Annotated in this window: 205 protein-coding genes, 1 tRNA gene and 2 pseudogenes (1 of these 208 running past the window's edge); 100 read left to right on the forward strand and 108 right to left on the reverse strand. The window is 60.5% G+C overall.

The window, feature by feature from the left end; all coding sequences use genetic code 11:
• Window positions 1-238: 238 nt before the first annotated feature.
• The 3 genes from NLY42_RS06400 to NLY42_RS06410 all read right to left on the reverse strand — a co-directional run bounded on the left by NLY42_RS06400 (window position 239) and on the right by NLY42_RS06410 (window position 1,901).
• Entirely contained in the window at window positions 239-694 is a 456-nt protein-coding gene (locus NLY42_RS06400) for a VOC family protein (RefSeq protein ID WP_023744399.1), read from the reverse strand.
• Window positions 695-930: 236 nt separating this feature from the next.
• Entirely contained in the window at window positions 931-1,167 is a 237-nt protein-coding gene (locus NLY42_RS06405; protein WP_023737317.1) for a tautomerase family protein, read from the reverse strand.
• Between the two features lie 23 nt (window positions 1,168-1,190).
• Complete coding sequence (locus tag NLY42_RS06410; RefSeq protein ID WP_023755497.1) at window positions 1,191-1,901, reverse strand: SDR family NAD(P)-dependent oxidoreductase; 711 nt, start codon at window positions 1,899-1,901, stop codon at window positions 1,191-1,193.
• Window positions 1,902-2,265: 364 nt separating this feature from the next.
• On the opposite strand from NLY42_RS06410, the gene NLY42_RS31775 reads away from it, so the two are divergent.
• Window positions 2,266-2,892 (forward strand): sensor histidine kinase, encoded by a 627-nt coding sequence (locus NLY42_RS31775; protein WP_352806718.1) that lies wholly within the window; start codon window positions 2,266-2,268, stop codon window positions 2,890-2,892.
• A gap of 189 nt (window positions 2,893-3,081) precedes the next feature.
• On the opposite strand, the gene NLY42_RS06415 is transcribed toward NLY42_RS31775, so the two are convergent.
• Window positions 3,082-3,597, reverse strand: coding sequence for a Dps family protein (locus NLY42_RS06415; RefSeq protein ID WP_023737320.1), 516 nt, complete (start codon window positions 3,595-3,597; stop codon window positions 3,082-3,084).
• A 513-nt stretch (window positions 3,598-4,110) separates the two neighbouring features.
• On the opposite strand from NLY42_RS06415, the gene NLY42_RS06420 reads away from it, so the two are divergent.
• The 3 genes from NLY42_RS06420 to NLY42_RS06430 all read left to right on the forward strand — a co-directional run bounded on the left by NLY42_RS06420 (window position 4,111) and on the right by NLY42_RS06430 (window position 7,509).
• Complete coding sequence (locus NLY42_RS06420) at window positions 4,111-5,931, forward strand: ABC transporter ATP-binding protein/permease (protein WP_286489097.1); 1,821 nt, start codon at window positions 4,111-4,113, stop codon at window positions 5,929-5,931.
• A 298-nt stretch (window positions 5,932-6,229) separates the two neighbouring features.
• Window positions 6,230-7,069, forward strand: coding sequence for an enoyl-CoA hydratase/isomerase family protein (locus NLY42_RS06425; protein WP_031199880.1), 840 nt, complete (start codon window positions 6,230-6,232; stop codon window positions 7,067-7,069).
• A gap of 47 nt (window positions 7,070-7,116) precedes the next feature.
• Entirely contained in the window at window positions 7,117-7,509 is a 393-nt protein-coding gene (locus tag NLY42_RS06430; RefSeq protein ID WP_023734859.1) for a GlcG/HbpS family heme-binding protein, read from the forward strand.
• 1,104 nt (window positions 7,510-8,613) lie between these two features.
• Here the strand turns inward: NLY42_RS06430 and NLY42_RS06435 are convergent.
• Window positions 8,614-9,525 (reverse strand): SLAC1 family transporter, encoded by a 912-nt coding sequence (locus NLY42_RS06435; RefSeq protein WP_050591137.1) that lies wholly within the window; start codon window positions 9,523-9,525, stop codon window positions 8,614-8,616.
• Window positions 9,526-9,788: 263 nt separating this feature from the next.
• Window positions 9,789-10,514, reverse strand: a complete 726-nt coding sequence (locus NLY42_RS06440; protein WP_023755426.1) for a sensor histidine kinase — start codon at window positions 10,512-10,514, stop codon at window positions 9,789-9,791.
• A gap of 468 nt (window positions 10,515-10,982) precedes the next feature.
• Between NLY42_RS06440 and NLY42_RS06445 the strand changes: the two genes are divergently transcribed.
• Entirely contained in the window at window positions 10,983-12,746 is a 1,764-nt protein-coding gene (locus NLY42_RS06445) for an MOSC and FAD-binding oxidoreductase domain-containing protein (RefSeq protein ID WP_023755425.1), read from the forward strand.
• Between the two features lie 27 nt (window positions 12,747-12,773).
• Here the strand turns inward: NLY42_RS06445 and NLY42_RS06450 are convergent, their stop codons facing one another.
• The 3 genes from NLY42_RS06450 to NLY42_RS06460 form a co-directional block, all read right to left on the reverse strand.
• Window positions 12,774-13,826 carry an alpha/beta fold hydrolase gene (locus NLY42_RS06450; protein ID WP_023755424.1) on the reverse strand — a complete coding sequence of 351 codons (1,053 nt, stop codon included), beginning with the start codon at window positions 13,824-13,826 and terminating at the stop codon, window positions 12,774-12,776.
• Window positions 13,827-13,964: 138 nt separating this feature from the next.
• Entirely contained in the window at window positions 13,965-15,257 is a 1,293-nt protein-coding gene (locus NLY42_RS06455) for an epoxide hydrolase family protein (protein WP_023734865.1), read from the reverse strand.
• A gap of 409 nt (window positions 15,258-15,666) precedes the next feature.
• On the reverse strand, window positions 15,667-16,323 hold the full coding sequence (locus NLY42_RS06460; protein ID WP_050591143.1) for a VOC family protein: 657 nt from the start codon (window positions 16,321-16,323) through the stop codon (window positions 15,667-15,669).
• A gap of 713 nt (window positions 16,324-17,036) precedes the next feature.
• On the opposite strand from NLY42_RS06460, the gene NLY42_RS06465 reads away from it, so the two are divergent.
• The 4 genes from NLY42_RS06465 to NLY42_RS06480 all read left to right on the forward strand — a co-directional run bounded on the left by NLY42_RS06465 (window position 17,037) and on the right by NLY42_RS06480 (window position 21,628).
• Window positions 17,037-17,336, forward strand: a complete 300-nt coding sequence (locus NLY42_RS06465) for a hypothetical protein (protein ID WP_023734867.1) — start codon at window positions 17,037-17,039, stop codon at window positions 17,334-17,336.
• A 238-nt stretch (window positions 17,337-17,574) separates the two neighbouring features.
• Window positions 17,575-18,648, forward strand: a complete 1,074-nt coding sequence (locus NLY42_RS06470) for an MBL fold metallo-hydrolase (RefSeq protein WP_023734868.1) — start codon at window positions 17,575-17,577, stop codon at window positions 18,646-18,648.
• Between the two features lie 329 nt (window positions 18,649-18,977).
• Window positions 18,978-20,054: an HlyD family secretion protein gene (locus tag NLY42_RS06475; RefSeq protein WP_460221877.1), complete on the forward strand. Its 1,077-nt coding sequence runs from the start codon at window positions 18,978-18,980 to the stop codon at window positions 20,052-20,054.
• Complete coding sequence (locus tag NLY42_RS06480; protein WP_023755422.1) at window positions 20,051-21,628, forward strand: MFS transporter; 1,578 nt, start codon at window positions 20,051-20,053, stop codon at window positions 21,626-21,628. The genes NLY42_RS06475 and NLY42_RS06480 overlap by 4 nt, the downstream gene beginning before the upstream one ends.
• A gap of 88 nt (window positions 21,629-21,716) precedes the next feature.
• Here NLY42_RS06480 and NLY42_RS06485 read toward each other — a convergent pair whose 3' ends face one another.
• From NLY42_RS06485 to NLY42_RS06510, 6 genes are all read right to left on the reverse strand, one after another.
• Entirely contained in the window at window positions 21,717-22,520 is an 804-nt protein-coding gene (locus NLY42_RS06485) for an MIP/aquaporin family protein (RefSeq protein WP_023734871.1), read from the reverse strand.
• Window positions 22,521-22,612: 92 nt separating this feature from the next.
• Complete coding sequence (gene fumC / locus NLY42_RS06490; RefSeq protein ID WP_031199887.1) at window positions 22,613-24,010, reverse strand: class II fumarate hydratase; 1,398 nt, start codon at window positions 24,008-24,010, stop codon at window positions 22,613-22,615.
• Between the two features lie 66 nt (window positions 24,011-24,076).
• Window positions 24,077-25,033 (reverse strand): enoyl-CoA hydratase/isomerase family protein, encoded by a 957-nt coding sequence (locus NLY42_RS06495; protein WP_023755421.1) that lies wholly within the window; start codon window positions 25,031-25,033, stop codon window positions 24,077-24,079.
• A gap of 293 nt (window positions 25,034-25,326) precedes the next feature.
• On the reverse strand, window positions 25,327-25,986 hold the full coding sequence (locus NLY42_RS06500; RefSeq protein WP_023755420.1) for a response regulator transcription factor: 660 nt from the start codon (window positions 25,984-25,986) through the stop codon (window positions 25,327-25,329).
• Between the two features lie 41 nt (window positions 25,987-26,027).
• Complete coding sequence (locus NLY42_RS06505; RefSeq protein ID WP_023734875.1) at window positions 26,028-26,402, reverse strand: response regulator; 375 nt, start codon at window positions 26,400-26,402, stop codon at window positions 26,028-26,030.
• Complete coding sequence (locus NLY42_RS06510; protein ID WP_156933820.1) at window positions 26,399-29,020, reverse strand: PAS domain-containing protein; 2,622 nt, start codon at window positions 29,018-29,020, stop codon at window positions 26,399-26,401. The genes NLY42_RS06505 and NLY42_RS06510 overlap by 4 nt, the downstream gene beginning before the upstream one ends.
• A 575-nt stretch (window positions 29,021-29,595) precedes the next feature.
• Here NLY42_RS06510 and NLY42_RS06515 point away from each other — a divergent pair.
• A complete protein-coding gene (locus NLY42_RS06515) occupies window positions 29,596-30,192 on the forward strand; it encodes a redoxin domain-containing protein (protein WP_023755418.1) in 597 nt (198 codons plus the stop codon).
• A gap of 666 nt (window positions 30,193-30,858) precedes the next feature.
• Here NLY42_RS06515 and NLY42_RS06525 read toward each other — a convergent pair.
• The 3 genes from NLY42_RS06525 to NLY42_RS06535 all read right to left on the reverse strand — a co-directional run bounded on the left by NLY42_RS06525 (window position 30,859) and on the right by NLY42_RS06535 (window position 36,672).
• Window positions 30,859-31,224 carry a response regulator transcription factor gene (locus NLY42_RS06525; protein WP_023734879.1) on the reverse strand — a complete coding sequence of 122 codons (366 nt, stop codon included), beginning with the start codon at window positions 31,222-31,224 and terminating at the stop codon, window positions 30,859-30,861.
• Window positions 31,224-34,052: a PAS domain-containing protein gene (locus NLY42_RS06530; RefSeq protein ID WP_050591136.1), complete on the reverse strand. Its 2,829-nt coding sequence runs from the start codon at window positions 34,050-34,052 to the stop codon at window positions 31,224-31,226. The genes NLY42_RS06525 and NLY42_RS06530 overlap by 1 nt, the downstream gene beginning before the upstream one ends.
• Before the next feature lie 1,324 nt (window positions 34,053-35,376).
• Window positions 35,377-36,672 (reverse strand): epoxide hydrolase family protein, encoded by a 1,296-nt coding sequence (locus tag NLY42_RS06535; protein WP_023734883.1) that lies wholly within the window; start codon window positions 36,670-36,672, stop codon window positions 35,377-35,379.
• A 593-nt stretch (window positions 36,673-37,265) separates the two neighbouring features.
• Here NLY42_RS06535 and NLY42_RS06540 point away from each other — a divergent pair.
• From NLY42_RS06540 to NLY42_RS06580, 9 genes are all read left to right on the forward strand, one after another.
• Window positions 37,266-38,810: an FAD-dependent oxidoreductase gene (locus tag NLY42_RS06540; RefSeq protein WP_023755416.1), complete on the forward strand. Its 1,545-nt coding sequence runs from the start codon at window positions 37,266-37,268 to the stop codon at window positions 38,808-38,810.
• A 421-nt stretch (window positions 38,811-39,231) separates the two neighbouring features.
• Window positions 39,232-40,014, forward strand: a complete 783-nt coding sequence (locus NLY42_RS06545) for an alpha/beta fold hydrolase (protein ID WP_023755415.1) — start codon at window positions 39,232-39,234, stop codon at window positions 40,012-40,014.
• Between the two features lie 404 nt (window positions 40,015-40,418).
• Window positions 40,419-41,426 (forward strand): LacI family DNA-binding transcriptional regulator, encoded by a 1,008-nt coding sequence (locus NLY42_RS06550; RefSeq protein WP_023755414.1) that lies wholly within the window; start codon window positions 40,419-40,421, stop codon window positions 41,424-41,426.
• Between the two features lie 33 nt (window positions 41,427-41,459).
• Window positions 41,460-42,779: an ABC transporter substrate-binding protein gene (locus NLY42_RS06555; RefSeq protein WP_023755413.1), complete on the forward strand. Its 1,320-nt coding sequence runs from the start codon at window positions 41,460-41,462 to the stop codon at window positions 42,777-42,779.
• Window positions 42,780-42,910: 131 nt separating this feature from the next.
• A complete protein-coding gene (locus tag NLY42_RS06560) occupies window positions 42,911-43,756 on the forward strand; it encodes a carbohydrate ABC transporter permease (RefSeq protein ID WP_023755412.1) in 846 nt (281 codons plus the stop codon).
• A complete protein-coding gene (locus tag NLY42_RS06565) occupies window positions 43,753-44,586 on the forward strand; it encodes a carbohydrate ABC transporter permease (protein WP_023744386.1) in 834 nt (277 codons plus the stop codon). Before NLY42_RS06560 ends, NLY42_RS06565 begins: the two co-directional genes overlap by 4 nt.
• 38 nt (window positions 44,587-44,624) lie before the next feature.
• The gene (locus NLY42_RS06570) at window positions 44,625-46,733 is read left to right on the forward strand and encodes an ADP-ribosylglycohydrolase family protein (RefSeq protein ID WP_023755411.1); all 2,109 of its coding nucleotides are present in this window, start codon (window positions 44,625-44,627) and stop codon (window positions 46,731-46,733) included.
• 34 nt (window positions 46,734-46,767) lie between these two features.
• The gene (locus NLY42_RS06575; protein WP_023734891.1) at window positions 46,768-47,847 is read left to right on the forward strand and encodes an ABC transporter ATP-binding protein; all 1,080 of its coding nucleotides are present in this window, start codon (window positions 46,768-46,770) and stop codon (window positions 47,845-47,847) included.
• 545 nt (window positions 47,848-48,392) lie between these two features.
• Window positions 48,393-53,858, forward strand: coding sequence for an ATP-binding sensor histidine kinase (locus NLY42_RS06580; RefSeq protein WP_023755410.1), 5,466 nt, complete (start codon window positions 48,393-48,395; stop codon window positions 53,856-53,858).
• 178 nt (window positions 53,859-54,036) lie between these two features.
• On the opposite strand, the gene NLY42_RS06585 is transcribed toward NLY42_RS06580, so the two are convergent.
• The gene (locus tag NLY42_RS06585; RefSeq protein WP_023755409.1) at window positions 54,037-59,607 is read right to left on the reverse strand and encodes a trifunctional serine/threonine-protein kinase/ATP-binding protein/sensor histidine kinase; all 5,571 of its coding nucleotides are present in this window, start codon (window positions 59,605-59,607) and stop codon (window positions 54,037-54,039) included.
• Window positions 59,608-60,011: 404 nt separating this feature from the next.
• On the opposite strand from NLY42_RS06585, the gene NLY42_RS06590 reads away from it, so the two are divergent.
• Genes NLY42_RS06590 through NLY42_RS06600 form a run of 3 tightly spaced genes read left to right on the forward strand, consistent with a single transcriptional unit; the run spans window position 60,012 to window position 62,809 of the window.
• Entirely contained in the window at window positions 60,012-60,959 is a 948-nt protein-coding gene (locus NLY42_RS06590) for a sugar ABC transporter substrate-binding protein (RefSeq protein ID WP_198022213.1), read from the forward strand.
• A gap of 58 nt (window positions 60,960-61,017) precedes the next feature.
• Window positions 61,018-62,040, forward strand: a complete 1,023-nt coding sequence (locus tag NLY42_RS06595) for an ABC transporter permease (protein ID WP_031244728.1) — start codon at window positions 61,018-61,020, stop codon at window positions 62,038-62,040.
• A complete protein-coding gene (locus NLY42_RS06600) occupies window positions 62,030-62,809 on the forward strand; it encodes an ATP-binding cassette domain-containing protein (RefSeq protein WP_050591140.1) in 780 nt (259 codons plus the stop codon). Before NLY42_RS06595 ends, NLY42_RS06600 begins: the two co-directional genes overlap by 11 nt.
• 111 nt (window positions 62,810-62,920) lie before the next feature.
• Here NLY42_RS06600 and NLY42_RS06605 read toward each other — a convergent pair whose 3' ends face one another.
• The 5 genes from NLY42_RS06605 to NLY42_RS06620 all read right to left on the reverse strand — a co-directional run bounded on the left by NLY42_RS06605 (window position 62,921) and on the right by NLY42_RS06620 (window position 67,159).
• The gene (locus NLY42_RS06605) at window positions 62,921-63,334 is read right to left on the reverse strand and encodes a response regulator transcription factor (RefSeq protein ID WP_050591135.1); all 414 of its coding nucleotides are present in this window, start codon (window positions 63,332-63,334) and stop codon (window positions 62,921-62,923) included.
• Window positions 63,335-63,926: 592 nt separating this feature from the next.
• On the reverse strand, window positions 63,927-64,811 hold the full coding sequence (locus NLY42_RS31780; RefSeq protein WP_023755403.1) for a DUF4198 domain-containing protein: 885 nt from the start codon (window positions 64,809-64,811) through the stop codon (window positions 63,927-63,929).
• 8 nt (window positions 64,812-64,819) lie between these two features.
• Window positions 64,820-65,215, reverse strand: coding sequence for a hypothetical protein (locus tag NLY42_RS06610; RefSeq protein ID WP_156933821.1), 396 nt, complete (start codon window positions 65,213-65,215; stop codon window positions 64,820-64,822).
• A gap of 86 nt (window positions 65,216-65,301) precedes the next feature.
• Window positions 65,302-65,883, reverse strand: coding sequence for a HupE/UreJ family protein (locus NLY42_RS06615; protein ID WP_023755401.1), 582 nt, complete (start codon window positions 65,881-65,883; stop codon window positions 65,302-65,304).
• A 34-nt stretch (window positions 65,884-65,917) separates the two neighbouring features.
• Window positions 65,918-67,159 carry a hypothetical protein gene (locus tag NLY42_RS06620; RefSeq protein ID WP_023755400.1) on the reverse strand — a complete coding sequence of 414 codons (1,242 nt, stop codon included), beginning with the start codon at window positions 67,157-67,159 and terminating at the stop codon, window positions 65,918-65,920.
• A gap of 163 nt (window positions 67,160-67,322) precedes the next feature.
• Between NLY42_RS06620 and NLY42_RS06625 the strand changes: the two genes are divergently transcribed.
• Both NLY42_RS06625 and NLY42_RS06630 read left to right on the forward strand, forming a co-directional pair.
• On the forward strand, window positions 67,323-67,706 hold the full coding sequence (locus NLY42_RS06625) for a hypothetical protein (protein WP_156933822.1): 384 nt from the start codon (window positions 67,323-67,325) through the stop codon (window positions 67,704-67,706).
• A 388-nt stretch (window positions 67,707-68,094) separates the two neighbouring features.
• Window positions 68,095-68,463, forward strand: a complete 369-nt coding sequence (locus NLY42_RS06630; RefSeq protein ID WP_023755399.1) for a DUF488 domain-containing protein — start codon at window positions 68,095-68,097, stop codon at window positions 68,461-68,463.
• 84 nt (window positions 68,464-68,547) lie between these two features.
• Here the strand turns inward: NLY42_RS06630 and NLY42_RS06635 are convergent, their stop codons facing one another.
• On the reverse strand, window positions 68,548-68,724 hold the full coding sequence (locus NLY42_RS06635) for a hypothetical protein (RefSeq protein ID WP_155923335.1): 177 nt from the start codon (window positions 68,722-68,724) through the stop codon (window positions 68,548-68,550).
• Between the two features lie 158 nt (window positions 68,725-68,882).
• Between NLY42_RS06635 and NLY42_RS06640 the strand changes: the two genes are divergently transcribed.
• The 3 genes and pseudogenes from NLY42_RS06640 to NLY42_RS06650 all read left to right on the forward strand — a co-directional run bounded on the left by NLY42_RS06640 (window position 68,883) and on the right by NLY42_RS06650 (window position 70,131).
• Window positions 68,883-69,020 (forward strand): hypothetical protein, encoded by a 138-nt coding sequence (locus NLY42_RS06640; RefSeq protein WP_245263576.1) that lies wholly within the window; start codon window positions 68,883-68,885, stop codon window positions 69,018-69,020.
• A gap of 98 nt (window positions 69,021-69,118) precedes the next feature.
• Window positions 69,119-69,578, forward strand: a pseudogene (locus NLY42_RS06645) (Ros/MucR family transcriptional regulator).
• Window positions 69,579-69,927: 349 nt separating this feature from the next.
• Window positions 69,928-70,131, forward strand: a complete 204-nt coding sequence (locus NLY42_RS06650) for a hypothetical protein (RefSeq protein WP_023755398.1) — start codon at window positions 69,928-69,930, stop codon at window positions 70,129-70,131.
• 613 nt (window positions 70,132-70,744) lie between these two features.
• Here the strand turns inward: NLY42_RS06650 and NLY42_RS06655 are convergent.
• From NLY42_RS06655 to NLY42_RS06665, 3 genes are all read right to left on the reverse strand, one after another.
• Complete coding sequence (locus NLY42_RS06655; RefSeq protein WP_031244733.1) at window positions 70,745-70,957, reverse strand: DUF768 domain-containing protein; 213 nt, start codon at window positions 70,955-70,957, stop codon at window positions 70,745-70,747.
• A 438-nt stretch (window positions 70,958-71,395) separates the two neighbouring features.
• The gene (locus tag NLY42_RS06660) at window positions 71,396-73,552 is read right to left on the reverse strand and encodes an exonuclease domain-containing protein (RefSeq protein WP_023755396.1); all 2,157 of its coding nucleotides are present in this window, start codon (window positions 73,550-73,552) and stop codon (window positions 71,396-71,398) included.
• Between the two features lie 486 nt (window positions 73,553-74,038).
• Window positions 74,039-74,239 carry a hypothetical protein gene (locus NLY42_RS06665; protein WP_031244734.1) on the reverse strand — a complete coding sequence of 67 codons (201 nt, stop codon included), beginning with the start codon at window positions 74,237-74,239 and terminating at the stop codon, window positions 74,039-74,041.
• A gap of 141 nt (window positions 74,240-74,380) precedes the next feature.
• Between NLY42_RS06665 and NLY42_RS06670 the strand changes: the two genes are divergently transcribed.
• Entirely contained in the window at window positions 74,381-75,982 is a 1,602-nt protein-coding gene (locus tag NLY42_RS06670; RefSeq protein WP_023755395.1) for a winged helix-turn-helix domain-containing tetratricopeptide repeat protein, read from the forward strand.
• 261 nt (window positions 75,983-76,243) lie between these two features.
• On the opposite strand, the gene NLY42_RS06675 is transcribed toward NLY42_RS06670, so the two are convergent.
• Genes NLY42_RS06675 through NLY42_RS06685 form a run of 3 tightly spaced genes read right to left on the reverse strand, consistent with a single transcriptional unit; the run spans window position 76,244 to window position 83,579 of the window.
• The gene (locus NLY42_RS06675) at window positions 76,244-77,497 is read right to left on the reverse strand and encodes an adenylate/guanylate cyclase domain-containing protein (RefSeq protein ID WP_023755394.1); all 1,254 of its coding nucleotides are present in this window, start codon (window positions 77,495-77,497) and stop codon (window positions 76,244-76,246) included.
• On the reverse strand, window positions 77,494-77,883 hold the full coding sequence (locus NLY42_RS06680; protein WP_023716288.1) for a response regulator: 390 nt from the start codon (window positions 77,881-77,883) through the stop codon (window positions 77,494-77,496). Before NLY42_RS06680 ends, NLY42_RS06675 begins: the two co-directional genes overlap by 4 nt.
• Window positions 77,880-83,579 carry a GAF domain-containing protein gene (locus NLY42_RS06685; RefSeq protein ID WP_023755393.1) on the reverse strand — a complete coding sequence of 1,900 codons (5,700 nt, stop codon included), beginning with the start codon at window positions 83,577-83,579 and terminating at the stop codon, window positions 77,880-77,882. Before NLY42_RS06685 ends, NLY42_RS06680 begins: the two co-directional genes overlap by 4 nt.
• A 524-nt stretch (window positions 83,580-84,103) precedes the next feature.
• Between NLY42_RS06685 and NLY42_RS06690 the strand changes: the two genes are divergently transcribed.
• The 4 genes from NLY42_RS06690 to NLY42_RS06705 all read left to right on the forward strand — a co-directional run bounded on the left by NLY42_RS06690 (window position 84,104) and on the right by NLY42_RS06705 (window position 91,070).
• On the forward strand, window positions 84,104-87,946 hold the full coding sequence (locus NLY42_RS06690) for a GAF domain-containing protein (protein ID WP_198022212.1): 3,843 nt from the start codon (window positions 84,104-84,106) through the stop codon (window positions 87,944-87,946).
• 16 nt (window positions 87,947-87,962) lie between these two features.
• Window positions 87,963-88,358: an Hpt domain-containing protein gene (locus tag NLY42_RS06695; protein ID WP_023755391.1), complete on the forward strand. Its 396-nt coding sequence runs from the start codon at window positions 87,963-87,965 to the stop codon at window positions 88,356-88,358.
• Complete coding sequence (locus NLY42_RS06700; protein WP_084779828.1) at window positions 88,327-89,919, forward strand: response regulator; 1,593 nt, start codon at window positions 88,327-88,329, stop codon at window positions 89,917-89,919. The genes NLY42_RS06695 and NLY42_RS06700 overlap by 32 nt, the downstream gene beginning before the upstream one ends.
• A 245-nt stretch (window positions 89,920-90,164) precedes the next feature.
• Complete coding sequence (locus tag NLY42_RS06705) at window positions 90,165-91,070, forward strand: hydroxyacid dehydrogenase (protein WP_245263575.1); 906 nt, start codon at window positions 90,165-90,167, stop codon at window positions 91,068-91,070.
• A gap of 104 nt (window positions 91,071-91,174) precedes the next feature.
• Here the strand turns inward: NLY42_RS06705 and NLY42_RS06710 are convergent, their stop codons facing one another.
• Window positions 91,175-92,233, reverse strand: coding sequence for an alpha-hydroxy acid oxidase (locus NLY42_RS06710; protein ID WP_023755388.1), 1,059 nt, complete (start codon window positions 92,231-92,233; stop codon window positions 91,175-91,177).
• Window positions 92,234-92,754: 521 nt separating this feature from the next.
• Window positions 92,755-94,260, reverse strand: a complete 1,506-nt coding sequence (gene tolA / locus NLY42_RS06715; protein ID WP_023755387.1) for a cell envelope integrity protein TolA — start codon at window positions 94,258-94,260, stop codon at window positions 92,755-92,757.
• A 153-nt stretch (window positions 94,261-94,413) separates the two neighbouring features.
• On the opposite strand from tolA, the gene NLY42_RS06720 reads away from it, so the two are divergent.
• Window positions 94,414-94,635, forward strand: a complete 222-nt coding sequence (locus NLY42_RS06720; RefSeq protein WP_023734908.1) for a helix-turn-helix domain-containing protein — start codon at window positions 94,414-94,416, stop codon at window positions 94,633-94,635.
• 4 nt (window positions 94,636-94,639) lie between these two features.
• Here NLY42_RS06720 and NLY42_RS06725 read toward each other — a convergent pair whose 3' ends face one another.
• The 7 genes from NLY42_RS06725 to NLY42_RS06755 all read right to left on the reverse strand — a co-directional run bounded on the left by NLY42_RS06725 (window position 94,640) and on the right by NLY42_RS06755 (window position 99,062).
• Complete coding sequence (locus tag NLY42_RS06725) at window positions 94,640-95,239, reverse strand: hypothetical protein (RefSeq protein ID WP_031244738.1); 600 nt, start codon at window positions 95,237-95,239, stop codon at window positions 94,640-94,642.
• Window positions 95,239-96,261: a hypothetical protein gene (locus tag NLY42_RS06730; protein ID WP_050591133.1), complete on the reverse strand. Its 1,023-nt coding sequence runs from the start codon at window positions 96,259-96,261 to the stop codon at window positions 95,239-95,241. Before NLY42_RS06730 ends, NLY42_RS06725 begins: the two co-directional genes overlap by 1 nt.
• Window positions 96,262-96,268: 7 nt before the next feature.
• Window positions 96,269-96,655, reverse strand: a complete 387-nt coding sequence (locus NLY42_RS06735) for a DUF3768 domain-containing protein (RefSeq protein WP_245263574.1) — start codon at window positions 96,653-96,655, stop codon at window positions 96,269-96,271.
• Window positions 96,656-96,899: 244 nt separating this feature from the next.
• A complete protein-coding gene (locus tag NLY42_RS06740) occupies window positions 96,900-97,517 on the reverse strand; it encodes a hypothetical protein (RefSeq protein ID WP_031244741.1) in 618 nt (205 codons plus the stop codon).
• A 497-nt stretch (window positions 97,518-98,014) separates the two neighbouring features.
• Window positions 98,015-98,257: a DUF3768 domain-containing protein gene (locus NLY42_RS06745; RefSeq protein ID WP_245271311.1), complete on the reverse strand. Its 243-nt coding sequence runs from the start codon at window positions 98,255-98,257 to the stop codon at window positions 98,015-98,017.
• Entirely contained in the window at window positions 98,160-98,405 is a 246-nt protein-coding gene (locus NLY42_RS06750; protein WP_050591132.1) for a hypothetical protein, read from the reverse strand. The genes NLY42_RS06745 and NLY42_RS06750 overlap by 98 nt, the downstream gene beginning before the upstream one ends.
• 81 nt (window positions 98,406-98,486) lie before the next feature.
• Entirely contained in the window at window positions 98,487-99,062 is a 576-nt protein-coding gene (locus tag NLY42_RS06755; protein ID WP_023755382.1) for a tyrosine-type recombinase/integrase, read from the reverse strand.
• Between the two features lie 695 nt (window positions 99,063-99,757).
• Between NLY42_RS06755 and NLY42_RS06760 the strand changes: the two genes are divergently transcribed.
• Window positions 99,758-100,318 (forward strand): hypothetical protein, encoded by a 561-nt coding sequence (locus NLY42_RS06760; protein WP_031244743.1) that lies wholly within the window; start codon window positions 99,758-99,760, stop codon window positions 100,316-100,318.
• Here NLY42_RS06760 and NLY42_RS06765 read toward each other — a convergent pair.
• The 4 genes from NLY42_RS06765 to NLY42_RS06780 form a co-directional block, all read right to left on the reverse strand.
• Window positions 100,296-100,865 carry a hypothetical protein gene (locus tag NLY42_RS06765; protein ID WP_156933823.1) on the reverse strand — a complete coding sequence of 190 codons (570 nt, stop codon included), beginning with the start codon at window positions 100,863-100,865 and terminating at the stop codon, window positions 100,296-100,298. The two genes, NLY42_RS06760 and NLY42_RS06765, sit on opposite strands and share 23 nt — an antisense overlap.
• 22 nt (window positions 100,866-100,887) lie before the next feature.
• Window positions 100,888-106,167, reverse strand: coding sequence for a sacsin N-terminal ATP-binding-like domain-containing protein (locus NLY42_RS06770; protein ID WP_023755379.1), 5,280 nt, complete (start codon window positions 106,165-106,167; stop codon window positions 100,888-100,890).
• Window positions 106,168-106,775: 608 nt separating this feature from the next.
• Window positions 106,776-108,629, reverse strand: coding sequence for a UvrD-helicase domain-containing protein (locus NLY42_RS06775; protein WP_023755377.1), 1,854 nt, complete (start codon window positions 108,627-108,629; stop codon window positions 106,776-106,778).
• Window positions 108,626-110,593, reverse strand: coding sequence for an ATP-dependent nuclease (locus tag NLY42_RS06780; protein ID WP_023755376.1), 1,968 nt, complete (start codon window positions 110,591-110,593; stop codon window positions 108,626-108,628). Before NLY42_RS06780 ends, NLY42_RS06775 begins: the two co-directional genes overlap by 4 nt.
• Before the next feature lie 387 nt (window positions 110,594-110,980).
• On the opposite strand from NLY42_RS06780, the gene NLY42_RS06785 reads away from it, so the two are divergent.
• Both NLY42_RS06785 and NLY42_RS06790 read left to right on the forward strand, forming a co-directional pair.
• Complete coding sequence (locus NLY42_RS06785; RefSeq protein ID WP_023755375.1) at window positions 110,981-112,861, forward strand: SIR2 family NAD-dependent protein deacylase; 1,881 nt, start codon at window positions 110,981-110,983, stop codon at window positions 112,859-112,861.
• Entirely contained in the window at window positions 112,861-114,312 is a 1,452-nt protein-coding gene (locus tag NLY42_RS06790; RefSeq protein ID WP_023755374.1) for an argonaute/piwi family protein, read from the forward strand. The genes NLY42_RS06785 and NLY42_RS06790 overlap by 1 nt, the downstream gene beginning before the upstream one ends.
• 162 nt (window positions 114,313-114,474) lie before the next feature.
• Here NLY42_RS06790 and NLY42_RS06795 read toward each other — a convergent pair whose 3' ends face one another.
• The 3 genes from NLY42_RS06795 to NLY42_RS06805 all read right to left on the reverse strand — a co-directional run bounded on the left by NLY42_RS06795 (window position 114,475) and on the right by NLY42_RS06805 (window position 118,158).
• Window positions 114,475-116,256: a site-specific integrase gene (locus tag NLY42_RS06795; RefSeq protein ID WP_023755373.1), complete on the reverse strand. Its 1,782-nt coding sequence runs from the start codon at window positions 116,254-116,256 to the stop codon at window positions 114,475-114,477.
• A gap of 97 nt (window positions 116,257-116,353) precedes the next feature.
• Window positions 116,354-116,430 (reverse strand) — tRNA-Arg (locus tag NLY42_RS06800).
• Window positions 116,431-116,625: 195 nt separating this feature from the next.
• Complete coding sequence (locus NLY42_RS06805) at window positions 116,626-118,158, reverse strand: ATP-binding protein (RefSeq protein WP_023755372.1); 1,533 nt, start codon at window positions 118,156-118,158, stop codon at window positions 116,626-116,628.
• 367 nt (window positions 118,159-118,525) lie between these two features.
• Here NLY42_RS06805 and rpmH point away from each other — a divergent pair, with 367 nt between their 5' ends.
• The 6 genes from rpmH to yihA all read left to right on the forward strand — a co-directional run bounded on the left by rpmH (window position 118,526) and on the right by yihA (window position 123,384).
• Window positions 118,526-118,660, forward strand: coding sequence for a 50S ribosomal protein L34 (gene rpmH, locus NLY42_RS06810; RefSeq protein WP_008833937.1), 135 nt, complete (start codon window positions 118,526-118,528; stop codon window positions 118,658-118,660).
• Window positions 118,661-118,676: 16 nt separating this feature from the next.
• The gene (gene rnpA, locus NLY42_RS06815) at window positions 118,677-119,030 is read left to right on the forward strand and encodes a ribonuclease P protein component (RefSeq protein ID WP_023672264.1); all 354 of its coding nucleotides are present in this window, start codon (window positions 118,677-118,679) and stop codon (window positions 119,028-119,030) included.
• A 14-nt stretch (window positions 119,031-119,044) separates the two neighbouring features.
• On the forward strand, window positions 119,045-120,859 hold the full coding sequence (gene yidC / locus NLY42_RS06820) for a membrane protein insertase YidC (RefSeq protein ID WP_023709266.1): 1,815 nt from the start codon (window positions 119,045-119,047) through the stop codon (window positions 120,857-120,859).
• Window positions 120,860-121,204: 345 nt separating this feature from the next.
• Complete coding sequence (locus tag NLY42_RS06825; protein WP_023755371.1) at window positions 121,205-121,771, forward strand: fasciclin domain-containing protein; 567 nt, start codon at window positions 121,205-121,207, stop codon at window positions 121,769-121,771.
• A 318-nt stretch (window positions 121,772-122,089) separates the two neighbouring features.
• The gene (locus tag NLY42_RS06830; RefSeq protein ID WP_023681358.1) at window positions 122,090-122,728 is read left to right on the forward strand and encodes a CatB-related O-acetyltransferase; all 639 of its coding nucleotides are present in this window, start codon (window positions 122,090-122,092) and stop codon (window positions 122,726-122,728) included.
• Window positions 122,725-123,384: a ribosome biogenesis GTP-binding protein YihA/YsxC gene (yihA, locus tag NLY42_RS06835; RefSeq protein WP_023673242.1), complete on the forward strand. Its 660-nt coding sequence runs from the start codon at window positions 122,725-122,727 to the stop codon at window positions 123,382-123,384. Before NLY42_RS06830 ends, yihA begins: the two co-directional genes overlap by 4 nt.
• 66 nt (window positions 123,385-123,450) lie before the next feature.
• Here the strand turns inward: yihA and NLY42_RS06840 are convergent, their stop codons facing one another.
• A complete protein-coding gene (locus tag NLY42_RS06840) occupies window positions 123,451-124,194 on the reverse strand; it encodes a TetR/AcrR family transcriptional regulator (protein WP_023710413.1) in 744 nt (247 codons plus the stop codon).
• A gap of 146 nt (window positions 124,195-124,340) precedes the next feature.
• Here NLY42_RS06840 and NLY42_RS06845 point away from each other — a divergent pair, with 146 nt between their 5' ends.
• Both NLY42_RS06845 and NLY42_RS06850 read left to right on the forward strand, forming a co-directional pair.
• The gene (locus NLY42_RS06845; protein ID WP_023755370.1) at window positions 124,341-125,522 is read left to right on the forward strand and encodes an HlyD family secretion protein; all 1,182 of its coding nucleotides are present in this window, start codon (window positions 124,341-124,343) and stop codon (window positions 125,520-125,522) included.
• A 21-nt stretch (window positions 125,523-125,543) separates the two neighbouring features.
• A complete protein-coding gene (locus tag NLY42_RS06850) occupies window positions 125,544-127,145 on the forward strand; it encodes a DHA2 family efflux MFS transporter permease subunit (protein WP_023755369.1) in 1,602 nt (533 codons plus the stop codon).
• Between the two features lie 116 nt (window positions 127,146-127,261).
• Here NLY42_RS06850 and NLY42_RS06855 read toward each other — a convergent pair whose 3' ends face one another.
• The 5 genes from NLY42_RS06855 to NLY42_RS06875 form a co-directional block, all read right to left on the reverse strand.
• Window positions 127,262-128,809, reverse strand: a complete 1,548-nt coding sequence (locus NLY42_RS06855) for an FAD-dependent monooxygenase (protein WP_032896152.1) — start codon at window positions 128,807-128,809, stop codon at window positions 127,262-127,264.
• Window positions 128,810-128,961: 152 nt separating this feature from the next.
• The gene (gene msrB, locus NLY42_RS06860) at window positions 128,962-129,462 is read right to left on the reverse strand and encodes a peptide-methionine (R)-S-oxide reductase MsrB (protein ID WP_023755367.1); all 501 of its coding nucleotides are present in this window, start codon (window positions 129,460-129,462) and stop codon (window positions 128,962-128,964) included.
• Window positions 129,463-129,672: 210 nt separating this feature from the next.
• Window positions 129,673-130,230, reverse strand: coding sequence for a fasciclin domain-containing protein (locus tag NLY42_RS06865; RefSeq protein WP_023755366.1), 558 nt, complete (start codon window positions 130,228-130,230; stop codon window positions 129,673-129,675).
• A 222-nt stretch (window positions 130,231-130,452) separates the two neighbouring features.
• The gene (locus tag NLY42_RS06870) at window positions 130,453-131,175 is read right to left on the reverse strand and encodes an anti-sigma factor (RefSeq protein WP_023755365.1); all 723 of its coding nucleotides are present in this window, start codon (window positions 131,173-131,175) and stop codon (window positions 130,453-130,455) included.
• Window positions 131,172-131,711 carry a sigma-70 family RNA polymerase sigma factor gene (locus NLY42_RS06875; RefSeq protein ID WP_023673234.1) on the reverse strand — a complete coding sequence of 180 codons (540 nt, stop codon included), beginning with the start codon at window positions 131,709-131,711 and terminating at the stop codon, window positions 131,172-131,174. The genes NLY42_RS06870 and NLY42_RS06875 overlap by 4 nt, the downstream gene beginning before the upstream one ends.
• A 411-nt stretch (window positions 131,712-132,122) precedes the next feature.
• Between NLY42_RS06875 and NLY42_RS06880 the strand changes: the two genes are divergently transcribed.
• Both NLY42_RS06880 and argB read left to right on the forward strand, forming a co-directional pair.
• Window positions 132,123-132,281 (forward strand): hypothetical protein, encoded by a 159-nt coding sequence (locus NLY42_RS06880; protein WP_023755364.1) that lies wholly within the window; start codon window positions 132,123-132,125, stop codon window positions 132,279-132,281.
• A 100-nt stretch (window positions 132,282-132,381) separates the two neighbouring features.
• Window positions 132,382-133,275, forward strand: coding sequence for an acetylglutamate kinase (argB, locus tag NLY42_RS06885; RefSeq protein ID WP_013528489.1), 894 nt, complete (start codon window positions 132,382-132,384; stop codon window positions 133,273-133,275).
• 41 nt (window positions 133,276-133,316) lie between these two features.
• On the opposite strand, the gene NLY42_RS06890 is transcribed toward argB, so the two are convergent.
• From NLY42_RS06890 to NLY42_RS06900, 3 genes are all read right to left on the reverse strand, one after another.
• Window positions 133,317-133,715: a RidA family protein gene (locus tag NLY42_RS06890; RefSeq protein ID WP_023687463.1), complete on the reverse strand. Its 399-nt coding sequence runs from the start codon at window positions 133,713-133,715 to the stop codon at window positions 133,317-133,319.
• Between the two features lie 112 nt (window positions 133,716-133,827).
• Window positions 133,828-135,375: a magnesium-protoporphyrin IX monomethyl ester anaerobic oxidative cyclase gene (bchE, locus tag NLY42_RS06895; RefSeq protein WP_023744897.1), complete on the reverse strand. Its 1,548-nt coding sequence runs from the start codon at window positions 135,373-135,375 to the stop codon at window positions 133,828-133,830.
• Window positions 135,376-135,486: 111 nt separating this feature from the next.
• Window positions 135,487-135,963, reverse strand: a complete 477-nt coding sequence (locus NLY42_RS06900; protein WP_023687465.1) for an Lrp/AsnC family transcriptional regulator — start codon at window positions 135,961-135,963, stop codon at window positions 135,487-135,489.
• Between the two features lie 139 nt (window positions 135,964-136,102).
• Between NLY42_RS06900 and phhA the strand changes: the two genes are divergently transcribed.
• Window positions 136,103-136,939 (forward strand): phenylalanine 4-monooxygenase, encoded by an 837-nt coding sequence (phhA, locus tag NLY42_RS06905; RefSeq protein ID WP_023687466.1) that lies wholly within the window; start codon window positions 136,103-136,105, stop codon window positions 136,937-136,939.
• A gap of 196 nt (window positions 136,940-137,135) precedes the next feature.
• Here phhA and NLY42_RS06910 read toward each other — a convergent pair whose 3' ends face one another.
• The 3 genes from NLY42_RS06910 to NLY42_RS06920 all read right to left on the reverse strand — a co-directional run bounded on the left by NLY42_RS06910 (window position 137,136) and on the right by NLY42_RS06920 (window position 139,681).
• Window positions 137,136-138,575: a GMC oxidoreductase gene (locus NLY42_RS06910; protein WP_023755363.1), complete on the reverse strand. Its 1,440-nt coding sequence runs from the start codon at window positions 138,573-138,575 to the stop codon at window positions 137,136-137,138.
• A gap of 16 nt (window positions 138,576-138,591) precedes the next feature.
• Window positions 138,592-138,741, reverse strand: coding sequence for a hypothetical protein (locus tag NLY42_RS06915; protein WP_286497561.1), 150 nt, complete (start codon window positions 138,739-138,741; stop codon window positions 138,592-138,594).
• A gap of 178 nt (window positions 138,742-138,919) precedes the next feature.
• Window positions 138,920-139,681, reverse strand: coding sequence for a GGDEF domain-containing protein (locus NLY42_RS06920; RefSeq protein WP_023681345.1), 762 nt, complete (start codon window positions 139,679-139,681; stop codon window positions 138,920-138,922).
• 176 nt (window positions 139,682-139,857) lie between these two features.
• Here NLY42_RS06920 and NLY42_RS06925 point away from each other — a divergent pair, with 176 nt between their 5' ends.
• Entirely contained in the window at window positions 139,858-140,577 is a 720-nt protein-coding gene (locus NLY42_RS06925; RefSeq protein ID WP_023687469.1) for a pyrimidine 5'-nucleotidase, read from the forward strand.
• Between the two features lie 80 nt (window positions 140,578-140,657).
• Here NLY42_RS06925 and NLY42_RS06930 read toward each other — a convergent pair whose 3' ends face one another.
• The gene (locus NLY42_RS06930; protein WP_023681343.1) at window positions 140,658-141,503 is read right to left on the reverse strand and encodes an LOG family protein; all 846 of its coding nucleotides are present in this window, start codon (window positions 141,501-141,503) and stop codon (window positions 140,658-140,660) included.
• Window positions 141,504-141,651: 148 nt separating this feature from the next.
• Between NLY42_RS06930 and dapD the strand changes: the two genes are divergently transcribed.
• From dapD to NLY42_RS06945, 3 genes are read left to right on the forward strand one after another with little or no spacing between them, the layout of a single operon-like run.
• Entirely contained in the window at window positions 141,652-142,506 is an 855-nt protein-coding gene (dapD, locus tag NLY42_RS06935; protein ID WP_023673222.1) for a 2,3,4,5-tetrahydropyridine-2,6-dicarboxylate N-succinyltransferase, read from the forward strand.
• Window positions 142,503-142,907, forward strand: coding sequence for a DUF805 domain-containing protein (locus tag NLY42_RS06940; protein WP_084633802.1), 405 nt, complete (start codon window positions 142,503-142,505; stop codon window positions 142,905-142,907). The genes dapD and NLY42_RS06940 overlap by 4 nt, the downstream gene beginning before the upstream one ends.
• A 21-nt stretch (window positions 142,908-142,928) precedes the next feature.
• The gene (locus NLY42_RS06945) at window positions 142,929-143,699 is read left to right on the forward strand and encodes a hypothetical protein (protein WP_023673220.1); all 771 of its coding nucleotides are present in this window, start codon (window positions 142,929-142,931) and stop codon (window positions 143,697-143,699) included.
• Between the two features lie 64 nt (window positions 143,700-143,763).
• Here the strand turns inward: NLY42_RS06945 and NLY42_RS06950 are convergent, their stop codons facing one another.
• Window positions 143,764-144,777 (reverse strand): 2-dehydropantoate 2-reductase, encoded by a 1,014-nt coding sequence (locus tag NLY42_RS06950; RefSeq protein WP_023755362.1) that lies wholly within the window; start codon window positions 144,775-144,777, stop codon window positions 143,764-143,766.
• A 115-nt stretch (window positions 144,778-144,892) separates the two neighbouring features.
• Between NLY42_RS06950 and dapE the strand changes: the two genes are divergently transcribed.
• Both dapE and NLY42_RS06960 read left to right on the forward strand, forming a co-directional pair.
• Window positions 144,893-146,083, forward strand: coding sequence for a succinyl-diaminopimelate desuccinylase (gene dapE / locus NLY42_RS06955; protein ID WP_023681340.1), 1,191 nt, complete (start codon window positions 144,893-144,895; stop codon window positions 146,081-146,083).
• Between the two features lie 2 nt (window positions 146,084-146,085).
• Complete coding sequence (locus NLY42_RS06960; protein ID WP_023755361.1) at window positions 146,086-146,691, forward strand: hypothetical protein; 606 nt, start codon at window positions 146,086-146,088, stop codon at window positions 146,689-146,691.
• On the opposite strand, the gene truA is transcribed toward NLY42_RS06960, so the two are convergent.
• The 6 genes from truA to def form a co-directional block, all read right to left on the reverse strand.
• A complete protein-coding gene (gene truA / locus NLY42_RS06965) occupies window positions 146,688-147,443 on the reverse strand; it encodes a tRNA pseudouridine(38-40) synthase TruA (RefSeq protein ID WP_023755360.1) in 756 nt (251 codons plus the stop codon). The genes NLY42_RS06960 and truA overlap by 4 nt on opposite strands.
• 11 nt (window positions 147,444-147,454) lie before the next feature.
• The gene (locus NLY42_RS06970; RefSeq protein WP_023748255.1) at window positions 147,455-147,961 is read right to left on the reverse strand and encodes a GNAT family N-acetyltransferase; all 507 of its coding nucleotides are present in this window, start codon (window positions 147,959-147,961) and stop codon (window positions 147,455-147,457) included.
• A complete protein-coding gene (fmt, locus tag NLY42_RS06975) occupies window positions 147,958-148,908 on the reverse strand; it encodes a methionyl-tRNA formyltransferase (protein WP_023755359.1) in 951 nt (316 codons plus the stop codon). The genes NLY42_RS06970 and fmt overlap by 4 nt, the downstream gene beginning before the upstream one ends.
• A 38-nt stretch (window positions 148,909-148,946) precedes the next feature.
• Entirely contained in the window at window positions 148,947-149,372 is a 426-nt protein-coding gene (locus tag NLY42_RS06980; RefSeq protein ID WP_023732763.1) for a type II toxin-antitoxin system VapC family toxin, read from the reverse strand.
• The gene (locus NLY42_RS06985; RefSeq protein ID WP_023696043.1) at window positions 149,369-149,656 is read right to left on the reverse strand and encodes a hypothetical protein; all 288 of its coding nucleotides are present in this window, start codon (window positions 149,654-149,656) and stop codon (window positions 149,369-149,371) included. Before NLY42_RS06985 ends, NLY42_RS06980 begins: the two co-directional genes overlap by 4 nt.
• A gap of 99 nt (window positions 149,657-149,755) precedes the next feature.
• Window positions 149,756-150,286 (reverse strand): peptide deformylase, encoded by a 531-nt coding sequence (def, locus tag NLY42_RS06990; RefSeq protein WP_023673213.1) that lies wholly within the window; start codon window positions 150,284-150,286, stop codon window positions 149,756-149,758.
• A gap of 103 nt (window positions 150,287-150,389) precedes the next feature.
• Here def and NLY42_RS06995 point away from each other — a divergent pair, with 103 nt between their 5' ends.
• A complete protein-coding gene (locus NLY42_RS06995) occupies window positions 150,390-151,643 on the forward strand; it encodes a DNA recombination protein RmuC (RefSeq protein WP_023755358.1) in 1,254 nt (417 codons plus the stop codon).
• Between the two features lie 101 nt (window positions 151,644-151,744).
• Here the strand turns inward: NLY42_RS06995 and NLY42_RS07000 are convergent, their stop codons facing one another.
• The 4 genes from NLY42_RS07000 to NLY42_RS07015 all read right to left on the reverse strand — a co-directional run bounded on the left by NLY42_RS07000 (window position 151,745) and on the right by NLY42_RS07015 (window position 154,990).
• On the reverse strand, window positions 151,745-152,551 hold the full coding sequence (locus NLY42_RS07000; protein ID WP_023703801.1) for a class I SAM-dependent methyltransferase: 807 nt from the start codon (window positions 152,549-152,551) through the stop codon (window positions 151,745-151,747).
• A gap of 81 nt (window positions 152,552-152,632) precedes the next feature.
• Window positions 152,633-153,037, reverse strand: a complete 405-nt coding sequence (locus tag NLY42_RS07005; RefSeq protein ID WP_023673210.1) for a GFA family protein — start codon at window positions 153,035-153,037, stop codon at window positions 152,633-152,635.
• Between the two features lie 77 nt (window positions 153,038-153,114).
• On the reverse strand, window positions 153,115-154,068 hold the full coding sequence (locus NLY42_RS07010) for a cation diffusion facilitator family transporter (RefSeq protein ID WP_023687479.1): 954 nt from the start codon (window positions 154,066-154,068) through the stop codon (window positions 153,115-153,117).
• 112 nt (window positions 154,069-154,180) lie between these two features.
• Window positions 154,181-154,990 carry a transglutaminase-like domain-containing protein gene (locus NLY42_RS07015; protein WP_023739792.1) on the reverse strand — a complete coding sequence of 270 codons (810 nt, stop codon included), beginning with the start codon at window positions 154,988-154,990 and terminating at the stop codon, window positions 154,181-154,183.
• 213 nt (window positions 154,991-155,203) lie between these two features.
• Here NLY42_RS07015 and NLY42_RS07020 point away from each other — a divergent pair, with 213 nt between their 5' ends.
• Window positions 155,204-155,329, forward strand: a complete 126-nt coding sequence (locus tag NLY42_RS07020) for a hypothetical protein (protein WP_006200611.1) — start codon at window positions 155,204-155,206, stop codon at window positions 155,327-155,329.
• Between the two features lie 213 nt (window positions 155,330-155,542).
• Window positions 155,543-155,857 (forward strand): quaternary ammonium compound efflux SMR transporter SugE, encoded by a 315-nt coding sequence (gene sugE, locus NLY42_RS07025; RefSeq protein WP_023755357.1) that lies wholly within the window; start codon window positions 155,543-155,545, stop codon window positions 155,855-155,857.
• 84 nt (window positions 155,858-155,941) lie between these two features.
• Here sugE and NLY42_RS07030 read toward each other — a convergent pair whose 3' ends face one another.
• Window positions 155,942-156,370 (reverse strand): DUF6481 family protein, encoded by a 429-nt coding sequence (locus NLY42_RS07030; RefSeq protein ID WP_023673205.1) that lies wholly within the window; start codon window positions 156,368-156,370, stop codon window positions 155,942-155,944.
• Window positions 156,371-156,604: 234 nt separating this feature from the next.
• Here NLY42_RS07030 and NLY42_RS07035 point away from each other — a divergent pair, with 234 nt between their 5' ends.
• The 7 genes from NLY42_RS07035 to pmtA all read left to right on the forward strand — a co-directional run bounded on the left by NLY42_RS07035 (window position 156,605) and on the right by pmtA (window position 164,611).
• Window positions 156,605-157,666: an LLM class flavin-dependent oxidoreductase gene (locus tag NLY42_RS07035; RefSeq protein WP_023755356.1), complete on the forward strand. Its 1,062-nt coding sequence runs from the start codon at window positions 156,605-156,607 to the stop codon at window positions 157,664-157,666.
• 109 nt (window positions 157,667-157,775) lie between these two features.
• Window positions 157,776-158,945: an AI-2E family transporter gene (locus NLY42_RS07040; protein WP_023755355.1), complete on the forward strand. Its 1,170-nt coding sequence runs from the start codon at window positions 157,776-157,778 to the stop codon at window positions 158,943-158,945.
• An 82-nt stretch (window positions 158,946-159,027) separates the two neighbouring features.
• A complete protein-coding gene (locus NLY42_RS07045; protein WP_023696045.1) occupies window positions 159,028-159,246 on the forward strand; it encodes a hypothetical protein in 219 nt (72 codons plus the stop codon).
• A 5-nt stretch (window positions 159,247-159,251) separates the two neighbouring features.
• Entirely contained in the window at window positions 159,252-160,250 is a 999-nt protein-coding gene (locus NLY42_RS07050) for an LLM class flavin-dependent oxidoreductase (protein ID WP_023696046.1), read from the forward strand.
• 371 nt (window positions 160,251-160,621) lie between these two features.
• Entirely contained in the window at window positions 160,622-162,538 is a 1,917-nt protein-coding gene (gene dnaK, locus NLY42_RS07055; protein ID WP_023673200.1) for a molecular chaperone DnaK, read from the forward strand.
• Between the two features lie 219 nt (window positions 162,539-162,757).
• A complete protein-coding gene (gene dnaJ, locus NLY42_RS07060) occupies window positions 162,758-163,888 on the forward strand; it encodes a molecular chaperone DnaJ (RefSeq protein WP_023681322.1) in 1,131 nt (376 codons plus the stop codon).
• A 117-nt stretch (window positions 163,889-164,005) separates the two neighbouring features.
• Window positions 164,006-164,611 (forward strand): phospholipid N-methyltransferase PmtA, encoded by a 606-nt coding sequence (gene pmtA / locus NLY42_RS07065; RefSeq protein ID WP_023687484.1) that lies wholly within the window; start codon window positions 164,006-164,008, stop codon window positions 164,609-164,611.
• A 95-nt stretch (window positions 164,612-164,706) separates the two neighbouring features.
• Here pmtA and NLY42_RS07070 read toward each other — a convergent pair whose 3' ends face one another.
• Complete coding sequence (locus NLY42_RS07070) at window positions 164,707-165,615, reverse strand: LysR family transcriptional regulator (protein WP_023681320.1); 909 nt, start codon at window positions 165,613-165,615, stop codon at window positions 164,707-164,709.
• 122 nt (window positions 165,616-165,737) lie between these two features.
• Between NLY42_RS07070 and NLY42_RS07075 the strand changes: the two genes are divergently transcribed.
• The 4 genes from NLY42_RS07075 to NLY42_RS07090 all read left to right on the forward strand — a co-directional run bounded on the left by NLY42_RS07075 (window position 165,738) and on the right by NLY42_RS07090 (window position 168,077).
• The gene (locus tag NLY42_RS07075; protein WP_023744887.1) at window positions 165,738-166,349 is read left to right on the forward strand and encodes a LysE family translocator; all 612 of its coding nucleotides are present in this window, start codon (window positions 165,738-165,740) and stop codon (window positions 166,347-166,349) included.
• A gap of 120 nt (window positions 166,350-166,469) precedes the next feature.
• On the forward strand, window positions 166,470-167,066 hold the full coding sequence (locus NLY42_RS07080; protein WP_023673195.1) for an NADPH-dependent FMN reductase: 597 nt from the start codon (window positions 166,470-166,472) through the stop codon (window positions 167,064-167,066).
• Window positions 167,063-167,776 (forward strand): orotidine-5'-phosphate decarboxylase, encoded by a 714-nt coding sequence (gene pyrF, locus NLY42_RS07085; protein ID WP_023755354.1) that lies wholly within the window; start codon window positions 167,063-167,065, stop codon window positions 167,774-167,776. The genes NLY42_RS07080 and pyrF overlap by 4 nt, the downstream gene beginning before the upstream one ends.
• 13 nt (window positions 167,777-167,789) lie before the next feature.
• Window positions 167,790-168,077, forward strand: a complete 288-nt coding sequence (locus NLY42_RS07090; RefSeq protein WP_023681317.1) for a DUF1330 domain-containing protein — start codon at window positions 167,790-167,792, stop codon at window positions 168,075-168,077.
• 18 nt (window positions 168,078-168,095) lie between these two features.
• Here the strand turns inward: NLY42_RS07090 and NLY42_RS07095 are convergent, their stop codons facing one another.
• From NLY42_RS07095 to NLY42_RS07130, 8 genes are all read right to left on the reverse strand, one after another.
• Window positions 168,096-169,349, reverse strand: coding sequence for a low temperature requirement protein A (locus NLY42_RS07095; RefSeq protein ID WP_031244750.1), 1,254 nt, complete (start codon window positions 169,347-169,349; stop codon window positions 168,096-168,098).
• Window positions 169,350-169,440: 91 nt separating this feature from the next.
• On the reverse strand, window positions 169,441-170,502 hold the full coding sequence (locus NLY42_RS07100) for a D-alanine--D-alanine ligase family protein (RefSeq protein ID WP_023755352.1): 1,062 nt from the start codon (window positions 170,500-170,502) through the stop codon (window positions 169,441-169,443).
• 103 nt (window positions 170,503-170,605) lie between these two features.
• The gene (locus tag NLY42_RS07105; protein ID WP_196814867.1) at window positions 170,606-171,481 is read right to left on the reverse strand and encodes an SMP-30/gluconolactonase/LRE family protein; all 876 of its coding nucleotides are present in this window, start codon (window positions 171,479-171,481) and stop codon (window positions 170,606-170,608) included.
• Window positions 171,481-172,122, reverse strand: a complete 642-nt coding sequence (locus NLY42_RS07110) for a 2-dehydro-3-deoxy-6-phosphogalactonate aldolase (RefSeq protein WP_023755350.1) — start codon at window positions 172,120-172,122, stop codon at window positions 171,481-171,483. The genes NLY42_RS07105 and NLY42_RS07110 overlap by 1 nt, the downstream gene beginning before the upstream one ends.
• 22 nt (window positions 172,123-172,144) lie before the next feature.
• A complete protein-coding gene (locus NLY42_RS07115; protein ID WP_027049049.1) occupies window positions 172,145-173,089 on the reverse strand; it encodes a 2-dehydro-3-deoxygalactonokinase in 945 nt (314 codons plus the stop codon).
• A 5-nt stretch (window positions 173,090-173,094) separates the two neighbouring features.
• On the reverse strand, window positions 173,095-173,862 hold the full coding sequence (locus tag NLY42_RS07120) for an SDR family NAD(P)-dependent oxidoreductase (protein ID WP_023755348.1): 768 nt from the start codon (window positions 173,860-173,862) through the stop codon (window positions 173,095-173,097).
• Window positions 173,863-174,031: 169 nt separating this feature from the next.
• Window positions 174,032-175,381, reverse strand: coding sequence for a putative bifunctional diguanylate cyclase/phosphodiesterase (locus tag NLY42_RS07125; RefSeq protein ID WP_023673185.1), 1,350 nt, complete (start codon window positions 175,379-175,381; stop codon window positions 174,032-174,034).
• Window positions 175,382-175,481: 100 nt separating this feature from the next.
• The gene (locus NLY42_RS07130) at window positions 175,482-177,281 is read right to left on the reverse strand and encodes a hypothetical protein (RefSeq protein WP_023755347.1); all 1,800 of its coding nucleotides are present in this window, start codon (window positions 177,279-177,281) and stop codon (window positions 175,482-175,484) included.
• A 124-nt stretch (window positions 177,282-177,405) separates the two neighbouring features.
• Between NLY42_RS07130 and NLY42_RS07135 the strand changes: the two genes are divergently transcribed.
• The 3 genes from NLY42_RS07135 (at window position 177,406) to gshB (ending at window position 179,823) form a co-directional block, all read left to right on the forward strand.
• Complete coding sequence (locus NLY42_RS07135; RefSeq protein ID WP_023755346.1) at window positions 177,406-178,410, forward strand: glycosyltransferase; 1,005 nt, start codon at window positions 177,406-177,408, stop codon at window positions 178,408-178,410.
• 4 nt (window positions 178,411-178,414) lie between these two features.
• Window positions 178,415-178,789 (forward strand): GtrA family protein, encoded by a 375-nt coding sequence (locus NLY42_RS07140; protein ID WP_023755345.1) that lies wholly within the window; start codon window positions 178,415-178,417, stop codon window positions 178,787-178,789.
• A gap of 80 nt (window positions 178,790-178,869) precedes the next feature.
• On the forward strand, window positions 178,870-179,823 hold the full coding sequence (gene gshB / locus NLY42_RS07145) for a glutathione synthase (protein WP_023755344.1): 954 nt from the start codon (window positions 178,870-178,872) through the stop codon (window positions 179,821-179,823).
• A gap of 92 nt (window positions 179,824-179,915) precedes the next feature.
• On the opposite strand, the gene NLY42_RS07150 is transcribed toward gshB, so the two are convergent.
• A complete protein-coding gene (locus NLY42_RS07150; protein ID WP_050590942.1) occupies window positions 179,916-180,989 on the reverse strand; it encodes a glycosyltransferase family 2 protein in 1,074 nt (357 codons plus the stop codon).
• 184 nt (window positions 180,990-181,173) lie between these two features.
• Between NLY42_RS07150 and NLY42_RS07155 the strand changes: the two genes are divergently transcribed.
• Window positions 181,174-182,238: a glycosyltransferase gene (locus tag NLY42_RS07155; protein ID WP_155923791.1), complete on the forward strand. Its 1,065-nt coding sequence runs from the start codon at window positions 181,174-181,176 to the stop codon at window positions 182,236-182,238.
• Window positions 182,239-182,429: 191 nt separating this feature from the next.
• Window positions 182,430-183,962 (forward strand): YifB family Mg chelatase-like AAA ATPase, encoded by a 1,533-nt coding sequence (locus NLY42_RS07160; protein WP_023755341.1) that lies wholly within the window; start codon window positions 182,430-182,432, stop codon window positions 183,960-183,962.
• 205 nt (window positions 183,963-184,167) lie between these two features.
• Here the strand turns inward: NLY42_RS07160 and NLY42_RS07165 are convergent, their stop codons facing one another.
• Both NLY42_RS07165 and NLY42_RS07170 read right to left on the reverse strand, forming a co-directional pair.
• Window positions 184,168-186,339 carry a malate synthase G gene (locus NLY42_RS07165; protein WP_023755340.1) on the reverse strand — a complete coding sequence of 724 codons (2,172 nt, stop codon included), beginning with the start codon at window positions 186,337-186,339 and terminating at the stop codon, window positions 184,168-184,170.
• A gap of 123 nt (window positions 186,340-186,462) precedes the next feature.
• Window positions 186,463-188,484 (reverse strand): hydantoinase/oxoprolinase N-terminal domain-containing protein, encoded by a 2,022-nt coding sequence (locus tag NLY42_RS07170; RefSeq protein ID WP_023755339.1) that lies wholly within the window; start codon window positions 188,482-188,484, stop codon window positions 186,463-186,465.
• A gap of 195 nt (window positions 188,485-188,679) precedes the next feature.
• On the opposite strand from NLY42_RS07170, the gene NLY42_RS07175 reads away from it, so the two are divergent.
• The 3 genes and pseudogenes from NLY42_RS07175 to NLY42_RS07185 all read left to right on the forward strand — a co-directional run bounded on the left by NLY42_RS07175 (window position 188,680) and on the right by NLY42_RS07185 (window position 190,663).
• On the forward strand, window positions 188,680-189,657 hold the full coding sequence (locus NLY42_RS07175; RefSeq protein WP_023673293.1) for a threonine ammonia-lyase: 978 nt from the start codon (window positions 188,680-188,682) through the stop codon (window positions 189,655-189,657).
• Between the two features lie 8 nt (window positions 189,658-189,665).
• Window positions 189,666-190,046: pseudogene (locus NLY42_RS07180) on the forward strand (nuclear transport factor 2 family protein).
• Between the two features lie 17 nt (window positions 190,047-190,063).
• Window positions 190,064-190,663, forward strand: a complete 600-nt coding sequence (locus NLY42_RS07185; protein ID WP_023739817.1) for a DNA-3-methyladenine glycosylase — start codon at window positions 190,064-190,066, stop codon at window positions 190,661-190,663.
• A 4-nt stretch (window positions 190,664-190,667) separates the two neighbouring features.
• On the opposite strand, the gene NLY42_RS07190 is transcribed toward NLY42_RS07185, so the two are convergent.
• The 4 genes from NLY42_RS07190 to NLY42_RS07205 are packed head-to-tail and all read right to left on the reverse strand — an operon-like array spanning window position 190,668 to window position 194,372.
• The gene (locus NLY42_RS07190) at window positions 190,668-191,804 is read right to left on the reverse strand and encodes an ABC transporter permease (protein WP_023755338.1); all 1,137 of its coding nucleotides are present in this window, start codon (window positions 191,802-191,804) and stop codon (window positions 190,668-190,670) included.
• Complete coding sequence (locus NLY42_RS07195) at window positions 191,801-192,721, reverse strand: ABC transporter ATP-binding protein (RefSeq protein WP_023673289.1); 921 nt, start codon at window positions 192,719-192,721, stop codon at window positions 191,801-191,803. The genes NLY42_RS07190 and NLY42_RS07195 overlap by 4 nt, the downstream gene beginning before the upstream one ends.
• The gene (locus tag NLY42_RS07200) at window positions 192,718-193,671 is read right to left on the reverse strand and encodes an HlyD family secretion protein (RefSeq protein WP_023681280.1); all 954 of its coding nucleotides are present in this window, start codon (window positions 193,669-193,671) and stop codon (window positions 192,718-192,720) included. Before NLY42_RS07200 ends, NLY42_RS07195 begins: the two co-directional genes overlap by 4 nt.
• Window positions 193,668-194,372: a CerR family C-terminal domain-containing protein gene (locus NLY42_RS07205; protein ID WP_023755337.1), complete on the reverse strand. Its 705-nt coding sequence runs from the start codon at window positions 194,370-194,372 to the stop codon at window positions 193,668-193,670. The genes NLY42_RS07200 and NLY42_RS07205 overlap by 4 nt, the downstream gene beginning before the upstream one ends.
• Window positions 194,373-194,465: 93 nt before the next feature.
• Here NLY42_RS07205 and NLY42_RS07210 point away from each other — a divergent pair, with 93 nt between their 5' ends.
• The 3 genes from NLY42_RS07210 (at window position 194,466) to NLY42_RS07220 (ending at window position 196,830) form a co-directional block, all read left to right on the forward strand.
• Window positions 194,466-194,963, forward strand: coding sequence for a CYTH domain-containing protein (locus NLY42_RS07210; protein ID WP_023728787.1), 498 nt, complete (start codon window positions 194,466-194,468; stop codon window positions 194,961-194,963).
• A gap of 86 nt (window positions 194,964-195,049) precedes the next feature.
• Window positions 195,050-195,988: a CHAD domain-containing protein gene (locus NLY42_RS07215; RefSeq protein WP_023755336.1), complete on the forward strand. Its 939-nt coding sequence runs from the start codon at window positions 195,050-195,052 to the stop codon at window positions 195,986-195,988.
• A gap of 41 nt (window positions 195,989-196,029) precedes the next feature.
• Window positions 196,030-196,830: a C40 family peptidase gene (locus NLY42_RS07220; RefSeq protein WP_023755335.1), complete on the forward strand. Its 801-nt coding sequence runs from the start codon at window positions 196,030-196,032 to the stop codon at window positions 196,828-196,830.
• A 7-nt stretch (window positions 196,831-196,837) separates the two neighbouring features.
• Here the strand turns inward: NLY42_RS07220 and NLY42_RS07225 are convergent, their stop codons facing one another.
• The gene (locus tag NLY42_RS07225; protein ID WP_023755334.1) at window positions 196,838-197,428 is read right to left on the reverse strand and encodes a TetR/AcrR family transcriptional regulator; all 591 of its coding nucleotides are present in this window, start codon (window positions 197,426-197,428) and stop codon (window positions 196,838-196,840) included.
• A gap of 123 nt (window positions 197,429-197,551) precedes the next feature.
• Here NLY42_RS07225 and NLY42_RS07230 point away from each other — a divergent pair, with 123 nt between their 5' ends.
• Complete coding sequence (locus NLY42_RS07230; RefSeq protein ID WP_031244752.1) at window positions 197,552-198,379, forward strand: oxidoreductase; 828 nt, start codon at window positions 197,552-197,554, stop codon at window positions 198,377-198,379.
• Between the two features lie 64 nt (window positions 198,380-198,443).
• Window positions 198,444-198,740 carry a YciI family protein gene (locus tag NLY42_RS07235; RefSeq protein ID WP_023703852.1) on the forward strand — a complete coding sequence of 99 codons (297 nt, stop codon included), beginning with the start codon at window positions 198,444-198,446 and terminating at the stop codon, window positions 198,738-198,740.
• 142 nt (window positions 198,741-198,882) lie between these two features.
• On the opposite strand, the gene NLY42_RS07240 is transcribed toward NLY42_RS07235, so the two are convergent.
• Entirely contained in the window at window positions 198,883-200,259 is a 1,377-nt protein-coding gene (locus NLY42_RS07240; protein ID WP_023755333.1) for an adenylate/guanylate cyclase domain-containing protein, read from the reverse strand.
• Between the two features lie 116 nt (window positions 200,260-200,375).
• On the reverse strand, window positions 200,376-201,176 hold the full coding sequence (locus NLY42_RS07245; protein ID WP_023739823.1) for a helix-turn-helix domain-containing protein: 801 nt from the start codon (window positions 201,174-201,176) through the stop codon (window positions 200,376-200,378).
• Between the two features lie 115 nt (window positions 201,177-201,291).
• On the opposite strand from NLY42_RS07245, the gene NLY42_RS07250 reads away from it, so the two are divergent.
• Complete coding sequence (locus NLY42_RS07250; protein WP_023755332.1) at window positions 201,292-202,149, forward strand: NHL repeat-containing protein; 858 nt, start codon at window positions 201,292-201,294, stop codon at window positions 202,147-202,149.
• Between the two features lie 18 nt (window positions 202,150-202,167).
• Here the strand turns inward: NLY42_RS07250 and NLY42_RS07255 are convergent, their stop codons facing one another.
• Window positions 202,168-203,889, reverse strand: coding sequence for a SulP family inorganic anion transporter (locus NLY42_RS07255; RefSeq protein ID WP_023755331.1), 1,722 nt, complete (start codon window positions 203,887-203,889; stop codon window positions 202,168-202,170).
• A gap of 79 nt (window positions 203,890-203,968) precedes the next feature.
• Window positions 203,969-204,238 (reverse strand): helix-turn-helix domain-containing protein, encoded by a 270-nt coding sequence (locus NLY42_RS07260; RefSeq protein WP_023673276.1) that lies wholly within the window; start codon window positions 204,236-204,238, stop codon window positions 203,969-203,971.
• Window positions 204,239-204,317: 79 nt separating this feature from the next.
• On the opposite strand from NLY42_RS07260, the gene NLY42_RS07265 reads away from it, so the two are divergent.
• Window positions 204,318-204,509: a hypothetical protein gene (locus NLY42_RS07265; RefSeq protein ID WP_023755330.1), complete on the forward strand. Its 192-nt coding sequence runs from the start codon at window positions 204,318-204,320 to the stop codon at window positions 204,507-204,509.
• 16 nt (window positions 204,510-204,525) lie between these two features.
• On the opposite strand, the gene NLY42_RS07270 is transcribed toward NLY42_RS07265, so the two are convergent.
• Entirely contained in the window at window positions 204,526-205,236 is a 711-nt protein-coding gene (locus NLY42_RS07270; RefSeq protein WP_023687516.1) for a phosphatase PAP2 family protein, read from the reverse strand.
• Window positions 205,237-205,240: 4 nt separating this feature from the next.
• On the reverse strand, window positions 205,241-205,582 hold the full coding sequence (locus tag NLY42_RS07275; RefSeq protein WP_023673273.1) for a hypothetical protein: 342 nt from the start codon (window positions 205,580-205,582) through the stop codon (window positions 205,241-205,243).
• A 230-nt stretch (window positions 205,583-205,812) separates the two neighbouring features.
• Here NLY42_RS07275 and NLY42_RS07280 point away from each other — a divergent pair, with 230 nt between their 5' ends.
• Window positions 205,813-206,037, forward strand: coding sequence for a hypothetical protein (locus NLY42_RS07280; RefSeq protein ID WP_023687518.1), 225 nt, complete (start codon window positions 205,813-205,815; stop codon window positions 206,035-206,037).
• 79 nt (window positions 206,038-206,116) lie between these two features.
• Here the strand turns inward: NLY42_RS07280 and NLY42_RS07285 are convergent, their stop codons facing one another.
• From NLY42_RS07285 to NLY42_RS07295, 3 genes are all read right to left on the reverse strand, one after another.
• Window positions 206,117-206,797, reverse strand: a complete 681-nt coding sequence (locus NLY42_RS07285; protein WP_023755329.1) for a GNAT family N-acetyltransferase — start codon at window positions 206,795-206,797, stop codon at window positions 206,117-206,119.
• Window positions 206,794-207,279: a MarR family winged helix-turn-helix transcriptional regulator gene (locus tag NLY42_RS07290; RefSeq protein WP_023755328.1), complete on the reverse strand. Its 486-nt coding sequence runs from the start codon at window positions 207,277-207,279 to the stop codon at window positions 206,794-206,796. Before NLY42_RS07290 ends, NLY42_RS07285 begins: the two co-directional genes overlap by 4 nt.
• A gap of 393 nt (window positions 207,280-207,672) precedes the next feature.
• Window positions 207,673-208,707 (reverse strand): flavin-containing monooxygenase, encoded by a 1,035-nt coding sequence (locus NLY42_RS07295; RefSeq protein ID WP_245263573.1) that lies wholly within the window; start codon window positions 208,705-208,707, stop codon window positions 207,673-207,675.
• A 288-nt stretch (window positions 208,708-208,995) separates the two neighbouring features.
• On the opposite strand from NLY42_RS07295, the gene NLY42_RS07300 reads away from it, so the two are divergent.
• Window positions 208,996-210,027: a phosphatidylglycerol lysyltransferase domain-containing protein gene (locus tag NLY42_RS07300; RefSeq protein WP_023748240.1), complete on the forward strand. Its 1,032-nt coding sequence runs from the start codon at window positions 208,996-208,998 to the stop codon at window positions 210,025-210,027.
• A 94-nt stretch (window positions 210,028-210,121) separates the two neighbouring features.
• Here NLY42_RS07300 and NLY42_RS07305 read toward each other — a convergent pair whose 3' ends face one another.
• Both NLY42_RS07305 and NLY42_RS07310 read right to left on the reverse strand, forming a co-directional pair.
• Entirely contained in the window at window positions 210,122-210,883 is a 762-nt protein-coding gene (locus NLY42_RS07305) for an ABC transporter permease (RefSeq protein ID WP_023736973.1), read from the reverse strand.
• Window positions 210,880-211,806, reverse strand: coding sequence for an ABC transporter ATP-binding protein (locus NLY42_RS07310; RefSeq protein WP_023748239.1), 927 nt, complete (start codon window positions 211,804-211,806; stop codon window positions 210,880-210,882). The genes NLY42_RS07305 and NLY42_RS07310 overlap by 4 nt, the downstream gene beginning before the upstream one ends.
• 270 nt (window positions 211,807-212,076) lie before the next feature.
• On the opposite strand from NLY42_RS07310, the gene NLY42_RS07315 reads away from it, so the two are divergent.
• Window positions 212,077-213,438 carry a cytochrome ubiquinol oxidase subunit I gene (locus NLY42_RS07315; protein WP_023755327.1) on the forward strand — a complete coding sequence of 454 codons (1,362 nt, stop codon included), beginning with the start codon at window positions 212,077-212,079 and terminating at the stop codon, window positions 213,436-213,438.
• A 108-nt stretch (window positions 213,439-213,546) separates the two neighbouring features.
• The gene (locus NLY42_RS07320) at window positions 213,547-214,551 is read left to right on the forward strand and encodes a cytochrome d ubiquinol oxidase subunit II (RefSeq protein ID WP_023755326.1); all 1,005 of its coding nucleotides are present in this window, start codon (window positions 213,547-213,549) and stop codon (window positions 214,549-214,551) included.
• 246 nt (window positions 214,552-214,797) lie between these two features.
• Here the strand turns inward: NLY42_RS07320 and msrA are convergent, their stop codons facing one another.
• The 3 genes from msrA to NLY42_RS07335 all read right to left on the reverse strand — a co-directional run bounded on the left by msrA (window position 214,798) and on the right by NLY42_RS07335 (window position 216,700).
• Entirely contained in the window at window positions 214,798-215,523 is a 726-nt protein-coding gene (gene msrA / locus NLY42_RS07325; RefSeq protein ID WP_023710365.1) for a peptide-methionine (S)-S-oxide reductase MsrA, read from the reverse strand.
• Between the two features lie 111 nt (window positions 215,524-215,634).
• On the reverse strand, window positions 215,635-215,919 hold the full coding sequence (locus tag NLY42_RS07330; protein WP_023755325.1) for a hypothetical protein: 285 nt from the start codon (window positions 215,917-215,919) through the stop codon (window positions 215,635-215,637).
• A 79-nt stretch (window positions 215,920-215,998) separates the two neighbouring features.
• Window positions 215,999-216,700, reverse strand: coding sequence for a DUF1223 domain-containing protein (locus NLY42_RS07335; protein ID WP_023755324.1), 702 nt, complete (start codon window positions 216,698-216,700; stop codon window positions 215,999-216,001).
• 194 nt (window positions 216,701-216,894) lie between these two features.
• Between NLY42_RS07335 and NLY42_RS31785 the strand changes: the two genes are divergently transcribed.
• From NLY42_RS31785 to NLY42_RS07385, 12 genes are all read left to right on the forward strand, one after another.
• Window positions 216,895-217,071, forward strand: coding sequence for an endonuclease domain-containing protein (locus NLY42_RS31785; protein WP_348528088.1), 177 nt, complete (start codon window positions 216,895-216,897; stop codon window positions 217,069-217,071).
• The gene (locus tag NLY42_RS07340) at window positions 216,992-217,267 is read left to right on the forward strand and encodes an endonuclease domain-containing protein (RefSeq protein WP_348528089.1); all 276 of its coding nucleotides are present in this window, start codon (window positions 216,992-216,994) and stop codon (window positions 217,265-217,267) included. The genes NLY42_RS31785 and NLY42_RS07340 overlap by 80 nt, the downstream gene beginning before the upstream one ends.
• Before the next feature lie 139 nt (window positions 217,268-217,406).
• Window positions 217,407-219,212, forward strand: a complete 1,806-nt coding sequence (gene lepA / locus NLY42_RS07345; RefSeq protein ID WP_023673259.1) for a translation elongation factor 4 — start codon at window positions 217,407-217,409, stop codon at window positions 219,210-219,212.
• Window positions 219,213-219,385: 173 nt separating this feature from the next.
• Window positions 219,386-219,634, forward strand: a complete 249-nt coding sequence (locus tag NLY42_RS07350) for a hypothetical protein (RefSeq protein WP_156933824.1) — start codon at window positions 219,386-219,388, stop codon at window positions 219,632-219,634.
• Between the two features lie 120 nt (window positions 219,635-219,754).
• Window positions 219,755-220,747, forward strand: a complete 993-nt coding sequence (locus tag NLY42_RS07355) for a hypothetical protein (protein ID WP_023755322.1) — start codon at window positions 219,755-219,757, stop codon at window positions 220,745-220,747.
• A gap of 12 nt (window positions 220,748-220,759) precedes the next feature.
• On the forward strand, window positions 220,760-221,467 hold the full coding sequence (locus tag NLY42_RS07360; protein ID WP_023756475.1) for an 8-oxoguanine DNA glycosylase: 708 nt from the start codon (window positions 220,760-220,762) through the stop codon (window positions 221,465-221,467).
• Window positions 221,431-222,018, forward strand: a complete 588-nt coding sequence (locus tag NLY42_RS31790; RefSeq protein WP_023755320.1) for a 7-cyano-7-deazaguanine synthase — start codon at window positions 221,431-221,433, stop codon at window positions 222,016-222,018. The genes NLY42_RS07360 and NLY42_RS31790 overlap by 37 nt, the downstream gene beginning before the upstream one ends.
• A 1-nt stretch (window position 222,019) precedes the next feature.
• A complete protein-coding gene (locus NLY42_RS07365) occupies window positions 222,020-222,448 on the forward strand; it encodes a hypothetical protein (RefSeq protein ID WP_031244753.1) in 429 nt (142 codons plus the stop codon).
• Window positions 222,449-222,572: 124 nt separating this feature from the next.
• Window positions 222,573-223,085 (forward strand): hypothetical protein, encoded by a 513-nt coding sequence (locus tag NLY42_RS07370; protein WP_023755318.1) that lies wholly within the window; start codon window positions 222,573-222,575, stop codon window positions 223,083-223,085.
• A gap of 275 nt (window positions 223,086-223,360) precedes the next feature.
• On the forward strand, window positions 223,361-223,708 hold the full coding sequence (locus NLY42_RS07375; RefSeq protein WP_023755317.1) for a hypothetical protein: 348 nt from the start codon (window positions 223,361-223,363) through the stop codon (window positions 223,706-223,708).
• A 319-nt stretch (window positions 223,709-224,027) separates the two neighbouring features.
• A complete protein-coding gene (locus NLY42_RS07380) occupies window positions 224,028-224,399 on the forward strand; it encodes a hypothetical protein (RefSeq protein WP_023681251.1) in 372 nt (123 codons plus the stop codon).
• 96 nt (window positions 224,400-224,495) lie between these two features.
• Window positions 224,496-224,867, forward strand: a complete 372-nt coding sequence (locus NLY42_RS07385; protein ID WP_023755316.1) for an endonuclease domain-containing protein — start codon at window positions 224,496-224,498, stop codon at window positions 224,865-224,867.
• 112 nt (window positions 224,868-224,979) lie between these two features.
• Here NLY42_RS07385 and NLY42_RS07390 read toward each other — a convergent pair whose 3' ends face one another.
• On the reverse strand, window positions 224,980-225,300 hold the full coding sequence (locus tag NLY42_RS07390) for a hypothetical protein (protein WP_023681249.1): 321 nt from the start codon (window positions 225,298-225,300) through the stop codon (window positions 224,980-224,982).
• A gap of 163 nt (window positions 225,301-225,463) precedes the next feature.
• Here NLY42_RS07390 and mbfA point away from each other — a divergent pair, with 163 nt between their 5' ends.
• Entirely contained in the window at window positions 225,464-226,447 is a 984-nt protein-coding gene (gene mbfA / locus NLY42_RS07395; protein WP_023728761.1) for an iron exporter MbfA, read from the forward strand.
• Between the two features lie 160 nt (window positions 226,448-226,607).
• On the opposite strand, the gene NLY42_RS07400 is transcribed toward mbfA, so the two are convergent.
• From NLY42_RS07400 to NLY42_RS07410, 3 genes are all read right to left on the reverse strand, one after another.
• Window positions 226,608-226,952 carry an antibiotic biosynthesis monooxygenase family protein gene (locus NLY42_RS07400; protein WP_023755315.1) on the reverse strand — a complete coding sequence of 115 codons (345 nt, stop codon included), beginning with the start codon at window positions 226,950-226,952 and terminating at the stop codon, window positions 226,608-226,610.
• Complete coding sequence (locus tag NLY42_RS07405) at window positions 226,949-227,305, reverse strand: NIPSNAP family protein (RefSeq protein WP_023692959.1); 357 nt, start codon at window positions 227,303-227,305, stop codon at window positions 226,949-226,951. The genes NLY42_RS07400 and NLY42_RS07405 overlap by 4 nt, the downstream gene beginning before the upstream one ends.
• A gap of 85 nt (window positions 227,306-227,390) precedes the next feature.
• Window positions 227,391-227,621: a DUF1127 domain-containing protein gene (locus NLY42_RS07410; RefSeq protein WP_023755314.1), complete on the reverse strand. Its 231-nt coding sequence runs from the start codon at window positions 227,619-227,621 to the stop codon at window positions 227,391-227,393.
• A gap of 41 nt (window positions 227,622-227,662) precedes the next feature.
• Here NLY42_RS07410 and NLY42_RS07415 point away from each other — a divergent pair, with 41 nt between their 5' ends.
• A complete protein-coding gene (locus NLY42_RS07415) occupies window positions 227,663-228,382 on the forward strand; it encodes an ArsR/SmtB family transcription factor (protein ID WP_023755313.1) in 720 nt (239 codons plus the stop codon).
• Window positions 228,383-228,601: 219 nt separating this feature from the next.
• Here the strand turns inward: NLY42_RS07415 and ligD are convergent, their stop codons facing one another.
• Window positions 228,602-230,686, reverse strand: partial view of a DNA ligase D gene (gene ligD, locus NLY42_RS07420; RefSeq protein WP_023687542.1) — the 3' portion only. 426 nt of this gene lie beyond the right edge of the window; the window shows 2,085 of its 2,511 coding nt (coding positions 427-2,511); its start codon lies beyond the right edge, outside the window — the gene reads right to left on this strand; the stop codon is at window positions 228,602-228,604.

The raw sequence follows: 230,686 nt of genomic DNA on the forward strand, positions 1-230,686 counted from the left end.
TCACGCGCACGGCCGACATCGGGAAGCTCGCTGTGCGCAGACCGATCCCCGGCGTCTCCGACCTATCATGTCGGCCGACCTATGGAACTTCTTGTGCGAGCATAGCCCGAAACCTTCCAGGCGATCTCCCGAAAATATCTACCGAACGGCGCTCGTCCAGATTTCCGGCATGACCCGCTCAGCATCTTAGCGGAGACCGAGGCCTGGCTCGAGTAGAAGGTATACGTCCTTCTAGGGCTTAACCGTAAACGACATGCGGCTTACTCTGACCCACTTCGATGATGTAGCCGTCTGGATCGCGAATGTAACAGCGAGTTTCGCCGTACTTTTCCATCGGTTCCGTGATGAACTCAGCGCCCCGACCTTGCCAACGTCGATAGCAGTAATGAATATCAGCAACGCGGATGTTCATGAAGCTGCTGAGTGAATCGGGATCTGGGGGAACGCCGAGCGTCACCGACGGTTTGTCAGGTGTGGGGCCGCCGCCGATGTTGACGATGAGCCAGGTATTGGCGATGCGGATATATCCCGGCGCGCCGCTGCTATCGCCCAGGCTAAGAATGCGTCCTCCGAAGACCATCTCATAGAATCGAGCTGAGCGTTCGATGTCGGCGACGGTCAGAAAATGCGCGACGGTGAAGCCATGCTGCGGGGGCATTGCATAGATTTCATCCTCAACTCGTACTTCCGTCATCCGCGACTCCTATTTCGAGGTCTTCGCGATCCGCCATGGCCCGCGAGAACAGATTTCAATAGCGCTCCGCCGACACGGGTTTTAGTTGGCCTTTTGTATGATCCGTCTCTTAGCCGACGCCGGCGACGTACACGGCATTCCACCTCCACGGCGTCACACAGCATGGCTGCTTACGTCGAAAACGAAACTATCCCACCTGAACCCCCAGCATGTTTTTCAGGAAAGGCTATCAGGGCTCAAACGCCCTTCGCGGCCAGCAACTTGCGGTATTCCGCGACGGGCATCCCGCCCCAACCCCAATTCTCCATCTCCACTTCCTCAAACACTACCCAGGTCCAGTCCAGCGGCTTCCCGAGGACGTCGAGCAGCACCTCGCTCACGCCCTTGTAGATGGCTGCTTTCTGCTCCACAGTTACATGATCCACACCAGGCTCGATGCCTTCGCGGGTGAGCTGGACGGTGACAATAGGCATAAGAACCTCCCTTGACTGATGGCTCAGTGGCCAGCGCTCTGGCCGCCGTCGACATGAAGCGTTTCTCCGGTCACGAAAGCGGCATCCTCCAGGTAGAGGACCGCTCCGACGATATCGGAAATCTCACCCAGCCGACCCAGTGGATGCAAGGCCGCCAGCCTCTCGTACGTCTCTGGCGCATGCATCGGCGTCCTGATGACGCCCGGAGACACGGCGTTCACCCGGATTCCGCTGCGGGCATATTCGATCGCCAAACTACGGGTCGCGGCGTCAGCTCCGCCCTTGGTCAGCGAAGCAAGCACCGATGGCACCTTCGAACTGGCCTGCTTCACCAAGCTGGTTGTGATGTTGACGACATGGCCGCCCGCTTGACGTTCCATTGCGGCGATCGCGGCCTGGGTGGCGAAAAAGAAACCGGTCAGATTGGTAGCAACGGCGCGGACATAATCCTCCGCGGTGTAATGCGTGAAACTGCTGGCAAGGAAAACTCCGGCGTTGTTTATCAGCGTGTCGACCCGCCCGAAACGCTGCAGTGTTTCCTCGATCACCCTCGGTCCCGTCGCCGGGTTGCCGATGTCACCCGAGATCGTGAGCAAGTCCGAGCTATCGGAAGATTTGATAGATCGAGAGGTAGCGACAACGCGGTAATTTCGGCCGAGATACGCCTCAACCAACGCCGCGCCAATGCCCTGCGACCCGCCGGTGATGACAACGACTTTACGACCAGTTTCCATGACAGACCTCGGCGATACTGACCACTAACAACCAGACTGCGTCCCGTCATTTTCCAGGTAACACGTATTTGCAGTATGGCCCGGCAACCATCGTCCAATGGTATCGCATATACTTAGGTATCGGGGTTTATACAGCGACCTACCCGCTTTGCGGGCGGGTGGCGTCTCCAAAGCGCCGGGCATTTTTGACTGGGACGAGCACTGCTCGCCAATACTCCGATGCCCATCCACAGGGGGGTGTGTCCGTCTTAAGTATTGCCGACACCTTGGCCCAATAGAATGTTTCGGCGCGGTCTGCTGTCATTTTCCGAAACATCGCGAACGGTGCTTCCGAGGTGCGGCGATGTTAGCGGAGGATCTGGTCATGCTAACAGGACGTGCGAATCCATCATCGGCATCGTGCCAGCCGCTGGCGTGGCATCTTGTCGAAGAGATTAGCCATCGGGTAATCAACGAATATGGCGAAGCGATAGCGATTCTGTCGCTGGCCTCGTCCAGCGGAGAGGCTACGCTGGCGTTAAGGCGCGCAGCGGATCGTCTGCGGGCGATGGCAGAGGCGCATCAATCGCTTCTCGTGCCCATCACTGAGGGATACATCGACCTCGGTGATCATGTTGGGAAGCTGTGTCACAGCCTTTCACGTGCCTCCCTTGGCGAGCGGAGCATTCAGCTGACTGTTGCAACGGACGAAATCCGGCTTGACGCCGCGCGGTGCTGGCCGGTCGGTCTGATCGTCTCCGAGTTGGTCCGGAACGCAGCACGGCACGGCCTAGGGGATAGCCCTGGTTCAATCCGTGTCTCACTGAACAGGAGTGGCAACAGTGTCTGTTGTGTTGTCTGCGACGACGGATGCGCGGCCTATCATCGGCCAGAAGAAAGAGGGCGGTGGTTGATACACGCGCTGACGGCGGAAATTGGGGGCTCGGTGCAATGGAAATTCACCCCGCGTGGATCGATCGTGGGTGTGCGTTTCCCTCTGATAGCGCCCTAGCTTCTGCACCCGAGACTGCTATCGCGCGGTCTGGGTCCCCTATCGGAGTCAAGCAGAGGGCGAGCCGGTTTCACGCGGCAGAGTCGATACGGATCCATGCTACCCGACCGGCGGAACGGAGTGCGCGATCCTTGCCGGTGCTTTTTTCGGGCGTGCAGGATCTCATCCGCCACCTTGCCCACGTTCCGCTCACGCGCGGCAAACCTCGTAGAGAAACCAGCTGCGCCGTTCGCTTTCGTCGATCCATCCTTCGATCAGGCTCGCGGTGGCAATGTCCGAATAGCTATCGCACAGCTCATGGACACGACGCAGCTCCGCAACCAACTGCTTGTTGTCGCCATGAAGCTCTGAGAGCATGTCCTGGGGATCAACATAGTCGGCGTTGTTGTCGAGGATCCGTTGGCGTCCCGCGATATCGGAGATCGAACGGATCGTGGTTCCGCCGATCTTACGCGCACGCTCCGCGATCGCGTCGGTCATCGCGAAAATCTGGTCGCCATGCTCGTCGAGCAAGAGATGATAGTCCCGGAAATTCGGACCACTCATGTGCCAGTGGAAATTCTTGGTCTTAAGATACAAGGCGAACACGTCAGCAAGCAGACCGGCCAGGCCGGCAGCGATGTCGCGGGTTGCCTCGGAACCAAGGTCTGTCGGAGTGCGAAGGAAGCGATCCGAACCGGCTGTCTTGCTCAACTGTTGCGTCATTTTTCAACTTCCCTCTATAGGCCGCGCACCGGCGCCGTTTCGACAAACCACATAGGAAATGCCGTGTTCTGATCCAATCAGACGAAGGTGTCGGACGATCGTAGGGACGCTACGCATCGTACTTTGGGCTTCAAGCGTGAATTGGCGCAAGGAGGATTTGGCCGCCTTCACCGTCAAACCCCGTAAAAAACTACCGTATTGAAATGGTTAAGCTCAAGCTGCTTGCCGACACCTAGGTGCTATGGACGGTGTCGGACAGTACCGGCATCGTGTACGCGTCGTTAAACCGATGTCCAAATGACGAAGACCTGTCGCCGATACCGCTTGGGCCAAGCACGACGCGTCGTAGCATCGCGTCGCTCGATGAAGTCCTCGTCGTCATGATGGAAACTGGGGTTGCGCCCGTTCCCGGCCTCTCTGCGGCGAGTGTATTCGCGGTCCGTTTGAGCGGCGGATGCCTTCAGGTATCTCCATCTGGTTTCAGCAACGCTTCTGAACGCAAGGACCTCGTGCATGGCTGATCAACCGGACAAGTCCGCCACCGCTCAGCCGGTAACCGTCGAATCCAGCAGCCTGCGCGATCAGGTGGCGACGATCAAACGGGCGCTGATCGGCTCACCGGTGCGCAAGTGGCTGGTCTGGACGTCGGTCGGCATCATGGCGGTCATCGTCGCGACGTCGATCGGCCAGGTTCTGCTCAACCGCTGGAACCAGCCTTTCTACGATGCGCTGGCGCGTCGCGACATGGCGGCCTTCCTGCATCAGCTGATGATCTTTGCCGTGATTGCCGGCACGCTGCTCCTGCTCAACATCGCTCAGACCTGGCTCAACCAGATGATCCGGCTGAAGCTGCGCGAGGCGCTGACGCTCGACCTGATCGACCAATGGATGCGGCCGGCGCGGGCCTTCCGGCTCGCCAATGCCGGCGCCATCGGCGTCAATCCCGACCAGCGCATGCAGCAGGATGCCGCGCATCTGTCCGATCTGTCGACGGACCTCGGCGTCGGCCTGCTGCAATCCTTCATCCTGCTGGTGTCGTTCGTCGGCGTGCTTTGGCAACTCTCGTCGGGCTTCGTCTTCCACATCAACGGCTGGTCGCTGGCGATACCGGGCTACATGGTCTGGGCCGCGTTCCTCTATGCCGGCATCGCCTCCTGGCTGAGCTGGCTGGTCGGGCGGCCGCTGATCCGCCTCAACAGCGACCGCTACACCCGCGAGGCCGAGCTGCGTTCCGGGATGGTGCGCGTCAACGAGAATGTCGACGCCATCGCGCTCTATCACGGCGAAGCCGATGCCAAGAGACGGCTCGAAATCGACCTTGGCACGGTGCTGGGCGCGATGCGAAACATCTACAAAGCGCAGATCAACCTTTCCTGGGTGACCGATACCTATGGCTGGATCACCGTGGTGGCGCCGATCCTTGTGGCATCGCCGGTCTATTTTTCAGGCGATATCAGCTTTGGCGGGTTGATGATGGCGGTCGGCGCCTTCAACCAGGTGCACTCGTCGCTGCGCTGGTTCATCAACAATATCGGCGGCATCGCCGACTGGCGCGCCACGCTGATGCGCGTTGCCGACTTCCGCATTGCGCTCGATGAAACCGATGTGTTGCACGACAAGGAAAAGCGCATCGAATTCGGCGATAACGCCAATGGCAGCCTGACCTTCGAGAAGCTCCAAGTGGCCTCGCCGGAGGGCTGCACCAAACTTTCAGACAGCCATGTCGAGATCCATCCCGGTGAGCGCGTCATGATCACCGGCGACCCAGGCGCCGGCAAGACATTGTTCTTCCGCGCCATTGCCGGCCTTTGGCCCTGGGGCAGCGGGAAAATCGGCCTGCCGGCTGGAGAAACTCTCATCTTCGTGCCGCGTGTTCCGTATTTGCCGGCCGGCACGTTGCGAGAGGTGCTCAATCACGCGAATGGGCATGCGCCCGCCAGCGATGCCGACATTTCGGCCGTGCTGACCGAGGTTGGTCTTGAACGGCTGTCATCGTCACTCGACCGCGTGGGACGCTGGGACCATGAGTTGGCCGATGACGAACAGCGCCTGCTGGGCGTGACCAGGCTCGCGTTGCGGCAGCCGAAGTGGGTGATCATCGACGAAGCGATGGATGCGTTCGACGGACCCTCGCTGAGGCGCGTGCTGACGATGCTGGAAAAGCATCTGAAGGGAGCCGCGATCATCAATATCGGGCGCGGCCAGCATCACAACCGGTTCTTTCCGCGTGGCCTGACAATCGTCAACGACACCGGTGCCAAGCCGCTGAAACCTGTTCGTGTCAGGGCCGGCGCCATTGATCCGGAGCCGGCTGCCGTCCGCCGCGAGCAATAGATCGATATTCAGATCGCATCGGGTGGTACCATCGCCTGTCCGGTTGGACAGCGTCCCTCACGTCCATATTTTGCGCGATGACTACGCAGTTCACTTGATGCAGCGCTTATCCTGCAGGGGACCTGCAGATCAGAGGTTCGCAGCGCGATTGAGGGTCGTGCCCGTTTGATCACCGAGCGATGGGCCCGCCCTGCCAGACCGACACCATGGTCTTGGCGACACGTTCGTCCAATCGCGGGCCAGCACCCAATGCATCATCTTCGAGGCACCGAGCAGGTAAACATCCAAGGAGCTTCCAGTGGACACCACGACAACCACCCCGCAGATTCGCCTGACACGCCGGACGCCCACCTATTGGCGAGTCACATTCGACAATGCCCCGCTCAACGTCATGGGTCCACAGATGGTGAAAGAGTTCACCCATCTGATTGACGCCATTGAGGCTGACGAAGATCTTCGGGTGGTGGTGTTCGACAGTAGCGTCGAGGGATACTTCCTCAACCATTCAGACTTCAAGGCGCGGATCGAGGATATGCTCGCGCTGCCGCCGGGACCGACGGGCCTGCCGCCCTGGCCGGATTTTCTTGTGCGGCTGACGCGCGCGCCGGTGGCCTCGATCGCCCTCATCCGCGGCCGCGCTACGGGCAACGGGAGCGAAATCACCCTTTCCTGCGATATGGCTTTCGCCAGCAAGGAAAAGGCCATCATTTCACAGTGGGAGGTTGGCGTGGGTATGGTCGCCGGCGGCGGACCGATGGCTCGCCTGCCTCACCTGATCGGTCGCAATCGCGCCATGGAGGTTCTGTTGACCTCCGAGGACATCCGTGGAGAACAGGCTGAGGCGTATGGCTACGTGAACAAAGCCCTGCCGGACGCGGAGCTCGACGCGTACGTTGATGCGCTCGCCACTCGGATTTCGAGGTTCGACAAATGGGCCATCGGGCAAACCAAGCGTTTGGTCAATACCAGTCTTCCGTCGGATGTAGAGCTGGGCGCAGGATGGGAAGCCTGCATAGCTTCGCTAAGCCGACCCGCCGCTCAGGAAGGCATCAAGTCGCTGACCGCCAAGGGCTTCCAGTCGCCGGGAGATGTCGAGAATCGGCTGGCTTTTCACCTGGGCGAGCTGCCTCAGCGATAGACCGCAGTCGATGGCGACGGCGTCCCCTCAACGATAAGGATCATTCCATGGATCTGCTCACGAAAGCGAAGTCGGTTGCCGAACGTGTGGAGGCAGAAGCGACAAAGGTCAACGTCCCTGTCGCAGTATGTATTATCGATGTTCACGGCAATCTGGTTCTCCAACACCGGATGAACGGCGCGCCTGTCTTCGCGCTCGAGATTTCCGAGCGCAAGGCGTATACTTCGGCACTGGTACGCCTTCGCACGGCGGACATCCTGCCGCTCGTACAGCCGGGCCAATCGCTATACGCGTTGCCCACGGTCGGCGGGGGGCGCTTTTGCCCTATGGGTGGAGGTGTTCCGCTGCTCGACGAGCATGGAAATGTGTATGCAGGTGTCGGCGTTAGCGGCGGCACTGCAGAAGAGGATGTTTGGATTGTGGAAGCTAGTGTCCGCTAACTGCGCTTCGGCCAAATTCGCCAGAACCCTCGGCTAGGGGCGACGGGATCACCTTGGAGCCCAACCGAACATCGGTGTGGGGGGAGAGCAGTAGCCGAGATTTCCATAGCGGTCCTGCGTCCTGTCACAAAATATTGGTCGGAGCGGTCTTGTGGCTAACGTCATGATCGACAAGCGCACCAGGCCATGCACTTTGACCGAGGTACACAGCGTCTCTCGGACACGTACGACGGCGAGTTCATGGGTTGCTCGCCAGCAGTCTGCTGCGGAAGATTTGCTGAACCTTGCTTTGAGAAACATCCCCGGGGCACGATTGTTATCGACCGGCGGGCCGTCCACTACATATGCTTTTTTGAATATGATGATTGCCGGGAACATGGCGTTTTCGACGACGCGGCCCAGCTTACAAAGGCGTAGAACAAGGCGGGCTGCGGACGCCTTTTCCGCTCCGCCGTTGGGTGGCTAGCAGACCGAGTTGCTATAAGTCGAGGCAATCACGACGCTGGCTCAGGCTGCGGCGATAAATAGCGGTTTTGTTGAGCTTGTTGCTCGGCGCAGGCATTCTGCTGCAACCAAAAAGCATTTTCGTTGCCGAGTTCACCAAGTCGCCTTCGAAGTTCTACGGAGAATTAGCTCGGACGACGGCAACGCCGGACTGTCCTCAGTTCAACAGGTCAGGCTGACGCCGCTCGTTTCAATGAACTAGCATCGGCAGAGGCTCGAGCATCTCGCCATCGCTCCGGTAGCTCAGCAGATCGAGGATTTGCGCCTGGATCGTGCGTCGAGCATAACGGCTCGCTCATCAGGGACAAGCAAAGACAACTTCACAAGCGCAATGGGTATCATAACGCGCTGACGCATATATCGCCTGCTATCTGGTGCATATAGCTGTCGACGCGGGATCAGCGTCGGAAGTCTGGTACATGTTGCAACATACCAGACGCCCGCTTGCGCGCCTCGCGGCGGCCGACCGGATCGTGCAGCGCGACCATCTCTCGGCGAAGGTTGGCAGCCGGGTGCCCCTGGTCCTTGGCTCCCGGAAGATCACGGCGATCAAGGCTGCACATCCTGCTGGAACTGCTTTTCGCTGGAAGTAGCCTCCCTTCAGCGAGATGCAGGATGCTGTACTTGCCCGTCCGGAAGTGACGGCAATAATGAGCCTGTCATGGCTAAAATTATTGTCCTAACAACCAGCCATATAATCAGCAGGTTTGCGGCCGTAAAAATGGGAACAGCCAGAATGCCAGCCAAACCAGCGTCGCCACGAACGGCCAATTTTTCAATCGTTGTCGCCAACGCCGTGGCGCCGAAGCTGACGCTCCATAGACCGGCGGAAAAGCGGTCCATGATCCGTGGAAGCAAGCCGGCAAGAAGAATGGCCTGCAGGATTGCGTAACCGATGAGACAGTGAACAAAGACATCTCCGGATGTAGCCGACGAGTTGACATAAGCTAGCGAACAAACCGCTGGAGGGGCGAGCTGTACGCCAAGGGTCGGCCTAATGTGATGTCCGAGCGGTTCGCCAAAATAGAGACGACGGAACAAGACGGAATCGATTGTAAGCCACGAGAAGAGCCCAGCGCCTAAAGCCAGTTGGGCCCACTCAAATTGCCCAAATGCCGACAGGCCAATGCTAAGGACGAACGACGCTGCGGCTACAGGCAGATATAAGGCGGGTGTCGCGTCCGATAGAGCAATTGCGTGTTTCCAGATCCTTTGCGAGTGCCAAAACCCAAATCCAATCGCGAGCACTCCACCGATGCATATCAGAATGGTGGCTACCGTCGCGTCGAACGGCAACACGCTTACCGCAGTTAGCATCATCCCGACACCCACCAGACCAGGGAAGCAACTCTGAACAGGATCCGCGAGCTCAGCTCGTACGGCCAATGGGGCCAACCACAACTTAAAAGCGTAAAGCGTCAAAAGAGCTGTCCATATGCACATGGCCAATACCACGGACGCCACAGCAATTCCTTTGGGGACCGCCCACAGTTGATGCGCGACCTGCCACATTATGGAGAACGAACTTGTCCCGAGGCCGATAGAAAAAAACGAGGCGGGAAACCGAGCTATTGGAGATCGCTCCGTCGGGAGATGAATCAAGGCCTGGTGCTCTAGCGCCACCTTTCCCTTGGAATGCGGTCCAGTCACTTTCGCAACGCCTTCCGATTCGAACCACTCTTTAAAATTGCATCCTCACGAGCCTGCCCCAAAATCGCAGAGCCATCCAATCAAAGGACATGGGCAGCTGAATGCACACCCTACGCCTTAGGTCGCTAACGCATCGCCGGCAATTTCAGCGTCACGACTGTGCCTGACCCGAGGATGCTTGCTAGATCGATGCTTCCACCCGAATCTTCAACGAAACGTTTGACCATCGGCAATCCAACTCCACCCAACCCCTCGCCTTTGGTCGTGAAGAAGAGATCAAATGCTCGCACCATCGTCTCGCTCGTCATCCCAATTCCTCGGTCTTCAACCCGAACATTCACCTCCCTGGGATTTCCCGACACCATGGCGTGAACTGATATCAAGCCGCCGTCGGGCATCGCATCGCGCGCATTGAGCAGAAGATTCAGGACGGCATTTTGCAGCCCGGCTCGATCGCACCTTACCAAAGGAAGGTCGGGGTCGATGCAAACCTCCACACGGAGGTTTTCATCCCACGCGCTACGTACAAGAGCTTCGACGTCGGCCAAGCAGATGCCCACATTCGCATGGGATACTATCTCTTCAATCTCTCTAGCTGTCCTAATGGTCTGCCTGACGAGACAACCCGCCTTTTCGAGAGCGGTCTTGGCGCCAGCAATCACCATCCCTGCGCCTGGAGCCGTTGCGATGTTAGGGTCTCTGCCCAGGTGGTTTAACGCGGATGACGCGACTTGAATGAGATTACCGAGGTCATGGACGACGCCGGCGGTGGACATCTGCAGGGCCAGGCGCCCTTGCGGAATGTTCCGATGCCCTTCAAATATACTATTATCTACTTGCAGGCTCGACATCCGACTTCTCCGCTTGTTCGATTCAACATTCGCTTACGTTCAGAAACCAAGCATAATCACTGCGTATCGTGATCGAGGACAAACCAACTGAATCCCAGGAGCGCTCTCCTCGCCGTTTGTTTCACACAGCTCCCGCATACAATCCCGCGCCAGCAGCCAGACAGATGATGACATCGTTACGTCAGTGGAGGATTGATGGAACCGGTTGAGAACTCGAGATGACAGTCCCTTGCGTCGTCCGATCTCGATACCTGTACATATGCCAATCAAAAGCGTTCAACTAATAGATTACTGACAGCGGTCAAAGTCCGGATATATTGAACGATGGTATTCCCGATACTTTGGTGTCGATCGATTCGGTGGCCCGACGTGCTAGTTTCCATTGGTGGGCGCTGGCGCTAAGTATCCCCCGATCAGGGCTTACCCGAGCGCAACTGGCTGGTGGTGGCTGGCAGAAAGGACGCAGGGATGGCTCGCTTGCTGTCGGTCAATGTGGGTTTGCCGCGTGGCGTTCCTTGGAGCGGAAGGACAGTTGATACTGCAGTCTGGAAAACATCCGTTCAGGGCCCACGCCAGGTACGACGGCTCAACGTCGATGGCGACAAGCAGGGAGACATGGTGGGGCACGGCGGCGAACAGCGGGCCGTTTTGGTCTACCAATCCGAATCCTATCAGTATTGGCAACGCGAGCTGGGCCGCAATAATTTTTCCTACGGACAGTTTGGCGAGAACTTCACAGTCGATGGCCTGCCGGACCATGATGTGTGCATTGGCGATCGCTACCGGATTGGGAGCGCCTTGTTCGAAGTGACCCAACCGCGCGTCACTTGCTACCGGATCGGTATTCGCATGAATGAGCCGCGTATGGCTGCGCTGCTGGTTGCGCGAGCCAGGCCCGGCTTCTATCTGCGCGTCCTGGAAGAAGGCCAGGTCGAGGCTGGAGACGAGATCGTCCAGGTCGCGAGCGGCCCTGAGCAAATGACCGTATCGGAGGTCAATGCCTTGCTATATTTGCCCAGTCACCCTCGCAGCCAAATCGAGCGAGCATTGCGCATCCCCGCGCTAAGCGAAGGCTGGCAGGGATCCTTCCGGGCGTTGCTCGCACAAAGCAAGGACCGTGATGCCACGAGACGCAATGCCGGGCTTGATCCCATGTCGGAATCACCTCCTGCGTGGACGGGATTTCGCCCGGTGCGCGTGATGCACAAGATCCGCGAGAGCATCAGTGTGATGTCACTGGTCTTAGAGCCCGTTGATGGACCTCGCCTCGCAGCGGCGCTTCCTGGGCAGTTTGTCGTACTGCGCCTGCAAATGACGCCCGACGCCCCGGCCATTATGCGCAGTTATTCTTTGTCGGGTGAACCCGGTGAGCCCTACTACCGAATAAGCGTAAAGCGGGAAATACAAGGTGTGGCGAGTGCCTACATTGATGACCGGGTTGAAATCGGAGACGTGCTGGAGATCAGCGCACCACGCGGCAGCTTCACTCTACGCCCAGGCAACGGTCCAATCGTGCTTCTAAGTGCCGGGGTGGGTTCGACGCCCGTGATTGCGATGCTCCATGCGTTGGCGGCAACGGGTTCGACAAGGGAAGTCTGGTGGCTCCACGGAGCTCGATGTGGCCACGAACATGCTTTTGCCCAAGAGGTTCGAGACTTGCTGAAAGACCTGCCCCGCAGCCACAGCCATGTAAGCTACAGCACGCCTGATCGCGAGGACAGGCAAGGTTTGGATTTTGATTCCGCCGGACACTTGAACATCGAGGTGCTTCAACAACTCGATGTTCCGCGCCATGGCACCTTCTATCTCTGCGGGCCATCTGCGTTTATGGGCGACCTCGGCGCAGCGCTTGCAGACTGGGGTGTCGCCGCAGATGCAATCCATACGGAGCTGTTCGGCCCGCGTCCTTCGAGTACACCAGGTATTACTACATCCCCAGGGCGGCAGCCCCATCCACCTGCGGAATCCGCCGGCACGGGCCCTCTAGTTTCGTTCGCACGCAGTGGCTTGAGCGTCCATTGGGGGTCAGGATTCAAGAGTCTGCTTGAACTTGCTGAAGCGTGCGACGTCCCCACGCGATGGTCGTGCCGCACGGGGGTTTGTCACATTTGTCAGACCGGGCTCGTGGCTGGAACAGTCGCTTTTCAGCCTGATCCAATTGAGCCGCCGACAAGCAGCACCACCTTGATCTGCTGTTCCCAGCCTACTGGGGACGTCGTCCTTGATCTCTAAGGTAGTCAGACAGGACTTGTCGGACCGTCATGTGCCTGCACTGACCTGGATTACTGCATCGGCGAAAGCCCGCGGCGCTTCCTGCGGTAAATTGTGCCCTATGCCGCCCGTGATCAGGCGGTGAGAGTACCTTCCTGAGAACATCTTCGCGTAGGCGCTGGCTTCAGGGTGAGGCGCGCCATTAGCGTCGCCCTCCAGCGTGATTGTAGGAACGGTGATGACGGGCGCCTGCGCAAGCCGCTTCTCCAGGTTATCATATTGAGGTTCGCCCTCGGCGAGGCCTAGACGCCAACGGTAATTATGTATCACAATCGCCACATGATCGGGATTGTCAAAGGCGACCGCGCTACGGTCGAAAGTCGCATCGTCGAAATCCCATCGCGGCGAGGCGAGACGCCAGATCAGCTTTGCGAAATCGCGGGTAAATTTCCGATAGCCAGCCTGCCCGCGATCGGTCGCAAAGTAGTACTGATACCACCATTGCAATTCCGCGCTCGGTGGCAACGGCTGCCTGCCGGCCTGTTGACTGCCGATCAGATAGCCACTCACCGAGACCATAGCCTTGCACCGTTCCGGCCATAGGGCTGCCATTATATTTGCCGTTCGGGCGCCCCAGTCACAGCCGGCAATAGTTGCCCGTTCAATACCGAGCGCATCCATCAGTGCAACGACGTCCAGGGCAACTGCCGACTGCTGACCGTTGCGCATCGTACTGTCCGAAAGGAACCGCGTTGTGCCGTATCCGCGCAGATACGGAACGATCACGCGATACCCCTCGGCAGCCAACAAAGGCGCCACACCGGCATAAGTCTGGATGTCGTATGGCCAGCCATGGAGGAGGACCACCGGCGCGCCGGTTCGCGATCCCATATCCGCGTATCCCATGTTAAGCATTCCGGCGTCGATCTGCCTCAAAGAATCCAGCAACTGTTGTGTCGCTTTGGTCGCGAGACCCTTGCTTGTGTGATCGACAGAGGATCTCGCCGCGGCGGGACTACCTGTCCCGAGCTCTAACGCAGTCATAGCCGCAACAGCCGTCCCGAGTAGGCGACGGCGATTGTGGTCAATTTGTTGGGGCACGTCATTCATTTTTAGCCTCCTTCAGGGAAATGATCCGTGTCTTCTTGCCCCCTGCAACTCAAACGCGCGGCCGGGTGGAGGGGCGACCCGGCCGCGCTACTGGGCGAAGGCGATGGGGGGAGGATCGCCTCTTTCGCCTCAGATTGATCGGCGTAACGATCTGAACGCCTCTCTGAGCTCGGCAGTGAAGACGTAAGGCTGCTCCCACGCCGCGAAATGGCCCCCTCTGTCCACTTCATTCCAATAAATGAGGTTGCGGAAGCTTCTCTCGCCCCAACTCCGTGGTGCGCGGTAGATCTCGGCCGGATACACGGTGACCGCCACAGGGACCTTTGGGATGTCAAACGCGTCAAACGGGCCACCGCCTGCTTGCGAGCTTTCCCAATACGTTCGCGATGATGAAGCTCCCGAGTTGGTAAACCAATAGAAAGAGATGGCATCCAGCATCTCGTTGTGGGTGAAGATCCGTTCTGGCTCTCCGTCGCTATCCGTCCACTCAGAGAACTTGTCGTAAAAGTAAGCTGCCATTGCGACGGGAGAATCGGAGAGGGCATAGCCGATGGTTTGGGGGCTCTGATTCATTATCGCCGCGTAGCCAAAGCCATCGCGATAGAAGTGCAGCAGCCGATCGTAGGCGTTCTTCTCCCGATCCGACAATTCGGCCGGCGCCGGGTCGAAATTGCGGAGATGCCGAAGAATGCCCGGCGGTACAGTACTTGGCATATTAACGTGAATGCCGAGAAGACCTTTCGGAGCCTGAACAGCCAACAACTGCGAGACAATCGCACCCCAATCGCCTCCCTGCGACACGTACTCGGTGTATTCCAGCCGGAGCATCAACTCATGAAACGCGGCAGCCGTCCGCGCCGGAGCCCAACCAGTGGCAGTTGGCTTACCCGAGAAGCCGTACCCCGGCATGGTTGGAAGAACGAGGTGAAAAGCATCTTCGATCCTCCCCCCGTGCGCAGTAGGATTAGTCAGCGGACCGATGACCTTCAAGAGCTCTATAATCGAGCCAGGCCAGCCGTGCGTCATAAGCAGGGGTAGTGCCCCGTCATGCTGTGAGCGAATGTGCGCAAATTGGATATCCACTCCGTCCACGCTGGTGATGAATTGCGGCAACTTGTTCAGTTTTGCCTCCACCCTGCGCCAGTCATAACGGCTGCCCCAATACTCAACGAGGGCCTGAAGCTTCGCCAGTTGGACGCCCTGCGAACGATCATCGACGGTCTCCCGTTCCGGCCACCTTACGGCTTTGATACGCCTGCGAAGATCTGCAAGCGCCCATGTCGGAACGTGGATATTGAACGGACGGATGGATTCTTCGCTAGCAGCTGCCCGCAACACTCTTGGCGCCAGATTGACAGCTCCAACCGCAGCGACCGCAACAACGACATCGCGACGAGTTGGTGATAACGACGTCGCTGACATTAAATCCTCCTGGTTCACGTCTATCCACACAATAATTACAAGGTCTATATCCAAGGTGCAAAAATCTATAGAACGATGGTATCGGCAATACTTTCGCTGGTTGGATCAAGCGCCAAATACGCGCTGTCACGTCATCCAGAATCGTCAGGTACTGCGTGGTTAGAAAGCGCACCTGCTGGACATCGGCCGAAATCCTCCAATGGCCGTCAAGCCGTTGTCGAACAATCCTCGGGCTGGGTGTGCTTGTCGACGAATTTTGCGTTGTGCTTCACCTGCTCGAACAACGCCGCGCACCGCACTAATTACTACCCTGATACCCACGAACTTCGACGATTCCCACAACACAAACTCGTCCGATGCACCGTGGGCGTTATCCTTCTCGCGCCGGCGTGTACGAGTATGGCAGCACTCAGGCCGGCAGCGGTTTGCCGGTCTGCTCCGCTACAATGTACTCGGCGTACCAATCGGGCCAGCTGTCGTCCCTCTGTCCGCCCCTCCGCTTCTCATGCTCCCCATGGGCTTCTGCCGCGCGTCGGAGCGCAGCTGCAAGCTTGGCTGGCGAGGCAAACGTCGTGTCGCCATCGACGCGTCCCGGGAGTCTTGTGGTGATTTCCTGTAACAGCCACCCATTGCCGTCGGGATCCTTGAACGAAGTAAAGGAGTTGTAGGTTCGCCGCTCAGGATCCCTGCCTTTGATCGTCGGCTGTCCAGGCCCTGTACGATATGACACTTCGCTCGCATCGACCCCGCGAGCCGCGAGTTCGGCGTGCGCCGCTTCGATATCGGAGACGACGAGATAGAGCCCCTGTACGGAACCGGGCACGGCGGACGTGAGGCCGATACCGAAGTGGATCGAACTTGGCGAGCCGGGAGGCGTGAACTGGACAACCCGAAATGCGTCACCGACGGCAAGGTCGGCATCGAGCCTCCAACCCAGGTCGCCGTAAAACCGCTTAGCCCGGTCGACATCCGAAACAGGAATGACAACGACCTCAAGCTTCATATCGACCGCCGGCAATTCCTGGCGCTTCTTGACTGCATCGGTGCGCTCTACATCATCGCTCATATCAAGCTCCATCGGTTCGGCGGCAACACTCCCCCCAGTGCCAACACGAGAGCAGAGCAACGCGACCCCATCAATTACCCGATGGTATCGGTGGTTGGCGTTCCACTGTACACAATGACTGGATCGAGCAGACACCTCGCCACGGCCCTCGCCCGCTCGCTGAGAATCGTCTTGGATCCACGCCTTCAGCGTTCCGGGAGGGGCGCCGACGATCCCCACCGTCGCCAACGCCGCCAGGAACTCGCGCTCTGCAGGCAACAATGATCTCCTTGGCATAAGCTTCGGCCTCATTTGCTCCCGATGGAAAATCAAGGACCTATCTCCGGACACGTGCGCCACCTACTGAATGCAATTATCGTGCAAACCGAAATTGTGGGCCGCTTAAAGTATGGGATCCATGACGCTTTGGTATCAGGTGGAGCATTTGGCATCGCGCCAAGGACTACCTGCACACGGCGGGAAGCCATCGGAGAGCTGAGCAACAAGCCCCGATCGCACCGAATTCCTTCCTTGGCGTCCGACAGACGCACTTCAGGTCAGCATTTCTCGACGATCAATGCCAAAGTATCGGCGATACCATCGAACAATAGATTTGCGACGGTCTACAGGTACACTCCAATTCGTCCCGTTATAGCGTGATCGGGAGAAGTATCGGTAGTTCATCGTGGCGATTGTCAGCTCGGCGGTTGCTCAGTGAGGAAAAGGAATACGTCATGGACGTTAGAGCTAAATGTCTCGTCACCGCATTTGCACTCTCAGTAATCGGGGGAAGCGCGTTTGCCGGCGCACTTGATGTCATCGACCCGATCAACCAGCTGTCGTTTAGCCATACCAGTTCCATTAAGAGGCAGACCCATACGGATCCGGTTATGAGGAGCAGGTTTAGGGCAGCCCTTGGAACCCTCCCAATGGGCAAGCGCAAGGCGATGATAAGAGAATGTCAGGACGCGGGGATGACCAAACCTTACGCTGAATTCTGTGCTGATCTGAATGCTCTTGGCCAGGGGCATTGAAGCTGTTCCGATCGAACAGGGGATCACCTATCCGTCAGTATTGTTCGAGGTGCCAGGTGATTCGGTCTATCGCTATCGGTTCGGGTGATTGCCGGGTCATGAGGTGTGCATTCTAAGAATCGCAGTCAGGGCGTTACTTTAACACCAGGTTATTGGCGCTATCTACGATCATCAAATGATTTTCAGACTTATCGACAAACCGTTAGTGTTAAATACTATTCGATGATAGGAGATTGTTATGCTTCTATACCGCTTCGCTATTTCGAGGGCAGCAGCAAGCGCCGGTTGTCTTATTCTCACTATTGGCTTCGGGTTGGCGCCAATCGGCGGTGCCCGCGCGGACACGTTGCCCGGACAGGCTGGTGCCCCTTACCAGAGTATGCCGTCGTTGGCGCCGATAGGCGCGCGCGTCGATCAGTACCTTCCGATTCCCAAGGAGGACGTAACCCCCGCCATCGACTGGAAGAAGGGATACCGGAGCCAAAAGCTGGGTCGCGGCCTCTACATGGTCACCGACAACGGGTACCAGTCGATGTTCCTGGTGTATGAAAAAGGTGTGGTTGTGATCGACGCCCCTCCGGGGTACTCGGCTCACATACGCCAGGCGATCGCTGAGGTGACGGATCGGCCTATCACATATCTCGTCTACAGCCATGCGCACGTGGATCATATTGGCGGCGCGAACGACCTCGGCGGCCGTCCAATTATCATCGCCCAGGAAGAAACCTTGAGGCTGCTCGATCGGGCCAAAGATCCCAGGCGCCCCCTACCGAGCGTCACATTCAAGGACCATTACACCTTGAACGTCGGTAGTCAGGTTCTTGAACTGACCTATCCCGGCAGCAGTCCACATGAGCCGGGCAACATCTTCATCTATGCTCCAGAACAGAAGGTCCTGATGGTGGTGGACGTGATCTTTCCTGGCTGGATGCCTTGGCGTCGCTTCGCACTTGCCAAGGACATCCCCGGCTACTTCGACCAAGTGGCCTATATCGATACATTGCCGTTCGAAACGCTTGTTGGGGGTCATGTCAATCGCGTAGGCACGCATTCCGACGTCCGTACTCAGCTCGAATTCATGAATGACCTGAAGGCCGCCGCAGCTGCTGCGCTGAAGTCAACGCCGCCCGGCGAAGAAATGGAAGCAGAAGACACGGCCAACCTCTGGGCTGTCTATGACAATTATATCGACCGCGTCGTCGTGCAATGCGTCAATGCGGTCACGCCCAAGTGGCAGTCCCGACTGGCCGGGTATGACGTGTTCATCTGGGACCAGTGCTACGCGATGGAGCAGAGCCTTCGTATCGATTGAAGGCCTACAATCCGAGGGTTTCAGACTGGGTTGTCCCTCTGGGCGATCTCGCCGAGGGGCGGTGCGGGGGCGTTCAATGGGTTTGCCGGACTAGCAGCCAATACGGCGACTGATCCGCGATCCGGCCACACCGAGCCAACTCGCAAGTTGACTAGCCACATGTTGGAGATTGGATCGTTGAAATGCTCCGAGCTGAAGGCTTTGAAGGACCCGCGCAACCGCCGTTTGAGAGTGATGACCAATCGCAACCAGCGGCATCTCCCGCAATCGGTTCTGTGGCTTCGTCTGCATCAACGCGAGCACCAATAGGTCAGGCTCGGAAGGTAGCTATCGTGGTGGTGGCGACTGTAACGATTTCGCTCTCGGGAGCCTGGGCCTGGCAATGGTATTTTCACGGCCGTTTCGAGGAGACCACGGACAACGCTTATCTGCGCGGCGATATAACGAGCATCGCGCCCAAGCTCTCCGGCTATGTGGTGGAAGTCCCGGTTGGAGACAACGCCAACGTTCGCAAGGGGAGTTTGCTGTTTCGCATCGACGATAGTGACTACCGGGCGAAACTCGACCAAGCCATTGCCACCCTGTCCACGCGACAAGCCGATATCGCAAACATTGGAGCAACGCAGAATCTGCAAGATGCCTTGATAGAACAAGCGGCAGCACAGGAGCGGTCGGTCTCAGCGGATCTGCTGTTCGCAAGAGCCAATCTTGACCGCTACACCGCTCTCCAGAAGAGCGGAACAGCCAGCGAACAAAAACTCCAGGATGCACAGACCGGGTTCACAAAAGCCGAGGCTGCGGATAAAGCCGCGGCGGCCAATACTCTGGCGCAGAGGCTCAAGCTTGGCGTGCTAAGTGCCCAACTCGCCGGCGCCCAAGCAGCGATGGCTCAGGCGAAAGCGTCAGTCAGCCTGGCCAGGATGGATCTTGCCAATACCCTCATACAGTCGCCAATCGACGGTGTCGTAGGCAACCGGCAAGTTCGCGTCGGGCGGTACGTCACTCCCGGCACCCCGGGTATGGACATCGTTCCGGTACAAGATGTGTGGGTCGTGGCCAATTTCAAGGAAACCCAGCTAAATCGAATGGAAATCGGGCAATCAGTTCGGGTGATGATTGACGAGTACCCTGGTGTTCAGATTGATGGTGTCGTTGACAGCTTTGCCCCGGGTAGCGGGGCTGCCTTCAGCGTGCTGCCACCGGACAATGCGACTGGTAACTTCATCCGCGTCGTTCAGCGCGTTCCAGTCAAGATAAGACTTACACACAATCCGTTGCCAGGCCGGCTGCTTCCCGGACTTTCAGCCCGCATTGCTGTCCGGGTGAGCCGAGAGACCGATCCCGCAACCACCTCTTCGAACCCGGTTGGCGAGCTTGCCGGAAATCGGCCTGGTGCGGCGAAATGAGCCGTCAGATCGGACCGCGACACTCAGTGGCGAAGCCCGAAGCGCTGGGCGACGTGTTGGTCTTGATCGGAGTTGTACTGACCGCCGTCATGGATTCGATCGCCAGCACGGCGCTCTCTATCGGGCGCCTGGATATGCTGGGCGACATACATGCCACGAGCGACGAATTCGCGACTTTAGACATCGCATTTCTCGCGGCCAAAATGACCGGCTTCTTGGTCGCGCCGCTGTTTGTTGCAGCGCTGAAGCCTACACCCTGTTTGCGCGCCGGCGCGGTCGCGCTTCTCCTGGCGTCTGCTGCAATGATCACTTCCGCCGATATTGCCTGGATTGACTTCTGCCGCATCGTTCAGGGTCTTGCCGGCGCGACTGTGCTCGTGGCAGGCCAGACGCTGCTGTTCTTGCGTTTCTCAAGCCCTCAGCAACCGGTAGTGCAAGCTGTTTTAGCCCTGGGCTCGGTGATGGCCCCGACGACCGTGACGCCAGCCCTGCAAGGCTGGCTTGTCGACCACCGGTCATGGGACTGGATATTCCTGAGCAACGTGCCGGTGGGCATTGTCGCCCTGGTCATGCTGGCGGCGGACCGGAGGCAAGCGTTCCGCGACAAGATCCGCCTCCCCTATCCCCAGGTCGTGCTGGTTGGAATCGCCGCTGCATCTTTGACGTATGTGTCGCAGCAAGGCAGCAGGTTCAATTGGTTCGATGACGGGCCCATCACTCTTTTCGCCCTGAGCGGCTTGCTGGCGGTCATCCTCCTGCCGCTGTGGGAACTTGGATTTGCATCGGACCGTTCGATCCTCCCCACGTCGCCTTTGGGTGATCCCGACTTTCGCTTCGCATTTGTCGTCAGTCTGGTAGCCGGATTCGCGTTGTCCGGCAGCGCCTTTCTCATCCCGGCCTTTGCCCTAAACGTTCTCAGTTTCACGGCTACGGATGCTGGAACACTCCTTTTGCCGAGTGGAGTAATCTTGGGGTGCACCCTGCTGCTGGCGGGGGTCGGGGTACAGAAAAGCAGAATAAATCCGCTTGCTTTGGCTCCTGTCGGTGTCGTGTGTTTCGCCTCGTCAATGTGGTTCCTGTCGGGTTCGACAAGCGACAGCGGAACTGTGGATCTGGAGTTTCCACTGCTCCTGCGCGGCTTTGGGCTGGGTCTCCTGTTCATCAGCCTGACGCTGTCTGCCTTCATGCGGCTTCCCGTCAAGGCCTTGCCATTCGGGATCGGTCTTTTCGGTCTTGGTAAACAGATTGGTGGTCTGACCGGTACTTCTCTGCTGCAAACTTATCTCGATCGACAACTTACTTATAATAGGACCATCCTGGCGTCCCACTTGGCCGTTGGCGATGTCTCGCTCGAGGAGCGTCTGAAAGCGGTGGCAGGCCAACTTGCGGGCAGGGGCCTCGAAAGTGTTGTCTCTGGTAGGGCCGCGCTATCGCTTCTGCGGCAGGCTGTCGACAGGCAGGCGATCGCCATTTCCTTCAATGGGGCCTTCTTCGCGCTTGTGCTGTTGTTCTTGATCGCGGGGCCTTGCCTAGTCGTCTGCAAGAGGGTTCTTGGCCGTCGATCCTCGGGCTAATAAGTTTACCGAGGATCTAGGCTGCTATTGTCGGAAACGCCGGGGAAACATCTGTACTCAACAGATGACGAAACATAGTCGACCTAACTCAGGACTCGTCCTGGGGCGTTCCCATCGCCGCCTGTGCCTCTTGAGCATTGGCTGGGCCTCGGAGAATCTTGGCAGCGAATGCGGCAATAATCGCGCCTACGACCGGTCCCACGACGTAGACCCACCACGTTGACAGATCGCCTCGCGCCAGGTCGGGTCCGAAAGCACGGGCAGGGTTCATCGCTGCTCCTTCGTAGGGGCCCCCCAGGGTCCCCAGCGACATCACGTAGGCACCCACGGCGATAGGGATAAACTGGCCATTGAGCTTCGGGCCGTTTGCCATCGAGATCACCATCAAAACCATGCCAAATGTCAGGATGGCCTCGAAGAACACTGCTTGGATGAGTTGCTCAGGTTGCGGAATCGTGGCCGCGAGATTGCCTTCGATACCGAAGAACGAACGGGCAAGAAGTGATCCCGCCGCCGCGGCAATCAACTGCACAATGACGTAGGCCATGCACATCGGCCAACCCATATCGCCGCGCAAGGCAAACGCAAATGTCATGGCAGGATTGAAGTGCGAACTAATGTCGCCGAGAAAATAGATCGCCGCGACCAGCCACAATGCAGAAATCGCCGACAGGATGAACGCAGCGATGATGGGCTCAACCTTTATCCCGCCGTGCAAAACCAGAATGGCTGCACCGGCTGATAATACGAAAGTCAATCCTGCAGTGCCGATAAACTCTGACAATAGGCGCCTGAACCGATGTCGGGGACTTTTCCAGTTTGCGTTGAAACGAGACTCGCCGATCTGCAGTGCGAGAGCGGCCTCGCCGAAGCCAACAGGATGGGTGCTCATGGATATCCTCCTGGGAATAGCTAGTTGAAGGTGATGACCGCCTTGCCCAGGACGGCAGCAGCGGCCGCCGGCTTGGACGAGCTAACGCTCACCTAGGCGGATGTTGCGACGTACGGTCTCACCATCTTTTCTGGTTTAACCACGCGGTCGAACACTGCTTCGGAAACGAGGCCCAGCTTCAGAGCAGCTGCTTTCAGCGTGAGATCGTTGTCCATCGCATAGTGCGCAATCTTCGAAGCTTTATCATAACCAACGACAGGCGAGAGTGCGGTGACGAGCATCAGCGAATCGCGGACATCCCGGGCAATCTTCTTCGTGTTGGGCTTCGTACCCTCGATCAGGAACCGACGAAAGTTCGTGCAGCTGTCGGTGATGATCGTGATCGAGTGGGTGATGTTGTGGATGATCAGGGGCTTGTAGACGTTCATCTCAAGATATCCGCCGGCCCCGCCGAACCCCACTGCAACATCATTGGCCATCACTTGCACGGCAGCCATGGTTAGCGCTTCGGCCTGGGTGGGATTCACCTTGCCGGGCATAATGGAGGAACCCGGCTCGTTCTCCGGTATTATCAGTTCGGCGAAGCCTGTTCGGGGTCCGCACGACATGAGACGAATGTCGTTGCCAATCTTGTAAAGTGAAGTTGCCAGAGTGCGCATCGTGCCAGAAAACTGTACCAAGGCGTCGTGTGCGCCCTGGACGGCAAACTTGTTGGGCGCGGTTACAAATGGGAGCTGGGTCAGCCTCGCGATTTCGGCCGCGGCTGCTTCTGCGAAACCTGGTGCGGAATTGATCCCGGTGCCAACCGCCGTCCCGCCGAGGGCGAGACGATAGACGCCGCCTAATGAACTCTCGAGCCGATCAAGGTTGTCGGTCAGCATTTCAGCATATCCAGACCATTCCTGGCCCAAAGTCAGCGGCGTTGCATCCTGCATATGAGTACGGCCGATCTTGATGATGTCGTTCCACTCCTCGGACTTGGACCGGATGGCTTCCTCGAGCTGCTTGACCGCCGGAATCAGGCGCCGTTTAGCGTTGGTTGACGTCGCGATGTTCATCGCGGAAGGAAATGAATCGTTTGACGATTGCGCCATATTAACATGGTCGTTTGGATGAACTGGCGTCTTACTCCCAAGGACGGTCCCGGTCAGCTGACAGCACCGGTTGGAAATCACCTCATTAACGTTCATGTTGAACTGAGTACCGCTGCCCGTCATCCACACGTGGAGCGGAAACATGTCCTGATGCTGCCCCGCCAATATCTCGTCACATGCCTGCACAATCAGTCGATGGACTTGAGCATCGAGCCGTCCGCCTGCCTGATTGGCGTTGGCAGCGCCTTTCTTGAGCACCGCATAAGCTGTGATCATTTCCCGCGGAATCAAATCTCTCCCGATGGAAAAATGATCGAGAGACCTCTGCGTCTGAGCCCCCCACAGCTTGCGGGCTGGGACGTTCACCACACCCAGACTGTCGGTCTCCTTGCGCATGCGAGTCACGGTCCGTCCTCTTCACAACCCTTGATATTGCTCGTTGATTCGAGTCTCCGTAGACCGCTACCGATACTTGGCTGTATATTCGTTTAGGTTTCTCTCTACCTTTCCGGGCCGCTGTAGTCCTTCGTTGACGAGTACCTTTAGACGCGCCTGGGCCGCAGGCCGTTGTACGGAAGTGATGAACGCATCCCACCCCGGCTGCATCTCAGAGTCCGGTGGCAGGCTAGCTTGGTTGATCAAGGTCTTAGCGTCAGCGATCGCCTGCCCGTCGAACGACGCAATTCGCGTCGCCAAGGCGTCGACAAAACTGTCCAATTGTGAATCGGGCAGCGCCCGATTCACATAACCGTAGCGCTCGGCTAATTCGCCATCAAAGCCCTCGGCACCGATCAACATCTCGATAGCGCGGCCGCGGCCGACCAGCCGAGGCAGCCGCGCCATAGGGCCGCCCCCAGGGACGAAGCCGGCGCCAACTTCAAACTGCGACACAACCGCTTTCTCTCGACTGGCAAACCGCATATCCGCGGCGAGCGCAAGCTCACTGCCTATACCACTCGCCCGCCCACGAATTGAAACGATCGTCGCAGCCTTCAGCCGACTGATGCGTACCATGACATCAGGCACGGGATGCATACCTGTTGGCCCCGGCTCCATGCCTGTGGAATCCTTGAGGGGACCTAACAGGTCGTAGTGGGCGATGAAATAACCAGGGACCGCGCTGTCAAACACTACTACCTTGACCCTCCCATCAGCTTCGATCTGCCCAACAATTTTTGCAAGCTCGCGGACCTCGGACGGGCCAATGATATTGAGTGGAGGATTATTGAAAGTGACTTCCCAGTAGGCCTCGCTCTTGCGTGTCAGGCGGATCTTTTCGGTCGTTTTGCTCAGTATCGCTGCAAGCGGCGCGCTAGCAACACTGGGCAACGTTGTTTCCTGTCCGAAAACGTTCGGAGGCCCCTGCAGGAATGCGACAACGGCCAACAATACTGACTTTTTGACCTTGGAATACATCATAGCCAATTTACCTCGCTAAATGTCAAAATCCGCCACATACAACATGATCACATCGCGGCACCAAGGGTTCAGTTAAGCCACTTCACGCGCACAACTCACCCGTCACTGCCTCTTATCAGCAACAAAAGCTCTACTGTCCCTTTTATATTTAAAATCTACTTCAGACAGCACAATAATGTACGAATGTCGTGGCTGAGACGATAGCACCATGGTATCGTCAATACCTTGGGATTGATGGAGCCTCCCACCGCGCGATGGCGTTTGAATCGGTACCCAGTCGCGGAGAAAAGCGACTACTCAGCGGTGGCGAGTCGGGCTGCCATGTTCACCAGCTCGGCCAGCGAGCGGGCCTGCATTTTTCGCATAGCCTGGCCACGATGTGCCTTGACTGTGATTTCGCTGATGCCAAGCTCAAAGCCGACCTGCTTGTTCAAGAGACCAGAGACGACCAGCGTCATAACCTCTTGCTCGCGACGGCTGAGCGATTCGTGGCGATGCCTGAGAGCTTGCAAATCGGCGTCCAGAGCGAGAGCGGTCTTGCTCCTTTGGAGTGCCAGCTTGATTGCACCCAATAGTTCCTCTTCGTCGAATGGTTTGGTTAGAAACTCGACAGCCCCGGCCTTCATCGCCTTGACTGTCATCGGTACGTCCCCGTAGCCGGTTATGAAGATGATGGGCATAGGGGTACGCTCGTTAGCCATCAGACTCTGCAGGTCGAGCCCACTCAGATCCGGTAGATTGACGTCCAAGATGAGGCAGCTCGAAACCAGGGCGACCTGGGGTCGATCGAGGAATTCTTTTGCTGAACCGAACGCCTCCGGCTGCCAACCTGACGAGCAGATTAGCAACTCTAATGATTCACGCACCGAAATGTCGTCGTCTACAATGAACACCACGGATGCTTCGTCCGACATCGCGACACTGCCCAGTTCAGCCGCTACACCCGTGTACATGGCAATTATCCTCCTAAGCCGGCATTAACAATCCATCACTTTCAAGGCTTACAAACCGCCAGATGGAGAGCCTCCTGAAGGGCCCTATCGCTGAACGGCTTAAACAAGCACTCGACCGCACCCTGTTCGATGAGACGAAGCCGCATGGCACTGGTCCGCTGCGCGGTAATGTAGACGATCGGAATCTCTTGCCCGCGACGCGCTAGTTCCTGTTGCAGTTCGGGGCCTGTCATGACGGGCATGGTGACATCGAGAACCAGGCACTTGGCTTCATGAATGCTGTCAGACGCCAGAAACTCCGTTGCCGAAGCGAATGTGTCCACCCTGAAGCCCAACTCCTTGAGCAAATCTGGTAAGGACTCGCGCACAGACGTGTCGTCGTCAACCACTGACACCAGTGCATCCGCAGGCTTCATCTCGCTCCCGCCGATCTTCGAACACCACCGACCGCGGACGCCGTACCAACACTCACATCCTGCAAAGACAATCGCTCCCTGGAGTATTCGGGCACGGAGAACGTGAACGTCACTCCCGGGCCATCATTTGCTGCTGCCCATAGACGCCCGCAGTGACTCTCGATGATGGAACGGCTAACGGACAATCCCATCCCCATGCCTTCATTCTTGGTGGTGTAGAAGGGTTCAAAGAGCCGCTCCGCACCATCTGGGCCGAAACCTGTGCCGGAATCCCGTACAGACAGGCGCACATGGTCATTTCCATCCGCCTCGGTCTTTACTATCAACTGCCTTGGGCGATCATCTACCCCGCTCATGGCGTCCACCGCGTTTCGCATCAGGTTCATGATCACCTGCTGAAGCTGGACACGGTCGCCCGCAACGAGCGGCAGACCCTCAGCCAATTGGGGCTGAAGAACCACGCGACTGCTCTGAACGTCGCCCGACGACAAAGCGATCACCTCCCTTGCCGCCTCGTTCAAATCCACCGACTGAAGGGTAGGTGCTCGCTTGCTGAAGAGGGCGCGTAATCGCGTTATCACATCTGCGGCTAGATTGCCGTCGCGGATGGTTCGGCGGGCGGTTTCGCGTGCGCCGTCAATGTTTGGAGGATCGGCCGCCAACATGCGCAGGCAGGTGCTGGCGTTCGTAATGATCCCCGATAAAGGTTGACTGACTTCATGGGCAATCGAGGCTGTTAATACTCCGAGGCTCGAAACCCTGGTTACATGTGCGAGTTCAGACCGGGCTCTGCCAAGTGCTTGTTCAGCCTGTCGCCGCCCCGTCACGTCCTGCACTGCGGTGAGGCATTCCATGCGATCATCCTGATGGCGAATGACCTTGCCAAACGTGCGTAGAAATTTGACCCTGCTATCCGGCATCCGCAGCCGGATCTCATAGCCGAGATAACTCTGCCCGGCTCGAACCCGAGTCATCTGGGCGGACAGCGACTGGAGGTCATCCGCGTGGATTCGCTCACGGAGCCGTTCAAGCGTCACGGGGGAGTTCGGATCGAGTTCGAAGATATGATAGAGTTCCTCGGAAAAGGCGATCTCGTCAGTGTCCAAGCGCCAGGAGAACGCGCCCGTGGAACTTAAGCGTTGTGCTTCCGAAAGCAACGTTTCGCTCCGCCTGAGCGCTGCCTCGATAAGGGAACGTTCGATTGCAATGCTGGCGATTTGTGTGGCGTGCGCGATGAGATCCTGATGGTGCGGCGAAGGGCTCGCAGGCTTCCGTTGGACGATGCAAAAGGTGGCAAGCACCCGCCCCTCTCTGGAACAAATCGGAGTGCTCCACACCGACCTATATCCGTGCTTCAGAACATGTAGCCGCACAGGCGACGTATACCAACGGGGATCAGATTCCATGTCCACTGCGACCACCTGCGTTTTTTGATAGGCCGCTATGCCACATGGCAACAGGTCGCCGTCGACGGGCATGCCGGCAATCGGCGCGCTGTAGTCGGGAGGCAAGGAAGGAGCCACGGCATATTCGAATGTCGAGCTGCTCCAATTTATCAGGTGGACGTCGCAGAAGCAGTCGGGGGCGGCGTCTTCGACAAAAACGCACAACGCGCTGAGAACATCCCGAAGCAAATTGCCCGACGCGATCATCTTCAGCAAATGCTTCTCGCTGGCGAGAAAAGCTTCCGCCCGTTTCCGACCCTCAATATCGTGACTGATACCGTACCATCGGATCACCCGACCCGCTTTGTCGTGGACCGGCACGCGACGGGCAATGTGCCAGCGATATGTCCCGTCACTCGCACGAACGCGGTACTCATGCTCGAACGTTTCTCCGGTCGCGACACATGCGCGCCATTTGCTCTCTTCGAGCTCGATGTCATCTGGGTGGATTGCGCCCCTACAGCCACCATTCGTCACATCCTCAGCACACAGTCCAGTGAACTCGCGCCCCCGCTTTTTGATAGAAATTCGCGAGCCGTCGGGGTAATAAGCCGCAACCAGCGCCGGTATCCCGTCGATCGTTCGTTGTAGCTCGCCCTCAGCTTCGAGGGCCTTGTCCTCAGCCTGCTTCCGATCATCGATGTCAATGTTCAACCCATACCATTTGACGATGTTGCCCGACTCATCCCGCAACGGGTTAGCGCGGATAAGAAACCATCGATAAGTTCCATCAAATCGGCGCAATCTGGCTTCGGTTTCTCCGGCTTCGCCCGACACTATGATTGTCTGCCATAGGGTGAGCAGCCCATCCTGGTCGTCAGTATGGACCACAGTCGTCCAGCCCCACCCCCTCGCCTGCTCGCCGGAGAGGCCGGTGTACTCTAGATAATGCTGGCTTAGAAACTCAGTGAGGCCGTCTGGGCGAGCTGACCATGCCATCGCAGGAATGGTATCGATGATGAGTTTGAAATCGTGCTGGCTTGTCACGAGGGATTCATCGCTTTTTGCACAGTGCTTCTTCTGTTCTGCCGCGCTCACGCCAAAAACCTCATCGCCGTTGAAGAAAGAACAGCCATGACCCACGTCGCCGAGTTCAGATCCAGCGAAGGGAGCGGATGCGGCAGTTTCTTCATGACCGTTGCCGCCTACCAGAACAGGCCTACGTCCTGACACACCATGCCCCCGGGACAACACTAACGTCTATTATGCGTAGGTGTCGGTTTTGGGACGAGATCGAATGCGCGATGGGAAAAAGGAGTGCAACGCTGCAAGACAATGATCTGCGATCGACGGTTCGTCCATGTCTCTAGTAACGCGACTTTATCGTCCTCCATTCCTGCACGCTCGCGCGCCAGGGATCGAAACCACCGTCAGGCCATCACCTTTTTGCTCCAACTCGGCTAATCCTGGATCGACCTAGACGGACGTGTGTAGCGGCGGTTGTCAAACGTCACTCGGCAATAGGCAGTGACGAGTGGGTGAGTCGAAGTGCAGCATTTTCGTTTTCGTATTCATCCAAACCTCCTGCGGTGACACAGTGAAAACGCAAGGATTTGGGGCGGCTCCGGGCGGTCGCGATGATATCGGCTAGACCTGGTCTGGGGCCAGGATTGGACACGGACTTTGTCATCCAATGGTATTGTCAATACTATCGTATAAATGGATTTTGCGGTTTTCCTGCTATTGTATACTACTTGCCGTTTGCGTTAGCGACTTGATATTTATCAGTCGGAATCAGTGGTGCTATTATGCGATCCGATATTATTCCCGGCTCTATTTTTCCGAATTATGAACTCTCAGATCACACTGCCGCGCGGCGAACGCTTTCCGAGTTGCAGGGACGGGATCCGTTGGTCCTCGTTCTCGGTAGGGGCGGGTATTGTCCCAAGGACCGCCGGCAGGCTGAAGGGCTAGTCCAGCTTCATCGAGAAATGGACGTGGGTTATTGTCGGCTTGTCACCATTACGACGGACAATCTTCTGGAGACGAGCGAATATCGTACTGGCGTGGGCGCCCATTGGCCTTTTCTCTCGGACCCGCGGCGCGTTGTGCAGAAGGACCTCGACATCGCGGAGTACACGGATCCGACGCACAACCCCATGATCCCTCACGTTATCGTCATGGAGCCGGGTCTTGTCGTCTACAAGGTCTACAATGGGTATTGGTTTTTCGGGCGGCCCACGGTGGAGGAACTGCGGCAGGACATGCGAGCGGTGACTATGAAATGCCGGCCGGACTGGGACATCAACAGGCCGGAACTCAGGGCTGCGTGGCAGACTGGTCGTAAGGAGCTTTTCTATCCTTACGGAAAGACGCGCGTTCAAACATTTCGCGAACAGGAATGAATTCGAAAATTAGTGGGTGCGCGCTGTCCGTGCTGGCAAGGTGACGAGCTTTAGTCGCCGTGTGGGGTTTTGGCCTGAGGATGTTAAGAAGATTTAGCATGGAAGACTTGAGATACGAGCGGCTCTGGATCGCCACTGGGGTGCGATCGCTCGCTATTTTTCGAGCGCGGTCACGCCTATTTCTATCTCGCCTACCGCATCTCGACATGCTGAATGTCTCGAGCTAGATCCCTGAGATCGGACCGGGCATGCCGAGTCGAAAGCTCGAGCCGCTCGAAGGCACTGCGATCATGCGGCTCAATCGCGGTATCGAGCGGTTCAGCGACCTGGCATGAGGACCGGGAAGGCTCGCCCAGGCGTTGCCGATTAATCATTCGCTCGACGGGCTCGATCTTTATAGCGAACGGCCGCTATGGCTCGTACGCGATGACCCACGGATCCGGCGATATCGGGCAGAGCATCAGGAATAAGAGACCGCCCCCTCCTGCTTTGGCCGCCATACAACACTTCAGTGTCACGCGCCGACTAGGATCAGTCATCGCGAAGCTCACGAATGAAGCGCAGGACGATCCCCGCCATTCTCTGCGTCAACGGACTTCGGGAGGGGTGTGTGCGACGAGTAGAGCACGGTCCGAGGGCGACGCCCCCACCATCCTGAACTAGTAGCTAGTGGAGAACAGCGTTGAGCGCATCAAGCAGCGCAGTATCAGTGAACGGTTTTAAGAGACATTCAATTGTCCCGCTCTGACGCAGACGCTGACAGACCCGATCATCTCCATGTGCTGTAATAAAGACGATCGGAATCTGCCGACCTTGGAGAGCCAGCTGGCGTTGGAGCTCGATGCCGGACATACCAGGCATTGCGATGTCAAGGACCAAGCACTTGGCTTGATTGACCCGTTTGGAAGCCAGGAATTCCTCTGCCGAGGAGAATGCTTCGGCTTCATGGCCAAAGATACCGATTAGATCCGGCAGAGACTCGCGAACAGACTCATCGTCGTCAACAACAGCGATGTATGCCCGTGTTATCATCATGTATGTCCAGTACTTTCCGCCAAACTCGACGGGACGTTCCTAGAGCTGTTGAACGATGTTTGCGCAATCAGAGAAGGAACTGAGAAGTTGAACGTAGCGCCAAGGCCGTCGTTACGCTCAGCCCAAACACGGCCCTGATGATTCTCGACTATAGTTTTGCTAACGGACAAACCGATGCCCATACCGTCGCTTTTGGTCGTATAGAACGGGCCGAAGAGCTTCTCGACCAGAGCAGGATCGAAACCGCCGCCGGCGTCCTTGACCGAAACCCTAACATGGCCCGTTCGTTCTAGCTCAGTCGAGACGAACAATTCTCTCGGCCGATCCATCACTTCATCCATTGCTTCAGCGCCGTTCAGTATGAAGTTGAGCATTACCTGCTGCAGCTGAACGCGGTCACCTATTACGTGTGGTAGATTTTGGGCAAAATTGACTCGAAGGCTCACATTGCGTTTGTGTAATTCGTTCGATGACAATGCAACTACCTCTTGTGCGGCGGCATTCAGGTCCACGACCTCAGAGGTGGTGATTCTTTTGGTGAAGAGGGCGCGTAGCCGAGAAATTACTTCCGATGCGCGCTGAGCATCTCTGATTGTTCTCTTTGCAGTTTCACGAGCTCCGTCGATGTTCGGCGGTTCGGCAGTCAGCATGCGCAGGGCCGTACCGGCATTCGTCATGATGCCGGCCAAAGGCTGATTTAGCTCGTGGGCAATCGATGCTGTAAGCTGACTCATGGTCATCACGCGCGTTATGTAAGCGAGCGCCGCCTGGGTCTCGCGTAGTTCGTCTTGCGCCTCTTTCCATTCATGCATGTCGACACATACGCCGTACCACTTGAGGATTCGCCCGTCTTCATCACGCAGCGGTAGGCCTGTGGTTAGACACCAGCGAAACGAACGGTCGGCAGCGTGAATGAGGCGCGCTTCCACCTGATAAGGCCTGCCGGTCACGACACTCGTGGACCACGCGCGCGCAGCTTGAGCGAGATCATCCGGATGAACGAGACTTTTCCAACCGTCGCCCGTGATTTTCCCGGCAGTGAATCCGGCATAGTCAAGCAAACGCGTGTTGCAGTAGTCGATCGCCCCGTCAGGTTTGGCGCTCCAGAGCATCTGAGGAATGGTCTCCGTGAGATGACGCAGATTCCATTCGCTGGCGCGCAACCTCTCCTCCGCACGCTTCAATTCCTCGATATCTATCGTAACTCCGAACCATTTGACGGCACCAGTCTCATCACGAAGCGGATTTGCCCGAAACAAAAACCAACGGTATTCCCCGTCGAAACGACGGAAGCGGGCTTGTACTTCACCAGCACGTCCCGAAACTAACAAGTCCTTCCAGACACCGGCGCTTGCCTGACGATCGTCCGGATGAACCACGGCTGACCAGGGCCAATCCTGCATCTGGTCTCGCCCAATTCCGAGATATTCAAGATAGCCACTGTTGAGAAAATCGGTGCTACCATCGGCGCCAGCCGACCAAACATAGACCGGAATCGTATCGATAATTTGTGCGAGTGTTCGCTCGCTTGCTGCAATAGCTGATTCGGCCTCCTTTCGATCATGGATATCGATACAACTACCATACCATCGCAGAATTTGACCGAAGTCGTCATGGAGCGGCAACGCATCGGTCAAAACCCAGCGATAACTGCGGTCGGCAGCATGGAACGTCCGCACTTCTACCTGATAGGGCGTCCCATTCTCAATGGAAGCAAGCCAGACTTTCCTGGCCCGCTCGACATCGTCCGCGTGCAGCATTTTGATCCAACCACCGCCGATGATTTCATCAACCGAGAACCCCGTGTAATCCAACAAGCGCGCATTGCAGTAGTCAATGGATCCATCGGGTGTAGCGCTCCACAGCATCTGAGGGATGGTTTCAGTTAACTGACGAAGATTCCACTCACCAGTACGCAGCGCCTCCTCGGCTTTTTTGCGATCTTCGATGTCGATGTTGACACCAAACCATTTGACGACTCCGCCGGCCTCGTCGTGCAGAGGATTTGTACGAAACAGAAACCAGCGGTACTCGCCGTCGAAGCGCTTGAGCCGAGCCTCCGCTTCGCCTGCCTGACGTGAAGCCAACATCGCATGCCAACTCGCAATCAATCCCTCTAGATCCTCCGGATGAACTGCGTTCACCCAACCGGCCCCAAGCGCCTCGTCGACCGTAAGCCCGACGTAGTCGAGGTAGTGCTGGTTGAAGAACTCGGCCGAGCCATCGATCCGGGCGGACCACGCTAGACCCGGAATCGTGTTTACGAACTGCGCAAGATTACGCTCGTTTGCAGCGATCGCTTGCTCTGCATGGGCAGAGCGTTTCTCTTCGTCGAGTTGCAAAGCCGCCTGCAAGCCGATCGTCGCCTGAGCGGCCGCGACACTCAGGAGAACTGTTTCGGTCTCGCGCGGGAAATCCTCCCGGCGCGAACCTGTCACCAGCAGCCCGAACTCTCCAAGCGCGCCTAGGCGCACAGGCAGGATCGTAAGAACACTGCCGCCAACCGTAAGTCGTTGCGCCCATTCTGTCGCCTCGGCGGTCGTCAAGGGCCCCAGCATCGCCCCGAAATCCTCCGATGTGGCCACGCTTCGCGCCCATTGTGACAGTCGCGTTACCTGCCGTCGCGTATTGTCGTTGGCATCCTTGAAGTGCAAATGGGCGAAGTCGAGGTCCAGCATGCCGAGAACCAAGTCGAGTAGTTGACCGGCCATCAGGGATGGCTCGCGGCCACCCCATGTGCTGGGCAGCGCCATAACGCTACCCAGGTCGCTGAGACAGCGCTGAAGTCGGTTATTCTCGGCGAGGAGAACGTCGATTTGCATCATCAGCTTGCAGTTCGTTGCGAGAGCGCTTTGTCGGCACGGCGTTGAAGCAGTCTTTGAAGAAACTCTTGCGTGGTGGGTACGAAAGAATTTTTCTCGAGGATACCGAACTGACTGATGCCTGGGTCCAAGCCGGTAGTTCTGCGAAACTTCAACTCGTCAATGCGCTGCACTGTGATCGATCCCGTCGCTACCCCATTGGTTAGCATTGTGACGATGACGACGTCGACCCGCCATCTGAACTACTCGATCGCCGCGGTCGAAGCATTTTATTAATGACATAAAACGCGATATCCTTGGTCCTCACTATTGAAGGAATACATAACGGCACGCGCTCGATCCAGCTGAGCGCCCTCAACCAGCACAGGCTGACCTGACGTAGCCACTTAACTGCCCAGCGCAGGACTTTCGCGTAACGCTGCTCCCTCCCATTCCGAAAATCCATAGCACCTTGGTATCGGTCTGAGTCTTTCTCGCCGGTCGCTGGGCAAAGGTTCGCTCGTAAAAGGATACAGAATATCGCGCGTGCACGCTCTTCTTCCGAGACTAGAAAATGGTTCAATCTTGGAAATCGTAATTCGAAAGTCAGGTCCCTTGGATCACTCTTCCTCCCTTCTTCTGGAAGATGATTTCGTTCAGACGCAGCATTTCTGCTGGTACTAGCAAGCGCCCTCGGGGACTGGCTGCCTGCCACGGGAACGTTGCTGTACGCACTGCTCGGCATGCTCCCTGTCGACTTCGTCTACGTGCTTCTCAATGATGGCAGCGGCGCATTTGCGCCGTGGCCACCCTCGCACAATCGCTCGGAGAGACCCTTCAGCCGGGCGAGGTTGGTACGTCGTTGTCGGGGCGCTCGAAGGCTTGTCTCGCAGTGGCCGGCTGCCGGACGTACGGCTCTGGCGACGCCGAGTGTCGCCCGTGACAATGCCAATGGGGCTACCGGGATGATATTGGGATTATCGTTGTCGGATCACAAAACCGGGGTTTTCCGACGCACCGATCAGCTGCTGTCGCAGCAAGTAGGGCGGCGTCGCGCTCTCCATTGGCCGCTCGATCGATGAGCACCACAAAGGACAGATCTGGGAGAGCGCATACCGGCCCGGGAGCGAGCGTTCCGTTCGCCATCCCTTACATCTCGGAACAAATCGCGGGCCTGAAACCGTGCATACGGAAAACGCGGCGCCCAGTCCGATGACCAACCGTCCGCTCGTGACGATCATCGATGATGACGTCCTGAAGCAGAGCCGGCCGCTCCGCCTGCGGGGACGGCCGGACTCTGCGCTCACCACGCCCACTTGGGAGGCGTGCAGGTCTGCACTGGCGGGGATCAGGCGCTACGTATCGACCTGAACGCAGCCCGGAGCTCGTTGGCGAAAACCTGCGGCTGTTCCCAGGCCGCGAAATGGCCGCCTTTCGGGAGACGGTTGTAATAGATCAGCTTTGGATAAGCCTTCTCAGTCCAGCTGCGCGGCGCTGTGTAGATCTCGTCCGGGAATGCACTCACCGCAGTGGGGAGCGGCACACCTTTCGGCGCAAAGAAAGCTAGCTTGCTTTCCCAGTAGAGGCGCGCCGAAGAGACCGCAGTGTTGGTGAGCCAGTAGAGCGCGATGTTGTCAACGACGTCTTCCTTGGACAGACCCTCGGACTTTCCGTCGAAGACTCGGGCGATCAGGTCGTAGCTGCGTGCATCGTGGTCGAGCATCCAGGCCGCGAGCCCGATGGGTGAATCCGCCAGCGCGTACAGCGTCTGCGGTCGGTTTGCCATCTCTTGGGCGTAGGCCAACCCATGCTTCCAAAAGAAGTCGAGTTGATCCCAGGCATAACGTTCGTCGGTCGATAGACCGGAGGGCGCAGGGCCGCCCGCCGCGAGCGCACTCGAGACCTCATCCGGCAACGTGGCCGGCATGTTCGTATGAATGCCGATCAGACCCGGCGGACTCTGCAGCGCCATCTGCTCGGTGACGGCATTTCCCCAATCGCCGCCCTGCGCCACGTATCGCGTGTACCCTAACCGCGTCATCAGTTCGCCCCAGGCTCGCGCGATCCGGATTGGATCCCAGCCAGCTGCCGTCGGCTTCCCTGAGAAGCCGTGTCCCGGCAGCGAGGGGATGACAAGGTCAAAGGCGTCTGCAGCGCCGCCCCCATGGGCCGTCGGATCGGTCAAGGGACCGATGATCTTCAACTGCTCGATGATCGAGCCCGGCCATCCATGGGTGACGATGGCCGGTAGCGCGTTCGCATGCTTCGAGCGAATGTGGATGAAATGGATATCCAGCCCGTCGATCTCGGTAACGAACTGCGGCAAGCCGTTCAGGTACGCCTCGCATTTGCGCCAGTCGTATTCGGTCTGCCAATAATGCGCGAGCGCCTTCATCGTCGCGAGCCTAACACCTTGGGCGGTGTCATTCACCGTCTCGCGCTCAGGCCACCGCGTAGCTTTGAGGCGGTGCTTGAGGTCGACGAGATCAGCGTCCTCAACGTGGACGCGGAACGGGCGAATGGTCTCAGACCCGCCACTCTTCATTGCTCCCGCGACACCCGGCAAGGTAATCATCGCAATAGCCCCTGCGGCGGATGCCGCGAGAACTTCCCGGCGGGTGGACATTGAAGATAATGATGACATCTGTACCTCCTCATAACTTGACTAAAGCTGCTCGCCTCGAGACAGCACGAATCAATGAGGCCAGTAAGTACCGGTCACTTCTATTGAACGTTGGTATCGCCGATACCTTGGTATGCTCCAAGTGCATCTCGCGGCAACGCCGAGGCTCCGCCACTCGAGCTCAGGGCTGTTGCGGAGGCGCTTGCGGCAGACAGCGCGAAGGATTGGGCATTTCATCGTCGGCACAAAGGTATCGGCGATACTTGGGTCCAATTGATTTAGCGGGGCAGCGCGGGTCTCATACCCGCGAATCGATAATGGGCAGCGACTTCGATTTTCCGAAATGGATTCGGAATGAGAAAACGAAATCAGAGCCGCGGCGCTGATTCGTCCTGCCGTCCGGATTGACTGAGGCGCAAGATGTCACCGGCACAGCAACGCCAGAGAGCCGTTAGCCATAGACCGCCGGCCCAATGGCCGCCGTAAGATCCACAGTATTTTGGCCGGGGCGGATTGAAACAGGCGACCCTAGCTATCAGCTCCGCCCGCCTGGCCAAGGGCTGGAGGCAGGAATGTCGGAGGCGATCTCAAATGCATCGGGAAGGGAGAAGAAGATGGCTGAATATCATACCAAACCGAACGGACCGGATCTGGTCAACGGCATCGCTTTATCTGACCTTCCCGATGGCGGAAAGCTCGTCGGTCATTCTGGCGGTGAACAGGTGTTGTTGGTACGCCGCGGGACTGAAGTTTTCGCCATCGGGGCGACATGCACCCACTACGGCGGGCCACTCGTTGATGGTCTTTTGGTTGAGAGCACGGTTCGGTGCCCATGGCATCACGCGTGCTTCGATTTGCGCACGGGCGAAGCATTGCGCGCGCCTGCCTTAAAACCACTCGCTTGCTGGTCGGTGGAGCTGCGCGATGATCGGATATTCGTGAGAGAAAAGCGAAAACGGACGGAACCAAAGCAGCGCGTAGGAGGGTCCAGCCATCCTCCCGGGAAGATCGTCATTGTCGGCGGCGGCGCGGGAGGCTTCGCAGCAGCCGAAAAACTGCGGCGCGAAAACTATCAAGGCAGCATCGTCATGCTCAGCAACGACGACGCGCCGCCGGTTGATCGGCCTATTCTTTCCAAAGACTATTTGGCTGGCAATGCGCCGGAGGATTGGGTTCCGCTTCGCCGGGAAAGCTTCTACGCAAAGAACGATATCGATCTGCGTCTCAATGCGGACGTCGCCAGCATCGATGCACGTTCCCATGAGGTTGTACTCGCGGACGGGACCCGGACACCCTACGACAGGCTACTGCTTGCGACCGGAGCCGAGCCGGTTCGCTTGGACATACCCGGCGCCGACCAGCCACACGTTCACACGCTGCGCTCGTTCGCGGATTGCAAGGCCATCATCGAGCACGCCTCGACCGCGCGCCGCGCCATCGTGCTCGGCGCCAGTTTCATTGGACTGGAAGTGGCCGCGGCCCTGCGCTCGCGTGGTATCGAAATTCACGTCGTGGCGCCGGATAAACGTCCTATGGAGCGGGTTCTTGGTTCGCAAATGGGCGACTTCATCCGCGCCCTCCACGAGGAGAACGGTGTCGTATTCCATCTCGAGGACATCGCGAGCAGCATCGATGGCAAGAAGCTGACTCTCAGGAGCGGAAATATGCTTGAGGCGGATTTCGTCGTCGCCGGTATCGGGGTGCGACCGCGGCTTAGGCTGGCCGAAAAGGCTGGACTCAACATAGATCGCGGTGTCGCAGTCAATGCCCTTCTGGAGACGAGCGCGCCTGGGATCTTCGCGGCAGGCGACATTGCGCGGTGGCCCGATCCAAATAGTGGCGAAAAGATTCGTGTCGAGCATTGGGTGGTTGCAGAGAGACAAGGGCAAACTGCAGCACTCAATATGCTCGGCCACAGCGAGAAATTCGTCGCACTGCCGTTCTTTTGGAGCCAGCATTACAACATACCGATCAACTACGTTGGTCATGCCGAGCGATGGGACGAGATCAAGGTTGATGGAGACATTGGTGCAAAAGACTGCCTGCTGCGCTTCAAGCGCGCAGGGCTTACGCTGGCCGTTGCTTCGATCTTCCGTGACATCGAGAGCTTGGAAGCTGAGGTGGAAATGGAGCGGCAAACAAGTGTTGGTAAGTCGTAGGGCTTGGGGACGAGCCACAGCGCTCCCGGTGGCCAAAAAGATCAGAGATGAGGGGCCGAGCGTTGGCGGTACAAATCCATGAAGGACGGTAGTCTATTGACTTACCCACGTAGTCCGACGGTGAAGCGTTTTTCGCTGATCCGCACGCAAGGATTTCTTTGGAGGGCAGATAGCTCCGGTTCTGCATATCTCCTCAATACCGTCAGTCCCGAGCCGGCAGTTGCACATTTGAATGCAAGGCAGGTCACGTATTTCAATATTGAGACCAGCCACGGAAGGGCGATGGCGGTTCGAGTCCGATCTGACTCGCCCTATTCAAGCTGAACACACCTACACCAAGGTGTCGACGACACCTTAGTGCGATAGATTTGGCGACACTGAGCGGCTCTGGTGGCGGAGTAGGTAACAGAAAGGTTGAATCATGCGCAGTTTCGTCAATATCGGTGCGATAGTCGGGGCATTTAGTCTGGCCGGCGCCACCGTCGTCCTCGGCGACGAGCCAAAGCCCACAATCGTCCTGGTCCACGGCGCATTCGCGGAGTCTGCCAGCTGGAACGGCGTGATCGCGGATCTGATCCATGACGGATTCACTGTGATCGCGGCGGCCAACCCTTTGCGAAGCGTCTCTGGTGACGCGGCTTATGTCGCAAGCGTCATTGGTTCAGTAAAGGGACCGGTCGTTCTTGTCGGCCATTCTTACGCTGGGGCGGTGATCTCCGCCATGGCGGGCCAGTTATCTAATGTGCGGGCGCTCGTCTATGTTGCTGCCTTCGAGCCCGAGATTGGTGAGAGCAGCCTCGAACTAACTGGTAAATTTCCGGGAAGCACACTCGGGTCCACGCTTGCGCCTCCAGTCAATCTGCCGAACGGTGACCAGGACCTGTACATACAGCAAGACAAATTCCATGCCCAGTTCGCCGCAGACCTCCCCGAGGCGGACGCGCGGCTGATGAGTGCGGCGCAGCGTCCAGTGAATCAGGCCGCCCTGGCCGAACGGGCAGTTCGTGCGGCCTGGAAAACCATTCCGTCCTGGTCGATTTACGGCGGTTCAGACCGCAACATCCCGCCGGCCGCTATGGCTTTCATGGCTGAACGTGCCCATGCGCGGAAGACAGTGGTCGTCCCAGGCGCTTCCCATTTGGTTATGGTCTCCCACCCTCGGGAGGTGGCTGCTCTGATCGAGGATGCGGCGAACGCAAAATGATAATGCGTCACAAGCGCAGATCCAAGTCCGATGAACCTACATTGCAGCATTTGCAACACTGAATAGAGTCGCGACCCTGGTTGATAGGGGAGCCGTCAATTCGTCCGGTGGACGCGGTCCTGACGCTTCTCCGTACCGTCATGAGTTCGCTTCGCAGTGCGATCCGATCGGCCAAGAACCAACCGATGCTCACGCTGGGCAACGAATGCCTTTCTCGTTGCCCCACGACGATCATGAAGCCCCTCAGGTCGGGTGTCTTGAGCGAAATATCGGCCCGAAGACGCCGGCTAAATGCATCTGCGTACCTTCGGCGATTAGACCCGAGACTCCGCCTCTTGACGCCCCATTCGCAGTACTTTAATACGTATTAATAGGTTGTTGTTACGTATAACGGACGATTTTGATTGCGCACTGGTCGGGCCACACAGAAAGACGTTGCGCGGCTGGCGGGCGTATCGCAGGCGAGCGTGTCGATGGTGATGAGCGGTGGCGGGTCTCCGGCGATTTCGTCGGAGACCTGGGAGCGGATCACCAAGGCGGCGGCGGAGCTTGGCTATACGCCGAACCGGTTCGCGCAGGCGCTCAAGACCAACCGCACCATGACCATCGCCTGCGTCGTGCCCGACATCACCAACCCTTTCTATCCGGCGCTGATGCGCGGCATCCAGTCGGTGGCCGAAAACCTCAGCTATGACGTGATCGCGGTCAGCACCGACGGCTCGGCCGAGCGCGAGCGGCATTTTCTCGACTGGTCCCGTCAGGGGCGGGTCGACGGTGTGATCGGCGTGTTCTTCACCTTGCGCGCCGGCGACTTCAAACCGCTGCTCGATGCCGGCGTGCCGGTGGTGCGTATCGAGTCCAGCAAGAAGCGCGGCGGCGACATCGCCATCGATGACATTTTTGTCGACAGCTACGCCGCCGCCTTCTCGGTAACGCAGTTTCTCATCGGCCGCGGCCACAGGCGCATCGCCATGGTCGCCGGCCGCGGTGGCCCCCAGGGCGTGCGGGTCGAAGGCTATCGCACCGCGCTGACCGAGGCCGGCGGCACGCCCTACATCGTCGTCGACGAGGAATTCAGCGAGACCGGCGGCGCCCGTGCCGCCGAGGCGGTGCTGGCCAGCGGCTATGCGCCGACGGCGATCTTTGCCGCCAACGATTTGATGGCCATCGGCGTCATGCAGGCGCTGCGCGATCGCGGCATCGCCATTCCCGGCGACATTGCGGTCGCCGGCTTCGACGACATTTCGGCGGCGCGGCTGGTCACACCATCGCTGACCACGGTCGCGCAATTCCAGGGCGACATGGGGGTCAAGGCTGCACAGATCCTGATGGAGCGCCTGCGCGGCGCCTCACCGGGCGCGGGGACCGCGCTCGAAATGCCCTACAGCCTGATCGAACGCGGTTCGACCTGACTGCCATAAGAAACGATATCGGAGGAGAACATCATGCAACGCCGTACATTGGTCAAGACCGGCCTCGGGCTTGCCGCCCTGCCGCTGCTGCCGCGCCTTTCCTTTGCCGACGACAAGAAGCCGGTCGGCTTCTGGTACGAATCCGCCTCACCGGAAAACCAGGACAACCTCAAGACCATTCTGATCGACCCGTTCAATGCGGCGCATCCGGAGGATGATCTGTCGATCGACTTCCGCGGCTCCGACCTCGACAAGCAATTGCGCATCGCCATGCTGTCGGGCAATGGCCCGGACGTCGTCTTCACCGCCGGCCCGAGCTATGTCGCGTCGATGGCGCAGGCCGGGCAGTTGCTGCCGCTCGACGACTACGCGGCAAAGCTCGGCTGGAACGACCGGCTGCTGCCGCTGTTCACGGAACTCGGCAAGTACGAGGGCAAGCTCTATGCGCTGGCCAAGACCTACGAGACGCTCGGTCTGTTCTACAACAAGACACTGTTCGACAAGAGCAGCTGGAAGGCGCCGACCACCATCGCCGAGCTCGAGGCGCTGGCCGACGAGATGAAGGCCAAGGGCCTGGTGCCGTTCGGCGCCGGCAATGCCGACTGGCGGCCGGCCAACGAGCACCATGTCTCGATCGTGCTCAATTCGGTGGCTGGTCCCGACAATGTCTACAAGGCGCTGACGGGCGCCATTCCATGGACCGATCCGTCCATCCAGGCGGCCATCGATAAGCTCGATGAGTGGTGGCAGAAGGGCTATTTCGGCCCCAACTATTTCTCGCTGACGCTGGAGCAGGCCTTTGCCCAGGTGGCAACCGGCCAGGCCGGCATGGCGCCGAGCGGAACCTGGAGCTTTACCAACGTCCCGACCTATTTCCCGCCCAACAATGCCGAACCGGCTTTCGTCGGTTTCCCGAGCACGAGCGGCCCGCCGGTCTATGCGCTCGGCATCGGCTCGACGCTCTCGGTCAACGCGAAATCCGAAAATCCGGACGGCGCGGCGGCGGTGCTCGACTATATCTTCAGCGACACATTCTACGGCGCCATGAACTCGGCCTGGCAGGGCGAGTGGAACCTGCCTTTGAAGGATCTGTCAGGGGTAAAACTCTCCGACAAGGTGCTGCCGCTCTACACCGAGTCGATGAAGAACCTGTCGACCGCCGTCGGCGCCGGCCAATATGGCTACACGACATGGACCTTCCTGCCGCCCGCCACCGACACCTATCTGGTCAGCGGCATGGAGGAAGTCTGGCTGAAGAAGATCTCGTCGAAGGACTACCTCAAGAAGCTCGACGAAACGTTTCAGCAGGAAAAGACGGCCGGCAAGGTGCCGGCGGCGCCGAAGCGGGCTTGAGGCACCGCAAAACCCAACCGAACCAGCGACGGAGCGGCGCCTGACCGGCGCTAAATCAATAGAGCATGATGTCGTCCGAAAACCGCTTCACACTTTTCGGCATCATGCTCCAAAACCCAGGGCAATTGTCCATGCACCGGCTCTATCTCGTCCCGACGCTGATCATCAATTTCGTCATCGTGCTGGTTCCGGCACTGCTGACGGTTGTCCTGGCATTCTGCAACTGGGACGGTATTTCGACGCCGACTTTCTCCGGGCTGGACAATTTCCGGGCGCTGCTCGCCGATGGCGTGTTCTGGTCGGCGCTGACCAACAACATCATCTGGACCGGCATCTTCCTCGTGGTGCCGATCGCCATGGGGCTGCTGGCGGCGTCGATGCTCTTGATCGTGCGGCGCGGCAGCAATTTCTTCCAGGTCGTCTACTTCCTGCCGGTCGTCATCGCCACGGTCATCACCGCGCGCGTCTGGCAAGGCATGATCTACAGCCCGGTCACCGGCGTGTTCGGCATGCTGCAGCGCATGGGCCTGCCGGTCGCCAATCCGCTGGCGCAGCCATCGACCGCGCTGTTCGGCGTGGCGACCGTCGACCTATGGCACTGGTGGGGCTTTCTGTGCGTCATCTTCTTCGCCGCCCTTCGGCAGGTGCCTCAGGAGCAGATCGAAGCGGCGCGCATCGAGGGCGCCGGCTACGGCCAAATGATGCGCTATGTGCTTTTGCCGGGGATCCGGCCGACCATCATGCTGATGCTGATCATGACGGTGATCTGGAGCTTTCTCGCCTTCGACTTCGTCTACATCCTGACCCAGGGCGGCCCGGCGTTTTCAAGCGAGATGCTGTCGACGCTCGCCTATCGCCACGCTTTCTACGACCTCAATGTCGGCCAGGCAGCGGCGGCGGCCCTGGTGATCAGCCTGTTCGGCCTCGTCGGCACCTTCTTCTATGTCCGGCTGCAGACGCAGGAGGGCGAGCAATGAGAATGGTCGAAAGCCGGACGACGCTCACCATCTCCTACATCGTGCTGGGCATCGGCGCCTTCATCGCGCTGTTTCCGATCGCGCTTCTGGTGCTCAACGCGCTGAAGCCGGCGGCGCAGATCGTGCAGAACCCGCTGTCACTGCCCAACCCGATCCGCTGGGAGAATTTCACCAACGCCTGGGCGCACGCCAAGTTCTCGAAAACCTTCATCAATTCGCTGCTGTTGTCGGGCACCACGATCATTCTCGTCTGCACGACATGCTCGCTGTCGGCCTATGTGCTGGCGCGCAAGAAAGTCGCCTCGTGGAAGATCTGGACGTTCTACCTGCTGGCGACCACCACGGCGCCGATCCAGCTCTACATTTTCCCGCTCTATTTCGGCTTCGCCAAGCTCGGCCTGGTCAACAATGTCTTCGGCGTCGCGTTGATCTACACCGCGCTCTACAGCCCGTTCGCGGTGATGCTGCTGAGGACCTATTTCATCGCCGTGCCGAAGGAGCTCGAGGAAGCCGCGCTGATCGACGGCGCCACCCATTGGCAGGTGTTTTCCAAGGTCATGCTGCCGATCGTGTCACCCGGGATTCTGACAGTCGCGCTGATCATCGGGCTCAATTCCTGGAACGAATTCCTGATCGCGACGACCTTCCTGCAGAAGGCCGACAAGGTCACTGCCGTCATCGGTTTCTACCTGCTCAGCGGGCAATACAGTTCCGACTGGGGTGAGATCATGGCCGCCGCGCTGATCATCGTGGTGCCGGTGGTGGTGCTGTTTGTCGCCATGCAGAAGCGGTTCATCGAAGGCATGGCGGGCGGCTCGGTCAAGGGCTGAAACCCGGGCTGAAATATTTCGAGTATCTGGAGCAGAACATGCAGTTACCCAATGACTATCTGGAACGGGTCTATGCCGGCGTGCTTGGCAAGCTGGTGGGGGTTTATCTCGGCCGGCCGTTCGAGGGCTGGACTTACCAGAAGATCATGAAAGAGCTCGGGCCGATCGACTATTACGTGCATGAGCGGCTGAACCAGCCGCTGGTGGTGACGGATGACGATGTCGCCGGCACCTTCACCTTCATCCGCGCGCTTGAGGATTACGGCATTTCGCCGGATTTGCCGGCCGAGGCCATCGGCAAGGCGTGGCTGAACTACATCGTCGAGGAACGCTCGATCCTGTGGTGGGGCGGCTCGGGCAATTCGACCGAGCATACCGCCTGGCTCAACCTCAAGAAGGGGATTCCTGCCCCACATTCCGGGTCGATCGCGACCAATGGTGCGACCGTGGCCGAGCAGATCGGCGCGCAGATCTTCATCGATGGCTGGGCGATGGTGGCGCCGGGGCAGCCGCTTCTGGCGGCAAAACTTGCCGAACAGGCCGGCAAGGTCTCGCATGACGGTGAATCCGTCTATGCGGCGATGCTGTGGGCAGCGATGGAGGCGGAAGCCTTCGTGTCCAGCGACATCGACCATCTCATCGACACCGGCCTGTCGGTGATCCCGCGCGACAGCCTGATCGCCAAGCTCATCGCCGATATCAGAGGCTGGGTGAAACAGCATCCCGACTGGCACGACACGCGTCAGAAGATCGAGGACAAATACGGCTACGACAAATATCCCGGCAATTGCCATGTCGTGCCTAACCACGCGCTGATGGTGATGGCTGTACTTTATGCGCCTGACGATTTCCAGAAGGCGCAGATGATCGTCAACACGTCCGGCTGGGACACCGACTGCAACGCCGGCAATGTCGGCTGCCTGCTCGCGCTGATGCTGGGCCTCGATGGCGTCGAGGCAGGTCCGGACTGGCGCGGGCCGATCGCCGACCGGCTGCTGATCTCGTCCGCCGATGGCGGCAATTCGATCAACGACGCGGTGCGGACGGCATACTACATCGCCAATCTCGGCATGACGCTTGCCGGCGGCAATCCGCTCGATGCGCCCAAGTGCGGCGCGCAGTTCCATTTCTCGCTGTCCGGCAGCCAGCAAGGGTTCCGCCCGGTTGAAGGCCATGGCGCAGCGATCGGCGTTCGCGTCGGCAATGTCGAATTCGAGAACGCGCGTGCACTGACCATAAACTATGAGGCGCTGGCGCCAGGGCTGAGCGCCGCGGTGACGACGCCGACCTTCTCGCCGCGCGAGGTGCTGTCGATGCGCACCTACGATCTGATGGCGACGCCGCTAGTCTATCCCGGGCAAGTGGTCAAGGCGCGCGTCGTCGCCGATCGCCACAACCAGGGCGCGGTGTCGGTGCGGCTGCGCATCCGTGCCTATGATGGCGAGGATCGTCTGCGCGATTTCGATGGCGATGCGGTCATCTTGAAGGCGGGCGAAGACCGCGTCCTGTCATGGGGCCTGCCGGATCTGGACGGCCAGCCGATCGCCGAGATCGGCATCGTACTCACCAGCGGGGGCAAGCGTGCGGATGGCCGTGTGCTGCTTGACTATCTCCGCTGGGACGGGGCGCCGGAACTCACCCTGCACCGTCCCGCCGGCGAATGCGATTTCTGGCGCATGGCCTGGGTGAATGGCGTCAGCTTCTTTTCCAAACGCTATCCTCCGAGCTTCCGCATTTCGCAAAGCCGCGACGAAGGCATCGTGATTCACGGGACGCGGCAATGGACCGACTATACAGTCTTCGGCGACATCGTCATTCACCTCGGCAATTATGGTGGCGTCTGCGCGCGCGTTCAGGGCCTGCGGCGTTACTACGCCGTGCGCGCCACTCGCGACGGAAAGCTGCAAATCGTGCGCACACGGGACGCCGACACCGCCGTTCTGGCGGAGACGGCATACGATCTCGTTTTCGAAAAGGCGATCCCGGTGACGCTGACCGTAAAGGGCAGCCACATCAAAGCGCTGTTCGATGGTGTGGCGATCGAGGCGGTCGACACCAGCGCCGAGGCATTGCCCGATGGCGGCATCGGACTGCTCATCGCCGAAGGTGCGCTCTCCACCGACGAACTACATGTGAGCGGCGCCTGAACGTGCTGCACCTACGATCATAGGGAAGATCTGAATGGCTTCAGTCGAAATCAACAACGTGCTGAAATCCTACGCCGGGCACGCCGTGCTGCACGGCGTCTCGGTCAAGATCCCGGACGGTCAGTTCGTCGTACTGGTCGGACCCTCGGGCTGCGGCAAGTCCACGCTGCTGCGCATGATCGCCGGACTGGAGGATATTTCGGGCGGCACGATCAGCATCGGCGACAAGGTCGTCAACGACCTGCCGCCAAAGAAGCGCGACATCTCCATGGTGTTCCAGAACTATGCGCTCTACCCGCATATGACGGTCGCCGAGAACATGGCGTTCTCGATGACGCTGGCCAAAGCGCCGAAGGCGGAAAAAAACGAGCGGGTGGCCAAGGCGGCGGAAATCCTTGGCCTGACCCAGCTGCTCGATCGCTATCCGCGCCAGCTGTCAGGCGGCCAGCGCCAGCGCGTCGCCATGGGCCGCTCCATCGTGCGCAACCCGCAGGTGTTCCTGTTCGACGAGCCGCTATCGAACCTGGATGCCAAATTGCGCGTGGCCATGCGCGCCGAGATCAAGGCGCTGCATCAACGCCTGCGCACCACCACGGTCTACGTCACGCACGACCAGGTCGAAGCTATGACCATGGCCGACCAGATCGTCGTGTTGAATGACGGGAGGGTGGAGCAGATCGGCAGCCCGCTCGAGCTTTACGATCATCCGGCCAATCTGTTCGTCGCGACCTTCATCGGCTCGCCGTCGATGAACATCATAGATGGCGTCGTGACGCGAAACAACGGCGCGCCGGCGGTGCGAACCAACGACGGCACGCTTTTGCCGGTCGCGCCGGGCTTCAGCGCGGCGGAGGGGAAGCAGGTGCGTTACGGCTTAAGGCCCGAACATCTCAGGATCCCTCTCTCGGGCAAGGGTATTGCCGCATCGATTGACGTGGTCGAGCCAACAGGCTCCGAAACACAGGTTCATTTGAGGATCGCCGGCACGCCGGCGGTCGCCGTGTTTCGTGAGAGAATCAGTGCCCGCCCCGGCGAGATTCTCTTTGTAGAGCCTGACATCGCCAAGGTGAGCCTGTTCGACGCCGAGACCAGTCAAGCTTTGCATCGACGATAACGGGGTCTCGCCTGGCCGGATGCATTGTCTCGAATCGAAAGAGCGTGTCGCGATTGATCGGCCTCACATCACGCAGTTTTGTAGACGTCTGCATTTCTGCTGGCTCGACATGTGCCAGATATACGGCGGGCCTCTCAGAGTGTCGAAAATTCTGGGCGTCTTCCTTCAAAGCCGCGCCTTGAGTTTCGAGTTAGCCATTTCGCCATGTGCCGCTTTGGCCAGTTGTGTGGCGCCGTCCTTCCTGTCGAAGCCTCATCGTCAAGCGACAGCTCGAGAGCGAGTTGCTCGATACCGAGCTGCGGGATCAGAGCGGTCAGCTTGATCAATGCGACGGACTCCTGACAGGTGGAACTCCAGGACGAAAGGCTGTCTATGTAAAGTGGCGTTTGTCCTGCAAGGCTGGGATCGGGCTGCGGCTCATTCGCAGCAAACCAATAAAGATGGACGCTCCGGCAGATTGACAGTAGGGTCGTGCTCGACTCCGGGTTTCGCGGGCCAATCTCTTTCTGTGACAAGGGCTCATTCTCCTAGCAATAAGAAGCTTGATGGCCGAGGATTCCGAGTACGCCTTGGAGGTGCTTCGCGAAGGGGCGGAGTTCACGCTCTACCGCGGCAAAGAGGTCGGCAACCAGACACCGATTCTAGCGGTGTCGGTCGCTGGTGAGCAGCCGTCACTTCAGAGTATTCGGCGGCTCGAACACGAATACGCGCTGGCGAGCGGACTTGATGCAGCATGGGCCGCCCGGCCCCTCGCCATTGCTCGCCACCAAGGACGAATGCTCCTCATCCTTGAGGATTCAGGCGGTGAACCCCTGGACCAAGCAATAGAGGAGCACAAAGGACTCCCCATCGATTTAACCCACTTGCTGCGTATTGCCATTGGTTTGGCAGTGGCGCTTGGTCAAGTCCACAAGCAAGGGCTCATCCATAAGGACATCAAGCCGGCGAACGCACTTGTAGACGACCGCGGTCGCGTTTGGCTTACAGGCTTTGGGGTTGCGTCTCGGCTTCCGCGGGAGCGTCAGCAGCCTGAAGCGCCCCAATTCATCGCCGGATCGCTTCCGTACATGGCTCCTGAACAGACGGGGCGTATGAACCGTTCTATCGATTCCCGGAGCGATCTCTATTCTCTCGGGGTCACGCTGTACGAAATCTTGACCAGCCGGCTCCCATTCACCGCTTCTGATCCGATGGAATGGGTGCACTGCCATATTGCGAGGCGTGCTGTCTCGCCCACTGAAAGTATAAGCGAAATTCCTCAGGTACTCTCGTCAATCGTGATGAAGCTTCTCCTGAAGACGGCCGAGGAACGCTATCAGACCGCGGGGGGGGTCGAGGCCGACCTGCGTCGGTGCCTAATGGAATGGCAGCTACATGGTCGCATCGAACCATTCCCACTAGCCGCCCACGACACATCGGGCCAGTTGATGATCCCGGAGCAGCTCTATGGGCGCGAAAGCGAGATCGAATCTCTGCTCGCGTCGTTCGATCGGGTAGTGGTCGAAGGCACCTCCGAACTCGTATTGATATCCGGCTATTCCGGTGTCGGCAAATCCTCAGTGGTGAACGAGTTACATAAGGTCATCGTCCCGTCGCGGGGACTTTTCGCTGCAGGCAAGTTCGACCAGTACAAGCGCGATAGCCCATACGCAACTCTGGCACAGGCCTTCCAGACCCTGGTCCGTCAGATTCTCGTTGAGAGCGAAGGGGAAGTGGATCGCTGGCGGCGTATCTTGTCAGAGGCGGTCGGTGTGGACGGACAGCTGATCGTCAACCTCGTTCCCGAACTGGAGTTCATCATCGGGAAACAACCGTCCGTTTCCGACCTGCCGTCCCAAGAGGCGCAAAACCGATTTAAGGCTGTGTTCCGTCGCTTCCTTGGCGCGTTTGCGACGCCGGAGCACCCGCTCGCGCTGTTCCTGGATGATCTGCAATGGCTGGACGCAGCCACACTCGACCTTATCGGGCACCTGATCACGCATTCGGAGGTGCGCAACCTTCTGCTGGTTGGCGCCTATCGAGACGACGAGGTCGTGCCCGCTCACCTGCTTTTGCATATGCTGGATACGATCAAAAAAACTGATGCGAGGGTGGGTGAGATAAAGCTGGGTCCCCTCGGGTCCGACGAGATCAGCCAGTTTACCGCGAGTGCAATCCGCTGTGATATCGAGCGTGCGCGGCCTTTGTCGGAGCTGGTTCAGGAGAAGACCGGGGGAAATCCATTCTTTGCAATCCAGTTTTTGACGGAATTGGCCGACGAGGGATTGCTCACATTTGATCCTGTTGCGCGAGCTTGGCATTGGGAAATCGATCTCATACACGCCAAGGGCTATACCGATAATGTGGTGGATCTCATGGTGGAGAAGCTGAAGCGACTTTCTCCCCTGACCCAAGACGTGTTGAAACAGCTCGCCTGTCTTGGCCACGCCACCGACGTCGCCATCCTGACTCTGGTTCAGAAAGAGACAGAGGAAGCAATGCACGAGACGCTCCGGGAAGCTGTTTATGCAGGTCTCATCGATCAGCAGGATGGCGCGTACAGGTTTCTGCATGATCGAATTCAACAGGCGGTTTATTCGCTTATCCCCGACGGACATCGAGTTGACGCCCACCTGCTCGTCGGCCGCACGCTTCTGGCGAACATGACGGATGACCAGCTCGCCGAGCACCTATTCGATGTCGCCGGCCAGCTCAATCGGGGCGCTGGACAACTGATTAAACCGCAGGAGAAATCCCAGTTAGCGACGCTCAACCTGCGCGCAGGGAGAAAGGCCAAAGCGTCCGCTGCCTATGTGTCCGCATCCGTGTATCTAGCGGCCGGCATGACCATGCTCGACAAAACAAGCTGGAACAAACAATACGAACTGACATTCGGCCTCTGGTTAGAACGTGCGGAATGCGAATTCTTGAGCGGCAACTTCGAAGAAGCTGAGCAATTGATAATTGATTTGCTGCAACGCGCGGCGTCGAAAGTCGACCTGGCGACCACCTATCGTCTGAAAGTCCTGCTCCACACTCTGAAATCGGAAAATGCCCAAGCCGTCGACAGCGCACTCTCGTGCCTGCGCCTGTTCGGCATTGACATCTCGGCGCACCCGACTGAGGCGCAAGTCCAGGCGGAATACGAAACGGTCTGGCAAACTCTTGGCGGACAGCCGATCGAAAACTTGATTGATCTGCCAATGATGACGGATCCAGAAATGCTGGCCGCGATGGATGTGCTGTCAGTGCTCCTCTCCCCTGCTAACCATACCGACTTCCATTTGTGGTCGTTGCTCGCGTGCCGGATAGCGAAGATGACAATGCAGCACGGAACCTGCGGCGCATCGGCCCATGGCTATGCCGATCTCGGCCAAATCCTGGGACCAGTATTTGGCCGTTACGGCGACGGTTATCGATTCGCTGAGCTCGCCTGCGAGCTTGTCAATAAGCAAGGTTTCGTCGCCTACCGGGGGAAGGCCTACCATGCGAAAGGCGTTGTCGCCGTCTGGACACAACCGATCGCAACCTCGATAAATTTTCTTGAGACGGCCTTTCGTATAGCAAACGACACCGGTGATCTGACTGTCGCCTGCTACTGCATGGACAAGTCGATAACGAATTTTCTGACGCGGAACGACCCGCTTGACGCAGTGTGGCGGGAGTCGGAAAGGGCCCTGGATTTTGTCCGGAAAGCTCGGTTCCATGACGTCGCTACCGTGATCGAGGCCCAGCAACGCTTCGTAGCGACCATGCAGGGCCGGTCCTTAACTTTCTCTACCTTCAGCGATGCGCAATTTGACGAAGCGGATTTCGAGGCGCAGATCATGGCTGACGGGACGGCCACGGCGACCTGCCTGTACTGGATCTTGAAGTTACAAGCCCGGTTCTTGTCGGGCGACTACGTCGAGGCGCTCGCATCGGCCGAGACAGCGAAAGAATTGCTTTGGGCTGCACCGGTTCATTTCCAGAAGCTCGACTATGTTTACTATACCGCGCTGACCGTGACTGCTCTCTATGAGAGCGCTTCGGTCGGCGAGAAGGGAGCTTGGCATGATCTCCTGGCGCTGCACCTGGAGCAACTCAGAGAGTGGGCTGCAAATTACCCACCGACCTTCGGCGACAAGCACGCACTTGTTTCCGCGGAGCTCGCCCGTATCGAAGGACGGGATGCTGAAGCCATGCGGCTCTACGAGGAGGCAATTTCCTCTGCTCGCGATCAAGGGTTCGTGCAGAACGAAGGCCTTGCCTATGAGTTGGCCGCGAGGTTTTACAATGCGCGCGGCTCAAAGATTTCCGCCATTGCCCATTTAGGTCATGCTCGGCGATGTTATGTCCGCTGGGGCGCCGACGGCAAGGCGCGGCAGCTAGACCGGCTTTATCCGCACCTGACCGCTCCGGAAGTGCAAGGTCGTGACGCGGGCATTGGCTCCCGGGTTCAACATCTCGACGCAGAGAGTGTCATAGCAGCCTCTCAGGCTTTGTCTGGAGAGATCGAGCTGCCCAAGTTAATCAAGCGGCTGATGAGGACCTTGATCGAGAACGCGGGCGCGGATCGCGGCCTTTTGATCCTGCCGTCAGGGGGTGAATATCTGATCCATGCGGAAGCGCGGGCGGCCGGAAATCAGATCGAAGTCACATTAAATCAAGAGCCGATCACGTCAATCACGTGTCCAGAATCCCTTGTGCGCTACGTCATCCGCACACGGGAAAGCGTCATTCTCGATGATGCCTCCAAACCTAACCTGTTCTCCGTGGACGGGTATCTGCACCATCAACTATCAAAGTCAATCCTGTGCGTACCGCTGATCAAACAGGGAGAGTTGACAGGAATTGTCCTCCTGGAAAACGCGCTGACCTCACACGCGTTCACGCCGGGACGAATCGGGGTCCTGGAACTGCTTGCGGCGCAAGCAGCGATCTCGCTTGAAAACACACGCTTGTATAGCGATCTCCAAGAGCGGGAGGCAAAGGTTCGGCGTCTTGTCGACTCCAATATCATCGGAATATGTATTTTCGATCTCGACGGTCGCATCATGGAAGCCAACGAGGCCTTTCTCCAAATCGTGGGATATAGCCGCGGCGATGTTGCTTCGGGCTCGTTGCGTTGGACCTCCTTGACACCCGCCGAATGGAGCTGGGCGGACGAACGAGCATTCGCGGACATGGCTTCTACTGGAACCTGCAGACCGTACGAGAAGGATCTTCTTCGGAAAGACGACAATCTCGTGCCCGTGCTTGTGGGTGGGGCGACCTTCGACGAACTCGGACATCAGGGCGTCGCATTCGTTGTAGATCTGACGGAGCGAAAACGCGCCGAGGCCGAGCTGGTGCACGCGAACCGCGTAGCGACAATGGGCCAACTCGCAGCCTCCATTGTTCACGAAGTCAATCAACCTATAGCTGCCACGCTGACGAATGCTGGAACCGCGATGCGCTTTCTCGCTCGTCAACCGCCAGATTTGGATGGGGCCAAGCACGCCATCGATCGCATTATGAGAGACGGTAAGAGGACCGCTGATATTGTAAGCCGTATTCGTGACTTCTCCAAAAATGCCCCTGCCCGGAAGGAAAAATTGGAAATCAACGAAACAATTTTGGAAATTTCGGCACTAGCCCGTATCCCAATGTCAGAGAGAGGCGTCGTGGCGAAGATGCAACTGGCAGAGGGGTTGCCGCGCATTTTGGGGGACAGAGTCCAATTACAACAGGTGATCCTGAATTTGATCATGAACGCCATCGAAGCCATGAGCGAGGTTGGGCAGGTACTGCGCGAATTGTCGATCAGCACCAGCAAGGTTGACTCAGACGGCGTCCTTGTCGCGGTCAGCGATACGGGTCCGGGTCTATCTCAGGCCAATCCTGAGAGTATTTTCGAGGCGTTTTACACGACCAAGTCCAGTGGGTTGGGGATGGGATTGCCGATCTGCCGCACGATCGTGGAAGCGCATGGCGGCAGGCTATGGGCAACTCCGAACAAACCTCATGGCGCCGTGTTTAACGTTATGCTGCCAATTGAAAAATCGCCGTAGCGCATTTGTTGCCGTCATATCGAACGCTCGGCAGGAGTCTATGGGCCAAACTGCTAGAAGAAGCAAAATCCGCCAGGTTGTTGGTGACATCATTACGAAATGCGTCCTTTCCCCGCACGCACGACGCATCTAGCATCGTGAGTGCGTCCTCATGGAAGATCGGGAATCGTATTTTTGGTTACTGCCTGGCATGACTTCTCTCCTCAACAGGCACGACAAAATGGAAGATTACTCCTCGAGTTTGGACCATAGTTGCCCATAGTTTTCCACCATGCGCCTCAATAATTGAGCGGCAAATCGAGAGCCCCATGCCGAGCCCGTCAGCCTTGGTCGTATAGAACGCTCCAAAAATGCGTTCGAGGTTTGCGGGATCGATGCCTGGTCCCGAGTCTTGCACCGATACATGGACTTCACCGGAGCCCGTGACCGCAGAGCTCACTCGGATTTCTCCTGCAGTGTCGCCGGTCCCCTTGATGGCATCAAGAGCGTTCATAATGAGGTTGAGAACGACCTGCTGCAGCTGGACTCGATCGCCCAAGATCAGCGGCAGCCTCTCGTTGAGCCGCATTTCGATTGAAACGCCACTTTTGATGGCTTCGCCATGTGTAAGGCTGATGGTCTCAAGGATGACTTCGTTTATATCCAAAATCGATTTTAGCGAGGGTGCCTTTTTAACAAGTGTACGGATCCGACTGAACACCTGCCCAGCGCGGGTGCCATCGCGGACAACTCGTGCGATCGCTTTTTGAGCTTCAGGAACGTTTGGCGCTTCGCCCAGCCATAGTAACGCCGTCTCCGCGCTGACAACCACACCTGAGATAGGTTGGCTCAGTTCGTGGGCGATCGAGGCCGCCAGATGTCCCATTGTGGTTACACGGTTTACGTGTGCGAGCGCCAGCTTGGTTTCGTGATATCGACGTTCACTTTCGCGCGCTTTTTCCTCGGCTAGTTGCCGATCCGTCAGATCGACGACGAATGCAACGCCCTCGGTTGACCGCATGTCGAAGAGTGCCGCACCGATCAAGACAGGAACGCGGGTGCCATCTTTTTTGACGTAGGCTCCCTCGAATGACGTCGCGGCGCCAGTAGCGCGCATTTCGTCCATAATGCGATCATCTTGCGGATCCCATTCATCGGGCATCAGGCTCTTCCAGCGCAGTGAGCCAGACTCGAGATCCTCACGTCGATATCCGATGATCCGCAAGAACGCATCATTCGCATCGGTGATTCTACCATTAAGATCCCAAGTGAATATCCCGATGATGTTGGCGTTGAACAGCCGCTGAACACGCGCCTCGCGTTCTTGCAGATCGCTGTAGAGACGCGTGTTCTCCAAAGAAATCGCCGCCTGGGTTCCCAAGAGTTCCAGGAGTGTTATGCGATCGGACGTGAAGGCGTGCGATGCCAAGGTGTTCTCAAGGTAAAGCATTCCGCCCAGAACCCCCTGACGAACCAGCGGAAGGCAGAGAACCGATCGCGGGTTGCGAAAAGTCATATATGGGTCGACTGAAAAGAGATGCTGCTTGGTTGCGTCATCGAGAATTACCGCTTCTTGCGTCCTCATGACGTAGCGAAGGATGGTTTCGGGAGCCACCAGTTCTGTGGAGTGGCCATATTGCAGGACGATGCCGTCGCCGACTATTCGAGCTTCAGCTTCGACCACGTAATCGTCCTGACGCGGTAGGATAAGCAGTCCTCGGTCAGCGCCCGCACTCTGCAAGGCGATCGTCATCAACTGCTCGACGAGTCGTGGCAACAGAATTTCGCTTGATAGAGCCTGAGAAGCCTTCAGAACGGCGGCGAGATCGAGGTGTTTGGCAGGCGTCGCCCCGTCGCTGCTTCCGACGTATCGGTTGACGATATTTAATCTGAGATGGTCAGCCTCTAACTGTCTTACCTTGCCCAGTGCGCCCCATCTCAAATAGCCGTCGCGGGCTTTTGAAAGATACATTTCTGCGATGTCTTCAAACCCCCTGGCGGAGTAAAACCGCGCGGCTGTCTCATAGGCGATCGCTTCATTGTGGAAAAACCCATTGACACGGGCGGAGCGAATTGCCTGTTCATACAGCTGCTCCGCCTCTAGATAGCGGCCTTCGAGCCGCGCTAACTCTGCACCAACCAGCGCAGCTCTGTTTTCAAAATTCTCTGGACAATTCTCAGCCCACAGCTCGAGCTGTCTGTGATGCGCCACGAGTGTCCGACAGTGGTCCTCGAGCGCACCTGGCCTCTTGGAGGAGTGCGATGTTGGATCGGCGGATTTCGCCAGGACTGGATTGCAGAAAGCAGCAAGAGAAAGCGCCGCGTAGAAATGATATTCCGCTGTCTCAAACATCGCAGCGGATGTCCAAAGCAACTCACGGGCTCTTGCCGCGCAGGCTAATGCAGTAGAATATTCCCCGGCAAAGAAGCGGACCTGAAGCTTCCTAATCCAATACCAACATTCGGGTTGTTTAGTTGCAGAGTTGGCCGCGTAGCGCCGTTCGAGCTCAAACTCGCTCACCTGCCCATCATCGAAACTGCCAAATTTGTAAGTCAGTCCCCGCAAACATCGTATAACACCCATTTGCGCCTTCATGAGATCGATTATGTGGTCGTATTTCGCTCGCACGGCGAGCTCCAAACCTCGCTCCGCCTGACGCTGTGTCTCTTCAAGCGGATCACCCGCCGCTAAGAAATTCGTGTTAAGGTTATCGAAACTATACACGGTGAACGTGAGGTCGCCAGCCTCCTTCGCCGTTTCAAATGCCCGCCAAATAAGCGCTCGACTAACGCTGACATGTCGGGTCCACGTTAATGAAAACTGCGCAAACCAGAGATAGGCACGGGCGCGAAATCGTTCCAGGCCCGGCCTGTCCACCAATTCATAACCGAGATGACCGAACGCGAACCCAGCTTTGTAATCGCCGAACTGGGGCCCGGCTATTTTGCCGAAAAAGACGTAGGCAACACAGGAGCCGTCGCCGTGCCCTTCGTCCAGGCTCAGATTAATTGCGCGGCAGATGGCAAGCGAAAGCAGATTTGCATCGGTGAAAAGCGCCGACGGAAAGATCCTCGTGAGCACGTCTAGTGTGCCGAGGGAAACAGCGTCTTTCATCAACGGCAAATCGACCAGTTCTTGAACCGTCCGATCGCCGATCCGCTTCCAAATCTTGCCGTATTCGCGCTTCACCTGAGTTCGCGTCGGATGCGGTGACCAGTTCACTCCCAAGTGACCCAGATACTCGATGCAGATGTCAACGGCTTTGTCGCATTGATCGAGGGTCGTATACAAATCAATGCGCAGGCAAGCGACAGTCGCTCTCTCAAGCGTACTTCCTGCTCGGACAGAGAGCGTAGTGAGGCGTTCTTCGGCAGCCCATTTCTGACCGATAAGAAAATCGCATTCAGCCTGATAGAACTCAAGGGCAAACGCGAGTTCATGGCGATCTACCCAAGCTTGGGCTGCCAAAAGTGATGCGCCGGTAGCGAAATAATTGAGTGCTGGAAGAAAGGCGGCCGACGCCCTAGCTCGCCTGCCTGCAATCAGGTTGAACTCGGCGAGTTGTTCCTGCTCTTCCTTCAAGAAGATAAGTGCAGTGCCGCGGTTGAGCTGATTGACGATATCGAAAATCAACTCATCTCGCATTGAAGAGGGCGTGTTCAAGACCAGCACTCTACCGATGTGGAGATGCATCTCGATCCGTTTGTCGTGCGGGATCAGCGAATAGGCAGCTTCGTGTATTCGGTCATGAATAAATCTGTAGCTATCGTCACTCTTCTCGATGAAATTCCGCCGAACGGCATCCCAAAGCGCTGCATGGACGTGATCCTCCGACCTCGAGAGGACCGTCGCAAGCATCGCGGTGGAAGCGGCGGTCCCAAGACAAGCCAATTGGAGCAGTGCAGATTGCGTAACTGTTGACAGCTGGGCAAGCTTGCCCACCATCAGTTCAACCACATTTTCGGTGTATAATTTGCTTCGAATGCCTTCAGGATCCCAAGTCCAACCTCCTATTGTCCGATCGAATTCAACTACGCCTTCATCGACAAGGGCAGACAGGAACTGCATTACAAAAAAAGGATTACCAGCGGTCTTTTCAAAAAGAATTCTAGCTAGAGCGACAGCGCGAGCCCGAACGCAATGAAACGCGTCCATCACCAGCTCTTCAAGATGTTTTCGGCTGAGAGGCGTCAGCTTAGTCTTTTCGACTTTCAGGCCCGTGCTTTGAATGGCCTCCAACTTGCGGGGGAGCGGGTGATCCAAATCGACTTCGTTGTCCCGGTAAGCGCCGATCACCAGCAGGTAGCGAAGCTCAGAACGGGTCATCAGATCTTCGAGGAGGTCGAGCGATGCCGCATCGACCCAATGCAAATCATCTAGGAACAGTACCAGCGGATGCTCTTCCGTTGCGAACACGCCGACAAAGCCTCGGAAGGCTATTTGGAAAGCCTGCTGCGCCTGCTGCAGCGGAAGATCCGGAGCAGGCGGTTGCTCCCCGATAACCAGCTTCAGTTCGGGCATGAGTTCGACTAGATGCTGTCCTTGTGACCCTACGGCCTCGCGCAATGCCCTGCGCCAGCCTGCCAGTTCCGAGTCGCCCTTGCCTAAGAAGCTGCGGATCAATCTCTGAAATGCCTGAGCGACCGTTGCGTACGGAATATCGCGCTTTTCCTGTTCGAACTTGCCGGAAGCAAAGAGGCCGCGAGACGATAATATGGCCTTATTCATCTCGTTCACGACGGAGGATTTTCCGATCCCGGAATACCCAGAGATAATCACCAGTTCCGTTGCCCCAGTCGTCGCGACGCGACCATAGGCATTTAGCAGGGACGCAATTTGGATATCTCTTCCGTAGAGCTTCTCTGGCATCATTAGTCGATCAGGCGTGTCACGGGCGCCTATGGTAAATGGGACGATCTTCCCTGCCGCTTGCCACTGCGACAGGCAACGTTGGAGATCATGCTCGACGCCAGTGGCGGTCTGGTAGCGTTCGTCGGCTGTCTTCGCGAGCAGTTTTGTGACTATATCGGAGATCGGGCCTGGTATATTCGCCACTCTTTCACACAGCGGCGACGGAGTCCTGGCAATGTGGCAATGAATCAGTTCGAGGGGGTCGGACGTGGTGAATGGCAACACGCCCGCCAACATTTCGTAGAACACCACTCCGAGCGAGTAGAGATCGCTACGCGAGTCGATCGAGCGGTTCATTCGTCCGGTTTGCTCAGGTGCCATGTACGCAAGCGTTCCTGCGATGAACTCTGGTGGGCTAAGTGCCTGACGCTCACGCGGCAGTCGAGAGGCATGGCCAAACCCCGTCAGACACACTCGCTCAGATATCTGGTTCACCAGAATATGTATCGGCTTCAGATCCTTATGGACCAAGCCTCGTTGATGTGCATGGCTTAGGGCCGCTGCAGTGCTTATACCCAGTCGAAGGAACTGAGGTATCGACATCGGTTTACCGATATGGCGGTCAAGTGTTTCGCCACCGGGATCTTCCAATATCAGTATCGTTCTATCGCGGTCTGGAACGAGCTCTATGGGACGGGCAGACCAAGCACTGTCGAGATGGTCCTTGAGTTCGAACTCATGCGCGATCTGAGCGATGCTCGTCGGACGTGGGTGCACTGTGGTCAACCTGAGCGCAAGCACATTGCGCGGCGGCTGATCACCATAAGCCATTAGCTCTCGATGGAGCGCGCGCTCGCCGTCCTTCCACAGAACTTCAGGACCACTTTCGCGCGCAAAAAGCGAGATCTGCGGCTCCATCCATCACGCTCCACGGTTTTTCCAATTGGATATTGCGGAGGAGCGTTTCACAAAGAAACCGTGCTGACTAGGCTCCACTCGCCACCGGGCGACTGTTCGGCGATTGGCAGGCGAGCCTAGTTTGTCCAAATGCGGTAAAATGAAAAAAGGACACCAATCCCCGTGGCCGCTTCTTCGTACACGGCAAGGGAACTTCAGCGAGTTCTGGCGAACAATATGCCAACGTCATTGCGCGAGCGGTTGATCCTCACCTGGCTCCCTTCTCCGTCGCTAGACAGTGCCCTCTGATTTGCAAAAAAATGGGGTTTGGTACATTTACTACGAATGCCGAAAATACGCGGCTCGCCGCGATGAGCGGGTCGGCGCGCCAGAAGAGCGTAAGGGATGCACCAGAGGGAAAGATCATGTTCAACAAGGTTGCAATGATAGCCATCGCACTTGCGTGCGTCTCCAGCGTCGAAGGCGTCGCCATCGCCAAGCCAAACTTCATCATGGTGACCCATTCCCCGGCGTCCGATACGTATTGGTCTGGCGTTATCAAAGGCCTAGAGCAGGCAGGCAACGACCTTGGCGTGAATGTGCAGTATCGCGGCATCGAAAACAATCTAAACGACCCGAACCAGCAGCGCCGGAATCTTGAAGCCGCCATAGCCGCAAAACCTGACGGTATTATCGTGTCCGATCCAACGCCCGCTTCATTAAACGAGAGTATCAAGAAAGCGTCGGAAGCCGGCATTCCAGTAATTATCGTTAATCAGGGAGGCGACCAGGTGGCCGATGTCGGCGCGCTTGCGTTCGTTGGCGATGACCCGGGTAAACAGGGCGCGGTGGGCGCAGCGCAGTTCAATGCTCTCGGCTCGAAACACGCGCTGATTATCACCGCCCCTATTGGCGCATTGCCCTTCCTTGATGCGCGTACCAACGGGTTCAAGGCGGCATTTGCTGGAACTTCAGCTTTGGCCGAGATCCCGCTCACCGATTTCAACAATTCAAACCGGATCAAGACGATTACCGAATCGCAACTGCAAAAAGACCCCTCGATAGACGCCGTATTCTCTATCGGTGGATGTTGCATCGCGGCAATGACCCAGGTCCGCACCGACATAGGTGAGCGCGGCAAGGCGATGCATTGGGGCACGATCGATCTAACAGCAGGCGCCGTTTCGTCCCTCAAGGCGCACCAACTAGATTTCGCCCTTGATGCGCAACAGTACGCTCAAGGCTACTATCCGGTGATAATGCTGGCGCTGTATATTCGCCAAGCCATTCAACCAGCCGAGCCAGTGCTCGTGACCGGGCCTGTCGTTATCACTCCGAACAACGTCAACAGACTTGAGGCTTCCGCTCGCTAGGAGTAACCAGAATCCAGGGCTGGAGGCGCTGCATGTCGTTTGATACTAAGGCGCCACCATGGGAATTCTGAGCGCCAAGCGCATTGCTTCAGTGTTGGCCCGTCCAGAATTGACCGCCGTCGCCGGGACGGTAATCGTTTTTGTCTTCTTTGCCGTTTTCACAGGCGAGGCAGGGTTTCTGACCCTGCCGATGACACGCAATTATCTGGAGGTCGCGGCGGAAATCGGCATTATTGCCGCACCGGTCACGCTCCTGATGGTAGCGGGCGAGTTCGACCTCTCTGTTGGATCTATGGTGGCGGCAGCCGAGTCGATTTTAGGCTACCTTTTAGTTGAATGTGGGTGGCCACTTTCAGCAGCTTTGGCCGTCACCATCTCGGCGGCAGCAGTTGTCGGAATAATCAACGGCCTCCTTGTCGTGACAACCAGGTTGCCCTCTTTCATAATAACGTTGGCGATGCTGTTCATTCTGCGCGGTGCTGCACAAGGCGGCTTACGGATGTTGATTGGCTCAAGCACGGTGGATGGCGTTCGAGACGTGACGGCCGGGGACGCGTCGGCGGCATTGTTTGCATCCTCGATCGGTCCGTTTTCCATTTCGCTGTGCTGGTGGATTCTCATAACAATCTTAGCGGCGTGGGTCCTGGAAAAGACCGCTTTCGGCAATTGGATCTATGCCACCGGCGGAGATTCGCGGACCGCTGTGCGACTGGGTATCCCCGTCAAAAAGGTCAAAATCCTACTCTATGTGACGGTGGCGGTTTCAGCATCGTTAGTTGCCGCACTGGATATCTTTGCCATAAACCAAAGCAATGCCAACGCAGCGGTCGGGCGCGAATTCGAGGTGGTCACGGCTGCGGTCATCGGCGGTGCGCTCCTGACCGGCGGCTACGGGTCGCCAATCGGATCTCTTTTCGGAGCCCTGCTCTTTGGCATGGTCGACCAAGGCTTCTTCTTCACGCCGCTTCCCGATGTCTGGTTCATGACATTTCTTGGTCTCATGCTTCTGATAGCGGTGCTTATCAATAACTACACTCGATTAAAGGCGATGAAACCGGAGGGTGCGGCTCATAAAAGATGACCCTTACCTTGAGGCCGTCTGCGTCTCGAAATCGTACCAGAATGTTGCAGCGTTGGTTGACGTGAGCCTCTCCGTCCGGCCGGGTGAAGTGGTTTGCCTGCTAGGTGACAACGGAGCCGGCAAGTCTACGCTGATTGAAATCCTATGTGGCGTGGCAAAGCCCGACAACGGGACTGTACGCGTATCAGGGGTTGGAGTGCGTCTGGGGTCGCCGAGCGACGCTCTAGACATGGGCATTGCAACAGTCTTCCAAGACCTTGCCCTGGTGTCGATCATGTCCGTGTATCGCAATTTCTTTCTCGGGCGAGAGCCACGGATTGGCTGGGGACCGTTCCAGCGATTTGATTCCCGCAGCGCTATCGCGATGACCGAGGAAGCGCTGCGTGGTCTAGGCGTCAGCTCGGCCGCCGTGCGTAGGTCAATCAACACCCTCTCGGGCGGTCAACGTCAGTGCGTCGCGATCGCTCGAGCCGTACATTTTGGCGCTCGCATTCTCATTCTCGATGAACCGACGTCGGCTCTTGGAGTGAATCAGGCCGAGATCGTCCTAGGCTACATACAGAAGGCGAAGGAGGCGGGAATCGGCGTGATCTTGGTTACGCATAACGCTCAGCACGCGTACTCGATCGGAGATACGTTCGTAGTGCTGTTTCTCGGGCGCCAACTCGGAACGTTCAAGAGGTCTGAACTTACGGAAAACCAGCTGATGAGGCTGATGGCGGGCAAAATTGATGAAGCAAACGGCACATTGGAGCGGAACGCTGGTTGAAGACCCAGCGATCGCAGTCATCAGGCTACCTTCCAAAGCCATTTTTGGCGACGAAGCCTTCTAAGCACAAGATAGCATTCCTCACTGTGGCTGAGACCCCAAGCTATGGCATCATTCCTTGGGAGCTAGAGAAGCCGAACGGACACACATTACCAATTCTTCGATGCTGAAGGGCTTACAAAGGTAACCAATGATACCCTCGGCCGAAGCGCGCACATCCACCTCGTCATTGGGGTATGCCGAAATCAGAATCGTCGGAATACTATGACCTAGATCCCGTAATCGACGGTGCAGCTCGAAGCCATTCATATCCGGCATTTGCACGTCGGACACGATGCAAGCGCTATCCAGGACCTCAGGGGAGGCTAGAAACTCGGGGCCAGATGCGAATGTCGCGACCCGGAAACCCATCCAAAGAATTAGGCCCGCAACGGACTCGCGGATCGACTCGTCATCATCAATGATCGAGATTAGGACATTTTGGCCAGTGGCCCGACCTGTGTCCGTCTCATGCGGTGTGTACATCTACCACCGCCGAAGACAGTTACGCTCTGCTGACATTCCCGCCACCAGACTGACGCTCGGGGCCGCGCTCACCATGTCGGCAACCGAACGAACTTCCATTCTTGCATCACTCTCCCATGAGGTGCTTTGCATCTCAATCCGCCTATGCCGCGTCTCGCACCGGTTCGCCTTGAGTGACCGAAACCATGACCTCTCGCAGGCGGCTGGTTAGCAATCCCGTAGTGCTCCGTCTGCCGCCCTGTCGTCCCAAACTTTCTACTAACCGGTTAAAGTACGTGGACCACGGCGGATCCTGTCTCATTGCCTCAGCGGCCATCGGAAAAGTCGCCGCTGGCGCAATGGATATGGTTAGCATGTCGAGCCGATCAATCGCAATCTGCTGCTGAGCGTAGATACGGTTCAGGTTTGTGATCAAGAGCGGCTTCGAAGGCAGTGGCACACAACCAAATTACGCCAGCTTATAGGATGGGAAGGTGGCGCTATGGCAGGCCGTGATCATGGCTTGACCCTTCCTATGCAGCGCCACGAGAAACTCCAGGATGGACCGTGCGGCGTTCACCTCACGTCCGATGGACCATCTTTCGAGCGGAACCTAACGGCTTGGAGTTGACGTGCTCCGCAGGAAGCCGAAGCTGAGACTGGAGAAAGTGGTTTCGAAGTCCGTTTCGGCCCAACTCGGCTGAGACCGCGTCCAAATCACATTCAGCAGCCATGAACCGTCAATCGGCAATGTGAAGGTCGCTCTGCCCGCCTGATCGGTAAGGCGAGATTCCAAGGGCGCGGCATCGTCCTCCAAATGGGTCAACTTGACCAACGCTCCGGCCAACGGCCGGCCCAAATATAAAACCCGCACGGGAAACGCCGCGGATCGTGGGAGTGCATAAGGGCTACGGTCCGGTACGATCTCCAGTGGTAAACCCAGGGGGCGAGTTATCTGCCCCGGAGGACCTGTGCCAACGGGGCCGACCTGCATTATCGATTTCGCACATCGGCTGTAATTTTCTGATCCATCGCGGTCCATGCGACCAAGACGGGTCCGCAAATCGAGCGCCGGGGTCAGTCCTTCGGCCTCGAGATAGTCGTTGAATCGGATTGACGGCAAATGTGTTTGAGCGAGGCTGTCCGTCTGAAGAACAATCACGTTCAACCCGGGTTTCTGAAGGGTGAAACTGCCATCTTCCGCACTGCCTCCCAAATTTAGCCCTGCCTTCAAATCTGTTCTCGCACCGTCGGGTCCCACCGCTTCGAAACGGACTATGCGGCGCAGCGGGATTGGCGATCGCTGGCGAGATAGCCCATGCCCTACCTGAAGAGTCATCCCAACGACGACGGCGGGTGAAATCCAGTATGAACTTGGCGCAATCCAGAAATCATGGGCGCCTGCGGGAAACGCACCGCAAGCAAACAGAACAGAAAGTGCGAGCCATCCGCGCGAGCGCAAAATCCGACTAAATTGGCCTCGCCCATCTCTTGTCATGACAGTTCCTATTCGAGGTGGTCAGGAAGATATCCGGGGGTGACATGAAGGAAGGGCAGTGTTCCGGCAAGCACAGCGATCGCGATGAGCCAACTCGATGCCACCTTGATAGCGATCGATGCATTTAACGCGATCAACCCGGCTGCTGGGACGATCACTGTAACCGCAAGCAGCGCCCAGAAGGCGTCGGAGGGCACGCCGGAGAACGCTACCACCATGTGAGCCCAAACGCCTGCATTGACTGCAAGTGCAACGCTGCCTGATAGGCCGAGCCCGCGAGGCAGGTGAACAGCCGCGGCGGTGATAGCGGTGCTTATCCAGCATCCGAGAAATGCCATCTCGAGCCAGTCAGGCGGCAAATTCACCCGCAAAAGTGAGGCAAGTATGCCGACGAGTGCGACCAAGCTCCACAATCGCGCGCGAAGCGGAGCAAAAGCGAGCGCGAGACCTAGTGCCGCAAACAACAGCGCCGGTGGAAGTACCCCTCCCCTCACGGCCGTGTCGCCGCATATAGGAACCAGAGTCCGCTTGCTGTGATGAAGCCACCGGTCAGGCGGGTCGCCACTGCGCCCCAACGATAGCCGTTGAGGGCGCCAATCCCGATGCCGAATACGTGTAACAAGCCGGTGGAGAGCACGAACCCTGTGCTATATGCCACGGGGTCGGCCGCCGAGGGCAGTTCCTGCCCATGGGCATAGCCGTGGAAGATTGCGAAAACACCGACGATAAGGGCGGCACACCAGATTGGAGCCGCCGCAGCGAAGGCGATGCAGCCGCCCAGCACCAGAACTGAAAGCGCTATGCCAACCTCGACGGCCGGCAGGCGCAAGCCGACCATTCCCAGCAGAGCGCCGCCTGCCATGACCGTCGGAAAAATTACCGGAAGCAAATAGATGAGCGGGCGCCCCAAATAGGCTCCCCATAGACCCACCGAAACCATGGCCAACATGTGATCTGCGCCGCTGAGCGGATGCAAGAACCCTGACGCGAACCCGCCAGGAAGACCGGTTCCCATGTGGGCCTGCGCCGAACTCGATGCGAAGATCAGCATGATTCCAACCAAGATCTTCATGGTTGATCTGCGACACGGAGCACCGCGGCGCATTTTAATGATCCACCCCTTTCGGATCGGGCGGCGCAAGGAACGGAAAGTCTGTTGCAGAAGGTCGATGCTCATCGCCAACCAGACCGTCCCAAGCGATTTCGTTTGTGGTTCCTTGGACTAACAGAGATCGCCACATATTCGGTGTGTCGTAAACTGGGCTGCGGCCCCCGCAATCGGCGCGGTAGGCAGTCCGGCCGGCCAATGCTGCCAGTTCGACCGCCAGGAACTGCTTGCACTCACGGACAGCGCTGTTGACCCAGAGCCGGTCGTCAGCGAACATTTTAGCAAGCGCACGATAGCGTGCCGGAGAGGCAGGCGTCTTTTCCGCAAGCAGCTGATTGCCGCATTCTCCGTCAAGACTGTCCTGGAATGCCAACGAACCTTCGATCCGCGTCTCAAAGGTACCACCTCCTTTCACGCCGACCTCGTTGAACTTCTCACGTTCATCACCGCTCGCATCGTCAGTCGAAAACGGAGAAACGCCCAGCAAAGTATTTCCAACAAACGGCCGGCCCATCCGATCGAGTAGTCGCTTCGAGGTGGCGGCGGAACCCCAGACCGCCAATATCGACCCCCCTGCCGAGATGGCGTCCAGGTCCACGGAGACAACGATCGCGGACGCCGTCCAATTGCCAAGGAGATTGGTTGCAGGACCGCCATCCGTGTGCCGCCATTGATCGGCAACCGCCTTCGTGGCTTTAGCGTCTAGTTGAGGACATCCGGCAGCATCGGGGGGGGCGCTTCCACCTTTTATGGCAGCAAACCCCACGCCGTAGGCGCTAATTGAACCTTTGACATTGTTATAAAAGGGATCGTCGCGCAGTCCCGCGAACAGCTGGAACCTGCCATTGCGGCTCCGTAGACCACCTATGTTGCTGGCATCCCCGTCCACCCGATCCGAGTTGCCAAGCTTGCAACTCGCTAATTTAGGCGTTGGGAAACGGCAGGTGATGGTCGTGGAAGCAGTCGTATGACCAAAGGTCTTCCCGCTATCGATATGCAGCACATATTGCAAACGGTCGGAAAGGCTGTGTCCGACCACTGTCATGACGAGATTCAACCGGCGACCATCAGGCGCCGTCCATGCGTACACGTCAGCAATATCCGCTTGGGGATTCGCGGTCATGGCGGGGGAATCGAAGTGATCAGAGCTCCACGCGGGCTCGATACCGCCGATACACAACGCTAGCATCGCCGCGGCAACAACCGCTCTCTGGGTCACATCCAATCGTTCATGCGGCATCGCGCGTACTCCCGTTTCCCGGCGTTTCAAAAAAAAGCTCCGTTCCGCTACAGAATTGAGCCGAGATGAGGACACATCTATTGAACGAACGTATCGGCAATACCATTGAGCAATGGGTGGCTCGACGTAGACACAGGATGTCAATGGGCGGACATCCGCGCGATTGGATTACGACCTCAATGATTTGTCTTTGACGAACTTGTCACGCTCAGGCGGCCGAGCGCATTGCCCGATCAGCCGGCAAGACGGGTGTCTCAACCGAATGCCAGCAGCAAGCCAAGATGTGGCGTTAGAGAAAATCTGGAACACCGACCGCAGCAAAAGCAGCCAAAACGATACTGCCCTTTGTGCTCGCGGTGAATGCGCGCCGCAGGCCCAGCACGTGGCCGATCAACAATTCCTGTCGCCACCGAAAGAAGCAGGAGCAAGGCAGGTGACACTGAACGTGCAACTGGCGACCGGGCTTAGCCTTCGCCGCAATTCGGTTTCAACGCTTTGCCTACGTGTCAGCCGCTTACGCATCGCTGCCGTTCAACGCTTGAAGTGATTATAGGGGTCAGCGATCTGCCGGCGGTGGGACAGCCATGCCGCCGTCTTTTATTGCACCGATACCAATGACGGATACTCTCCGGTCGCGTTGCCCGCTACACCGGTTTCGGCGAGCGTAGGGATATTTTTGAATGGCCATGGTTCCCGAAACCATATTGGATGCGCACCGCGACGGGGGTAGCGTGCTGAGAGCCTGCAAATTGCTGAGAGATGACGGTCATGGCAGGCTGATAATGCTCAATGTCTCCGAATTTCGCGAAGGAACACCACTATGTGTGAACGTGTGGCTGGTCGGCGCAAAGAATAGTAACCCAGCCTCAGAAGTGAATTCTGCTTGCTTCTGAGAGTGCAGCTGACGACACCACGACGGGCAGGAAAGGGCATCGATGAGCGAAAAACTTCTCCACGAAGTAAAATTAAAAAGGGCATATGAGAGCCGTGACGTCGGCGACGGTACGCGGGTGTTGGTGGACAGGCTTTGGCCGAGAGGGGTGAAGAAGACGGACGCGGGCATTGATTTTTGGATGAAAGAACTCGCGCCGAGCACCCAGCTTCGGAAATGGTTTGGACACGACCCGGCACGCTGGGAGGAATTCCGGACGCGATATGTTGCGGAGATCAACGAGCATCGCGGTGAGCTCGATCGACTGCGCGATATGACACGGCAGGGAGCTATCACGCTCGTCTACTCGGCTCATGATGAAGCCCACAACGATGCCGTTGTCCTCAGAGATATCCTGCTGGAAGATTGGTAATCATGTCATATCGCTTTGCACGGACTACAATTACAACGGAGGCACCAAACTCGGCCGCTCATCGAAGCTGAAGTCGCATGTCCATCAAGTCTGAGGAACAGTTTCAGCCTCGTGAAGCAATCGCTCAAACCTAACAATCGTCTGGCGAATCAAATCGTGGGCAAGGTTGCTTTCGCCAAGACGCATAGCCGCCTCGCATTCATTGAGCATGGCGACAGCTTTCTGAATTTCGATCTTTAGATCATCAGTTTTTTCACTCATAGCCACTCATAGCCCCACGGGCGCAACGCGGCAAATGATTACGCGCGCCGATCTGCAAATCATGCTTCAACGGGGCGCTCGTAATTAGAAAAACCGACGGTATCGAACTCGTTCTGAGAGTGGAGGATTCGCTGTCCGTCATTGCGGTCGAGATGGACATGTCGAAGTTTGACCTTGTCAAAACCATCATCGGTGACTGGCTAATTGCCAACGCCTATCTGCCGGTGCCCTGCGGTGATGATGAGAGCACCACCGACGGAAGCGCTCAGTTCAATGTCCGACAATGCCTTCCTTAATGGCAAAGGGACGAAGCGATGTCGTTGTGGCTCGCATGGAGGAGGTTGCACGGATAAGGGCGTTCTAATAGACAGACTCCAGAAACGGGGAAAGCCTTATGATGGACGAACACAACCACGACGTTCACCTGGCCGAGCTAACCGCTGATGTAGTCTCTGCTTACGTGGCCAATAACCCGGTTCCCGTAGGCGCCATTACCTGACCTGATAGCCTCTGTGCACGCGTCATTGTCTGGCATCCGCCAGCCAGTCGCAGCCGATCGAGCAGAGTTGATCCCTGCGGTCAATGCAAAGCGGTCAATATTCCCCGACTACCTCGTAAGCCTAGAAGACGGGAGGAAATTCAAATCCCTGAAGCGACACTTGGCGACGTCACACAATCTTACGCCTGACGAGTATCGCACCAAATGGGGTTTGCCGCGCGACTACCCTATGGTGGCGCCGAACTACGCTGCCGTTCGGTCCGCAATGGCAAAGTCAATTGGTCTAGGTCGAAAGGCTACGCCAGCAAAGGCACCGGTTAAGCGCAAAGCGAAGGAACGCGCCCTGACGACCTAACACGAAAGCCGCCGTCCCATTCGCGAGACGGCGGACCTTCCCGTGCCCTACCCCGATACGTGTCTTGCAATTACGGAGCCAACAATAGTGCCCCATTCTGAGACGCTGACGTGACGTCAATAATCGGTGCGCCGGGCTGCTACCGCCCGGGCGGCTGCGACACCGGCAATTTTTTGTCTCGCGGAAATCGTCAAGTACGCCCTTGCGGGGCCGCGCTACCAGCTGCTCCAAGAATTGCACGAGCAAGGTAAGATCAGGGTCATTCGGAAACAGCCCAAAATCGTCGAGCGTCCCCTCGCGGGACGTCCATGCGCGTGACATCATACCCGGCTTGGAAAGGGGACCGTGCATGGCAGAGATTTTGCAATATCTGTCGATCTTGGCCAGCTTTGTAGCCGCTGCTCTCGGGATCCGAGCCGCCAATGTGATCATCCGCGATTCGATCGATGACTTCATGGTCGACATAGGACGGCAAAAACGATGGGCCAGCTACGCAGCGGTCGCGGCAGGAGCGTCCGTTTTCCTGCAATCCGTTGATCGTTTGGCGCAGTAGATGCCCGACTTGCGGCGCGCGACTTTCTGTACCGACAGATTACGCCTCGTGCGACCCAGGGTTTCCAATCAGGGCGCGGCCCTTGGCGCGCTTCGCGGTTAACAAAATAGTGACAGGTTGGGTCGAGATTCCTTCACGACGTGCGGGGGGCCTTATTCGTGCCGAAACACCAGCGGGGGGGCTTATTGTGGCATCGTCGGCCCGGTCCTGTGGATCTCCGCGCTATTGGTGCTCACGCTTCAGATTTACAATTATCTTCAAGATGGCATTTGGCCCCCTTTTTCCGTCGTAGACGCAGGTAGGCTGGCGTCGACCTGTCCATGGTTCTATCAGCCCGACCAGTGGCTGGGCCTGTACAAAGTCCTCAACTGGATGCCAGTCTCGCTATCTTGACCGCAGTTGGTTATGTCGTAATTGTCAGCACAGACTAGAGACAATCACCCGTAACAGGAGCCGAATTCATCCAATGGAACTGCACACGGCCGGCGCAGCGCACCAGCGATAGCTAATATAGGTACGAACGCTTGCTGGACGTTCCATGAACGAAAGGCCGCCGATCTAGCTCGAAGGAATTTTTTGGGCGACCTCATCAGGCGTTTCGTCGAATCCTGAGTCAGCCGCGGACGCGACTCCGTACCAGCTCCGAAAGCAATTCGAGAACACTTGTGACCTCGCCAGCGATTTCATGGGCATCGATACCGGCCATCTCGGCCGCAGTCATCAACTGGTCTGCCAAGTCGCTGACGGCGATCGGGTCTCCCTGCGCCACAAGGGGCAGTTGCTCAAGGACCCACTTGTCGAGAAACTTCAGGCCGCGTGTGGCCACACCAGGCCTTCCCGCTCTCTCGCGCTCATTAACCACCTCTACCGATCTCATGTACCCAAAAGCTGGCGCTGCGCATTGTGCAGATATGGAAAATCACCAGCACAGATTTTACTGCCACATTGATGCCAAGGGAACCTGGGGTGTTTGGGACTGCCTCGCCAATAGGCCTGCCAGATTGGGTAATGGTGATCTTCTCGGATGTACGGCTCACAGAGCCGAAGCCGCTGCGCACGTCCTGACGCGGATTTACAAAGGCGGACTTGATGCTGTCGCTGGCCGGATCGCCGGAATAGTCCGCTAGCCGGAATTTGGTCGCCCATCAGCGCGGGGCGAGTGCGGCAAGTGTCAAAGACATAATTAGGGCGATGCCGAGATCGCAACTGCGGCGATTAGTGGCAATGGACGCGTGTGCAAATCGAAACTCACCGCCGGGCCAGCCTATGCAGCTTGCTCCGCAAGCGTTGCAGGACCGGTATCGCGTTTCCCATTGATCAGGTTGAGAAGATGAGCTGCGGCGCGTGCGTCACAGAGTGCCCTGTGATGTCCTTTGAGGTCGATGTCGTACACGTCGCAGAGATTGGCAAGACTATAGGATTTATGACCTGGGAATTGCTTGCGCATGGTCGCGCACGTGCAGAGTTTGGGAAACCGGAAGCGACGCTCGAGCCGTTCATATTCGCCGGAGAGAAAGCCGTAATCGAAGTTGACATTGTGGGCGACGAAGATGCCGTCGCCCATGAATTGCATGAAGCTGTCCGCGATCTCCGCGAAAAGTGGAGCGTCTCTTACCATAGCGTTTGTAATGCCGGTGAGCCGTGTGATGGCCGCCGGGATCGACCGCTGCGGGTTGATCAGCGACGTCCATTCATCGACAATTTCATGATTGCGGATTTTTACGGCACCGATCTCGGTAACACGGTCGCCATTCGACCAGCTTCCAGTCGTTTCGATGTCGACAACGACATATTCTTGATGAGGATCGAAGCGAAAATCGACACGTACGATTTCAGCCTTGATACCTGCGCTGGACAACTGACGCAGGCGCGTGAGTTGATTGCGGCGTACAGCGTCTCCTTCCGCCTTGACTTCAAGAAAAGCGACCTCGCCATTGAACTCGATCATCAAGTCTGGAAATCCGTCGCGCATAGCGCGAAAGTCTTCGCTCATGAGCCGAAGGATGGTGCTCACCCCGCCGGGATGAGCGGCAAGCAAGGGCCGTATCGCATCCATGTCGATATGATCCCAGGCAAAGAGCCCGTTCGGTGTCCCCCACTTTCCTGCGATGGTGCGCAAAATTAGGGCGAGCACGGACTGCGACGACACGGCAGACAGCTTCGCGTCAATATCGCGCGCGAACAGACGCGCGAAGCTCTTGTCTTTCAAGCAATGCGGCACCCAGTCGAAGCTCGAATGGAGCTGACCGGACTCGAACAGCTCTTCCCAGAACAGCAAACCGAACAGGCAGTGCCAGAGCTTATTCTCTGCATAGAAGACCGTGCGGCCCTGCCTTCGCATGACGCCCGCTACGCCAGCCTCAGGATTTCCGCGCCAGCTGTCGTCGACTGTGACGGTATGGCCGGCCCGCAGCAGTTCGGTGCAAAGCCCTGTTCTCCGACCGTTGAACTTGCGGGCATAAAAATCATTTGCAAAGACGAATTCATCATCGCTCGCCGGATCGTCAATCATCCTGCGAAGAAGCTCTTCCGACCCTTTTTTATCTCCCGTTGAGTAGAGCAAACGCGTCAGGCGCTCATTACAAACAAAGGATGAACCGGCACGATACAGTTGTATCGCAATTCCCTTCTCGCCGTCTTTTTCAAAAAACTGGCCCGCCCTGTGCGCCGCTCGGCTTTTCAATTCCTCGGCGTAGTCGGTTGTGCATTCGGGACCATCGAGAATTTCAGAAATAGAGGCGCGAAAGGTGACCTCGGATTTGATCTCAAGTCGATCAAGTAGCCGGCTGTAGTGGAAGCTTGCATGAGCCTCTTCAGCGTCGGTGAAGCGGGCACTCAGGTTTGCATTTTTGTTGGTGCGCAGGATGCCGAGGTCGCGCAGGGCGAAGTTCTTTAGATCTCGCTCGGTCTTCCCGAAATACAGGTACAGCAGGAATTCGACCGGGGCCGTGTCGCCGAGCGCGATGAAATCATCGCCGCCGCAATGGTGATAGGCTGTCTCAAATGAGACGTTCGCCAGATAATAGTCGACCACTTTTCCCTTCGCCCAGGACGTTCGCAGATCGGTGAGGCCGGCGTCCTTCCCAGCCTTCGTGAGCGCTTCTTTCGCATGGCAGACGATGAAGGATGCATAGTCGCTGTCCGCGAGTGACCGCACATATCCAAGAGCCCGGAGCTCTGCCACGGCGCGGCAAGGGTTCGATATCTCGGCGTAACGAAAAGCCGACTGTCGAAAGATGCTTCCGCGCCGATTTATCATGCGGATAAGCAGGCACTGCGCATCCTTCGAAATTGTCGCAAAAGTCGCGATAAACGCGCGGTGTCGATCCGTCAGCACCGCACCATAGGTGTCGCTGACGATGTCGAGCATTTCGGTGAAATGATCATGATAATAATAGACCGGCAACACAGGCAGCTTCATTCACACCGCCCTTTCAGGTTCATATCCGCTACGCAGTTCGACGCATGCCATGCCTGAGAAGGCTTGAGCGATCGCTCTTCACGGAACCAGCTAATAGCGTCGAGAAAATTGGCACGTTCTACATTTGTTCCAATCCTGAGAAGATGTCAACGTGGACCTCAATCCGATTGTTTCCTCATGCGTCGCTCAAACGAATCGTCACCTTCGGCTCCGGTCGGAAGCACATAGCTGGTGACATGTTTTTCGTGCCATCAGGTGCGATACACTCGATCGCCAACACGGCATGACACCGTCGCGGATTTCGTCCTCGGTTTCTCACGAGAAGCCCGAGTACTTCGGGATGCACGCCTCAAGCGATTCGTGGCAAAAGCTACCATTGAGCACGGGTGCGTGATCACGTTGGGCTTGCGACAGCTTTGCGCCTGACTCCGGCCGCAAGAGATCAGTTTGCGACTTCCCGAAAGCAGACCTTCGTCCCTAATGCCCTTACCAATTCGGATTGCGACGCTGAAGATCAGATGGGTCCGCGAGAGGTGGCCGGAGCGTAGCAATTGTCTCGTAAGGCATCACGTACGCCATCTCGAAGGCTCCGCCCAGAACTTTGGTCATTGCAAGCAGTGCGGTGCCGAAACCGAGTTTAGGAAGCAGTCTTGAATGGGTGACTAGGTGAGTGGCGATATCGACCATGGCGTCCTCCTGTAGCCACGAGCTTCGCCTAGGTTTACGCACAGGTCCTTGGCGCGAACCTGAAAAATCCTGAACAACACTGAAGTTCGCTTTCGCCGTCGCTTCAGCTAAGCTGCTGTCCTCGGACGGGGCACCTCTCGAATGGATATCCACTTCGGACATTACCGGCTGAAACGCGCGAAACGGCAATTGCTCGGCCCGGACGGACCGGTAGAGCTTCCAGCGCGTTGCTTCGATATCCTCGGCACTTTGCTGAACAAGGCTGAATCTGTGGTCGGGAAGACCGAGCTCTTCGACAGCGTCTGGCCAGACATGGTGGTAGGGGACAATACCCTGCAGGTACAAGTGTCTGCGCTGCGCAAGGCGCTTGACCCCGGCATGATAGTGACCGTTCATGGCCGGGGCTACAAATATGCCGGGCCGCGGCCTGTGGAGGTTGATACCGATGACCTCGATGGATCTGAGCTGCATGGGAGCCTGACCACCGACATTCGGCCTGCCGACCGCAAGACCACAATTGCCGTACTCTCGTTCAGCAACATGAGTGGTGATCCGGATCAGGAATATTTCAGTGACGGGATCACCGAGGATCTAATCACCGAATTGTCGCGATACCGTCCCCTTGCCGTCGTCTCGCGCCACTCCTCTGCCTGCTTCAAGGGGACAACGGTCGACATCAAGGAGATCGGGAGCAGGCTCGGAGCGCACTACGTCGTTGAGGGCAGCGTGCGCAAGATAGGCGCAAGCGTCAGGGTAACTGCCCAGCTTATCGAAACCGTGACCGCCAGGCACATTTGGGCAGAACGATACGACAGGATGGCTCAGGATTTATTTGCCGTGCACGACGAGTTGGTCCGAAGACTTGTCAGCGCCATAGTTGGACAAGTCGAGCAACACACGGAAACCCAGGCGAAAACAAAACGAACTGAAAGCCTTGATGCATATGATCTCTGGTTGCGCGCGATGCATGGGTCCGATGTCTGGACACTCGATGGCAACGCTGCCTGCGAGCGGTTGCTCGAAGAGGCAATAAATAAGGATCCGATGTTCGCGCGAGCGCATGCAAGCCTGGCCTTTTGCCACATACGCACCTCTCAGATGTCACCGGGTTCTCCAAACATCCGCAAGATCGAGGAGGCAGCGCTTCGAAGCGCGGAACAGGCTGTCCGGCTCGATGCAGCGGAGGCGCGAGCACACCATGCGCTGGGATGGAGTCACCTCTATCTTGGTGAGTTCGAACGCGCCCGGTCGAGGTTCGCCATATCAGCTTCGCTCAATCCGAACGACGCAAGCCTCTGTATCGATCGTGCGCTCGCACTGGCGTTTCTCGGCGAGCAAAACGCGGCTGATGAAGCAGCCGAGATCGCTGCGATTCTGCATCCTCTCGGCGGCGATTGGTTCTCCGCCGTGCGAGCAATTGTTCACGTCACTGCCAGACGTTACGACGCCGCTGAAGAGTACTTCGCATTGGCGCCGAGAACCTGGCCTGACATCTTGGCATTTCATGCCGCGAACCTTACCTACCTCGGCGATCGGCAACGGGCTTCGGAACTCATGCGACAGGCTCTCGAGAGATTTGGCCTGCTGTGGTGCGGATCCTCGCCAGCTGTGCAATATGAAGATTTCATCGGCTGGTTCTTCCACGTCAACATGTTCCGGCGTCGGGAAGATCGAGAGCATGTCGACGCAGGCCTGCCGAAGGCGGATCTAATTGCAGCCGCCAGGCACGATGCGCAAGGTTAGCTACAAAGCAGCCGCCCGCCCACAGTCCCATGCCGGGCGATCGCCGCAAACAGACGCCGGTGCGGCGAGGCCGTAGGTCGACGCGCAAGCGCGCGGGGAATTGCCCGGCAAATGGACGATGGGTGGCCCCAATGTGCGCCGAATGGACAGGATTGCAAAAAGGCCGATGTCCAAGAGCAGCCAGATGCCTGATGGCCGCCAGCGCCCCGCTCCTGCCGTCTATCCGGATAGAATTGACGTCCCATGACGGTCGCGCGAAGATCAGTCGAGGCTGATCCGTGTTCCCTTGGCGCCGTTGAGCAGCCGCTTGAGATGGAAGCTGGCGAGTTGGTCGTCCGGACATTTCCCGATCTGCGCGGCGAAAGCGGTAAGCGCGTTTGCATCTCCGGCCTCCAATCTGCCGAACGCTTCGAGATAGCTCGCCGTCGAAGGATCATCATACTGCTTTGACGACAAAGGCTCGAACGCGCGTAGCGCCTCGGCCCTGCCGCGCAGCATCAGATCGCCGACCGGCCGTCCCCGGAAGCCGTCGACCCTTGCAGCCGCGCTCCCGCTGACGCAGATACGCGTGCCCAACTGCTTGTTGGCGCTTTCCAGCCGCGCCGCGATATTGATGGTGTCGCCATAAGCCGTGTAGTCGAAGAAGCGGCCTCCGCCGAAATTTCCGACCAGCGCCGGACCTGCATGGACGCCGATGCGGGTCGTACCGACCGCGACGCCCTTGTCGCGCCAGCTATTGCGGAACGATTGCGACAGCGCGTCGAGCTCGAGCGCGCAGGTAACCGCGCGCGCCGCATGGTCCTGCTGCTCGCCAGGCGCGCCGAACAAGACATGCAGCGCATCACCGACGATCTTGGCGACGGTGCCTTCATGCGCGAACACGACGTCTGTCATGCCGGCCAAATAGTCGTTGAGGAGCGCGCCTAGCGTGGCAGGGTCGATCGTTTCCACCAGCGTGGTGAAGCTGGTAATGTCGGTGAACAGCGAGGCGACCTCGCGCCACTGTCCGGCTAGCGCCAACCCGTCGGCGTCGCCGGCCAGCCGCTCGGCCAGATTGGGCGAGAAGTAGCGCGACAGCGATGCATGCGCGCGCTCCGCGACCGCTTGCCGCCGATGCGCCTCGTGCAGCACCTCGCGATGCTTCAAGGTCTTGGCGATCGTGGTCTCGAGGTCGGCAAAGTCGATCGGCTTAGTGATGAAGTCGAAGGCGCCTCGGTTCATTGCGGTGCGGATGTTGGCCATGTCACCGTAAGCGGAGACGATGACGGTCGAAAGCTGCTGCCCCTCGGCCTGCTGCAGCTTCTCCAGGAGCGACAGGCCGTCCATACGGGGCATGTTGATGTCGCACAGCACCATGTCAATGTCGCTGTTGCCGTCGATGACGGACAGGGCGTCCACACCATCGCTGGCGAAGAGAAAAATGACCGCGCCGTCGCGGATCTGACGCCGGAACTTCTGGACGATCAAGACCTCGAGATCGGGCTCGTCGTCGACCACGAGGATGCGCGCCGTCACGCCACCATTCCCAGCCGCGTTTCGATCTGTTGCCTGAGCGTCGCAAAGTCGATCGGCTTGGTCAGCAGCGCTTCGGCGCCGTTCTCCAACGCCTTGCGCTTGGTTTCGGCGTCGCCATAGGCGGTGATCATGATAACCGGGACGTCGGGCCGCAGCACCTTGATCTTCGGCAGCAGCTCGAGCCCGCTCATGCCGGGCATGTTGATGTCAGACAGCACCAGGATCAATGTCACCCCTTCGGCGTGGTCGATCTGCTCCAACGCATCGACCGCCGATTGCGCGAACTCCATGGTGAAGCGGCTGGCTCGGATGTCGCGGCGGAACTGCTGGCGGAATAACGGCTCGACGTCGGGCTCGTCGTCGACAACCAGAATGAGGAGGCTCATGCTTCACCTCCCGATTTTGCGAGCGAGGCGGCAGCGCGCGGCAGCACAATCCGGAACTCGGTGAACTCGCCTGGCTGGCTGTCGACGTCGATCGTGCCGGCATGCTGTTTGACGACGATGTCGTGGCTGAGCGACAGGCCGAGCCCGGTGCCCTCGCCGGCTGGCTTGGTCGTGAAGAATGGATTGAACATCTTCTCCTTCACCTCCGGCGAAATGCCGATGCCGTTGTCGCGGATCCTGATTTCGACACGGTCGCCGAGACTTCTGGTCATAGCGGAGAGCGTCGGCTCATAGCCCGTGCCATTCGTCGCCGCGCTCTGCTTGGCCGTTGCATAAAAGCCGTTGGAGATGAGGTTGAGAAGCACCCGCGTGATCTCCTGCGGGTAGAGATCGACATCCCCCGCCTGCGGGTCGAAATTCCGCGTCAGCGTGATGTTGAATCCTGGCTTTTCGGCGCGCGCCCCGTGATAGGCAAGGTTCAGGCTCTCCTCCACGACGGCATTGATATCGATCGGACGATGATCTCCTGAACCCGCGCGCGAATGCAACAGCATGTTCCTGACGATGGAATCGGCCCGCTTGCCGTGCTGGACCACCTTGTCGAGATTGCTCTTGAGCATGCCTGTCAGCTCGGCAACCTCTTCGCGCACGGATGCCTCCAAAGGCGCGCCGGCCAGCACACTGCTCAAATCATCGATGAGTTCGCCGGAGAGCGCTGAGAAGTTGTTGACGAAGTTGAGCGGATTCTTGATCTCGTGGGCGATACCGGCGGTCAACTGGCCGAGTGAGGCGAGCTTCTCCGTTTGCACAAGGCGGTCCTGCGCGGTCCTCAGATCTTCGAGCGAGCGTGACAATTCGCGGGTACGCGCCTGCACCTCGTCGAACAGCCGGACGTTCTCGATCGCTATGCCGGACTGGTCGGCAAACGTCTCGACGAGCTCGATCTGCCTCGGCGTGAAGTCCCGTACCTGTGACCGCGTCAGCGCGAATACGCCGACCGGCGCGCCTTCGCGCAAGATCGGAACGCATAAAATGGTCCGGTAGCCGCCGAGCTTCTGAAGCTGCGTTGCCCCGTAGTCCGGGTCGGCGAGCACGTCCGACACGTGGACGGCACGGGCTTCGAGGGCCACCCTTCCAGTGATGCTGTCGCGACTAGGGGCAAAGGGATTGGCTTTGGCGAAAACCGCGGCTTCAGGCAAATTGCCGTACTCGGCCGACCACCGGTAGAGATCGCCGTCGCGTTTGAAGATGACGCTCGTGTCCGCGTCGCACAGCTTGGCCGCTGATTCCACCAGCGTGTCGAGAACCGGCTGCAGGTCGAACGTAGAGCGGCTGATCGCCTTCAGCACGTCGGCCGTCGCCGTCTGCTGCTGCAGCGACTCGCTCAATTCCGCCGTGCGCGTCTGCACCTCCTCGAACAGCCGCGCGTTCTCGATGGCGATGACAGCCTGATCGGCGAAAGTCTCGACTAGCTCAATCTGCTTTGGCGAGAACGGCCCGGGCGCCTTGCGCATGACCAGAAGCAACCCCATCAGCTCCGTGCCGCGCAGGAGCGGAACGCCGAGAATGCAGCGAACGCCGCGCTGCCGCGCCACGTCGGTGAAGGTGAACTCGGGATCAGCTTCGAAATCCGGTACGTGAACGGTTTTCTGTTCCAGCAGAACGCGCCCTGACACCGATTCGCGCCCCGGCCGGCGCATGATCTTGGTATGGGCAGGGGCCGCTTCCGGATCTCGGCTGAAAGTCGTGGTCCACTGAAATCCGTCGTCGACCAGACGATAGAAATCGGCAATGTCCGCGTCGCAGAGGTGCGCGGCGGACTCTGCCAGGGTGTCAAGGACGTTCTGCAGGTCGAAGGCCGACCGGCTGATGACCTTGAGCACGTCTGCTGTCGCTGTCTGCTGCTGAAGCGACTCGCTTAGCTCCGCGGTCCGCGCCTTGACCTCATCAAACAGGCGGACATTTTCGATGGCGATCACGGCCTGGTCGGCGAAGGTCTTCAGAAGTTCGACTTGCTTAGAGGCAAGAAAGCCCGTCTCAGCACGCCCGACTGCTATGCAACCGATGGCCAGGCCGTCACGCAGCATCGGCACGGCGACAGCACTGCGCAGGCCCGAAAAAGCCGCCGCGGCGCGATGCGTGAATTCACTATCCAAGGTGAGGTCCGGGATCTGCGCCACGTCAAGATATAAAATTGCCCGTTCGGCAGCGCTGCCGCGAGTAGGTGCCACGGGAAAGGTGTTGCGCACGATCTCAACGCTTTCTTCGGTGATGCCGTGATGCGCGACGAAATGCAGAAGCTCGCCGTCAAATCTGTAGACAAAGCAGAACTGCGCTTCGCATAGACGGGCGGCGCTTTGCGCGATCATATTAAACACTGGCTGCCCATCGGTGGGCGAGCGGCTGATAACGCTAAGCACATCGCTAGTCGCCGTCTGGTACTCCAGCGCCTCTGTGGCCTCCCGTGTCCGCTGCTGCACCTCCTCGAAAAGGCGGACGTTCTCGATCGCAATTACGGCCTGGTCGGCGAACGTTTGCACGAGTTCGACCTGCTTTTCGCTGAACGCGCCTGTCGTGCGACGGGGCATGGCGAAGACGCCGATCACTTCGCCCTGCCGCAACAACGGCACGGCAAGCATAGCACGATAGCCGGCGCGGTCGCGGGCTTCGGAAAACGTGAATTCCTTATCATTAAGCGCGTCGTCGACGTTCACCACTGCCTTGGTCAGCGCCGCCCGTCCCGTGAACGTCTCGCGTCCCGGTTTGATCGGATGGGTTCGCATGAATTCCAAGTATCCGGGGGGTGTGCCGTGGCTCGCCTCGGGAGAGAAGGACCCATCGCGTGACAGAAATATGAGGCCCATTTCGGCATTGCAGAGTCGGCAGGCGGAAGCGATCAACGTGTCGAGAACGGCCCCTAGATTGAAGGCTGAGCGGCTGATGACCTTGAGCACATCGGCCGTCGCCGTCTGCTGCTGCAATGACTCGCTCAATTCCGCCGTGCGCGTCTCCACTTCTTCGAACAGGCGAGCATTTTCAATGGCGATTACGGCCTGGTCGGCGAAGGTCTGGATCAGATCGATTTGTTTCTCGGTGAAAGGTTGGACTTCCTGACGAGCCAGCACGAGCACGCCGATCGGATTTCCCTCGCGCATCAACGGCACACCCAGCACCGTCCGGAACCAAACCTTGCTGGTCGATTCCAGGAACGTGTATTCCGGATCGGCCAGGACATCGGCCACATGCACGATCTTGCGGTCGAGCAATGCCCGCCCGACCACGGTGCCGCGTCCGGGCGCCAGGCGCTTGTCCTTCACGTACTCCTGCCAATCCGACGAGAGATTGTAGTTGGTGGCGTAGTAAAAGCCTTCCGCCCCCTGCCGGGTGATCCCCGCCATATCCGCCTCGCAAAGCTGTGCGGCCGATTGCGTCAGCGTATCGAGCACCGCCTGCAGGTCGAACGTCGAGCGGCTGATCGCCTTCAGCACATCCGCAGTCGCCGTTTGCTGCTGCAGTGACTCGCTCAGTTCCGCCGTGCGTGCCTGTACCTCTTGAAACAGGCGCACATTCTCGATGGCGATCACCGCCTGGTCGGCAAAGGTCTGGACAAGTTCGATCTGACTATCGGTGAAGGGACCGGGTTCAGGTCGCGTCATTGCGAAGACGCCAATTACCGATCCTTCGCGCATGAGCGGTACACAGAGCACAGCCGAATAACCTCCGAGTCGCGGAGCTTCGGGAAGGCCATGTTCGGTGTCCTTGGTAACATCCGGAATATGGACCACTGCCTTGTCGAGTGCTGTTCGGCCGACCCAGGATTGTCGGTTGATCGGACTCGGATTCGCCTCTTCATACGCGCGATACTCCGGGGTTTGGTCGTAGCCAGCCGCAAGCCGGAAGACATCGCCTTCGCGCATAAAGATGCCAGACGTTTTCGCACCGCAGAGCCTCACCGCAGAATCGATAAGTGTCTGCAGGACGCTCTGCAGGTCGAATGCGGAGCGGCTTATGACCTTTAGCACATCCGCGGTCGCGGTCTGCTGCTGTAATGCTTCGCCAAGTTCGGCGGTGCGAGCTTGCAACTCTTCGAAGAGCCGCACATTGCCGATTGCGATGACGGCCTGGTTGGCGAAAGTTTTGAGCAGGCCAATTTGGCTGTCGCTAAAGGGTCGCGCCTCGATGCGCCGGATCATAAGCGCTCCGATTGCTTTTCCTTCCTGCAACAGCGGAGTGGCGAGAATCGCGCGAAAACCAAGACGTTGAGCCATCATTCGGCCAGTTGCAAACTCCTCTCCAGAGATGGTCAAGTCGTGAACGTGGACCGCAACCCGATCCAATACGGCGCGGCCGGTAACGACGTCGCGCGCGACTGGCAAGCCAGCACTGTCAATCGGAATCGGTCCGTGATGCGCTCCCACAGCCAGCCTGTCGGAGCGCAGCAGATAGATCGTTGCGTCATAGGCGTCGCACAGCCGAGCGGCACTTTCAGCGACGGCGTCAAGCACAGGCTGAATGTCCGTAGGAGACCCGGCGATCACTTGCAATATTGCGCCGGTCGCTGTCTGCTTCTCTAGCGCGTCGGCCAGTTCGCGGCCACGCGACCCGACCTCTTCGAACAGCCGCACGTTCTCGATGGCGATGACCGCCTGATCCGAAAATGTCTGCACCAGTTCGATTTCGCGCGTACTGAACGGCGAGACCGACGAGCGGGCGAGGACGAAGACCCCGGTCACTGCGCCGTCCCGCATCAGCGGAACGCCCAGCAGGGTACGGAAGCCGCCGAGCCGCTGGCCTTCGATGTTGGTATACTCCGGATCGTCGAGAACGTCGGCAATCTGCTCTACTGACCCGCTCTGGGCAACGCGGGCGGCGATGCTGCCCCGGCCCGGCGTGACCGGGAGCTTGTTCATGTGGTCCTGGAATTCTTGGCTCCATCCGATCTGTACCGTCGGCTGCAACACGTCGCCCTGGCGCAGATAGATGTAGCCCATCCCGGAATGACAGAGGTCGGACGCGGACTTCACAAGCGTATGCAGCACGGAATTAAGATCGAACACCGAACTGCTGATCGTCTTCAACACTTCGGCCGTCGCCGTCTGCTGGTCCAGCGACTCAGCCAGTTCACGATTGTGCCCCTCGACTTTCTCGATCAGCCGGGCATTTTCGATCGCGATTACAGCCTGGTCGGCGAAGCTCTCGACCAGCTCGACTTGACGCGGTGAAAATAGCCCGATCGTCCGCCGCGCCATGCCGAATACGCCGATGGTCTCCTGACCCCGCTTCAGCGGGACTGAAAGTACTCCGCGGAAACTGCCGATGATTGCGGCCTCAGGCCTTTCGTATTCCGGGTCTTCAAGCGCGTCCGCCACATGGATCGTCAATCCCTCCAGCGCGGCGCGGCCCTGGAACGTCCCTCGTCCCACGACATGTGGGTTGGCCCGTTCGTATGCATGCAGCTCAGCAGCCTGCCCGCCGCCTGCCATGAACTGCAGCGTATCGCCAACGCGCAACGTGATTGCGCCGATGTCCGCCCCGGCCAGGCGTATAGCCGAGTCGACTAGTGTCTGCAGTATCGGTTGGATGTTGGTCGGCGATGCGGCGATCACCCTGAGGATCGCACTCGTCGCATTCTGCTGTTCAAGGAGATTGGCGACCTCAGCGGTGCGTATCTGATTTTCTTCGCGCGCCGCTGTCAACTCGGATCGGAGCGAGCTGATCGTGATCTCAGAGTCGGAGTCGGGCCCTCCCACTGAGGTGCTCCTGTTTTTTCTCTGCTCAGTGTCGGCTTTGGCCAGCCCAGCGTCAAGTTTGTGACCTGCAACGCCCGTTTGCGACGCAGCGCGGCACCTTGGCAATGCACCTGAGCGCAGGCTTTCGGAGCTATTGCAGATAGGGGATGCGTCCGAGATGGGGTCGTAGGCGGAGTGCCAGCTTCTCTGCACCTTGTTCTACAACCAGTCGATCACCGGTCAGCAATGCGCCGCATCTCGGTCATTCCGGGCACCTTGGCCGCTCGCGAAAGCGGACATTTCTCGTGACGACCGTGACCCGGGGCTTTGCCGCAGAAGGACATCACAGGCTAGTGGCTGCGCAAAGACGCTGGCCAGGTACTGACAATCAACCGCTTGGCATGTAACAGTGCTTGCTAATGTATGATGAGCAGTTGGGGAAGGATGCCGCTCACACTCTTGGCGGAATTTTTGGGGGGGAGAAAGCCGACATGCAGAGCTCAGTCGAAATCGACCTTGCTGGTCGACTCGAATCAGCGAACCGGTACATTGCCGAGCTGGAAGTCGCCAAAGCATCTGCGGCAACCCAACTCAGTCAACTTTCTGCCGACAACAAGCGTCTGCTCGACCTCACCGAGGACCGTGCAAAGGAACTCGCGATCCTCAACAGCGTCGGCGAAGCAATGGCTAAGACGTTGAACGTCAAGACTGTCACACGCATCGTCGGTGACAAGGTTCGGGAGATATTCGGGGAGGACATCACGGAAATACTGCTGCACGATGAGGCCTCTGATCTCATCACCGTCCCGTATTCATTCTATCGTGAGTACCAGGACGTGGAGCCGTTCACTTTGGGCGCAGGACTTACCTCAAAGGTCATTCTCTCTGGAACACCGCTGGTTATTGATACGTTTGAGCAGTCCCTCAAGTTTGATGTGATCGCACTTACCGAAGCGGAGCGATCAGAATCGTACATAGGCGTGCCGATCATCGCTGGAGGCAGAACTCTAGGCGTTGTCAGCGTGCAGAGTTACCAAAAGAACGCCTTTAGCGAAGATCACGTGCGTCTCTTGCAAGCTCTCTCGTCGAGCATGGGAGTTGCCATCTCGAATGCCCGCCTTTTCGACGAAACCCAGCGGCTGTTGAAAGTATCCGAGGACCGCGCAAAAGAACTCGCGATCCTCAACAGTGTCGGCGAAGCAATGGCCAAGACGTTGAATGTCAAGACCGTGACGCGCATCGTCGGTGACAAGGTGCGCGAGATATTTGGAACAGACGTCACCGAAATCCTGCTGCGTGATGAGAAGTCTGATCTGATCACCGTACCCTATGCGTTTTACAGGGACTATCAGGACCCCGAGCCATTTGCTATGGGCGAAGGGTTGACGTCCAAGGTCATACTGTCAGGCAAGCCATTGGTTTTGGGCACGACTGAGCAACATGTTGCTCTGGGCGCACTTATACCTACAGAAGATGACAGGACCGAATCCTACTTAGGCGTGCCGATCATCGCTGGTGACAGGATTTTGGGTGTCGTCAGCGTTCAGAGCTACGAGAAGAATGTCTTCAATGAAGATCATGTGCGTCTGTTGCAGGGGCTGTCATCCAGCATGGGCGTCGCTATCTCCAATGCACATCTGTTCGATGAGACGCAGCGCCTGCTGAAAGTGACAGAGGACCGCGCAAAAGAACTGGCGATCCTCAACAGCGTTGGCGAAGCGATGACGAAGTCGCTTAACCTGGACACTGTTATTCGCTTGGTAGGCGACAAGGTGCGGGAGGCTTTCGGCACCGAAGTCAGTGAAATTTTGTTACACGACAGCGAAACCGGCTTGATCCATGTCCCTTATGCTTACTTTAGGACCTATAGAGCTATCGATCCATTCCCAATGGGCATGGGAGTAGCTTCGAAAATCATCATAACAGGTGAGCCCTGTGTTTTCGGCACTCTTGAGGAAGGAAAAGAGCTTGGCGCCTACTTTCCACACGAAGAGGATAGGACTGCCTCCTACATAGGCGTGCCGATCAAGTCTGGTGAGGGAACACTGGGTGTTCTCAGTGTGCAGAGCTATCAGAAGCATGCCTTCGACGAAAACCACGTGCGCCTGCTGCAGACGGTGGCCTCCAGCATGGGGGTCGCCATCGCCAACGCCCGCCTATTCAATGAAACCCAGCGTCTGCTCAAGGTGACTGAAGCCCGCGCTGCCGAACTTGCCGCCATTGGAACGGTTAGTCAGGCGCTCATAGCGGAATCGGAACTTGACAGCACGATCCAGTTGATCGGTAACCAGATGCAGGAGATCTTTGATGCCGATATTGTCTACGTCGCACTGCTCGATCCGGAAACCAAGCTAATCCATTTCCCCTATCAGTTTGGCGAGGCCTTCAACACACTAACTCTTGGCGAGGGGCTGACAAGCAAGATCATAGAGACTGGCGAGCCGCTGCTGATCAATCAGGATGTGGCGGAACGTGGAGCTCAGATCGGGGCTACCCCCGTCGGCAAGGATGCGTTGTCCTATCTCGGCGTTCCGATCAAGACTGCGCAAGGAACGCTTGGAGTTATCAGTGTTCAGAGCACTACGCGGGAGGGCATATTTACCGATGACTCGCTTCGTTTGCTTTCCACCATTGCCGCCAATGCCGGTGCGGCCCTCCATAACGCGCAGCTATTTACCGAGCTCAAACAGCTTTCCTTGGCGCTTCAGCAGGCAAAGGAGGCGGCCGAGGCGGCAAATGAGGCGAAGAGTTCTTTTCTGGCGACGATGAGCCACGAAATTCGTACGCCAATGAATGGCGTGATCGGAATGAGCAACTTATTGCTTGGTACAAAGCTTGACGCTGAACAACGCGAGATTAGCGAGACTATCAGCAACAGCGGCGAGGCCCTGCTAACGATTATCAACGACATACTCGATTTCTCCAAGGTTGAGGCTGGCAAGCTGGAGCTTGATCCAAGTCCCTTCGAACTCCGGGAATGCCTTGAGAGCGCAATTGATCTGGTGGCCTCCAAGACCGCGGAGAAGGGACTCGACCTGGCATACCTGGTGGAGCCCGGTACTCCTGGCGGGATTGTGGCAGACAGCACCAGACTGCGACAAATTTTGCTTAATTTCCTCAACAACGCTGTGAAATTTACCGAGCGGGGTGAAATTGTCCTGTCGGTGATGAAAGTTCCGCCCGCAGTTGAGGGCGCGGGGACACCCCATGGCGGAAGCGAAGAGGGCTTCTCCACCCTGCAGTTCGCAGTACGCGATACCGGTATCGGAATTCCCGAGAGCCGACTGGATCGCTTGTTCAAGTCTTTCAGCCAGGTCGATGCCTCAACAACGCGGCGCTACGGCGGAACCGGGCTAGGGTTGGCGATCAGCAAGCGACTGGCAGAACTGATGGGGGGCGAAGTATGGGTGGAAAGTGTTGAAGGGTCAGGGACGACATTCTTCTTCACGATCCGTGCTGCCGTAGCGCCCGCCCCCAGGCAGGCGCAAATGTCTGTGGCCAAAGTTGAACTCGCAGGCAAGCGGTTGCTCATCGTTGACGACAACGCAACCAACAGGCGCATTCTGTCTCTGCAGGCCCAATCCTGGGCTATGGTTCCACACACAACCGAATCACCCCTTGACGCATTGCGCCGGATTTCGAGTGGCGAAAATTTTGACGCCGTCGTGCTTGACATGAGCATGCCAGAGATGGACGGCATAGAACTGGCCAAACGATTGCGTAGTCTTGGTCAACGGGGTGACCTTCCACTGATATTGCTGAGCTCCCTCGTCCCTCTTGATGAGAAAAGCAAGGCGGCTATCGAGAGCATCAAATTTGCGGCGATGCTTCCTAAGCCGATCAAGCCCTCGCCGCTCCTCAATGCTTTCATGTCAGTCTTTGCCGTGGCTCCAACGCGTACAGCCAAGCCTGATCAACCCAAGGGACCATCCCTCGACAGCGAAATGGCGGCAAAATTGCCGCTTCGGATCCTGCTGGTTGATGACAACATCACCAATCGGAAGATTGGGTCCAAGGTGCTTGAACGGCTTGGCTACAAGGTAGACTTGGCGGTGGATGGAGAGACGGCGATTTCGTCATTTGCCGAGGGACAACACGATGTCATCCTGATGGATATCGAGATGCCGGACATGGACGGGCTCGAAGCCACAAGGTTGATCCGCGCATCAGGCGCCGGGGACTCGCTGCAGCCTTTCATCGTGGCACTTACCGCCAATGCAATGGCCGGCGACCGCGAGCGCTACCTGGAAGCTGGGATGGATGATTACCTAAGCAAGCCGTTGCGCGTGGAGGAGTTGGTCGCCTCTCTTAAACGCGCCCACCAACATAACTGACAACAAAGGTCTGGTCATGGATGTTGCGCAGGACGCTCTAGACAAGCTCCTTGATCTCATAGGTGGGGATCAAGACTCTCTTGCAGAACTCATTGAGAGTTTTCTGGAGGAATCCACGTTGCTGGTCGAGCAAATGCGCCGGGCTGCGGAGTCCGGCGACCGTTCAGGCCTTGGCCGCGCTGCCCATACGCTGAAATCAAGCGCGCGGGACTTCGGCGCCAACCAACTTTCCGCGCTTTGCGCGGCAATGGAACAATCCTGCCGCGCCAGTATGCCCGGCGGGGCCGCGACGGAAGTGGAACTCATCGCGGACGCGTGTGACAGGGTCAGCGGAGATCTAAGCTCGCGCCTTGCCGATTTGAAACGAGGGGGACAACCAAATGAGCATAGAATCGGAGACACAACCACCTGATGCTCGCGCATCTGAGGGTGCGCGCGTGCTCATAGTAGATGACTCAGGCACTGTGCGCCTGAAACTCAGCAAAGCCATCCAAACGCTTGGCCATCAAGCGACAGCTGTCGCAAGCGGCAAGCTGGCACTCGAACAGGTTACCCAGAATTCATTTGACCTAGTACTCCTTGATATAGTCATGCCCGAAATGGATGGGTTCGAGGTGCTCAAGGCGCTCAAGTCCTCCCGAGCCACTCGCGATCTGCCAGTGATCGTCATTTCGGCGCTCGATGAAGAAATGGGCAGCGTGATAAGCGCTATCGAGCTTGGCGCAGAAGACTTTCTGCCAAAGGACTTTGAGCCCGCTCTACTGAAGGCTCGTGTGGACACCTGCATCGAGAAAAAAAGACTCCGCGACGTTGAGACGGAATATCTGCGGCAGGTCACCAAGCTGACCAGGGCGGCCGCCACATTGGAAACCGGGCGGTTCAATCCTTCGAAACTTGGCATCCGCGATGTGGCAAGCCGTACAGATGGTCTCGGCAAGCTTGCCACCGTGTTCGCGGCAATGGCCCAGAAGGTCTACGAGCGAGAGCGAAAGATGCGGCAGAATATTCGCACGTTTCGTGGGGCTCTATTGCTGCTTGCATGTGGTGGGCTATGGGGCGTCGTCGTGCCACTTTCCAAGATGGCTTCGCTCGTTGAGGCTCATCCGATAGGCTTGGCAATCCTCATTGACATTATAGGAGCTGTGTTCTGCATCGGGATCAGTTTGAAGCGACGGACAATGCCGAGCCTCAAGGATCTTACATGGGCGGATCGGAAGTTCATCCTACGTTTTGCGTTCATTAGCTCGGTGATCAACCAGGTCCTGGTTTATTGGGTGGCAAGCAAGCTTCCAGCTTCAATCGTCTCCATTGTCATCGTGCTTGAGGGATTTGCCGTCTTCTTGTTCGCCGCTTTGATGCGGACCGAAGCTCCGAATTTGAAGCGCTTTTTAGGTCTTGGATTGGGTCTCGTCGGCATCTTCATTATCCTCCTCTACGGAGAGCCCGGAGAAATGGCCACCAGTTGGGTGTGGCTTGTCATTGCTCTTGTAATTCCCGTCACTTACGCGGTCGAGGATGTCTATCTCTCAGAGTCCAAGCCCGCCAACATCGATAACGTCGCCTTGTTCGGCTTGTCGCTCGTCGTCTCGGTTCTGATGCTGATCCCACTTGCCGCTTTTTATCAGGACTTCGTGCCACTTGATCTGTTGACTGGTCGCCTTGGCGTCATCGTCTTACTGATGGCTGCCGCCGGCAATTTGGCGATGCTGCTTTTCATTCAGTTGATCTCCAGCACCGGTGCTGTCTTCGCAAGCCAGAACGCCTATGCGGGAACAGCAGCCGGCATAGGCTGGAGTATGCTGTTACTTGGAGAGGCGATACCCGTTGTGACCTGGGCCTCGCTGGCCCTGGTCATCGTCGGTCTCCTGATGGTCGAGCCAAAGCAGGAGGCTGAGGAAGAACCCCCGCCCCTGGACGACTCGCTGGAGGAATTTGTGCCGCGTCTTGATCTGCTGCCGTCACCCACGGAATGAGAGATCGGCTACCAACCACTGATGCGTCCGACATCAAGGTGACAAGGGCAACTCTCCCGAAGCGGATTTAAGGCAAAGTCGTTCCACGACAATTCGAAGGTATATTTAAGGAGATCGCCAACATCATGAGCGCTCAAGGCTTGCCCAGCGTTCTCGCATTTGAACGCTACGACCCGACTGACGCCTCGCTGAACTGGCTGCGCGAGCTTGGGGTCAACGTCATTTTCGGCAATGCGCTCTGGGAAATGCCGTTCAAGCGCTTCACCGAGGATGAGTTGATTGCCAGGGCACATGGTTGTGTCGCCTTGATGGGGGCAAGCGGCACCCGCATCACCAGGCGCATCATGCAGGCGCTTCCGGATCTGCGCTACATCTCAAAATATGGCATTGGCGTCGACAGCATCGACATCGACGCCGCCACCGAGCACGGCATTCTGGTTTCGAGTACGCCGAACGATTTTCAGATCTTCACGGTCAGCGAGCACGCGGTCGCCCTGATGCTGGCGGTTGCTAAACAACTTGGCACGTGGACGCCGGAGTTCATGCGGCGTGGCGGGTGGCGCGGCCTGACGCATGGCGCGACGCTGCGCGGCGCCACCGTCGGCATCCTCGGCCTCGGTCGCATCGGCCGCGGCGTGGCGCAACGGCTGTCGGGTTGGGAGACCCGCATCCTTGCCTACGATCCCTTCCTGAAGGAAGCGCCTCCAGGCATCGAACTCGTTGATTTCTCCACCCTCGTAGAGCAATCCGACTTCCTGACGCTGCACGCAACGCCGAGCGCGGATAACCATCACATCCTGAACGCTGCCGCGTTCGCGAAGATGAAACCGTCAGTCATTGTCGTCAATACTGGGCGCGGATCGCTAATCGACTACACAGCCCTGCGCGCAGCGCTGGCCAATGGCCAAATCGCGGGTGCGGCGCTCGACGTGTTCGATCAGGAGCCGCCGAAGACCGACGATCCGCTGTTTTCGCTACCCAACGTCTTGTGCACCCCGCATGTCGCGGCCTGGACGACTGAAGGAACTCAGGCCATCGGCTGGCATGCGGCCAAGAACCTGTGGGCTATGATGAGCGGCGAAGGACACGCCGATGTCGTCAATCCGCAGGCCAGGCAGCACAGAAGTGCGGTCTTGCTTGGCGGCGTGTGATTCCAGGAGACTTCGTGAGTGTCCCAAGCCCTTCTGCCTCGATTGTGGGGCCCGCAAGGCAATCAATGTGGATCCTGAACTTTGCCGAGGAGAAGGTCCGGGCTTCACCAGATTAGCGACCGGTCGATTTCGCTAATGCTCGCCCGGCCGGTTAGCGCCATTGCCATCTCGAAGTCCCGGCGAAGCAGGTTGACGCAATGGGCTACGCCCTCGGCACCATCCGTTGCCAGTGCGTAGACATAGGGGCGGCCAATCATGACTGCGCTTGCCCCCAGGGCAATCGCCTTCAAAACGTCGGTGCCACGCCTCACGCCGCCGTCGAGGATGATGGGAATCCGCCCGGCCACCCGCTTCGCGATGGCGGGCAGGGCGTCGATGGTCGCCGGCAGGGTGTCGAGGTTACGCGAACCGTGGTTCGAGACGACTATGGCATCGGCACCGGTTCCGATCGCCTGCTCGGCGTCGTCAGGATCGAGAATGCCCTTCAGGATAAGCGGCAGGGTTGTCAGCGAACGCAGCCAGGCAATATCCGCCCAGGTTGGCATGGCCCGCCGCTGCGCCGTGCCAACTTTGAGCACGCCGGTGTTCCGGTCCTTGAAGTATGGCGTTGCGAGGCTGTCGGGAATTTTGAATCCTGCCCGGAACTGCCTGCGGCGATCGCCTGGCGTTGGCATGTCGACCGTCACGCTGATCGCCTTTGCGCCCAGGGCCGCCATGCGCGATACGAGTTCGCCATTGAAATCGCGATCGCTTTGCCAATAGAGCAGGAACCAGACTGGAGACTGGCTCGCCGCCGCGCAATCCTCGATCGTCGCAGTCGCCGTAGTACCCAGAGTGAACACCGCTTTCGCCACACCGGCGCCGCGCGCGGCAGCCACTTCGCCTTCCGGATGCGCCAGCCGCTGATAGGCTATCGGGGCCAGAATGATCGGATGCGGCAGGCTCTGCCCGAAAACCGTGATCCCGGTCTCAAGTGTTGTCAGATCGCGCAGCACGCGCGGCCTTAGCCTGATACGGTCGAATGCGGCTTCATTGTCACGCTTGGTGATTTCATCGCCTGCACCAGCGGCAATGAACTCGTAAACCGCGTGGGGCAATAGCTCCCGCGCCGCCGGTTCAAAGTCCGCCAGGCAGAGAAACCGGGTTTCGATTTCAAGGGGCATGGACCATTCCGATCAGTATTTCAGAAAAAGTCGGCTATTCGATCGGGAACATTCGTGCAAATTGCCGCTGGCCGCAAGGCGGCGCCACAGCGCGCAAGGCAGCGAGTTCCAATCAACGCAGGTTCCGGGACATCGTGCGTATTTGTTTGCCCCTGTTTCTCCTCTCCATAAGACATCGGAATCGCGAAAGGTGCCCGCCAGGGCGGCGTGAAATCAGGACTGTTTCGTCATTTTCGCGGCCAACCGCGACTTAGCGGTGCTTCCCGCTCATTCCCGCTGGTTGGGCGCTGCTTTACAGACAGTTCGGATTACGACGCAGATGTGGGCTCTAGCAGGTGACTCGGGACCTTCTGCTTCAGCGCCAATGTCTCCCGAAACCGGACAGTCCCCTCACGGCCCCAAACAAGACGTTCGGCACGCCAACTACCATGCAACTGGCACTTTCGATCCGAACTGACATAGAGCGGCTAGGGAGCGCCACGCCGATTGGCAGCGCCTGTCAGGCTCGGCGAGAACCTCATTCACTGGGGAGGAATATCGACAATCCGGCAGGGGTCGAGCACAATAGACATCACGCCATTCGGGATATCCACGTTATATTCTCCGACCTCACCCGAGATAACGATTCCCGGTCGAATAGCCGAGACCAGCCGCAGACGCGCCATACTCTCTTCGTCATCCACCGACACTCGACAGAAAAACCCCTTTCCGGGCGTCAAAGCAGTTCCAACTTCGGCAGCAAGTTGGACGAGCCAGGATGATGTCTCCTCGGTATAGTCAGCGACGAAGGCCGTCATTTGAGACACCCCGCGCTGTCTCAGCTTTTCTTCGGCTTCCCTAGCAGTCAACGGATTGGTTAGAAGCAATGCGTGTTCAAAAAAGAGTTCTCGCATATCGTTATACGGTGGCAACTTTTGATCAACCTGACTTTTAGCCGGGTTCGACAAGTTTGTGTCGGCTTGTGCCATGGTGCCTGTAGCGTTGCTCTGTTCGGCCTCTGCCAATTGCACACGAGATGAAATGCTCACCGGATCTAGCGTGACAATCAAATCATTGCCCGCAAGCTCTGGCGACTTTGCGACGAAATCGGCATACGGCGCGCATTTTAATACCGCACGTACGGCTGAGGCGGGCAAAGCCTCGTCCGCCCTGGTTGACGCCAATCCCGCGGTAATTTCAGTTGGCCTTCCATCAAGCTCTCCGGTCGGCAGCAAGCGCATGCTGACGGATGCCGGTCTTTTCGCATCCGCAGGAAGAGTCCAGCAACTAACGATGCTGGAACCGAGGTCGTCCAAGACCTGTCTGTCGATCTCGGCTTTGGGTTTGGATGGCTGGTGACCAACCCTTGCCGCAGACGCAGACGGAGACGGAGACGGAGACGGAGACGGAGTCTGCGCACTTGTTAGAAAGGCAAGCTTAGGAGCGATGGTTTCTGGCGAAGCCATGAAGGAGACGCCCAGCGAGATAAGCCAGATCCAGATGTATTTTTGCGCCGACCTGTTTATCACCGCTGCGCGCCTGAGGAAGTAGATGAGAGGCGTCAGGAGTACGAAGCCAACCATCATTGTGTCAGACTTAGCCAACCCGGTCTTGACCAGTTCACCACGGTCGCGAAGGGCAAGGACGAGAGTGGCCAGAGTCGCTCCGATATAGACGGCTGCCAAGGCCCCACCAGCGAGATTGCCGGTCGCGAACCAAGCCGCGAGTTCGAGCACCGTGATGAGCAGAGGCGAGCCAGCAAGCAGATATGCGTAAATCTCCGAAGGCTCCGGATGCACAAACTTTGCGGTCGGGCTCCTGATCGTCGGAGCTAGCTGCGGAGGTTCTACAAGCTGCGGCAGAGGTGGCGCCGACAGACCATCGCTGAAAAGGCGCGTTTGATTGGCGACTTTCCATTCCGTACCAAACTCCGCCGTCCAGACGCGAGTTTCCGGATCCACTTCGCCAGCAGCAATGATGCGTGCCAACTCGGACTCGTCTACCGGCCCGATGGATTTTCCGTCCCGCTCGTAGAACCAAAGCGACATGTTAGTTCTCCGTGAAATCAAGGATGTTGCGCAGCTGTGCCGTGATGGAGCGCGCCGAGACTTGGAATTGCCGGCGGACGGCCGGTGCCGTAGAGCGGGAATGTCGAGTATACTCCGTGGTGAAATACTCGACAAGGCGCTGCTCTCTCGTTCATGACAATACGAGAGGTGCTGGCCTTCAACTTGAAGGCACTGAGAGGCGAGCTAGGGCTTTCGCAGGAGGAGCTTGCTCATAGGGCGGAACTCGACAGAACCTATGTGAGCTCGTTGGAGCGGAACGTCTACAGCGCTTCAATCGACGTGGTTGATCGACTGGCCAATGCGTTAAACGTGGACGCTTCGGACCTTTTGAAACGACCGAAGACAAAGAAATGATGTCCTAGCCACTGAGTGCTGCGCGTCGTCTTAATTCATGGCGGCCCACGCAAAAAATGGCGTCGTGCGGGATGATGTGCTGTCGTCCTTTGGGCCTTGGCCGCTCGTGGGCCATGCGGCATGCATCGAGCGAGATCCGTGCATAGCCGCTGCTATCGAAGAGGACGAGAGAGCGGTGGCTGATACGGCGGACGACCGTCCAATGGTTGAGCGAGCCGAAGACTGACAACAATACGGCCTGACCTGGTTGTCCAACCCAATCGCCGATACGACGCAATAGCTCGTCAAAACAGGGCCGTTCGTCTCGGCCGAGCATAGATTTGGCTCGGATGGTCAGACCGTGTTCGGTCGCCAGATGCAGAATTGCGGCCTTCAGCAAATATCTTAGAGGCTGTGTATCGATACCGTTCGACGCGGCGTGAGCCGCCCCTACAGACCGATCAACCGATTCCAGCAGTGCGACAAAAAGATCTTGCCAGTCGCGTTGGCGCAGAAGATTCGCTTGAACGCCAAGCGCCAGTCGAACCGCGTTTACGACAGCGTAAACCCCACAGAGGCCATCGAGCTCGCCCTGGCGAAAGGGCAGCGGTGCGTGATGTGACATCAGGCCTCCTCCCTCCCAGGCTTCGCGGGTCGGAGGGGAAGTCGACTACAGTGGTGTCGGAGCGGGCACCAATGGATTTCGCAGGGGAGAGTGTCACCAATGTTGTTCCCATTGCAGACGGATAGTTCGTCCGCGGCGCAGAAACGCCAGACCGCATGCTGCAGCGCTCGTGGCGAGATGGAGAGGGTCGGCTCGTCAGCTATTTTTGCTGCGAGGTCGCGCAAGATAAACTCACAGCCGACAGCGCTGTAGCAGCGTTGCCCATAGAGGTGATCGCCTTCATAGGCTGACAAAATGCCAGTCCGGTGCAGAAAGTTATGCACCAGCGAGTCGACTACGACAACTGATGCGCCGACGGCGTGCCATCGTTGGCGATCGGGTCCAGCGTTGAGGAGGATTTGTGAGAGCATCATGCCGGCAAGCTTGCGTGAGACACCAACGACTTGCGTGAAAGCCGCTAGAAGCTCCTCTCGCCCGGCAGAGACCGGGTCTTCGCTGGTGTTGGTCACATCGAGCAAGCGGTCGATGAAGGCGACCAGATCGCTGCGGCATTCGTCGCGGATGAACAGGTAGAGCGAGAAAGCTTGCTCGTTAAGAACACCCTTCCTCAATGCAAGCTTCGGCACAGGGCACGTGGCCAGGCTGTCGGGATTAGCGCAGGTCTGAATTGCCTTGCGATAACGGCAACCGCGATAGCTATCAAAGTCAGCCAGCTTCGGGCAGAGTTCCTGCTCGCTGGAACGCCCCTCCCTGCTGAGCGCATCGGTGACGCCGTACCATTCGGCGTTGCCGTGCTTTTCGATATAAGCGCGGGCGTGTGAGTCTCGGATCCCCTGGTAGCTAAAACCGTCAATCAGTGATCGGTACAGCCATGAGGTATCGGAACTGGCAATCGCCTCTGACGCATCTGAGGATTGGTCGAGCGCCAATGGATCAATGCCATGATGTTTTGACTGGGCTGGCAGAGTGACCAGCGCTGCCATCATCGCTCGGGCGTCATCAATTGTTTTCACCATCGTCATGTGCCTCTCAATATTCATCGGCGCGCATGACGGTCATGACGCGAGAGGTGACGTTTCGGTCGGAGGCATCGGGTGAAAGAAACTGCCGTTTCAGGTCGTAATAGTCGATTTTCCAAATGATTTTGACGCCATCGACGGTCATGACGGCACAGTCATGCTCGCCGTTGGGATCGTTCTCAGGCGTGAAAGCATCGAAGGCGGCGATTGCGGCGATGGTCTTCGTTACGGCCGATGCGCCAAGGCCGGCGATACCAGCGGTAATGACAATTGTTCCGCCAAGGCGTCGGATCCTAAGGTCGTCGTTGAGTTGACGGATTTTGACTAGGTTTTCATCGAGCATTCCGCGGATCATTTCGATATCAGCCGGTGACATTCCGTTGTCGTTCTTGGTCATGAGTTTTTCCTTTTTCAGCACGAGCGCAGGCGACCCGGCAGCGTTCGCTGGCCGAGGCAAAACCAACTGAAGGTTGAGGTGGCTAGAGGAGACGCATCAGCTTGCGTTGGGCGGTAGCGTCGCCGTCGATGTAGCCTTGGGTCGTGTTGAGCGACTTATGGCCGGCGAGCTGTTGGACGTCGCGCAACGAGCCGCCGGCCTTGTGCGCCTTCGACGAGCTTCCCCGCAGAAGCTTGGCGCATGATTAGGCTTTGGGTGAAGTAACCGCCACGCTGCGCCGCGAAACGTTGAACGATGGCATCTTTGGCCAATCGCGCCACGATAGTGTCAAGCGCTCGCTAGCAGGGTCTGCCGCAAGGACAACTGCCTCCCACCAGCCGTCATCCCGACCCACGGTAGCCAGCACCGTCGAGCCGACGCTGATTGTTGACCACAGATCCGGTTGCGTCGCCGGCGCAGTTGCAGGAGCATGGTCGGCGACGCTGTTAGCATCGGCTGGACGCAACTCGTGTTCCGTGCCGATCAGTGCCGCGAATTTCTGGTATACTTCGTGCTTCACGAACGCACAGACGACCTTGCCCGCCGATGATACGCGACCGGCCGGTATTTCGTTCGCGAGCAACAGCAACTCGTCGGCCGTCGGCATCACAACGGCCAGCCCCTGCGCATGAGCCGCAGTGACGCCGGCGTCTATGGTATCGACTGCGAATGTGCAGGCCCGAGGTTTGCCTTCAGCACCACCATCAAGAACAACAACGCACTTCTCCATTTCCTCAACCTCCATTATGTGCACAATCGCATTCACAAATAGAACATAGCATGAACAAGCTTCAAAAGTCAAATAGATAAAGTAAAGAACCATGAAACGGGTTAGTATGACGATTCTATTCTTGCATTATAGATAGGTTTAAACGCGTGGTTTTGTGATTGCGTTTTTTGATGAAACTTGATCTACCTTCTTACGCAAAATCGGACGTGATATTTCTAGCTGGCTCGGCAAAGGGTAGGAAAACTGCTGTGGCCGTGACGCCCAAGTTTCGGCTTCAATGGCACCCCCCGGCCCATAGCCATAGGCTACCGCCGAACCCGACCACATCATTGTGCGTTAGTAGCATGAGGCCAACGGCTTATTCTGATCAACGGGAAGCCGCCGGCGTCGCTAATCCCCTGATAGGAAAAACCATCCATCAGGACGCGGAACAATGCGCGCGTATCCTCGGCCTCAATCGCACCGGATATCTCGGGGGATGTCATCAGCGCTACCGAGTCGACCCCTCGGTCTCTGTACCAGCAATCAAGGCTAGCAGGGCGCTGGCGATCCCGACGGCCTCTCCAATTGTGTGAACCATCCTGCCTAACTCAATGCTCGTCAGCGAGCATGACGGTCATCACGCGCGATGTGACGTTGAGGTCTGCGGCGTTTGGCGAGTGATAGGTTCGAGTGAGGTCGTAGTAATCGATCTTCCAGATAATCTTTACGCCATCCACGGTCATGACCGCGCAGTCATGCTCCGCGTACGGGTCGTTGTCCTGGGTGAAGCCATCGAAGTTGGTGTATCGCCGCCATGATCTGGTTGACGGCTGCGGGACCAAGGCCAGCAATTCCCGGCGTGATGACGATCGTACCGCCGATCCTGTGGATGCGGAGGTCGTCATTCAGCTTGCGGATCATCGACGCATTCGCTTCGAACATGTTGTTGATGTCGTCGATATCGGCTTGGTCGAGGTGTGGTGTTTCAGACTCTGTCATTTCCGTTCTCCAGGGTTTGGACGTGCAAAATCGCCCGCTGGCGAGGATCCGGCGGGGTGAGCAAGTTGCGTGTGCGGTTTGCTAGAGGAGCAGCATCAACTTGCGTTGAGCGGTCGCGTCGCCATCGATGTATGACTGCGTCGTGTTCAGAGACTTATGACCAGCGAGTTGCTGGACGTCACGAATTGAGCCGCCGGCTTTGTGGATGAGCCGGGCGGCAGATGTGATGAAGGTACGCCGGCCCGAATGCGATGAGCAGCCTTCGAGACCAAGGTCGCTGTACACGCGAGCGAACCAATTGACGATTGTCTTGGCGCTCATTCGGCAACGCCGCTCGGAGACAACAACCGAGCCACGGACGTCGGCCGTGCGAACAAGCTGCTTGAGTGCTTGCGCAAGTTCCGGGTGCATAGGGATACGCCGTCCGCTGCCCTTCTTCGCTGCCCAAGCTGGGAGTTCAATCGACGGTGCAACCCTGTCAGTTGCAGTGAGTACCATCGACCAATCGAGTGACGCTATCTCGCAGGCTCGCAAGCCTGCTCTAAAACTCAATAAAACGATTACTCGGTTTCTCTGCGGCAGCCGACTTCGTTTGCTCCACGCCAATAGCGCGCGCAACTCCGAAGGCCGCAGCAATTTCGCTGGTTGGCCTCTCATATTATTTCCTATGTTTGTGGTGATTTGTGTCGAACCGTCACGCCGCAGCGCGTAGTTACCACACGAAAATCATAACACAGCCCTTAAACAAATGCAAGCTAGGGTTGCTTTTATGCACTCTCTGATTGCATTCGCTTACGTCACGCCTTTCTGCAGTAGGCCGGTGTCGGCGGCCCTTTGCCATTCGGAGTCAGATCGATTCTGGCGGAGAATACGGCGGCCACCTTATGGTGCGAACGGCATGCTGTTGGGCGCTCGGGCCTCTGGCGTTTCAACTTCAACCGCCTCTGAAGATAACTGTCGTCACAGAAATCATCTCGTCTCGAAATGGTTGCGTGGCCGCGTAAGGACATAAGTGCGTCGGCTTCGGAAACTCCGAACGTAAAAATGGGGATGTTGGAATTTCTCCGCACTCAAAAATGAGGATCTTTAAAAGATCCCCATTTTCATGAATTTGACGTCAAAAATCCTGACCAAGCCTTTAGCCTTTAGATTTGAAAAATGGGGATCTTAAACATCCCCATTTTTCTGGCACAGCTGCGAAATTTCGCTTCCGTAAAACACTAATTCGATTTGCGATGAAAGTCGCCGGGCTGGTTGTCTTCACCCGGAAACGCTTCGCTCCATAGGACTTCAGGTCACGCGCATTTCAACGCGCGTGAATTGGTAGGCTTTTGTCAATGAGGATCACGACCATGACCAACCGTTTCCAGATTCTCCCACGAAATACGCAGGATGAAATTGATGCTTTCGGCGATATGATCGCCATGCACATCGACGAAGGATGGGTTCCTTTCCTTCTGACACTGATGTTCCGACACATCAGTGGAAGTGAAGCCCACCGGTTTTCCGTGATGATGGATGAAACCAGACGCGCTTACTCAATCCACGCGAAGCGGGTTGGTCGTCATTTCCGGTCAGATGAAAGCCGCGCAAAAATGCCGAGGTGGTTCATTCTTCCTGACTTCCCGATCTTCAAATACGAAAAACAATCGCTTAAGGCGTCGTCGATCAACGATGGGCAGCATGTTCAGGGTATCTATCTTCTGCATGATGACAATCGGCTTAAGAGAAGCCCTACGTATGAGTTCTGGGATGAACGTCATCGTTACATCTGGCCCGACCGCCCGTTGAGCATCATCGATGCCAAGCTAATCGACAAAACGCCACGTGACGCGGTCGACTACATCTGCAAGGCTCTGAAGACGGGAAGAGCGGACCGCGATCAGCTCCTCATTTTTCCGGACGACCGCTAGTGCGGGATTTCAAAAAGATCGTCTTTGGCGATCGAGGTGAGGCTTTTTTCATCGCGATCGTCTTATCCGGTGGCTCGCTTGAGCGGCCACTCGACTTTTGCAATTTGACGCTCGGTTTTTTCACTGGTTTCGTTGGGGAAGGATCGGCGCGCTTTCTCAACCCCTTTCTTTCTAACCAACTGAAAATCTCCCGAGGATGTACCTTACGGCTGTATGCCAGCACCATTGCTTTTGCCCAAGCGCTGATGGTTTGGACGGGGCGTTTATCAGTTATGGCGAGCAGGTAGTGGAAAAGCGACGTATCAGTCCGCTGCCGGCGGCCAAGTTTTTCTGCGCAGTACCGGGCCAAGCTGTCGGCCGAGTTCGATCCATAGGCGCCCCAAGCGACCCGATAGATCTTCGACATCTGGCAATATTTGGCTCTGTTGCCACCGTGAGACTGACACAGCTTAACCGCTACCTTCAGGTCCCTCACGACCCCTCGCCAGTCAGCATCGCTCGGTTGTGCCGGATTTTGCGCCAAGATATGCACCTCGCCTGTTTCCACGTTTAGGTCCACCCAACGCGGCTCACGAAGATTCGAACTGAAGGCGAATTCCTGTGCTCTTCTGTTCTGCGTAGAACTTGAGTCCATCTTCGCTTCTAGGATTCGGCAGCATTGTAAGCTTGGCCAACTCCGGCCTCAGCGCGTTCGTTACACGCAGGATTCGGTAGTGAGACCGGTTTTCGGCGCGACAAACCTCAGCCTTTGCGATCTCTGTCGATCCGAGTTCGATCATGTCCAGATACCCAGAATCTGCCGTAGAGGTGGCTTTCACCTCGAAATACCAGGTTGCCCGACCACTCTGAATCTCGAAGTCGTACCCAAGATAATCGTCTCCGTGCTCTCCGCAGGCATGGAACCGATACTCCGACTTCCAGCACGCATGATCAACGATTCGCTTGCGACCGAACTTCGCCTTCAACCAAGCAAATGCGATGGCTTCCCCGAAGTAACCGATCACTTTCTTTTCCTCCTCTGTCATTCGGGTCGTTGAATTTCCATACCCGCCACCGCCACCTCCTCCGCCTCCCCCGCTTCCACTTGCATAAGTCGGAAATACGCCTCGGCTCGTACTCGAACTTGAGTTAAGCAGTGCCTTGTTGCTCTCTGCAAGTTGCGAGATGCTGTCCGTGATCGAGGCCAGGGTGGTCTGGCCAACTATGAAATCTCCACCTGAATAGCCGAGTGTGCGTGGCGGGTTCAGACGAAGTTCGCGCGAATTGCGCTCCGCCGTCTTCAAGGCCTCGATATCGTCTTGCGTCAAACCATGTTCCGCCAATGTCAGCGACCTCGGCCAACTGACAGGCCATAGACCGTCTTTGGCCAGCCACTCCAGAAGAGCTGCCTCGCCCAGCGGGTCGAAGTCGATCCAGCCTCCTCCGCTCGCAGCGGCCATAATTCGCCCTTCTAGCCCATCGGGATCGCGCCAAAAGTTCGCTCCCAAGGCATCCGCACCCAGCCGCTTGACGACAACGAGGCGCGCCATAGGCGCCAGAGCCTTCATTGCCTTCTGGTTCTTCTCCCGCACGACCTCAAGCGAAGCGCTGTGTTCCGGCAACTCGACCAGTGTATCGATCCCGGCTTTGCCAAGCCATTCCGTCAACCAGGACGTCCACTCCGCATGAGTGCTGCGCAGAAGATTGAGCCCCACATCGGCAGGGATGGCAGGCGGCGGCATGTTCCTGACCAAGAGGTAGTCAGCCAGATTCCCAGCCTGGAAACGCGTTATGTGTGCGTTCCGCAGGCTTTCGCGAACCCTTGCCTGCTGACGCACGTAGTGGCTCGTGAACCCTTCTTGATGATGGGTCGTTCGATCGATAATCTGATATGGAGGCCCTAGCTCACGTAGCACCCTGTTCAACGCAGCAAGATCGACGTCCAGATCGAGCGCAGCGGACTCCACCGAACCGCTGCGGAAGGCCTCGATCAAACGCGCGCCAGGGACATGGCTGCCCGCCAGCCCGTCCAGGGCCGATGCCATATCGACTTCCGTACTCCACTGATGGTCGGCCAGAGCATCCAGAACTGGGGCGTCTCCCCAAAGGGCCATGAATGGGCGAGCGACTCGCACCAAGATGCCCATGATCGAACGCGAATCCTGCATCGACGAAACGACGTCTTCCAGTGAAAGGCCCAACGCGTCGGCAAGCCCGTGACTGCTCAGGCCCAAACCAGTCTGCGCCATTCGAGAGGCAGTCGCGAAGAAAGCGTCGCTTGCCAATGACCTCGAGGCCACTGCCTCGCCTAGCCCGGAAGCCAGCACCATGAGCTCTTTATCCGTCCCCTTGGCTGATCGCGGCGCGAGCAAGGTGTCGCCGCCACCCGGTGAACTCACAAGAACTGCCGAATGCTGAAATGACGTGATATCGAGCAGATGGTTGCCCAGCTGCAATCTCAGTTCATCGACCCAGCGGATTCTCAGGGCGGCCAGCTTGCCCACGATCGCGTCACCGCCGGCCGATACGAATCTACACTTGTAGCGGACCGTGAGCAGAACGAAGCTGCGCAAATCGCCTGAGATTTCGTTCTCTATTAACGGGTCCGAGGCGTCGAACTTGAACGCTTCCTCCGGCGTCCTGTAGACCATCTCCATCTCGGACATGAGTTGAAGCCGGTCCGGCAGCCGTGAGCTCAAGTAGCTCGCTACTTCCTTGGCCTTGGCCAATGGGGGCTCGAAAATGACCACGCCACGAGCGGCTCTGGACAGCGCGGTGACCATAGTGCGGTCGTCCGCGTCGGCGACGTAGATGGGACGTATCTCAGTGCGGGGGTCGAATGCAATCACTTCGCCGTCCACCCTCGCCAGCAGACGGAGGCCGGCCGGCAGGTCCCGTCCCAGATCGGCCTTCGCCCAGGCATCCTGTGTGAGCGACCACAACCTGTCGCCCGGCAGAGCGGAAGACGTGAGCCATTCGCCGGCCTGCACGAGCAGCGGCCATGCTGAACCGGCTTGGCCGAGGATCGAGAGGCCTAGTTCAACGAGCACCTCGCGAGCTATGTCCGATCGTTCGATGATGGTTTTAACGCGATGTGTGACCAATGGAGCTTGGGTCGGGGGCGTCTCATTCGGGGAAGGGAGCCATGCTTCGCTTAGTCTCTGCATACCGCCACCGATTATCGGCACCCAATGCTCGGACGTGAGGAATGCAGCAGCAGGCGAGGGCCATGATCGGCTGTTGGGAGCGCCTGGATGGCCTGGCCTATACACGGTCATGGAGACGAGATGCGGAAACTCCTCGAGCATACGAACGATCTGGACCGCGTAGGCGTCGCCCGCCACTTTACTTATCTCCGCGTAATCGGCTTGGCCCGGAAGACGCAGGGCGTCTCGCGCCGTAAATTCGGTATTGGGGTTTACCAAGACCTCCTGTCGGCTGAGCTGTCCGCCCCAGGCGTTCTTCTGGTCACGGGAAACAGCGATGTTTCGCGAGCTCAGCGCCGACGCCAGATAATGCCCTGTCGTCCGAACTGGTTGACCTCCGATGGCCAGAACTGGACGCAAGTGATCCCTCACGCCGGCATGCCTTAAGAACTTGATCCACGCGTCGCGTTTGCCGGCGGGAACTTGCCAATCGCTATAAGGCACTAGCCGAAATGCGCTCAACTCGCGGAGCTCATCTGAAATGGGCGCGGCCTTCTCGAATAGTTCATCCAATTCGTCGGAGCGGGTCCCGGGCCAATGTCCAAAGAAGGTTTCCGACGCTCGATGCCACCCTGCTCGTGTAGGCAAGCGCAAATTGATCTCAGTCGCGTCTGCTAGCCCGTGCCCATCCATGGTGCAGATTGTCAAAATGGCATTGAGGGCTTCCCAGCGGGCTTGTTCCGGATCCTTCGCTTGACCTGGGTCAGCAATAACACCGGACATAACCCGAAGTATTTCTCTGCGGTCGTAGTCCCGTACGAGGTTGGCTCCTGTAAGGAATTTTCGACCCGGATCGGCGCCGTCAACGACGCATGCGAGATTGCTGTGGAGGTAGGTCATTCGTCGCTGGACGGCCACCGGGAGAACGAGAGGCTCGGCGTTCGCGCGCAACGCGGGCAGAAAGACCGTCGATAGCCGACGGCGAACCTTTTGGGTCTCGCTGGATGCGGTCCCCTCCGCGGCAGCCAATTCGCCTCTGTCGGTCAGGAGAATGGAACGCCCTTGAAGCCGAGCACCGGCCCCTGGGAGCAGTTCTGGAAGAGCTGCGTAGAAGCGGTCCCACATGGAGATAGGACTGTTTCTGCTATGCAGGTCATGCGCCACGGCGACAACGACATCGGCTTTTTGTTCTGCCGTGACGGAGAGGGGCGATGTCACGCCAACGAACTTCTTGAGTGCGAGGATTCGACCCGCGCCCAATTTAGTATCTATCAAGGGGAAAGTTGCGACCCCTGCCACGCGCTTCGCGTTGAAGAAACCACCGCTGTCCCATGCACGAACGGATTGCAAGTTGGACCATCCCGGACCGTCCCGGTGGGTCTCGGAAGGGATGAGCTCTTCTCCACCGTCCAGCAATGTCTGTCGAATCACGCTGGCCTGAGGTCCAGTCCACAGCAACAAATCAGCGACGACGTGGCGCGCCTGCTCGTCCGCCAGAGCCTCTTTAGCGAAATTCGCGGCGTCCAGCGCCAATGAGCGACATTGGGACAGAAGATAAGGATTGAGCGTCCCACCTTCCTCGACGTTCTTGCGCTCGATGGTGGCGAAGAACGGAGCATCCAGGTGGCCGGACAAGGGAGCTTCGACATCCTTGCCCATTGGCAGAAAAGTGTAGAGCCTTCCTTTGATAGGCTCCCCCGATGCCGCCACCGCCAACGACACCACCGCGTCGCCACGCCAGTCCGTCCAGCTTTCTGGCAGGGACTCAGTGGCGACGTCTGCGTCGATGATCTCGCGAACATCGGCCTCTTTTAACCTGCGTCGCGCGACAATGTACGATTTGTCGCCGCAGGTGACCTGCTGCAACGTTGTTCCGTCCTTGTGGAACAAGTCCTTCACATCCCGGCCAAGGTCGTGGATTTTTCCGCCGACCTCGATCTTCAACGCCGAGATGCGGTCGAGGAACAGCTGAACGTCGGGATTCCCGGCGGCGAGGTCGTTCAACTGATTCTCAACTGCGGCGCGGGCGTCAGCGTTCTTCAATGGCAGTCTGAGGACGGTGGCATAGCCCTCATCGCCAAACAAGCGCACTGCCTCCGGCGGCTCTTCCAGAGGAGTTGCTAGATAGAGTTGCGGCATGCTGTCTGCAACGACCTGCGTGCGGTCTGCCAAACCCTCTCGCTCGAGAAACGCCCGCAAGTTGATGTCATCAGCGAAAGCGAAGCAGAAGCCGTCGAACGTAGGGGATTGCGTTGGCAGAGATCGGGAATAAACCTCCGGATGCGAGCAGATCTGGAATACGCTCAGGAAGCCGACGCCCTTGTTTCCGATGGCCTCATTCACCGCCTTCGTCGTGCGCGTCGGGCTACAGAGTGCAGTGAAGTTGTCGTCCGTGAAGCCAAAGCCGTCGTTGGCCGCATACAGAGTGCCGTGCGCGCCCTCTTCAGCTAGCCGAAAGCGAATCCGACCGGCGACCTCGTCGACTGCATGAGCATCGTGGGCGTTCTGAAGCAATTCCAGAACTGATCGGTTCCTGTAGGACACCGATACCGTCGTGCAAAGGCGTCTGAGATCAGAATAAACGTGGACGTCCTTTGGAGATTGCAGAAAATGCCGGATTCGTTCGAGCGTTGCTGTTCGGATCGCTTCCGCAGGCTCGACGTCCCTCGTTTTGAGCGGCTGGTCCATGATTCCCCATTTATTGTTAGCCGCGTCGATCGTCACTGAAAGCAGATCTCAAGTAGTCGAACCGAGCCCAACTCCGCGCAGCAGCATACATATTCTGCATTCTTTCTGTATGATGTTTTTCCAGGCGTCCACCCGTGGTTTTCAATTAGGCCGTTCGCCGGCTAATGCGACTGCGATTTCACCTCCGCGTATAGAAAGCACACGAACCGCGAGTGGTCCTATATCGGACTTTAGAGGCGGTCGCCGGACGAAGGCCATCCAAACATTTTGCTGCAGAGACGACTGTAGGATCGCCAATGCGTGTGCCAGCTCAGCAAGACCGTCCCAAGCGCGTCGCTTTTAGTGGCGGCTGTGAGATAGAGGCCCCCCAGGGTGGCGGCAGGTCCTAGAGCCGTGGATTGATGGAGAAAGCTTTCGCCGTTGTCGATACGCGCTCGACCGAACAACGGCGACGATCATGTAATCCGCCAACACGCATTACACGGAGCCGCGGCTCAAGTTTTTGCCGCAGGCTATCGGCGTCATAGTCTCTTTGGGCTGGCTCCCGACGACGGGCACCTTCACGTCGTGGAAGAGGGGCATAACAAGCTCGTGCCGGCGAGCGATCTCGATTAAAAAGCCGTTCGCGACCGTCGTCCTAGCGCTCAGCCAATATCTTCGCTCGCGATGCGAGGCACGTGTTCACCGAGCAGATTTTCCAACCAGGCAATCCGGCCGCCGCGATCGCTGCAGTTCGTGAAGAACGCACGCTGCTTTGCCCGAGTGAGCGCCACGAAGAATGATTTCATCTCCTCTGGCCGGTTAGGGGTTAGGCTCCACCAGCTGTTACTATCGAGGCCGAAGAAGATGATCGTATGGAACTCCATACCTTTGCTTTTGTGGATGGTCATCAGCGGCACCTGGTTCTGCCCCTCGAAGCGGTCGAGGGCATCGCTCCAGGTTTCGGCGTCGTCGAGGCACTCGGAAAGCAGACGTTCAAAACCTTCCACCACGCGAGCGAAGTCGGCATTGCGTGTGTACGATGGTGTCGCGCGCCTTATAACGGTCTCGCCTATTTCCTCGATGAGGATAGCGACAGCGCCTGCCGCACTGCCAGCCTCCGGATTGTGGGAGGCAATATAGCCCCTGATCGATTTTACGAGGGTTTCGGTGCGCGCTGCCGATCGCTGAAGTCCGAGTTCGTCGTCGAGAGATATCGCTTCAAGCCTTCGCAGCTGCTCTTGTGCAGACGCCCATGCCTCGGGGTTTCGCTTCTCGGCTCCGAGCCTAAGCAGCGGTAGGAGAATCTCAGACAGCTCTTCGGCGAGCAAGTCCTGGATCGCGATCGAGCCGACGTTTCGCGCGACGTTTCGAAGAGGGACACCGAGTTCGGCGAGTGCAGGTCCTAACGCTTTCTCCAAACGTTCAGGGTGGTTTCGCACGAGGACTGCCAGTTCGTGCGCCGGAATACCGTCATCCACCTGTTCGGATATCCAGCCGGCGAGGCCTTCGATTTCTCCCTCTTCGCTCCCGAAATCCCAGATTGCGCAAACATCGCCATCGACCGCTTTCTCCCCGCGTGCGACCGCGTGCTCGACATTAGGGTCGATGCTTTGCGCTACAATATGTTGAATTGCCACGAGATCTGTATGTGAGCGCCAGTTCAAGAGTAGCGAAATAAGTCTTGCATCGAATTGCTGCGTGAACACTTCAAAGCCGTTCGGCATCGCTCCCGCCCACCCCATAATGCGCTGCTTGTCGTCTCCCACCGCGGTAAAAGTGTTGTGGTCTTTGTCGAAGGCGGAGGTAAGTAGCTCGAACTGAGCACCCTGCGTGTCCTGGAACTCATCGAGAAAGATGATCGGGTATGTCATCCGGATCGCGGCGTGGATCCGGCGGTTTGCGCGCACCAGATACTCTGCGAGCCGGTTTATCATTGCAAACGTCAGATAGGCTGTCGGTCGCCCATGTAGCTGATCGTTCCAGTATCCGTCGAACGCGGCTTGACGATCCGCCGCCACAACTTGGTTAGGGTCGCCGATGCGAACATCGGCGATGATTCGAGATAGTTGCTGAGCGTTGATGTTGTGAAGCCCGGCGCGCTGTAGAAAGTCGTTCAAGGCGTCGTTGGTCGGGAAGCCTATTTCATAATCCGCCGGCGGTCTGTACTGGGCTGGCACTGCCATACGAAACTGATCGACAAGCCCTTTGGCGAAGGCGTCGAATGTCAGCGACACAAACCGCCGTGCTTGTCCCTCGGGGCACCGTTTCCGCACGCGGGCCGAAAGCGTTTCCGCGGCGTCGCGTTTGAAGCTGATCGCGAGGATTCGTTTGGGCGCTGGGCAGAGTCCGGTCTGCAGGAGGTAAGACGCTTTTTGCGCCAGAAACTCTGTCTTGCCAGCGCCGGCACCGGCCGTGACGCAGACGCTATTGCCGGTTTCCCGAAGTGCTTCCCAGGCACGATCCTCAAGCTCTTCAATGCCTTGAGGCACCCAGTCTTCCGGACGAACGAGGCTCATTTACTAACCCTACGCTTCACGTAGGCTACGAGGCTTTTCAACTCTGCCGGCGCAGAGCTTGCAAGGTCTCCCGGCTCGATCTCGCTCAATGCGCGAAGGTGTGCTTCGGGCTTACTTTCGCTGAGGAACAGATAGGGATACCAAATGAAGCCAGCGTCCCACCCGTGATCGTAAAGGTCTGGATTTCCCTCCGTCTTCAGTGTGACTTTCTTCTTATCTGCAAGGGCGATCGCACCTGTCTTCGGGCCACGGCCGCCCGGTCTCGGTTTCCGGTAGGCACCGGGGAACATCTGCTGCATCGCGAAATCGATATCGAGCGGGGATGAGAAGAACACGCCTTCTAGTCTCAGCGCCATGAGCCAAGGATGATCCTGATCCTGGTCAAGGAGTTCCTGGTCGTCGATCTCATCAATCGCATCCGGATCGATTTCCTCATCGACGACAAGTTTGTTGGTGCTGAGGTCGTTGTCGATAACGGCGAGCTGCTCGACGACGTACTGCACGGTTTTCGCCCCTCCGTGCTGCCGTCCGGCATCGAGGTCGAGAAGCGTGGCATAGGGAATCTCGATATCCGACAGGAGGCGCCAGAAGTGAGCGACGAAACGCCCTGCCAAGGGCACGATCGGAACGAACGAGCGGTCGAGCGGGAAGTCCGATGCTTCCGCAATAGCCGGAAGCACTATCGCTTCCGACTCTCCCTCAGCCAGCACGACGAACCGCGCAAAGTAGAGCTCGGGGTAGGCACGCACTGCCAGACGCACATACCTGCGAGCTTCGGTGCCTTCCTCCGGAAGGGTAAGGATTTTCACCGAAGACACGCGGGTCTCCGCGTCTAGGCGAGCGTATCGCACCTCTTCAGGTTCTACCCGGCCAAGAATGCTGGCGCTGTGACTGGAGAGGATCACCTGCGCCTCGGTAGCGCCGCCGATGTCACGTGCCTGGCGCATGATGCGGGACAGAAAGAACGGCGAGAGGGAGTTTTCCGGCTCTTCAATCGCAAGGATCGTCAGATACGTTCGGCGGAGTTTCTCCTGATCGAATACGCTGTCCGCCGCGGCCCCCTGCAGGGCATCGCGTTCGATCTCCAGTGTCGCCGCAGTCAGCGCGATATGGAAGAGAGAGCGTTGTCCGTCGCTGAGATCTTCAAGGCGGCGCTCCCGCCCGGCCTCGTCGGGAAAGAATACAAACTCCGCGCGCCGAACGAGCTCTTCGAGCCTGGCCTCGATTAGTCTGAGCTTCGGCGTCGTGTCCGTGTCTCCCGTATAGACCTCTGACCATCGGGTTTCGATCCGTTCGAGGATAAACTCCGTGACCTCTTCGGTATCGAATTCGTTTTGAAGTGCGCCTGCCGATGTCTCGGCCTGGTCGATCATCTGTTGAGACCATTTGGCGGCGCGCCACAGACGTCCTTTGAGCAGGTTCGTGACCTGATCGGCTGCATTGCGGTTGGCGGGGACATAGATGAGCTGGATGTAGTTTCGCTCGACGGCCTGTACCGCCTGGCACTCGTCCCATTCGAAATCGTCGTCCGTTGCGCGCACCCACCGGAACGCTTCTTCGATCGTTCCTTCGGGCGTGCCGTCGTCGATCCACTTCGCTTCGAGGCGCATACGGACTTTTAGCGGCTCTTCTTCTCCGCTCGTGGCCATCTGATTGAAAACTTCGGGGATCGCATCCGTATCCACATCGTCTTCTTCCAACTCCGGGAAGCCAAGCAAGCAGTCGATGACCATCACGGTTTCCGACTCGAGCTTCTCGCCGTCCTTGGGCACATGGAAGTCGGATTTCCGGATCGTCCGTTGAGCGCTTGATGTACCGAACGTCTTTTGGATTGCGGCGAAAATCGCCGTCTTGCCGGACCCATTATTTCCGACGAATGCCGTAACAGCCTCTTCGAAGGTGAGCGTCACTCCCTCCGGCCCAAAGCATCGGAAGTTGTGGATAGTCAGCTGCTCTATTTTCATAAATTGCCCCTCGCCTTCGGTATCGACGCAAAATCTATACTCAGAAAGACAGCAGAGAAGAACTCGACAAGTTCAATTTAGAGGAGAAGGCTTGGAGCCCCGCACCTGCCAGCTGACCATTAGGTCCGCCTACTGCCGTCATGACTACGTCCAACACGAACGGGAGAGACGACGTGTGAACGCACATGTCGACATCACCCAGAACTGTCTTGCATCCCTTCGACGTCGGCTGGCATGATGGTGCCAACTCGCTCAATCTGATATGCAAGGCGAGGTTACGGCTCCACTTGTATATTCTTGTTAGTCTCTGGTAATAGGCTTCCATAAGAAATTAGAGCGCTTAATCTATTTTTCGGCAAATGTGTCGATGAAATTAAAAGGCTTCCGTTGCAAAGTGTCCTGCCAGCAATATCGGCAAATCAATTTGCCACCGTCATGTCGTTACGGCCAAACCTGATTTCCTGGTTTCTCGGTTCCGGGGCATCGGCAGCCTCGGGCATACCGACCGGCTACTCTATGATAACGGACTTCAAGGCGCGGATATTCTGCCGGGAGAACAACATATCGAGACGTGAGGTCGATACCGGCGATCCGGTATGGGTCCAACGCATTGCGAGTTTCTTCCGAACTACTTGCATCCTTCCACCCGAGGGTGACCCAACGGAATACGCGACTGCCTTCGAAGCGGTTTATCCGCACGAGCGGTTGCGCCGACAGTACATCGACGACGCCATTGCCAAGGGCACACCCGCCTTCGGTCATAGGGTACTCGGCAGCCTAATGGCGGCCCGGAAGACCGATTGCGTCTTCACGACAAATTTCGATTCCCTGATTGAGGAAGCGGCGCAGACGGCGAGCGCGCTCTTGCCGGCAAAACAGCAATCCCGGCCAACCGTTGCCGCACTCGATTCCGCCGACCGGGCGGTGAGGAGCCTGAAGGAATCCGATTGGCCGCTCGTCGCCAAGCTGCACGGCGACTATCAGTCCGAAGACATAAAGAACACCAATGCCGAATTGGCGGCCCAAGACGTTAGGATGCGGCACGTACTGATCGAAGCCTGCCAGCGCTTTGGCATGGTCTTCGTCGGCTATTCTGGCAGGGATGCTTCTGTTATGGAGGCGTTGACGTCTGTCCTGACGAAGACTCCGCCTTTTCCCAACGGCCTCTTCTGGGTGGCCCAGTCCGCGTCGAAGCTCCTGCCCGAAGTGACCCTTTTCCTCGAGAACGCGCGCTCCGCCGGCGTCGACGTCTCGGTGGTCGAGTGCAGGACGTTCGACGAACTGGCCGCCGACGTGATCAAGCAGGTCGATCTGCCCCCAGTGCTTCAAGACCACGTCATGGCGGGACGATCGGAGGCGAGGTTAATCCCCGTCAATCTACCTACGGCGGAGGCCAGGAGATTTCCGGTTCTGCGGCTTTCCGCATTACCTGTCGTAGCGGTCCCGCGCACCGCGAGGCGGATCATTCTCGAAAACGCGACGACTTCGCCCGCAGCGCGGACAATGGTCAAAGACGCCAAGAGCCGAGCTATCGTCGCCGCCAACGGTCGGGAGCTCGCGGCATTCGGCAATGATGCCGAAATACTGGCCGCGTTGCAGCCGCTCGGACCCAAGATCTCCGGCACGATCGAGTTGGATGCAGTTAACGAGAGTTGGGTTCGCGGGCTAATCTACGACGCGCTGGTCGAGGCGCTTTCTCGACACCGTCCCCTTCGGGCACGCCGCCAGCGCTCCGGGCATTCGCTGGTCATCATAGGGCCGCGTGAGGGCGAGGAACCGGGCAAAGTACAATGGCGCGACAGGGCCCTTTCGAGCTTGCGAAAGGCTTATGGTACATCCCTAACCGGCACCGTGCCGACGCTGGACTTCCCATTCCAGGAGGGTGTTTTCCTCAAGCTGGAATATGTCTCGGGGCAATGGTGGTGCGGCTTCGAGCCCCACACGTTCGTTGACATCCCCCGCGCACGCGAAACTGCCGCCGATAAAAGCGAAGCCACGGTCGCTTCCCCACTCGAAAAGCCGTTCGCGCGGCGAGGAGGCGACCCGGCGGGCGACTGGCGGCGGGAGCGCTGGGCCCAGCGATACAACGGGAATTGGGCCAGGATCATCGACGCTTGGGCACTACTGCTGACTGAAGGCGCCGACGGCAAGGTACGTGCCTTCGGTCTCGACCCGGGTTCGGGCATCGACGCGGAATTCCTTGTCTCGTCGATTACTGCCTGGAGCCGTCCCGGCAATCATCACGGCTACTTCGAGCGGAGCCGCTGATGGACAGCTCCCACCTACTATCGAAAATGCCGCCGTTCGCCTTGCTCGAGGAGCCGTTTCTCGTCTTTTCGCCGACCGACCAGACGCACGTCGACGTGCATCCCTTGCGGGGTCTTACGAAGTTCGGCCCTTACTCCAAAGACTCATTTGGGAAATATGCATCCAAGATAAGGATTGCCACCGTCGGGCCGGAGAGCGCCTTCAGGCAGCGCGGTGCCTTGATGGCGTCACTACGGGGCAGTCATAGTCCTACCGACCGGTCCGAATACGTTCCAGCCTATCCGGGTTTCGAGCGATTGTATCGCGTTGCACTAGAATCCGCCCCAGCCCAGGCGCACGTCAAGTGGCCGGATGAGCTCGATCAACTGCCGGGCGACGGACTGCCCCAGCAACGCCTGTCTGATGCAATGGACGCGGCGCTCCGTCGCCTAGATTCCGTCCGCAACGACTTCGACGTCGTTCTGGTCCATTTTCCCGATAATTGGCTTTCGGCTACCCATGGGCCATACTTCGATGCTCACGACACCCTCAAAGCCATGGGCGCACGCTACAACATCCCGACACAGGTGTTGAACGACAGGGCTTTCTCGTTCGCCCATAAGGCTTCCCTGGCTTGGCGCCTCTCGACGGCACTATACGTGAAGGCCGCGGGCATCCCGTGGAAGCTGGCACCTTTGAAGGGCGTGCCCGAGGACACCGCTTACATCGGGTTAGCCTATGCGTTGCGGGGTGACCAACGCGACGCCCACTATATTACCTGCTGTTCGCAGGTTTTCGACATGGACGGTGGCGGAATGCAATTCGTCGCTTTCGAGGCGCGAGATCCAATTGCCGATGTCGCGGAAGCACGGAGGAATCCGTACCTCAGCCGAGACGACATGCGCACGGTACTTGCCCGAAGCCTTGAACTCTATCAGGCCAGGAACGGCGGTGGCCTGCCCCGAAGGCTGATCATCCACAAGACCACGGCCTTCAAGCCGGATGAGATCGAGGGCGTCTTCGATGCCCTTGCTGGCATCCCGGAAGTGGAGTGCGTGGAAGTCGGTGGCGCGTCCGGATGGCGCGGTGTTTGGCTGATCGAATCCGGGCAACGAAGGCCACCGACCAAACCATCCGGCTATCCAGTGCCGCGGGGAACGGTCGTCATCAGATCCGGGAACTCCGCATTGGTTTGGGTGGCTGGAAATGCACCACAAGTTTCGAGCAAGTCGGATTATTTCCAAGGTGGAAAGAGCATCCCGAGGCCCTTGCAGATCGTTCGGCACGCCGGCCGCGGCTCGCTACACCTGACCGCGCACGAGGTATTGGCGTTGACCAAAATGGACTGGAACAACGACGCACTTTACGATCCGGTGCCGGTGACTATTCGGTATTCCCAGCGCTTGGCTAGAACCATAGCCAATGTTCCCGATCTGCCCGGCAAGGCCTATCCCTATCGCCTTTTCATGTGAGGCGCCGAGTCCGGCAACGGTCGCGTCTAGTAGCTGAGCACGTCCTTCGAAGTGCTTCCAGCATGTCTGCTCATTTGAGAGTTCTGCCGGAAGCTGCCAGTCCGGTATCGGCCCATTGCTGCCATCCCGTAGAACAGGCATCTGTGGCAGCTTGGTACGAATTCACGAATGGCTTTTCCACCGCGGCAACACAAGTCCATCGTAGGTAACCCGATCGATCTCAGCCTGCAGGCGCTCCAGCGAGATGCCGCGATCCATCACGCCGTCGCTCCGGCGCATTCGTCCATAGCTGCGGCCGACGCCGCCACCAGCATGGCCAGTGAACGCGTGGTGGACTTCCTCGGAAATTCCGGCCTCGCGGCAAGCTCGTTTGAAGGTATGCCGGAACGAGTGAAATGTTTTCGACGGGCTGTCGACGGCGTACTCCCCCAAGTAGCGGCCAAACCACTTCGACCACAATTTTGCTTTTGGTCCGATTGGTGAACTGAACTCGGCCCAAAGCGGATCATGAGCCTTTGCCTTCTTCGCTCGCTCAGCGACATAGTCGAGTAAACCAGCGGCGATGAGGTCGCGATGGATCGGCACCGACCGAGCCGAGCTCGTAGTCTTCAGGTTCTGGTCATCGCCGTCGTCATTGAAGTCGATGAAAGCAAAGCCGGTGCCACCGGTGCGAATGTCACCGAGCCTGAGCTGCGCTATCTCAGATCGCCGCGCGCCAGCGTAAAGTGCAATGACCGGGAACCAAAAAGCGGCTTCGCCTTTGCCGCCGAGTTGACGCTTCCCTTCGACGAAGACCGGTGAAGCAAATAGCTTGTTCAACTCTTCAACGCTGAACGGCTCGTAATGGCCCTTTTCCATCGCTGATACATCGAAGGTTACATAGAACGGATTGGACCACCCCGAGGCGGCATCGAAGTGTCCGTCCTTCTCAGCCTTGGTCAGAACGCCGGCGAGAAGATTCAGGCTCTTGTTGATGGTCTGAGCGTCCCTTGGCTCGTAGGCGGTGAGATCGTTCTTCAGCAATTCGGGCAACCACATCTTCGCCAGCTTGTGTGGCAGTCGCTTCGGCACGCGAGCGAGCGCGTCGCGAAATTCACGAGTGTGCGTTTTGGTGATCTTGCCGACGTCGAGGTCACCATGCAACTCGACGAACCTCTGCACGGCTCGCGTCGCTTCGTTGATTGACTCCTGACGTGGCTTCCGAGCCGACCGACTGTTCGACTGTGACCAGTTCGCTAGAGCGGTCGCTAGTGGCAGGGCTTTCGTCGTGGGGAGGTCAGGGGATGCGATCTCCTCTCCGTTCAGCCGCTCCGTAATAGCTTGCACGGCCTTCCTCTGTGCCTTGATGAACGAGAGCTCAAGCTGCCGCCAGGCGGGATCATCCGGGTGGAGCACTATCCCGGCGTCCTCGACCGACTTGTTGATGATCCGGTGGATCGCTTCACTGCCGCGCATTTTTGCAACTTCATCACGCGACAACTTGTCGAGCGAGGCTACGATTGCTCGATACGCCGCAATGTCACCGTCGGTCATCCCGGCTCCATCTGGCGAAAAGGCACCGGTGTCGAGGTCGAGCCCAAGACCCTTCCTGCGCAATGCCTCGTCGTTTCTCATCAACCTCGCGGTGTGAGCAGCTGCAAGCGCATCGATCGTAGCTGGCGCGATCTCGGTCGGCGGCCCGTCTGTAAGTGATTTCCTGGCAAGATCGACGAGACGGTGGGCTTCTTCGATCAAAGGAAGGGCGGCTCGTTCGGCTGTTCGCTGATCGTTGGTTCGCAGCGATTTGACCAGCTCGTTCTTAAATCGGCCAGACCTGCGGTTCACGCACCATTCGATTTCTTCCGGCCAAGGCATCGGGAACGGCCGGCCGGCTATGTCGTCAGGCAGAGCGAACCGGAATTCGAACCGGTTCGCGCGACGTTGGAGGTATTTCATGCGCGCCATTTTACACCCCGAATGTAGCACGCGAAAGTAGCACGCGTGCGGATCAGATAGCAGTAAAATCAACGCCTTAAGCGATTTCAAGCACTTGCTTGAAGAGTGGCGCGCCCGAAGAGATTCGAACTCCTGACCCCCAGATTCGTAGTCTGGTGCTCTATCCAGCTGAGCTACGGGCGCGCAACAGGCCATGCTTTACATAGCCCCGCTAACCGATCCTGACGACCGGCCGCGACAAGACGTGTTCCCTAGCGACTGAATTTCCGAAAAGCAAGCCAATCCGGCAAAAGTTTTGTCGCAGCTGCTTTCGACGGTGTCGATCAAGGTGTGCTGAGATTCAGCTAAAGTCCGGCTTCGGCTGAATATCAATACTGCTCAGGCCGGGCGGCGCAGGCCGTTGCGGGCCTGGTCGAGGCGGACCGGCTGGTCGGGGATGGTGACGGCGAAGGTGGTGCGTCCGCCGATCGATTCGACCAGCTCCACCGTGCCGCCATGGGCGCGGATCAGTTCGTGCGCGATGGCCAGGCCAAGGCCGGTGCCGCCGCTGCGGGCCGAGCCGCGAAACGCCGCGAACAGGTTTTCTCGAGCCTTCGCCGGCAGGCCGGGACCGGTGTCGGTGACAATGATGCGGCTTACGCTGCCCATGCGCTCGGCCGATACGGCGAGCCGGCGCACCAGCGCGCTCTCGGCGTCGGCCGCCATCGCCTGGACCGCGTTGCGACAGAGATTGGTGAGCACGCGAAACAGCTGGTCGGAATCGGCATCGACCTCGAAGGCGAGCTCGACGGCATTGACGAATTCGATGCCGCCCTCGATGTCGAGCAGGCCGTGGACGTCGTCGACCAGCTGGCGCAGCCGCAAGCGGCGGCGTGAGGGCGCCGGCTCCTGCGTGCGACCATAGTGGAGCACGCCTTCGGAATAGGAGACGGCTCGGTCGAGCGCGCGCAACAGCTTTGGCGCGAAGGCCTGCACCGTCGGGTCCTTGACCAGGCGCAAGCGGTCCGACATCAGCTGCGCCGAGGCCAGGATGTTGCGCATGTCGTGGTTGATCTTGGAGACGGCGAGGCCAAGGTCGGCAAGGTGCTTCTGCTCCGACAGCATCTTTTGCAGCCGTTCCTGCATCTGCGACAGTTCGCGCTCGGCAACGCCGATCTCGTCGGCGCGGGCGGCCGGGTGGATGATGCGCCCTGGATCGTCGGGCGCCTCGGAGAAGGACAGCATCGAGCGCGTCATGGTGCGGATCGGGCCGATCATGATCAGGTCGATCGCGGCATAGACCAGCATTGCGGTGAACAGCGAGATCAGCAGTGAGACGAAGGCGACGTTGCGCGAATAGCGCAGCATGGCGTTGCGCAGGGAATAGTCGGGCATGATCAGCTCGAATTCCTTGTCGCTGTCGCCGACCGGGCCGAACACCCGCAGCATGCGCTTGCCGCCGAAGAACAGCGTATCCAGCGCCCCGGTCATGCCCTTGATCATGCCGACATTGGCGATGTCGATGTGCTCGTCGACCTGCGGCGGCATCTCGGCCACCACCAGCAGGCGCGATACGCCGCCGTCGCGCACCGCGATCGCCTTGGCGCCGATTGCCATCAGCACGTCGTTCTGGGCGGCGCGGGAGAGCGAATTGGGCTCGCCCTGCACCAGCACGATCGACACCGCGGCAGCGGTGCTTAGCCGCTCCTTCAGCCAGGCCAGGCGGTAGCTGGCGATCCAGGGCAGGAAAATGAGGACTTCGGCCAGGAGCACGAAGACAATGGTGAGCAAGAGCAGCTTGGTCGACAGGCCGCGCGCCAAGGGCACTGAACGATTGGGCACCGAACGGCTCGCAACCGGGCGAACGGTCGCCGGGCTGGCATCGGCTGTCGCCGGGCCGCTCCCTTCATCCGCTGATGCAACTTCGCTCATTAAGGCCTGTCTTCACAAACGCTTGATCGGTTGAGATTAGGTGATTGCGGCTTTTTTGCCAATTTCATCCTTCGTTGGACGATGGTGCCAGCAATAAAGATAGCCTCGAACTGGGTGTTCGCGCCGCGACGAACGGGGTGTCGCGTCGTGACGAACTGGCAGTTCGCACTGCGACGAACTGGCGTTCGCGCTGCGACGAACTCATAGTTCGCGCTGGATTGACTCCCAAAACCCTTCTTTCTATAAGCCGCTCACGCTCGGGCCATTCGTCCCGGCGCGGTTTCGATCGCGCCAATGCCGGCCCGGCAAAGCTCCTGTTACACAGTGACAGAATCAAGAAGGGCCGCACCCCGCGGTATTAAAACAAATGAAGCGTACCTACCAACCGTCCAAACTCGTCCGCAAACGCCGGCACGGTTTCCGTGCTCGCATGGCCACCAAGGGTGGTCGCGGCGTCGTCGCAGCTCGCCGCAACCGCGGCCGCAAGCGGCTCAGCGCCTGAACGGAAGACGAGATCGTTGCCCGCAACCGGCAAGCCAGTGGGACCAAACCCCAAGCGGCTTCTGAAACGTGCGGAATTCCTGGCCGTCCGCCGCGGTGAAAAGCGGCGCGGGCGGCTTTTTCTCGTCGAAGTTCTCGACCGCAATGACGGCCTGCCGCCGCGCGTCGGCTTCACCGTCACCAAGAAGGTCGGCAATGCGGTTGTCCGCAACCGCGTCAGGCGGCGGCTGAAAGAAGCCGTGCGCACCCATGCCGCAAGTGACATGGCGCCCGGCAATGACTATGTCATCGTCGGGCGTGAAGACGTGCTCACCATTCCGTTCGGCCAGTTGAAGGCCGAACTCTCCCGCCGTCTCAGCGGAACACGATAGGCCAAGGGCTTTCGATGGAAAACAACCGGAACTTCTACATCACCATCGTCTTGTCGGTGCTGATCCTCGGGCTGTGGCAATATTTCTATGTGCTGCCGCGCAGCGAACAGCAGCGCGAGGCGGCCCGCATCGAAGAGCAGCGGGCGGCGGAGCAGAAGAAGGCGGCCGAGGCCGCCAACCCCGGCGGCACGCCGGCGCCCGCAGCGCCCGGCGCCATTCCAAACGCGCCCGGCACCTATGTTACGACGCCGGAAGGCCGCGCGCAGGAAGTGGCCAAGACGGCCCGCGTCAACATCGACACGCCGAGCCTGTCGGGCTCGATCAACCTCACCGGCGCCCGCCTCGACGACCTCAAGCTCAAGCACTATACCGAGACGGTCGACAAGACATCGCCGCAGATCCAGCTGCTCAATCCGCAGGCGCTGCCCACAGGCTATTATGCCGAGATCGGCTTTGTCGGCAGCGACACGACCGGCACGGTGCCGGGCCCGGAAACGGTCTGGAGCGTCGACGGCAATGCGACTCTGACGCCGGCGACGCCAGTGACGCTGACCTTCACCAACGACAAGGGCCTGACCTTCAAGCGCACGATCTCCGTCGACGGCGACTACATGTTCACCGTTTCCGATGCGGTGCAGAATTCAGGCTCGGCCCCGGTCACGCTGTCCAATTACGGCCGCGTCATCCGTTTCGACAAGCCAGCCATTGCCAGCTCCTATGTGCTGCATGAAGGCCTGATCGGCGTCACCGGCACGGAAGGCCTGCAGGAGCACAAATACGCCGACATCGAGAAGAACAAGCTGTATACGCCGAGCAAATCGACCGATGGCTGGCTTGGCATCACCGACAAATACTGGGCGGTCACCCTGGTGCCGACCGAGAAGCAGCCCTTCCAGCCGCACTATGCCTATTACGACAATGGCCGCCCGCGCTACCAGTCGGACTTCCTCACCGACCCGATCACCATTGCCGCCGGCCAGTCGGCGACGGTGGAGACCGAGATCTTCGCCGGCGCCAAGGAAGTCAACAAGATCAACGCCTACGCCCAGGACCGGCAGATCAGGCTGTTCGACCGGCTGATCGATTGGGGGTGGTTCATCTGGATCACCAAGCCGATGTTCTACCTGATCGACACGCTGTACAAATTCTTCGGCAATTTCGGCCTGGCCATCCTTGCCACCACGGTCGTCGTCAAAACCCTCTTCTTCCCGCTCGCCAACAAATCCTATGCGTCGATGGCGAACATGAAGAAGGTGCAGCCCAAGATGCTCGAGATCCGCGAGAAATACGCGGACGACAAGATGAAGCAGCAACAGGCGATGATGGAGCTGTACAAGACCGAGAAGATCAATCCGCTCGCCGGCTGCTGGCCGGTGGCGCTGCAGATCCCGGTGTTCTTCTCGCTCTACAAGGTGCTCTACATCACCATCGAGATGCGGCACGCGCCGTTCTTCGGCTGGATCCAGGATTTGGCCGCGCCCGATCCGACCTCGGTCTTCAACCTGTTCGGCCTGCTGCCCTTCGCGCCACCGGCATTCCTGCCGCATATGGGCGCCTGGGCGGTGGTCATGGGCATCACCATGTTCCTGCAGATGCGCATGAACCCGACGCCGCCGGATCCGACGCAGGCGCAGATCTTCACCTGGATGCCGGTGATCTTCACCTTCATGATGGGCAGCTTCCCGGCCGGCCTCGTCATCTACTGGGCCTGGAACAACACGCTGTCGATCCTGCAGCAGGGCGTGATCATGAAGCGCCAGGGCGCCAAGATCGAATTGTGGGACAATCTGACGGCATTGTTCCGAAAGAAACCCTCGCCGGCTGAATAGAAGGCGCTATTCCGGCAATCAAAGCCCCGGCTCGTCCGGGGTTTTTTTGGACGAGGCGCGCATCACGTTCCCGTGAGGCGCGAAACTTGCGGCGTGCAACCGGCGTGGCTGCTGCTTGTACCGCCAAGGCCGATCAACACCGATCAGCTCTAATCCGAAGACCGCTGTTTTTGATCCGTGACCCCGTCATGTCCATCGCGGGGATGCGGCGCGTGGAATGGGCATTCGCCTTTAAGTATTTGTTATCATTATCGTTTTTTACTCTGCACCGAAACTTTCCCGCAATCGCCGCGTAACTCTTCCCGACAATCGAATCAACAATTGTCGCACCAGAAGGGTTCTCCAATGGCAAAGTCCATCCTCAAGGCATTCTGCTTTTCCGCCGGCCTGGCTCTATCGGGCCTCGCAGCTACGACGGCCTATACGCTCGCCAATCCCGCCGTTGGCGGCGCTGCGATGCTGACCTCGAAGAACATCGTCGAGAACGCCCTCAACTCGCCGATCCACAAGACGCTGGTTGCCGCCGTCAAGGCCGCCGGCCTGGTCGACACGCTGGAAAGCGCGGGACCCTTCACGGTGTTTGCGCCAACCGATTCCGCCTTCAAGAAACTGCCGGCCGGCACCGTCGCCACGCTGGTGAAGCCCGAAAATAAGGACAAGCTGACCAAGATCCTGACCGCCCATGTCGTGGCCGGCAAGATCTCGGCCAAGGATATGATGACCAAGGCCAAGGCGATGGGTGGCAAGTATGAAATGAAGACCGTCAGCGGCGACACGCTGATCGCCGAGGTAAAAAAAGGCGCGCTTTATATCGTCGACGAATCCGGCGGCGCCGCCAAGGTAACGGTCGCCGACGTCGACCAGTCGAACGGCGTCATCCACGTCGTCAACAAGGTGCTGTTGCCGAAGTAACGGCTTTACGCAACGGGGAATGACGGCGGGCTGCGACGGGCTTTCTCGGTCTGCCTTCCCCACCTCACGAGGAGGTGCCATTCTTTTGAAGCCGTCTTCGACACCACCGGGGTCCTGCTTGTCCTTCGCAGGGCCCCGTTTTTTTTGTTTCAGGGCGCCTTAGCCGACGGCGGCGGTCGACCTGATCGTGATCTGCCGCGGCACGAACTGAACATCGAAGCCCAGCAGGGCTCGCTCATCGGGCGATTGGTGCTATAGGGCGGATCACGCCATCTCGAATGGCGGCTTTAATTTGCGCCACTCTCGACGGATCTCGCCATGGACGGACCCAACCCAGACATCAAACACCCGATCCCGATGCACACCCGCGTCGGCTTCCTCAAGCCCCTGGTCACCGCGCCGAATATCGAGATCGGCGAGTTCACCTACTATGACGATCCTGACGGACCGGACAAATTCGCCGAGCGGTGCGTGCTGCATCATTATCCCTTCATCGGCGACAAGCTGATCATCGGCAAGTTCTGCGCCATCGCCGAGGGCGCGCGCTTCATCATGAACGGCGCCAACCATGCCATGTCCGGCTTTTCCACCTATCCGTTCAACATTTTCGGCCATGGCTGGGAGCAAGGCTTCGACCCGAAGACGTGGTCGCAGGAACTGCGCGGCGACACGGTGGTCGGCAATGATGTATGGATCGGCATGGATGCGGTGATCATGCCCGGCGTGTCGGTCGGCAATGGCGCCATCGTGGCGGCGAAATCGGTGGTGACGCATGACGTGCCGGCCTATGCGATCGTCGCCGGCAATGCGGCAAAGGTGGTGAAGATGCGTTTCGACGACAGGACGGTCAGGCGGCTGCTTTCCGTGGCGTGGTGGAACTGGCCGGTGGACAAGATCGGCCGCAACCTCAACGCCATTCGGGGCGCCGATATTTCCAGGCTAGAGGCAGCGATTTGAACGCGCTGGGCAACACCGTCATCGGAACCGACCTGTTCACCAAGGGGTGGATCTTCATCCGCGGCGTGCCGGCGATGAAGTTCCTGCCGCCGGAGGGGCCGCCGGAGATCGCCTTTGCCGGCCGCTCCAATGTCGGCAAGTCGTCGCTGATCAATGCGCTGGTCGGCCATAACGGGCTGGCGCGCACCTCCAACACGCCGGGGCGCACGCAGGAGCTCAACTATTTCGTGCCGGGCGGGTTTTCCGGCGAAGGCACCGACTTGCCGCCAATGGCGCTGGTCGACATGCCGGGCTACGGCTATGCCAGCGCGCCGAAGGAAAAGGTGGACGATTGGACCAAGCTGGTCTTCGACTATCTCAAGGGCCGCGTGACGCTGAAGCGGGTCTATGTGCTGATCGATTCCCGCCATGGCATCAAAGCCAAGGACGACGAAGTGCTGTCGCTGCTCGACAAGGCGGCGGTGTCCTACCAGATCGTGCTGACCAAGACCGACAAGATCAAGGCCGCCGGCGTGCCGCAGCTGATCGAAGAGACATTACTGAAGATCAAGAAGCGGCCGGCGGCGTTTCCGTTCGTGCTCGCCACGTCGTCGGAAAAGGGCGAGGGTCTGGACGAACTGCGCGCGGCGATCGTGCTGGCGGCCAATGGCGGTTAAAAGCAACTCCGGGAAAAGTGTGAAGCGGTTTTCCGTCCGGAGTTGCGAAAAAAGACCTTTGGCTAACTAGGCCTTTGCCTTGGACTTCGCCTCGAGCGCGATCATCTGGTGGCTTTCTTCCTCGGCAAGCTTTTCAGTGCCGTAGGACTTCAGGAACAGGCTGACGCCCGACCGCACGATGTGGTCGATTTCATCCTGGCTCGGCGCCTTGGTGCGGTAGGCGAAGATGCACTGGCGAAACAGGCCGGCGAGGCACAGTTCGGTGAATTGATAGGCGGCAAGATCGACATCATCGATCTTGAGCAGGCCGCGTTCGATGGCTGCATTGAGGAACTTGACCACCTTGTCGTGGCCGCGTTTGGGGCCGCGTTCGTAAAACCGCGCGCCCATGTCGGGTATCCTGTCGGAGGCGCCGATCACGGTGCGTTGCGCCTGGATGACCTTGGCCGAGGTGATCTTCATCGACAGCACCTTGCCGAACTTCACCAGCGTCTGGCGCAGATCGTCGGCGCGGTCGAGCATGTCGTACATGTTCTTGAAGATGGTGCCGCGCTCTTCCTCGATCAGCGCCTCGAACAGCTCTTCCTTGTTGGCGAAGTAGACATAGATCGTGCCCTTGGAGACGCCGGCCTCGCGGGTAATGTCGTTCATCGACGCCGCTTCGAAGCCCTTGTCGATGAACACGCGCCGCGCGCCCTCAATGATCTGGCTGCGCTTGACCGGATCCTGGCCCGCCGCCGGGCGGCCGCGACGCGCACTATCCAGCACATCGCACCGATCATTTTCGACGTCGGGTAACGTGTCGGCCATTAAAGTCACACCTCGCGAAATAATTCGAACCGAGCGGTTCGATTGCTCTTGATATGGGCCTGCTTTAGCGCTATGTCAACGTTCGCATCGAACCGAACGGTTCAGTATAACACATTTTCCTTATGTAGCTACGGTAGCGAGATATCATGTCCTCGAACACGCCAACCACCGCCGAAGTCCGCCCCTTTCCCAACGCCAAGGTCTCGCCGGTTATCGAAGCGCCGGAAGCGCCCATCAAGCCTGCCGCCGAAGTTTTGGCCGAGGTGCCGGCCAAGAAGAAGCGGTCGGCTCGCTCGTTCATGCTGCCGATCATCGGCCTCGCTCTGCTCAGCGCCGGCGCCTGGTATAGCTATAATTACTGGACCGACGGCCGGTTCCTGATCTCGACCGACGACGCCTATGTCCAGGCCGACATGTCGTTCGTCTCGCCGAAGATTTCCGGCTATGTCGATCAAGTCAAGGTCTCGGAGAACCAGCAGGTCAAGGCCGGCGATCCGCTGCTGACGATCGACGACGGCGACTACAGAATAGCCGTTGCCCAGGCGGAGGCGCAGATCGCCACGCTGGCCAAGACGCTCGACCGTATCGACGCGCAGACCAAGGCGGCGCAAGCTTCGCTGCAACAGGCGCAGGCGCAGAAGGTCGCCGACCAGGCGGCAGCCGACAACGCCGCTCGCGCCCAGCAGCGCGCCGCGCAACTGGTCAAGACGCATGTCGGCACACAGGCGCAACTGGACGATGCCCAGACCGCTCTCGACCAGGCCAATGCAGCCCTCGTCGGCGCCGACGCGCAGATTGCAGCCGCACAGGCCAATATCGGCGTGTTCGAAGCGCAGCGCGCCGAATCGGCCAGCACGCTGGCTTCGCTGCGGCTGAACCGCGACAAGGCCGCGCGCGATCTTTCCTTCACCGTGCTCAAGGCGCCTTATGACGGCGTCGTCGGCAACCGCTCGGTCGAGCAGGGCGACCTCGTCAGCCCCGGCCAGAAGCTCGCCGTCGTGGTGCCGCTGGACAAGCTCTACATCGTTGCCAACTTCAAGGAGACGCAGCTGGCCAAGCTGGTGCCCGGTGAGAAGGTGCGGGTCTCGGTCGACGCCACGGACGGCCATGATTTCGAAGGCACGGTGTCGTCGCTGGCGCCGGCTTCGGGTGCGGTGTTCTCGCTGCTGCCGCCGGAAAATGCCACCGGCAACTTCACCAAGGTGGTGCAGCGCATCCCGGTTCGCATCGACGTGCCGGCCGATGTGCTGAAGGCAGGCAGGCTGCGCGCCGGCCTGAGCGTCGTCGTCGCCGTCGACAGCCGCACGGCTCCGGCTACGGCGAACTGAGCGAAAGCCGGGAGCAACGCCATGGCAACCGCAACCATAACTGCAGGAGCGGCGCCGGCGCCTGCCATGCCGGCGGTACCGACGACCATCTCGACGCGCCGCCTCATCGCCTTCCTGGCGATGGTGTTCGGCATGTTCATGGCGATCCTCGACATCCAGATCGTCTCAGCCTCGCTGGCCGAGATCCAGGCCGGCCTCAGCGCCAGTTCCGACGAAATCCCATGGGTGCAGACCGCCTATCTGATCGCCGAAGTGGTGATGATCCCGCTGTCGGGCTTCCTCAGCCGGATGCTGTCGACGCGCGTGCTGTTTGCAGGCGCCGCGGCCGGCTTCACGGCGGCCAGCGCGCTGGCCGCGACCGCCACCAACATCGACCAGATGATCGTCTACCGAGCCATCCAGGGCTTTATCGGCGGCGGCATGATCCCGAGCGTTTTCGCCGCCGCCTTCACCATCTTCCCGCCGTCGCGCCGCGCCATGGTGTCGCCGATGATCGGCCTGGTGGCGACGCTGGCGCCGACCATCGGCCCGACCGTCGGCGGCTATATCAGCCATGCCATGTCGTGGCACTGGCTGTTCCTCATCAATGTCATTCCAGGCATTCTGGTGACGGTCACGACTTGGACCCTGATCGATTTCGACAAGCCCAATCTCGGCCTGTTCAGCAAGTTCGACTGGTGGGGCCTTGCCGGCATGGCGGCGTTCCTCGGCTGCATGGAATATGTGCTCGAGGAAGGTCCGAACCATGACTGGCTGCAGGAACAGGCCGTGTTCATCTGCGCCATCATCATGGTTGTCGGTGCGGCGCTGTTCTTCTGGCGCGCCTTTACCGCCGAGGAGCCGATCGTCGATCTCAGGGCCTTCACCAACGTCAATTTCGCCTTCGGTTCGCTGTTCTCCTTCGTCATCGGCATCGGCCTGTACGGTCTGACCTATCTCTACCCAGTGTTCCTCGGACGCATCCGCGGCTACGATTCCTTGATGATCGGCGAAGCCCTGTTCGTCAGCGGCCTGGCGATGTTCGTCACCGCGCCGATTTCCGGCATCCTGTCGAGCAAGATGGATTTGCGCATCATGATGATGATCGGGCTGTTCGGTTTCGCTGCCGGCACATGGTGGATGACGCATCTGACCGCCGACTGGGATTTCTGGGAATTGCTGATCCCGCAGATCCTGCGCGGCAGCTCGATGATGCTGTGCATGGTGCCGATCAACAACATTGCGCTCGGCACCTTGCCGCCGGACCGGCTGAAGAACGCGTCGGGCCTGTTCAACCTGACCCGCAACCTCGGCGGTGCGGTCGGCCTTGCCGTCATCAACACCGTGCTGATCGATCGCAGCGCCTTCCACTACGCCAGGCTGGCCGAGCATGTGGAATGGGGCAGTGCGGCGGCGCAGACCAAGCTGCAGAACATGACGCTCGACTTCCAGCAGACTCCCGGCCTCGACGCCACCAAGGCGGCGATCTCCAAACTGTCGGGCATGGTCCAGCAGCAGGCGTCGCTGCTGTCGTTCATGGACGTGTTCACCATGCTGACCGTGCTGTTCGCGACCATGGCGGTCTTCACCCTGGTCATCGCCAAGCCGGCGCCGCCCGCGGGCAGCGGTGGCGGAGGCCATTGAGCGCGCCGGACCCCCGCCTGGCGCCCTCATGTGTGACCCCGGAAATCACCCCCGATTTCCGGGGTCACGCTTAAGCATCGATCGTTATCAAGCTCCTTGGTCGAACACCCGGCGCGCTATGCTGCGGCAGGCGCCCCAAACCATTTGGTCAGCGAGTCGGTTAGCCCGGCTGCTTCAGGGCCGCCGACCCAGGCCACATAACCGTCAGGCCGGACCAGCACTGCGCATGGGGCTTCGACTGCCCCCAGCACCGGAAGCTCCCAGACGCCATCGTAGCTGGCGTCGACAGACCGAACCCGATCAGCCCACGGGCGGATGTCCAAAGCGCCGGGTTTTTCAAAGTTGAGCAGCAGCGGCCGGGCGTCGTGCAGCAGGGCAAAGACCCGCGCCGGCCCAGCAGCGGTGACGAGGTCGAGATCAGGCATGCGACGTCCCAGCAGCGGATGCCCTTCGCCAAGATCGTAGTGAATGTCCAGGCCGGACATCATCCCGGCAAAACGCTTGCGCGGCTCTTCCATGGCGAGCAGTTCGGCCATTGTATCGCGCAACGCTTTGGTACGCTCGTCTTCGCGACGGAGCGCGACTGACGCCATGGTGTTTTTCAATACGCGCGCGGCAACCGGGTGGCGTTCTGCCTGATAGGTGTCGAGCAGGCTTTCCGGCGCGGTATTTGTGACCACCTGGGCGAGCTTCCAGCCCAGATTGACCGCGTCGTGCACACCGGTCTGCAGACCCTGTCCGCCGTCCGGCGGATGGACATGCGCGGCGTCGCCGGCGAGCAGCACCCGCCCCTTGCGATATGAGGCTGCCTGCCGGGTCATGTCGGTGAAGCGGGCCAGCGATGTTGGATTGTGGACGCCGTAATCGGTACCGTAGACGGCAATGAGCGCCTCGCTGAGCTCATGCAACGTGGGCACGCCGCCGGCCCCGACCTCGCGTTCGGTCACCAGCACCCGCACCGTACCGTCTTCCAGTCTGCTGAGGCCGTGAATTCCGATGGCATCGCGGTGGATACCCCATTGCGGCTCTTCCGTTACCTCGACCTCGGCGATCAAATTGCTGGTTGTCGGCTCGGAACCGGGGAACTCGATGCCCGCCGCCTTGCGCACGAGGCTTCTGCCGCCGTCGCAGCCGACAAGATAATCGGCACGAAGCGACCCGCCATCGCTCAGTGCGACATCGACGCCGCCGCCATCCTGCACGAAGCCTGTCACCTCGCGGCCACGGTAGACCGTGACGCCAAGTTCATCGACCCAGCAGGCAAGGATGCGCTCTATGTGCTTTTGCCACAGCGCCAGCCCGTAATTGTGGCGGGTGGGGAAGTCGCTGATATCAAGCGAAACGCCGGCGAAGCCTGCGACCTGTGCGGTCTGGCCTTGCGACAGGAACCGATCGGCAATGCCGCGCTGGTCGAAGATCTCGATGGTGCGCGAATGCAGGCCGCCCGAGCGCGCGCCGGCGAGATCCTGGTTCTCGCGCCGCTCGACGATGGCGACATCGATGCCGTCCAGGGAAAGCTCGCCGGCCAGCATCAACCCGGTCGGGCCGCCGCCGGCGATCACCACGGAATGGGATATTCGCGGCCGGTCCGCATCAACACCGTCGGTCGATTTGGCGGTCGATTTGGGCTCGCCGTCGCGAGCCCGTGCTTTGGTTGGTTGCATAGATTCTGGCCCTCTCGTTAGGGCTGCGGAAACTACGCATAAAAAACCGTCTGCCAATTCTTGAAGTTGACTGTTTTCGCCCCATTTCAAGAGATAGGAGGCGGTCGTCACGCCGGCTCCAAATCCCCACCCCGCTAAAAGACGCCGAACGGTCAGGCAGTTGCCGGCTTGAAGCTGAGCGCAACGCCGTTGATGCAGTGGCGCAGGCCGGTCGGCGCCGGGCCATCGTCGAAGACATGGCCGAGATGACCGCCGCAGCGGCGGCAATGAACCTCGGTGCGGGTCATGCCCAGCGAACGGTCCTCGGTCTTGCCGACGGCGTTGGCAATCTCTTGCCAGAAGCTCGGCCAGCCGGTGCCGGAATCGAACTTGGTCTCCGAGGAATAGACCGGCAGGTCGCAGCCGGCGCAGGCGAAAATGCCCTTGCGGTGCTCGTTGAGCAGCGGGCTGGTGCCGGGATACTCGGTGCCTTCCTTGCGCAGCACGTTGAAGGCTTCATCCGACAGGATGGCGTGCCACTCGGCGTCGGTCTTGGTGACCTCGAAGGTTTCAGCAGCTCTGGCGGGTTGGGGTCCGCCCATGCGCAGCGTTGCCACCGCGGCGGCAAATGCGGCAACGGCGACGCCACTCAAAAGCAAGTCGCGACGGTTCATGACAGAAATCCTCCTGCGGGTTGTTTTGCCAGATTTGGCCGCCACTGGAAAATCAAAAGCCGGTGACGGTTGCCCTGCAAACGAACGCTCCACACCGGCTCCGCGCTTGTTGCGGACGGGATGGAGCGCTCGGTCGTTTGCTCGGCCCACGGGGGCGGGGCCGCGCAATCTGCAGGAGCTTACCGCCTGTTCGTCGGCGGCAGGGCTTTGTTACATCTTCGGCAGCAGGACCTTGTCGATGACGTGGATGACGCCGTTCGACTGCTCGACATCGGCGATCGTCACATTGGCGACATTGCCGTTCTCGTCGGTCACGGTGACCTTGCCGCCGTCAGCCTTGAGCGACAGCTCGCAGCCGCCGACCGTCTTGACCTTATGGGTGCCGCCATCGGCCTTGGCCATCGAGGCGACATCGGCGCCCATCGCTTTAGCGCCGATGACATGGCAGGTCAGGATCTTGGTGAGCTTGTCCTTGTTCTCGGGCTTGAGCAGCGTCTCGACCGTGCCAGCCGGAAGCGCGGCGAAGGCCTCATTGGTCGGCGCGAAGACGGTGAACGGGCCTGCGCCCTGCAGCGTCTCGACCAGGCCGGCAGCCTTGACGGCGGCGACCAGCGTGGTGTGGTCCTTCGAATTGACGGCGTTCTCGACGATGTTCTTGTTGGCGTACATGGCGGCGCCGCCAACCATCGGATTCTCGGCATAGGCGATTGTGGCGAGGGCGGAGCCGGCAATGGTACCGGCGAGCAAAAGGGTGGCGATTCTACGCATAGTGTTCGAACTCCTCGGGGTTATTGTTTCCTCTTTCGGAACATGAGGAGATACGAAATAGAACTGCCTGAGTTTCCGCGCGCCGGGAAAAATTTCCTTTATTTTGTCGACGAATTAATCTCCGGAGATCGAACCTCTAATCTCCAGCAGCGTATCCAAAACGAAAACAGCGGAAGATGTACTTCCGCTGTCTTCATTGTGACGTCATGGTTTTACGATTTATCAGATGCCCTTCAGGTCGCCCGCGGCAACGACCGGTCCGGTCGGCTGTCCGGTCGTCGAACCGCCCGTCGGCTCGACGCTGACGGCAAGCACGGCGCCTTGCGCCAGCTTCTGCTGCACTGCCGGGGTAACCGGAATGTGCGTGACCTGGCCGGCGGGAATGACACCCATCGAGACCGGCGCATTCTTGCCTTCGATCATCCACAGTTCGAAGTCCTTGCCGGCGGCGCGTTCGCCCGAAACCAGCGACAGGCCAACATCGCGGCGGGAAGCGTCGTAGACGACGAGGTATTTGACATCGCTGCCTTCGGCAGCCAGCGAGGCGACGAGGCGCTCCTGCGGCACGACGACCGGCGACCTGACGTAAGGCACGGCGACATAGAGCACCAGGGCCGCGAGAGCCGCTGCGGTGAGGCCGCGCCAGAAGCTAAGGCTGGACCACAGGCTGCCGCTCGGGGCCGTCGTCGACGCCGCGGTGGAGGAGAACAGCCGGCGATCGATAGCCGGCTTGATGGTGGCCGGCGGCTCTACCTCAGCATAAGCGGCAGCGATCGGCGAGAGGTTCACTTCCCAGGAATCGACGAGACGGGCAAAGCCGGTCTCCGCGTCGATGCGTCCGGAGGCTATCTGGCGCTCATCCGCCGGCAGCACGCCGAGAACGTATTCGGCTGCGAGCAGGTCGTCGCCTCCACGTTCCGGTCCATTTTCTTCTGCCAGGGTCATCTTTCCAGACATTCTCTAAGTTTCAACAGGCTGCGGCGCAGCCATGTCCGCATCGTGTTGAGCGGAACCTTGTGACGTTCCGCGAGCTCGGCGTAACTTTCGCCGTTCAAATACGCACCCCGAACGGCTTGCGCCCGGTCTTGTTCCAACTCTTCAAGGCACTGATAGATGCGCTCGGATTCACCGCCCGCAACAACCATAGCCTCTGGCCCGGGACCGGGGTCAGCCACGTCGAGCGCGGCATCGATATCGGCAGCAGGCTTGCGTCGCGACCGGATGCGATCAATCGCATGATTGCGTGCTATGGCCACCAGCCAGGAGATTGGGCTGAGATCAGAAACAGCGAAACGATCCGCCTTCGTCCACACTTTGACGAAGACCTCTTGCAGCGCTTCTTCCGCATCTCCGCGATCCTTCAATACACGAAGGCACACGCCGAAAAGTTTCGCACTGGTTTGCCGGTAAAGCAGATCGAACGCAGTCCGATCCTTCATCGAGGTCCGGACAATCAGGGTGGAGATATCCTGCGGCGTCATACGGACAAGCTAAGCGATCACAATTTATTTGCAAAGGCAGAAATGTTGTTGTCCACGCAATCGATGTCCGCGCCCGATCGCCAGTAATCGCCGGTCGGTTGCCAAGGAAATCGGCTGTCGTTAGCCTCCCGCAGATAGGGGAACAGCAATGTCGGCCGAACGGATGCTGTGGGAGAACGATGCGACCGGCTTGGCAGAGCTGTTGCACAGAGGCGAGATCTCGCCGCCGGACGTTGTCGATGCTGCGATCGCGCGCGCCGAGGCAACCCGATCATTGCGCATCCGCCGCTTGCCTGCGCGCCATGGACCCGAAGGGGGCCGACGAGCTCATCGAAACCTGCTCGAAAAATTGCATCTGACCCGTGCCTTGGAGATCAGATCCCTGTTTGGGCGATTGATGGACAAGAGCCTGTGGTTCACCACTGGCCGGCGATCCAGAATGGCCTGCCGCTCGACATCCAGGCCGTCGGCCGCCCCGGCGACGAGCAGACGGTTTTGTCGCTCGCCGCGCACATGGAGAAGATTTCCGGGTGGCTGACGCGGCGGGCGCCGCTCAAGGTGCCGGCCTGATCCGGCAGATTTCATCATCGTGATAGCAAAGCTGTTTGCGGCCTGGGCCAATTCCCGCTAAGACGCCGCCGTCCTTACCCACATCCAGGGAACCATGCCGATGACGGAGATCACCGCCACCGCCGAAATGCAGGCCGCCCTGCTCTCGCGGGCCCTGCCCTATATGCAGCGCTACGAGCACAAGACGGTGGTGGTGAAATATGGCGGTCATGCCATGGGCGATATCGAGCTCGGCAAGGCTTTCGCCCGTGACATCGCGCTGCTGAAGCAGTCCGGCGTCAACCCGATCGTCGTCCATGGCGGCGGGCCGCAGATCGGCGCCATGCTGGCCAAGATGGGCATCGAATCCAAGTTCGAAGGCGGACTGCGCGTCACGGATCAGAAGACGGTCGAAATCGTCGAGATGGTGCTGGCCGGTTCGATCAACAAGGAGATCGTCGCGCTGATCAACGCCGAGGGCGAATGGGCGATCGGCCTGTGCGGCAAGGACGGCAACATGGTGTTCGCCGAAAAGGCGCGCAAGACCATGATCGACCCGGATTCCAACATCGAGCGTGTGCTCGATCTCGGTTTCGTCGGCGAACCGGTCGAAGTCGACCGCACCCTGCTCGACCTGCTGGCGCGCTCCGAAATGATCCCGGTGCTGGCGCCGGTGGCGCCCGGCCGCGATGGCCATACCTACAACATCAATGCCGACACCTTCGCCGGCGCCATCGCCGGCGCCTGCCAGGCGACGCGCCTTTTGTTCCTGACCGACGTGCCCGGCGTGCTCGACAAGAACAAGAAGCTGATCGACGAGCTGACGGTGGCCGAAGCCAAGGCGCTGATCAAGGACGGCACGGTGTCGGGCGGCATGATCCCCAAAGTCGAGACCTGCATCGAGGCGATCGAGCGCGGCGTCGAAGGCGTCGTCATCCTCAACGGCAAGACGCCGCATGCGGTGCTTCTGGAACTGTTCACCGAACACGGCGCCGGCACGCTAATCGTGCCCTGATCGGCAACTGGCTTGGCGGCCAGTTGGTCGGCTGGCAGCCCTTAGGCAGGCTGGGGCAGGCGCGCGATGACCTTTATCTCGAAGTCGAAGCCGGCTAACCAGTTGACGCCGACCGCCGTCCAATTGGTGTAGGGCGGTTCACCGAACACCTTCAGCCGAACGGCATCGATCACGGGCCATTGCGTTGCCGGATCGGTGTGGAAGGTGGTCACGTCGACTATATCGTCGAACGTGGCGCCCGCTGCTTTCAGCACTGCCGCGAGATTGTCGAAGGCAAGCTGGACCTGCTTTTCGAAGACAGGTTCGGGCGACCCGTCCTCGCGGCTGCCGACCTGGCCCGAGACAAACAAAAGATCGCCCGATCGGATTGCAGCAGAATAGCGATTGATCTCGTAGAGAGCCTGCCTGCCGGCAGGAAAGATCGCGTCACGTTTGGTCATTTTCACTCCATTGTCCGGGGCACTCACATACGTCCCGTATGCATGAGGTGGGTACATACGCCGTGTATGTCAATACGCATACGGTACGTATCTATGAATGGCAGCGAGCCGGTCAGGTGCCGGCCGAGATCGCGACAGCCGCTTCGGCCGGCTTGCGCGACGGGCGCATGACGAGCATGGATTCCTCATCGGCATCCTGCGGAGCGCCCCAGAACTCAGCCAGCGTCGGACCATCCTTGAGGCGGCGGTCGCGGGCCAGGAAACCCCAGACCTCGCGGAACCACACGCGGCGGCCCATTTGGGTGTACCAGCGCATCGAATGGCGCTGTTCGGGATCGGGGTGGAAGAGAATGCGCGCCAGCGCCTTCGGCCGCGACTGCACCGCGACCTCGATCAGCTTGACCGAGAAGAACAGCATCCACGGTTTCAGCCGGGTCATCTGCAGGACCTGGTGCTTGTAGTCCCACAGCCGGGCATCCGTCTGGATCACCTTGCGGTCCTTGGCGATGCGGAAGAACGGCGTCCAGCGGTGCGGCGTGACATAGAGCGCCTGGATCTGGTCGGGGTCGTAGGCAAGCAGCTGGCGAAAGCCGCGCCACAGATCGCGAAAGGTCTCATCCTCGAACCCCGCCACCCAGGTCGCCATGGACAGTATGCCATGCTGGCGGAGCAGCCGGATCGCCTCGCGGTCGGATGAGGTGCTGCCGCCCTTGCGGATCAGTTGAAGCGTCTGCTGGTCGGTGTTTTCCATGCCGAGCAGCCAGCGGATGACGCCGGCCTTGCGATAGAGGTGCAGGATGTCGGCATCGCGCACGATGTCGTCGGCCCGGGTCGAGCCGACGATCAGCACCGGCACGTTCTCGGCGATCAGCGCATCGAGAAAGGCGCGCCAAACCTTCTTCGATACGGTCGGGTTTTCGTCGGCGAGGTTGATCAGTTCGACGCCGTGCTGGCGGTGCAGCCAGGCAATCTCCTGCGCAAATTTTTTGGGGTCGCGGTGCCGCCAGCGGGTCCAGAAACCGCGCTGGCCGCAATAGTTGCACAGATGCGGGCAGCCCCGCGAAAACTGCATGACCACGGCGCGCTTGCCGCCCCAATAGCTGTAGCGGCGGTGATCGATCAGCTCCCAGCTGACGCGGTACTCGTCCAGATTGGCAGTGGTCCCGGCCGGCCGCGTCGCGAAGGGGCGGCCGAGATCGTCGCGATAGGCGATACCCGCGACATCGCCCAGCGGCCGGCGATTGTCCAGTGCCACGACCAGGGCAAGGATGGTTGCCTCGCCCTCGCCGCGCACGATGAAGTCGAAGACATCGCTCGCCGCCAATATGTCGCGCCAGTGATAGGTCGGGAACACGCCGCCATAGATCACCAGCGTCGCCGGCTCGAGCGCCTTGACCATGCGGGCGATCGCGAGCGCGGTGGGATGCGCCGAGGTCGAGCCGGAGTGGCCGATCAGGATGCAATCGGGCTGGCCGCTGAGCGCATCGCGCACCAGAGTTTCCAACGGCATCGGCCCGAATTCGGCATCGACCAGCCGGACTTTATGGCCGGCGTCGATAAGCGGGCCGCCCAGTGCCAGCAGGCCGAGCGGTGGCAGATGGTCATCGGGCACGCGGCTGCCGATGGCTGTGTGCGGCGGATTGATCAGCACGATGTTCATGACGGACCTTTGAGCGACGGTCCGCATGGCGTAGCCGGCGTTTCAGTTTCGCAGTTGGGCTCCGTTCAGCAGTTTGCGTGCAGCTTTTCCGCAGAAATGGCGGTGCGTGTCCTACCGCCTGAGGTGGGCGAGCGGCACGTGGCCCGGGCCCTTGATGTTCTGCAGCACCAGCTGGGTGTGAACGTCGCGCACGCCGGCAAGGCGCATCAGGCGGTGCATGACGAAGGCGTTGAGTTCGTCGACCGACGGCACCATGACGTGCAGCAGGAAATCGTGGTCGCCGGTCATCGTCCAGCATGACGACACTTCGTCCATGCGTTGCACGGCGGCGATGAAGGTTTCGGGCGAACCGTCGCTGTGGCTGGTGAGCCGCACCTGGATGAACACCTCGACCATCAGGCCGACGGCGCGGCGGTTGAGCACGGCGGCAAAGCCCTTGATGATGCCGGCCTCCTGCAGCGCCTCGAAGCGGCGGGCGCAAGGCGTCGTCGACAGGCCGATCTCCTGCGCCAGTTCGGACACGGGCTTGCGTCCATCGCGCTGAAGCACATCCAGCATCTTGATCTCGAAATCGTCGAACTGAGGCATTTTCACTCTCTTTCAGCTTCTGCTTGGTGATTTTTACCTCAAATCATGGACCCAAGCCATCATCAAAGCTGAATTGCCTCGCCGGCCGCCGCTAGACTCTGCGGACAGATTCAAGTGTCACGATCAGGGGAGAAGAACCATGACGACGATGAGCGTTGCCGAATATGCCCGTGATTGCGCGGCGCAAGGCCTGCGTGGCGACTATTCAGTGTGCCGTTCCGATTTCACCGTGGCGCAGGGCTATGATTACAGCGCCGACGAACAGGCGGTGTGGCGCACGCTGTGCGACCGGCAGACCAAGCTGACGCAGAAGCTGGCGCACCATTCCTATCTCGATGGCGTCGCCGCACTCGGCCTGCTCGACAAGATCCCGGATTTCGGCGCGGTCTCAGACAGGCTGCGCAAGCTGACCGGCTGGGAAATCGTCGCCGTGCCTGGCCTCATCCCGGCCGCGCCCTTCTTCGACCATCTCGCCAACCGGCGCTTTCCGGTGACCAACTGGCTGCGCACCAAGGACGAGCTCGACTACATCGTCGAACCCGACATGTTCCACGACTTCTTCGGCCATGTGCCCATCCTGACACAGCCGGTGTTTGCCGACTTCATGCAGATGTATGGCGAAAAGGCCGAGAGCGTGATTGCGCTGGGCGGTGACGAGATGATCACCCGGCTCTACTGGTACACCGCCGAATACGGGCTGATACAGGAGGAGGGCCAGAAGCTGAAAGCTTTCGGCGCCGGGCTGATGTCGTCGTTCACCGAATTGCAGTTCGCCGTCGCGAGCCCGGACGCGCACCACGTGCCCTTCGACCTCGAAACGGTAATGCGCACCGGTTACGAGATCGACAAGTTCCAGCGCGCTTATTTCGTGCTGCCGTCCTTCGACGTGCTGCGCGATGCGTTCCGGACCGCCGATTTCAAGGCGATCGTTGCCCGCCGCAAGGGGCAGCCGACCCTGGATCCAGCGACGGTTTAGCAAATCCTGAAGGGTTTGCGCGGCACCTATCCCCACCCTTAATCCTCCCCACAAGGGGGAGGGAGATCTCGTTGGCGCTGATTTCCGAGGGTTTCGACACCAAGGCATGGGTAGCGCCGGTAGAAATCCTGTCGCGCCGTTCGCTTTTTTGACAATCAGACGGTGATGACTTCGTCACACCGGGGGGATGACTTCGTCACACCGTGATTACTTTGGTCAGATGGTCGCCTAGCCGGCAGGCAAGTGCGGTGATCGTCGTCGTCGGGTTGCATTCGCCCGACGTGCAGAATACCGAGGAACCGCCGACATAGAGATTGTCCATGCCGTGCACCTTGCAGTTGGCGTCGACCACGCTCTTGGTGACATCGGTGCCCATGCGCGTGCCGCCCATATGATGGTGGCCGGCCAGTTCCTCATCCGTCGGGTAGTCCTCGCCATTGGTCAGCCAGTCCATGATGCGGACGCGGCCGAGGTCCTTCTCGATCAGCGTCGTTCCGAACAGCTTGAGCCCCTCGAGGATGGTGCGGCGCTCCAACGGCGACTTCTTCCAGTGCAGCTCGATGCGCGGCACGCCGGCACGGTCGACATCGGTCTTCGACAATTCGATATGGTTCGAGGCCAGCGGCGCCTGTTCCCAGGCGACGTAGAGCTGGGCGGCGCAGCGCAGGTTCTGGCTGAGCTGGTAGGCGATCCATTCGGCGGCCTCGGGCGCGGTGCAGGCGAGGTCGGCAATCAGGCTCTTGACGCCGGCATAGGGCGTCTCGATCAGGCGTATGCCGAAATTCATGATCTGCAGCCGCTCCATGGCGGCGAGCGTCGGCGAGAAGAACGCCTCGTTGACGGCATCAACCTCGAACTCCCTGTAATCGGCCAGGATGGCATTGCCGCCCTCGAAGGTCGGGTGCTCCATCCAGTAGCGGCCAAGTGCCGTGGCGTTCGGCACCACGCCGCCATTCGAGCGCTGGTTCGACCATAGAAGCAGCCGCGAATTCTCCAGCCCGCCGGCGCAGACGATGAAATAATCGGCGCTGAAGGCGCCGGCATCCTTGCCGTTCGACCACAGCCTGGCGCCGGTCACTCGTTTGCCGTCCCCGGCAAGTTCGGTGGCATAGGTGTTGAGCACGAGCGCTATGTTCTTGCTCTTGTCGAGCTCGTCGGAGAATTTCTCGCCAAAGCGCACGGCCGGGCTCTTGATCAGCTGCACCCAGCGTATGTCGTCTGAAATCGGCACATCGGGCTTGAAGTCGGGAAGCTCGAGTATGTCGTGCACCTCGGACAGATAGGGCTCGATGTCGGTCCGGGCGATTGGCCAGCCGGTGTCCGGCGCCCATGCCTTGGGCTCAAAGTCCTGCTTGTCGAGCACGCGGCACCAGCCGGCCCAGTGGTTCGACGACCCGCCCATGAAGCGCAGCCGGGTGATGTCGAGATCGAAATATTGATCGCCGACCGTGGAGCCGCGGTAGAAATCCTGCGACTCGTCGCTGAATTCGCGTGCGCCGGCCTCCAGCACCACGACCGGAATGCCGGCGGCGCCGAGCTTTCTGGCAATGGTGGTGCCGGCCGGCCCGGAGCCGAGAATGCAGACCTTGGGCTTGAAATCCGAGGCTCGAAACGCCTCATAGCTGTCGAAGATCATGCCAGGTCGCTCCGCTTCAGGATCCAGCCATTGACCACGACGATCTCGTCGGGATCGGACGGGGGCGGTCGCTGTCAGGCTGCTTGCGAAAAAGCTGTAGCGCCGGCATCGCAATCAGCGCCTGCACGATGGTGCGGCGCGATATTTTCCTGATGAAGAAACTCATGACACGTCTCTGGATGGGGGCTTCGATCCACGCATGGCGTTCCCTGAACGGCACACGTACCGGCCAGACATGCCATTCCCGTGCCAAGCCTTGCCTATAAACGAGTTACAACCCGGTAAACGGCGCAGTTGCGTGGAAACAATGTTGGCGATCCGTTAACAGCCCCACCACCAACACCTCAGGCAGCTTCGGAAATATCCCGGTCTAGGATCGACAAATTGCGGCCGCGGTGCTTCGCCTCGTAGAGCCGGCGGTCGGCGGCGCGCATCAGGTCCGAGACATCGGCATCTTGCGCACAGGTGATGCCGCCGATCGAGACGGTCAGCGGCACCGTGCGCTCGTCGACCGGACGAAAGCGGACCAGCTCGACTTCACGGCGGATGCGCTCGGCCACGCGCCGGGCTTCGGCTTCCGTAGCGCCGACCAGGAAGGCGCCGAACTCCTCACCGCCAATGCGGCCGAGCACGTCGCCGCTGCGGACGCCGCGCTCGATGGCGCTGGCGATCAACACCAGTGCGTCATCGCCGGTCAGATGGCCGAAACTGTCGTTGATCGCCTTGAAATGGTCGGCGTCGATGATCAGCAGCGCGCCGCGATCGGATTTGCGCCGCGAGCCGTCCAACGCGGCAAAGAAGCTCTCGCGGTTGAGCATGCCGGTCATGTCGTCGCGGCTCGCCTTCGCCGACAGGCGCCGATGCGCGGCGGCGAGCTGGGCATGCGCGCGGGCGAGATCGCGATGCGCGTTTTTCAGTCGGTCGCTCTGCCAGAAGGTGCTGGCGCAGGCGATCCAGGCGAGCGCCAGCGGGCACACCGTCGATGTCAGCCAGACAGTGCGGTCGACCGGAAAACCCATGGCGGGAACGATGATCAGCGTCAGCAAAAGCGAGATGGCTACCGAGCCGAATGCGACCGCGGCGGACTTTAAGACTATGCGACTCATCGCTGGCTCCCACTGAACCGTCTCTGTGCCAGCAAGCCCTGAAGGCCACCTTTCCGTGATGGCTAAAATTTGAATGGTGAGCCCATTTTTTACAACTCTAGATGCACATAGGTTGTGGATAAGCTCTACATCAGAAAGGGGTTCGAACGGCAGATATTTCATGCCATAAGGACGCCATGACCACGCTGCCCGATCCCGCCCGCTTCGCCCATGTCACCGACTGGGTGTTCGACCTCGACAACACGCTTTATCCGCACCATTCGAATCTGTTTTCGCAGATCGACGTCAAGATGACGGCCTATGTCGGAGAACTGCTCACGCTACCGCGCGAGGAAGCGCGCAAGCTGCAGAAGGAACTCTATCTCGAATATGGCACGACGCTGAACGGGCTGATGACGCGCCACGGCATCGACCCCGACGATTTTCTCGAAAAGGTGCACGACATCGACTATTCGTGGCTGGTGCCGGATCCGGTGCTGGGCACCGCCATCCGCCAGCTGCCCGGCCGCAAGTTCATCTTCACCAATGGCGACCGCAGGCACGCCGAGCGCACCGCGCGCCAGCTCGGCATACTCGACCATTTCGACGACATTTTCGATATCGTCGCCGCCGGGCTGACGCCGAAGCCGTCGCGGCAGACCTATGAGAAGTTTGCCGAACTGCACGCCGTCACCGGACACAATGCGGTGATGTTCGAGGATCTCGCCCGCAACCTGGAGGTGCCGAAATCACTGGGCATGACCACGGTGCTGGTGGTGCCGCGCAATTTCGAGCCGACCTTTGCCGAGATCTGGGAACGCGATCCGGCCAATGAGGACGACGTCGATTTCGTCACCGACGATCTCGCGACGTTTCTGACGGGGATAGTGGAGGGGGTAGAGGAATTGAGGAGCTGAAGAATTGAAGAACTGGTGAAAGGGAGACCGATCCGGACCTCCTTTTCCTCAATTCTTCAGTTCTTCAATTCCCGGTTCCCCTACTCCCCCAACTTGTAGAAGCGGCTGATGATCCCCCAGGCCTCGTCGGCGGTGTCGACAAAGTCGATGATATCCTGGTCGCCGGGCGTGATGGTGCCTTGTTCGGCCAGGAAATCGAGGTCGATCGCGCGCTGCCAGAACGCCTTGCCGAACAGGATCACCGGCACGCGTTCCATGCGGCCGGTCTGGATCAGCGTCAGCGTCTCGAAGAACTCGTCCATGGTGCCGAAGCCGCCCGGAAACACCGCGACGGCCTTGGCGCGCATCACGAAATGCATCTTGCGGATGGCGAAATAGTGGAAGTTGAAGCACAGCTCCGGGGTCACATAGGCGTTCGGCGCCTGCTCGTGCGGCAGGACGATGTTGAGGCCGATCGACGGCGCGCCGACATCGTCGGCGCCGCGATTTCCCGCCTCCATCACGCCTGGGCCGCCACCGGTGACGACGACGAATTCGCGGTAGTAGGACGTGGCCGATTGCTGTGAGCAGAGGCGGGCGAATTTGCGCGCCTCCTCGTAGTATTTGCTGTTTTCCTCGAGGTTTTTCTTCTGCGTCTCGTTCTTGGCGGCCCAGGCCTCGCCGCCGGGCTCGGGAATACGCGCGCCGCCGAACAGGATGACCGTCGAGCGGATGCCGCGCTCGGCAAGGATCATTTCGGGTTTCAAGAGCTCAAGCTGCAAGCGCACAGCGCGCAACTCCCGGCGCGTCATGAAGTCGGGATCGTTCCAGGCCAGCCGGTAGGTTTCGGCGCGAGTCTGCGGCGTGTCGGGAACGCTTTTCGAGCGCTCCAGATCCTCGTCCGAATGCGGCAGCGGCGTCCATCCCGCCTTTTCCATAGGAGTCATATGCTTTCTACCCGTCCCAACAGTTCACTTGCGCCGTTCCATGGCGCACGCGCGATTGACCCCCAATACGCCTTAACATAGGGTCCGCGCGACTTTCAAAACAAGGTTAAGGCCGTCGGCCTTAACAGCGTGGTAACGGAGCGAATTCATGTCGAAGCCTGACCTGGCCAGCCTCGAAAAGACCATCGAGAAGGCCTTCGAGGAGCGCGACACGATTTCGACCGCGACCCGCGGCGAAACGCGCGACGCCATCCAGTCCTCACTTGACCTGCTCGACCGTGGCACCGTGCGCGTCGCCGAGCGCCAGGCCGATGGCAAATGGCATGTCAACCAATGGCTGAAGAAGGCGGTGCTGCTCTCCTTCCGGCTCTATCCGATGGAGATCATCAAGGGCGGCCCCGGCCAGGCAGTCTGGTGGGACAAGGTGGCGTCGAAGTTCGACGGCTGGAGCGCGGTCGATTTCGAGAAGGCAGGCTTCCGCGCCGTGCCGTCTTCGATCGTGCGCCGCTCGGCCTATGTCGCGCCGGGCGCGGTGCTGATGCCGTCCTTCGTCAATGTCGGCGCCTATGTCGATAGCGGCACCATGGTCGACACCTGGGCCTCGGTCGGCTCCTGCGCCCAGATCGGCAAGAATGTGCACCTCTCGGGCGGCGTCGGCATCGGCGGGGTGCTGGAGCCGATGCAGGCCGGCCCGACCATCATCGAGGACAATTGCTTCATCGGCGCGCGCTCCGAAGTGGTCGAGGGCTGCATCGTGCGCGAAGGCTCGGTGCTCGGAATGGGTGTGTTCATCGGCCAGTCGACCAAGATCGTCGACCGCGCCACCGGCGAAGTGTTTTATGGCGAGGTGCCGCCTAATTCGGTCGTCGTCGCCGGCTCGATGCCGGGCAAGGCCTTTCCGAACAACGAGCCGGGCCCTGGCCTCTACTGCGCCGTCATCGTCAAGCGCGTCGATGCCAAGACCCGGTCGAAAACCTCGATCAACGAACTGCTGCGTGATTGATCCTGTCCGAGCAACCAGAGCGCTCCAGATTGCCCAACACACCACCACTTCCCTGGCTTTTCTTCAGCCTCTCAGGGCGCGTCAGCCCAAGTGCCTACGTGCTCGCCGGGCTGCTGCTGGTGCTTGCACAGTTTTTCCCGCTCTACCAGTTGTCGAGACTGGAACCCGGCACCGCAACCAGCCAGAACTGGGCACTTGTGTTCTGGGTCGTTTTGCTGATCTCGACATGGTCGAGCTTTGCGGTAACCGCAAAGCGGTTTCATGATTTCGGCAAGCCGACTTATTACGCGTTGGTCTCTCTTATCATCGGCCCCATTCTTCTCATCGTTCTAGCGTGTTTCCGCGGTGACCCCGGTCCGAACCGCTACGGCAAACGCAGCAACGCGCCGGCTGAACCATGAGCGCCGACCGGATATCTCGCCATGCGCTACCGCACGCTTGATCCGAAACTGATCATCGACACCGCCGAGCGGCTGGAAGAGCGCGTCGCCGAGCGTTTTCCCGATGCCGGCCTGCGCGGCGTCGCCGCCGAACTGGTGTCGCTGTCGCGCGACCTGGCCAAGGCGGCGCAGGCGCTGGAAGCGCCGATCTGGTGGCTGCGCGGCGCCATCGTCGCCGCTGTTGCCGCCGGCGCGCTGATCTTCCTGTTCGTCGGCACCATCCTGCCGCTCATCCATATCTCGCAGGCCGACGATGCGGTGCAGTCGGTGCAAGGCATCGAAGCCACGATCAACATGATGATCCTTGCCGTGCTCGGCCTGCTGGCGCTGATCCGCACCGAGGAGCGCATCAAGCGCAAGCGGGTGTTTCGCCAGCTGCATGGGTTGAGATCGCTGATCCATGTCATCGACATGCACCAGCTGACCAAGGATCCGGCAGCATTGTCCGCCAATTTCAGGCCGACCGCGCATTCGCCGGCTCGCATCACCAATGCCGCCGACCTGGCGCGCTACCTCGACTATTGCTCGGAAATGCTGTCGATCACCGGCAAGATCGCGGCGCTGTTTGCGCAGTCCGTCAATGACGATGTGGTCATCGACGGCGTCAACGACGTCGAGAACCTGGCGTCCAACCTGTCGCGCAAGATCTGGCAGAAGATCACGCTGATCGAGAACCACCCGGCGGCGCAGCCCGTGCCGGCGCCAGGCCCGGCGAGCAAAGCGCCGGCTCCGAGGCGCGCACCAAAGCTGTGACGCGGGGCCCACGCGCCTGTTTTCGGGCTATGCGGGCCAAGGCCCGAGGCTCGCGGCAAGTAGACTATCCAGTGACGGCTTCCGGCGTCAGCCCGGGTGAGCCGCGCTTTTCCCGCTCGGCCTGCCGCACCAGCACGGTGACCCGCTTCAGCAGAGGCGCCGGCGTGCCGGCCTTTTCGGCGAGGTTCAGGACGGCCCCCTGCAGGTCACCGATCTCGGTCGGCCGACCACGCTGGAGGTCGTCCCACATCGACGAGCGCGCCTGCGGGTCGATGGCGAGCATGCGGCGGGCGACCAGCCGGAACAGCCAGTCCGGCAGCCGGAGCAGTTTCGGCAGCAGGACGGGATGCAAGCCGCCGATTCGTGCCGGCGCGATATGTAACGCCTTCATCGCCGTCAGGGCCTCGTCGATCTGACCGGCCAGGATTCGCCGCCAGCGGCGGTCGGCAAGTTCGCTCGCCAGCGGCAGGCCGGACAAGGCGACAAGCGCGTTGTTGAGGTTGATCAGCAGCTTGCCCCACTGAACGGCTTTCATGTCGGGATGGGTTTCCACGCCAAGCCCTTCGACATCGAGAAGGCCGGCAAGGCCGGTCACGCCATCTTCGATCATGACCTTGCCGTCGCTGGCGCGATGCACGTGAAGCGGCAAATTGCCTATGGCCGACTGGACGACATTGAACGGCACCATGCCGGCGAGCACAGTCCGTCCACCGAGCCCGGCGCGTAACCGGTCGGCATTGCCGACGCCGTTCTGCAGGCTGACCACCACGACATCGCCGCGCGCATGTCCGGCAACAAGCGACGCCATCTCCTCGGTAGCGCCGTTCTTGACCGTCACCAGCACCACGTCGGCACTGGCGAGGGCAGCGGCGGGATCGGTGGTGACGGACTCCGGCCGGATGGATCGGTCGCGACCATCGAGATCGGTGATGCGCAGGCCACCGTCCAGCAAGGCTGTCGCGATGCCTGGCCGCGCCAAAAACACCACCTTGCGTCCGGCCAGCGCCAGGCAACCGCCGACATAGCAGCCGATGCTGCCGGCGCCGGCAATGACGATGGTCTTTTCGGCGTTGGCCATGCGATTATCTCGTGTTGGCCTGCACTATACGACAGGAAAACCATAATGTCGGCGGCAGGATCGGTCATCATCTCTGGCCGTGACAGGCCTTTCGCTTTCGACTATCGCTTTGCCCATGAAACTGCCGACCGATCCCGCCGCCAACCTCGCGACCCTCATACGCTGCGCCTCCGTAACGCCCGCCGAGGGCGGCGCGCTGGCTGCCCTGGAAGGCATGCTGAAGCCGCTCGGCTTTTCCGTCGAACGCCCTGTGTTTTCCGAACACGGCACCCCCGACATCGAGAACCTCTACGCGCGTCGCTCCGGCAACGGGCCGCATCTGATGTTTGCCGGCCATACCGACGTGGTGCCGGCGGGCGACGAGGCGTCGTGGACGCATCCGCCCTTCGCCGCCGAGATCGCCAGGGGCGAGATGTATGGCCGCGGCGCCGTCGACATGAAGGGCGGCATCGCCTGTTTCATCGCCGCCGTGGCGCGCCATGTCGAGAAAAAGGGTGGTCCGAAAGGCTCGGTCTCGCTGCTGATTACCGGCGACGAGGAGGGGCCGGCGATCAACGGGACGACAAAACTGCTCGACTGGGCGGCGGCCAAGGGCGAGAGATGGGACGCCGCGATCGTTGGCGAGCCGACCAATCCGGACACGCTCGGCGACATGATCAAGATCGGCCGGCGTGGCTCGATGTCGGGCAGTGTCACGGTCAACGGCCGCCAGGGCCATGTCGCCTATCCATTGCTCGCCGACAATCCGGTGCGCGGCCTGATCAGCCTGGTCGACGCCTTGCTGTCGCCCGTCTTCGACAAGGGCACGAAGGATTTTCAGCCGACCAATCTGGAAGTGACCTCGATCGATGTCGGCAACCCGGCGACCAATGTTATTCCGGCCAAGGCGACAGCCACCTTCAACATCCGCTTCAACGACACATGGACTGCCGAGACGGTGCAGGCCGAGATCCATAACCGCCTCGACCAGGCGGCGAAGCGCAAGAAATACCGGACCGGCAAGACGCCGGTCGACTACGAGCTGATCTGGCGCGACCGGCCGAGCCATGTCTTCCTGACGCGCGACGACAAGCTGATCGAGACGCTGCGCGGCTCGATCAAGGCGACGGTCGGCAAGGAGCCGGCGCTGTCCACCTCGGGCGGAACCTCGGATGCGCGTTTCATCAAGGACTATTGCCCGGTGGTCGAGTTCGGCCTGGTCGGCAAGACCATGCACATGGTCGACGAGCGCGTCGCACTGGCCGACCTCGAGACGCTGACCCAAATCTACCAGCGCTTCATCGATGACTGGTTCGAGCAGGGCTGATCATGCTTTCGGTTGACGAGACCTCTTCATCGCTTAACGGCGCCTGGCGGCTGATGCTCGGAAAGGCCGACGGCTTGCGGCTGCTCGACCTTTCGGCGGACGGCTTCTGGAATTCCTTCTTCGCCATCGTCGTCGCCGCGCCGGCGATGATCGTCGGCTGGGTCGGCACGGCCAACGAGATCGGCGATCCCAATGCGTTCGCCGGTCGGCTGGGCATGTTGGTTCGCCTGGCGACCGTCGACCTCGGCTCGTGGCTGCTGCCCCTGTTTGTGCTTGCCCTGGTCGCATCGCGCGCCGGCATCGGCGACCGCTTCGTCCACTATGTCGTCGCGAGCAACTGGGCGTCGGCGATCACCGCCTGGATGCTGCTGCCTTCAGCGTTGATCAGGCTTTTCCTGCCGTCCGGCAACCCGGTTGCCGAATTGGTGTGGCTGGTTCTGGTGGTGCTGTCGCTGGTACTCACCTGGCGGATGACCAACGCCGCGATCGGCAAGGGCGCGGCTGTCGGCAGCGCCGTGTTCGCAGGCATGTTGGTGGTGTCTCTGGCCGTCTTGTTCGGCCTGGTGGCGCTGCTCGGCATCACGGTGCCGACCGCCGCTCCGGCCTAGAACTTTTCCGGATAGTCTACACCGACGAGAAAAAGCCCGTCGGGCGGCGCCACCTGGCCGCAGGCGGCGCGGTCTTGCGCCGCGAGCGCGGCCTTGAGGTCGGCGGCGGTCCAGCCGCCGTCGCCGACGCGTTTCAGCGAACCGACCATGGAGCGCACCTGGTTGTGCAGGAAAGAGCGCGCCGAGGCCCTGACTTCGATCAGGTCGCCCTGGCGGCTTACATCGAGCCGCTCCAGCGTCCGCACCGGACTGTTGGCCTGGCATTGCGTCGAGCGGAAGGTGGTAAAGTCATGTCGGCCGAGCAGGACTTTCGCCGCTTCGTGCATGGCGTCCGCATCGAGCCGCTTCGGCACCCACCAGACCTTGCCCTTTTCCATCGCTGCAGGCGCGCGCCGGTTGAGGATGCGGTAGAGATAATGGCGTCCGGTGGCCGAGAAACGGGCGTCGAACTCATTGGGGACAACCGTGGCCTGCAGGATGGCGATGCGCGCGCCTGCCGCCTGCAGGTGCGCGTTGACGGCGTCGCGCACCTTGTCGTTTGGCCATGCCTTGGCGAGGTCGACATGCGCCACCTGGGCGGTCGCATGCACGCCGGCGTCGGTGCGGCCGGCGGCGCGTATCCGCACCGCCTCACCGCAGAATTTCTCGATCGCCTGCTCTATCGCATGCTGCACCGAAGGCTGATCCGCTTGGTGTTGCCAGCCGGCGAAGAGGCTGCCGTCATATTCGATATCGAGACGAAAACGCGGCATACACCCTTCGTTCAGGCGGCGAGTGCGGTAAAGGCCTGGGCGTAGACCAGTTTGCCTTTTTCGGGTGCGTCACCCCAGGCCAGCGCCTGCAGCGCTTCGCCCTGATATTCGCTCTCGAACATTTCGGCCCGCGCATGATTGTAGCCGAAGCGGCCATAATAGGCCGGATCGCCCAACACAACGGCGAGCGTCTCGCCGCCATCCCTGAGGCGGATATGCGCCTCGCGGATCAGCGCACCGCCAATGCCCGAGCCGTGGAACGAAGGTTCCACCGCCAACGGCGCCAGCGCCACGGCTGCAAACTGCTTGCCGCCGTTCTGAACGAACAGCCTGGAAAACAGGATGTGGCCGACCACCTGGCCGTCTTCTTCCGCCACCAGTTCGACAACGGCGTCGCCGCCGGTGACCAGAGCGTCGACCAGCCCGGCCTCCGCCTGCTGGCCGAATGCGTGTTCCTCGACGAGGCGTATAGCCTCGCGGTCCCGCGGCGTCGCGCCGCGTATCGACATCATGCTCATGAGAACTTCATTCCCTTTTCGATCTTGGCCCCGCGCAGAAACTCCTGCGCGGCAGCAGGCTTTCCGCCCGCCCGTTGAACTTCGACCAGCCTGACCGCGCCCGACCCGCAGGCGACCGTCAGCCGGTCATCGAGAATTCCTCCCGACTCGCCCATGCTTTCAGAAAGCGTACCTTCAGAAAGGGTCGAGCGAAGCAGTTTCAGCCGTTCCGTGCGGCCGCCGATGTCGGCCTCGCACCAGGCGCCCGGGAATGGCGACAGGCCGCGAATGTGATTGTGGACCTCCGCAGCCGGGCGCGTCCAGTCCACACGTGTCTCCGACTTATCGATTTTCCTGGCGTAGGTCACCCTGTCAGCCGCCTGCAAAGTCGATGCCAGGGTATTTGTCTCCAATCGGGACAGCGCTTCCACCATCAGCGTGGCAGCAATACTCATCAAGCGGTCGTGCAGATCGCCGGCGGTCATGTCGGGCTCTATGGCGCATTTTTCAACCAGTGCCACCGGACCGGTGTCCAGGCCCTCTTCCATGCGCATCACCATCATGCCGGTTTCGACGTCGCCGGCCATAATGGCGCGCTGGATGGGAGCTGCACCACGCCAACGCGGCAAAAGCGAGGCGTGGCCGTTGAGGCAGCCGAGGCGCGGAGCCTCCAAAATACCCTTCGGCAACAGCAAACCATACGCGACGACGACCGCGACATCGGCACGCAACGCATAGAAAGCAGCTTGCTCGGCCTCGCCCTTCAGCGACAGCGGCGTGCGCACTTCGATGCCCAGCCGCTCAGCCTCGCGCTGCACCGGCGACGGTGTCAGCTCCAGCCCGCGGCGGCCCGCGGCGCGCGGCGGCTGGGTGTAGACGGCTGCTATCTCGTGCCCGGCCTCGGCAATCGCGCGCAGCACCGGCACCGAAAACTCCGGCGTGCCCATGAAGATGACGCGAAGCGGCATTTTTCGTCCAGTATCCTGTTCTGCGCGCGGCAGTCCGCTCAAGCGTCTGCTTCAAACGGGTTTACGATCTTGAGGTCAAGCTCTTCGAAGTCCTTAATATTGCGCGTCGCCAGCATAGCGTCGTGCGACAGGCAGATGGCAGCGATCATGGCATCGGAAAGGCTGATCGGCCGGCCGATAGTTTCCCGCATTGCCCGGAGCTTGCCCGCCAGACGGGGAATGGGACCGGCAAATTCGACGACACGTCCCGAAAACTGCTTCGAAACCAGGTGGTCAAGTGCACGGACGTGGCGGTCCGAGCCGGTCTTGTTGAGAAACCTTTCGGCTCCAAAGGACTGCTCCATGACAACAGGACCGCAGAGATAGAGGTCGAGCAGGTCCTGTCTGCGAAACCACTTAGCGACGTTTGGATCGGGCGCGGGCCGGCTCGCTTCCGAGACGACATTGGTATCGAGGATTATCACTCGAAATTCTCAATGGTGCGGCCAAAGTCGCGTTTCCGTTCCGCTTCGATCTCATCCATCATCTGCGCAAATTCGTCGCTGATTGCATTTTCCGAGGCGAAGGCAGCGCGAATCGCATCCCAAGCCGTGAGTCCAGGCTCGGCCTTGCCTTCTTTTTCCGCAACCATGCCTTTTCGCAATAAATCGATCGCCTTGATCGAGAGGCTTTGGCCGCCCTTGCGTGCCGCATGCTCGATTTCACGCTTCAACGGCTCGGGAATATCTCTGATCAACATATCGCCCATCTGAGTCTCCAGTCTGATATCAATGATATCACGCTAGGAAGCGTCTCTCAATAGGGGCGGGTCGAGACGGGATTTTGTGCGAGTCGCCGAAAGCAGGGCCTATCCCACCAGCTTGCCCGGCGCCTTGTCCTTGGCGAGCTTCTTGAACTTCTTGACCACCATGTCGCGCTTCAGCTTCGAGATGTGGTCGATGAACAGCACACCGTTGAGATGGTCGATCTCGTGCTGCAGGCAAGTCGCCATCAGGCCTTCGGCCTCGATCTCCTGCAGCTTGCCGTCGCGGTCGAGATATTTCACGCGCACCGAGGCGGGACGCTCGACCTCGGCGTAATAGTCCGGGATCGACAGGCAGCCTTCCTCGTAGACCGAGCGGGCGTCGGCGCTTTCGAGGATTTCGGGATTGATGAAGACATGCGGCGCCGGCGGCTCGTCTTCCTTGGCGAGGTCGATGACCAGCATGCGCAGCGGCTCGCCGATCTGGATTGCGGCCAAACCGATGCCCGGCGCATCATACATCGTCGCCAGCATGTCGTCGGCCAGTTTGCGCAAAGGCGCGTCGACGCGTTCGACTGGTTTGGAAACCTGGCGCAGGATGGGATCGGGAAGGATGATGAGCGGCTTGATCGACATGGCGCCTCACCTAAAACGTCGCAGGAGAAGCGTCAACCGGTGCGAATCGGTCTCGTTCACGTTTTGATCTGTGCCAGGTCTGCGAATCGGCTATGCTGGCGGGATGAACGACCTGAGCACCATCCTTTCCGAACCCGTTGCCCGGCTTGGCGCCACGACGATCACGCTCGGCCATGCACTGGCCCTCGGCGCGCTGGTGTTTCTCGGCCTGTTCCTGGCGCTTGTCGTGGCGCTGTGGCGATCGGCCAAGGCGCGCACCATCGCCGCGGCGGAAGCCGCCGACCACGCCCGCGACGCCGAGGCGCGGATGGCCGGCATTTTGCAAAGCCAGGCCGAGATGCAGGGCCGCATGGGCGCCATCGCCGACGTGTTCGGCGCAAGGCAGGCCGAACTCAACCAGTCGATCGGCCAGCGCCTCGAAGCCATGACCGGCAGGCTCGGTCAAACCATGACCGAACAGACCAAATCGACGCATGAGAGCCTCGCCAAACTGCAGGAACGGCTGGCGGTCATCGACACCGCGCAAGGCAACATTCAGTCGCTGGCCGGCCAGGTCGTGCAATTGCAGGCGATCCTGTGCAACAAGCAGACGCGCGGCGCCTTCGGCCAGTCGCGCATGGAGGCGATCGTCGCCGACGGCCTTCCGATGGGCGCCTACGAGTTCCAGGCAACGCTGTCAAACGGCAGCCGTCCCGACTGCCTGGTCAGGATGCCGAACGGTGCGCCGCAGCTTGCCATCGACGCCAAGTTTCCGCTGGAAGCCTGGAACGCCATCCGCGCCGCCGATGGCGCCGAACAACAGAAGATCGCGGCCCAGGCTTTCCGCCGCGACATCGAAATTCACGTCCGCGATATCTCGGAAAAATACCTGATCCAGGGCGAGACGCAGGACACCGCCTTCATGTTCGTGCCGTCGGAATCGGTGTTCGCCGAAATCCACGAGAATTTCGACGCCGTGGTCCAGAAGGCGCACCGGGCGCGTGTCATCATCGTCTCACCGTCGCTTTTGATGCTGTCGATCCAGGTCATCCAGGCCATCCTCAAGGACGCCCGCATGCGCGAACAGGCGCATCTGATCCAGGGCGAGGTGATCCGGCTGATGGAAGACGTCGCGCGCGTCGACGAACGCGTGCGCCGGTTGCAGACGCATTTTGGCCAGTCGGCCAAGGATATCGACGAGATACTGGTGTCGACGTCGAAGGTGACCAAGCGCGGCCAAAAGATCGAAGCGCTGGAGTTTGGAGAAAACGAAGCCGAAGTGCGCGGTGGCGGACCCGCCAAGGCCGAAGCCGGAGTGCGGGTGGCGGATTCCAAGACGGGGCAGCTCAGGCTACGTGTCGTCGAAGGCGACGATTAAAGCGCGTCGCGCTGAACGGATTCATACGACGCGCTTTAAAAGTCTTTGTTTTGATGCATGTCGTTGTCCCAGAACCGCGGCACACTTCTGGGCGCCATGCATTAGACCGTAGCCACGATCACGTGCGCCTGGATCTTGGCCGCAACCTCGCCGCTGCCGTGTCTGGCTGCAATCACGGACGCGGCGTGATCGGTTGCGGCTTCCAGTTTTCCTCTAGCCTCGATTTCGTTGCGAAGCGGAGTTCCCTGGCAATAGGCAACCGCCGGAAGGCGCGGCGAGGAGGCACGGCTTTGTTCGGCCCTCGTGTCGATCACCACACGGGAGAAACCTGCGGCTTCCAACTCGCCGCGGATCAATGCAATGTCATTGTAGCCGTGCGGCGTGCGGGCGAGAAAGCGGGGCGGATCGTTCGGAAAAATCTCCGCAAGAGCATTCGTCACATCATTGGCGAATACATTCTCTTCAATGCGATCCCACACGTTGAACAGGAAATGGCCGCCGGTCTTCAGGACCCGCTTTGCTTCGCGATAGCCGGCGGCTCGGTCGGGAAAGAACATCGCGCCGAACTGACAGCAAACGAGATCGAAAGCCGCATCTTCGAACGGCAGCGCCAGAGCATCCGCCTGACGCCATTGTATGCGACTGTCGGGAGCTTGTCGCGAGGCCGCGTAGTCGAGCATAGGCTGGTTGAGGTCGGTCACGACATAGCTTGCGCCAGGGGACAGTTTTGGCGCCAATGCGCGGGTAACAACGCCGGTGCCGGCGGCGACTTCCAGGACGGCGCCGGGCGACAAGGACGCTGCCCGTCGTGCCAAATCCGCGGCGAACGGCTCGAAGATCAGCGGCACCATGTAGCGGTCGTAGTTTTCCGGAATCGAGCCGGCAAACACTTTGTCCGTTTCCGACATTGCTATCCCCCGCCATCCGTTTGATGGCTAGCCTAGCACATTATTGGCTGGTTTGGGCCGCGTTTAACCGGGAGGCAGGTGCTACTGCGCCTCTACGATGCTTACGCCCTCGAATTCCGGAAGCCAGTGCAGGGCCGATCGGTGCCATTTCTGTTGGGTCGGAACGAGATCCTCGCGTTGCCGCGCGGTCCCCGCCCTGATCCCATAGACCTTCGGCCCGTCGCCAACCGACGTTGCGTAAAGATGCGAACCGCAGTCGCCGCAGAACGCCTGGGCACGCTTGGCGCCGCTCGATCCCGTCTTGATATAGACCTTCGGTGTGCCCTTGGTGATCCTGTAATGATCCTCAGGCGCGGGAACAGTGACACGAAAGGCGGTGCCGGTCAGTTGCTGGCAGTCGGTGCAATGACAGATAGAGGTCTTTTCCGGGTCGACGTCTGCTTCATAAGTTATGGCGCCGCAATGGCACCCACCATCGATTTTCATGGTTGATTCTCCGAAATCCGTCGGGTGATCTTAGCGGGACCAGGCGATGGGGCCAACGGTGCACTGCTGGTCCAGAACTAGTCCGACGCCGCCTCGACCTGCTTGCGCCGGTGCTCCCACGTTCCGGTCGTCTGCGGCTTGACGAACAGTCTGGTGATCTCCGGCATTTCTTTTTTCAAGAGCGCCTCGATGCGCTCGACACAGGCTTCGATCTCAGGCGCCGTCAGATGGTCCTCGAATTCGATGCTCAGCCCAGCGACGATCTGTTGCGGGCCGAGATGGACGGTGAGAACGCCGTTGGCCCGCTGCACCGCCGGATCCTGCTGGGCGATGGCCAGCACCTTGGCCTGCACTTCCGCCGAGGCCGGCTCACCGATGAGCAATCCCTTGCTTTCGCGCGCCAGAAAGATGGCGGTGGCGCCGAGGATCATCGCGATGCCGATCGAGGCGACGCCGTCGAGTTCGGGCATGTCGAGGAGTTCGGCCGCCAATATGCCGGCGAAGGCGACGAAGAGACCGAGCAGGGCGGCGCTGTCCTCGAACAGGATCGTGTAGACGCTCGGATCCTTGCTCGATTGCACGGCCTGCAGCCAGCCTTGCTTGCCCTTCTGCTGGCGGAACTCCTTCAGCGCCACGTACCAGGAGCTGCCCTCGAACAGCATCGAGAGGCCAAGCACGATGTAGTTGATTTTGGGATTGGCGACCGGCTCAGGCGCCATGATGTGGACGACGCCTTCATAGAAGGACACGCCGGCGCCGAGCGCAAAGACGAGCAGGGCGACAATGAAGCTCCAGAAATACAGCTCGCGGCCATGGCCGAGCGGATGCGTGCGGTCCGGCGGACGGGCGGCGCGGTGCATGCCGTAGAGCAGCAGCCCGCCATTGCCGGTATCCACCAGCGAGTGCACGCCTTCCGACAGCATCGCCGAGCTGCCGGTGAAGAAGGCGGCGACGAATTTGGTCACAGCAATAGCTAAATTACCGGCGAGCGCCGCGTAGATGACCGTCTTCGACCCGCCATGCGCTGCCATGCTGTCCCTCCAAGGCGCCCAATGTAACGGCCTGCCGCCGAGCTCCACAGGCATCACAACGCACGAATCGCCTGGTCGTTCAGGTTGAAGGCCAGCTTGCGGAAAGACGCCCCTATTCGATGATCTCGTCCGTCCACACCTTGAAACCAGCCAGCGTGCCCGGTCCGAAGATGTGGGTCAGCGGCACGTCGGCGGCGTCGCGACCCGACGCGATCAGGATGCGGCCGATGCGTGGCGAATTGTTGCGCGGGTCAAAGACATGCCAGCGGCCACCGAGATAGACCTCCATCCAGGCTGCGAAATCCATGCTCGCCCAAGGTTTGGGCAGGCCGATGTCGCTGATGTAGCCGGTGCAGTAGCGGGTCGGGATGTTTAGCGCACGGCAGAAGGTGACGGCGAGGTGGGCAAAGTCACGGCAGACGCCGCTTTGCTGGCGATAGGCTTCCGCCGCGGTGCGGGTCGGCCGCGCATTGCCGTAGCTGAAGACGATGTGGTTGTGGACGAAATCACAGACCGCCTGGACGCGGGCAATACCGAGCGGAGTGTGCCCGAACAGCCGCCATGCTTCGCTGGCCAGCAGATCGCTCTCGCAAAAGCGGCTCGGCAACAGGAAGAGCAATGTGTCCGACGGCAGATCGCGCACCTCGTGCTGCCAGGCCATCAGGTCGCCCATCTCGAACGTGCCGGGGTCGCGGATTACCGAATCGGTGCCGAAGGTGAAGCGCCCGGGCGGGGCGACGAAACGGTTGCACCAATTGCCGAAACTGTCGCGGTAGCTCTGGATCGGCACCGGCGGGTTGGAGGTCAGGAAATCCGGGCGCTCGAGATCGGAGGCCCTGGAGTAGTGGACATTGAGCATCGCGATCAGCGGCGTTTCCTGCGGAAAATCGAAACTCATCTCGCTGCCGATGCGGATTCGCATTGTCGTCCTGACCGCACTTCCTGATCATCGCCGGGCGAAGGCATGGCCGATGCTGCAGTGCGAAGGCAACCATGGCACGGACCGGAATGGTTTACGAGCAAATTAGAAACCGGTTGAAAGCGGCCCGCCGGCGCCGGCGACGGACGCCCGCCCCCTTGCAGTCCGGCGTTTCTCTTGTTTCACTTGGCCTCCCAGCAACTGGAGGAACGAATCATGGCTAAAGGTGCGATGAAGGCGGGCAAGGAAGCTCGCAAGCCGAAAAAAGACGCCAAGAAGCCCGCCGCGGCTCCGGCACTCAAGGCGCCGCCCGTCAAGGCGATGAGGCTCAAGGAAAAGTAAGCCCGCCTTAGGTCCTCAATATCTTGGGACGGTTGAGATTCGGGCAAACCGTTTCGGCGCAGATTTTGACACCGGCGGCATGAACGATGCTGCCGGCGTTTTGTTGATCGGACCGGCGCAGCCGCTTATACCGAAGCGGCGAGGACGACCTCGCGCCTTTCTCAAAAGTCCGGCCGGGACGCCCCGCCATCCTCATGGAAGGAGTGCATCCCGATGTCGTGGATTTTTCTGTTCTTCGCTGGTCTGTTCGAAATCGGCTGGGCGATCGGCCTCAAATACACCGACGGCTTCTCGAAGCCGCTGCCGACGGTGCTCACTGTCGCCTCGATGATCATCAGCCTGGGGTTGCTCGGCCTAGCGCTCAAGACGCTGCCTGTCGGGACGGCCTATGCGGTGTGGACCGGCATCGGCGCGGTCGGCACGGCGCTGCTTGGCATCTGGCTGCTGGGCGAGCCGGCGACGGCCATCCGGCTCGCCTGCATTGCGCTCATCGTCTGCGGCATTACGGGGCTGAAGCTCGCCGCCTGAGCAAAGCAACCAAGGAAATCGACGCACAAACACGTTCAGGGCCGCTGGAGGCGACCCTGATGTCCGATCGTTTCGATCGAAGCGTTAGCGGGCGGAGAAGCCCGGAGGCGTCCTGCCGGTACGCTGCTTGCGCGCCGCATAGCGTGCGTCGCGCTTGGCCTTGCGTTCGGCTTCGTCGGCCAGCAAACGGGCGATGCGCTCGTTTTCTTCGGCTTCCTTGATCTTCGCTTCAGCCTGCGCTGCCTCTTCGGCCGCAATACGCGCCGCTTCGGCTGCTGCCTCGCGCTCGGCCTTCTCGACCGCCTCGCGTGCCAGCTTTTCCTGCTTCAGCCTGGCCTTTTCGGCCTCGCGTATCTCGCGAGCCTCAAGAATCGCCTTGCGTTCGGCCTGTTTGGCCAGAACCGCAGGATCATCAGCCGCCGGCTTTGACTTGAAGCGCTCCAGAAGCGCCTTCTTTGCCTCGTTCGCGGCATTGCGCCGCTCGAAAATGTCTTTTTCCCTGTAGATAGCCAAGTCCACTTCCCTGAAGTCAATTCGCGACGCTTACATACGCGCGAAAACCGAGAGTTCAAGCGCCAAAACGGTATGCCAGCCATGAAAGTTTATGCTGTTGCAGCCGGGAGACGCGTTTCCCCTGAAACAAAGCCGGCCGAAACCGACATGCACTGTTCACCATCCGCCCCTCTGGCGGCCGGGGCGGCTCGCCGCTACCTCTAGCGGCAAATCAGAACATTTGGATGACATGCCATGGAACTCGGTCTCTACACTTTCGCCGACGTCAGCCCGGAGCCCGGCCCCGGCGCGATCGGCCCGCATCAGCGACTACGCAATCTGATCGAGGAGGTCGAGCTGGCCGACCAGGTCGGCCTCGACGTCTTTGGTCTGGGCGAACATCACCGCCCCGACTATGCCGCGTCCGCGCCGGTGGTGGCGCTGGCCGCTGCCGCCGAACGCACCAAGCGCATCAAGCTGACCAGCGCGGTCACCGTGCTGTCCTCCGATGATCCGGTGCGTGTCTTCCAGCAGTTCGCAACGCTCGACCTTTTGTCGGGCGGCCGGGCCGAGATCATGGCCGGGCGCGGCTCGTTCATCGAATCCTTCCCGCTGTTCGGCTACAATCTCGAGGACTATGACGAGCTGTTCGCCGAAAAGCTCGACCTGCTGCTGGCCATACGCGACAGCGTCAAGGTCACCTGGTCCGGCAATCTGCGCGCGCCCATCAACGACCGCGGCGTCTATCCGCGGCCGCTGCAGGACAAATTGCCGATCTGGATCGCAATAGGTGGAACGCCGCAGTCTGCGGCCCGCGCGGGGGTGCTCGGCCTGCCGCTGGCGCTGGCCGTCATCGGCGGCGAGCCGGCGCGGTTTGCACCGCTGTTCGACATTTATCGCGATGCCGCCAGGCGGGCCGGTACCGACCCCTCGGGCCTTGCCACCAGCATCAATGTGCACGGCTTCATCGCCGGGACCACTGAACAGGCGGCCGACGATTTCTACGGCCCGCAGGCCGAAGTGATGAACCGCATCGGCCGCGAGCGCGGCTGGGGCCCGACCTCGCGGGCGCATTTCGATCAGTCGCGTGGTCCGAACGGCGCGCTGTTCGTCGGCGATCCGGAGCAGGTGGCGGAAAAGATCGTCGCCCAGCACAAGATCTTCAACAATGACCGCTTCCTGCTGCAGATGGCGATCGGCGCCATGCCGCACGCCAAGATCATGAAGGCGATCGAACTCTACGGCACCAAGGTGGCGCCGATCGTACGCAAGGAGACCGCCAAGCCCGGCGTCGCCGTCGCAGCGCCAGCCGCCTGAGCGACGGGCGGCCCGGATTGAGGCCTTGCCGGCTAACGGAACCTTGGGCTTGCAGAGGCGTTTCCGTCAGGGGAAAGCACCAATTGCGGTGCGCCGCTGAGGGAAAATCATGAAAGCCGAACCCGCCGCTTTGGGTGCTGGGCTTGCCGAGACCGAAGAGGCGAGAGTTGTGGCGCGTGCCGACACGCATCTGATGCGTTCGCTGCTCATCGGGATCTTCCTGTTCATGGCCATCTACGCGCTGTATTTCGCGCGTGCTTTCTTCATGCCGGTCATCCTCGCCTTCCTGCTGACGCTGACGCTGACACCAATCGTGCGCTTCCTGCGCAAGCGCGGCATTCCGGAAGTGGTTTCGGCGACAATGTTGGTCGTGCTGTCGATCTGCGTCTTCGGCGTTGCCGGCTATCTGCTCAGCGGCCCGGTCATCGACCTTCTCAACAACACCTCGTCGATCGGCCAACAACTTACCGAACGGCTGGCGCAATTGCGGCGTCCGCTCGAGAGGATCATGCAGATCTCGCATGAGATCGAACAGATGACGGAGACCTCGCAGGAGCCGGGCATCCAGAAGGTGGCGATGGCGCAGTCCGGCGTCCTGTCGGCCGCCGCCAGCAACGTCCTGTCGGCGGGGACAAGCCTGACCATCATCTTCGTGCTGTCACTGTTCCTGCTGGCGTCAGGCACGATGTTCTATGAGAAGATCATCCAGTCCTTCGCCAGCCTCAGCGAGAAGAAGCGGGCCTTGCGCGTCGTCTATGACGTCGAGCGCGAAATCTCGCATTATCTGCTCACCGTCACCGTCATCAATGCCGGTCTCGGCGCGGTTATCGGCCTTGGCCTGTGGGCGCTCGGCATGCCCAACCCGCTGGTCTGGGGAACGATGGCGGCGCTGCTCAACTTCCTGCCCTATGTCGGCGCGCTGATTACCATCGTGCTGGTCAGCGTCATTGCGATGATCAGCTTCGACTCGATTACCTACGCCCTCTTGGCGCCGGGCTTCGTGCTTTTGTGCGACATCGCCGAAGGCCAGTTCGTTACACCGATGGTTGTCGGCCGACGCCTCGAGATCAACGCCGTGGCGATCTTCATCGCCATCGCCTTCTGGTCCTGGCTTTGGGGCTTTGTCGGCGCGCTGATGGCGGTGCCGCTGCTGGTCGTCGTCAAGGTGTTCTGCGATCATTTCGATGGCCTCAGCCATGTCGGCAATTTTCTCGCCGCACAGCAGACGGCCGTGGTGGAGGAGGAAGCGGCCGAAGAGAACGGAAAGGCCGCGCCATAAGCTTGCCGCGCCTGTCCGTCATCGCGCATTTGTTGTCTTCAGGCGGAGTGCCTATATCGAGCCGGTCGAGCCGGACCCTGCGATGAACGATGCCTCCTTCGACCTCGATTCCTATTTCGACCGCATTGGCTATCGCGGTCCGATCGATGCGTCGCTCTACAAGCTGAGCGCGCTGCATCGCCAGCGTCCGCAGGATCCCGTTCGAGAATATGGACCCGTTGCTTGGCACCAGCTCGACATCGTCATTCCCGACCGCGCCTTCGAAACCAGGGTCAGGCAGTTGAACATCGTAAAGGCTTGAGGCCCATGACCGCACTTTCCGTTCTCGACCTGTCGCCGATCGTCGAAGGCAGCGACGCCTCGCAATCGCTGGCAAATTCGCTCGACCTGGCCCGCCATGCCGAGCGGCTCGGCTACAGGCGCTATTGGCTGGCCGAGCACCACAACATGCCGGGCATCGCCAGCGCGGCGACCGCCGTCGTCATCGCCCATGTCGCCGACGGTACCAAGACCATCCGCGTCGGCGCCGGCGGCATCATGCTGCCCAACCATGCGCCGCTGGTGATTGCCGAGCAGTTCGGCACGCTGGCGGCACTGCACCCCGGCCGCATCGACCTCGGCCTCGGCCGGGCGCCCGGCACCGATATGGGAACAGCGCGCGCGCTGCGCCGCAATCTCGAGGCGTCAGACAATTTCCCCCAGGATGTCGTCGAGCTGATGGGCTATTTCCAGCCGGCCGCGGAAGGCCAGCGTATCCACGCCGTGCCCGGCGAAGGCCAGAAGGTGCCGGTCTGGATCCTCGGTTCCAGCCTCTATGGCGCGCAGCTCGCCGCCATGCTCGGCCTGCCCTATGCCTTCGCCTCGCATTTCGCGCCGGCCGAACTGGACCATGCGCTGGAGATCTACCGTTCGCGCTTCCAGCCTTCGGAACAGCTGGACAAGCCCTATGTCATGCTCGGCCTCAACGTTTTCGCCGCACCGACCGATGGAGAGGCAAAACTGCTGTTCACCTCGCTCCAGCAGGCCTTCGTCAATCTGCGCACCGGGCGGGCCGGCCGCCTGCCGCCGCCGGTCGAGGGCTATGACCAGACGCTCGAGCCGATGGCAAAAACCATGATTTCGCAGGCGCTGTCCTGCGCCGTCGTCGGCTCTCCCGAAACCGTCCGGCAAGGCATAGACGCGTTCGTGCGCCGCACCGGCGCAGACGAGCTGATGGTGACCGCGCAGATCTTCGACCATGCGGCACGCGTGCGCTCGTTCGAAATCCTGGCCGAGGCGCATAAATCGCTGTCGCAGGCCGCGTGACGCTTTTGCCTGTGTCTGCTGTGGGCAGGCGCCTTCCTCAGCCAGGAGCCGCCTCTCTCACGCATAGGTGACGTTTTCTTGTGGTTTCGAAGCCCTGACTGGGCGCTTCGCCGGGGGATCGCGCAGATCCTGGGGTTTTGAGCGCGGTTGGAGCACATCCGGGCCGCTGGGCGGCTGTTCAAAGGCGCCAAGTGCGGCGCGGTGGATGCTATGCGCAGAATGCTTGCGCCCGATGCCGCCTGTTCTTATATACGCGCCAAGCCGCCCAGTGCCGGAATGCCGGTTGCCGGAGCGGAATTTCTTGTGAACAGGGGCTTTCGTCGGAACGCCTTAAGGGTCCTGAGAGCCTGCTTAGCGGAGAGACTAGAAAAATGGCAAAAGTAATCGGTATCGATCTCGGCACCACCAACTCCTGCATCGCCATCATGGATGGCAAGGAGCCCAAGGTCATTGAAAATGCGGAAGGCGCGCGCACGACGCCTTCCATCGTCGCCATCTCGGGCGACGGCGAACGTCTCGTCGGCCAGCCGGCCAAGCGCCAGGCGGTCACCAATCCTGAAAACACCATCTTCGCGGTCAAGCGCCTGATCGGCCGCCGCTATGACGACCCGGTGACGGAGAAGGACAAGAAGCTTGTCCCCTACAAGATCGTCAAGGGCGACAATGGCGATGCCTGGGTCGAGGCCGGCGGCAAGAAGCAGTCGCCCAGCCAGATCTCGGCCATGATCCTGCAGAAGATGAAGGAAACGGCGGAGGCCTATCTCGGCGAGAAGGTCGAGAAGGCGGTCATCACCGTTCCGGCCTATTTCAATGACGCCCAGCGCCAGGCCACCAAGGACGCCGGCAAGATCGCCGGCCTTGAGGTGCTGCGCATCATCAACGAGCCGACGGCTGCAGCACTTGCCTACGGCCTCGACAAGAAGGATGGCAAGACCATTGCCGTCTATGACCTTGGCGGCGGCACGTTCGACATTTCGGTGCTCGAAATCGGCGACGGCGTGTTCGAAGTGAAGTCGACCAATGGCGACACCTTCCTCGGCGGCGAGGATTTCGACATGCGTCTCGTCGAATACCTGGCGGCCGAGTTCAAGAAGGAACAGGGCATCGACCTGAAGAACGACAAGCTTGCGCTGCAGCGCCTCAAGGAGGCGGCTGAAAAGGCCAAGATCGAGCTGTCGTCGACGACGCAGACGGAAATCAACCTGCCCTTCATCACCGCCGACGCGACCGGCCCCAAGCACCTGACGCTGAAGCTGACCCGTGCCAAGTTCGAGCAGCTGGTCGACGATCTCGTCCAGCGCACCATCGAGCCCTGCAAGGCGGCGCTCAAGGATGCCGGGCTGAAGGCTGGCGAGATCGACGAAGTGGTCCTGGTCGGCGGCATGACCCGCATGCCCAAGATCCAGGAGATCGTGAAGCAGTTCTTCGGCAAGGAGCCGCACAAGGGCGTCAACCCGGATGAAGTCGTCGCTTTGGGCGCCGCCATCCAGGCCGGCGTGCTGCAGGGCGACGTGAAGGACGTGCTGCTGCTCGACGTGACGCCGCTGTCGCTCGGCATCGAGACGCTGGGTGGCGTGTTCACCCGCCTGATCGAACGCAACACGACCATCCCGACCAAGAAGAGCCAGGTGTTCTCGACCGCTGAAGACAGTCAGTCGGCCGTGACCATCCGCGTCTTCCAGGGCGAGCGTGAAATGGCTGCCGACAACAAGGCGCTCGGCCAGTTCGACCTGGTCGGCATTCCGCCGGCGCCGCGCGGCGTGCCGCAGATCGAGGTCACTTTCGACATCGACGCCAACGGCATCGTCAACGTTTCGGCCAAGGACAAGGGCACCGGCAAGGAGCACCAGATCCGCATCCAGGCCTCTGGTGGCCTTTCGGACGCCGACATCGAGAAGATGGTCAAGGACGCCGAAGCCAATGCCGAGACCGACAAGCAGCGGCGTGCTTTGGTCGAGGCCCGCAACCAGGCCGAGGCGCTGGTGCACTCCTCCGAGAAGTCGCTGAAGGAATATGGCGACAAGGTTTCGGAAACCGAGCGCACGGCGATATCGGAGGCTATCACGGCGCTGAAGGCTGCTGCCGAAGGCGACGATGCCGCCGACATCGAGGCCAAGTCGCAGACGCTTGCCGAAGCATCCATGAAGCTCGGCCAGGCCATGTACGAAGCTTCGCAGAAGGAAGCGGCGGAAGCCGACGCCAAGGCGGACGCGGCCAAGGATAGCGATGTGGTCGACGCCGATTTCGAGGAAATCGACGAAAACGACGAGAAGAAGAAGTCGGCCTGACCGGTTGACGGCAAATAAAGCGAAAAGCCCGGCGCAAAGCCGGGCTTTTTTGCAACCCTCGCTGAAAAAGTGCGGGCCTTGCCGAAAAAGTCACTGAAAAACACAGGCACAAGCGCGCCGGCCCTAGCATCCGGGCAGCACCGCTCCTAAATCGAGACAACGTGCCGGCAAACGACGCAACATGCATCAAGACGTTGAGCATCCGGACTGCGGGAAAAGATGAAAGCTGATTTCTACGAGACGCTGGGCGTGCAAAAGGGCGCCGACGAGAAGGAGCTCAAGAGCGCTTTCCGCAAGCTGGCCATGCAGTTCCATCCCGACCGCAATCCCGGCGATCACTCATGCGAGCATAAGTTCAAGGAAATCAACGAAGCCTACGAAACGCTGAAGGACCCGCAGAAGCGCGCGGCCTATGACCGTTTCGGTCACGCCGCCTTCGAGCAGGGCGGCATGAATGGCGGCGCGCAAGGTTTTGGCGCCGGCGGCTTCGCCGACATTTTCGAAGATATTTTCGGCGACATGATGGGCGGGCGCCAGCGCCGCTCGTCGGGCGGCCGCGAACGCGGCGCCGATTTGCGCTACAATATGGAAATCACGCTGGAAGAAGCGTTTGCCGGCAAGACCGCGCAAATCCGCGTGCCGGCCTCGATCTCATGCACGGAATGCTCCGGGACCGGCGCCAAGCCCGGCACCCAGCCGGTGACCTGCTCGATGTGCCATGGCCACGGCAAGGTACGGGCGACGCAAGGCTTCTTCTCGATCGAGCGTACCTGCCCGCAATGCCAAGGCCGCGGCCAGACGATCAAGGACCCGTGCCCGAAATGCGCCGGCCAGGGCCGTGTCACCGAGGAACGCTCGCTGTCGGTCAATATCCCGGCCGGCATCGAGGACGGCACCCGCATCCGGCTTGCCAATGAGGGCGAGGCGGGCCTGCGCGGCGGCCCATCGGGCGACCTCTATATTTTTCTGGCGGTGAAGCCGCATGAATTCTTCCAGCGCGACGGCGCCGATCTCTACTGCAAGGTGCCGATATCGATGACGACGGCCGCCCTTGGCGGCTCGTTCGAGGTGACGACGCTGGACGGCAGTCAGACCAAGGTGAAAGTGACCGAAGGCACGCAGAACGGCCGCCAGTTCCGCCTCAAGGGCAAGGGCATGCCGGTGCTGCGCCAGCCCAATGTCGGCGACCTCTACATCCAGACCGCGGTCGAAACGCCGCAAAACCTGTCGCGCCGCCAGCGCGAGCTGCTGGAAGAGTTCGAGCAGCTGTCGTCGAAGGACAATTCGCCCCAGTCGAGCGGCTTTTTCGCCCGCATGAAGGACTTTTTCGAATCCTTCGGCGAGCACTGAACCCAAACCAAGGCCGCCACGCTTCCCGAACGTCATCAACATCTTATGCCAGATCGCGCCTTGCCTTGGACCTGTTAGCTGCTAAGTAGCGTTCGGGGAGTGTTGAGGAGAACTTGCATGGCACGTGGTCCGGGATTGCGGAAGGCGCTGGCGGAAAAGTTCGACGACGAACTCAAATTCTTCAAAGGCTGGATCGACAAGCCGAAGTCGGTCGGTTCGATCGTGCCGACAAGCTCCATCACCGCCCGCAAGATGGCTTCCATCGTCAATCCGAAGTCCGGCCTGCCGGTGCTTGAAGTCGGACCCGGCACAGGCGTCATCACCCGTGCAATCCTCGCCCAGGGCGTTAAGCCCGAAAACCTGTACGCGGTCGAATATTCCACCGATTTCGTGCGCCATCTGCGCCAGCTCTATCCCGGCGTCAACGTCATCGAGGGCGATGCCTTCAATCTCAACGCCACGCTTGGCGAGAAGAGCGGGATGGTTTTCGATTCCGTCGTCTCCGGCGTGCCGCTGCTCAATTTTCCGGTCGCACAGCGGATCGCCTATATCGAAAGCCTGCTAGACCGCATCCCGGTTGGACGGCCGATCGTGCAGCTGACCTATGGGCCGTTGTCGCCGATCCCGCCCGGCCGCGGCAATTACACGGTCAAGCATTTCGACTTCATCTTCCGCAACATCCCGCCGACGCAGCTGTGGATCTACCGGCGCGAAGCGCATTAGCTGGTATTGGGGGCGGGAGAAGTCTCTGGCGCCTTGTAGAGGATCGACGTCTCCCGAAGGAAGCTCGATTGAGGGTCGATCCACATCCTTGACTGTTATCCGCCTCGCAAACTCGTGGCGACCTCTCTGATCGCCGCGCACATGGCCCGCACGGCCGTTGCTTCGGCGCTGCTGGAGAACAGAAGCAGCAGAGGCCGACGCGCACGCGGCTCTAGAGGACGCCTCGCGACGGTTCGCTGCCAATCGGCCGGAAACGCCAGGCCTGGCGCAATCGACAAACCGCGCCCGGCCCCAACCAGAGCAAGCAGCGCCGCCATATCGCTCGCCGACAGGATGACAACTGGCGCAACGCCAAAATCCTGGAACAATTCGGCAAGCATTGGTCCGCAGCCGCCGCTCGACATGATGAATGGCTGGCCGTCGAGAGCGCGGATCGGAAATGACCCGCCTTGGACTGAGTTCTTTTGCGATGACGCTACAAAGAGTTCGTCGTCGACAAGTTCCTCGGCTTGGCAATTGCCGGCGATGTAGGACAGTCCAATATCGGCGGCACCGCGATCGACCCACTCCGCCACCTCGGTATCCGTGCCCAAGAGCAGTTCGACAGCAAGCTCCGGGTGCCGGACGGAAGTAATGTTCAACGCATATGGAGCAATCTTTACCGAGGCGCTGCTGACCAGCGCGAGCCGTACTCTGCCTTTGATGGAGTGTTCCCGTAGGCCGACAAGACGGCCTAAAGCATGCAAAGCGGCGCGCGCCGCGTCCAAAGCCGCCTCGCCGGTTGCGGTGAAAGCGACACCGCGCCGATCACGTATGACGAGGGGCGCGCCAACGATCTCCTCCAGCGCCTTCATTGCATGGCTTATGGCCGATTGAGAAAGACAGAGCCGCTCGGCGGTTTTGGTGAAGCTGCGCGTCTCGCTGAGCGATGTCAGGACGCGCACCATCGTGATGTTGATATTAGCTTTGTTCATGGCTGCCGAAATATCTTTCATTTCGCTCATATTAAAGAGCGCTGTAGGTTTTGTGAAGGTGAGGGAAACGACCCTCGAAATCGGCGAGCGGCTTTCCTGGCCTCTCCGGCATGCAGGCGTGCGGTACGACGAGACTGAAACTGGAGTATCGCATGAGCTACCTTCCGCAATTCCTGACCCTTGCTTCGGTCTTCCTGCTCGGCGCCATGAGCCCAGGACCCGATTTTGTAGCCGTGACTTCCCATGCGCTGATCAGCCGTCGCGCGGGGTTCCATGTGGCGCTTGGCATTGCCGCAGCGATCATGGTGTGGGCGGCTCTCGCGATGTGTGGCCTGGGCCTCGTACTGACGCAGATTGCATGGGCTCACCTTGCCGTCCGGATCGCCGGTGCCGTGTATCTCGGTTACCTGGGAAGCAAGATCCTTTTGTCGGCTTGGCAGGCGCGGCCACCGCTGGCCGTCGGTGGCGCAGAGACTACGGCTCCTTGGCGAAGCGGATTCGTTGTCGGAATTACAAATCCGAAGACGGCCGCGTTCTTCGCGAGCCTGTTCATATCGGTATTGCCGATGCAGGCTCCGATCTGGGTCCAGGCAGTGTCGCTGGCCATAATCGGGATGGTCGCGATGGCGTGGTTTGGGCTTGTCGCGCTAATGTTCTCCACAAGAAGGGTTCGGTCGGTATATGGCAGCGTCCGCAGGCCGATAGATGCCTTGCTCGGAGTTGCACTCATCGCGCTGAGTGCAAGAATTGCGGTCACCCACTAGCAATAGCCCAGCTGCTCGGCACACCTTCGCGCGCCTGCCCCCCGATCGTTTCCGTTTTTTGAGCCAGTGCGTTGATTTGCGCAGCCTCTGGCTGTACCTGTCCGGGAACAAGAGTGGCCAATGGCTGTGATCGCGAAAATCCTCGTCTTCGCCGGCTCGGTGCGCAGCGGCGCCTTCAGCGGCAGGACCGCCGATGTGGCGCAGAAGGAGCTGGCCATGCAAGGCGCCGAGGTGACGCGCATTTCGCTGGCCGACTATCCGCTGCCGATCATCGACGAGGACCTCGAAAAGGAAAAAGGCGTTCCCGACAACGCCGTGAAGCTCGGCCGGCTGATCGCCGCCCATGACGGGCTACTGATCGCGACGCCGGAATATAATGGCTCGATCCCGCCACTGCTCAAGAACACGATCGACTGGGTAAGCCGGGTGCGCCTCGATGGCGGCTGGCCGGTGAGGCCGCTTGTCGGCAAGGTCGCCGGCCTGTGCTCGTCTTCCAACGGACATTTCGCCGGGATCCGCTGCATCAACCATCTGCGCGCCGTGCTGGTGCGCTGCCAGTTGGAGATGGTGACGCCGGAATGCTCGGTATCCGATGGCGGCAGTGCCTTCGACGGCGACGGCAATTTCAGGGATGAGAGACTGACCAAATCGATGGAGCACCTATGCCGCACGCTGATCGAAACCTCGCGCATGCTGTCGACCCGGACCGGGGCATGATTTCCACAGCCATGCAGGCCCATACCATGAGAGAAAGGCTGATCGTCGGCCTCGACGTGCCGACGGTGAAAGAGGCCGAACAGGCGGTGCAGGAGCTCGACGGCGTCGTCTCCTTCTACAAGATCGGCTATCAGCTGGCCTTCGCCGGCGGGCTCGACTTCGCCAGGGAGTTGGCCAGCGGCGGCACGAAAATCTTCCTCGACATGAAGCTGCTCGACATCGACCACACGGTGGCGAAGGGTGTCGAGAACATCGTGCGCATGGGCATGACCATGCTGACCATCCACGCCTATCCCAAGGCGATGCGAGCCGCGGTGGAGGCCGCCAGGGGCAGCGACCTCTGCCTGCTGGCGGTCAGCGTGCTGACCTCGATGGACGAGCAGGACGTGATCGACGCCGGCTATGAATACGACCCTCACACGCTGGTGCTGAGACGCGCCGAACAGGCGTTGCATGCCGGCATGGGCGGCGTCGTCTGCTCGGCCGAGGAGGCGGAAGCGGTGCGCCGCATCGTCGGACCCGACCTGGCGGTGGTGACACCGGGGATACGGCCCAAGGGCAGCGACCATGGCGACCAGAAACGCGTGGTGACGCCCGGCCAGGCGATCCGCAACGGCTCCAGCCATCTTGTTGTGGGCCGGCCAATCGTGGCGGCAAGCGACAGGCGCGCGGCGGCGGAAGCCATACTGGAAGAGATGCGCGCCGCGTAACGAGGAGAAGAAAATGCCCAAGGGATACTGGATAGCCCGCGTCGATGTGCGCGACGCCGAAGGCTACAAGGACTATGTCGCTGCCGCCAAGCTCGCTTTCGACCGTTTCGACGTGAAGTTCCTTGCCCGTGGCGGTGAGCATGAAAAGGCCGAGGGGCCTGGCCGCGCCCGCAATGTCATTATCGAGTTCGAATCGCTCAGCGCGGCGCACGATTGCTACCACTCGCCGGAGTACCAGCGCGCCGTGGCCATCCGTCAGAAAGTAGCCGATGGCGAGATCGTGCTGGTCGAGGGTATCTGACGCGCGAAGCTGCTCTGCTCAGTGCGGCGCTTCCTCCTGCGCCAGCACCTCCAGTTGATGGCGGTGCCCCGACAGCTCATAGCCGACAACGGTGACGGCCGGCGCTAGCGTGAGTAAGATGAGGCAGACCGCCATGTCGACGCCGGCAAGGGCGGCGATGATGGCAAGTGCGACGACCGCAGCCGTTCCCGCCAGCAGCCAGACATGGAGGGGATCGAAGCGCTGGACGAGATAATAATACAGCGCGTAGATCGCCCCCAGGAACACGCCTAGCGGAATGGCGACCGAGAGCAGGGTCGCTACCGGGCCGATATGGGCCTTGTGCTCGATGAAATAGGCCGCGACATGCAGCCCGGCGCCGCTGGCGACGATGGCCGCCACGATCAGCATCTGGCCATAGCCCCAGACAAAAGAGCGATTGCGGTGCTGGTGCAGCACTGTCCCCGAGGGCAGCATGTAATAGACCCACCACATGCCGAAGGTGAGACCCATTCCGGCAATGCCGATCAAGGCGGCATCGAGGTTCCAGCCCTGCTCCTCGACCACGGCCGACAGCGTCGCCAGCGTGCCGACCACCCCTTCGCCCAGCGCGATGATGGCGAAGAGGCTGTAGCGCTCGGCGACGTGATGCGCGTGCCAGGGCGTGCCGCCATCCCGGCGTTCGGCGATGACCGGTCCGGCAAGCTCGATGAGAAGCAGGACCGCGCCGAAAGCCAGGCTCGTCGCCAGCGAGAAATCGACCAGGATCTGCACCACCCAGCCGATCTGGGCGATCGCGATGGCGATGGCATAGGTGAGACAGGCACGCCGCCGCCCAGGGTCCTGCCGCGCCGCGCGCAGCCATTGGAAGATCATGGCGACGCGCATGATGACGTAGCCCAGCACCATCACCGAATTGTTGAGGTGTTCGCCATGCTCGATCGAGGCGAACATGCGCGGCAGGCCGATGGCCAGCACCAGCACGCCGATCATCTGCACCATGGTGACGAGGCGGAAGATCCAATCGTCGGTGTCATAGGCGGAGGAAAACCAGGAGAAATTGATCCACGCCCAGCAGATCGCGAAGCTGGCAAAGCCGAAGCCGATCAGCGCCGCCGCGTAGTGGCCCTCGGCCAAGGCATGCGCCAGTTGCGACGAGGCAAGGCTGAAGGCGGTGACGAAGGTCAGATCGAACAGCAGCTCGAGCGGCGTGGCGACGCGATGCGCCTCATGCGGATCGCGCCCGGCCATGCGCCTTATGTGATGATGGAGGGAGCTTGCTGGTGTGCTCATCGCGCGGCCTTGCCTGAGGACTGTCCCGCGACACTAAAGGTGGAGCAAAAGCCGTCAAGGCGCGGTAGGTCGTGCCGGTCCCCGCGGCCTTTCAGATCGCCTGTCGGTTCAGTCGGTTCGCCGCCGTCTCGGCAACCGCATCGGCCAGCGTCATGCCCCATTGTATCAGGCAATAGGCGCGGAAATCGAAGCAGGGCAGGCCGGGACAGACTTCGAACTCGATGAGGTGGGCATGATCGGTGGCCTCGACCCTGAAATCGATGGAAAACACGTCGCGCAGGCCAAGTCCGCTGACCAGCCGCTCGGCGATGCGGCGGATGGTTGCCGCGGCTGCCGGCTGGGTGTCGGCAACCGCCTCCAGCACCGGCTCGCTGTATAGTCCAGCCGCCTTGGCGGCCTCGCCGGTGTCGCCGTAAAGCGCCATCGAGTCCGCCATGGTCTGGAAATCGCCGCCGGAGTCGACGAACGCAATGCCGAGCGCTTCCGCCCCGGCATCCGTTTGCAGCCCAAGGAAGCTGGCGCGGACATTGCGACCGCCGACATAGGGCTGGACGACGACATCGTCGCGATAAGCGGCATAGACCCGCCGGCTAAGCTCCAGCGCATGGGCCAGGTCGTTGCAGCGTGAATCCGGCCAGATGCCTACCTTGGAGCCGAGCCGGTTCGGCTTGACGAACCAGCCGGCTTCCGAAGCTGGCGGGGCGGCCAGCCAGCGGCCGTCGCGGGCCAGGCCTGCCTGCGGCGCCGGCAGGCCGAGCGCGCAAAGCACGGCGCCGGAGCGGAACTTGTCCTGGCAAAGCGCGAACAGCGCATCGTCGGCTCCGATGGTTCTAAGCCCATTCAGCCTGGCAAGTGCGGGCGCTGCAGCACCGCGGAAATAGGCAATGCCGTCGGTCAGCGTCCAGACAAGCGTGGTTGCGGGATCGGCCTTCGCCAGCGCGCTTGACGCATCGTCGAGTGCAACCGGCATGAAGGCGAGGCCGCGCCGCCCGCAAGCGGCGGTGATTTCATCGAATTCGGGCGCGAGATCGGTCGATTGCGCCAGATAGGACGAGATTTCCAAGGCACGCTCGGCAGGAAAACCATCGGCGACCAGCCTGTCGAAACAGGCCTTTTCAGGCTCGTAGACGAGGATCAAGGTCGGGCGCGGCATGGGTCAAAGCTTCTCGGTGATGCAGCCACACCATCGCACGGCCAATGCGATCGGCTTGCGCGAAATCGACCCGCGCCCGCCGCCTGCACGACAACCGGTACGCTCAGGCGATCAGCACGCGCGGCTCGAAGCGGCCGTTGACGGGGATGTCGAGCAGGAAGGTCATGCCGGCCTGTGGGTCGAGCTTGCGCTGCTTGTCGTCCTTGCCTTTCCAGGCCGAGGTCACCGCCAGCCGATCGGCCTTGGCGCCGACAAAGGCCGGGCACGAGGACTGCCCCGCCGGCACGGCAATCTCGCGCAACAATGTGCCGTCCGGCGCATAAGCCTTCACTGCCTTGCCGCCCCAGACCGCGTTCCACAGCACGCCGTCACGGTCGACAACCGAGCCGTCGACATAGCCCCGCGACGAGCGATGGTCGACGAACACTTTGGACTCGCCGACCGGCAGGCCCGTCGCCGGATCGCAGGCGACGCGCATCAACAGGCCGGTCGCGGTATCGGTGTAGTAGGCGATCGTTCCATCCTGCGAGAAACAGATCGAGTTCGACACGGTGATGCCGGTGTAAAGCGTGCGCAATTCGCCCTTGAAGAACCAGTAGATGGCGCCCGCGCCCTTCTCCTCACCCTTGCCCATCGTGCCGACCCAGAAGGCGCCACAAGGGTGGACGCGCGAATCGTTGGAGCGGGTCAGCGCATTGTCGGCCTCGATGGGCGTATGCAGCGTCAGCTTGCCGGTCGAGACGTCGCGGACATGCAGGCCGGTCTCGGTGGCGATGAGCTGGCGATGGTCGTCGATGATGGCGATGGCGCTGGCCATCTGGCCGAGGTCGTGGACCTTCAGCGCGCCGGAAGCGACGCCCTGCTCCAGCAGAAGGCCGTTGACGATGTCGAACCAGAACAGCGTATCGGTGGCGGGATCGTAGCTCGGCCCCTCGCCGAGTTCGCAGACATGGTCCGAGAAAACCGAAACGTTTTCCATCATGCCGCTCCGCCGAAGGCCGCATCCCAGGCCGTCACCGCCGCCTGCGCGCGCGAGGCCACCTCGTCGACGCTCATGCCGGGTTTGAACAGGCTGGAGCCAAGACCAAAAGCAGTCACCCCAGCGGCTTTGTAGCCGGCAAAGTCTTTGTCGGAAACGCCGCCGACGGCGCCGACCACGGTATCGGCCGGCAGCACGGCCCGCATCGCCGAAATGCCGCTAGGCCCGAGCACGCTTGCCGGGAAGAATTTGAGCGCCGAAGCCCCAAGCCTAATCGCCTGAAAAGCTTCGGTGGGGGTGAACACGCCTGGCATCGTCACCATGCCATGGTGCATGGCGCGGGCCATGACGTCGGCATCGATGTTGGGGCTGACCAGCAAGCGCCCGCCGGCCTTGGCCAAGGTGTCGACATCGGCTGAAGTCAGCACCGTGCCGGCGCCGACCAGCGCTGTCTTGGGCAAAGCGGTGACAATGCTGGCGATCGATGAAAACGGTTCCGGCGAATTGAGCGGCACCTCGATGGCTTCGATGCCGGCGTCAAACAGCGCCTGGCCGATGGCAACCGCCTCGCTGGGTTTGAGGCCGCGCAGAATGGCGACAAGACCACGCTTGAGCTTCGGGAAGGGTGCGGTCTGGGTCACGCTATCACTCCACTCTGGTGAGTCATTTGGCGATCATGCCATTTTCTCGCGCCGCCTCGATAAGGCCGGCACGCACCGCCTCGTCGGCGTCGACCGTCCTGACGGCAAGCGCTGCAAGGTCGAGCGCCTGGCGGTAGAGGGCTGCTAGCGACCCCGAGGCGACCAGCACGATTGCAGTGGTGCTTTCGCCATAGCGGCGGCCCGCCGAGGCGATCTCGCCGCCGATCAGCAGGCCGGACAGGCAAGCGGCGGCATCGTCGGCCTTGAGGTCCTGCAGCAGGCCGGCGGCGCGGATCGAGAACAGCCGCGAGGTGACATCGCCGCCCTCGGCCAAAGCCTTGCGGCACCATTCCTGGAAGGAGGGATTGTCCGGAATGACCGGCTTCGGGCTCTCGCCCAGCGAATGGCGCAGGATCGAGTGAGTGGCCAGCACCGAAAACAGCTCGCCGGTCGGCCAGGTGCAGAAGCCGTCGACCGCGCCGTCTTCGACCAGAACCCATTTCGAATGGGTGCCGGGCATGCAGACGAGATGGCGACCTTTTGCCGGCAAACCGGCGCCGGCAAGCTGGGTTTCCTCGCCGCGCATTACATCCGGCGCATCTTCCAGGCGCTGCGCCAGGCCAGGCACGATGCGGATGTCGCGGCTCTGGCCGGGAATGCGGGCGGCCCCCGCGAGGATGGCACTGAGCGGCGCCGGCACGGTGATGTAAGGCGCTTCCAGCCAACCCTGGCGCGAGCCGGCCATGCCGCAGATGATGACTGGCAGTGTGTCAGGCGCGCCGAGCGCCGCGAGATGGCCTTCGAGGATGGTCGAAAAGCCTTTTTGCTGCGCGGTGATCAGCCCATCATCGCCGCGACGCTCGGCAAGCACCCCGCCCGCCTCGTCGACCAGCCAGACCCGCATGCGGGTCGTGCCCCAGTCGACGGCGGCGACTGCCGGCGTGCCTTTTGCCGGATTTTGATTCACCGGGCTCACAGGAAACCCCCGTCGACGATCAACATCTGCGCCGTCAGCATACGCGAGGCGTCGGAGGCCAGGAACAGCACCGTGCCGACGATGTCGTCGGGCTGCATGACCTGCTTGATGCTTTGCTTGGCGACATGGGCGGCGAGCCCCTGCTCGGTGACCCAGAGTTCCCGCTGCCGCTCGGTGATCACCCAGCCCGGCGCAATCGCATTGACGCGGATGCCATCGACCCCAAGCTTGCCGGCGAGACCTTTGGTGAGGCCGAGTATGCCGGCCTTGGCGGCGGTGTAGGCCGGCATATCGGGGTGGTTGATGAGATAGGAGGTTGAGGTGAAGTTGATGATCGAACCGCCGCCGGCCCGCTTCATGCCCGGCGCCACCGCCTGTGCGGTGAAGAAATGCGGGCGCAGATTGACGGCGAGATTGTTGTCCCAGAACTCGACGGTAACGTCAGCGACGTCGTGGCGTTCGTCCCAGGCGGCATTGTTGACCAGCACGGTGACGTCGCCATGTGCCTCAGCCGCTTTGGCGGCCGAAGCGCGCAACGCCTCGACGTCGCGCAAATCGGTCTTGAGGTAGAGCGGTCGCCGGCCAAGTTCTTTTTCGACGCGGTCGGCAAGCAGCGTGCTTGGGCCATCGGCGATGTCGATGAAGGCGACATGGGCGCCCTGGCGAACGAAGCCCTCGGTCAGTGCCGCACCAATTCCGGAACCGCCGCCGGTGATCAGCACCGAGGCTCCCCTGAGGTCGGCAAAATCCGCCGATGGCATCATATCTTCATCTCCCGGTCCGGTCGGCGCGCATCCTATCCAGCCAAGTCCGGGGAGCAAGGGCGAAAACGGCGATTTGATTGGCTTATGTCAGACAAAAGGCCGCAAGATGGCGGCCACAGTCGATCTTGGCTCGCGCCGCTGACTTGCTCGACGCAGGCCAGACCGCCGGTCAGACTGCCTTGGCGTAGAGGGCGCCGCGATAGGAATCGCGGAGGTAGCCGAGCGTGGCGTCGGCATCGACCGGTTTGCCGAAGAGATAGCCCTGGCCGCCGGCGCAGCCGAACTGGACGAGGCGGTCGGCCTGCGCCTCCTCCTCGATGCCTTCGGCGACGACATCCATGCCGAGCCCTTCGCACATGGCCAGAATGGCGCGGATGATGTGTTCCGACGGTCGGTCGTCGAGGATCGAGGAGACGAAGGCGCGGTCGATCTTGAGCTTGTCGAAATGGAATTCGCGCAAGCGGCCGAGCGAGGACTGGCCGGTGCCGAAATCGTCGAGCGAGACTCGGATGCCGACGCGACGCAGGTCCTCGACGATCTTCTCGGCCGAGGCCGGATCGTTCATCAGGCCGGTTTCGGTGATCTCGATCTCCAGCCGTCGCGGATCGAAGCCGGTGCGGTCGAGGATCGACAATATGTGCAGGCCAGTGTTCTGGTCGACGAGCTGCGAGGGCGACAGGTTGAAGGACAGGAACAGGTCCTTCGGCCAGCTGCGCGCCGCTTCGGCCGCCTTGCGCAGCACCAGCTGCGACAGCGGGCCGATGATGCCGCGCTCTTCGGCGATCGGGATGAACACGGTCGGCGGGACGACGCCGAGGTCGCGATCGGTCCAGCGCGCCAGCGTCTCGAAGCCGATGGTGCGGCGGGTGGTCAGATCGACGATGGGCTGGAAATGCGGCTCGACCTCACCGGCCGAGACGGCGCGGCGCAGCGCCTGTTCGATGCGGGTGACGCGCTTGGCCGCCTCTTCCATTTCGCGGGTGTAGACGACGACGCGGCCACGGCCCGAACGCTTGGCGTGGTAGAGCGCCGTTTCGGCCTTGTTGACGAGGATTTCCGTGGTTTCGTCGCCGGAATAAAACAGCGAGCAGCCGACCGAGGCCGAAAGCCTGGCGGTGCGTTCGCCGACATCGTAGGGCGCCGACAGGATTTCGATCATCATGCGCGACTTCTCGGCCGCCGCCTCCTCCGAGAACACCATCGGGTAGAGGAAGGCGAATTCGTCGGCGCCGATGCGGCAGACAGTAGAGTGGCTGTCCATCGAGGCGCGCAGCCGCATCGCCACCTGGATCAATATGTCGTCGCCGGCCTTGTGGCCGAACAGATCGTTGATCGGCTTGAAGCCGTCGAGGTCGAGAATGCCGACCGTGAACGGCGCGGGATCGTCTGCACGGTCGCTGATCAGGCGATCGACCTTGTCGAAGAAGCGGCGATGGTTGCCAAGCCCGGTCAGCGCATCGGTGAACGCCAGATCCGAGTTTTCCCTGCTTGCCTGCCCGGTGCCAAACGTCGTTTGCATCGGTATCCCTGTTTGTGACGCCCGAAATTTAGGCTGAGACTGGCAGCAAAGCGTTTAGGAAGCGTATCGCGAAATCGATTTTTCGCTGGCGAATGATGCTTTAGCGGACGCGGTAGAGTTCGACCGGGGTTCCGCGCGTTTCGGCCACCGGTTCGAGCCAATCGGGGACGCTTCCCTGCATCAGCCTGGCCAGGAAGCCTTGCGGCGCCTTGGCGGCAAGCATCTTGCTTTCGGCGCTGCCGCGGCAGAGCGCCATCAGGCCGACGTGGTGAGCCGCCGCGATCGTCCTCGCCTGGTCCGCCGATCCGAGGAAGGCATCGAGCGCAAGCAGGTCGCCGGCGATGTTGCGATGATAGGGGCCGGCAAAGACGCGGTGCCCGGAATAGGCCAGGATGGGCGAGCCGAGATTGGAAATGGCAAGCACCGTGGTGTCCGGCAGCCGGGCCAACGCCGCGAAGGAGGCCTTGCGCTCGCAGGACGGATCGCTGTCGGTGTCCTGTGCCTCGACCGAGACCTTGTTGGCCTCGAACACGCTCGACGTCGCGGCGGCAGCGCCGGCCCAGACGGCATTCACCGACACCACCCAGACCGCCGCCATGCGCAGCGATACGCTGCGCGCAGGGCTGATCCTCGCCCGTTCGCGCCAGCTTGCGATCCAGGCCGACAGCGGGATGACGGCAAAGGCGATCGAGAATGTCGAGCCGCGGACCTGCCAGGCGCTGACGATGAAGGCGCCGACCAGCAAGGCGCCGACGAGGCTGTCCTGGCGGCGCCATGGTCCGCGCAGGCGAAGCGCCATCAGCGCGATCGCCACCAGCGGCGTGACATAGCGCGCCGCCAGCGAGGCCGGCTCGCTGGCGGCAATACTGAACAGCGACTGCGCCTCGTCGATGTGATCGAGCCACAATTCCTTGAGGCGCGGATCGAGAGTTGCGTAGGGAGCCGCAAGGCATTGCGGAAACAGCGCCGCGACAACGGCGCCCAGCACAAGCGCGAGCAGGCCGAGCGAAATCAGGCGGCGTCCGGCCGTGCCGTTGGACACCTTGAGCGACGTCACGGCGGCAAGGCCCAGTCCGGCGATTGCCGCGACGACGAATTGTACGGCCGAGAAGGCATCGCACTGCGCCTGGCCCCAGGCCGATGGCGGGATGGTGCTGACGAAGACCAGGGCTGAAACGCCGGCAAAGCCGAGACCGAAATCCCTGGCGATCCGGCGTTCGCCGCCGGGATCGACGACGAACAGCAAAGCGATGCAGGCGCCGATGGTGGCGACATAGGGCGCGGTTTCCATGCCGACGGCCAGCGTCAGGGCCGCACACAGCCCGGAAATCAGCGCCGCCCAGCGACGCGCCGGCGCCTCGAGCAGCAGGCTGAGGCTGGCCATGGTCAGCGTCAGCTGGACATTGTGATGATCGAGCGCACCCGGCAAGAAAATGCCGATGAAATGCAGCGCCGCCGCGCCGATAACGACCGCCGGCAGCACCGCGCCGACGCCGGCGAAGCTGCGCGCCGCACGGGCGAGGAAGAACACCGCCAGGCAAAACAGCAGCGCCGGCCACAGCACCTGCGCGATCGCTTCGGCCATGGCCATGCTGCCGGTCAGCGCCGAGGCGGCGAGGATGATGGCGGCGAGCGGTGCGTCGACCAGCCGCGACCAGTGCATGACGAAACCGCCTTCCGGCCCCATCCTGTACTGATGCAGGTCGAACCAGCCCTGGCCGGCCAGCATGTCGCGAACCTCGACCAGCCGCAGCAGGCTGTCATTGTCGCCGCCGGCATTGCTCAATTCGCGAAAGCCCGTGGCGGCATTGACAGCCAGCACCACCAGCATGGCAAGCAGCGCCAGCGTCATATCGGACTTCCAGGAGGAAGCACCCGCCTTGGCTGCGTTCATCATCATGACCTTCGTCGGAAAGACTGCGGCCTTAAACCTAGCCTTAACAGCTTCAATAAATAGTAAAGTCGCCTGAGCGAGTCCGCATATGAGCGCGGCCGGAGGCTCCGCCGGGTGTCGGGAGACGGAAATGCCGCACGAAGTCCGCCACGAGCCGGCCATTGCCGTGCTCCTGCCTTGCTACAATGAGGAACTGACCATCGCCGAGGTGGTGCGGCGCTTTCGCGAGACGCTGCCATCGGCCGACATCTATGTCTATGACAACAATTCGCGCGACCTGACGGCATTAAAGGCCCGCGCAGCGGGCGCCATCGTCGTCCGCGAGCCGCGCCAGGGCAAGGGCAATGTCGTGCGGCGCATGTTCGCCGACATCGATGCGGACATCTATCTGATGGCCGATGGCGACGGCACCTATGCGCCGGAAGATGCCTCGCTGCTGATCAACATCCTGCAGACCGAGCGCTGCGACATGGTGGTAGGCACCAGGCGCGGCGTCACCGACGATGCCGGCCGTTCCGGCCATGCCTTCGGCAACCGCATCTTCAATAGCCTCTACAAGCGGCTGTTCGGCGCCGACTTCACCGACATCTTCTCCGGCTACCGCGTCTTCTCGAGGCGCTTCGTCAAGAGCTTTCCCGCCGTTTCCGGCGGCTTCGAGATCGAGACCGAAATGTCGGTGCATGCCTCGCAGCTGAAACTGCCGGTGAGCGAGATCGCGCTCGATTATGGCCGCCGGCCTGAGGGATCGTCGTCGAAGCTGTCGACCTATCGCGACGGCGCCAGGATCCTGTGGATGTTCGCCATGCTGATGAAGGAAACGCAGCCGCTGCGCTTCTTCGGCGCCTTCGCGATTTTCTTCCTGGCGTCGAGCCTTGCCCTGATGACGCCGGTGCTGATCGAATTCGCCCAGACCGGCCTCGTGCCGCGCATGCCGACCTGGGTGCTGTCGGTCGGCCTGCTGCTGCTCTCGATGCTTGCGATGGTGACCGGACTGATCCTCGATTCGGTATCGCGCGGACGCGCCGAGCAGAAACGCATTTTCTATCTCTCGGTTCCGTCGGGCCGGGTCGAACGGCGCGAACGCACGAGCGAAACAGCGAAGGCCGAACCGGGCAAGACGCCCCGGGCCGCCTGAGGCCGTGAGCCGGCTCGCCCGCTTCGTCCTGGCCGGCGGCGTTGGTTTCGTCGCCGATGCCGCGGTGCTCTGGCTGCTCTTGGCGGTGACGCCGCTCGGTCCCTTCGTCGCCCGTGTCCTGTCGATCGGCTTTGCGCTGTGCGTCACCTGGCAGATCAACCGGCACCTGACCTTTTCGCCGTCGAGCCGCAGCGTGGCGCAGGAGGGCGCGCGCTATGGCGGCGTCGGCATCGCCACCAGCATTGTCAACTATCTCGTCTACTGCGCCATCCTGTTCGCGCTGCCGGCAATGCCGCCGCTGGCGGCACTTGCCGTCGCCTCGCTGGTCGCCATGGCGCTGTCCTTCCTCGGTTACTCCCGGCTGGTCTTCGACCGGTAAAGGTCTGGGCCAAGCAAGCGCGATTGGCAGAAGCCGCCAAGTTCCGTATATCGGCGACAGAGCCCGCTGGAGACCAGAAGATGCCCCTGAAGATCGCCGTCCAGATGGACCATGTCTCCACCGTCTCGATCGCCGGCGACACGTCCTTTGCGCTGTCGCTGGAGGCGCAGCGGCGCGGCCACCAATTGTTCCACTACACGCCCGACCGGCTGTCGATGCTGGGCGGCAAGGTGTTTGCCCGCATCGAAGAGATGAAGCTCCGCGACGAGAAGGGCAATCATTATACGCTGGGCGACAAGGTGCGCACCGACCTGTCGGAGATGGATGTGATCCTGCTGCGCCAGGATCCGCCCTTCGACATGAATTACATCACCACCACGCATATTCTGGATCGCATTCACCCGAAGACATTGGTCGTCAACGACCCGGCCTGGGTGCGCAACAGCCCGGAAAAGATCTTCGTCACCGAATTCCCCGATCTGATGCCCGAAACGCTGATCACCAAGGATCCCCAGGAGGTCGCGGCCTTCCGCAAGGAATTCGGCGACATCATCGTCAAGCCGCTCTATGGCAATGGCGGCGCCGGCATCTTCCATCTCAAGGAAGACGATCGCAACCTCGCCTCACTGCTCGAAATGTTCGCCCAGCTGTCACGCGAGCCGTATATCGTCCAGCGCTATCTGAAGGATGTGCGCAAGGGCGACAAGCGAATCATCCTGATCGACGGCGAGGCGGTCGGCGCCATCAACCGCGTGCCGGCCGACCACGATTCTCGCTCCAACATGCATGTCGGCGGCCGCGCCGAAAAGACCGAGCTGACGGAACGCGAACGCGAAATCTGCGCCCGCATCGGCCCATCGCTGAAAGAACGCGGCTTCATCCTGGTCGGCATCGACGTGATCGGCGACTACATGACCGAGATCAACGTGACCTCGCCAACCGGCGTGCGCGAAGTGCAGCGTTTTGGCGGCGCCGATATCGCCAGCCTGTTCTGGGACGCGGTGGAGGAAAAGCGGCGGAATTCGACCGCGTAGTGTGCGTTGCTACGGAGGACTTTGGTGGGTCCAGAGAAGCATCGAAAGATGCTCTTTATCGGGTAAGACTGCCGAGCAAGCGGCTCATCAGATCAAACTATGTCCCGGAAGCGCCGAGGCCTCAGTTTCCGAGGAAGGAGACCGATAAGTCTGGTCTGCAATTTTCGCTGTGGTGTTGCCCAGTCTTTCAGCAGAAAACCCGCATCGGAGTTCTTTTCCAGCAATGCAAAAGCCGCAGACAGTCCGATCAGGTCGACCAAGGTCCTGCGCATTGAGTGGCGGGAGATTAAATGCGCCAGTCCCGGCGCCACTTCGCACCAACGATTGGCCAGTGCCCGCCGTATCGCTATTTCAGTATCAGGCGACATCCTGCCGAGGCCAACTCCGGTACCCAGGATGCGCCCGTCCGCCCAGCCATTGCCGCCGTGAAGCCGATAACTGCCAAGAGCCCGCCCAATCCTCACGGTTCCGCCGATCATATGGGCGGCACGAGCCATATAACCATCGGCACATATCTTTATTTCGTCCGGATCGGATGGACGCATGATTTCAAGCGGAGCTCGACGAAACATCATCCCCGATGTGGTTGACCAAAACCAACCCACGGTACCCCGATCAATAAATAATAATGTCGGGTCAGCTTCGGTGTCGACATGCAGGTAGCCGCTCATTTTCGGCATCGATCGCGGGTCGTTCAGGTGGAATACGGGATGACCGCCCGCAAGCAGGTTGCCGGCCGTATCTATCACCACCTCATCGGAGCTCGACATTGCCGCGATACGGGTTTGGCTGAGATGCGCTCTCACATGGCATTCTATGAAGTCAGGATGCCAAGCATCGTCACCGTCAAGAAAGGAGATCAGGGGCCCGGCTGTCGCGTCAAGCCCGGTCATCATTGCTGTCAACTGCCCGCCATTTTGCAGTCGGGGCAGAAAGCGGAAACGACTGTCGCCAAGCTGGGACAGACACTCTTCAATCCTTCGGCGGGAACCGTCGGTCGAAAAATCATCGACCACCACGCATTCGAACGCAGTGTATGTCTGCGCCGCTACGGATCGGATCGCAGTGTCGATGAATGCCTCTTGATTGAAACAGCCTACGCAAACGGATACGGTTGGTAGCGCGATGTGAGAACCAGCTCCGCTTGGGACGATGTTTTCTTTCAAGAGGCGCTTCTCCGTACACCAGATTTGATCGCCTGAGATATTCCGTCGATCAAATGGCGGTGTTTCTTTGCCAAATTTCTCTCTATCGAAGCGAGTTTTTCTCCGCACTCAAGATCGCAATTGCCGCATGTTGACCCTACAGCACGGGTATCGCCCTCCTACCAAATTCGAGATTGTCAGAGCCATGCTGCGTCATGGCCACAACCTCAGAAAAGGGCACCCTTCCGCGAAGTCGCAACCTGCTCTTCAGGCCAGTTTGCTGTCGGACGATCCGTTCATATCCTATTCGGGAATGTCCGGTACGCCGCTCGGATTAGCAAGTCATATGCCTTTCCGTCCACGCAGCCACCGCGCCTGGTTTCTCATCTCGCCAACCTGGTCCATCGAAAACAGTGCTAGCGTCAAAACCATCCGGACCTATGCCGTTCTGCATAGACTCAAGAACCCCCGTCACTCGCTAATCTTCCTATCCAACACTCAGGCAGAGGCTGATCTGTTGAACCAGTCCGGCGAGGCCGCCGTCCTGCACAACAAGACGTCAACAACCTCCGAACACATATTCAGGCCTCTCGATGACGTCCCTGTAGAATTTGATGCAATCTACAATGCGCAGCTGGCTCCGTGGAAGCGCCATGACTTGTCGCTTGGCATCCAGCGTTGCGCATTTGTCTTCTATCGAGATTCAAGCGGATCCTCCACGACGGAGTCGGAAAGAGCGCGAATAAATCGGCATAGGGAGCTCGCGCCGCATCACGTCTTTATCAACGAGTTTGACGGCACCGGCAAGCCGGTCCGATTGGCACCGGCTCAGGTGAACACGCATCTAAATCGTGCAGCCGTGGGAATCTGTCTCTCTCACCTGGAAGGACCAATGTTCGCCAGCACGGAATATCTTCTCGCGGGCCTTCCAGTGGTCACGACGCCGAACCATGGCGGCCGAGACCTTTATCTGGATGACGACTATTCGCTCACAGTTCCACCCGATCCTCGATCCATCGCGGAGGCTGTCTTAGCGCTGAAGGAGCGACGAATTCCCCGGGATTACATTCGTTCGCAAACTTTGAAACGAATCGAACGAGACCGCGGGCGGTTCATAGACCTTGTAAACGAGATTTTTCTGGAGAGCGGCTCTTCGCGCCGGATCGCCCTGCCTTGGCCTTTCAGATATCCTGTCATGGAGTGGCTTCCACCGCAGGTCGCGATCGATCGATCGCTTTCAGGTTCGGTCGATGCCTTCATCACCGCTTAGACGGCAACAGCCTCGGATTGCCGGAGGAACTCTGTCGCCCTCTACCGGGCACAACGCGGCTGCAACCAGCACGGCTGCCTGTTCCTGTAATGTTCTTGCCTTGGCCTGAAATCTATGGTTGTCTTGTCGTGACGTCGCTCGCGGCCTGAACCACAAGGTCGAGGCGAAGCCGGTTTCCGGGGGCAGGGCAAATGGTGGCGCGGGTTCGCACGGTTGCTTTCCAGGGCATCGAGGCCGTGCCGGTCGATGTCCAGGTGATGATCGCGCCGGGCAAGGTCGGCATGCAGATCGTCGGCCTGGCCGACAAGGCGGTGGCCGAAAGCCGCGAACGCGTGCAGGCGGCGCTCCATGCATCCGGCCTGTCGATGCCGTCGAAGAAGGTGACGGTCAACCTCGCTCCAGCCGATCTGCCCAAGGAAGGCAGCCATTACGACCTGCCGATCGCGCTCGGCCTGATGGCAGCACTCGGCGCCATTCCGGGCGACATGCTGGCCTCCTATGTCGTGCTCGGCGAATTGTCGCTCGACGGAACCATTGCCGCGGTTGCAGGCGCCCTGCCGGCGGCGATCGGCGCCAATGCCGAGGGCAAAGGCCTGATTTGCCCGTTCGGCTGCGGGCCGGAAGCGGCCTGGGCGGGAAAGGATTTCGACATATTGGCGCCGCGCAGCCTGATTGCCATCGCCAATCATTTTCGCGGCACGCAGGTGCTGTCGCGACCCGAGCCCGGCATTCATGTCTCGGCGCGCGACCTGCCCGACCTCTCAGACATCAAGGGCCAGGAAAGCGCCAAGCGGGCGCTGGAAGTGGCGGCGGCCGGCGGCCACAATCTCTTGATGGTAGGGCCTCCCGGCTCGGGAAAATCGATGCTGGCGCAGAGGCTGCCTTCAATTCTGCCGCCACTGGCGCCCAAGGAACTTCTTGAAGTCTCGATGATCGCCTCGGTGGCCGGCGAGCTCGGCGAAGGCAAGCTCACCGACCGGCGGCCGTTCCGCGCCCCGCACCATTCGGCTTCGATGGCGGCAATGGTCGGCGGCGGCATCAGGGCGCGGCCGGGCGAAGTATCGCTTGCCCATAACGGCGTCCTGTTCCTCGACGAGTTTCCCGAATTCACGCCGCAGACCTTGGATGCGCTGCGCCAACCGCTGGAGACCGGCGACTGCATGATCGCGCGCGCCAACCACCGCGTCACCTATCCAGCGCGCATCCAGCTGGTGGCGGCGATGAACCCGTGCCGTTGCGGCATGGCCGGCGAGCCCGGCTATCGCTGCCTGCGCGGCGAACGCTGCCGCACCGATTACCAGGCGCGCATCTCAGGCCCGTTGCTCGACCGCATCGACCTCAGGACCGAGGTACCGGCGGTCTCGGCCGCCGACCTGATCCGGCCCGACCGAGCGGAGAAAAGTGCAGCCGTCGCCCAGCGCGTGGCGCGCGCCCGCACCATCCAGCGCGAACGTTTCGAGCGGCTGGGCGTTACCAGCGCCACCACCAACGCCCATTGCTCGCCTTCTGTTATCGAGGACATCGCCGCGCCGGACGCAGCAGGCCTGTCGCTGCTGAAAGACGCCAGCGAGAAACTCGGCTTTTCTGCGCGCGCCTATCACCGCGTGCTCAAAGTGGCGCGCACACTGGCTGACCTCGACGCCAGCGAAACCGTCGGCCGAATTCACCTGGCCGAGGCGATTTCCTACCGCATGATGTCGGAGCGGGTAGCGCAGGCGGCGTAACGCTCCTCCTTGAGGGGAAGGTGGCCCCGAAGCGGCAGGGTGGGGGTCGCCGAAGAATGGTCGATCTTTTTGGAGCCGAGCCGAGAAAGGGCCTCTGCAATGACATTGCTTGTAGTGTCGTCCGAAGGGAGTCGCTGCACTTCACGCAGGACCCCACCCGGCCCTTCGGGCCACCCTCCCCTCAAGGGGGAGGGAAACGCAGGCGCTAATTCGCCCGCTCTTTCGCCTTCAGCTCCAGCCGCCGTGCGTGCAGCACCGGTTCCGTATAGCCATTCGGCTGTTCGCGGCCTCTAAACACCAGGTCGCAGGCGGCGTGGAAGGCGATGGAATTGTCGAAATCGGTGGCCATCGGGCGGTAGAGCGGGTCGCCGACATTTTGGAGGTCGACGATCGCTGCCATGCGCCGCAGCGAATCCATCACCTGAATTTCGGAGCAAACCTTGTGGTGCAGCCAGTTGGCGATGTGCTGCGAGGAGATGCGCAGCGTGGCGCGGTCTTCCATCAGGCCGACATCGTTGATGTCGGGCACTTTCGAGCAGCCGACGCCCTGGTCGATCCAGCGCACGACATAGCCGAGAATGCCTTGCGCATTGTTGTCGAGCTCGCGCTGGATCTCGTCGGGGGTCCAGTTCGGCCGCACCGCCACCGGCACCGACAATATATCATCGAGCTTCGCCTTCGGCCGGCTCTTGAGCGCCGCCTGGACGGCATGGACATCGACCTTGTGATAGTGCGTGGCGTGCAACGTCGCCGCCGTCGGCGACGGCACCCAGGCGGTGTTGGCGCCGGCCTTGGGATGCGCGATCTTCTGTTCCAGCATCGCCGCCATCAGATCCGGCATCGCCCACATGCCCTTGCCGATCTGGGCGTGGCCGGCCAGACCGCATTCCAGCCCGGTGTCGACATTCCACGCCTCATAGGCGGAGATCCAGGCGGCCTGCTTCATGTCGAACTTGCGGATCATCGGCCCGGCTTCCATCGAGGTGTGGATCTCGTCGCCGGTGCGGTCGAGGAAGCCGGTGTTGATGAACACGACGCGTTCCTTGGCGGCGCGGATCGCCTCCTTGAGGTTGACGGTGGTGCGCCGCTCCTCGTCCATGATGCCCATCTTGATGGTGTTTGCCGCCATACCGAGCAGCGCTTCGACGCGGTCGAAAATCTCGACTGCGAAGGCGACTTCCTCCGGCCCATGCATCTTCGGCTTCACCACATACATTGAGCCCGCGCGGGAATTCATCCGACGCCCGTTGGCGCCGACATCGTGCAGCGCGATCAGCGCCGTCATCGCCGCATCCAAGATGCCTTCCGGCACCTCGTTGCCATCGCGGTCGAGGATGGCCGGATTGGTCATGAGGTGACCGACGTTTCGCACCAGCATCAGCGAGCGGCCAGGCAAGCTCAGCGCGCCACCACTGGGCGCGGTCCAGGCGCGGTCCGGATTGAGCTTGCGCGTGAAGGTTTTGCCGCCCTTGCTGATTTCCTCCGCCAGATCGCCCTTCATCAGGCCGAGCCAGTTGCGGTAGACGATGACCTTGTCCTCGGCATCCACCGCCGCGACCGAATCCTCGCAGTCCTGGATGGTGGTCAGCGCCGATTCCAGGATCACGTCGGCAATGCCGGCCGGGTCGGTGCGGCCGATCTGGTTGGTGCGGTCGATGAGGATCTCGATGTGCAGGCCGTTCTGGACCAGCAGGATGGCTTCCGGGTTGGCACCGTCGCCGCGATAGCCGGCAAATTGTTTCGGGTTGGCCAGCGTGGTGCCGCCGGCGCCAGCGCCGAGCCGCAAGGTGCCACCCGAAACCGTCAGCCCGTTCACGCCGGCCCATTTGCCCGAGGTGAGCGGCACGGACTCGTCCAGAAAACTCTTCGCCCAGGCAACCACCTTGGCGCCGCGCACGGGGTTGAAGCTTTTGCCCTTCTCGGCGCCACCGGTCTCGGCAATGGCGTCGGTTCCGTAGAGCGCATCGTAGAGCGAGCCCCAGCGAGCATTGGCGGCGTTGATCGCATAACGCGCATTCATCACCGGCACCACCAGCTGCGGCCCGGCAACGCTGGCGATCTCGGGGTCGACATTGTCGGTCGTCACGGAGAAGGCCGGCCCTTCGGGCACGAGATAGCCGATCTCACGCAAGAAGCTTTTGTAGGCCTCCATATCGATGGGCGCGCCATTGGCGCGGTGCCAGGCGTCGATCTGTTCCTGCATGGCGTCGCGTTTGGCCAACAGCGCTCGGTTCTTCGGCGCCAGATCATGCACGATGGCCGAAAAGCCGTTCCAGAAAACGTCCGCGGCAATACCGGTACCCGGCAGCGCTTCGCCGACAAAGTCATGCAGTTCGCGGGCAATCCGCAATCCGGCGATCTCGACGCGATCGGTCATCAGGGCTTCTCCAGATGAAGGCTTTGCGGCCTTTGGCATGTCAGGGGCGAAGGGTCAATTCAGCTTAGGGTGAAGCCGGGGATTTTGAAGCTGCTGATCTCCCCCCTCGTGGGGGAGATTACCCTAAACCGCGATCCTCGGCCGACCCGATGCAACCGCCACCACATGCGCTTCGATAAACATCCGTTGGGCCTCAACCGTAGACACCTTGAACTCGGTCGAAACGTCGATCTCGGCATTATCCGTGCCGGCATCCTTCGCGCGCGCGGCTACGATCGCCCGCACATCAGCCTCCGCTGCCGCGATCGCCTTGGCCTCGTCGGTGAAGTCGCGCACCGTTTGCCCCGACGCGACCCGGAACAAACCTTCCTTGGGCTGGCTGACGCGGGCTTCGGCCGAGACGCGGACCTGGCCGACGACGGCGCCGAGCGCGTTGGCGACGTCGGTATCCTCCGGCACCACGCACTCATTACCGACCAGCTCGGCCAAGCCGGCATAGTGCAGCGGCGCCGAGGCGCCGAGGCCAATGACCGGACGATCGAGCGCGACGCTGAGCCTTGCGATGCCGGGATGGGAATCGACGGCGCGCTGCACCAGCGCGTGCGCGACGGTGGCGGCGCCATCCAGCCCATCCTCGGCAAAGGCTGTCTCCAGAATGTATTCGGCCGACCAGCGCGTGAGCGTCAGCAGCACGCGTTCGGAAATCACCTCCGGAGACGGCGCGATGTACTGGCCTCGCCCATCACGCTTGCGGGCAAACAGTTCGGCGCCGAGCCGGGCCGCAAGCGGGTCCCAGTTGGCCTGCTTGCCGAGCACATGGGCGGCGTCCGAGGGGGTGAAGCCCGAGATATGCACAAGACCGCGCGAGACCAGCCGGTTCAGCGTGGCGTTCTGGGCGTTCGAGGTGAGCAGCCTGTCGATGGCGAGCGGCACGGCACCAATCAGTTCATACAGTTTCGCCTCGGGCGCGGTCAGGCCGGCGGCGAGCCTGTCCGGCACGCCGGTGCGCAACGCAAAGCGGCCGTCCATGCGGCCGGGGTTGGGCGCCCTGAGCTGGCGCTCGAGCTCCGATGTCACTGAAGCACCATGCATCATGCCGGCCAGCGCCAGCGGCACCAGGCGGCGCGGCCCGAGCAGGATTTTCGGGTTGAGCGCGCCATCTTCCAGTGCCACTTCGGAATCGCCGCCGAGGCCGAAGGTGCGCATGGCGACCGCCTCGACCATGGTGCGGAAGCCGCCGACAGTGGCGCCTTCGGGATCGAGCCGAGGACGGCCGCCGTCGAGCACGGCGACATCGGTGGTGGTGCCGCCAATGTCGGACACCATGGCGTTGTCCAGGCCCGTCATGTGGCGGGCGCCGACCAGGCTGGCGGCCGGGCCGGAGAGGATGGTCTCGATCGGCCGCTGGCGGGCAAACGCCGCCGAAACCAGCGCGCCATCGCCGCGCACCACCATCAGGGGCGCTGCGATGTTGCGGGCTTCCAAAAATCCTTCGGTTGCCGCCACCAGCCGGTCGATCATCGAGATCAGCCTGGCGTTGAGCAAGGTGGTGAGCGCGCGACGCGGACCGCCGAGCTTGGCCGACAATTCATGGCTGGCGGTCACCGGCAGGCCGGTCTTTTCGCGGATGAGGTCGCGCGCGGCGAGTTCATGCTCCGGGTTGCGGGTGGCGAAATAGGCGCACACGGCAAAGCCCGACACCGAGGCGCCGAGTTCAGGGAGTGCTGCTTCCAGCCCCGACAGATCGAGCTTGGCCGCATTGCCGTGCACGTCATGGCCGCCCGGACAAAACACCACCGGATCGGTGCCGAGCGCCGTCTTCAGCCCGTCGCGCGCAAGGTCGGCCCCGGTAAAGCCGATCATGATGAGCGCCACACGCCCACCCTGGCCCTCGACCAGCGCATTGGTGGCGAGCGTCGTCGACATCGACACGAGTTTGATCGCGGCCGGATCGGTGGCCGATTTTCCCAGCACCGCATCGACCGCGCCGGAAATGCCGACGGCAAGATCGTGCCGCGTGGTCAGCGCCTTGGCCTTGGCCAGCACCTTGCCTTTTGGCCCGCCCTGTTCCGACCACAGCACGGCATCGGTATAGGTGCCACCGGTGTCGATACCGAGAAACAGGGGTTTTGGCTTGGCGGTCATGTCTGGCGGTCCGGGATTCTGCTCCCCCGCCCTTAGCCGATACGGCCCGGCTGATAAAGGCGGGAGAGGTGGGCCAGTTTGACCCTGGTCGCCGCTCATGCCCGCCAAACTTTGTAACGGTCACATTTTTTCATTGGTGCGTGGCCTGCCTTTGCGTGCACCATGCGCCGATCTCATCGCTTTCAGGACTTCGCCATGACCACGCTTCCCGGCATCGCCGACATCCATGCCGCCGCCGCGCGGCTCTCCGGCCTGATCGCCGAAACGACCTTGATCGAATCGCTGGAACTCAACAAACGCTTCGGCGGCCGCATCCTGTTCAAGCCGGAGACGCTGCAGCGCACCGGCTCGTTCAAATTCCGCGGCGCCTACAACAAACTGTCTTCGCTGAGCGAAGAAGAGCGCAGCCGCGGCGTCGTCGCCTTCTCCTCCGGCAACCATGCTCAGGGCGTCGCCGCGGCGGCTGCCATGTTCGGCGTCAAGGCGGTCATTGCCATGCCGGCCGACGCGCCGGCGATGAAGATCGCCAATGTCCGCAAGATGGGCGCCGAAGTGGTGCCGTTCGACCGCTTTCGCGACGACCGCATGACGGTGGTGCGACCCTACATGGACAAGGGCATGGTGCTGGTGCCTCCTTTCGACGATCCGGCCATCATCGCCGGCCAGGGCACGATCGGTCTCGAACTGATGCGCCAGGCAAAAGCGCTCGGCGTCAGCCTCGATGCGGTCGTCATTCCCTGTGGAGGCGGCGGCCTGACGAGCGGCATTTCGATCGCCGTCAAGGATGCCTCGCCGGCCACGGCAGTCTGGGCCGTTGAGCCCGAGCATTTCGACGACACCCGCCGCTCGCTGATCGAGGGAAAAAGGGTTTCCAACGAGCCCGGCCACAGTTCGATCTGCGATGCCATCCTCACCGCAGAGCCCGGTGCCATCACCTTCGAGATCAACCGCAAGAACCTCGCCGGCGCCATCGCCGTCTCCGACAAGGCGGCCGCACAGGCGGTGCGCGACGCCATGGCCCATCTCAAGCTGGTGGTCGAACCCGGCGGCTGCGTGGCGCTGGCGGCGCTCTCGTCAGGCGAGATCGAACTGTCGGGCAAATGCGTCGCCGTCGTGCTGTCAGGCGGCAATGTCGATTTCACCACCTATGCCGAGATCATGGCTGCGGCCTGAGAACCGATATGGCAGACGCTGAGATAAGGGCGGCTCTCGATCGCCATTGGGCTGCCTCCGATGCCAATGATTTCGAGACGGAGCATCAGATCTATCGCGAGGACGCGGTGCTTGACTATCCGCAGTCAGGCGAGCGCATCAGCGGACGGCACAACATCCAGCCGTCGCGCGCCGCCCAGCCCAACCGGAAGCGCTTTGCCGTGCGGCGGATCACCGGGTCAGGCGACCTCTGAATCACCGAGTATGTCCTGACCCATGACGGGATTCCGTCCTATACGGTGAGCATCATGGAGTTCGTCGATGGCAAGGTGGTTCGCGAGACCCAGTATTTCGGCGATCCGTTCGAGCCGGGGCAGTCGCGCGCGCAATGGGTCGAACGGATACCTTGAAACACGGCGGCGGTAGCATGACCAGCCACCATCCGCTCGATCGTGCCGAACTGCCTGATGATACGGCCGATCTCGCCCGCTATCTCATCGGCAAGCTCGTGGTGCGGGAGCTGCCGGAAGGCATCGTCAGCGGCCGTATCGTCGAGACCGAGGCCTATGTCACCGGCGACGCCGCCGGGCACGGCTATCGCGGCATGACGCCGCGCAACCGTTCGCTGTTCCTCGGGCCCGGACACGCCTATGTCTATCTCGCCTATGGGGTCTCCTGGATGCTCAATGTTTCGAGCGAGGGGCCAGGGACCGGCACCGGTGTGCTGATCCGGGCGCTCGAACCGCTCGAAGGCATTGCCATCATGCGGCTGAACCGGGGCGTGGAGCGCCTGCGCGACCTGGCGCGCGGGCCGGGGCGGCTCGCACAGGCATTGCGGATCGACCGTTCGCTGGACGGCCTCGATCTGTGCCGCCAAGGCCCGCTATGGCTGGCAGCCGACGAGCATCAGGCCGGCGACATCGGCCAAGGCATCCGCATCGGCATCACGAAGGATGCGGACCGCCCGCTGCGGTTCTATGTCAGGGGCAGTCCGTTCGTCAGCGGTCCGCGATCGCTCAATTCCTGAACGCTCAGTCGAGCGTGCGCCTGAACCGCACCAATGCGACGCCGGCAAACAAGGCCACGAACCCGACCAGCCAGGCGATCTCGCCCGCAACCGCCGGCAGTTCAGCGCCCTTCAGCATCACCGCGCGGGTAATGCGCAAAAAATGCGTCAGCGGGAAAATCTCGCCGAAGGTCTGCGCCCAGCCCGGCATGCCGCGATAGGGGAACATGAAGCCGGACAAAAGGATCGACGGCAGGAAGAAGAAGAAGGTCAGCTGCAGCGCCTGCATCTGCGTGCGGGCGATGGTCGAGATGGTGTAGCCAAGCAGCACCAGCGCCAGCACGAACACCAGCACGGCGGTAAGCAGCAGCGACATCGAGCCGGTGAAAGGAATGGCGAACAGAAGCTTCGACGCCGCCAGCACCACCACCACCTGGACGCCGCCGACCACCAGATAGGGCAGCACCTTGCCCAGCATGATCTCGAACGGACTGGACGGCATGGCGAGCAGGTTTTCCATCGTGCCGCGCTCCGTCTCGCGCGTCAGCGCGATCGATGTCATCATCACCAGGGTCATCTGCAGGATGACGCCGAGCAGGCCGGGGACGATGTTGTATTGCGAGATGCCTTCGGGATTGTAGCGCTGGTGCACCACCACATCGAGCTGGCCCCTGGCGGTCTCAGTCGCCGCCTCCTGCATGCCTTGCGCCCGAAGCAGCGCCTGGCTGGCCACTTTGCTCAGCGTCGAGATGGCGCCGCTGGCGGCGGCCGGGTCGGTGGCGTCGGCCTCGATCAGGATCTGCGGGTTGTCGCCGCGCTCCACCCGGCGGCCGAAATCGGCCGGGATGGTGACGACGAAGGCGACATCGCCGCGCGCCATCAGGAATTCAGCGTCCTCGGCACTTTGCGCGACATGATCGAAGCGGTAGTAGCCGGTCGTCTGCAGGGCCGCGACAATGGCGCGGGTGTAGGGGTCGTTGCTGGTCGCCACCAGTGCGGCAGGCAGGCTTTTGGGATCGTTGTTGATGGCGTAGCCGAACAGCACCAGCTGTAAAAGCGGCACGCCCAGCATCATGGCGAAGGTGATGCGGTCGCGCCGCATCTGGATGAATTCCTTGATCAGCAGCGCACCGAGCCTGGCGAAGGAGAAGACCCTGTTCATGCCATATTGTCCTTCGAGCCGGACATGAACTGGATGAAGACGTCCTCGAGGCTGGTCTCGCCGGGTTTTACGCTGACGCCCTTGTGCTCCTTCTCGACATCGGCGAGCGCCTTTTCGAGCTTTGCCTTGTCGGAGCCGACGACATGCAGCGTCGCGCCGAACGGCGCCACCTGGTCGACGCCGGGCCGGTCCCTGAGTGCATCGGCGACCTGGTCGAGGCGCGGTCCCTGCAGCACGAAGGTGGTCAGACCGGCATTCGTCACCACCTCGTCCACCGTGCCGGTGGCCAGCATCTTGCCGTAGGAGATGTAGCTGATGCGGTGGCAGCGCTCGGCCTCGTCCATGTAGTGGGTGGACACCAGCACGGTCAGACCGCCGCTCGCCAGCCGGTGGATCTCGTCCCAGAATTCGCGCCGCGCCTTCGGATCGACGCCGGCGGTCGGCTCGTCGAGCAGCAGCAGCTTCGGCTTGTGCATGATGCAGGCGGCCAGTGCCAGCCGCTGCTTCCAGCCGCCCGACAGCGTGCCGGCGAGCTGGTTGCGGCGGCTCGTGAGGCCAAGCTCTTCCAGCGTTTTCGACACATGCTCCTCGACCGGCTTCAGTCGGTAGAGCCGCGCCACGAATTCGAGATTCTCGCCGATCGTCAAATCCTCGTAGAACGAGAATTTCTGCGTCATGTAGCCGACTTCGCGCTTGATGCGGAGCGACTCGGTGCGGATGTTGAAACCCAGCACCGTACCTTCGCCCTCGTCGGGCGTCAGCAGGCCGCACATGATGCGGATGGTCGTCGTCTTGCCGGACCCGTTGGGCCCGAGAAAGCCGACGATCTCGCCCTCGGCCACCGTCATCGTCACATGGTCGACGACAGTCTTGTCGCCGAAGCGCTTGACCAGGCCATGAACGTCGATGGCGTTCATTTTGCGGAGGCCGCCAGCTCGACATCGACGATCTGTCCCGGCTGCAGCGCTTGCGCCTTGCCCTCAGGCCGCGCCTCGACGAGGTAGACCAGCTTCTGCCGGTTCTCGAGCGAGTAGATCACCGGCGGGGTGAATTCCGGGTCGGGCGAGACATAGCTGACGCGCGCCTTCACCTCCGGCCCGCAGCCGTCGCAATGGACGACAAGCAGCGTGCCGACCTTGATCGACGAGAACGCACTTTCCGGGACATAGACGCTGAGCTTCACCGCACCGTCCGGCAACATCGAAATGACAGGCGCGGTCGGACCGGCGGTGTCGCCGGAATTGCGGATGACGTCATTGATGCGGCCGGGCGAAGGTGCCGCCAGCACGCGCTTCGACAGCCGCCACTCAGCTTGTTCCAACGCCGACTGCGCCTGTTTGACCTGATTGTCTGCCGCCTTGATCGTTTCGGGACGCGCAGGCAGACCGCCGACGGCGAGGTTGGCCTGCGCCTGGCCGACCTGCGCATTGGCGGTCTCCAGCGTCGCGGCGGCGGTGTCGTAGTCGGCCTGCGTGCCGGCACCGCGCTTGAACAGGTCGGCGGCGCGGTCGTATTTGCGCTTGGCATCCGTGGCCTGGGCCTTGGCCATGTCGACCTCGGCCTTCAGCACCGCGATCTCCTCCGGCCGCTTGCCGATCTGCAGGTCGGCCAGCTGCGCCTGCGCCTGGGCGAGCGCGGCCTCTGCCTGGGCGACGGCGATTTTTGCGTCGGCGCTTTCGAGAGTCACCACCGGCGTGCCTGATACAACACGGTCGCCGCGCTTGACCGCGACGGTCTCGACCTGCGCCACCTCGATCGGCGCCAGCAAGACATAGTCGCCCTCGACATAGCCGACGGCAAGCGGCGCTGCCGGCGCGCAGGCGCCGAACAGCTGGGCTGCGAGCGGCAGGGAACAGAGAAAACTCATCGCTTGCTCTCCTTGCGGGCGACCGGATTTCGGGCCGCCAGTATGGCGCCAAGATTGCTTGTGACCGCCGCCACCACCTTGGCGGCTTCGGTGTTACCGATCTCGCGCCAGCCCATACGACGCATCACTGCTTCGCGGCCTATGCGGAAATAGATGACCTGGCCGATCAGCGTGAAGACCACGAGCTTGGTGGCCTCGCTTTCGGCCGGCTCGCCCGTCGCCTGTTCCCAGATCTGGCAGAGGCGGCGATGCGTCGGTTCGAACACCCCGTCATAGATGCGGTCGAGGGCGGCCGTCGGATGCGACAACTCTCTAAGTACGAATTGTACGATCTCGCCCGCCTCCGGCCTGGCGACGATAAATCCTACCATCCGCTCCAATGCGGTCGAGAGCTGCGCCCGCGCCGCCTCTGGACTGGCTTGACCTTGCAGCTGCATTCCGCCGAGCGCCTGGCCGGCAACCGCCTGGATGGTCTCGACGATGTGGTCGGCGGCGGCCGCGCGCAGCCCTTCCTTGCCGCCGAAATGATAGGCGATGGAGCCGATGTTGGCCTTCGCCTCCGCCGCGATCTCGCGCGTCGAGGTGCCGTCGAAGCCCTGCCGCCCAAACAGTTTGAGCGCGGCCAGCACCAGTGCGGCGCGCGTCTGCTCGGCGGGCGATGTCTCCTGGCGGGGCATTTTGTCGGGCGCGGATTTGATCATATCGGTCTGTTTAATCAATCGATTGATTAAAGTCAAATTGATTAATCTACGGCCGCTTGCCATGTCGGGCCGCAGACGCTTTAGTGGGCGGCCATGGGCAAGGAAGTCGAACGCAAGTTCCTGGTCTCCAGCGCCGAATGGCTGGAAATGGCCGAGGCGAATATACGCATTCGCCAGTTCTATCTTGCCGCCACACCCGGCCGCACCGTGCGCGTGCGCATCAGCGACGGCAGTTCGGCGAAGCTGACGCTTAAATTCGGCAGCAAGATCCGCGAGCGTGACGAATACGAATATGAAATTCCACTGGCGGACGCAGAGGAGATGCTGGCCTTCGCCATCGGACATGTCATCGAGAAGACACGCCACCATGTTAGGCATCGCGGCTATCTCTACGAAGTCGATGTTTTCGGCGGGATTCTAGCCGGCCTTGTGGTGGCCGAACTGGAGACGCCGGAGGATGTACCTGACGAAATGCTGCCTGATTGGCTCGGCCGCGAAGTGACCGGCGAGCAGAGATTTTACAACGCGTCGCTCGCCCTAGAGCCGGATGATTTTAGGTCGGGTCGACCTAAAATCGGAATCCGGCTCTAAATCAAAAGAGATGGAGCATGATGTCGTCCGAAAACCGCTTCACACTTTTCGGCATCATGCTCTAGGGGGATTCCGGAGATCGCCGCATGAGCTTTCGCATCGACCCGCGCCTGCCGCTGACCGGCGAGGTCAGGCGTATCCTTGGCGAGGAGATCGGCAAGGCGCTTGCCCATCTGGCCGTCGCGCGCGACCAGCCGGAGCAGGCATTGCACAAATGCCGCAAGCGGCTGAAGAGTGCGCGTTCGTTGCTGCGGCTGGTCCGTTCCGGCAACGAAACATTTTGTCAGACTGAGAATCAATGCTACCGGCAGGTGGCGGCGCTGCTTGCCGGGCCGCGCGAGGCGACCGCCCTGGTCGAGACCGTCGACCGGCTGGCAGCCGCCTTTCCCGAGCAGGTTGCCGGCGGCGGCCTCGACAGCGTGCGCGACCGGCTGATTGCCCGCCAGCATGAAATGCATGCCGGCGCCGGCCTCGACGCCGCCATAGGCGCGGCCACCGCCGCCTGCGAGGAAGGCCTCATCAGGATAGAGCGGCTGCTGCTCCCCGATCTGCCTGAGCATGCAGCCGATGTGCTTGCGGAAGGCGCTCGCAAGACCTTGCGCCGGGCCAGGAAGGCGCTGGACAAAGCCGGATCCCACGGAGGAGCCGAGGATTTCCACGATCTGCGCAAGGCTGCCAAGACCCACTCGATGCATTTGTCGCTGCTCGGCCGGCTATGGCCGACGCCGATCAAGGTGCGGCGCAAGGCAGTCGACGAACTGGGCGAAAGGCTCGGCGAACTGCACGACGTCTTCGTCATGCGCGTGTTGCTCGAGGCCGACGGTGAGCCGCTCGGCGATGCGCAGGACACAAGGCTTCTTGGCAAGCTTTTGAAGCGCTCGGAAAAAAGCCTGAAGAAGAGCTGCCTTGCCGGAGCGGCCGAGCTGTTCGGCGACAGCCCCAAGCGCTCGACGAAGAAACTCGCGCGCAATGCGCGCGACGACCTCGCCGGCCCGGCATCCTCGGAAGAGGTCCCGGTCGGTTGATCATGGCCGAGGACGTCACCTCGTGCTAGTCACACTTTGCCATGACCGCGCCGCGCGACACGCTTCTCGACCGCCTTGGCCGCTGGCTTGCCGGCCGGCTGCAGGACGAATCCTCCGGCTATGAGCCCTACACGCCGTCCGACGCCGAGACGTTGCGGCGCACGCTCGAGCCCGGCGACATCCTGCTCATCGAAGGCAACCAGAAGATCTCGGCGGCAATCAAATACCTGACACAGTCGACCTGGTCGCATGCGGCTTTCTATATCGGCGATGCCTTGTCCGAGCCGGAGGACGGATCGGAACGGCGTCGGCTGATCGAAGTCACGCTCGGCGAAGGCTGTGTCGCCGTGCCGCTGTCGCGCTACCGCACCTACAATACCCGTATCTGCCGGGCGAGCGGGCTGACCCCGGAAGACCGCGACCATGTCGTCGCCTTCATGATCGGCAAGCTCGGCCTGAAATACGATCTCAAGAACATTTTCGACATGCTGCGCTTTTTCCTGCCGACGCCACCGGTGCCGGTGCGCTGGCGCCGCCGCATGCTGGCTTTCGGTTCCGGCGATCCGACCCGCGCCATCTGCTCGACGCTGATCGCCGAAGCCTATGGCGAGATCCGCTACCCGATCCTGCCCGAGATCACCCGCGCGCCCGGCCGCGCCTCGGCGCAGTCGAACTATTCACGCCGCGAAATCCTGCACATCCGCCACCACTCGCTCTACACGCCGCGCGACTTCGACCTGTCGCCCTTCTTCCGCATCGTGAAACCGACGCTGGAATTTGGGTTCGACTACCGGGCGGTGACCTGGGAAGATAGGGCCGCTGAGGCGAAGGCCGCCGAATAGCAACCATTCAAACCGGCGCCGATGGCGAGTGGCGCCCTATGAGATCATTCGAGACAGTGTCGATGATCTCAGCGGAAAGCGTCGGATCGGGCACGACGCGGGAGAGGATCACCGATCCGACCATTTCCGCTAGGAATGCGATCGCGGCACTCCGCTTCGCGGCCGGGTCGCTTCCCGGCAGGAGTGAAATGATCAACGCGACATAATTGCTGACGATGCTTCCGAAGAACGATCGAAGCGCTGGATCGTCGTGCCGGGCGGCATCGGCCGCCAGTGCGGTGAGGCTGCATCCGTGCCCCGGATTGTCGCGATGATGGTCCGAGATGTAGTGGCGCACGAGCGTCTCCAACGGAGTATCGGTCGAAGCGAGCCGGGCGGATAGATCGGCGCTCATGTCACTGAAGGCCCGCTGCATGGCCTGAACGATGAGGTCGTCCTTCGACTTGAATTGTCGGTAGAAGCCTCCGTGGGTAAGCCCGGCCGCGCTCATCAGATCGGCAATGCCGATCCCGTCGATCCCTTGTTCGCGGAAGAGCTTTGCAGCGGTATCGATGACCCGCTCTCGATTTAACTCGACCATCTCCTTGCTCACCTTCACGACCGCATCCTCTCCTATTGATGATGATCGACATATAAGACGTGGCGGAGGCGCTTGACAATGATTACGGCGGTCATTATCACCCAATGATTACGATCATAATCATTAGGCAGGAAAGTTGAGATGACACAAGTTCAGTCGCGCGCCGAGGAGATCGCGCTGATCACCGGCGCTTCGGGTGGCATCGGGCATGCGGCCGGACTTGCGCTCATCCGGGCGGGGTATCGCGTGTTCGGCACCAGCCGCCGAGCTGCGCCCAACGAAGTGCGTCAGGGCATTCACATGGTCCCTTGCGACGTCACCGATGATGGGTCCGTCAGAGACGCCATCAAGCAAGTTGTCGCCCTCGCCGGCCGGATCGACGTACTGGTAAACAATGCGGGCCGCAGCCTGATCGGCGGCGCCGAGGAATCATCGGTCGCTCAAGCCCAAAGCCTGTTCGACATAAATGTCTTCGGCATCGTTCGCATGACCAATGAAGTGCTGCCCATCATGCGCAGACAGGGCGAGGGCCGGATCATCAACATCAGTTCGGTGTCCGGTTTCCTGCCGGGGCCATTCACCGCCCTCTACACCGCCACCAAACACGCAGTCGAAGGATATTCCGAGTCGCTCGATCACGAACTTCGAACGTTCGGCATCAGGGTTTCCCTTGTCGAGCCCGCCTTCACCCGCACCGGACTGGAAGAGAACGCCGAACAGCCTGACCGGATTTCCGGCGTCTACGAGCAGGGGCGCTCAGCCATGAATTCGACCTGGCGCAACAGAATCGCGAGCGGCGATCCGGTGGAAGCCGTGGCCGACAAAGTGGTACAGGCAGCCACCGAAAAGACGCCGAGCATGCGCTATACGCCTGGCAAAACGGCAGGCCGTCTTCGCTTCATGCGGCGCTTCGTGCCCGAAAACATGTTCGACAAGAGCTTCCGCAAGCAGATGGGCGTGGCCGATTGATCTAAAATCAAGGCATCGCCAGGCCAGTCCGGCAGGCGAGCCTCCTTTCGCCGAGGAGCGCCGAATGAAGTCCTATTTGTGCAAATATATTCCGCCGCGTTCCGACTTTCTGGCAACGATGACCACCGATGAGGAAGAGTGGATGAAGCAGCACGGAGCATTCCTGGATGACCTGCTTGAAAAGAGGCTTATCGTCGCGCACGGCCCCGTGATGGACCCGGCTGGCGGTTATGGGGTGTCGCTCTATCGGATTGCCGATGATCTGGACATAGAGGCGATCACCTCGGAGGACCCGATCGTGAAGAATGGCGCCGGGCACTACGAACACCATCCGATGCTGCATTTGAAAACGCACGGCTAACCATTTCGACCAAACCGCATCGATGCGGCAGCGAAAGTCGCTCTCGAACGGGCCAGCTTTGCGCACGCTGGCGGGCGCGATCCTGTCGAGGTTTCTGGCGTCCATCCTGCCGAGGTGCAGGCGTCTCACATGGCGGCCTGCATCACGCCGAAACCGCAATAGCGCCCTGGTTTTCGGCTCTGTGTTCGACCCAGACATGGACCGGTTCGTCCCGGCCGCGGATGCTAACCGGTCCATGATCGCGCGCATTCAGCTGTGTCCCGAGCGATTCCGCCTTCGCGGCCTCAATCAGTCGTGACCCAAAGCAAATATTCGCCTGAAGCTCCCGGCAGAGCGCCTGCAAACGGCTGGCGACGTTGACGGTGTCGCCCACCACCGCGAAGGACAGGTTGCGCTCGCTGCCGACCGCGCCGAGGACGACGGCGCCATATTGTGCACCGATCCGAACGTCCAGCGGCGGATATCCCCTGGACACACGCTGGACATTCCAGTCTTCGATAGCGGCGATCATCGCTTCAGCGCACCGGATGGCCCGGGTTGCGTCGTCATGGCTGGCTTGCGGTACCCCGAAGGTCGCCATGATGCAATCGCCGATATAGTTGTCGACGGTGCCATGGTGGTCGAAAACGACCTGCTCCATGCGACGGTGGAACTGACGCAGTAGTTCGAACACTGCTTCGGCCGGATGATCCTCGGAATAGTGTGTGAAGCCGACGATGTCGGCGAACAGCACCGCGATATCCTGCCGGCGGACCGGACCGAAGGGCTCGTCATCCGAGGCGAGCTGGTCGACGACATTGGGCGAAAAATGCCGGGCGAGATTGGCGCGGGCGCGCTCCGCCTTGACATAGTCTTCCGACAGATGCCGGGAACGGGAGACGACCAGCGCCATGATCGCGCCGATAATCAGGACAACCAACACATTGGTCGCCTGCGCGAACGTATCGACGAAATTGGGGTTGAGATAGAGATTCAGTCGCTCTGTCATCGGCAGCGAATAGAGGTTCGTTGCCGGAATGACGGTTCCCGCATGCAAAACCACCCATCCCACCCCGATCGTCCACGTCAAGGCCGCGAGCGCGCCGAGATAGAGCGCCAATCGCGTCGAAAGGGTCAGCGCGCCAAGGCATACGAAAATCAGCAGGAATTTGAAGCTGCCCTCGCGCAGTTGCATCGCAGCCGGCGCGACCTCGAGGGAAAACGGGTTGGGCGTTACCAGCAGAACGGTCAACAGAATGATGTCCAGCGTACCGACGAGGTAACCGATCCACCATGGCGCGTTGCGACGGCGCGCAAAGCGAAACTGGATCAGGCCGACGAGCTGGAACAGCGCTAGGCCCGCCAGCACGAAGAGCAGCGAGGCATCCCAGCGGCTGATCAAGGAAAAGAAGCAGGAGATCACGGCGAGCGATGCCGTGCGCGCCCAGAACTGCAATGCAGCACCCTGGCGTTCTGCGCGCTCCCGCAAATTTTTCAGGCGCGAATAGCGGCGAAGTTCAAGTGTTGGCGCGGTCGGCATAGGATCACTTCGATTTTGCGGGGACGGTCACGCATTCGGCAAACCCGCCCCGTACAGTCTGGCAAATCAGCGCGCGAACTCTATCATGGTTTCGTTTTTGAAACGCGGCTGGCGCGTCAAGCCGGCAACGGGCGGCGTCCCTTTGCCGGAGCGGTGGGCCGGTCGGACGCACCGGCATCCCTGGGGTGCGGGCCGATCGGCATGATCGCCGGAAACGGGGTTGCGCCAAAAGCAAATGTCCATTTGTAGCCGGTCAGCCCGTCTTCCGGCGTCGTGTGCTGGTCGTGATGGGCGAGCAGTTTGGCGCGCTCGGCCAGTTCCTCCGCCTCGCGCTTCACCATCTCCGCCGTCTCCGGCCGCATCCGCCTGGAGAAAGAGACGAAGGTCGCTTCCCGCTCCAGATGGGTGATCGCCCAGCCGATGAAATTCTTGTTTGTCATCTCGAATAGCGGCCTGAGCGGCCCCTCGAAATTCCACTGGATCGGTGTGTCGACCAGCAGCCGTGCCGACAACCCGCTGCCCAGCGCAATGAGGCCGAGCGCTTCGAGATCGCGCAGATAGAGGAACATCGACGCTTCGCTCAAGCCTTGCGAGCGCATGACGCCCTCGGGCGTAAATTTCTCCGACAGCATGACGAAGATGAACAGCAACGCCGGCCGGCCGGCAAGCTTGCGCTCGACCTCCGGCGCGATGCGGTTGACCGGTCCCGGCCCCCGGTTCATCGACCCCAGCACGTTTTCCAGCTCGACGCCGGCGGCAGCGCAGATCCCGACGAGACGGTCGAGCTTGCAGTTGCGCTCGTGGAAGATGCGCTTCACCGTCGGCTCGGAAACGCCCATCCGCCCGGCTAGCTCACGATAGGTGACGCCCTTGGCCTTCAGCGTCCGCTTCAGCGCCTCGAAGATCAGGCCGTTCATGGGATGCACCTCTTTTGCGCCATTTCGTATCGGCTTCCGATACTAGCTCGAATCGTCCTTCCGGAAAAGTATCGGAACTCCTAGCTCTCCGCCATCCATCACAGGAGACCTGGCCATGAAAACCCTCATCCCCTTTATTTGTCTCGCCGCCTTCGCTATCGCGCTCGTGCCTGCGGCCGAGGCCGCCGAACTCTGGCGCGCCTCGGGCTTCGAGCAACCGGAATCGGCGCTGTTCGATGCCGCCAACCACCGCATCATCGTCTCCAACATCGTCGGCAATCCCGGTGAAGCCGACGGCAACGGCTATCTCTCGGTGCTATCGCTGGACGGCAAGGTCGTTAGCCGGCACTGGACCGCCGGCATGGATGCACCGAAGGGCTCGGCGATCTCCGGCGGCAAGCTCTACGTCGCCGACATCACCAAGGTGCGCATCGTCGATCTCGCCAGCGGCAAGCTCATCTCGACGATCGATGTGCCCGGCGCCGTTTTCCTCAATGACGTGACATCGGACAGTTCGGGCAAGGTTTATGTCACCGACATGCTGGCCGATGCGATCTACCGCATTGACGGCGACAAGCCGGACCTGTTCGTGAAGGATGCGAAGCTCGCCGCACCCAACGGCATCTTTGCCGATCGCGATCGGCTGATCGTGGCGTCCTGGGGCAAGGGCATCAAGCCGGACTTCAGCACTGCCGCGCCCGGGGGCCTGCTGTCGGTCGATCTCGCGACGAAAGCCGTGACGCCGCTGCCTGGCGCACAAAACTTTGCCGACCTCGACGGCGTCGTCGCCATCGGCGACAGCATCTACGCCACCGCCTTCATGACCGGCACGCTCTATCGGTACAAAGTCGGCGAGGCGCCGGAGGCTGTAGAGCAGTTCAAGCCGGGCAGCGCCGATATCGGCACAGACGGCACGCGGATTTTCGTGCCGCTGATGAACGAGGGCGAGATCGTGGTGCTGAGCCTGGACTGACGGCGCACATTTGCCGGCTCAGCCAACGGGCGCGGCTTTGAGTTGCGCCCGCGCATCCTTGATCGAAGCGGCAAAGGTCACCAGCGGGCGCTTGACGCCGTGGTTGATCAGCATGCGCCGTGTCTGCGGCGAGGCACCGGCGATGATGAAACGCACTCCTGCGCGCTTCGCCTTGTGCGCCGCGCCCTCGATGACATTGGCCGCGGTGGAATCGAAGAACGGCACCGCCGAACAGTCGAGGATGAAGTTCTTGCGCTGGTCGGCGATGCGGTCGAGCACCGTGCCGACAGTCGAGGCGGCGCCGAAGAAGAAGGCGCCGGAGATGCGATAGACGACGGTGTCGGCGTCGCTTGCCTCGCTTGCATCGTAGGCGCGGCCGCTGCTGTCGGCGACATCGTCCTGCACCAGCGGCAAATCCGCCTCCACGGCGATCGACTTGGCCATGCGGTCGATGAACAGGATCGAGCCTAGCGCGAAACCGACGACGATGCCTTCGGTGAGGTCGCGGAAGACGACGATCAGGAAGGTTGCCATCAGCACCAGGGCGTCGCCGCGCGAAGCGCGCAGCAACGTGGCGAAGGCCTGCTTCTCGAACATGTTCCAGCAGACAACCGCCAGCACACCCGCAAGGGCGGCAAGCGGGATGTAGCTGGCCAGCGGTGCGGCCACCAGCATGAAGACCAGCAGAAAAAGCGAATGCAGCATGCCGGAAACCGGCCCATGCGCGCCGGCCCGCACATTGGTGGCGGTGCGGGCGATGGTGCCGGTGGTGCAGATGCCGCCGAACAGGGCAGACGCGATGTTGGCAAAGCCTTGCGCCACCAGTTCGCAATTGGAACGGTGACGCCGCCCGGTCATGCCATCGGCGACCACGGCCGAGAGCAGCGATTCGATGGCGCCGAGCAGCGCAAAAGCCACCGCATCCGGCAGCACCGCAAGCGCCTTGTCGAGGTTGAGTGCCGGCAGTGCCGGCAACGGCAGGCTGCGCGGAATGCCGCCATAGCGGGTGCCGATCGTTTCCGCCGGCAGCGAAAGCAGCGCCACGACAAGGGAGGCCAGTCCGACGGCGATCAGCATGCCCGGCCAGCCGGGCCGCCAGCGCTTCACCCCGACGATGGTGGCGATGGTCAGCGCCGCCACCAGCGTTGCCGAGATATTGAGCGTGCCGGCCGCGTGGCCGATCGCCATCAGCTTCGGCAGCAGCGGCCCGGGCTCCGGCCCGGCAAGCCTCAGCCCGAACAGTTCGACGATCTGGCCGGAGAAGATGATGACTGCGATGCCGGCGGTGAAGCCGACCGTCACCGGGTAAGGGATGAATTTGATATAGGTTCCGAGCCGGAGATAGCCGATGGCGAGCAGGAAAATGCCGGCCATCATCGTCGCCAGCAGCAGTCCGTCGACGCCTTCGCGCTGCACCGTCGCCGCCACCAGCACGATGAAGGCGCCGGCCGGGCCGCCGATCTGGAAGCGGCTGCCGCCGAGCGCCGAGACGATGAAGCCGCCGACAATGGCCGTGAACAGGCCGCGCTCCGGCGTCACGCCCGAAGCAATCGCAATCGCCATCGACAGCGGCAACGCGACAATAGCGACGGTCAGCCCGGCCATGAAGTCGGCCTTGAACTGCGGCAGGCGGTAACCTTCGCGCCAGACCGTCACCAGCTTGGGCGTGAACAGCTCTGAAAATGTCGGCTTTGCCGACTTCTGGGCCGGTTGATGCACTGCCCGCCGGATCTGATCCATGGACTGCCTTCCGCTTGCGTGAAGGCGGCGGGATCGTCGGCAGGACTGTCGGCGGTCGCCGTCGCGACTATATGCCGGCTCAGCCTTGCGGGTTCGGCGGCGCGACCGGCTTGAGGCGCACGCCCCGGCCGCCGCGCTCGCTGGTCTGGTTCTCGCCGATGAGCTCCACCCCGGCCTCGTCGAGAGCCTGGATAACCTTCATCAGCGTATCGACCACACCCCTGACCACGCCGTCACTCGCTTCCATGCGCTGGATTGTCGGAAGCGAAACGCCGGCACGCTCGGCGAGCGTCTTCTGATCGATGCCGGCCAGCGCCCTCGCGGCGCGCATCTGGGCGGCAGTGATCATCGGTCGGAACCCCCGTCTGAGTCTGCGGAGACGACGTGTAATACAATCATAGTGATGTTTCAACCATCATAAAGCATGCATGAAACATGATCTCTCCACAAAGCCGGATGGCGGGATACGGGATGAGCATGCTACGCTACCGCCTTGGCTCTTACTGGCGGGGAAATATCAGTTGAATATTTTCAGGACCTTGACGACGTCGGCAGCCTTGCTGTCGGCGGTTTTTCTGCTGGCAGGCTGCGGACACGGGCTGATCAACCGGCTGATTTGAATGTCGCTCCGGATCGTCAGTCTTCGGGCTCGTTGCCATCGGCCACCGCCTTGTTCCGCTGCAGCATTCGCGCCGCCAGCCAGCACAGCGTCGCCCAGGTGAAGCCGGCGCACCATCCCGCCAGCACGTCGGAAGGCCAGTGGACGCCGAGATAGACGCGGCTGACGCCGACCAGCAGCGTTACCAGCACCGCCAGGCTGAGGACATAGATTTTCGTCGTTCGTCCCGGCAGGAAGCGCGCTGCCAGCGAGCCCAGCGTGAGATAGGTCACCGCCGACAGCATGGCGTGGCCGCTGGGAAACGACAGCGACGTCTCGTTGGCCAGGTGCGAGACAAGATCGGGGCGCGGCCGGTCGATGCCGGCCTTGAGCAAGGTCGACAGCAGCTGCCCGCCGGCCACCGCGACAAAGATCAGCAGCGCCGTCCTCGGCCTGCGGATCAGCAGGAGGTAGACGATCACCGCCGTTACGATCAGCACCAGCACGCTGGAGCTGCCGAGGCTGGTGATGTCGCGCATCGCGCCTTCCAGCCATGCCGGGCCGACGGGAACATCCGGCTGACCCACTTTTCGGAAAGCGAGCAGGATCTCAGTATCGAAAGCGTGCGGCGTGGTGGCCCGCGCCACCTCCATCAGTTCCTCGAAGCCCCACAGCCCGGCGGCTATCACCAGCCCGGCCAGCAGCACCGGAAATTCAAGCCAGTTGGTGAACGCACGCGGGGTCTTCATCGGATTACAGTCGCCCCTGCAGGTAAGGCCCGAGCGAGATCAGCACCACCGCCGCGATGGCCAGCACGATGCCGGTCGCTTGCAAGGCATTGACGCGTTCGCCGAAGAACACCAGCGCCACCACATTGACCGCCACCAGCTGGATCACCGCCGACAGGCTGAACGACACCGACATGCCGAACTCACGAACCAGCCGCAGCATCATCAGATTGCCCGCCGTATACAGCGCCAGTGTCAGCACGATCTTGCCAAGGCTTGGCGCCAGCCCCCATTGCTTGGCCGCGATTGCCGCCAGCAGGAAAATCACCGTCGAAACGACGAGCTGCGCCAGTCCCCAGAAACTCACTTTTGTGCCTCGCTGTCGTTTGTGGCAGCCCTTGTTTCGCAAGCGTGGCGGCACGTCAAGCAGACTGCGGCGGAACAGGCCACGGCCGAGGTGCTGAATGAATGGCAGCGCGATCGCGGTCTGACTGCCACGCTCGGTCGGATTCGTGCAAACCCAGGCAGCTGCGCTCAAGCATTGGAAAAGAATGGACTTTTAAACATGGCGTCCTACGTCTTCTGGAGGAGACTGCGATGCCAAAGTCCGTCTATGACCGTGGCCTGCTGAAACCCGACGACATCGCCAGGCTGCAACGCGTGTTCGACGAAGCCTGCCGCAGGCGCGACGTGCATCCCGATTCCGCGGATGCGCGGGAGATCGCGCTGAACCTGCTTGCGCTGCACAATGCCGGCATGGTCGAGGAAGATATGCTTATGGAAACCGTGGGTTTCCGCCGGTTGGAGCCGAAATCAGCCTGAGGCCTGCAAGGCGGCCTGGAGCAATTCCAGAAAAGTGTGAAGCGGTTTCCGTCCGGAATTGGGTAAAAAACAAAGGCCTCTAGCCGGCGCGCTGCACGACGGCCACATTCATCTCTGCCCTCAGCCTGAAGCCGATGGACTCGTACAACCGGACCGCGCCGGCATTGCTGGCATAGGCATGCAGGTAGGGAACTTCGCCGCGCGCAAAAATTCGGTTGGCCACGAACACCGACAGCAGCCGGCCGAGGCCGCTGCCGCGAAATTCGGGATGCGAGCAGACGCCGCTGAGTTCGCTGTAGCCGGGCTGCTTCATGCGCTCGCCGGCCATCGCCGCCAGCCGGCCGCCGATCTTCACGCCCCAGAACTCGCCGAGGCTCAGCGCCTTGAGCGTGAACGGGCCGGGCTTGGTCAGTGACGCCAAAGCAAGCATCTCGGCCGCGTCGTCCTGCGTCAGATGCTGCACACGCTCGTCCGACACGGAAGGCAATGGCGCCTCGGCAACCATCTGAACGCCGAAGGCGGTCACGGTCGCGGTCAGTTCCGGCGGCAAGGCAATGGGGTCCGCCTGGAGCATGAACACGCTCTCACCTGCAGGAATGAGGCTTGCGAGCGCCTGCAGGCTCTCAGCGCCGTCTGCCCCGGAAGCCGCGAAGGGGACGATTGAGGAGGGATAGCGCCTGGCGAGCCTGTCGCCATACGCAAAGATCCGATGCCGCGTGTCGAGCGCGCTCCAGACCGGACGATCGAGGACATGGCTCATGGCGCAGCATCCTGTTTCACACGACGGTCGAGCGGGGCCGCGGCCAGGCCGTCCTCTATTGCCGAGAGTTGTTCGAGAAGCGGCCCTGCAAGGCCTTTGCACAAGTCGGCAACGGCGTCCTCGATGCGCGGCCAAACGTCCCTCTTCGCCTTATCGACCAGGCGCTGGCCCTTCGCGGTCAGCGAGATCATCCTGCGGCGCTGGTCGTCGTTCGATGGCGCGGCCTCGACCAGCCCCAACTCGGCCAGCAGCGCCACGCTGCGCGTCACCCCCGGCTGGGTGATCCCCAGTGACTGCGCCAGTTCGCCGACAGGCAGCGGCCCGAGCCGGTCCAGCGCGGCCAGCAGAGGATACTGGCTGGACTGCACCGGCACCTCCAGCCCATCGAGCATGCGCTGCGTATCGGCCTGCAACTGCTCGCCGATGCGCTTCAGCCTGCTGCCGAGGGTGAGGTAGCCAAGGGATCGAATGATGTCTTCCATGGGTGTCCGTCTGTTGGATAACTATAACATCTTATATAACAAAGCAATGAACGAGTTCAAGCGCCTGCTTTGGAGGTTGGCCGCAAGCATCTCAACTTCGTCGTCCTTGGGCGAAGCAGGAGCGAAGCTCCGTCGCGGAGACCCAGGGATCATGCCTTGGCCGTGGAAGCAGCGGAGCAGAACCTGCAACGCAGCGTAGTTCAGAAGTCACGGCATGGATCCTCGGGTCTGCGCCGTCGCTACGCTCCTTGCTTCGCCCGTGGATGACGACGGGATCGGCGTTTCAGCCAATCGCCAGGATATTCGATCCGTCTTGCAGATGCGTTGAACCACTAGTCCGCGCCATAGCAGCAGCCCGAAGTGCGCGGTGGTTCTCCGTCCAGAAGCGCTCGTCTACAACCCCTTGGCGATCTGACGGGCAATCGCTTCGGCCTGCAGGCCGGCGCTGTGAAAATAGCTGGTCAGGCTTGGCCGCATGCCGATGAACCACAGGCCGGGCTGGCCGCTCGGGGTGCCGCCATTGGCCTTCGGCACGCCCTTGGCGTCGAGCACGCCGAGATCGCCCAGCATGGCCTCCAGGCCGGTGCGATAGCCGGTTGCCGCGATTACCACATCCGGCTCGAGCACCGTGCCGTCGTTCAGCCGCACGCCGGCGCCTTCGAAAGCCGCCACCGGCGCCACCACCGAAATCCATCCGGCCTTCAGCGCGGCAACCGCGCCGTCGTCAACGGCGATCGCGATCTGCTCGACGCCGAGCCGGCTGGCGCCGCCTTTCGGCGCCGGCGGCAGGCCGAAGCGGGCGAGGTCGCCGAACACCAGCCGCTGCGTCGCGGCAATCGCGGCATCGGCAATCCACGTCGGCAGCATCGCCATGAAACCGCCGAAGCGCGCCACGGCGACCTTGCCGATCCGTTTCGGCATCAGCGACGGACCCTGCCTGGCTGACAACCAGATGGCCTTGGTGTCGGCACGGGCGAGGTGGTTGAGCACGTCGAAGCCGGAATTTCCGGCCCCGACCACCAGCACGCTTTTGCCCACATAGTCCTGTGCTGTGCCGAAATCGGCGGCGTGGCTAAGTTTGCCGGTGAAAATCGCCTTGCCTTGCCAGTCCGGCGTCCATGGCAAGCGGTCGCGGCCGGTGGCGACGATGACATTGCGGGCGCTCAGCGTTTCCCGGCCCGTATGGACGAGCCAGCCATTGCCTCTGCGTTCGATCCGCTCGACGGCGGTGCCGAATTCGACCCTTATGCCGCGCGCGCGGGCAAAATCCTCGAGATAACCGATGATGGCATCCTTGTTCGGAAAGGCGGCGGTGCGGGGCGGATAGGCAAGGCCGGGCAGGGTCGACAGCGCGCGATGCGTGTTTAGGGTCAGCTTCTCGTGCCGCCGTCGCCACGGTTCGGCGATCCGCGGCTCCTTTTCAAGCACGACGACCCGCACGCCGCGCCGGCGGCCGCCAGCCCCGCCGCTCCGGCGCCGATGACGATAACCGTATAGTCGGGTCCTTTCGGCCCCAGGACGATAGGCATCGTTTCGCTTGTCGTAGCCGCCATTCGGTCGAGATTTCCTTTCAGGTGCGCCATGGGGACCCGTCCTATATGGCACGTCCCATATGGCACAGGGGCGATATGATCGATAATGAGGTCGCGTCAATGCGACTGATTCGAGGCCTTGGGGGCAAGCCTCTGTTTATCATCGGCACGCGGAAGCTCGACCATGCCCTCCTTGCGCATCTTTCTCGACAGACTGCTGGAGGGCGCCGCAGCCAAGGTGCCGCGCCAGGATTTTTCGCATGTCGAGCGGCTGGCGCTTGTCCGCCAGCACGGCGACTTCTCGCTGGCCTATTCGACCGCCGTGCAGCAAAAACTGTCCTATTTCGGCGACGCCGACGGCTACATCGCCTTCGGCACCAAGATGAAGCACCATTTCGCGCTCGGTGACCCGGTCGCCCATCCGGCCGATCGGCCCGACTATATCAGGCGCTTTGTCGAAGCCGCCGACAGCCCGTGGTTCGTGCAGATCGGCGAACCGACGGCGCGCGTTCTGGCAGGGCTTGGCTACCAGGTCAACCGCCTCGGCGTCGACACGCGGCTGGAGCTGCCGGCTCACGATTTTTCCGGCAAGCGCAACGAAACCGTGCGCTATTCCGAACGCTGGCTCTTGAAGAAGGGGTTTTCCTTTGGCGAAGGAGCGGTCTATCTCGACGAGGTCCAGCGCCTGTCACAGAACTGGCGGGCCGACCGCATCGTCAAGCGCTGGGAGATGGCGTTCCTCAACCGCCCCTTTGCCGATCATCTCGGCATCGATATGCGCCGTTTCGTGCTCTACAGCCCGGAAGGCGAGCTCGTCGCTCTGCTCGATTTCGATCCGATGTTCCGGGATGGCAAGGTGATCGGCTATACCACCTCGTTCAAGCGCAAGCACATCGATGCCTCGCCGCATGCCGAAATCGGGCTGACCAAATTCGCCGTCGACCGGTTTCGCAATGAGGGCATTTCGGTCGTCACGCTCGGCCTGTCGCCGATGCTCGATGTCGGAGCCAACAGCTTTGCCGAATCGAGCTTCTGGCGCAACGCCTTCGAGCGGGCCTATGAGTCGCCCTGGGTCAACCGCAGCAAGTTCAACCTCAAGGGCCAGGCGGCGTTCAAGCGCCGCTTCCATGGCGTCGAAGAACCGACCTACATCGCCTTCCGCGAGGGCAGGCTGATCGAGATGCTGGGGTTGCTGCGCCTCATCAAGGCGATCTAGCAAGAAGCGTGGCGGCCAACGTGGCCAATTTGCCCCCAGGAAAACTGTTGATTTGACCGGCGCATGGGCGATCGCCTGATTTAGAGTGGCAGGGTCAGTTGCGCAGCCGGTAGCCGGTGCGGAAGATCCAGGCGACGATGGTGATGCAGATGGCGAGGAACACGACCGTCATGCCGAGGCTGACGGCGACCGAGACATCGGACTTGCCGTAAAAGCTCCAGCGGAAACCGCTGATCAGGTAGACGACCGGGTTGAACAGCGTCACCGTGCGCCAGGTCTCGGGCAGCATGTTGATCGAATAGAAGCTGCCGCCGAGGAAGGTCAGCGGCGTGATGATCAACAGCGGCACCAGCTGCAATTGCTCGAAGCTTTTCGCCCAGATGCCGATGATGAAGCCGAACAGGCTGAAGGTCACCGCCGTCAAGACAAGGAAGGCCAGCATCCAGAACGGATGCTGGATGGTGAGCGGCACGAACAGCGAGGCCGTCGCCAGGATGATCAAGCCGAGGATGATCGACTTGGTCGCGGCGCCGCCGACGTAGGCGATGACGATCTCCAGATACGACACCGGCGCCGACAAGAGCTCGTAGATGGAGCCGACGAATTTCGGGAAATAGATGGCAAAGGAGGCGTTGGAGATCGACTGCGTCAACAGTGAGAGCATGATCAGGCCGGGCACGATGAAGGCGCCGTAGCTGATGCCGTCGATCTCGGTGATGCGCGAGCCGATGGCCGAGCCGAAGACGACGAAATAAAGCGATGTCGAGATCACCGGCGAGACGATGCTCTGCAGCACGGTGCGGAACGCACGCGCCATCTCGACCCGGTAGATCGCCCATACTGCTCGCCAATTCATGGCTCTTGCCTCAACAGATTGACGAAGATCTCCTCGAGCGAGCTGTTTTGCGTGTCCATGTCGCGGAACTGGATGCCTGCTGTCTCGAGTTCGCGCAGCAGCGATGCGACGCCGGGGCGTTCGCTCTGGTTGTCATAGGTGTAGGTCAGCTGTGTGCCATCGTCCGACAGCTCCAACGCGTAGTGCGAGAATGCACCGGGAATGGCGGGGAGCGGGTTGCGCAATTCCACGATCAGGCGCTTGCGGCCGAGCTTGCGCATCAGTTCGGCCTTGCCCTCGACCAGGATGATCTCGCCGCGGTTGATGACGCCGACACGGTCGGCCATCGCCTCGGCCTCTTCGATATAGTGCGTGGTGAGGATGATGGTGACGCCGTCGTCGCGCAGCCGTCGCACCATCGCCCACATGTCCTGGCGCAGTTCGACGTCGACGCCGGCCGTGGGTTCGTCGAGGAACAGGATGCGCGGCTCATGCGAGAGCGCCTTTGCAATCATCAGCCGCCGCTTCATGCCGCCCGACAGCGTGATCGCCTTGGCGTCCTTCTTGTCCCACAACGACAGGTCGCGCAGCACCTTTTCGACGAAGCCCGGATTGGGCGGCCTGCCAAACAGGCCGCGGCTGTAGGTGACGGTTGCCCAGACGCTCTCGAACGCGTCGATGGTCAGCTCCTGCGGCACCAGCCCGATCAGGCTGCGCGCCGCGCGGTAGTCTCGGTTGATGTCGTGGCCGTCGACGGTCACCGTTCCCGACGAACGGTTGACGATGCCGCAGACGATCGAGATCAGCGTCGTCTTGCCGGCGCCGTTCGGCCCCAGCAGCGCGAAAATCTCGCCGCGTTCGATGTCGAGGTTGATTTCCTTCAGCGCCTTGAAGCCGGTGGCGTAGGTCTTGGTGACCCCGGAAATCGAAATGATGGAAGGCAAATTCGTGGAAGACATGTGGCCGAAAACGACTGTTTGAAAGAGGCGGGGATTATTATTGCGCTGAATGTCGGTGCGCAGGCTCGGAAGTCAATGCCGCTGCTGACAATTGTGGACAAACGTTCCCCTTTTGCCGTTTCGTCATGGGGGTGTCGGGGCGCTGACGGTTTGATCCCATCTGCTGCGACAACGCGCCCCGCGTGACGCCAAGCCGCTTTGACCGGACCGCATCCGCCGCCTATTCTGCGCCAACAAACAGCAGCCGGAGCCCGCATGGACCCGCTCATCCTGTCGCGAATGCAGTTCGGGGCGAATATCTCGTTCCACATCCTGTTTCCGACCATCACGATTGCGCTTGGCTGGGTGCTGCTGTTCTTCAAGCTCCGCTACAACGCCACCAATGATTCCGCCTGGATGCGCGCTTATTTCACCTGGGTGAAAGTGTTCGCGCTGTCCTTCGCCATGGGCGTGGTCTCGGGCGTCACCATGAGCTTCCAGTTCGGCACCAACTGGCCGGGCTATATGGAGCATGTAGGCAACATCGCCGGGCCGCTGCTTGCCTACGAGATCCTCACCGCCTTCTTCCTCGAAGCGGCCTTCCTCGGCATCATGCTGTTCGGGTTCCGCCGCGTCTCCAACCGCGTCCACACGCTGGCGACGGTATTGGTCGCCGGCGGCACCACGCTGTCAGCCTTCTGGATCATTGCGCTGAACTCCTGGATGCAGACGCCGGCCGGCTTCGAGATGATCGACGGCAAGGCGCATCCCGTCGACTGGTGGGCGATCGTCTTCAACCCGTCCATGCCCTACCGTCTGACGCATATGCTGCTTGCCTCCGGCCTGACGGTGTCGTTCCTGATCGCCGGCCTGTCGGCGCTGCGCTACCTCACCGGCGACCGGTCGGAATCGATGTGGAAGGCGCTGCGCACCGGCGTCTTCACCGCCGCCATCCTGATCCCGATCCAGATCTTTGCTGGCGACCAGCACGGGCTGAATACGCTGGAGCACCAGCCGCAGAAGATCGCCGCCATGGAGGCGAACTGGAACACCGGCCCCAACGTGCCGCTGGTGCTGTTTGCGCTGCCCGACGAGGCGGCGAAGGAAAACAAATTCGAGATCGCCATTCCCGACGGCGCCAGCCTGGTGCTGCGCCACGCCACCAGCGGTATCGTGCCGGGGCTCAACGACTATCCCGGCCTGCACCCGCCGGTGTTCCCGGTGTTCTGGGGCTTCCGCATCATGGTCGGCACCGGCATTTTGATGCTCATCGTCTCGTGGTCGGCGACCTTCTTCCTCAAGCGCCGCCACAGCCTGCCGAGGCCGCTGGCCATGCTGATGGTGCCGATGGCGCTGTCGGGCTGGCTGGCGACGCTGGCCGGCTGGTACACCACCGAAATCGGCCGCCAGCCCTGGCTGGTCACCGGCGTGCTGAAAACCGCCGACGCTATCGGCCCGGTCGCCGGCAGCCATGTCGCGCTGACGCTCGCCATCTATCTCCTCCTCTATGTGCTGCTGCTGATCGCCTATCTTGGCGTGCTGGTGCACCTGGCGCTGAAGGCCGCCAAGGACGGCGATACCTCGCCGCTGCCGGGCGTCATGAAGACGGCGATGTCGCAACCGGCCGCAGCGGAGTGAGGAATGGTCCGCGTAGCGGACGAAAAGCCAACGATTTGGCTTTTCGAATGACGAACGCCCGGAGCCATAGCGAAGGGCAGAACCGTTGATGAGAGGGATGACAGACCGATGAGCTTCGACTGGCCAACCGCGCTGCCCCTGATCTTCGCCGGCCTGATGGGCCTCGCCATCCTGATCTACGTCATTCTCGACGGTTTCGATCTCGGCATCGGCATCCTGTTCTCGGTCGCCGAAGATGCCGAGCAGGACACCATGATCGCGGCAATAGGCCCGTTCTGGGATGCCAACGAGACCTGGCTGGTGCTGGCCGTCGGCCTGCTCCTGGTCGCCTTTCCGTTGGCGCATGGCGTCATCCTCACCGCGCTCTACATTCCGGTCTTCGTGCTTTTGGTTGGCCTCATCCTGCGCGGCGTCGCCTTCGATTTCCGCGCCAAGGTGCCCGCCGGCAAGAAGCACCGCTGGAACCGCATTTTCTTCCTCGGTTCCGTCATCGCCTCGCTGGCGCAAGGCTATATGCTCGGCGTCTATGTGCTTGGCCTCGATGTCGGCTTTGGCGGCATCGCTTTCGGCGCGCTGGTGGCGCTCTGCCTGTCGGCGGCCTATGCAGCGATGGGCGCGGCCTGGGTCATCTACAAGACCGAGGGCGATTTGCAGAGGAAGGCGGTGGCCTGGCTGCGCACGGCCCTGGTGCTGACCGCGCTCGGCATGGCGGCGGTGTCGCTGGCGACCCCATTCGCCAGTCCGCGCATTTTCGCCAAATGGTTCGTCTGGCCCGAAATGCTCTATCTGTCGCCGCTGCCGATCCTGTCGGCGCTGCTGTTCCTGTGGCTGTGGCGGCAGACCTTCCATCTGCCCAAGCCCGACGATCGCCACGCGCTGCGGCCGTTCCTGACGCTCGCCGCCATCTTCGCGCTCGGCTTTGCCGGGCTTGCCTGGTCGTTCTATCCTTTCGTGGTGCCCGACAGGCTGACCATCTGGCAGGCGGCGTCGGCGACGGAAAGCCTGGCCATCATCCTCGCCGGCACGGTCGTCGTGTTGCCGGTGATCATCTTCTATTCGTTCTATGCGTATCGGGTGTTTGGCGGGAAGGCGACGGATCTGACGTATGATTGAAGGGCTCTCTAATCGCGGTTTGCGCGAGGCACCCCCCTCTGGCCTGACGGCCATCTCCCCCTCAAGGGGGGAGATCAGCTCCTCACTGCGGCCTTCGCCAACCTTGCAAGATGAGCACCGTCAGCGACGCTGCCAATCTCACCCCTTGAGGGGGAGATGCCCGGAAGGGCAGAGCGGGGTGCTGTCCCGCTGGCGTCTCAGGTAGGGCGTCGCCGCTCTCTGCGTCCGGCCAAGTCCTATCGCCCCTCAGCTCTTCCCCGCCAGCACCAGCACCGGCTTCTCGCTGTACAACCCCGGGAACAGCGCCTTCAAATTCGCCACCTTGGGCAGGTCGTTGTAGACGATGTAGGGGTAGGTCGGGTTCAGCGTCAAAAAGTCCTGGTGATATTCCTCGGCCGGATAGAAGGTTTTGCCCGTCTCCAGCGTGGTGACGATGGGCTTGGCAAACACCTTCGCCTGGTCGAGCTGGGCGATGTAGCTCTGGGCGATCTTCTGCTGCGCATCGTTCTCGGCAAAGATGGTCGAGCGGTACTGGGTGCCCGAGTCGGGGCCCTGGAAGTTCAACTGCGTCGGGTTGTGGGCGACCGAGAAATAGACCTGCAGCAGCTGGCCGTACGTCACCTTGGACGGATCGTAGGTGATCTCGACCGATTCGGCGTGGCCGGTGCGGCCGCTGCCCACCGTTTCGTAGACGGCGTCATCCTTGGCGCCGCCGGTGTAGCCGGAGACGGCCTTGGTCACGCCCTTGACGTGCTGGAACACGCCCTGCACGCCCCAGAAGCAGCCGCCGGCGAAGATAGCCTTCTCGCTGCCGCTGGCGGCCTTCTCGTCCACTGCCGGCGGCGGGATCACCACCGCGTCCTCGGCCGAGCGCGCCGGGCTCTGCCAGAAGGCAGCCGCGGCGGCGGCGACGATGAGCGCGGCAAGCGCGCTCTTGAAGATCGGCGTTCTCGTCCTTGCAATGCCGGTCATGTCTGATCTCCTTGATGGTGGCGAAGACTATACGACAGAACGTCCCGCCTGGTTTCTCAAATTGCCGTGCGCCGGCCCGGCCATTGTGCGGCCGGGCCATGGGACCAAGCCTTATTGCGCGGGCGCCATGGCGTCCGCCGGCTTCATCGCATCCGTTGCGGGCTTCATCGCATCGGCCGGCTTCATGGCGTCGGTGGCGGGTTTCATTGCATTCGTCGCCATTGGGTCGGCGGGCTTCATGGCACCGGTCGCCGGCGCCATGGCATCGGTCACGGGCTTCATCGCATCGGTGGCCATCGCCGGCTTCATGGCGTTGGTCGCTTCGTCGGCACGGGCGCCGGCGGCGAAGCCGGTCATCGAAAGCGCAAGGGCGAGCGCGGTCAGGGTCTTGGTCATGATGGTATTTCCTCCTTGAAGAGGGCGCGCGGATGCGAGCCCGGTTATGCCGCGCTAGCGGCGTTGCGTAGAAAAAGAATCAGTCGGCGGCTGCAGCCAGGATCGGCCCGCCACCCGGCGACTGCACCAGCACCGCGGTGCTCAGCCCGCCGCTTGCCGCCGGCAGCGGCAGCGTGGTGGCGTCGCCGCTCCAGCTGCCGAGTTTCTCCAGCGAGTGCACGACATTGGCATGCGGCAGCGTGCGGCCGGTGTTCTCGCCGCGCGCCACCGGCACTTCGACGACGCCCTTGTTGTAGCGGACCAGCCAGACATCGGCGCGGCCGGCCGGCGCGGAACCGGCGCCGATGCTGATCTTGCCGCCGTCGAGCGACAGCGTCGGCCCGTTCGTGCGGCCACTTGCGGAAATCAGCTGCTCGATCTCGCCTGATGCCGCGCCCACCGCATCGGCACCGCCATTGACCACCACCTGCGGCGTGAACGGGCCGGAGCGGCCGAGCGACGGCTCATAGCGCACCTGGCGCTGGGTAAATTCCTCGCGGCCGAAAATGTCTTTCCAGCCGAGATAGTCCCAGTAGGTGACGTTGAACGACAGCGCCAGAACGCCCGGCTGGTCCTTGACCTTGATCAGGTTGGCATTGGCCGGCGGGCAAGACGAACAGCCCTGGCTGGTGAACAATTCGACCACGGTGAGCGGCTGGGCGAAGGCGGTGCCGCCAAGCATCATCAGCGCCGCGCCTGCGGCAGCCAGCATGCCGGCGCGTTTTGGGTTAAGTCCAGTCATCGGGGGTCTCCGTTGCGGCGGGTTCATCCCACACTTCGTCGCTGCCCGAGGCTTCGTTACATGGTTCACCGCTTCGTGATTGGGGGCGGACGCGTCGTTGCCTTCTCCCCTTGTGGGAGAAGGTGGATCGGCGCGAAGCGCCGAGACGGATGAGGGGTGTTCCAGCGGAGTGAGACGTTGGTTAATCTAACGTCATGCCACATCAGCCCGTCGCTCCTGCCAAACGAAACTTTGCCCGTTCGCTCCGACGTGAAATGACGGAGGCGGAAGACAAACTGTGGCACGAACTACGTGACCGCAGGCTCGATCGGATCAAATTTCGGCGCCAAGTTCCTGTTGGAAAATACGTCGCCGATTTCGCTTTGTCTTGAATCACTCCTCATCATCGAGATCGATGGGAGTCAGCATGCGGACTCAGAGTCAGACCAGGCCCGTAGAACGGAACTGGAGGCGAGAGGCTTTCGTGTGTTGCGCTTTTGGAACGACGATGTCCTGAAAGACATGGACAGCGTCTGCACCACGATAATCGCTTATGTAAGGGATGTCAGTTTGCAGCCATGGCGGTGAAAGAACGCCGGCGTCAAGCTGGAACACCCCTCATCCGTCTCGGCGCTGCGCGCCGATCCACCTTCTCCCACAAGGGGAGAAGGCAAGGGCACCGCCACCCCGCTTGCCCCTGCAACCCGCCCCTGCTAAAGCGCGCGCCATGAGCACGCCTCTCGACCACATCCGCAATTTCTCCATCGTCGCCCATATCGACCATGGCAAATCCACGCTTGCCGACCGGCTGATCCAGTCCACCGGCGGGCTGGAGCTGCGCGACATGAAGGAGCAGGTGCTGGACTCGATGGACATCGAGCGCGAGCGCGGCATCACCATCAAGGCGCAGACGGTGCGGCTGAAATACCGCGCCAACAATGGCGAGGACTATATCCTCAACCTCATCGACACGCCCGGCCATGTCGACTTCGCCTATGAAGTGTCGCGCTCGCTCGCCGCCTGCGAGGGTTCGCTGCTGGTCGTCGACGCCAGCCAAGGCGTCGAGGCGCAGACGCTGGCCAATGTCTACCAGGCCATCGACAACAACCACGAGATCGTCGTGGTGCTGAACAAGGTCGACCTGCCGGCCGCCGAGCCCGAGCGCATCCGCGAGCAGGTCGAGGAGGTCATCGGCATCGACGCCTCCAACGCCGTGCTGATCTCGGCCAAGACCGGCCTCGGCATTCCCGATGTGCTGGAGGCCATCGTCCACCAATTGCCGCCGCCGCGCGAAGGCGATGCGTCGGCACCCCTGAAAGCCATGCTGGTCGACAGCTGGTACGACGCCTATCTCGGCGTCATCGTGCTGGTGCGCATCATCGACGGCGTGCTGAAGAAGGGCGCGACCATCCGCATGATGGGCACCGGCGCAAAGCATCTGGTCGAGCGCACCGGCGTGTTCACGCCCGCCCGCATCAATGTCGACGAGCTCGGCCCCGGCGAGTTCGGTTTCTTCACCGGCTCGATCAAGGAAGTGGCCGACACCCGCGTCGGCGACACCATCACCGAGGACAAGCGCCAGACGGCGCATGCGCTGCCCGGCTTCAAGCCGGCGCAGCCGGTGGTGTTTTGCGGCCTGTTCCCGGTCGACGCCGCCGATTTCGAGGATCTGCGCGCCGCCGTCGGCAAACTGCGCCTCAACGACGCCAGCTTCTCCTATGAAATGGAGACCAGTGCCGCGCTCGGCTTCGGCTATCGCTGCGGCTTCCTCGGTCTGCTGCACCTGGAAATCATCCAGGAGCGGCTGGAACGCGAGTTCAACCTCGACCTCATTGCCACGGCGCCGAGCGTCGTCTACCGGCTGCTGCTCAATGACGGCTCGGTCAAGGAACTGCACAACCCCGCCGACATGCCCGACGTGGTGAAGATCTCAGCCATCGAGGAGCCGTGGATCCGCGCCACCATCCTGACCCCTGACGATTATCTCGGCGGCATATTGAAGCTTTGCCAGGACCGGCGCGGCATCCAGGCCGACCTGTCCTATGTCGGCAAGCGCGCCATGCTGATCTACGACCTGCCGCTCAACGAAGTCGTGTTCGACTTCTACGACCGGCTGAAGTCGATCTCCAAGGGCTACGCCTCCTTCGACTATCATCTGACCGACTACAAGGAAGGCGATCTGGTGAAGATGTCGATCCTGGTCAATGAAGAGCCGGTCGACGCGCTGTCCATGCTGGTCCACCGCACGGCGGCGGAAAAGCGCGGCCGCCAGATGTGCGAGAAGCTCAAGGAGCTGATCCCGAACCATCTGTTCAAGATCCCGATCCAGGCCGCCATCGGCGGCAAGGTCATCGCCCGCGAAACCATCTCGGCGCTGCGCAAGGACGTGACCGCGAAGTGCTACGGCGGCGACGTCTCGCGCAAGCGCAAGCTGCTGGACAAGCAGAAAGAGGGCAAGAAGCGGATGCGGCAGTTTGGGAAGGTGGATATCCCGCAGGAGGCGTTTATCCAGGCGCTGAAGATGGGGGATTAAGCGGTCCGGCCTCTGGCCGGACGCATCGAGCCGGTGGGTCGATGCGAGCGCAAGTCCGGGTGGGAGCTGCCGAAGGCAGCGGGTTCCACCCCGGGGTTTGCGGCAGTGCGGTTAGCCGATTATTTAACGGGTGATTGTAGCGATGACCGGAGCCACTGCGGGGGCAGAAGCCGATGACCCGAATTTATCGATTGACCTCTGATGGCCGGCAATGGCCGCCAGCGCAAAAAGACGGTCTGTTCGTTCTTGGAGATCCCACAGCTCGTGACGTCAAGCACCACAAAAAGAATGAAGTTCTTGTTCGAACAGAAGAAGAGGCAATCCGCCTTATTCTCAAAGGCTTTTCCATTCGCGTTGAAACAAACACGCGGCCATCACTTGTCCGACGCAACATCTTTGTCGACGGAAAACCCGTGAGCTGAGGCGCTGGCTCCTCAGCTCATACAAGGTAATAAGGCTGCACTCGCCCGGCATCTGCGATCTAAGCATTGATATTTATTGCGCGTCCCCTAACATGGCCTCGGGATTTTGGGAGGGGCTGCATGAAACTAAAAATAGGAAAGATTACGCTTCCAGGACCGGTTCTAATTCCCTCCATTTCGATTTTCGAAACTCAGGGCAAATTGACTGATGCGCTGACTCTCCAAGACGCATTAAGCGAACCGATCACCCTTCTCTCTGCCCACGACATTGCAATACAACCCGAACTAATGCCCCAAATATCTCGCTTCCGAGAACGAGGTGGAGCGGTTTTCATTGATAGCGGAGGTTACGAGGCTTCTCGGATCGGACGGTACGTCAAAGCCTACAGAGAAGGTTGGACGATAGACCACTACAAATCGGTGATTGACGTCTGCGAGCACGATCTCGCAGCAAGCTTCGACCTATTTATTAAGGAGGGTGAGACACCTCAGGATTTCCAACTGAGACTCTGCGACTTTCTCGCCTACGAGCATGAATTCATCGAAAAGGGTAAAATTGTCCCGGTAGTCCACCTCCATAATTTCTTGGGTGCTCCATCTTTGACCGATGATGAAGCTGTTGACTTGGTCGATCGCATTGCAGCCGAAATTGACCCGAGCTTTATCGCTATTCCTGAGCGAGAACTCGGAGATGGCCTTGCCGCGAAGCGTGACCTGACGAAGAAAATCACTTCGAAGCTCGCTCAGAAGGAGCGCAAGGCTGGTCTGCATGTTTTGGGATGCGGAAATCCTCTTTCATTCGCAATTTTGGCAGAAGCCGGGATCGCGATGGCGGACGGACTGGAGTGGTGCCGCATACTTGTTGGCCCAAACTTTCATTTGCACCATTTTCAACATGGCGGGCTGTTTCCAGCGCCCGAATTCGATGTGTATAACCCTACTGCAGACGTGATTCGCGATACGAGTCAACACTATCTCACATTGACGCTGGCAAGAAATCTGCACGCTCTGCAGGGCTTTGTGAAGCAGGTTATCGATGCGCTTGAGGGCGACGATCTCTCCAATTTTCTTGAACGGAATTTTGGAGAGCAGGCGGCGCGGGTTATAAGATAAGATCAGGATATAGTGGCTACATTCGTTCACATATTCGACAGCTTGATTGAAGACTACAAGACTGGAAATTTTGGAACAATTGATGAACATGCGGAACTGCTCGTTGACCAAAGATACGTCGAAAGAACACTGATCACTTGCATACTTTCCAGCACTTGGACTTACGAAAAGGCTATAGACGCCGCTGACATCTTCCTTGCGGAGTTCCGGGAAGGTGACCGGAGCAGCAGCCTTCCTGACGAGGAGACAATCGAATCGCTGTTGCGCAGCCGTCGTATTCGTCACCGGTTCCCGAAATCTAAAGCGCGGCAACTAAAAGCCTCTCTGTCGACTATAGATAGGATGCAGGAGTCGGCGGTCGGATTCTTCGACAAATTTGCGTCGGAAAGGTTAGCTCGCGATTTTGTTTCGACCAACTTTTCTGGACTTGGCTACAAGCAGTCGAGCATGTTCCTTCGAGATATTGGTGTCGCGCGTGAGCTGGCGGTCATTGATATTCACATAATCTGGTTCCTAGAGAATGTGGAGAGTATGACGGTGTCAAATCTCAGCAAGAAGAATTATCTTCTGCTTGAGGATTACCTGAGGGCCTTCAGTGAGAAAATTGGGATCAGCATAAACGCGCTGGATCGGTTGATTTGGATGAGCGTTCGAGAGTTTAGAAAGATGAAGAGGAATAGCGGTTGCGGGATGCAGTATGCCTTGCCTCTGGGGGGCTAGATTCTAACACCTGCCTCTACCTCCTTAAGCAGAATGGTTTCGAGCCATTGCCATTATTTATCGACTACGGTCAGATAAATGCTGCCAGGGAGTTTGACTCCTTGGTCATGGCGTGCGCCGACTTGGCATTGGGCGCACCATTGAAGTTAGATTTTTCGAGCTTCGGTCACCATGTGAAATCGGGCCTCACGGACCCATCGTTGCACATATCTAGGGACGCATTCACTCCGTGTCGCAATCTGCTTTTTATTGTTTCCGCTGCGGCGGTCGCGAGTTCGAGAGGCATAAGTAAAATCGTACTTGGACTGCTCAGTGAGGAAACGATTCTTTTCCCTGATCAAAGCGATAAATTTCTTCAGTCGGCGAGCGGGGCGATCGAGGCAGCGTTAGGTGTGACAATGGAAATACTTACACCTCTGCGCGACTATAGGAAGAAAGATGTCCTGAAGTTGGCGGACCGACTTGGGGTAAAATCCTATTATTCCTGCCATGCAGGAACTATCCCACCGTGCGGAAAATGCATAGCATGCAAAGAATACGAGGAGACTTGATATGGGTGGTGGATCTGGTGGCTCCTATACGCCGATCAATATGGATGCGATTACTGCGGCCGCTAATGAGAGAATTCAGAACGCATTCAAAGAGGATCGCTCCATTCTCTTTGTTTGCAATTCCTATGACCGTGGCGAACTGGAGGCGCGGATTCAGAAGTCAGATGCGTTGAAGAAACGACATTTTGACATTTCGACTGAGGGAGACGTTGAATTGGAGAAGAAGATTGCCGGGTCGTCCTTGGTAATCCTCTTTTCCAATAAAAGTGACGAACACGCGCACATTAACAAAGCGATCGTCGTAGTCGCTTCGCAAAAGAAGCAGGTCATATATGCCAAAGGCGATTTGGCGGAAAGCATCCCGCCGTATGTGGCGCAGTTCCGTATTAGGACAGTAAGCTGGAGCGCACTGCTTGAAATATTGGCCTGACGCGCTCACGAGAACGGATACGCCCGGAGCATCGACGGATGGGCTGCGAGCAGACCCAGCCGAACAATAGTTTGCCTCGCTCTTGCCCTGACCCATCCGCCACGTGGCGCTGGGGAGACGGCACATGCGCACCACCTCCGACACAGTCGCCGCCATCGGCCTCGCCCTCGGCGGCGGCTTCGGCCTTGCCGGCACCTTCGTCGCCAGCGCTCCGCTGCGCGAAACGCTCTGGGCGATCGACGGCGTGGCAATCGTGGTGGCGACGGCGCTGCTGACGATGAAATACCAGCGGCTGGGCAATGATTGCGTTGCCGCGGGGTTCCTCACCTTCCTCGCCGGCGAGAGCTTGATCATTTCAGGCAATGCGGCGGGGCTGGAGGCCAGCGTTCCCTCCTATGTCGGCGGCATCTCGCTGTGGGCGGCGGCGCTCGTCCTGACCGGCGCGGGAAACACTTTTGCGCTCTGGATGCGGCTCACCGGGCTCATCGCCGCCATCCTGTTTGTCGTGACCGTGGCCATGGTGCTGTGGGGCGCGCCCTTGCTGCCGACCTCGGCGCCGCTGCCCGCCGCCGGCTATCCGTTTTTGGTGCTGACCTTTGCCGGCTGGATATGGACGTTGCTGAAGTCGCCGAGGTGATTGACGCGATCCGACGGCTGGCGCCGCATGTGAAGGTTGGCGCTAATCTCCCCCCTCGAGGGGGAGATGTCGCCGAAGGCGACAGAGGGGGTCGCCTCGCGTGAAGCGCTAGCCTCCATCTGCCGCAACAAGGCAACAAGGTTGAGCCCGGTCGGACCGACCCCCTCTGGCCTGCCGGCCATCTCCCCCTCAAGGAGGGAGATTGCCCGCTCGATCGCCTCGCGTCGCCTCTCCGCTCATGCTTTAGTTCCCGTCTCCGATTCGGATACCCCATCATGCTCCGCCTCACCCTTACCGCCCTGCTCCTCGCCACCCCAACCCACGCCGCCGATATGGCGTTCTTCGTCAAGAACCTGCGCAGCCAGGCGGTGGCGGTGGAGTTGTTCAGCCGGGATCGCAAAATGTCGTGGCCGGGCGGCGACCAGGTGTTTCTGATCGAGCCCAGCTCGCAGAAATCGGTGCCGATCTCGTGCAATCCGGGCGAGAATATCTGCTACGGCGCCTGGGTGAACGGCAACGATGCGATTTCGGCCGGGGTGGGGCCGGATAATGACCAGCCTTGCGATACGTGCTGTTTCATCTGTGTGGAGAAAACGACCGAGACGATCGATCTGGTGGAGTGAGGGGCGGGGCGCCGAAGCTGCTGATCTCCCCCCTCGTGGGGGAGATGTCCGGCAGGACAGAGGGGGGCGCGAAGGATCGCCAGCGTATGGATCAGCAAGCCTAAAATTGAAATGACGCGGCTGCAGGAATGAGAGGTCGGCGGGACAGCGCCCCCCTCTGCCTTGCCAGGCATCTCCCCCACGAGGGGGGAGATCAGCAGTTCCGCCAACCTCTCCCAATCCCCCCAAAATCAGTCACCCCCCGCCCTTCAATCTCCGCCGCCATCATGCGATGCTGGCGCTCTCGGCCGGGGGGCCGATTTGCCTCGGGGGAAACACCATGTCTTTCACTTGTCTGCGCCGCGTCGTCGTCGCGCTGTCACTTGCCGCGCTGTTTGCGCCGGCCGCGCACGCCGCCGACATCACCTTCGCCGTCAAGAACAGCCATCCCAACGCCATGCGCCTCGAGCTCTACAGCCAGGACCGCGACTATGTCTGGCCGGGCAACGACAAGGATTTCTATCTCGACGATGGCGAGACCAAGCAGATCCCGGTCTCGTGCGACGAAGGCGAGTCCATCTGCTACGGCGCCTGGGTCGACGGCGACGAGGGAACCTATTGGGGCGTCGGCCCCAACAACAAGGAAAGATGCGAGGATTGCTGCTACACCTGCAATGGCGGCGAGACGGAAGAGATTGAACTGACGCCGTAGGAAGTACAGCCGATCTCCCCCCAAGTGGGGGAGATGTCCGGCAGGACAGAGGGGGGCGCTATAGAGCGCAAGCCTCCGCAGCCACCGGGCATCGTAATGCCGCACACGCCTCTACCGCCTCGACATCGCGCAAACGCCAGATCGATGCGCAAAGTCCTGACGCCAGCCGAACTCAAGCTCTGGAACGAACTTCGTGCCCACCGGCTGATGGGGCTTGGCTTCCGGCGACAATTTCCGATTGCCGCCTACCTCGTCGATTTCGCTTGCCCGGAGAAGAAGCTGGTCATCGAAGTCGATGGCTCCCAGCATGCGGACGCCGGCGCGGCTGCCGGTGATGAAACGCGGACATCGCACCTCGAACAAGATGGCTGGACCGTCCTGCGGTTCTGGAATGACGACGTCATCCGCGACGTCGACAATGTCTGCCAGCATATTGTGATTGCGGCTGGGCTTGGACGCGCATCCTGAACGGTGCTGGGCTTTAGGGCAGGGAAAGGTCGGCGGGACAGCGCCCCCCTCTGGCCTGCCGGCCATCTCCCCCACGAGGGGGGAGATCGGGTTTCCCCGCGGCTTTCGCCAATTAGCCCAGCAATGCCCTCTGCCGCTTCGGCCCGCCCGCCTTGCGCCAGGAATTGAACCGGTGCGTTGCGGCGGCAAACGAGATCTTCATCTGCTGGGCGACCGAGTAGCGCGACTTGCCTTCGTCGAACAGGCGGTAGCAGCATTCGACGCCCTCCTCGGTCAGCTTGCCGTCGGGCGCCTTGTTGTGCGGATTGGCGGGGTCGAATTTTTCGACTTGCTGTTCGACCAGGCCTTTCAGCCGCTGCAAATCGGCCTCGATGCTGGCGATCAGATCGAGGACGGGTTTCGGATCGAAGTGGTCATGCGGCTTTGCCGTCATCTTGCTCATGCCTTTCGCTTGCGTGTCGCGACAATATAGGTGAACATTTGCCGATAATGAAGGGCGCGTTGCAATCCGGCGCTTCAACATTTCTTGACCGGTGATTGACCGCGGAGATTGCAGCGCCTAGTTTAGAATTGTTCTAAACTGGGGTGAATTTCTCATGCTTTCCCGTGTCTTCGGTTTCGGCCGCCGTCCTTTCGAAACGCTGTCGGAACAGGAGATCCTGGCCCTGGCAATTTCATCCGAAGAGGATGACGGGCGCATCTACCGCGCCTATGCCGACGGGCTGGCGGACAGTTTTCCGCAATCGGCGAAAGTGTTCGAGGCGATGGCGGCGGAGGAAGACGGCCATCGCGATTCCCTGATCGAGCTTTACCGCAAACGTTTCGGCGAGCGCATTCCGCTGCTGCGCCGCGAGCACGTGAAAGGCTATTACGAGCGCAAGCCCGACTGGCTGGTGCGGCCGCTCGGCATCGAGCATGTGCGGCGCCAAGCCGAAGAGATGGAGCGGCAGGCCTATCGCTTCTATGTCGAGGCGGCCAAGCGCACCGGCGATGCCTCGACGCGGAAACTACTCGGCGACCTGGCCGCGGCCGAGCAAAGCCATGAGAATTCGGCGCATCGGCTGGAACAGAAACTCGTGCCGGGCGAGGTGAAGGACGAGGAAGCCAGCGCCGAGCAGCGCCAGTTCATCCTGACCTATGTGCAGCCGGGACTGGCCGGGCTGATGGACGGCTCGGTGTCGACGCTGGCGCCGATCTTTGCCGCAGCGTTTGCCACGCACGACACCTGGCAGACGCTGCTGGTTGGCCTCGCCGCCTCGATCGGCGCCGGCATCTCGATGGGCTTTACGGAGGTCGCTTCCGACGATGGCAAATTGTCAGGGCGTGGCTCGCCGATCAAGCGCGGACTGACCGTCGGCATCATGACGACGCTGGGTGGGCTGGGCCACGCGCTGCCTTACATCATCCCGCATTTCTGGACGGCGACGGCGGTGGCGGCCGTGGTGGTGTTCTTCGAACTGTGGGCAATCGCCTTCGTCCAGAACCGCTACATGCAGACCCCGTTCCTGCGCGCGGCGTTTCAGGTGGTGCTGGGCGGGGCGCTGGTGTTTGCGGCCGGGGTGCTGATCGGGAATGCATGAGCGCCAAGCGCCCCCTCACCCAGCCTCCGCTTCGCTCGGCTGACCTCTCCCCGAGGGGAGAGGAGATTTTCGAAGCCTGCGCCAGTCTCTTCTCCCCAGCGGGGAGAAGGTGGCCGCGAAGCGGCCGGATGAGGGGGCCTGGCGCGACGCCGATACCTAGTCACCCATTCACCGCCCTGCTATCCTCTGGCGCCTCGTCCCTCTCCGTCAGCCCGTAATCCCGCAGCACATGCGCAATGCGCAGCCGGTAGCCGGCAAAGATTCCGCCACGGCCGGCCTTTTGCGCCTGCCGGTGCTCTTCCGTGTTGCGCCAGGCTTTCACCGCTTCCTCGTCGCGCCAGAAGGACAGCGACAGCACCCGGTTGGGATCGCCCAGGCTCTGAAAGCGCTCGATCGAGATGAAACCGTCTATGCCGTCGAGCAGCGGCCGCAGTTCCGCAGCGATGCCGAGATAGGCATCGCGCTTTCCCTCACCCGGTTGCACCTCGAAGATGACAGCGATCATATCTCCTCCTTGACCGCGGTCTGGAACAGCTGCCGCGGTCCATGCGGCCCCGACACCAGCTTCAGGAAGATGCGGTCCTCTTTCAAGATGAACTTTTCGCGGCGGGCGAATTCGTAATTGGCCTTGCCCGCCGGATCCGCGGCGAGACGGGCGCGATATGCTTCGTAGGCGGCGAGGCTGTCGATGCTGTAGGCGGCGTAGGCGGTGGTGGCCGAGCCCTCATGCGGGGCGTAGTAGCCGATCAGATCGGCGCCGCAGCGCGGGATCGCCTGGCCCCAGGCCTTGGCATATTGCTCGAAGGCCGGCTTGCCGAACGGGTCGATCTCATAGCGGATGAAGCAGGTGATGGTCATCGTGATCTCCTTGGGTTTCGCATCGATAGTTCGAGCGGCGTCGAAACGTTGTGCCGCAGGGTCTGCTAAGCAAAAGCGCTGGCGGTCAGGCCTGCCAGAAGGATTTTGCGCATTCGCGGCGCACATCCTCACGGGTCAGGCCGAGATCGCGCAGCAGATGGTCGTCGACCTCCGCGAGGTCTAGCCGCTGCAGATGGCGGTCGTACCAGCGGGCGAGCAGCCGCCGTTGCGCCAGGTGACGAATGGAAAAGGCCGGCGGCTGGCGAGTGGGGCGGAAGCGGTTGGCATCGGCGTTCTCCTTGATCCCGCCCGACAATAATGCTTATCTGACGAGAATGCTTCGATGGAGACCTAACTATGCGTGAAGGACCCGACATTGCCCGCATCGCCAGCCTGGTCGGCGATCCGGCGCGGGCAAACATGCTGAATGCGCTGATGGGCGGCACGGCTTTGACGGCCAGCGAACTGGCGCTGGAGGCCGGCGTGTCGCTGCCCACCGCGTCCTCGCATCTGTCGAAACTGATGGAGGGCGGGCTTTTAACTTTGGCCAGCCAGGGACGGCATCGCTATTACGGCCTCGCAGGGCCGCAGGTGGCCGGCATGATCGAGGCGATCACCGGCGTGGCCGAAGCGGTCGGCCCCAAGCGGGTGCGGCCCGGCCCGCGCGACGGCGCCATGCGCGTCGCCCGTGTCTGCTACGACCACCTCGCCGGCGAACATGCGGTGGCGATGCTCGACCGCCTCGTCGCGCGCGGCATCCTGTTGCGCGACGACAATGAGATCAGGCTCGGGGAGATCCGGCCGGGGCAGATCCGGCCGGGGGAGATCAGGCTGGGGCCAGCAGCAGCCTCGCATTTTTCGGCCATCGGCATCGACGTCGGCGCCAAGCCGCGCCGGCCGGTCTGCCGCGCCTGCCTCGACTGGAGCGTGCGCCGCTCGCACCTTGCGGGAACGCTGGGCGCGGCTATTCTGGACAAGATCCTGGCGGAGAAATGGGCAAGGCGGGAGAAGGACAGCCGCGCGGTGGTGTTTTCACCGCCGGGGAAGCAGGCGTTCGAGCGGGTGTTTTTGGCGTAGAGGTTCGGCAGCGCTAATTGGGCGACGCTGGCGGGAACAGCACCCCCCCTCTGGCCTGCCGGCCATCTCCCCCTCAAGGGGGGAGATTACGCGCTCAACAGCTTTCGCCAATCTCGAACATCGTAAAGGTGAGCTGCGCCTCGAAGCTGCCAATCTCCCCCCTTGAGGACAGAGGGGGGTGTGACGGAACGCTTGCGTAGCAGGTGAGGCGCGCGACGCTCACCCCCGCTTCAGCACCTTCGCCTGCTCGAAGAAATCCGCCCACGGATCGGCCTTCTCCAATTCCTTCAGCGTCGTCTTGTCGCCGATCGGGAAGGAATTCGGCGCTAGCCCCTTCTCAACCTCCGCCCACGTCACCGGTACCGAGACCGTCGCGCCCTTCTTGGCGCGGGAAGAGTAGGGCGCGACGGTGGTCGAGCCCCTGCCATTGCGCAGATAGTCGACGAAGATTTTTCCGGTGCGCGCCTTTTTCGACAGCGTCGCCGTGTAGCGGTCGGGCGCGGCCTGCTCCAGCGCCTTGGCGAAATCATGCGAGAAGGTTTTGACCGCCTCCCAATCCGCCGACGGCTTCAGCGGCACCAGCACGTGATAGCCCTTGCCGCCTGACGGCTTGACGAAATTCGGCAGCGACAGATCGTCGAGCTTGCCTCTGATGTCGAGCGCGGCCTCGCGCACCGCCTTGACGTCGACGCCTTCGTCGGGATCGAGATCGAAGATGATCTGATCCGGCTTTTCCAGCTCATCGATCTTGCAGCCCCAGATGTGGACCTCGACCACGCCGTACTGGACCAGAGCGGCAAGGCCGTCGAAATCGCGGATGAACAGGATTTCCTCGCCATCGGTCGGGTCCTTCATGCGGGCAATCTTGTCGCTCATGCCGGCCGAAGCATGTTTCTGGAAGAAGCGCGGACCGCCGATGCCATCCGGCGCCCTGACCAGGCTGAGCGGCCGGTTGACGATGAACTGCTCCATGCGCGGCCAGACCAGCGCGTAGTGTTCGAGCAAGTCCTGCTTGGATATTTTTTCCTCGGGCCACAGCAGCTTGTCAGGATGGGATAGTTTTACGCTGGTCGTGATCGTCGCGGGCGCCTTAGCCCCGGCGGCCTTGCCGGCGCCGCCTGCCGCCGGCTTTGCCTTGTTTGCCGCCTTCGATGGCTTTTCCTGCACGACTTCCTCCGCCGGCTTGTCCTCGCGCAGTCCCTGGAACGACGCGTGGCGTATTATACGGTCCGAGGTCCAGCTGCGGAACTCCACTTCGCCGACAAGTTCGGGCCTGACCCAGACCAAACCCTTGCCCTTTGGCACCGCGGCGGCAAACGGCGAGGCGTCTGCCTTCAGCGCATCGAGTTTTTTCTTCAAATCGGTGGCGCTCCTGGCTGTGAAGCCCGTGCCGACGCGGCCGGCATAGTGGAGCTTGCCGCCCTCGTGGTAGCCGACCAGCAGCGAACGCAGGCCGCGGCCGGTCTTGTCCGAGGGCAGATACCCGCCGATCACGAATTCCTGGCGGGCCGTGCATTTCGACTTCACCCAGCTTGGGCCACGGCCGCTGCGGTAGGGCGCATCGGCGCGCTTGGAGACGATGCCTTCAAGGCCCATGCGGCAGGCGTGCTGCAGCATGATCTTGCCGGGCTCGGCGAAATGGTCGCTGAAGCGGACGGGGGCATTTTCGGCCGTCTCGCCGAGCAGCTCCTGCAGCGCCTGCTTGCGCTCGACCAGCGGCTCGCGGCGCAAATCGTTGCCGTCAAGCCGCATAAGGTCGAACACATAGTAGGTGAAGCGGTCGGTTCGATTGGCGGAGAGATCCTGCTGAAGCAGCGAGAAAGACGAAACGCCGCTGTCGGCGAGCACGACGATCTCGCCGTCGATGATGGCGTCGCTGCATTTCAGCTGGGCCAGTTCCGCGACGATCTCAGGGCCGAATTTCTCCGTCCAGTCGAGGCCGGTGCGGGTCAGCAGCCGCACCTCCGTGCCGGCGATCTGCGCCTGCATGCGGTAGCCGTCGAATTTGACCTCATGCAGCCAGTCCTCGCCGGGCGGCGCCTCGCGCTCCAGCGTCGCCAGTTGCGGCTCGACGAAGTCGAGGCGCTTGCCGGCTTTCGCCTTGCTGGATGCCGCAGGCTTGTTGGAGTGCCAGACCTTCGGCTTCTTGCCGTCGGCGGTCTTGCCTTCCGCGACCTCTTCGATGGTCAGGCCGGACTTCACCGATTTCGGTGCGTCCTTCAGGATATCCTCGCCGGGGCGGGCGGCGGCATCGTCGGATTTGATCAGCAGCCAGTTGTCGCGCTTTTCGCCAGGGCGGGGTCT

The organism is Mesorhizobium sp. C372A (assembly GCF_030323245.1).
Classification (GTDB): domain Bacteria; phylum Pseudomonadota; class Alphaproteobacteria; order Rhizobiales; family Rhizobiaceae; genus Mesorhizobium.

Bases quoted from the DNA above. Each gene is read 5' to 3' on its own strand.
- NLY42_RS06400 (WP_023744399.1), bottom strand. From the start codon at position 694: ATGACGGAAGTACGAGTTGAGGATGAAATCTATGCAATGCCCCCGCAG.
- NLY42_RS06405 (WP_023737317.1), bottom strand. From the start codon at position 1,167: ATGCCTATTGTCACCGTCCAGCTCACCCGCGAAGGCATCGAGCCTGGT.
- NLY42_RS06410 (WP_023755497.1), bottom strand. From the start codon at position 1,901: ATGGAAACTGGTCGTAAAGTCGTTGTCATCACCGGCGGGTCGCAGGGC.
- NLY42_RS31775 (WP_352806718.1), top strand. From the start codon at position 2,266: ATGCTAACAGGACGTGCGAATCCATCATCGGCATCGTGCCAGCCGCTG.
- NLY42_RS06415 (WP_023737320.1), bottom strand. From the start codon at position 3,597: ATGACGCAACAGTTGAGCAAGACAGCCGGTTCGGATCGCTTCCTTCGC.
- NLY42_RS06420 (WP_286489097.1), top strand. From the start codon at position 4,111: ATGGCTGATCAACCGGACAAGTCCGCCACCGCTCAGCCGGTAACCGTC.
- NLY42_RS06430 (WP_023734859.1), top strand. From the start codon at position 7,117: ATGGATCTGCTCACGAAAGCGAAGTCGGTTGCCGAACGTGTGGAGGCA.
- NLY42_RS06435 (WP_050591137.1), bottom strand. From the start codon at position 9,525: ATGTGGCAGGTCGCGCATCAACTGTGGGCGGTCCCCAAAGGAATTGCT.
- NLY42_RS06440 (WP_023755426.1), bottom strand. From the start codon at position 10,514: ATGTCGAGCCTGCAAGTAGATAATAGTATATTTGAAGGGCATCGGAAC.
- NLY42_RS06445 (WP_023755425.1), top strand. From the start codon at position 10,983: ATGGCTCGCTTGCTGTCGGTCAATGTGGGTTTGCCGCGTGGCGTTCCT.
- NLY42_RS06455 (WP_023734865.1), bottom strand. From the start codon at position 15,257: ATGTCAGCGACGTCGTTATCACCAACTCGTCGCGATGTCGTTGTTGCG.
- NLY42_RS06460 (WP_050591143.1), bottom strand. From the start codon at position 16,323: ATGAGCGATGATGTAGAGCGCACCGATGCAGTCAAGAAGCGCCAGGAA.
- NLY42_RS06465 (WP_023734867.1), top strand. From the start codon at position 17,037: ATGGACGTTAGAGCTAAATGTCTCGTCACCGCATTTGCACTCTCAGTA.
- NLY42_RS06470 (WP_023734868.1), top strand. From the start codon at position 17,575: ATGCTTCTATACCGCTTCGCTATTTCGAGGGCAGCAGCAAGCGCCGGT.
- NLY42_RS06480 (WP_023755422.1), top strand. From the start codon at position 20,051: ATGAGCCGTCAGATCGGACCGCGACACTCAGTGGCGAAGCCCGAAGCG.
- NLY42_RS06485 (WP_023734871.1), bottom strand. From the start codon at position 22,520: ATGAGCACCCATCCTGTTGGCTTCGGCGAGGCCGCTCTCGCACTGCAG.
- fumC (WP_031199887.1), bottom strand. From the start codon at position 24,010: ATGCGCAAGGAGACCGACAGTCTGGGTGTGGTGAACGTCCCAGCCCGC.
- NLY42_RS06495 (WP_023755421.1), bottom strand. From the start codon at position 25,033: ATGATGTATTCCAAGGTCAAAAAGTCAGTATTGTTGGCCGTTGTCGCA.
- NLY42_RS06500 (WP_023755420.1), bottom strand. From the start codon at position 25,986: ATGTACACGGGTGTAGCGGCTGAACTGGGCAGTGTCGCGATGTCGGAC.
- NLY42_RS06505 (WP_023734875.1), bottom strand. From the start codon at position 26,402: ATGAAGCCTGCGGATGCACTGGTGTCAGTGGTTGACGACGACACGTCT.
- NLY42_RS06515 (WP_023755418.1), top strand. From the start codon at position 29,596: ATGCGATCCGATATTATTCCCGGCTCTATTTTTCCGAATTATGAACTC.
- NLY42_RS06525 (WP_023734879.1), bottom strand. From the start codon at position 31,224: ATGATAACACGGGCATACATCGCTGTTGTTGACGACGATGAGTCTGTT.
- NLY42_RS06530 (WP_050591136.1), bottom strand. From the start codon at position 34,052: ATGATGCAAATCGACGTTCTCCTCGCCGAGAATAACCGACTTCAGCGC.
- NLY42_RS06535 (WP_023734883.1), bottom strand. From the start codon at position 36,672: ATGTCATCATTATCTTCAATGTCCACCCGCCGGGAAGTTCTCGCGGCA.
- NLY42_RS06540 (WP_023755416.1), top strand. From the start codon at position 37,266: ATGGCTGAATATCATACCAAACCGAACGGACCGGATCTGGTCAACGGC.
- NLY42_RS06545 (WP_023755415.1), top strand. From the start codon at position 39,232: ATGCGCAGTTTCGTCAATATCGGTGCGATAGTCGGGGCATTTAGTCTG.
- NLY42_RS06555 (WP_023755413.1), top strand. From the start codon at position 41,460: ATGCAACGCCGTACATTGGTCAAGACCGGCCTCGGGCTTGCCGCCCTG.
- NLY42_RS06560 (WP_023755412.1), top strand. From the start codon at position 42,911: ATGCACCGGCTCTATCTCGTCCCGACGCTGATCATCAATTTCGTCATC.
- NLY42_RS06565 (WP_023744386.1), top strand. From the start codon at position 43,753: ATGAGAATGGTCGAAAGCCGGACGACGCTCACCATCTCCTACATCGTG.
- NLY42_RS06570 (WP_023755411.1), top strand. From the start codon at position 44,625: ATGCAGTTACCCAATGACTATCTGGAACGGGTCTATGCCGGCGTGCTT.
- NLY42_RS06575 (WP_023734891.1), top strand. From the start codon at position 46,768: ATGGCTTCAGTCGAAATCAACAACGTGCTGAAATCCTACGCCGGGCAC.
- NLY42_RS06580 (WP_023755410.1), top strand. From the start codon at position 48,393: ATGGCCGAGGATTCCGAGTACGCCTTGGAGGTGCTTCGCGAAGGGGCG.
- NLY42_RS06585 (WP_023755409.1), bottom strand. From the start codon at position 59,607: ATGGAGCCGCAGATCTCGCTTTTTGCGCGCGAAAGTGGTCCTGAAGTT.
- NLY42_RS06590 (WP_198022213.1), top strand. From the start codon at position 60,012: ATGTTCAACAAGGTTGCAATGATAGCCATCGCACTTGCGTGCGTCTCC.
- NLY42_RS06595 (WP_031244728.1), top strand. From the start codon at position 61,018: ATGGGAATTCTGAGCGCCAAGCGCATTGCTTCAGTGTTGGCCCGTCCA.
- NLY42_RS06605 (WP_050591135.1), bottom strand. From the start codon at position 63,334: ATGTACACACCGCATGAGACGGACACAGGTCGGGCCACTGGCCAAAAT.
- NLY42_RS31780 (WP_023755403.1), bottom strand. From the start codon at position 64,811: ATGACAAGAGATGGGCGAGGCCAATTTAGTCGGATTTTGCGCTCGCGC.
- NLY42_RS06615 (WP_023755401.1), bottom strand. From the start codon at position 65,883: ATGAAGATCTTGGTTGGAATCATGCTGATCTTCGCATCGAGTTCGGCG.
- NLY42_RS06620 (WP_023755400.1), bottom strand. From the start codon at position 67,159: ATGCCGCATGAACGATTGGATGTGACCCAGAGAGCGGTTGTTGCCGCG.
- NLY42_RS06630 (WP_023755399.1), top strand. From the start codon at position 68,095: ATGAGCGAAAAACTTCTCCACGAAGTAAAATTAAAAAGGGCATATGAG.
- NLY42_RS06635 (WP_155923335.1), bottom strand. From the start codon at position 68,724: ATGAGTGAAAAAACTGATGATCTAAAGATCGAAATTCAGAAAGCTGTC.
- NLY42_RS06640 (WP_245263576.1), top strand. From the start codon at position 68,883: ATGTCGAAGTTTGACCTTGTCAAAACCATCATCGGTGACTGGCTAATT.
- NLY42_RS06650 (WP_023755398.1), top strand. From the start codon at position 69,928: ATGGCAGAGATTTTGCAATATCTGTCGATCTTGGCCAGCTTTGTAGCC.
- NLY42_RS06660 (WP_023755396.1), bottom strand. From the start codon at position 73,552: ATGAAGCTGCCTGTGTTGCCGGTCTATTATTATCATGATCATTTCACC.
- NLY42_RS06665 (WP_031244734.1), bottom strand. From the start codon at position 74,239: ATGGTCGATATCGCCACTCACCTAGTCACCCATTCAAGACTGCTTCCT.
- NLY42_RS06670 (WP_023755395.1), top strand. From the start codon at position 74,381: ATGGATATCCACTTCGGACATTACCGGCTGAAACGCGCGAAACGGCAA.
- NLY42_RS06680 (WP_023716288.1), bottom strand. From the start codon at position 77,883: ATGAGCCTCCTCATTCTGGTTGTCGACGACGAGCCCGACGTCGAGCCG.
- NLY42_RS06690 (WP_198022212.1), top strand. From the start codon at position 84,104: ATGCAGAGCTCAGTCGAAATCGACCTTGCTGGTCGACTCGAATCAGCG.
- NLY42_RS06695 (WP_023755391.1), top strand. From the start codon at position 87,963: ATGGATGTTGCGCAGGACGCTCTAGACAAGCTCCTTGATCTCATAGGT.
- NLY42_RS06700 (WP_084779828.1), top strand. From the start codon at position 88,327: ATGAGCATAGAATCGGAGACACAACCACCTGATGCTCGCGCATCTGAG.
- NLY42_RS06705 (WP_245263575.1), top strand. From the start codon at position 90,165: ATGCCGTTCAAGCGCTTCACCGAGGATGAGTTGATTGCCAGGGCACAT.
- NLY42_RS06710 (WP_023755388.1), bottom strand. From the start codon at position 92,233: ATGCCCCTTGAAATCGAAACCCGGTTTCTCTGCCTGGCGGACTTTGAA.
- tolA (WP_023755387.1), bottom strand. From the start codon at position 94,260: ATGTCGCTTTGGTTCTACGAGCGGGACGGAAAATCCATCGGGCCGGTA.
- NLY42_RS06720 (WP_023734908.1), top strand. From the start codon at position 94,414: ATGACAATACGAGAGGTGCTGGCCTTCAACTTGAAGGCACTGAGAGGC.
- NLY42_RS06725 (WP_031244738.1), bottom strand. From the start codon at position 95,239: ATGTCACATCACGCACCGCTGCCCTTTCGCCAGGGCGAGCTCGATGGC.
- NLY42_RS06730 (WP_050591133.1), bottom strand. From the start codon at position 96,261: ATGACGATGGTGAAAACAATTGATGACGCCCGAGCGATGATGGCAGCG.
- NLY42_RS06735 (WP_245263574.1), bottom strand. From the start codon at position 96,655: ATGACCAAGAACGACAACGGAATGTCACCGGCTGATATCGAAATGATC.
- NLY42_RS06740 (WP_031244741.1), bottom strand. From the start codon at position 97,517: ATGGTTCTTTACTTTATCTATTTGACTTTTGAAGCTTGTTCATGCTAT.
- NLY42_RS06750 (WP_050591132.1), bottom strand. From the start codon at position 98,405: ATGACAGAGTCTGAAACACCACACCTCGACCAAGCCGATATCGACGAC.
- NLY42_RS06755 (WP_023755382.1), bottom strand. From the start codon at position 99,062: ATGAGAGGCCAACCAGCGAAATTGCTGCGGCCTTCGGAGTTGCGCGCG.
- NLY42_RS06760 (WP_031244743.1), top strand. From the start codon at position 99,758: ATGACCAACCGTTTCCAGATTCTCCCACGAAATACGCAGGATGAAATT.
- NLY42_RS06775 (WP_023755377.1), bottom strand. From the start codon at position 108,629: ATGAGCCTCGTTCGTCCGGAAGACTGGGTGCCTCAAGGCATTGAAGAG.
- NLY42_RS06780 (WP_023755376.1), bottom strand. From the start codon at position 110,593: ATGAAAATAGAGCAGCTGACTATCCACAACTTCCGATGCTTTGGGCCG.
- NLY42_RS06790 (WP_023755374.1), top strand. From the start codon at position 112,861: ATGGACAGCTCCCACCTACTATCGAAAATGCCGCCGTTCGCCTTGCTC.
- NLY42_RS06795 (WP_023755373.1), bottom strand. From the start codon at position 116,256: ATGGCGCGCATGAAATACCTCCAACGTCGCGCGAACCGGTTCGAATTC.
- NLY42_RS06805 (WP_023755372.1), bottom strand. From the start codon at position 118,158: ATGAGCGAAGTTGCATCAGCGGATGAAGGGAGCGGCCCGGCGACAGCC.
- rpmH (WP_008833937.1), top strand. From the start codon at position 118,526: ATGAAGCGTACCTACCAACCGTCCAAACTCGTCCGCAAACGCCGGCAC.
- yidC (WP_023709266.1), top strand. From the start codon at position 119,045: ATGGAAAACAACCGGAACTTCTACATCACCATCGTCTTGTCGGTGCTG.
- NLY42_RS06825 (WP_023755371.1), top strand. From the start codon at position 121,205: ATGGCAAAGTCCATCCTCAAGGCATTCTGCTTTTCCGCCGGCCTGGCT.
- NLY42_RS06830 (WP_023681358.1), top strand. From the start codon at position 122,090: ATGGACGGACCCAACCCAGACATCAAACACCCGATCCCGATGCACACC.
- NLY42_RS06840 (WP_023710413.1), bottom strand. From the start codon at position 124,194: ATGGCCGACACGTTACCCGACGTCGAAAATGATCGGTGCGATGTGCTG.
- NLY42_RS06845 (WP_023755370.1), top strand. From the start codon at position 124,341: ATGTCCTCGAACACGCCAACCACCGCCGAAGTCCGCCCCTTTCCCAAC.
- NLY42_RS06850 (WP_023755369.1), top strand. From the start codon at position 125,544: ATGGCAACCGCAACCATAACTGCAGGAGCGGCGCCGGCGCCTGCCATG.
- NLY42_RS06855 (WP_032896152.1), bottom strand. From the start codon at position 128,809: ATGCAACCAACCAAAGCACGGGCTCGCGACGGCGAGCCCAAATCGACC.
- msrB (WP_023755367.1), bottom strand. From the start codon at position 129,462: ATGAACCGTCGCGACTTGCTTTTGAGTGGCGTCGCCGTTGCCGCATTT.
- NLY42_RS06865 (WP_023755366.1), bottom strand. From the start codon at position 130,230: ATGCGTAGAATCGCCACCCTTTTGCTCGCCGGTACCATTGCCGGCTCC.
- NLY42_RS06870 (WP_023755365.1), bottom strand. From the start codon at position 131,175: ATGACCCTGGCAGAAGAAAATGGACCGGAACGTGGAGGCGACGACCTG.
- NLY42_RS06875 (WP_023673234.1), bottom strand. From the start codon at position 131,711: ATGACGCCGCAGGATATCTCCACCCTGATTGTCCGGACCTCGATGAAG.
- argB (WP_013528489.1), top strand. From the start codon at position 132,382: ATGACGGAGATCACCGCCACCGCCGAAATGCAGGCCGCCCTGCTCTCG.
- NLY42_RS06890 (WP_023687463.1), bottom strand. From the start codon at position 133,715: ATGACCAAACGTGACGCGATCTTTCCTGCCGGCAGGCAGGCTCTCTAC.
- bchE (WP_023744897.1), bottom strand. From the start codon at position 135,375: ATGAACATCGTGCTGATCAATCCGCCGCACACAGCCATCGGCAGCCGC.
- NLY42_RS06900 (WP_023687465.1), bottom strand. From the start codon at position 135,963: ATGCCTCAGTTCGACGATTTCGAGATCAAGATGCTGGATGTGCTTCAG.
- phhA (WP_023687466.1), top strand. From the start codon at position 136,103: ATGACGACGATGAGCGTTGCCGAATATGCCCGTGATTGCGCGGCGCAA.
- NLY42_RS06910 (WP_023755363.1), bottom strand. From the start codon at position 138,575: ATGATCTTCGACAGCTATGAGGCGTTTCGAGCCTCGGATTTCAAGCCC.
- NLY42_RS06915 (WP_286497561.1), bottom strand. From the start codon at position 138,741: ATGAGTTTCTTCATCAGGAAAATATCGCGCCGCACCATCGTGCAGGCG.
- NLY42_RS06920 (WP_023681345.1), bottom strand. From the start codon at position 139,681: ATGAGTCGCATAGTCTTAAAGTCCGCCGCGGTCGCATTCGGCTCGGTA.
- NLY42_RS06925 (WP_023687469.1), top strand. From the start codon at position 139,858: ATGACCACGCTGCCCGATCCCGCCCGCTTCGCCCATGTCACCGACTGG.
- NLY42_RS06930 (WP_023681343.1), bottom strand. From the start codon at position 141,503: ATGACTCCTATGGAAAAGGCGGGATGGACGCCGCTGCCGCATTCGGAC.
- dapD (WP_023673222.1), top strand. From the start codon at position 141,652: ATGTCGAAGCCTGACCTGGCCAGCCTCGAAAAGACCATCGAGAAGGCC.
- NLY42_RS06945 (WP_023673220.1), top strand. From the start codon at position 142,929: ATGCGCTACCGCACGCTTGATCCGAAACTGATCATCGACACCGCCGAG.
- NLY42_RS06950 (WP_023755362.1), bottom strand. From the start codon at position 144,777: ATGGCCAACGCCGAAAAGACCATCGTCATTGCCGGCGCCGGCAGCATC.
- dapE (WP_023681340.1), top strand. From the start codon at position 144,893: ATGAAACTGCCGACCGATCCCGCCGCCAACCTCGCGACCCTCATACGC.
- NLY42_RS06960 (WP_023755361.1), top strand. From the start codon at position 146,086: ATGCTTTCGGTTGACGAGACCTCTTCATCGCTTAACGGCGCCTGGCGG.
- truA (WP_023755360.1), bottom strand. From the start codon at position 147,443: ATGCCGCGTTTTCGTCTCGATATCGAATATGACGGCAGCCTCTTCGCC.
- NLY42_RS06970 (WP_023748255.1), bottom strand. From the start codon at position 147,961: ATGAGCATGATGTCGATACGCGGCGCGACGCCGCGGGACCGCGAGGCT.
- fmt (WP_023755359.1), bottom strand. From the start codon at position 148,908: ATGCCGCTTCGCGTCATCTTCATGGGCACGCCGGAGTTTTCGGTGCCG.
- NLY42_RS06985 (WP_023696043.1), bottom strand. From the start codon at position 149,656: ATGGGCGATATGTTGATCAGAGATATTCCCGAGCCGTTGAAGCGTGAA.
- def (WP_023673213.1), bottom strand. From the start codon at position 150,286: ATGTCGATCAAGCCGCTCATCATCCTTCCCGATCCCATCCTGCGCCAG.
- NLY42_RS06995 (WP_023755358.1), top strand. From the start codon at position 150,390: ATGAACGACCTGAGCACCATCCTTTCCGAACCCGTTGCCCGGCTTGGC.
- NLY42_RS07000 (WP_023703801.1), bottom strand. From the start codon at position 152,551: ATGTCGGAAACGGACAAAGTGTTTGCCGGCTCGATTCCGGAAAACTAC.
- NLY42_RS07005 (WP_023673210.1), bottom strand. From the start codon at position 153,037: ATGAAAATCGATGGTGGGTGCCATTGCGGCGCCATAACTTATGAAGCA.
- NLY42_RS07010 (WP_023687479.1), bottom strand. From the start codon at position 154,068: ATGGCAGCGCATGGCGGGTCGAAGACGGTCATCTACGCGGCGCTCGCC.
- NLY42_RS07015 (WP_023739792.1), bottom strand. From the start codon at position 154,990: ATGCGAATCCGCATCGGCAGCGAGATGAGTTTCGATTTTCCGCAGGAA.
- NLY42_RS07020 (WP_006200611.1), top strand. From the start codon at position 155,204: ATGGCTAAAGGTGCGATGAAGGCGGGCAAGGAAGCTCGCAAGCCGAAA.
- sugE (WP_023755357.1), top strand. From the start codon at position 155,543: ATGTCGTGGATTTTTCTGTTCTTCGCTGGTCTGTTCGAAATCGGCTGG.
- NLY42_RS07035 (WP_023755356.1), top strand. From the start codon at position 156,605: ATGGAACTCGGTCTCTACACTTTCGCCGACGTCAGCCCGGAGCCCGGC.
- NLY42_RS07040 (WP_023755355.1), top strand. From the start codon at position 157,776: ATGAAAGCCGAACCCGCCGCTTTGGGTGCTGGGCTTGCCGAGACCGAA.
- NLY42_RS07045 (WP_023696045.1), top strand. From the start codon at position 159,028: ATGAACGATGCCTCCTTCGACCTCGATTCCTATTTCGACCGCATTGGC.
- NLY42_RS07050 (WP_023696046.1), top strand. From the start codon at position 159,252: ATGACCGCACTTTCCGTTCTCGACCTGTCGCCGATCGTCGAAGGCAGC.
- dnaK (WP_023673200.1), top strand. From the start codon at position 160,622: ATGGCAAAAGTAATCGGTATCGATCTCGGCACCACCAACTCCTGCATC.
- dnaJ (WP_023681322.1), top strand. From the start codon at position 162,758: ATGAAAGCTGATTTCTACGAGACGCTGGGCGTGCAAAAGGGCGCCGAC.
- pmtA (WP_023687484.1), top strand. From the start codon at position 164,006: ATGGCACGTGGTCCGGGATTGCGGAAGGCGCTGGCGGAAAAGTTCGAC.
- NLY42_RS07070 (WP_023681320.1), bottom strand. From the start codon at position 165,615: ATGAGCGAAATGAAAGATATTTCGGCAGCCATGAACAAAGCTAATATC.
- NLY42_RS07075 (WP_023744887.1), top strand. From the start codon at position 165,738: ATGAGCTACCTTCCGCAATTCCTGACCCTTGCTTCGGTCTTCCTGCTC.
- NLY42_RS07080 (WP_023673195.1), top strand. From the start codon at position 166,470: ATGGCTGTGATCGCGAAAATCCTCGTCTTCGCCGGCTCGGTGCGCAGC.
- pyrF (WP_023755354.1), top strand. From the start codon at position 167,063: ATGATTTCCACAGCCATGCAGGCCCATACCATGAGAGAAAGGCTGATC.
- NLY42_RS07090 (WP_023681317.1), top strand. From the start codon at position 167,790: ATGCCCAAGGGATACTGGATAGCCCGCGTCGATGTGCGCGACGCCGAA.
- NLY42_RS07095 (WP_031244750.1), bottom strand. From the start codon at position 169,349: ATGAGCACACCAGCAAGCTCCCTCCATCATCACATAAGGCGCATGGCC.
- NLY42_RS07100 (WP_023755352.1), bottom strand. From the start codon at position 170,502: ATGCCGCGCCCGACCTTGATCCTCGTCTACGAGCCTGAAAAGGCCTGT.
- NLY42_RS07105 (WP_196814867.1), bottom strand. From the start codon at position 171,481: ATGGAAAACGTTTCGGTTTTCTCGGACCATGTCTGCGAACTCGGCGAG.
- NLY42_RS07120 (WP_023755348.1), bottom strand. From the start codon at position 173,862: ATGATGCCATCGGCGGATTTTGCCGACCTCAGGGGAGCCTCGGTGCTG.
- NLY42_RS07125 (WP_023673185.1), bottom strand. From the start codon at position 175,381: ATGCAAACGACGTTTGGCACCGGGCAGGCAAGCAGGGAAAACTCGGAT.
- NLY42_RS07130 (WP_023755347.1), bottom strand. From the start codon at position 177,281: ATGATGATGAACGCAGCCAAGGCGGGTGCTTCCTCCTGGAAGTCCGAT.
- NLY42_RS07135 (WP_023755346.1), top strand. From the start codon at position 177,406: ATGCCGCACGAAGTCCGCCACGAGCCGGCCATTGCCGTGCTCCTGCCT.
- gshB (WP_023755344.1), top strand. From the start codon at position 178,870: ATGCCCCTGAAGATCGCCGTCCAGATGGACCATGTCTCCACCGTCTCG.
- NLY42_RS07155 (WP_155923791.1), top strand. From the start codon at position 181,174: ATGCTGCGTCATGGCCACAACCTCAGAAAAGGGCACCCTTCCGCGAAG.
- NLY42_RS07160 (WP_023755341.1), top strand. From the start codon at position 182,430: ATGGTGGCGCGGGTTCGCACGGTTGCTTTCCAGGGCATCGAGGCCGTG.
- NLY42_RS07165 (WP_023755340.1), bottom strand. From the start codon at position 186,339: ATGACCGATCGCGTCGAGATCGCCGGATTGCGGATTGCCCGCGAACTG.
- NLY42_RS07170 (WP_023755339.1), bottom strand. From the start codon at position 188,484: ATGACCGCCAAGCCAAAACCCCTGTTTCTCGGTATCGACACCGGTGGC.
- NLY42_RS07175 (WP_023673293.1), top strand. From the start codon at position 188,680: ATGACCACGCTTCCCGGCATCGCCGACATCCATGCCGCCGCCGCGCGG.
- NLY42_RS07185 (WP_023739817.1), top strand. From the start codon at position 190,064: ATGACCAGCCACCATCCGCTCGATCGTGCCGAACTGCCTGATGATACG.
- NLY42_RS07190 (WP_023755338.1), bottom strand. From the start codon at position 191,804: ATGAACAGGGTCTTCTCCTTCGCCAGGCTCGGTGCGCTGCTGATCAAG.
- NLY42_RS07195 (WP_023673289.1), bottom strand. From the start codon at position 192,721: ATGAACGCCATCGACGTTCATGGCCTGGTCAAGCGCTTCGGCGACAAG.
- NLY42_RS07200 (WP_023681280.1), bottom strand. From the start codon at position 193,671: ATGAGTTTTCTCTGTTCCCTGCCGCTCGCAGCCCAGCTGTTCGGCGCC.
- NLY42_RS07205 (WP_023755337.1), bottom strand. From the start codon at position 194,372: ATGATCAAATCCGCGCCCGACAAAATGCCCCGCCAGGAGACATCGCCC.
- NLY42_RS07210 (WP_023728787.1), top strand. From the start codon at position 194,466: ATGGGCAAGGAAGTCGAACGCAAGTTCCTGGTCTCCAGCGCCGAATGG.
- NLY42_RS07215 (WP_023755336.1), top strand. From the start codon at position 195,050: ATGAGCTTTCGCATCGACCCGCGCCTGCCGCTGACCGGCGAGGTCAGG.
- NLY42_RS07220 (WP_023755335.1), top strand. From the start codon at position 196,030: ATGACCGCGCCGCGCGACACGCTTCTCGACCGCCTTGGCCGCTGGCTT.
- NLY42_RS07230 (WP_031244752.1), top strand. From the start codon at position 197,552: ATGACACAAGTTCAGTCGCGCGCCGAGGAGATCGCGCTGATCACCGGC.
- NLY42_RS07235 (WP_023703852.1), top strand. From the start codon at position 198,444: ATGAAGTCCTATTTGTGCAAATATATTCCGCCGCGTTCCGACTTTCTG.
- NLY42_RS07240 (WP_023755333.1), bottom strand. From the start codon at position 200,259: ATGCCGACCGCGCCAACACTTGAACTTCGCCGCTATTCGCGCCTGAAA.
- NLY42_RS07245 (WP_023739823.1), bottom strand. From the start codon at position 201,176: ATGAACGGCCTGATCTTCGAGGCGCTGAAGCGGACGCTGAAGGCCAAG.
- NLY42_RS07250 (WP_023755332.1), top strand. From the start codon at position 201,292: ATGAAAACCCTCATCCCCTTTATTTGTCTCGCCGCCTTCGCTATCGCG.
- NLY42_RS07255 (WP_023755331.1), bottom strand. From the start codon at position 203,889: ATGGATCAGATCCGGCGGGCAGTGCATCAACCGGCCCAGAAGTCGGCA.
- NLY42_RS07260 (WP_023673276.1), bottom strand. From the start codon at position 204,238: ATGATCACTGCCGCCCAGATGCGCGCCGCGAGGGCGCTGGCCGGCATC.
- NLY42_RS07265 (WP_023755330.1), top strand. From the start codon at position 204,318: ATGAAACATGATCTCTCCACAAAGCCGGATGGCGGGATACGGGATGAG.
- NLY42_RS07270 (WP_023687516.1), bottom strand. From the start codon at position 205,236: ATGAAGACCCCGCGTGCGTTCACCAACTGGCTTGAATTTCCGGTGCTG.
- NLY42_RS07280 (WP_023687518.1), top strand. From the start codon at position 205,813: ATGCCAAAGTCCGTCTATGACCGTGGCCTGCTGAAACCCGACGACATC.
- NLY42_RS07285 (WP_023755329.1), bottom strand. From the start codon at position 206,797: ATGAGCCATGTCCTCGATCGTCCGGTCTGGAGCGCGCTCGACACGCGG.
- NLY42_RS07290 (WP_023755328.1), bottom strand. From the start codon at position 207,279: ATGGAAGACATCATTCGATCCCTTGGCTACCTCACCCTCGGCAGCAGG.
- NLY42_RS07300 (WP_023748240.1), top strand. From the start codon at position 208,996: ATGCCCTCCTTGCGCATCTTTCTCGACAGACTGCTGGAGGGCGCCGCA.
- NLY42_RS07305 (WP_023736973.1), bottom strand. From the start codon at position 210,883: ATGAATTGGCGAGCAGTATGGGCGATCTACCGGGTCGAGATGGCGCGT.
- NLY42_RS07315 (WP_023755327.1), top strand. From the start codon at position 212,077: ATGGACCCGCTCATCCTGTCGCGAATGCAGTTCGGGGCGAATATCTCG.
- NLY42_RS07320 (WP_023755326.1), top strand. From the start codon at position 213,547: ATGAGCTTCGACTGGCCAACCGCGCTGCCCCTGATCTTCGCCGGCCTG.
- msrA (WP_023710365.1), bottom strand. From the start codon at position 215,523: ATGACCGGCATTGCAAGGACGAGAACGCCGATCTTCAAGAGCGCGCTT.
- NLY42_RS07330 (WP_023755325.1), bottom strand. From the start codon at position 215,919: ATGACCAAGACCCTGACCGCGCTCGCCCTTGCGCTTTCGATGACCGGC.
- NLY42_RS07335 (WP_023755324.1), bottom strand. From the start codon at position 216,700: ATGACTGGACTTAACCCAAAACGCGCCGGCATGCTGGCTGCCGCAGGC.
- NLY42_RS31785 (WP_348528088.1), top strand. From the start codon at position 216,895: ATGCCACATCAGCCCGTCGCTCCTGCCAAACGAAACTTTGCCCGTTCG.
- lepA (WP_023673259.1), top strand. From the start codon at position 217,407: ATGAGCACGCCTCTCGACCACATCCGCAATTTCTCCATCGTCGCCCAT.
- NLY42_RS07350 (WP_156933824.1), top strand. From the start codon at position 219,386: ATGACCCGAATTTATCGATTGACCTCTGATGGCCGGCAATGGCCGCCA.
- NLY42_RS07355 (WP_023755322.1), top strand. From the start codon at position 219,755: ATGAAACTAAAAATAGGAAAGATTACGCTTCCAGGACCGGTTCTAATT.
- NLY42_RS07365 (WP_031244753.1), top strand. From the start codon at position 222,020: ATGGGTGGTGGATCTGGTGGCTCCTATACGCCGATCAATATGGATGCG.
- NLY42_RS07370 (WP_023755318.1), top strand. From the start codon at position 222,573: ATGCGCACCACCTCCGACACAGTCGCCGCCATCGGCCTCGCCCTCGGC.
- NLY42_RS07375 (WP_023755317.1), top strand. From the start codon at position 223,361: ATGCTCCGCCTCACCCTTACCGCCCTGCTCCTCGCCACCCCAACCCAC.
- NLY42_RS07380 (WP_023681251.1), top strand. From the start codon at position 224,028: ATGTCTTTCACTTGTCTGCGCCGCGTCGTCGTCGCGCTGTCACTTGCC.
- NLY42_RS07385 (WP_023755316.1), top strand. From the start codon at position 224,496: ATGCCGCACACGCCTCTACCGCCTCGACATCGCGCAAACGCCAGATCG.
- NLY42_RS07390 (WP_023681249.1), bottom strand. From the start codon at position 225,300: ATGACGGCAAAGCCGCATGACCACTTCGATCCGAAACCCGTCCTCGAT.
- mbfA (WP_023728761.1), top strand. From the start codon at position 225,464: ATGCTTTCCCGTGTCTTCGGTTTCGGCCGCCGTCCTTTCGAAACGCTG.
- NLY42_RS07400 (WP_023755315.1), bottom strand. From the start codon at position 226,952: ATGATCGCTGTCATCTTCGAGGTGCAACCGGGTGAGGGAAAGCGCGAT.
- NLY42_RS07405 (WP_023692959.1), bottom strand. From the start codon at position 227,305: ATGACCATCACCTGCTTCATCCGCTATGAGATCGACCCGTTCGGCAAG.
- NLY42_RS07415 (WP_023755313.1), top strand. From the start codon at position 227,663: ATGCGTGAAGGACCCGACATTGCCCGCATCGCCAGCCTGGTCGGCGAT.